The following is a 216,411-nucleotide window of genomic DNA, read 5'->3' on the forward strand; positions in this document are numbered from 1 at the left end:
CCCTACGAGGAGGACGCGGCCGAGGAGATGATGGCCGAACTCGAGGACAACGTCCGCGACGCCGGCATCGACTTTTCGGACCCGACGACGGGCGATCAAGGGATCGTCCACGTCATCGGACCGGAGCAGGGCCTGACCCAGCCCGGCAAGACGATCGTCTGTGGCGACAGCCACACCTCCACCCACGGCGCGTTCGGCGCGCTGGCGTTCGGTATCGGGACCTCCCAGATCCGCGACGTGCTCGCGACGGGTACCGTCGCGATGGAGAAACAGAAGGTCCGCAAGATCCAGGTCGACGGCGAACTCGGCGACGGCGTCGAAGCGAAGGACGTCATCCTCGAGATCATCCGGCGCCTGGGCACCGAGGGCGGCGTCGGCTACGTCTACGAGTACGCCGGCGAGGCCATCGAGTCGCTGGGCATGGAAGGGCGGATGTCCATCTGTAACATGTCCATCGAGGGCGGCGCTCGCGCGGGCTACGTCAACCCCGACGAGACCACCTACGAGTGGCTGCAAGAGACGGACTACTTCCAGGAAAACCCCGAGCGGTTCGAGGAACTCAAGCCCTACTGGGAGTCAATTAGATCCGACGAGGACGCCGACTACGACGATATCGTCCACATCGACGCCGACGAACTCGAGCCGGTCGTCACCTGGGGGACCACGCCCGGGCAGGGGATCGGCATCACGGATCCGATCCCGGAGCCGGAATCGCTGCCCGCGGAGAAACAGGACACCGCGCGACGCGCGCAGGAACACATGCGCGTCGAGCCCGGCGACACGATGGAAGGCTACGACATCGACGTGGCCTTCCTCGGTTCCTGTACCAACGCCCGCCTGCCGGACCTGCGACGCGCCGCCCGGATCGTCGAGGGCCGCGAGGTCGCCGACGACGTCCGCGCGATGGTCGTCCCCGGCAGCCAGCGCGTCCAGGAGGCCGCCGAAGAGGAAGGGCTGAAGGACACCTTCGAGGACGCCGGCTTCGAGTGGCGCAACGCCGGCTGTTCGATGTGTCTGGGCATGAACGAGGACCAGCTCGAGGGCGACGAGGCCTGTGCTTCCTCCTCGAACCGGAACTTCGTCGGCCGACAGGGCTCAAAGGACGGGCGGACCGTCCTGATGAACCCGCGGATGGTCGCGGCGGCAGCGATCACCGGGGAAGTCTCCGACGTGCGCGATCTGAAGGAGGTGACCTCGGTATGACCGACGAGGTCGAGATTCCGGCAGTCGACTCCGTTTCGGGGTCGGGCGTCCCGATCCGGGGCAACGACATCGACACCGACCAGATCATTCCCGCCCGGTTCATGAAGGTCGTCACCTTCGACGGGCTGGGCGAGTTCGCGTTCTTCGATCTGCGATTCGACGACGACGACACCCAGAAAGAGCACCCGTTCAACGAGGCCCGCTATCAGGACTCCTCGGTGATGGTCGTCAATTCGAACTTCGGCTGTGGCTCCTCGCGCGAGCACGCCCCGCAGGCGCTGATGCGCTGGGGGATCGACGCGATCATCGGCGAGAGCTTCGCCGAGATCTTCGCGGGCAACTGTCTGGCTCTGGGGATTCCGACCGTCACGGCCGACAGCGAGACCATCGCGGACCTCCAGGACTGGGTCGACGCGAACCCCGACGGCGAACTCGAGATCGACATCGAGGCCGAGGAAGTGACCTACGGGGACGAGACGATCGCCGTCACCGTCGACGACGCCCAGCGGAAGGCCCTCGTCGAGGGCGTCTGGGACACGACGGCGCTGATGAAGTCCAACGCGGACGCAGTCCGCGACACGGCTCGAGCGCTGCCCTACGTCGACGACGCGGCGATTCCCGACGCGGAGTAGTCTCGCATCTCACCCGCTCGAGTGCGGTTTTTGATCGAGACACACTTCGGCCGACTCGGGCAGACTGGGGTCGTTTCTTTTCGAGCGGCTCGAATTCCGCAACATGAACTCCGTGCGGGTGTACAGAAGCGTGTTAGCGGCATGAAGGGATGTGACTCTCCTCGGTGATTTCGCCTGCAGTCTCACCGCGAAGTTGTCGGGTCTTCATCTCGTCCCCGGAGCGACGAATCCGAGTCAACCAGTCAACATCCTAATGTTCTTTAGGATAGATTGCGTACCACGCGAATGCGCACGAAAGTGCGCCGAGCCGGAGTGCCTAGGACCAACTATCACTCCGGCTCGTACACCGCGCCCCCGCAAAGCGGGAGCAATCCACCATTGGCGTTGGCGAAATAAAGACCTGCCGACGTCCGCCGACCAGCCGCTCCTGTCGTCGACTCGCTCGCTGGGTTGTCTCCGCCGCGTCGGGGCCACACCGAACAAACCATGGTCTCGAACATCACCATCCACTGCACTTGTGGGACAGACATCCGTATCGAGAAGTCAACTGACCCGGCCGCGTGTCCGGACTGCGAGACGACGTTCGAACTCACGCTCGTCGAACACTCCGTCGATCACCATGCATCCAGCACTCGCTACGGCACTCAGGTCTATCGCGGCCCGTGAGGGCTGCGATCGATCGGCCTTGCCACCGCTGTACGAGGCCGTCGATCCCGAGGCCCTGACCGCCGTCCTCGAGTCGAACGCGGACGTCTCCGTTCGCTTCGCGTATGGTGACTACCGCGTCATACTCGGCCCGGGTCCCGACGAGGTGACGGTGATCGACCGGGCGCAGTAACGGGTCGGTCGGAATCGCCGGCCGATTACACGTTTCACTCGGGTCGGCTTTCCACAGCGTGTTGATGCCCGACCGTGAGGGTTTTCCGTCCCACCGATATCAATCGGCCTCGAGTATCTCCCCCGCCGCTCTTCGCGGCCGCCCGGTATGACATCGCAGCGGTTCTGTTGCTGGCCACGGCCACCGTTCCCGTAGAGGGTGGTGGCCGACCGCGCGAAACGATCTGGCGGCCGTCGCTGCGATCTTGCAGGGGCTGGTCGTCGTCTGCTTCGCCCTGCTCTCCCGTCGGCGCGACGGACCCCGACTCGAGACCGATAGCTGACGGTCGATTCGCCCCAACAGTGGCCGACCTCTCGCCGCCGGTATCGATACTCTCTTTTCGGCCCCCCAATGATGAGTGAGTATGACTCACGAAATCGCCGTCATTCCGGGCGACGGGATCGGACGGGAAGTGACACCCGCTGCGGTCGACGTGCTCGAGGCCCTCGAGATCGACTTCGAGTTCGTCGAGGCCGACGCTGGCGACGCGGTACGGGAGGAGACCGGCGAGGCGCTGCCCCAGGAGACCTACGATCTCGCGGCGTCGGCCGACGCGACGCTGTTCGGCGCGGCCGGCGACACCGCGGCGGACGTCATCCTGCCACTTCGCACCGCGGTCGACTCGTTCGTCAACGTCCGCCCCGCCAAGGCCTATCCCGGTATCGACGCGGTGCGTCCCGAGACGGACCTGGTCTTCCTTCGGGAGAACACCGAGGGCGTCTACGCGGGCCACGAGGACCGCCTGACGCAGGACGTCTCGACGCTCACCCGCGTCGTCACGGAGTCGGCCTCGGAACGGCTCGCCGAGTTCGCCTGCGAGTACGTCGACGGCGACGACCACGACGGCTTCTCGATCGTTCACAAGGCGAACGTCATGCGCGAGACGGACGGCCTCTTCCGCGATACCGTCACGTCGGTCGCGGACGAGCACGGGGTCGAGACCGATCAGGTGCTGATGGACGCCTTCGCGACGCGGGTCTGTCTGGACCCCGAACAGTTCGACGTGGTCGTCTGCCCGAACCTCGCGGGCGACGTCCTCTCGGACCTCGCGGCCGGCCTCGTCGGCGGCCTCGGTCTCCTCCCCAGTGCCAACGTCGGCCCCGACCGCGCCCTGTTCGAACCCGTCCACGGCACCGCACCCGACATCGCCGGACAGGGGATCGCAAACCCCGCCGCGACGATCGTTTCCGCCGCGATGCTGCTCGAGTATCTCGGCTACGACGAGGAGAGCGCGGCCGTCCACGAGGCCGTCGAGGCGACGCTCGAGAACGGACCGCGGACGCCGGACCTGGGCGGCGACGCCTCGACCGCGGACGTGACCGCAGCGATCATCGACCGGCTGTAAGCGACGGCTCGCTCGCCGTTTTTTAGTGGCTCGCCGCCGCCGAAACGAGTATGGATCGGAACGACAGGGCGGTGACCGCCTTTGCCATGCTCGGCCACGCCGTGTTCCACACCTACGAACTGGTGATCCCGATCTTCGTCGTCAGTTGGCTCGAGGCGTTCTCGACGACGACCGCGTTTCTGGGCGTTGTGCTCGGTGCGAGCTACGCCCTGATCGGTGTCGGCGCGCTCCCGACGGGACTGCTGGCAGACCGGGTCAGTTCCAAGCGGCTCATCCTCGCCTGTCTACTCGGGATGGGCGGCGCCTTCGCGCTCGTCGCTGCCGCCCCGACCGTCGCCGTCCTGACGGTCGGACTGCTGCTGTGGGGCGCGGCGGCGAGCCTCTATCATCCGGCGGGTCTGGCGCTGCTCAGCCGCGGGACGAAAGAACGGGGCACCGCATTCGCCTATCACGGCGCTGCGGGCAACGTCGGCGTCGCGACCGGGCCGTTGTTCGCGGCGGTCCTGCTGGCGTTCGTCGACTGGCGGACCGTCGCCGCCCTGCTCCTGGTGCCGGTCCTCCTCGCGGCGGTCGTCGGGGCGCGACTGGAATTCGACGAGACCGCCGGGACCTCGGCTCGCGGCACGGACGACGCCGCCACGGCTGGCGAGGGGCCGAGCGGCCTCGCGGCGTTTCTCACCGGCTCGCGGCGGCTGTTTACCGTCGGCTTCGGCCTCGTCTTCGCGATCGGGGTCCTCTACGGCGTCGCCTACCGGGCGGCGTTCACCTTCTTACCGGACATCCTGGCGGCTCTGCCGCTGCTCGACCCGATCACGTTCGTCGACCGCTCGTTCGAACCCAGCCAGTACGTCTACTCGGGGCTCCTGCTCGTCGGCGGGGTCGGCCAGTACGTCGGCGGGAAACTCGTCGACCGCGCGCGACTCGAGACCGTCCTCCTGGGCGGCTACGCCGCTTTGGCCGCCATCGCGCTCGCGTTCGTGCCGTCGACGAACGCGGGGCTGGCCCCGCTGTTGGTCGTCGCAGGCGTCCTCGGATTCCTCACCTTCATGATCGCGCCGATCAATCAGGAAGCGATCTCGACGTACACGCCGGCCGACGCGAGGGGACTCTCCTTCGGCTACACGTACACCGCGATCTTCGGGGTCGGCGCGCTCGGGTCGTCGCTCGCGGGTCTGATTCTGACGCGCTCGACGCCGACGGCGCTGTTCGTCGTCGTCGCCGCCTGCGCCGTGATCGCCGCTGCCATCGGCGGGACGCTCCGTCGTCGCTCCGCTCGACGGCCTCGAGACGGCGTCACCGCGGACGATTGAGTCGGCGCAGTCGGATCGACCGAACGGCTCGACGACCGAGTCTCGGCCCGAGAGTTATCAGGGGAGCCGTAGTACCGGCGGCCATGTCTCGAGACGACACCCTCGCCGGGGTCGACTCACGAATCGTCGACACCGGCCGCCTCGACACTCACTTCCTCGAGTCGGGCGGTAACGATCGGGCCACCGACGGTGGCCGGACGATCGTCTGTCTCCACGGCAACGTCTCGTCCTCGCGGTTCTTCGAGGACGTACTGGCGGCGCTTCCGGGGCGTCACCGCGCGATCGCGCCCGATCTACGAGGGTTCGGTGATTCGGAGCCGAAACCGATCGACGCGACGAACGGCCTCGGCGACTTCGTGGCCGACGTTCGTGCGCTGGTCGCCGAACTCGGCCTCGAGAACCCCGTCGTCCTCGTCGGCTGGTCCAACGGCGGCGGGGTCGCCATGCGGTACGCGATCGACCACCCCGATGACGTCGCCGAACTCGTGCTCGTCAACCCGCTCTCGCCGTACGGCTTCGGCGGGACGAAGGACATCGAGGGGACACCCTGTTTCGACGATTACGCCGGTTCCGGCGGCGGGATCGGTAACGACGGGTTCGTCGCGGGGTTGGCGAACCGCGACCGGAGCGAGGAGGGTCGGACCGCGCCGCGAAAGGTACTGCGAACCTACTACGTCGATCCGACCCACGAGTTCGACGACGACCGTGAGGAATCGTATCTGACGGGGATGCTCGACACGGCGACCGGTGACGAGCACTATCCGGGCTCGTGCGAGCCGAGCGACAACTGGCCCGGCATCGCACCGGGTGAAACCGGCGTGAACAACGCCATCTCGCCCAAATACTGCGATCTCGAGGCGATCACCGAGATCGATCCCGACGAGAAGCCGCCGGTACTGTGGATCCGTGGCGATTCGGACCAGATCGTCTCGAACGCGTCCCTGTTCGATCTCGGGACGCTCGGCCGAATGGGTGAACTCCCGGACTGGCCCGGCGAGGACGTCTTTCCGCCCCAGCCGATGGTCGACCAGACCCGCGCCGTCCTCGAGACCTACGCGGATCGCGGCGGTGAGTTCGAGGAGGTCGTCTTCGGCAACACGGGGCATACACCGCATCTCGAGGTCCCCGGCGACTTCATGGATCGACTCGAGGCCGTCCTGCACGGCTGATGGGGACACGAACCCGCCCCCGTTCGGACGTGCCGTCCGGCGCTACGGTCGGGCGTTTCGCGCCGGAGCCGCGTCCCGTTCCGTTTCCGCTTCCGCTTCGTCGGTCGCTCCCTCACTGCGCATCGATCGCAGCGTCGACAGGCCGCCGTTTCGGGTCACCCCTTTCGAGATTCTGACGCCGTCGAACGTGCCCTCCCAGCGACTGTCGTTCGCGCCGAGATGGTCCATGTAGTACGCGAACGCACCGAGCCACAGGAGGACGGCCGTGAGTACGAGGAAGGCGACCCCCGAGACGATCGGGGACGGGCCGACCGCGCCGACCGCGATGCCGGCGACGACGTAGACGAACGCGGCGATCACCATGAGAACGGTGATCGTCGCGAACATGTCGTTGACGGCCGTCACCCGGGCGTTGTACTCGATCCAGCGCCCGTAGCTGCGGAGCAGTCGCACGTCGAACCGATCCGCGTCGGCCGCGTGATCGGCTCGAGCCGTCGCGAGAGCGACGTCGACCGCATCGCCGTCGATCCCGCCCCTGAGGTTCGAGGCGGTGTACGTCACGCCGGCGAGTCCCGTCGACGCCAGCAGGAGGAGCGCGCTGGCGATCGTAAAGAGGTTGATGAAGGGACCCACGTCGAGTTGCGTCTGGACGACGATCGAACCGCCCGTGACGACCAGCCCGATCAACAGGAGGTTCGCCTTCAGGATCTCGATCGCCTTCTCGTCGATCTCTTGGATGCGCTCGACCTGATAGTCGAACGTGGTTCGAAGTTCCTCGCGGGCCAGTTCGAGGGTCTCTCGGTCGAGGTCATCCCCTGCCATCGTCGATCCGTTGGGATCGGGCTTCCCGTCGTCCCGACTATTCATCGGTCATCGTTTTTCACCCCGATGGTAAATAACCGCCTCCGATCCCGATCGAACCACCGCTTTCCGGACGGAGTCGATTTCAGGCGATCTCGAGGGCGTCCCGGTCGGCCCCCGCCAGTTCGACCAGTGCGTCGGCCTCGAGCAGGTGACACTCGCCCGGGACGACGAGTAGATGCAGCGGCTCGCCGAAGTCCCGGTTCGTCAGTTCGGACATCGTCCCGGCCTCGACGAGCGGATCGGGGCTGCCCGCGCGGGCGACGACGACGCCCACGAGGTCGGGATACTCCTCGGCGAGCAGTGTTGCACCCGTGTCGGCGGTCATGTACTCCTCTCGTTCCGTCTTGATATCCAGATAGACGACCGTGTGCAGGCCGTCGGCCCGGTTATCGTCGATCGTCTCCGTCACGCTCGCGGGGAGGCCATCGGCCCCGTGGGCGTAGGGAAACGGCAGCGTCGTCGCTTTTCCGAAGCGGTAGTTCTGCAGGCCGGTCAGCGCGCTGGTGGCCGTCTGGGCGGTGACGCCGTGGATCACGCGGGTCTCGATCCCGCGGTCGTGGGCCCGCAGGCGGAGGTCGACGTGAGTCGTCGAGATCATCGTGTCGCCCGCGGTGAGGAACGCGACATCCTCGCGCTCGGCCGCCTCGAGCATGTCGTCCGGGTGTTGTTCGACGCCGGCGCGGTCCCGCACCTCGATCTCGGTGTCGTGGGCGGACTCGAGGTCCTCGATGGTCGTCCCGATCAGCTTGCTGGTGTAGAACTCGGCGTAGACCCGGTCGGCCGCTCGAAGCGCCTCCCGTCCCTCGACAGTGATCGAGCGCTCGTCGTAGAGACCGAGACCGATGAAGGTGAGCATAGGCGGTCGTACTGCCAGCACTCGGAATACCCTTTCGAGACGACTTACGACCCCGGCGTTCGGACTCGCTCGTTAGTCGCCGACGGTTGCAACCGCCTCGATCTCGACCAGATGGGCCGGGTCGATCAACCGCTGTACTTCGACCATGCTACACGCTGGACGAACGTCGGCGAAGAACTCCCACTCGGTCCCGCTCGAAACGGTCTCTCTGTCCATGTGGTGGTTCCGAGACGAACAATGAAAACATCCGTCATACGGCATGGCTGCGCTCGTCCTCGATGGACGGGTGCTTCGAATCAGAAGCCGATGTGCGATGTCGATGCGGGACCGTCGTCGCTCTCGTCGTCCCCGTCGATGCCACCCTCGTGGGCGAAGGTTACGGCATCGTCGGTCAGGTAGACGGTTCCATCGTCGACGGTAATATCGACGGACGGCAAGGTCGTCTCGGCCGCTTCGCCGTTGTCGCAGTGGCCCGAACAGGCGTCGAACATCGAGCCGTGTTTCGGGCAGATGAGCTGGCCGTCGCGCATCGCGACGCCACGTCCCGTATCGAACCGCTGGGCTTCGTGGGTGCAGCGATTGATCCACGCTTCGACACCGTCCTCGCAGGGAACGAGAATCACTTCGTCGGGCTCGCCGTACTGGTCTCGAACCGTGAACAGCCACGAACGGTTCTCGTGGACCGTCTCGACGGTCGTCAATGGTGTTCGAACACTCATCTCGAGCGAACAGTATGGGCGGCCACTATAGTAGCCACTGAAAGTCATTGCACACCTGATCGCACGAGGGCGTCGCGATCAGTGTGTGAATCGTTTCAGTGGCTACTATAGAAAACGATCCCGGCGACACACCACGACGACCTGGCTCCGGTCGCTCACTCGCCCTCGATTTCCCGTGCCGCCTGCCGGATCAGGTCGTCGTCGATGTGCTCGAGCAGTCGTTTCTGCCCGCGCTCGGTCCGGCGTTCGATCTCGTCCGCGGAGAGATGCGTTGCGAGCCTGCGGTCGACCTCCCGCTCGCGGAGTTCGGCGAGTCGCGCCGCCTCGAGGTCGTGATCGTCGGGCAATCGCTCGTCGAAGCGCTCGCCCAACTGCTCGCGGTCGCTCCGCTCGTCGTCGAGTTCCGCCGCTCGACGCATCCAATCGTAGTGGTTCGCTAGCGGGTCGGGGTAGCCCCGCTCCCGTCGAACGGCCTCGACCACGGTGATTCCCACGCGCGTGCCGCGTCCGGCGGCCATACTCGCCTGGTAACCGGTCTCTCCGTACGGTGACGCGACGAAGAGCCCGTCGACCGGCGTGGTCCCGTCGCGCTCGGCGTAGCTCTTGTCGAAGTGCTCGCGTTCCTCGCCGTCGTACTCGAACGTCTCGAACATCGCCGTCTCGTCGTCGAGCCCGCGCATGTACTCGCCGTCGTAGCGCGTTGCCGCGATCACCCGCCGAGCGGTGACCCGATCCCCGTCCTGCGTACGAACGCGGAACCCCTGCCGATCCTCGGCGCGCTCGAGTGACTCGACGAGGTCGGCGACGATCTCACACCCCGCCTGCTCGGCGTGGTCGTGTATCAGTCCGTACAGCGTCTCGATGTCGATCCCCGCCGGGAAGCCGAGGTAGTTCTCGAGGTAGGCACAGCGCCGAATCGAGGACCGCCCGCGGTCGAAGACGACCGTGTCCAGACCGTATCGGGCGGTGAAAACGCCGGCTGCACAGCCCGCGGGACCGCCGCCGATCACGACGACGTCGTGATCGAACGCCGCCGCCGTGTGGCTCGTCTCCGACGACCTCATCGCTCGAACGCTCCGGTGACGATATCTGCGACCCGCTGGCGGTCGAACAGCCGTTCGTCCCCGAACTCCTCGGGGTAGAGGTCACGAACCGCTCGCTCGAGCTGGAAGAGGTGGATGATCGGCCCCTGGTAGGTCAGACCGCCGTAGATGACGCGGTCGTTTTGGACCGCCCGCAGTTCGCTCGCGACGTCGTGGTTCCGGAGGTGTGAGACGATCTCGTCCTCGAAGTACGCCTGCGTGATTTCGCCTTGCATCCTGATCGCGATGGCGTCCGGATCGATCTCCAACAGCGTTTCGTAGTCGATGATGCCACCGCCAGCCTGTGCGTCCGCGATGCCGTTCCGAGCGAGACTATCTCCGACGTTCAGGTCGTTCCAGTGTTTGGACTGCGTCCCGGAGCCGATCAGGTACGGGTAGAACGATTCCGGCGGCACCTCGGCCGGGTAGAGAACCGCAATGTTCGGCGTTTCGTCCGGAATCCGTGCTCGAACGGCGGCGAGCACGTCGTCGTGATACTCCTTGAAGGCCTCGTACCGTGCCTGCTCCTGGAACACGTCCGCGACCGTTTCGAACGCCTCGTACATCGTGTAGGCCGTGTAGTCGTGCCAGTCGTAGGCGCGAGAGAAGATCGTGTTACCGACGAACGGCGCGACGGTCTCTCGGATCTCGTCGACGTCGGCCCGACTCCACTGGAGGCGATTCACCATGAAGTTCGGGTCGATGAGGTGGACGTCGGCCCCGAGTTCGTAGAAGATCTCTTTGCCGGTACCGTCCTGATAGAGTTCGACGAGGTCGTTCTCGTCGACGGAAACGCCCGGTAGCTCGTCGTATACGTGCGCTGCGAACCGGGCGCGGACGCCGATGGCTGCCAGTCCGTCGCCCTGGCCGAGTGCGACGCCCATGTCCGCGTAATCGCCCGTGTAAGGGACCCACGTTTCGGGAACCGCGTCGAACTCGACGGTGCCGACGGGCTCCATCGTCACCGAGTACGATCCGTCCGTGTCCTCGGATGATTCCGTTCCCGGATCGCCCGTACAGCCAGCGAGCAGTCCCCCGCCGAGTACGGTGCCACCGTATTCCAGTGCATCTCTGCGCGTCGGTCCCGCAGTCGTCTCGTCGGTCTCTCTCATAGATCGCTCCCTTCATTACCGATGGTCGTCCTGCCGGTACTCGAACCGCCGATTGGCCTCACGGAGGCGGAACGGTTGCCGCCCTTTCCGTCCGAGACGACCCGGGGATCCGAACGTGTGCGGGCTCGAGACGACTCTCCGTCCTCGTCGGCAACCATCAGCTTGCCACAGTCACCGCGACGGACGTGCCACGCCGGCAGGGAGGGACTGTCGTCCTCTTCGGACTCGCGGAAGGCCCGTGTAATCGTCCACTCTCGAGCGCGCATTCACCGTGCCCCCGTGATGATCTCCGCGACCGCCTGGCGGTCGAACAGGTCGTTCTCACTGGTGATGTCGCCGAACGTGTCCGGGTAGAGTTGTTTCGCCCCACGTTCGGTCAGAAAGAGATTGTGGATCGGTCCCTGACGGAGATACCCGCCCCGATAGACACGGCCGTTCCTGACGGCTGTCAGTTCGGTCGCGATGGGGTGGTCTCGCATGTACTCGAGGACCGTTTCACGGAACGCCGACGCTGACTTTTGTTCGTGCCCGCGAACGAGGAGGACGTCGGGATCGATCTCGAGGAGGGCCTCGTAATCGAGCTTGCTGCGGTTCTCGGTGCTGAGATTCTCGATGCCGGTCCCGGTGAGCGCGTCCGCAACGCCGAGATCGTTCCACTGCTTTTTGCTCGTTCCCTCATCATTGAGTCGGTAGGGCGAGAACGTTTCCGGTTCGTCCGTTCCCTCGTACGTCAGCAGGACGTTCGGGCGCTCGTCCGCGGGCGGCATTCGCGACTGAACGTCGGCGATAAATTCGTCGTGAAGTCGTTTGAGAGCCTCGAACCGCTCTCTCTCCTGAAACAGTGTCGCCATCTTTTCGAACGCCTGGTACAGCGTGTAGTACCGGTACTCGTGCCAACTGTCGGACTGTCTGAAAATCATGTTCCCGACGAACGGGCCGACGGCTTCGCTGAGTTCGTCGATATCGGATCGGTCCCAGTCGAACCAGTTGCGTAGCATTCCAGTGTCGATGAGATGGACGTCGTTGTCCATCTCGTAGAACAGTTCTTTGTCCATCTCCGCCTCGACCAAGTCGTTCGTCGCGATCCGCTCGCGATCGACGCTCACTCCCGGGAGTTCGTCGTAGATATCGGTATAGTACTCACTGGCCTGACCGATCCCGGTCATTCCGTCCGCCTGCCCCAGCGCAACGCCCATATCGGCGTAATCCCCGCCGTACGGAACCCATTTCGTCGGGACGGATTCGAACGTCACCTCGCCCATCGGTTCCATCGTCACCGAGTGCGAGCCGTTCTTGGATGAGGCAGGCTGTTCGCTCTGGCCAACGAGGTCCGAACAGCCCGCGAGGGAAACGCTGGCAACGAGCGCCCCGCCGTATTGTAGTGCGTCTCTGCGCGTCGGGACCGCGGTCGTGCTAGTGCTTTCGTCGGTCATGCGTTGCTGTCTCCAGTGATAATGTCGGCAACCGCTTGTCGGTCGAACAACTGTTCGTCCGCGGGAATCTCGGGATACGGACCCTCCGTATAGGTCGGCCACTCGCCGAACTCCTCGGGATAGAGCTGTTTGGCCGTCATCTCGAGTTGAAACAGGTTCAGGATCGGCCCTTGATACCGCGCCCCCTGAGCGTGGATTCGACCGGCTTCGACCGCGGAGAGTTGCTGTCCGACAGCGTGGGTCCGTAGCCCTGCTCGGATCCCGGGTATATCCGTTTCTGGGTGCATCCCGCCCAGCGTGAGGATGACGTCCGGATCCGCCTCGAGCAGCATCTCCATGTCGACTGCGTCACCGGAGGACACCTCGTCACCGAAGGCATCGGTCGGCGCGAGCGGTCGGACGTGTGCGGTCAGGAAGCCGGGCGTATCAACAGTATAAACGTACGGACTCTCGACGTCGCTGAACCCAGCCAGCACCGCGGTCGGACGGTCGCGTTCCGGGGGGAGGTTTTCTTCGATCGTCTCCAGCAGGTTCGTGTGGATCGTCGAGAGCGCCTCGTACCGTGACTCCTCTTGGAATACCGTTGCGACCTTCTCGAACATCTCCCAGAGGGTGTAATACTGGTAGCGGTCGACCCAGTCGGCTGGCGGCTGGTCGCGTCTATCGCTGAATTTGTTACCGAACCACGGAGAAATGCGTTCTCGTACCTCCTCGATGTCCTCGGCGTCCCAGCTATCGAGAGCAGCCACGCTCGCCGGGTCGGCGAGATGAATATCGCTGTCGAGTTGGTAGAGCGTCTCCTTGTCCGGTTCCCAGGACGAGTACAACCCGCTCCAATCCACCGTGACACCGGGTAGTCGGTCAGTGAATTGGGCCCACAATCGATCGTAGTACTCGGGCGCATGCATCGCGTTCACGTCGTCCCCGCGTCCGAGGGCGAACGCCATCCCGGCCAGATGGCTCAGTCGCGTGAATATGCTCACCGGCGGCGAGTCGAACCCGACGGCTCCCATCGGGGCCATTGTGACCGAATACGATCCGCCACTGGACGGTCCCGCAGTCTCGTCCCCGTTGCTCTGACCGGCTAGATCCGAACATCCCGAGAGGGTGACTCCGGCTGTGAGCGTCATGCCGTATTTTAGTGCATCTCTGCGCGTCGGTGGCTCGCGTCTCGTTTCGCCTCCCATTACTTTTTAGGCCCACCTAAAAACTAATAAGCGCTCTGTTTTAGGATAGCCTAAGGATTGGTTCGCGACCGATTTCCACGAGAGCGGATCGACGACCCTTTCGGAAGGACCGATAATCTCGACGGCTGTGTGCTCTACAGTGTGGCAGACGGCTCTGCGATGCGAGCAGTTCTTCGTGGTGTTTCGCTCGATGACCCGTCCACCTATCAGCGAAACGACCGTATTGTCTTCCTGACAGGCCTCGCGTTCTGGGCACACACCAGCGTCGTCCGGCTGGCGGGTTTCGAAGGGAGCCTCGGCCAGACGATCCGTGGGTGCTGCTCGCCCGACATTCGGTCACCGTCAGATTTCACCCATGTTTTCCTGTTTTCGCATCAGATAGAGGAAGTACGGACCACCGAGGAGGCCGGTGACGATGCCGACAGGGACCTGGGTGGGACTCAGTGCGAGTCGCGCGCCCACGTCGGCACCGACCATCAGTGCCGGACCGACGAACAGACAGCCGACGATCAACTTCTTCGAGTCGCTCCCGACGAGGTTTCGGACCATGTGCGGGACGATGAGGCCGACGAAGCCGACGATGCCAGCGACCGCGATACTCGCCGCCGCCGCGAGGACCGCGACACCGGACAGCGCGAACCGAACCTTCTCGATCGACATCCCCAGCGATTTCGCCGTCCGTTCGCCAAGGAGGAGGACGTTCATCTGGCGCGATCCCGCGATGGAGAGCAAGACGACCACGACCGTCCACGGAAGCACGAGTCGGACCTGTTCCCAGTCCGTCCCGGTGAGCGACCCCGTGGTCCACGCGATGGCCGACTGGACGATGCCGATATCGTCCGCGAAGAAAAACAGCGCCGTCTGGAGCGAGCCGAAGATCGTCCCGACGATGACCCCTGCGAGGACCAGCCGAACCGGGGAGGTCCCGTTCTTCCAGGCGATCACGTAGACGATGAGAAAGGCACCGGCACCTCCCAGAGCTGCGATCAGCGGAAGAAACGCCGTCAGACTCCCGAACACGACGAGCGTTAGCAGGATCATCAATCCCGCACCGGAAGAGACACCGAGAATGAACGGGCTCGCGAGTTCGTTCCGAGTGACGGCCTGGAAAATCGCCCCGGAGACGCCGAGATTCATGCCGACGAGGGCTCCAACCACGACCCGCGGAAGCCGAATGTTCCAGACGATGAGACTTTCCTGGCTCATCTCCGGCATCGCCTCTCCCAGCAAGAAGGCGTCCCACGCCTGCGGATTGAACACGACGCTCGGGTTGAATACCGCACGCCACGCCTCGAGGAACGTCATCGAGTAAGCACCGAAACTCACCTGGATCAAACCACCGGCGACGACGACAGCGAGACTACCGAGCACCACCGAGAGGAGTGCCGGATCGAAGAGCCAACCGACCCGCGTCTCGTTTCGCGTCGATCTCGCGGTCCGATCCGTCTCGACGTGCGAGCGTTCCCCGCTCATCGCGGAACCTCATCGAGCGGTTCGACTGGGATCGTGTGCGAGACTCGGTCTCGATGTCGGTTTGCCGTCCCGTCGTCACTGGTGGACTGCGACCACCGCGAGAGCGACACGCCACCAAGGACTGGCGTGTCGTATTTTCGGTGGTGTCGACCAGTGGGTGTGCCGATATCCCCGCATTCGTTCATCGTATTGCTTTTAGGCAAACCTAAACAATAAAGACGTTCCGGTTTTAGGTCGGCCTAATACACCACCTCGCAGCGGGAATTACCGCATCGCGACCACATCGACGAGCCCAGCCGGAAGGGCACGGCCGCAATGAGATACTCGCCACCGTCGGCGCTGTGCTCTCGCGGACGATTTCGTCGGTCACGGATCGACTCGGTCGTCCGAACCCGGTCGCCGGCGGTCGCGGCCAGGTTTGGTATCGCAGTAATTAATTTATGTAGAGGGCTGTGCTCCCGCAGTGCCGGCGCAAACGTCAGCGTTACGGCGACTCGCCGGTCAGTTCGGGTATGGATGTCCCGTGCGTTCGCGTCGCTCCCGAAGCTGGAGAAGCAACGCGTTCGACGCTCGCCGACGCGGATCTGATCGACGACGAGTACGAGATCGCCGTCGACGACGGCTGGCTTTACATCCCCGTCGCCGACCCCGACGCCGCCTCGTCGCTGCTCGAGGACGGCGAGATCGTCTCGCGAACGGTCGCCGAACGCGAGAGCCAGACGATGCCCGCCGATCTCCTCGCGTTCGATCCGACCTACGAACGCCTCGGCGAGGCGGCGCTTATCGACGAGGACGATCCCGACCGCGCGCGGGCGATCGCGGATGCGATCCTCGAGTCGGATCTCCCCGTCGAGACGGTACTGAACAAGGCCTCGAAGGTCAAAGGCGAAACTCGGGTTCGGGACTGGGAGTTGCTCGCGGGCAACAACACCGAAGTCGTCCACCGGGAGTACGGCTGTGAGTTCCTGTTGGACCTCGCTGCGGTCTACTTCTCGCCGCGGCTCGCGACCGAGCGCCACCGCGTGACCGAGCAGGTCGACGCGGGCGAGCGCGCGTTCGACATGTTCGCAGGCGTCGGCCCGTTCGTGATCCCGTTCGCGAAGCGCGGCGCGGAGTGTCTCGGTGTCGATATCAACGCGGACGCGATCGACTACCTCCGCGAGAACGCCCGCCGGAACGGCGTCGCAGACCGGGTGACCGCGATCAACGACGACGTCCGTACCGTCGCCGCCGAGTACGAGGGCTGGGCCGATCGGCTCGTGATGAACCTTCCCCACAGCGCCGACGAGTTCCTCGCGTCGGCCGTGAGCCTGGCCGGCGAGGACTGTACCCTCCACTATTACGACATTCAACACGAAGACGACCCATTCGGACCGGGCGAACGCGCGATCCGTGCGGCTGCGGAACCCGAGTACGAGGTCACCGTCGAGACTCGCCACACCGTCCGCTCGTACGCCCCACACGAACTGAACGTCTGTCTCGACGTTCGACTCGAGCGATAACGGAACGTTCCGGTCGCAGGAATCCGGACGCGTAACTCCGTCACACGACCGGATCGATTCGCAACCCTTATGCAGGATATCGTCCCTACGAATAAACGCGAACGAGCGTGCCGGTGTAGCTCAGACTGGCAGAGCGAATCCTTCGTAAGGATTAGGTCGAGGGTTCAAATCCCTCCACCGGCTTAAATCCCCAGGTTCAAAGCTTCTACCCCCAGGTATCCGCAATTCCCAAAGTTCTGGAGGGAGCAGTAATCCAAACCAGAGGTTCAGAGCCCGTTCTTTTGCGGGTCCCGCGAGGGTTTTCCCGCGTGCCGACCTTTGTGCTGATCGCCCGCGACGGCTACGGCTGCCACCTCGAGCCGGGCAACCGAAGCGGGATGGCCCGCTGCCCACAGTGTGACGTCACTCTCGAAAAGGAGATCGAGGAGAAGTCGTTCGAGGACTCGGAGATCGGCCAGGCGATCGCCCAGAGCCGCACCAGATGGGGGGGGATGTTCTGATGATATATCCATCCGACATCAACGACCGACTCGGCAAAGACCAGATGCTCGAGTTCGCCACCTCCCGCCGCGGGGCTATCACGTCATCCGAGAGCGTCAGTGCAGAGTTGGGGCGCGGGTCGACTGTTGGTGAAGCCGTCGACGAGTTGCGGGGACGACTGTCGGGTGCCGAGCGCGAAGTCTAACATTCCGGTAGACGCTCGAGATCGGGAACTACCGACGCGTCACACATCCGCGATCACAACCGGCCTGCCAAACCACCATTGGAGTCGTCCTGACAGTTCGTGTCCCCAGAGGTAGCCAAGATGGAACACTGGTGCCGCAAAAAGTAGTGACTGTCTCCAGACTCCGGCCCGAATTATATCTTTTCAAGGGCGTGTTCAGATTCCCAACCGGGTCCTTGACCGAAATTGAGTTTGACGAACTGCTCGCCCGACGATTCGTAGACGTAGATCTCGAGCACTTCAGTCTCCCACCCGGGGCAAGCATAGGGGCCGGTCCGATCCCAGTTTCCATTCGGTGGATCTTCCATCAGGTTATAGCAGTCGTCGCCACTGGGGGTGTACTCAACTTTATCGCCCACGGAGAGGTCAGTCGCCGAAGCGCTTCCGGCTGCCATCGCGACGCCACCGACGCTGGCGAGTCCGATGCCGGTCTTTCGAAGGACGCTACGTCGATCGATACCTGCACCATTTCCTGACATCTCTGCATCGGATAGGCATCGCCAATAATAATAAATCTTTGCTAGAACTAGTATTAATGAATATGGTATTTTTATTTGGCCGAGGTAGTAATATCTTTGAAAGATAGGGCGAGTAATTCGACTTTTGCTTGTGTTCCTCGATATCGAACTCAGGGCTGTCGGGATGAACATTCGCTGACCCCTCGCGGGAGACCACTTCGGCGATGTTGTCGGAAGCGTTTGGGGAGGTTTCAAGAATCTCGTGGGATTTCTCCACGAGGTTGAAGCGACTACAGTTTGGAGAGTTCTTCTTCGATTGTATTGGCCGTACACTCGCTTAGTCTCCCCGTGTGGTCACAGGCCTTGGGGACATCGTTACTCCCGCACATGCTATCAATATGATCATCACACTTACCGATATCGTCGATGTCTGCCGGGCTCGGACACCAAGGACGTCGTAGTTCGTGCCATGTCGCCAGTGGAGATGCTTCGTTAGTCGCTCCCATATCCGTATGAATTGTCCCGAAGCTGTTGCCATCTCCGCTGCTGGGCGCATCATCTTTCTGTCCTTCCAACACCGGCCGTAGCATGGCCGTGATGATGAGATTTTTGTGTGTCTGTGCAGGTGCTAATCCGAACAGCCCATTCAGGATAGTAATAGGTTCGTTGCCCTCCGTGATTGACACGTTATTGTGGTTGCAACCTGGTTTGCCAGGTTTTGTAAACACGAGCATGTTCACTTGTCCCTCGTTGATATCCCCTCCTTCTTCGTCTCTGAATTTTGATATATCTCCGATGCATCACCGTTGTAGACGGAATCCGTCGTTTGGAATTGGGTGAAGTCTACGGTGACGTTTGAGTGACTTTCAATATGGTCAGCTGCATCTCGGATTCTACTTTCCTGGAAAACCTCATCGATATTCTCTTTAAGTTCATCGGTCACTGTCTAGTTTAGCACCTCCGCTGGCGATTGTTTGTTGAGTGACTGGTGCGGTCGCTGCGTGTTATAGTAGTGTACAAACTGCCCAAGCCATTCTCTGACGCTTGCCCGACTGCCCACCCACGAGTTGTGGAAGCGGTCGATCCGCATTTTGAGTGTGTGAAACCACTTTTCGATGTGGTTTCGATCGACGTAATCGAGGTGACCGCTCAATCCTAACCGGGAGAGGGAAGTCAGATAGCCGTAGCCATCAACGAGAAACTCAGCCTCGGAGAGATTGTGTTTCTCGGTGAGTCCATGCAGAAACGCAGCAGCTGGATCGGTGCCTCGCCGCCCAAAGAGCGCGACATTGAGAATGAGTTTCGTGTCGAGGTCTATTGCAGCATATAGCCAAGATCGGTTGCCGTTAATCCTGACAGCGGTTTCGTCAACCGCGACCCGCGACGGCTGCGCCGTCGGCGGGTCTGGCACGCTGTCAGCCAGCCGATGTACCCAGTGCCAGATTGCTTGGTGAGACCGTTCAACGCCGAGTGAACGAAGAATTGCTTGTGTCTCTCGAAGTGAACAACCGGTCGCGTGGAGCCGGACGGCGAACGCCCTAACGGGCGTCGCCGTCCGCTCACGCTCCCAACATTCATCAAATTCCGCCGCGTAGCTCCCGCTGAGCAGGTCTGCGAGCATTGTTCCAAACTAACTATACGACCTGCTCATTCCTCAAACTGCGCTAACTAGACGGTGCCAGTGTCGAACATGCCCTCACAATTGAACTAGATGGAAGAATTCAGGAGCATGGACAGGAGGGGTACCCTGATGACGCATCAAAACGGACAAACCAAGAAGACGAAAGTGTCTCTCAGTCCCGCCGATTCGCCCGCTATCACGTCTACCGGGAGCGGGGCTATGACACACTCCCGCCAACCGAGAACCCGGACCGAATCGCTGCGGTCTTGCTGGCACTGCTGGATCTCAGCGACGCACAGTTCGGGGAGTACTTCCAGACGCTGTACGAGCAGGCAGCCAGCCACGACCGATCCGATATCGTTCCGCCGCTCGAGTTGCCATCGGCGGTCTACAACGAGGAGTTCCTGCTCTACAAGCAGAAGATCTACCTCGAGGAGGACCTCGAGGCAATACAGGAGCAACTGACTCGACCCGCGACGGAGGTCCTCGGGGAGCAGGATCTCGAGGAGGGAGCCACGGCGACGAGTGAGGGGCTCGTCTCGAAAGCGACTTCCCTCGTTGGTGGCGGCGGTGAGTCCGACGGTACCTTCGCCGAGCTCACGATCGAGGGGGTTTCGGGAATCGACACCATGTATTACGAGGACACGAACGAGGATCGGACGATCGAAGGCGACGATCCGTTCGATCGCGACCCCGGTGCCCGTCTCGAGATCGTGCCGACGAACTACGACCGGGATCGGTTCCGCTATCACGTCGGCCACAATCTGGTCTGCCAGATCAGGGACTGTTTCATCGGCATGGGGCTGGAACCACCCGAACCCTACCGCGTCCTCGGACACGGCAAGTACAAGTACACGGGGAAGTACCGCCACTTCGACTTCTACGACCCGTACTTCGATCACGAGGCCGACATCGACGGGTACGTCGCTCCAGACTAATAGAGATACGAGCGCATACCCCTATGTTCCCGTGAGTGACGAGTGTTCCGACACCAGTCGATCTCGCGGCCGCGGTCGGTCCCCTGGGCGCTACTCACCGGACACCGTCCTTGCAGACCGCCTCGGTTGCGATCTCGTACGCTTCGTCGAAGTGCTCCTCGAGGAAGTCGATGTCTTCGCCGAGACGTTTTCGGATTCGGTTCCGAACGATGGACTCCATCTTGTACCGATAGTTGTCTGATACGTCAGCCTCGCCGCTGATGATCTCTTTTTCGCGATCAGTTAGCAGCGCACGGTCCTCCTCACTCATTACCTCCATTGTTTTACTTATACCCATAAATTACACCCCCCATGTCGTAATCACATCCGCTTGCGTAATCAACCCACTCCTTAGAGTATGTATCGCAATTATTATATTTATTCATACAGAGTTAAATAAGAACGAATGACTCTACGTGAGACTTTTACGGATCTCCGATGTCCTGACGGCAAGGTGGGTTTTCGGTTGACCGGCAACAGTCGTCACCAACAGCACCCCATGTACAGCCATCCCAGTCAGGACACCAATGGATCTTGCGTGGCACGTGGCAAGAGCCGATATTACAACCACCTGGACCCGAACAGTCCCAATTCTCTATGCAGTACCATTCTCGAATACAGTCAGCAGCCGCGCTGAGGCCTCCCCCAGACGACTCGGTCGTGAGAATTTGACTATGTGTGTCGCTGTTTGATGTTAGAATTGCATAGGCGTTGTCACTCCTCGGTTGGACGTGGACTTCAAGTACCTCATCAGACAGCGTTGTCTTGGCGATTATATCTGCCTCAAACCCATGCGTCCCGCGTGGTACCGGAGACATGAAGAGCCCCTCATCGGCATCGAGAAAGTCAGTGACGGCCTTCTTTTCGAGCCTCTGGATGAACTGGCGATCGGCGTACCCCTCCGCAACAAGCTCGTCAAGTAACTCGGCTGCTCGGTTCTCGATAGTGTTCGCAACTGCGGAGGTAGTATCGAACTCCTGTAATACCCGGTGTGCATTTTGCTTTCTGAGTTCCGCTGTATTTTCGTTTTCGGGCGGTGCGCGGAGTTGTGCTGCTGTACTTGTGCTCCCAATTACGATGGTTGATCCTACGGCGCCCATGTTTTTGAGCAACCGACGCCTGTTCAGGGTGCCTTCAGTTTCTTTTCCAAACATGGCATCCAATACCCATTTCATTTTCTGTTATAAGGATTTGCTATAATAGTAATTATATACACAGCTATAATAATTATTTGTAGATGGATCGAGATATCGTCATTATATTTACACATATTATATATTTAGCAATAATTATAGCTTAGAATTATACGTTAAAGTCCTTGGTGAGGGTGAACGTGATCTCTATAAATTCTCTACTGATACGACTTGATCACGGGGGTCAGGAGGATATCCGTCAGCGCCAGATCGCCAACAGCAGTGGCGAGGAAAACGCACACGCGTCGACGGTCAATGACCAACTGCGGGAAGTCAAGCAAGAGAACAACGAGGATGCGCCACTCTACATCGGGGACCACGTCGAAGATCGCGACAACCCCGACACAACGATGGTCGTCGTCGACCTCGGTACGCTTCGGGCCGACAGGTATGAGCTCGGTAACGGTGGCCCAACGGTCGCGGATGTCAACCCAGAATATCCCGAGACCGACGTCGTCGAGGTCGTCTTCCCCGATCGGACCGACATGGACATCGACCAGAAGTGCTACACGCACCGAAAACGTGTCTCGAGCGCGTTGCGTCCGTCCACGAAATTGGAGGTGGAAAGTAATGTCTCTATTCTCTCGGCGTGCAGACAAGCGGGTCCGGAAACTCGCCAAAGAGCAGTCGAAGCGCTTCGACTCGAAGATCCTCGCGAATACCGTCTACGACCACATCCTCCAGGACGACCTTGTGATGCAGACAGTCGATATCGTCGAGGAACTGGATGAACTCCAGTACTAGGCTGAGCTGACAGCGCTCTCTCCCAGAAAGGCGGCCGGATCCGCTACGAGCTTGAGAACGAGAAAGAGATCGTCGACGTGGGGATCGACCAGTCCGTCGACGCCGCACTTGAGGACGTTGTCGAGACGATCGATGAATGGGGTGACGACGTTTGGTCCGACGAAGCGAAGCGAGCGGCGACGGCTGAAGCACGCGAGTATTGGGAGGATCAGGAGGGGGACACGTAATGGCGGCCGCTGGTAACGAGGTCTCGATGATGTTCACGTTCGAGCGCCCGCTGACTGAGGAGAAGGTCGCCGAGCGTTGCCGGGCGATCGCCGAACATCTCGAGGACGACGATGACTGACGGCGCGATTGACATCCAGTATCGGCCAGCCGGCGGCCCGCCGCGGAAGGTCTCGTTCCGGCCGCAGCCCGATGGCGGCTGGGTGCGGGTTGTGCTTGAATGGAACGGCTGTCAGTGGCGCGAGACTGGATGCGAGCCCATTGAGGATGTCGCCCTGGAGTGTGCCGACGGCGTCGCGATCGGCGGATAGTCAGTCCAAAAACTCTTCTGGCGAGACCGCGCCGTTCTCGAGCAACTCCGAATCGAACGTGACCAAGACCCCGTTTGTCTCTTCTGCCGTCGTGAGGATAATACAGTCCATCGGATACAGCAATGTTCGCTCTTGGACCGAGTAGGATGTGAGTAGATCATTGGAATCTGGCCGGTAGACCGTTACCCGGTCCCAGAGATTTTCGAGGAGCCGTTCAACCCGATCTTGGTCAAGCTACTTTTTCTTCGCCAGTACGGTTCGGAATTCCATCAGGTTGAACATCGTCGTCGACAGCTCGCGATCGATGTCCAGAAACTCGGTTGCGATATCCCCGCGTTCGGATTCGTTGAGTGTCGCAGCGACGAAAATATTCGTATCGACGAACAGCCTCATTTATCTTCGCGGATCTCTCGGACAGCTTCGACGGAATCAACCTCGATGTCAACGTCGTCGAAGGCCTGCGACAGGAACGTTCCGAGTGGAACATCATCGTCACCGTTCGCAGGCGAGGTTTCGTCGTCCATGTCGGATGGGTCGATGGCTACAGGCATGATTCTGTTGGTAATGCAATTCCGGTGCGTAGTGAATAAATGTACTGGGACGTTTTGGCGGCGGAGTGATCGTTGAACAGAAGAGCCACCCTCTTCGCGGTTGCGCCATCGTTTCTTGTATCCGGCTCAGATACTCCGACTCGGAGGGGTTGTCGTCGTCAACGCTCACAACTCCGGTCGCTACGATTGGGGGTCGCTCATACTCGCGAAGATCTCGTCTTAGTGTGCAAATTTAGCGAGGACTCTACCGTCTCAGCGGATACACTACGGCAACCCATGTTTGTAATCTAACACCACGCAACCATTTTATTCAATCCGATCTAATAATCACTATGGCTCAATCAACCCCTCTCTTAAATAGATGGGGCACTGTATTCAGCTATGAGTCAAAACGTCTACAACTCGTTGTCGCAGTTGGCTCTGTTGTAGTGGGTTTTATATTGTCAATTATATTTTCACTAGTATGGGGGTCAATGTTTAGCACCTCTCGTGTGGTGATTACGCTCAGTAGATACATCGCGATTTTCGGGCTCTACTTATCTATTAGCTACACATTGAACAGTGAAAAATAGGGAAGATAAAGTTCTACCCCCGATGCCTGTAGATGGATTCAGATGATCCACAAAGAGATGTCCAATAAGGTAACATCCTACTGCTATAATAACAACGCTAGCAACTCCGCCCCGAACGCCGGCGATAGCGCAGGTTGCTGCCTCGAGTGCAAAAAGTAGTCTTGGACTCGGCTCAGATACTCCGACTGGGAGAGGCTGTCGTCTATGAACTGCTGAGCCTACCCTGATTCGATACAAAAATGTTATTGGCTAGTCGCGGACTCTCTTTTTAGACGGTTTCGAAACGACGCCCGTTACGGCTTTTATGACACCTATCAAAAAGTATCGATATGATTGAGTCTCAGTACGTCTTCAAAGACGACTATCCGACGCCAATTCTCCACCGAAATACGGAGTTGAACTCGCTCTCTCGGGCACTCAAGCCGACTGGACGCGGCCGACGAGCGGAGGACGTGTTGATTCACGGTCCCAGCGGCGTCGGGAAATCCGCATCGGCACGCTGGCTGCTTCGGGATCTCCGCCAGCGGTGGGGGCTCGAGTCAGCTAACATCGAGTGCTCGGGAAAGACTCGGAACGGAATCATCCACGAGGCGGTTACGAAACACTCCGATAGCGGAGTCGTCCATCGCAACCAGCCTCGTGATGATCTCGTCGACGCACTCGCGGCAGCCGTCGATGGTGACCCGTACGTCCTCGTCCTCGATGAGGCCGATGTTATCCCTGACTTGGACGTCCTCGAAGACCTATTTGCCATTGAGGGCGTGTCGGTTATCGCGATCACCCACCAACAGGTTGAGTGGCTCAACCGCGTCGATCGCGACCTCCGCCCCCACTTCCACGGCGAGAGTCAGATCGAGTTTCGGAAGTACGGCGGCGACGAGCTCGTCGATATCCTCGAGCCCCGCGTCGAGCACGGGCTGACCGGCGACCCAACCCAGTCGGGCCACCTCGAGTGGATCGCCGACGAGACTGGCGGCGTCGCACGCTGGGCGATCAAGTCCGTCCTCTCGGCTGCGGAGTTGGCCCTCGAGCGCAACCACGACCACTTCCATGACGAGGACATCGCCGATTCATTCGAGCACGCGATGCAGAAGATTCGGAAGGCGAACCTGCGGTCACTACCGCTACCTCATCAGCCTCTGCGAAGTCTCCATGGGAATAGCCGTAACTGGACGACAGTACTGCGACATGATCGGTCTCGAGCGAGCCGATTCCGATTGGGAAGGATTCGGTCACGGGTAGAGCCGGGCTGTGAGGCGGCTGACTAGCGGGTTTGGACAGAGTGGTGTTAATATGGTTGTAGAAGGCGGAGCGATGTTCGATCACTGCAGCCATGAACCCCATACCGGTATATCAAATCATTCGGACGGGTCCACTAATGGGATGACAGCCGATCGCGGCACTCAGATGCAACGAGTATACTGCTCAGGGGCAATATGGACCCCTGGCGATGCCGGAGGTGAGGTGATAATCGTCGCGAGAAGCAGAATACGAGACGGCAGCAGTGCGTGTATCGCGTACGTGATGCTGCCGTTTTGCTGTCCCAGCTATGGCTCGAGCGACAGGACGGTTTCCTTCGATCGGCCCGGACCGCCGATGGACTCGAGTTCGAGGCGGAGTGCGGTCTGCGTATCCTCAGATGAATGCAGAGCACGCGAGGACGACCGCAACAGCAAGCACGGGATAGTCGGCCCGCGAAAAGGCAAGCGGCGGGAGGGTAGGGTTCCACGCGAAGCACCGTGCCTGCAACGCAAGCGAGAGTCGATCGGCGCGGTCGAAGGCCCGCGACAGTCCGAGCATGCCGATCGTGCTGACGCGGTCAACGGCCCCGCGTTCGGTCCCCAGTCGGGCGGCCATCGCCTCACGGATCGTCCGGAGGTCACCCCGAAGCACGGGAAGGAACCGGAAGACGAGCGCGACGCCGATGCCGAGTAGTTGCCCCGGCTTTCCGGGAATCGTTCGCTGAATCGCCGCTCGAGAATCCCGAACCGGGGTCGAGCGGACGTAGGCCGCACTGACGAGCAAAACGAGCAGGACGCGATAGCTCGCCAGCCCCGACGCCGTTGCGGCCGCCCGATCGAACCAGGGCGCGCCGAGTGTCGCTCCCGAGAGGACGGGCGCGAGCGCGAGGACGAGCAGCGCGAACCGGTAGGCGGCGAGGGTCCGGCGCAGCGACACCCCGGCACCGGCCATCACGACGCCGGTCAACGCCGAGAGCACGAGCAACGCCCGCGGCGTTGGATGTGCCAAAGCGGTCGCAGCGAATCCGATCTGAACCGCCAGCTTGGTCCGCGGATCGAGCCGATGCGCGAACGTGTCGTCGGGTTCGTAGGTCAGCATTGGTGTCTCCGTGCTCGCTGTGTCGGGAGCCTCGAGTCGTCCGTCGCGGTCCGCGGCCGGAAACGCACCGTCATCCGCTCGGAACGCGAACCTCGAGCCCGTCGAGGTCGTCGAGCGCGTTCGCGGGCGGGCCGTCGACGACGACGCGACCGTCTCGCATGGCGATCACGCGGTCGGCGAGTTCGCAGACGTCTCTGAGATCGTGCGTTGCCAGCAGGACGCCGGTGCCGTCTTCCGCCAGCGACGCGAGTCGCTCGAGGACCGAGCGGCGCGCAGGGTCGTCGAGCCCGGTGAAGGGTTCGTCGAGGACCAGATGGGTGGGTTCCATCGCGAGCGCGCCAGCGATCGCGACGCGGGACTGTTCGCCGCCCGAGAGGGCGTCGATCCGGTCGTCGCCTCGGCCGGCCATGTTGACCGCCGCGAGCGCGGCGTCGACGCGGCGGTCGATCTCTGCCCGCTTGAGGCCGAGGTTTTCCGGGCCGAAGGCGACGTCCGCGCCGACGGTCGCCGAGACGAACTGGTCCCGTGGGTGCTGGAAGACCATCCCGACGCTCGAGCGGGCGGCGATCAGGTCGTCTTCGACCGGTGTCCCGTCGACGCGGACCGTGCCGGAGTCGGGAGTCAACAGGCCGTTGCAGTGGCGCAGCAGCGTCGTCTTCCCGCTGCCGTTGGCCCCCGCCAGCAGGACGAACTCGCCGTCGTCGATCGACAGCGAGACGTCCTCGAGGACGGGGACGTCGTCGAACGCGTGAGAGACGGCTCGGAACTCGATCATCGTATTAGTTCCCGTCGAGCGGCGATCACGTTGGATCGATGCGACCGCCCTTGACGATCACGATCGTGGCGACGATCTTGAGCAGGTCGCCCGGGATAAACGGAACGACGGCGAGGTTGACGGCTTCGATCATGCTGACCTTGAGCACGTATCCGAGCCAGACCGTCCCGAGCGCGTAGATGATGGTGAGCGCCGTGAGCAACGCCACGGCGAGAACCGGAATCGATGTTTCCGCGGGGTTCTCGAGTTTCCCGCGACCGTGGATGAGGGTCCCGATGACCAGTGCGGCGATCGGGTACGCCCAGAGGTATCCCGCGGAGTCGCCGACCAGAACCCCGATGCCGCTCGCGCCGTTGGCGAACACCGGGAGCCCGACGGCCCCCGCGGTCAGGTACAGTCCGACCGAGGCCGGCCCCCAGACCGGACCGAGGTAGAGCCCCATGAGGTAGACGACGAGGACACCCAACGACACCGGCACCGGCGAGAACGGGATCGGAATCGATCCCACTACGGCGGCCGCCCCCATCAGCGCCGCGAGAACGGCCGCCCGCGCGAACGACCGGACGACGGCATCGTCGACGCGTTCCACCGAATTCTGATTCGTTGCCATACCCCTGCTCTCTCGTAAACCGGAATCAAGACTTCGGTTTCCGAGATTATCGGGGAACGGACTGACACGTTTTCTCGAGCCGATTTCGAGACGGATAGGAGTCGATCCGGAACCGAAACAGCAGGCTTCCTCCCAGCAGCGGTGACGGTTGCCGTCGCTGTCCGATTCTGGGTGGCCCGGTCAGCGGGCGTCACGTGGCCGTCTGTGCCGACCACACGCTCGATCGGAACGGGTAATAACCGATTGTCTCGCCTCGCGAACCGGAACGACCGGCGGCCTTATGCGCGCGTTCCGCGCCGTGGTGGAAAAATGCGAACCGGTAGTACGAAGGCCGTCGATCGGGCGAACGACGCCGCGAAAGTGGGTGCCGGACGAATCGACGACGGAGTGGGCGATCGGTCTCGAAGCGGACCCAGTCGCAGCGATCACGGAAGTCGCGGACGAAACGACGCGGTCGAACCGACGGGAACGCGTGACGCGACGGGAGGACTCGTTCGATGAGACGACTGCGACCCATCGCCGTCGTTTTGCTCGCGGCCGCGATGATCGGCAGCGTCGTCGCACTGCCGGCACTCGGGAGCGGCCTCGAGCGGGGCACGCCGGGTGCTGCGACCGATGCGGCCGTCGAGTCGCCGGTCGGAAGTGAGGGGCAAGCGGCACTCCAGAACGGGAGCGACCGGGCGAACGCACCGTCGGCGACCGGGCTCGAGTTCGAGCCAGTGACGGTGGGGCCGTCCGCGACCGACGGCGAGCCGCCTGCCGCGGATGGCGGCGCGAACGCACGAACATCGATCCAGCAGGCGCGCGAGGACGTCGTGGAGTCGGGCGTCAGCGAGGGGGTCGCGATCGTCCAGGCCCAGGGCGTCGAGGTGAGTCAGGAACAGCGAACGGCGGCGCTCGAGGGTGCGCTCGGCTCGGTCGCCCAGTATCAGCGCGCCGAGGCCGAGCAGGTCCAAGCGGCGACGACGGGCGCAGTCCACGGCGCGCTGATTCAGAACCAGTCGGTGAACGCGACCCAACTCCAGCAGGCGGTCGGCGGGGCGATCGCCGGCGGGCTCTCCCAGTCCCAGTCGGTCAACGCCACCCAGTTACAGGGCGCGACCTGGGGGGCGGCCCACGGCGCGATCGCGCAGCGCCAGCGCGTGAGCGGCGAGCAGTTGCAGGTCGCGACTCGTGGTGCGGCCGCGGGTGCCGCGAGCGAGGCGGGTGCGAAAGACGTCGGCGACGTGCCGAAGATACAGGAAGCCGCACAGGGAGCCGCTTACGGCGTGCTGACGCAGTATCAGTCGATATCGGTCGCGCAGCGCCAGCAGGTGACGCTCGAGCACGTGCAACACGCCGCGGCCGGCGGGGCTGCCGGCTCGCTCGAGGGTAGTACGCGCGCGGCGATCGCACAGGACCAGCGCGTCGACGCCGAGCAACGCCAGCGGGTGACGATCAAACAGATACAGAAGGCCGCCGCCGGGGCGGCGAAGGGTGCGCTCGTCCAGCGCCAGTCGGTGTCGGTCGAGCAGACGCAGGCGGCGGCCCGCGGCGCGAGTCGAGGGTCGCTGAAACGGGTCCAGTCCACGCGTCTCGAGCAGCGCCAGCGCGTCTCGATCACGCAGGTACAGGAGGCGTCCTACGGCGCGGCGACGGGGGCGATCTCCCGGAGTCAGGAGGCGACGGTCGAACAGATTCAGGCGGCCGCTGACGGCGGTGCGGGCGGTGCGCTCGTCCAGCGCCAGACGGTGTCGGTCACGCAGGTTCAGTCGGCTGCGAGCGGTGCCGCGGAGGGCGCGGTGACCGGTGCGAGCCAGCGTCAGGAGGTAACCGTCGAGCAGGTACAGGCCGCCGCCTTCGGTGCCAGCGAGGGGGCAGTAAGCCAGACGCAGGTCGTCGATGTGACGCAGGTCCAGCGTCTCGCTCGCGGCGGCGCAAGCGGTGCCCTCGTCCAGACGCAGGCGGCGTCGGTCACGCAGATCCAGACGGCGGCGAGAGTCGCCTGCGAGGAGACGGCGCAGGTCGTCCAGTCCCAGCGGATCAGCGTCACACAACTTCAGACGCTCACTCGGGAGACGGCAGCCGATGCGACCGCGTACGCAGTGCAGGAGGAGACCGCTGACGTGACGCGAATCACCCAGCACGTCGAGGTCGAAGTCGTACAGCGAATCGAGACGATCGACCGGATCGAAGGGACGGCCGCGATCGACTTCCCCGATCAGGAAACCGAGGGCGAGACAGTCAGGATCGAGGACGTGTCGCTTTCGGAGGGTGGCTTCGTAGCCGTCTACGAGGGCGTCGCCGTCGACGCCGATCCCGACGACATCGCCGGCGTCTCGAGCGAACTCGAGGCCGGCGAGCACGAGAACGTCACGGTCGAACTCGACGAGCCGCTCGCGGAGAGCGACGCGCTCGTGGCGGTCGTCCACCACGACACGAACGACGACGGGACGTTCCAGTACGCCGAGTCCGACGGCGAGACGGACGTGCCCTATGTCACCGAGGGCGGGACGCCGGTGCTCGACGGCGCGTTCGTGACGGTCACGGACGAGCCGGCCGAGGCGAACGCGACGCTCTCCGTCGACGACCAGACGGGCGACGGTGAAACCCTCACGGTCGCAGCGGCGAACGCCTCCGTCCCCTACACCGTGACCGCGACCTACGACGGCGAAACCGCCGCAAGCGACACGTTCGCGGCCGGCGAGGAAATCACGAACCGCTCTATCGATCTGGAGCCGTCACTCGAGGAGAACGCGACCGTCAACGTCTCGGTTCGCGCCGCGGCGGACGACGCGGTACTGGCGACCGGCACCATCGAGTACACCATCGCGGACGAACCCGACGAACGCGAGGCGACGCTTTCGGTCGACGACCAGGAAGGCGACGGCGAGACCCTCCAGATCGACGCGGCGAGCGCGTCCGTGCCGTACGTCATTACGGCCGAGTACGACGGGCAACGGGTCGACAGCGACCCCTTCGAGGCCAACGAGACGGTCGCGGAGCAGACCCTCGATCTGGAGCCGCCACTCGAGGAGAACGCGACCGTCGACGTCTCGGTTCGCGCCGCGACCGACGACGCGGTACTGGCGACCGACGCCATCGAGTACGCGGTCGCCGAACCCGATCCGACGGAGCCGACGGCGAACCTCACGGTGGCCGATCAGACGGGTGACGGCGAGACGCTTACCATCACCGCAGCAAACGCATCCGTCGAGTACGCGGTCACGGTCACCGACGGGAACGGGACCCAACTCGCCGCAAGCGACACGTTCGCTGCCAACGAAACGATCGGGCCGACCGAGTTCGATCTCGAGCCGGCCCTCGAGGAGAACGCGACGCTCGAGGTGTCGGTCGTCGCGGCGGCGGACGGGACGCCCATCGCATCGGATACCGTCGAGTACACGGTCGACGGCGAACTCGAGGAGTTCGACGTCGAGTTCACGAGTTGCTCGCGTGCGGTCGTCACCGCGTCGCTCGACGAAGGCGACCAGGTTGCCGCGAGCACGGGCTTTTACGATTCCGCCGGCTTCGGGAACACGATCATCGAGGACGCGATCACCGCCGGTGACGAGATCGAGGCACCGTTTACCGGAACGATCGTCTTCGAGATCGGCGACGAACGCGACGTGACGACCGCGGGCGATGAGGTACTCGTCGAGGTTCCCGATTACGGCACCTTCGGGACCTACATCTCCGGTATCAGTTCACCGGAGGCGGTCCCCTTCGCGTCGATCGACTTCCCGAACCCCTCGGCGAGGGAATGCGACGAGGACGCCCGACCGGCACTGCCGGCACTGTCCGTCGAGGAGACGACGCCCGCCGAGGACGGGGACGCCATCGACGTGACGTTCGACTACGAGAACCCAAACGACGCGACGGTCGCTGGGAACAGCCAGTTCGTCGAGGGGACCGCGACCGACGACCCGCCGTCCGAACTGGCGTCCGGTTCGGGGACGTTCACCGTCGAGTGGACGCCCGAAAGCAACGACGAACGGCTCGTCTGGGCGATGGACTTTGCGAACTACGGATACGACGACCCGGTGACGGCGGCGACGCCGCCCGCCGGTGAGATCCAGCCGTCCGAGCCCGCTGCGTTCGGCGTCTCCATCGCGTCGGTCACCAGTCCGATCGAACGGGGCGACCAGCTCGCGGTCGAGGCCCAACTCCAACACGTCGGCGGGGAGGCGGGCACGCAGAACGTCACGCTCGCGATCGGCGAGACCGCGATCGACTCGCGATCGGTCTCGCTCGAGCCCGGCGAAAGTCGGACTGTCTCGTTTACTGCCGAGACGGACGACCTCGAGCCCGGCGACTACCCGCTCGCGGTGTCGACCGACAACGAGACCGCCGAGACGACGGTGACCGTCGCGGAGCGCGGGACGCCGGCCACGTTCGCCGTGAGCGACGTATCTGCACCCGCCAGCGGAGCGCCCGGCGAGGACGTGACGGTGACGGCGACGGTCGAGAATCAGGGCGACCTCGAGGGGACGCAGACGGTGGTCTACAGCGTCGACGGCCAGCCCGTCGCCGAGTCGACCGTGACGCTCGCAGCCGGACAGACGGCCGAGATCCCGTTCTCGTCGGCGTTGCCGGAGGGAACGTCGACACATACGATCACGACCGACGACGACCAGGAGTCGGTGACGATCGAGGCGGCCACAACGGAGCCCGAGGGAACGAACGGTGACGCGGAACCGGACAGCGACACCGAGACATCGCCTGAGGGTCCAGCACCACCCGACGATGCGGGGCCACCCGACGATGCAGGACCGCCTGATGACGCGGGACCACCTGACGGTGCGGGACCGTCCGACGAGACGGAACCGACTGACGACCAGGACACCGACCCGGTCGAGACGCCGGGCGATTCAGCCGGAGGAGCCACGGATGAAAGCGCTGCGGCCGAAGAAACCGCCGGCTGAGTGAGATACGACGCCACGCGCCTACCAGCGCTTCGCGTACGCGCTCGTGTTTGCGTTGGCTGCGAAAAATACGGTTCGGAGACCGAACTGTGCCGATCGGTGCGTCGCGGCCGTCAGTGCTGGTGTCCAGTCGCTTCGCCGAAGGTGACGCCGAACCGTTCCTCGAAGAGATCCATCACGCGGGCCTCCTGGGCCTCGAGGTCCTCATCGGCGTCCTCCCCGTGGTGGACGATGTGGTGGGCGCGGCTGGCGAAGGACAACAGCATGACGTCGCCGACGGTTTCGGCGTCACTCTGGTCGCCCTCGGCCACGAGGTCGACGAGACCGGACGGGACCGTGATTTCGTCGGTTGCGCCGTCGTCGGAACTGATCGAGAACGTCGTCGTCTGAACGTCGTCGCTCATATAGTGACGGTCGGGAACCGCCCGTAAAGATGCTGTGGCTTGCACCCGAGAGCCGATCGTGACCGTCCCGGCGCGGGACGGACGCGCCGTGGTCTTTTTGCACCTCGGCGTCGGACCTCCGACTATGCCATCCGTCGAACTCGAGGAGGAGACGATCGACCGACTGGAGGCACTGCGCGTCGACGACGAGTCATACGACGAACTCGTCAACGAACTCATCAACATCTACGAAACGAGCGAATACACGCTCTTTCACGCCGGCGACTGACGGTGGTACCAACGTCGCGAGCGGGACCGTTCGGAACGACTGTGCAGGGACGCCAGTCTGCTTACTGGCTGTCGGCGACCTGCTGCCGGATCGTCTCCCACTTCCCCTTGGACTCGAGGTGTGACTGGAGTTGTGCCGCGTACTCCTGGGTGAGTCGTTCGGCCGCCTTCCGTTGGTCGGCTTCCGAGGACCCGCTGTCGCCCCCGACGCCGAGCGCGCCCATGATCGAGTCGAAGACGCCCCCGCTCGACGAACTCGACCCTTCGTCGGCTCGCCCGCCGGCCATCGCTCCCATCCCGGCCTGGACGTTGTCGAGTTCGGGGATGACACCGTCGAGCTTGTCCGTGTTAGCGACGATCCGCGCTCGATCGGGATCGTCGGAGTGTTGGATCTCGAACTCCGTGGCGGTCATGATCAGACTCCACTGCTGGTTGGAAAACTGCGACGCCTCGATCTGCGTCGAGAACTCCTGATCGACGGCCATGCGTTCGCCGACGATCCGGTCCGTCCACGGGTTGTCGCTCATGGCCCCCCGTTGGGTCGGCGGCTGTATCAGCGTTTTCCCTCCCGCCGCGTGCTACGATCCCACGGCGTGAGGACGGCGAATCGGTCCTCGTGCGAGCTATCGTCTCGAGTGAGGGTCACGGACGCCGCGATAACGTTAATGTATGCCTTTGTCGTATGGTATTATGTATCGCAATGTACGACTGCATTCTCGTCCCGACCGACGGCTCGCGCGAGGTCGAACGCGCACTCGAGTACGCCGTCGAGTTCGCGCGTACGCACGACGCGACGATTCGAGCGCTGTACGTCGTCAACGCGGCCGGCTACGGCGGGCTTCCCATGGAGACCGCACTCGGGGGCGTCAGCGACGCGCTTCACGAGGAGGGGCGGGCGGCAGTCGGTCGGATCGAGGAACTCGCGCCGGCGGCTGTCACGGTCGAAACGACGGTGCTCGAGGGGGCTCCGAGTCGAGTCATCATCGAGGAGGCCGACTCCGCGGAGTGCGATCTGATCGTGATGGGGACCCACGGTCGCGGTGGGATCGATCGACTGTTGCTCGGCAGCGTCACGGAACGGGTCGTCCGTCGGGCGTCGGTCCCGGTGTTGACGGTCCAAGTCGATCCCGACGATATCGACGACCGATCCGAAGAGCCGTGGCTCACCGCCGAGTAACCGTTCTCGCAGATTTGAACGCGGGACGTCGAGTCACTTCGAACGGCAACACGTTCGCGGCGTTTACAGCGCTTCCGGAAGGAACGGTGACACGTCGTCGTGGACGAACTCGACGTAGTCGTCGTTCAGCCGCCTGCAGAACAGTCGGAGTTCGCCGTCCGCCCGGATTTGCTCGAGTTTCGTCTGTCCGGATCCGAGGTCGTAGTAGGCGGGGACGAGGACGGCCGTCTCCTCTTCCGGTGCCTGCTCGACGACGAGCAGGTAGAGCATCCCGCCGTGCTCGGCTCGAAACACGTCGACGGCGGTGAACGTACAATCGTCCGTCAGCGCCTCGAGGTCCTCGTACTCGGGTCCCGGCAAGACCACGTCGAGGCCCGTTCGCGTCTCGGCGTCCACGAGGACGGAATCCCCCGGGTGGAGCTCGAGGGCCGTCCAACCGCGGTCGCGGTACTCGTCGGCGATTGCCCTCATATCCTCGATAACGGACTGCCAGCCGGACTGGGCCTGGACGGTCTCAGAGGTATCGTCCGCCGGATGCTCGCTCATGTCTGGACCGCGTGCATCACGGGGGATAAGCGTTCCCAAGTCCCGCAAGCTATTTGATGACTGCCAAGAGAACTGCTGTCAGTGACCGATCTCCTATCCCTCTCCGGACTTCGCACGCAGTTCGACACCAAACGCGGGGCAGTAAAAGCCGTCAACGGCATCGACCTCACCATCGAGGAGGGAGAAACCGTCGGCCTCGTGGGCGAGTCCGGCTCCGGCAAGAGCGTGACCGCACTCTCAGCAATGGACCTCGTCGACGACCCCGGCGACGTCGTGGCCGGACGCGTGACCTTCCGGGACGCGACACTCGCCGCGGACATCGCCGCCGAGTTCGACGATGCAGTCGTCCCGTACCCCTTCGAACTCGTGGACGCAGTCCGAACGGTCGTCGCGGACCTCCGCGTCGGCGACGGGAGCGATTCGGCGTCGTCGGAGCTGCGTGGCATGGCCGCCGACCTCTCCGACCACGACGATCCCGCGGCGCTCGTAGCTGCCCTTCGGGACGCTGCCGACCGACTCGATGACCGGGCGACGCCGTCCGAGGTCGCGGACGCCCTCGCCGACGCCGTCGATGACGCCGACGACGGGTTCGTCTATCTGGACGCGGCGGCACGCGAGCAACTCGATCGCGGTGCGGACGTGGAGACGATCACGGTCGAAGAGGGCGTCGTCGACCTGACGGACGCACCCGAGGAGGCGATGCGGAAGGTCCGCGGGAGCGAGATGGGCATGATCTTCCAGGACCCGATGACCTCGCTGAACCCCGCGGTGACCGTCGGCGAACAGGTCGCCGAGTCCCTGCGACTCCACCAGTACGGTGAACGGAAACGGGACACGTGGCTGAACGCCATCCGGGAAATCCTCCCGAAAATCGGCGGCAAAGAACACGACGAGGAAGTCATGGCCGACGTCGTCGAGATTCTCACGGAGGTGGGCATTCCGGAGGCGACGACGCGTCTCGAGGAGTACCCCCACGAGTTCTCCGGCGGCATGCGCCAGCGCGTCCTCATCGCGATCGCGCTCGCGTGTCAGCCGAGCCTCCTCATCGCCGACGAGCCGACGACCGCCCTCGACGTGACGATTCAGGCGCAGATCCTCGACCTCATCGACGACCTGCAGGCGGAGTTCGGCATGTCGGTGCTGATGATCACTCACGACCTCGGCGTCGTCGCGGAGACCTGCGATCGGGTCGCCGTGATGTACGCCGGCGAAATCGTCGAGGAAGGTCCCGTCGAGGAGATTTTCAATAACCCGAGCCACCCGTATACGTACACGCTTCTCGAGTCCATCCCGACGGAGGAGAAAGACCGGCTGACCCCCATCGAGGGCAACGTTCCCGACCTCATCGACATGCCCGAGGGCTGCCATTTCGCGGATCGGTGTCCGTGGGCCCAGCCCGGGTGTCGCAACGGCGACATCCCGTTCCTCCAGCACGGTCCCGACGACGTCGACCACCGGTCGAAGTGCGTCCTCGAGGAGTTCGACGAGAGCGAGTACGGCACGGACGGCGTGACATCAACGACCGACTCCGACATCGGCGAGCCGATCGTCGAACTCCGGGAGATGCGGAAATACTACCAACAGGAGGACGGACTCCTCGATCGGTTCGTCGGCGAGCAGCCGAGCGTCAAGGCCGTCGACGGCGTGAGTTTGGACGTGTACGAGGGCGAGACCCTCGGGTTGGTCGGCGAGTCCGGCTGTGGAAAGTCGACTGCGGGGCGAGCCATCCTGCATCTCAACCCGCCGACGGACGGCACGGTCGTCTACGCCGGTGAAGAGCTTGGAGACCTCTCGAAGTCGGAGCTCCGGGAGAAGCGCAAGGACATGCAGATGGTGTTCCAGGACCCGATGTCGAGTCTCGATCCGCGGATGACGGTCGGGCAGACTATCATGGAGCCGCTGAAGATCCACGGCCTCCCGGAGACCGATCCCGACGTGGAGACGCGCGCCGCTGTCTCGACGACGGGCATCTCGGCAGCTGCGGTATCCGTCGACGTCGCGGACAACGTGGACGCGTTACTCGGGAGTACCGACGGGGAAACCGTCGTCCCCGTGGCGGTCGCTGTCGAAAACGGCGACGTTACCGTGGACGTCGAGGGGACGCTCGACGTGACGACGGACGTGACGCGCGAGGACGGCCGCATCACGAGCGTTCAGGTGGACGTGTCCGCAGGCGACTCAAAGCGTACGCTCCGCCGGCGTCGCGTCCTCGAACTTCTCGAGGAGGTCGGCCTCGACACGAGTCAGTACGGCCGCTACCCCCACGAACTCTCGGGCGGACAGCGCCAGCGCGTCGGCATCGCTCGCGCCCTCGCGGTGGATCCGGACTTCATCGTCGCCGACGAGCCTGTCTCGGCCCTCGACGTATCCGTACAGGCACAGATCATCAACCTCATGGAGGACCTCCAGGAGGAGTTCGGGTTGACCTACCTGTTTATCGCACACGACCTCTCCGTCGTCCGCCACATCTCCGACCGGGTGGCAGTGATGTATCTCGGTGAGGTCGTCGAAATCGCGACGACCGACGAACTGTTCGCGAACCCGAAACACCCGTACACGAACGCGTTGCTCTCGGCGATACCCGAGCCTGACCCGCTGGCGGAGACCGACGACAGAACCATCCTCTCGGGTGACGTTCCCTCGCCCATCGACCCGCCGTCGGGCTGTCACTTCCGGACGCGGTGTCCGGCGATCATCCCACCGGAGGATCTGGACATCGAGCAGGAGCGCTACCGCGAGGTCATGTTCTATCGACAGCGCGTGGAATCCCGCGACATCGATCTCGAGGCCGCCCGGGAGGAGGTCATCGCCGAGGCGGAAACGCCCCGCGCCGTCGCGGACGGTGGCAGTGACCTCGCCGCCGCGCTCGACGCGCAGTTCTTCGATGGACCGCTGTCGGGTCGTGCCCGCGAGGCGATCGACGAGTCCTACCGACACCTCGACGATGGCGACTGGGCGGCCGCCGAGGCCGTCCTCGCGGACGCGTTCGAGAGCGTCTGTGAGCGGAGCGACCCCTCGCTCGGTGACGGCGAGCATCCGGCCGCCTGTCATCTCAGTCCCGACGCCGAGTAGCGAGGGCCACCGCCTCACCGCCGGACGGCGCGACCGCGAGTGACCGTCCTGGCGACGCCGATTCGATATCTGCGCCCGAAAACGCACATGTTTTTCATTATATTTAGTTAAAATAACGTCTCAGCCGCACCGATTGTGTCGTTGGGTGTGGTTTTCACTATCTTGATCGATAGCATTATATATGTAGATACAAGCACTACGCTTATGCCAGGTGATAACAACCAGGTCTCTCGGCGTCGTTTCATGAAGTCCGCCGGGAGCGCCACGGTCGTCGCGACGGCTGCGAGTTCCGTTTCCGGCTGTCTCGGCGGCAATGGCAGTGGCGGTGGGACGCTTCGATACGGTCGCAGTTCACACTCGGAAACCCTCGACCCGCAGGACACGACCAGCGGCGAGGTGTCGAAGGTCACGAACCAGATTTACGACGGGCTCATCGACTTTGAGCCCGGCGAGGCAGCGATTACGCAGAGCCTCGCGGTCGACTGGTCGATGGAGGGGACGGACGTCACGCTCGAACTGCGTGAGGACGCCCAGTTCGACGACGGGACCGACTTCACCGCCGACGACTTCATCGCGACGTACCGGCGGTTCGTTGACGAGGAGTACGAGTACCACGTCGGGGACCTGTCCTCGTACGGGCCGTTCACGCTCGGAAACTGGATCGACTCCGTCGAGGCCGACGGCGACTATACGCTGAACATCACGCTTACCGACCCGTACGCGCCGTTCCTGCGTAACCTCGCGATGTTCGCCGCCGTCGTTCTCCCGAAGGACGCCATCGAGGGCGATTTCGACTTCGCTACGGACGCCAACGGTACCGGCCCGTTCCAACTCGACAAACTCGACAACTCGGACGGCCGAATCAAACTCACTCCCAACGACAACTACTGGGGCGACGGGCCGAACGTGGATCAACTCCTGTTCATCGAACGCGGACAGAACTCCACGCGAACGCAGGCCCTTACTGAAGGTGAACTCGAGATCATCGACAATCTCGGGCCGAACAACATCGGACAGGTCGAAGACTCCGATGCCGCCGAAGTCCAGTCTGGTGAAGGCATCAACGTCGGGTACATGTCGTTCAACCAGTCCCGCATGGAAGCGTTCCGTGACCCGCGGGTCCGCCGGGCCATCAGTTACGCCATCAATACCGAAGCCATCGTCTCCCAGGTATACTCCGGGATCGCCGAACAGGCCGACCAGCCGTGTCCGCCGGCGCTTTTCGGCCACAACGACGACCTCAGCCCGTATCCCCACGATACCGAGAAGGCACAGTCGCTCCTGGAGGACGCCGGTTACGGTGACGGCTTCTCCTTCAAGCTGACGACCTTCCAGAACGCCCGCGGCTACAACCCGGCACCGATGTCGACGGCGGAGTCGATCCGGACGGACCTCAGGGAGATCGGTATCGAGGTCTCCATCGACGATCGCCAGTTCTCGGACTACCTTACCTACACCTCCGAAGGGAAACACGACGCGTCGCTGGCCGGTTGGTACACGGACAACGCCGACCCGGACAACTTCTACTACGTCCTTCTCCACCCGCAAGTCGAGTCCCCCGAAGGACAGGACTGGGTGGACTGGGACACGGAGGGGTACAACACGTCCAACCGAACCGCGTGGGCGAACCAGAAGTTCATGGACCTCATCGAGGAGGCCCAGCAGACGTCGGCCAAAGACGAGCGCGCCGACCTCTACCACGATGCCGCCCAACTCGCCTACGACGAAGCACCGTGGGTATACATCGACTACGCCGACGAGATTCGCGGCGTCCGCAACACCGTCAATAACTATCAGGTGTCGGCCATCGGCGGCCCGCACCTCCATCTCGTCGACGTCGAGTAACGCGGTTGTTGACAGGAAACATTTTAAACATTCACACACATCCCTCCGCATAATGGTATCAAAGCGGTTCATCGCCAAACGACTGCTGTTGCTCGGTCCGGTGCTGTTCGGAGTGGCGACAGTAGTCTTCGCTATCCTCCATCTCTCGCCCGGAGACCCCGCGATCGCGATCGCGGGCGAACGCGCGAGCCAGGAGTTCGTTGAACAGGTCCGTTCGGATCTCGGACTCACCGATCCGCTCTGGGAGCAGTACGTCCGTTTCCTCGGGAATACTGCGACGCTCGACTTCGGAGAGTCCTACCAGATCCGACGCGGGGCCGCCGTCGGCGATATCCTCGCCGATCGGCTCCCGATCACGATCGAACTTGCCGTTCTCGGGCAGATAGCGGGGCTCCTGTTCGGGCTCCCGCTCGGAATCCTGAGCGCCGTCAAGAAAGACACGCTGACCGACCACTTCTCTCGAGTCGGTGCACTCACGGGAATCAGCGTCCCGATCTACTGGAGCGGCCCGCTCCTCATCCTGCTGTTCGCGCAGGTCCTGGGTATTCTCCCGACGAGCGGCCGTATCGGATCCACCTATTTCATCGACTCGAAGACGGGGTTCATCTTGATCGACACCCTGCTCGCCGGCAACCTCGCGGCGTTCCAGTCCGCGGCCCTGCATTTGGTCATGCCCGTTATCGTCCTCGGCGTGTACTCGATGGCGTTTATCTCTCGGATGATGCGCTCGTCGATGCTGGAAGTCGTTCGGCAGGACTACATGCGGACGGCCCGCGCGAAAGGGCAAGGCGCGAAGACGACCGTCATGAAACACGGGCTCCGGAACGCGTTCATCCCCGTCATCACCATCATCGGTATCCAGTTCGGGTCGATGCTCGGCGGGTCCGTGCTGACCGAAACCGTCTTCGAGATCAACGGGATCGGGACGCTGCTCGTGGAGGCCATCAACAAGAGCGACTACCCGGTGGTACAAGCGACCGTCCTCGTGTTCGCGTTCATGTACACGATCGTGAACCTCTTCGTCGACATCACCTACTCCGTCCTTGACCCACGGATCGATCAATGAGTACGAAAACCCACTCCTCCGACGTCGAACGCAGTATCGTCGATCGCATCCGCGCGAGTCCGTTCCTGACGGAACTGCTATCGAATCGCATCGCCGTCGCGGGTCTCAGCCTCATCGTCGGGCTGTTCGCCGTCGCCATCTACGCTCGACTCGTGTACGATCTCGACGCCATCGTCGCGACCAGTTTCAGCTCGAACCCGACGGAGGCAGCCCCGAGCGCCCAGTTCTGGTTCGGAACGGACGGACAGGCCCGCGACATCTTCCCGCGGGTCCTGTACGGCGCGTGGTACGCGCTGAAGTTCGGAACCGCGACCGTTCTCGCGTCGACGGTCCTGGGCATCACCGCCGGCATCGTCGCAGCGTACTACGGTGATCTCACGGACAACGTGATCATGCGGACGATGGACGTTCTCCTGTCGTTTCCGTCGCTGCTGCTGGCGCTCGCGCTCGTCACCATCTTCCCCGAGTCGCTGGGCCTGTGGCGTGCAGTCGCCGCGCTCACGCTCGTCTACACGCCGCGGTTCGCCCGCGTCGTCCGCGGCGCAGCGCTGAAAGTCCTCGAGGACGAGTACATCGAGGCGACGCGCGCGCTCGGTGCGACCGACCCGCGGCTGTTGATCCGTCACGTCCTGCCGAACTGTCTGGCCCCCATCACGGTCCAGTCGACGCTGAACTACGGGCTGGCCATCATCGATATCGCGGCGCTGTCGTTCCTCGGGTTCGGCGCGAACCCCGGCGACCCGTCGTGGGGGATGATGCTCGCCAACGGCGTCGAAAAGGGACTGTTCTCCGGCGCGTGGTGGTGGTCGTTCTTCCCCGGCCTGTTCCTCGCGCTTACCGTGCTCGGATTCAACCTCCTCGGCGACGGGATGCGGGATGCCTTAGATCCCCGCATGCGAGATGCCGTCGACTGATTCCGCCGTCCCCGTCTCGAGAAGTCGCGTCGAGCGCATCCGTCGGCTCGTCGTCGCCGCCGCTCGCTGGGTGGCGATCGGAGCCGCGCTCGGAGCGGCCATTTCGCTGGCGCTTCTGATCGTCTGGACGCCGCGAGCCGCGACCGATACGGCGTTCGCGCTGGGCGCGCTCGTGCTCGGGTTCGGCGTCATCGCGTGGTCGACCGCAGTCGGTCTCGGGCACACCATCGAGGGCATGAAAGCCCACCTCGACGTGAGCGCCGGCTGGACCGAAGCCAGCGCCCGGGAGGCGTTTTTCGTCGTGTCGTGGACGGGTGCGGGTTGGGTCGTCGCCGCGGCCGCCTGCTCGATTCTGCTCGGCGTGTGACCGCCGAGCGCGCCGCGCCGTCGAAAAGGGACGCCGTTCAGACGGGACGCAGGTGCTCGCAGTCGCCGGCCGGGATCGTCACTCGCTCGTCGTCGGTCTCGACCACGAGCGCCCCCGATTCCGTCACGTCGATCGCCTCCCCGACGATCTCGCCCGCGGGACGATCGACCCGCACACGCTGGCCGATCGTCAGCGCCAGCTCGCGCCACGCCGGCACGACCGCCTCGAGATCGCGCCGGTATCGATCGAACCCCTCGAGCAGGCGCTGGACGAAGCGTCTGCGGTCCACGTCGCCGGCCTCGGCGCGGACGCTGGTCGCACCCTCGGGCAGCGCGTCGGCGTCGAGGTTCGCGTTGACGCCGATCCCGGGAACGAGCCAGTCCACGCGATCCGTCTGGCCCTCCATCTCCGTGAGAATGCCCGCGAGCTTCCGGTAGTCGCCGTCGTCGCCGGCCGGGACGACCACGTCGTTGGGCCACTTGATCCGGGCGTCGACGCCCGCTTCGCGGGCGGCGGTCGCCGTCGCGACCGACGCTGCGAGCGTGTACAAGGGTGCCTGCGCGGGCGTGATCGCCGGCCGCGTCACGACGCTCACCCAGACGCCGCCCGCGGGCGCAGTCCACTCGCGGTCGAGACGACCGCGCCCGCCGGTCTGTTCGTTCGCGAGGACGGCGACGTCCGTCTCGCCCTCGCCGGCCAACTCCCGCGCTCGGTCGTTCGTATTCCCCACGGAGTCGTGGTACTCGATCGAAAACGGGGCCTCGAGTTCGAATTCGACCGCCGGAGCGTTGTACGCATCGACGGCGACGAGTTCGTAGCCGGTCGGTCCGCTCTCGATCTCGAAATCGGCCTCGCGCAGCCCCTCGATGTGTTTCCAGACGGCCGCCCGCGAGATCTCGAGCGACCCGGCCAGTTCGGGTCCGGACACCGGTCCGTCCGCGAGCGCTGCGATGACCGCCCGTCGTGTTTCGTTCATGACTTCGCACGGGACCCGCTCGTACTTCAATCGGCTGGATGAGCGATTCGTCAGCCGAGCCGCTCACAGCGACGTTCAGTCGCGACTCTCGCGCGTGACACACTCGCAAGGGACGTGCCGGCCGGCGGTCACCGTCCGGTCTTCGAAACGCACATCGGGAAGGGGAAAAACAGTACGCGAGACCCGGTCGGAGCCAGCCGGCGCTGAGAACCCGGCAGGGTGGTCCACACGATGCGGGGTAAGCGGTGGGCGCTCGAGTTCGAGAACCGTGTCTTTCGTCGAACCGCCTCGTTTAGACGCGGCGCACCACCCTGCTTCCGTGGCTCCGCTCGAGCACGATCGGGCTGTAACCCGCTTCTCCGACGGGATTAGTCGCGCAGTTCGTGCAGTTTCTCGCGGCCCGGCGCGATCAGTTCGTCGAGGTAGGTCGCGAGCGTCCCCTTCGCGTCGGCGGGGTGGAGTTCGCCCGACTCGAGGTCGGCGGCCAGGTCCTCGTAGTCCTCGTAGGTCAGATCGCCGCCGTACTTCTCGGGGCGCTCGACGACGATTTCGTCGAACCGCGGGAAGACGTGGTACTCGAACAGTTCGAGAACGGGGTTCTCGCGCTCGGTTCCGTCCTCGCTCGGCTCCGGGTCCCGCGTCGGCGGACAGTACGCCGAGTTGACCTTGTCCTCGAGGTCGTCGGTCGAGTCCTCCATCGAGATGGTGATCCCTTCGCTCGAGGACATCTTCCCCTCGCCGTCGGTGAGGTTGGCGACGATCGGGGTGTGGATCGCCGGGCGGACCTCGTAGTCGAGTTCGGGCAACTTCTCGCGGGCGAGCATGTGCACCTTCCGCTGGTCTAAGCCGCCGACCGCCAGATCGAGGTCGAGGTACTCGATATCCAACGTCTGCATCAGCGGGTAGACGAGATGGCTTACCTTCGCCGTCTCGTCGCCCTGGATCTCGGCCATCGCGCGCTGAGCGCGGTTCATCGTCGTTTCGCGCTCGAGGTGGTGGAGGTCGAGGGTGTAGTCGTCCTCGAGTTGGAACTCGGATCCGTAGACGAACTCCGTCAACTCTTCGTCGAGGCCGTAGGCGAGGAACTGGGCTTTCATCTGTTCGGCGGTCTCCCGGATGTCCTCGAAGGACCCCTTCTCGTTGAGGTAGGCGTGGACGTCCGCCAGGAGGATGACGACCTCCATGCCCGCCTCCTGCAGATCGATGAGTTTGTTCGCGGTGAGGAGGTGTCCCAGGTGCAGCACGCCGGAGGGCTCGTAGCCGACGTAGGCCCGCTTGCCCGCGGCGTCCGCCGCGAGGTCGCGGATTTCCTCGTCGGTGACGACCTCCTCGGCGTTTCGCGTCAATAACTCGTAGGCGTCCATGTGTGACAGCAACCGGAGGAGGAATTTATACCTCCTGAAAGGCGTTCGTCCGGCCGTCTCGTGCGTCGTCGTCTCGAGCGTTGACGGGATCTCAGTCCGTCCATGCACCGACGCCGGCACCGGTCGGGACGAACGCGCGGTCAGAGTTCGCCCGACCGAATCCGTTTTTCGGCCGCCTCGAGCGCGCGCTCCCGGTCGAAGTCCTCGACGATCGCCCGAAGCGTCGCCTCGTCGGCGTCCGCGAGATCGCGGGCGTGCTCGGTGATGGTCGGCACCGCACGGATGATGTTGTCGACGATCGGCACGTCCGCCACCTGCGGCGAGCGCGACAACGGGTTGAGGTCGATGACGATCTCCGTTTTCCCCATTTCGTCCAGCGCTTCGGCCCGGTCGCCGTCCTCGAGGGGAACGAGCACCACGTCGGCCGCGTAGATCCCGTCGGCGTCGACCTTCGACCGCTCGTGATCCAGGTTCGGGATTCGGGCGTCGGCCTCGAGCCCCTTCACGTCGTCCGCGCCGTGCTCGCGGAGGTGCTCGGCGATGGCTTCGATCCGGTCGGGCGTGCGGTTGAAGAGGTTGACCTCGAGGTCGGCATCGACGGCGTCGGCGAGGGCGGCCATCTCGCCGGGGACCAGCGCGGCGACGTTGCCGTTGATCGAGAGCACGGGTCGGTCGGCAAGCAGAAGTTGGGCGGCGGCGGCCCGTTCCGCTTCGTCGGCGCTCGGAATCGTCTCCTCGCCCAGCAAGTAGTCGAAGGCGCTGCCTCGGCCCTCGGCGTGCATCCCCTGGAGGTGCGTGATTCCCTTCTCGACGCCCGCCTCGATCCGGTGGCGGGTCAGCAGGTCCTGATATCTGGGATGATCTTCCGGAATCTCCTCCTCCGTCTCGACGTCGGCGGAGACGCTATCGTAGTCGCTCACAAGCGATTACTGGTGGTAGTCGATGAAAAACGACCCGATCGTTCGACGCGCGACCACCGGTCCGATCGACCGCTCGCGTGGGCCGGTGCCTGCGATGGCACGAAAGGCGGGAGGACCCGAGAAGCGTCGTCCCTCTACTTCAACACCGCACCGGCGGGATGCGTCGCACAGACCGACGGCTCGTATCCGGCGTCGGAGAGTCCCGTTCCGAGCGCGAAGACCGTCTCGCCGAGCATGGCCATCGACGCCTGTCCGCCCGCCTCCGAGACCTCGGCGATCGTCTCCGTCACCCGTTCGGTGAGCAGGCCGGCGTCGCGTGCGAACAGCCGCGAGGCGTACATGAACGACAGCAGCGTCGGCTCCTCGACGACGCGAGCGAGCGCCTCCTTCCCGGCAGCCGTCAGCTCCTCGGTGTCGCCCGAGAGAACGTCCGCCGTCGAGAGTTCGCCGAACGAGACGTACTCGACACGCGCCCGCGACGGAATCGCGTCGAGTTTGTTGTCCTGTGGACCGCCCGGCTCGAGGCGGATCGGAACGCCGCCCTGTGCCTGTGCGACCACGTCGCCGAGCCCCGTCCCGGCCTGTACCTCGGCACCGTGGGCGATCGTGACGAGTTCGTTCGCGGAGAGTTTGCGCTCGAAGACGCGGTTCGCCGCGAGTGCCGTCCCGAGCGCCATCGCTCCCGAAACGCCGAAGCCGGCCCCGATCGGAAGATCGGCGGCGGCCTCGACGCGGGCGCTCACATCGAGCGTCTCGAGAACGGTCGTCACCGGTTCGACCTCGGCTTCCGTCCCGTCGAGGACGACCGTCGATTCCGCCGCTGGTTCGACCGATACCTCCACACCGTCTGTGAGCGTCAGTCCCGCTCCCCGTGAGCCGGCTTTCGTCGGGTCCTCGTCCGGGTGAGCGCTGAAAAATCCCGTCACATGACCGGGGACGAACGCCGTCGCCTCCTCGCGCATTACGCCCCTCGTTTCGGCCCGAGCGATATAACGTTGAAGGTTCCCTCGCGATGCGTTCGGCCGTCCCAGATGGGGCTGGGTGCTGCCGTCAGGCTGAACGAATTGCATCGCTTACGATCCGCTTCGGGACGTCCCTCGCTCGAGTCCCCTTTTCAATGGACTCGATATAGAAGCGGAAAGCGCAATCGGAACGGGCCGGAAGAATGGGTCGTATCATGGCAGACAATGACAACACAGGCGAACGGGCGAGACGCGACTCGAGGACCGATCGACGAACCCTCCTGCGGGCCGCGGGCACGACGCTCGTCGGCGGCACAGGACTGGCTGCCACGGCGGGATCGGCGTCCGCACAGGTGGCCGTCCCCGAGGTGATCGAGGTCGACGACGGACTCTTCGGCTGGAGCGCCGACGGCAGTCTGCCCGTCACGGACGAACTGTTCGTCTTCATTCACGGCTGGTTCGGCGACAGCACCGTCTCGAGTCAGGCGTCGACCGTTCAGGACGCCCTCGAATCAGGCGGGTATACGCCGACCGAATCCGTCGCGATCGAGTGGCCCGCAACCAACTTCAACTACCTCGGCGCGGAGTCCGACACCGAGGACGTCGGCGCGGTCGTCGCCGACCTTATCGAGGACTTCGACGACGCCGGCGGCGGCAACGTCCGCCTCGTCGGTCATTCGCTCGGCGGCCGCTGTGTCTACTGGACGGCGACCAAACTCGGCAACGGTTCCGGAATCGGGACCGTCGCAGGACTGGGCACGGCCGCCGACGGGTCCGAAATCTGTGGCGAGCCGTGGAACTCCGGCCTCGACACCGCCTGCGAGGTCCGTAACTACCACTCGCAAAACGACTCGCTGGTCGGCTCGGCGTACGGCGGGATCGGTGATACCGCACTCGGGACGGAGGGGGCCGGCTGTTCCCCCGCCTCGAACTACAGCGATGTCGACGTGACCGGCAGCGTCGGCGGCCACCTCGAGTATCTGGGGGACGACGCGGTCGGTTCAGACCTCGCCGACGCGATCACCACCGGCGGCTGCGAGTAAGACGCTCGCGACCGTTCTTGGCGACCCCGCCGTCGCTTCGCCACGCCGGTCGCTCCGTCGATGGCGATGGACGTGACTGCGGGCGGTCACGCCTCGCCGACTCCCGGAGAGTGCCTTACGGGCTCAGCCGCTGGCGGTCTCGCGGGAAGAGGACGGCTTCTCGGATGTTGTCCAGTCCGAGGATCGTCATGATCAGGCGCTCGCCGCCGAGGCCGAAGCCGGCGTGGGGCGGCATGCCGTACTTGAACATCTTGGTGTAGTACTCGAACTGGTCGGGATCGAGGCCCTGCTGTTCGAAGCCCTCGATGAGCTTCTCGTGGCGGTGTTCGCGCTGGCCGCCCGACACCAGTTCCATGCGCGGGTGCATCAGGTCGAAGCCGGTCGAAAGCTCCGGATCGTCGTCGTGATCCTTGATGTAGAACGGCTTGATCTCGCTTGGCCAGTCCGTGATGAAGTAGTGGCCACCGACGTCCTGTCCGAGGGCCTCCTCGGCCGCTGTCGAGAGATCGTCGCCCCAGACGAGTTGGTCGTCGAGTTCGCCCGTCGCGTTGATGCGCTCGATGGCGTCCTCGTAGCTGATGCGCGGGAAGGCCTCGTCGGGCACGCCGAACTCGTCTTCGAGGCCAAGCGCCTCGAGTTCGTCGGCGCAGTTGTTCTCGACGGCCTCGTAGGCGGCGCGGACGACACCCTCGACGACGTCCATGGCATCGTTCTGGTCGCAGAACGCGCCCTCGAAGTCGATCGAGGTCGCTTCGTTGAGGTGCCGCGGCGTGTTGTGTTCCTCGGCGCGGAAGATCGGACCGATCTCGAAGACGCGCTCGACGTTCGAGCCGGCGATGAGTTGCTTGAACAGCTGGGGCGACTGGTTCATGAACGCTTCCTCGCCGAAGTAGGTGATCGGGAAGAGTTCGGTACCGCCCTCGGTCCCGGTCGCGACGATCTTCGGCGTGTTGATCTCCGTGCAGTCGAACGTGCGGAACTGCTCGCGAACCGCACGCAGGATCTCCGAGCGGATCTCGAAGACGGCCTGTACCTCGTCCTTGCGCAGGTCGAGGGTACGGTTGTCGAGTCGCGTCGAGAGGTCGGCGTCGACCTTCCCCGAGGGATCGAGCGGCAGTTCGGGGTCGGCGGGCGCGATGATCTCGACGGACTCGGGCGTGACTTCGACGCCCGTCGGCGCGCGCGGTTCCTCCTCGACCGCGCCGGAGACCTTGACGACGCTCTCGCGCGAAACGTCGAGTCCCGTCTCGACCAAGTCGTCGTCCATCTCGTCTTTCTCGAACTTGATCTGGATCTTGCCGGCGGTATCCCGGAGAATCAGGAACGCGATGCCCCCGAGATCGCGGATCTCGTGGACCCATCCGGCGACCGTCACGTCGTCGCCCGGCTCGGCGTCGGCAGTGTAGGTTCTATCCTGCATACCACCCGATTCACGCAGGCGGAACTTAAGCGCAGTCGTTCGCGCCGAGCGGCTCCCGCCGGTTCTCGCCGCGCGTGCGATCCGCGGTGTCCCGGCCGGCGACTCTCGACGGCGGCCCCTCGGCGGCGGGAAACCGTTTTGCCGAGCGGGCCGATTACCGGCGTATGGACGACCTCGAGCGACTCGCTGACGCGATCCGACGTGCAGACACGGCCGTCGCCTTCACCGGCGCCGGACTCTCGGCCCCCTCGGGCGTCCCGACCTTCCGCGGCGACGACGGCATCTGGGAGCGATTCGACGAGCGGCAGTTCGCCTCCGACCGGTTCCGGCGCGATCCCGCGGGGTTCTGGACGGATCGGGTCGCCCTCCACCGAGCGATGTTCGACGAGGAGTACGAGCCGAACGCGGGCCACGAAGCGCTGGCCGCGATGGGACGTGACGGAAATCTCGAGGCGATCCTCACCCAGAACACCGACGGGTTACACGGCGATGCCGTGGGAGCGGGCGGCGAGCGGACGAGCGACGGCGAACCCGACGCCGCGGGCGAGACCGAAACGACCGTCCTCGAACTCCACGGCAACTCGCGGCGGGTCCGCTGTACCGACTGCGGAAACCGCCGGGACGGCGATCCGATCGTCGAGCGCGCAGCCGCGGGCGAACTGCCGCCGACGTGCGAGTGTGGGGGCGTCTTCAAACCGGATGTCGTTCTCTTCGGTGACCGGCTTCCGGACGCCGTCCTTCGGCGGGCCCGATCGCTCGCTCGCGAGAGCGACGTGTTCCTCGCGATCGGATCCTCGCTCGTCGTCGAACCCGCGGCCTCGCTCCCGCGACTCGCCGCGTCGACCGGCGCGACGGTCGCCATCGTGAACCTCGAGCCGACGCCGTGTGACGGGATCGCCGAAACGGTGCTTCGCGAGGACGTGACGGCGGTGCTTCCGCGGCTGCGAGAGCTGACCGTAGCGTGAGGCCTACCGGGTCGGGTGCCTCGAGAATCGGTCGTCGATCGACGGCAGCGCCTCGAGAGTCGGCCCGAGGGCCAGCGCCGGCGACGACGCTTCGAACGCGGCGAGGAGGCTCATGCCCGTTCATGCGGCGCGAAACGACAAAACAGTCGAGGCCACTCTCACGTGTGCCGGCCGGTCGGGACCGATCGCCGATTACGCGTCGTTGGCCGCGTCGACGGTGTCCCGAACCGCTTCGATCCCCTCGTCGTGTGCGAGGTCCCCGACGACGACCACGTCGGCGTACTGGGCCATCGCGTACGCGGAGTCGTAGTCGTGGATCCCGCCACCGTAGAACAGCGTCGATTCGTCGGTCGCCTCGGCGGCGGCCTCGACGACGGCCTCGTCGCCGAGGGTGCCGGAGTACTCGACGTAGACGATCTCCTGGCCGAACATGTGCTCGGCGACCGTCGCGTACGCGCCGACGTCGTCGGCATCGAGGTCGCAGTTGGCCTCGGTCAACTCCGCGACGTCGGCCTCGGGGTTCATGACGATGTAGGCTTCCGTCGTCGTCCGATCCCAGTCGAGTTCGCCCTCGAGCCGAACCCACTCCTTGTGAGCCTCGGTGATCCAGAACGGCGAGCCGGCGTTGAAGACGGTCGGAATGAGATAGCCGTCCAGCGCGTCGTCCTCGAGAACGACCTCGGGGTTCGATGGTTCCTGATAGAGCGCGACATCGTGTTCGGCGCAGGCTTCGATGACCGCGCTCATGTTCTCCTCGGTGATGCCCATGGTCCCGCCGACTTCGATCGCATCGGTGCCGGTCGCACAGAGATCGCCGTAGGTCACGCCCTCGGGGAGCTCCTTGTCCGGGTCGATCTTGAGAATGTGGTTCCAGTCGTCCCAGGGGGTAGTCATACCGCGTCGTTTCCCGACAACCAGCAAAAGCGCTACGAAACGCCCCCGTCCCGCGGATCGCGCGTCGCGTCCGGCCACGCCTCGGCCCGCCGGCGGTCTCCACCCCGAACGGGAGCCCGCAGTGGTTGATTTCGGGTCTCGTCGAGCGGCGATTCCGCGGCCAGCACGCGACGGTACGTCCTCCGGCGCGGACCGGTGTCGGCGTCCCGTGGCGCGCCTACAGTTGCTCGGCGCTGACGGCCCGCATCGAGCTATCGTTCTCGACTTCCCAGATCCGGAGCACGAGGTGTGCCTTACAGTAGTACTCGGCGGTCTCGAGGCCGGTCCGTCCGTTCTCGAGGACGAGCTGGCACGTGCCCCCGTTCGAACACTCTGGTGAATGTTCACACATTTGAACTCGGTTCGTCTACTCGTCTCGGCGTCAAGGCTCTGTCGGTGAATGCGTTCGGCCCTCGCGGTCGGTTCGGGAGCCGGATCGCGGTTGGGCGGCGGCTCCCCGAATCGGTCGCTGACGGTTGCGATTGGGCCTTAGATCCCCTGACTCATCAGATGGCTCCGCAACACGTCGGCCTCCTTGTTGCCCGCGCCGGTGTTGACGATGACGACCGTCTCCGAGCCGTCGAACACGCCGCGCTCCGCGAGTTCCCACGCCCCGCTGGCGGCCGCCGCCGCGCTCGGGATCAGTTCGAGCCCTTCCGCCTGGGCCACCCGCGCAGCGGACTCGAGGATGTCCGGGTCCTCGGTCGCGACCGCGCCGCCGTCGGTCTCGTGGATCGCTGCGAGTACGCGCGGGCTCGCCGCCGGATCGGCGATCTCGAGTTCGCCACAGATCGTGTCGGGGTGGTCGACGGAGCGGTGTTCGTCGCGGTCCTCGTCGACCGCCTCGACGATCGGCGCACAGCCGGCCGCCTGCGCGGCGTAGAGTGCAGGGAGGTCGTCGGTGATTCCGAGGTCGCGGAACTCCCGTGCGGCTTTGGCGAGTCCGACGAGTCCGGTGCCGGCCCCCGTCGGGTACGCGATGACGTCGGGAACCGTCCACTCGAGTTGTTCGACGAGTTCGTAGAACAGCGTCTTCGCGCCCTCGTGACGATACGGCGTTTCGAACGACCGGAGCGAGTACCAGTCGTCGTGTTCCGCGATCCCGTCCACGAACGCGTCGACGGCATCGCCGTAGCGGCCGCCGACGACGTTCATGTCCCCGCCGTGGACGTTGACCATGGCCTTGTTGGTAAAGCCGGATCGCGAGGGGAGGTAGGCGTGGGTGTCGAGTCCCGCACGGGCCGCGTAGGCCGCGACGGCCTGACCGCCGTTGCCCGGCGAGGGAAGCGCGACGTCGCTTGCGCCGTGTTGGGCGGCAGCACTGACGGCCACTGACGCGCCGCGGTCGGCGACCGAACCCGTCGGGTTCCGACCCTCGTCTTTGATCAGCACGCGCTCGACGCCGAGTTCGGCGGCCAGGTCGGGGCAGTCGACCAGCGCCGTCGCTCCCTCGTTCGTCGTCACCGCCGACTCGCGGGCCACGGGGAGCAGTTCCGCGTAGCGCCACTGCGAGTCGAACGGTCGGTCGGCGAGCGTCTCGCGGTCGAGGTCGATCGCGTCGTAGTCGTAGCTCGGATCGAGCGCACCGCCACAGTCCGGACAGTGATGGGACGCGGCGGCGTCGACGGTCGCCCCGCAGTCGACACACTCGAGCCCGACGAAGGCGTCTGTCGGTTCCATACGCGACCCTTCGGGGCGTCGAACTAAGGGTTGTCCATCGGCAGCGCGACCCCGACGGGCGGGTATCGAGTGTCGGCATCGGGAGTAGCGGTCGCTACGCCGTGAGTCGAAAGCCCGACAGAATCGGACGGGAGAACGGAGAGATCAGTTGTCGCCGGCCTTCGACTGCCACTCGTAGCCGCGTCGTTTGGCGGACTTGCCGAAGCCACACGACGAGCACTCTTTCTTCTTCGTGTGGTACGATTTCTCACCGCAGCGACGACACTTCGTGTGGGTCGTCTTGTTCTTCTTTCCTTGGCTCGGGGTTCCTGCACCAGTCATGGAGTGATCGAAACGACGTTATCGCCGCGTATAATGGTTGTGTCTTCGGCCGGCGGCTCCTCCTCGACGTTGCCCTCGACGGGGATCGTCACGTCCTCGAGCACCAGATTCATGTGTTGGTCGTAGCCGGCGAGGTCGCCGACGTACTCGTCGCCACTCTTGAGTCGTACTGTCACGCGGTCGCCGAGTGACGCCTCGAGGACGTCCAGCGGTCGTCCACTCATACGCAACACCGCAGGTGACGGACACTTAATCGTACCGGTCCGGAGTCCGGGTTCGCCGGGGTAGTGCTGGTACCGCACACCGTGGCCGAGAGCGACACGGAACGGGACCGTCGTCCCGCGATTTTGCGGCCCGGAACGGCGAGGAGACCGGGACGAGGGTCCCGTCACCAGTTCGTACATCGCTCGCTAGCGGAGACCGATAGTAGCAGCCGAAACGATTGACACACTGATCGCAACGCTGTCGTGCGATCAGGTGTACACTGACTTTCAGTTGCTACTATAACCAAACGGCTAAGTGTACACTCGTTGAGCGTCCGCCCATGGGCGACAAGAAGTTCACCCTCGTAGAGTTGCACATCGACGGCGAGACGCAGTTCGGGCTGGGCTCGATCGGCAAGGCGCTGCCGATCAGCAGTATCGAACCGACGGCCGAGACGGATCACGACCTGGAGACCGAGACCGACGAGGAGACGGCCGACGAATCGGGCGGCACCGGCAAGAGCGCCGTCGGCGCGCTGGTCGCGCTCGTCGTCCTCGTCGGCATCGCTGCCGCCGCCAAGAAGTTCCGCGGCGGTGACGAGGAGCGGGAACTCGAGGCCGAGGAAGAGCCCGACGTCATCGTCAACTAACCGCCCGCCGGCGATCCGTTCGATCGCGGAGCGAGCCGAACGCTTTTGCGCGTCCTTCCCATACCGATACCCGTGAATCTCTATCGTAGCGCCCGGGCGGTCGCCGGGGCGTCCGGTGACGATGCGATCGACTGGCGGTCGGCCGCCGATGCCGCCAAGGCTGCGACGGACCCCGGCTCGCTCGACCTCGAGGCCGGGGAGCGCGAGGCCTACGCCCGCGATGTCCGAGACGCCCGAACGGCCGTGCGGACGGTCTCGGGCGTCGACTTCGACGTCCCCGAGACCGTCGAGATCCAGAACCGCCACCACTGGATCGACGCCAACGTCGCCACCTTCGAACGCGTCATGGGAACGCTCGAGACACACACCGGGACGTTCCCCGGCGTCGCCCGGACGATCAATACGGGAACGATGACCGTCTTGCTCTCCTTCCTCGGGCGGAACGTCCTCGGCCAGTACGATCCGCTCCTCCTGGCCGATGCCCCGACGGACGACCACGCGTTGTACTTCGTCCGCCCGAACATCCTCAACGCGGCCACCAAGCTCGACGTGGATGCGGACCGGTTCCGCCGCTGGATCGCCTTCCACGAGGTCACCCACGCCGCCGAGTTCGGGGCCGCGCCGTGGCTCTCCGACCACCTCGAGTCCCGAATGGAAGAGGGGATCGCGACGCTCTCGGAGGGCTCGTTCGACCGGGACGCCTTCCGGGACCTCGACGCCGCGATGACCGTCGTCGAGGGGTACGCCGAACTCCTGATGGATCACGCCTTCGACGACGAGTACGAGGATCTCCGGCGGAAACTCGACGAGCGCCGGCAGGGCCGGGGGCCGCTCCAGAAGCTGTTCCGTCGCCTGCTCGGCCTCGGGCTCAAGGAGCGTCAGTACGAACGCGGGAAGAACTTCTTCGAGCACGTCGTCGCCGTCCGCGACCTCGAGACGGCGAGCCTGGTCTGGGAGGGGCCCGAGAACCTCCCCAGTCACGACGAACTCGACGCGCCGGGGGCGTGGATTCGGCGCGTCGACCGCTGAACGACCTCGACACGTTCCGGATCCGATGTCCGTTTTGCCGCGAAGGCGGTCGCTCGTCCCTGAACCACTGATCGTCCTACCGCGGTCAGTCAGGTCGTAATCCGGAGCAGATACCAGAGCAACGCCCCGCCGGCGACGAGACCGCCGAGTATCGCCGCGCCGACCACCGGCAGGGCGGCGTCGCTCTGGAGGGCGACCAGGCCGCCGGAGAGCCCGACCAGCAGAACGAAACCGGCCTTGAGTTGGCTGGCCCCCGCAGTCGAACCGCTCGAGCGCGCGGCGTCGCGTCCCGGACCGCGATCCCGGCTCATAGCTCGCGGGGCGCGCTGACGTGCATCGCGACGAACTGCCAGGCGTTCGCACGCGGGTCGTCGGCCCCGTCCCGTTCCACCAGCGTTCCGCTCCAACGGCTGTCGAACCGGTGGCGGTCGCCGGTCGCCGTCTCCGTCCAGGCCATCGTCACCTCGTCGGCGAACGTCGCGAACCCGCCACGGTCGGTGACGGCGAGCCCCTGGCTTTCGACGACCCATTTCTCGGTCGTCTCGGTCTGTGCCTCGAGGGCCGCGGCGACGTCGTCACCGCCGAACAGGGACTCACTGATGCCGAACTTGACGGTCGAATCGGCGTCCGAAAAGTAGGGCGTAAGCGGGTCGCCGTCGCGGAGTGCGTCGTAGTAGTCGCGGACGACGGCCTCGGCGCTCGCGCTCGGTGGCATGGTTCACCCCTCGAAGCCCGCTCCCAAAGAGTCATCGGACGCAGGCGCAGGTGCCGAGTACGGTCGGGCGACGCCGGCGACCCGCCGAGTCGGACCCGCTCACATGAAGCCGCGATCGACCTCGTCGGTCTCGATCAAGTCCTCGAGTTCCGCGTTCAGCAGGTCGTCGGCCTCCTCGAACCGCTCGGCGAGGTCCTCGAGTTCGTCGGGTCGGTCGTACTGATCGTACTCCATGGGCCCGAACGCGGGGCTCTCCATGGCCGCCATCACGTCGTCGAACAGGTCCTGCGGCCGCGTCGGCGCGTCCGCGTGGGTCTCGAGGACGGTCTCGAGGCGCTTGCCGACCGTCTCGGCTTGCTCCTCGTCGTCTGGCGGTGACTGGACCGCAAAGCGCCCGCCGGAATCGCGTTCGGGCATGAACGCGCCGATCTCGTCGTCGAGACTGCGCGCGACTCGCGTGCCGACGCCCCGTACCTCGAAGGGGTTCTTCGCGTACGTTTTCAGGAAGAAGACGCCGGCCCGGGGATGCGCGAGATACATGTCTTCGCCGACGCCGCCGGCGCGGTCACCGGCGACTGCGCGCCAGTTCTCCGGATCGACGCTCCGTTCGGTGACGTCTTCGAGTACGTCCTGCCACTCGCGAATCCGCATACCCGACGGTTCGGCCGCCGGCAGAAAGAACGTATCGATTGCGACGAAAGACGCCACAGCGATCCTGTTGGTCGGCAAAACGACCGATGCGAACCAAAAGGAATACGATCGCTCCCCCGTCAGGGAACGTAACCGACGCTTTCCCTATGTCCGTCCGCCACTCACTCTCGCTCGTCGAACTGTTTCGCGCGACGCCGGCCAAGAGCGCGCTGCTGACGCTCGCACCGGTCACGCTGGCGCTCGGCCAGTTATGCAATAGTTACGTCAACGGCGTCTCGCCGGCCGTCTCGATCGCGTTCGCCGTCGTCATGCTCGGGTTCGCCGTCGTCGCGATGGGTCACCACGCCGCCGAGCACCGCGTCCGACGGCTCGAGGCCGAGTACGGTCCGGGAAGGATCTAAGCGCCCGGTCCGGTTTCGGTCGCGACGGCTCTGGCCTCGCGGGCCTCGTAGGCGTTGTAGCCAGCCAGTCCGGCGATCAGGAGCCCGGTCGCGAGGGTGCTCCAGAACAGCCCGCCGACCATCCCAAGGAGGGCGGCCGAAACGATCAGCCAGACCCCGAGGACGGCGATCAACGACGCGATACCGGGGCTTATCGGAACGTCGTTTGTCACGCGGTAGTAGTTGTAGCCGGCGGCAACGAAGACGACGAACCCGACCAGTACGTCGTTCCACAGCGGTGCCGGAGCCGTCCGGAAGACGAACACGGAGAGCGCGACCCACGCGCCGAGGACGGCGACGAGCAGGCTGATGATCGACGTTTTGCGCCGCCGTTCCGTGGTTGCGACCTGCATCGGCTCGTCGCGCGGATCGCGGCCGCCGGCGCGCGCCCCGTCGCCGACGCCGGTCCCGGAATCGATGTCGGCGGTCGCCTCTTCCGGCCGGTTCGTCGGCCCGTCGTTCGCCCCGGCCCCGAGATCGGCCTCGGACTCGTCGCTCATCCGACGATCGTCGCCGTTCGGGTCACTCATGGCATCGAGCGTACGGCTCGCGGTCTCAAAAGCACCCCGTCCGTTCCAATCGTTGTGGTGACTCGAGGGGACCCGAAACCGTCGGTAAACACGGTTTACCGACTCGATGTATCGCTCGTCCGCCCGGGTCGAATCGACCGGACCGGCGGCGACCGCAGGGCTACGACGACCGATAGCGTTTTTGATCGCTCGCTCGTGACGATTGCTGTGCACGTACGCGGAACCGTCGCGGGCGAGGTCGACGTGCGGTCGGTGTCTACGAGCTACGGCGAGAGCGAACTCGCCGAGGTGCCGCTTCGGCCGGCCGACGACGCGCCCGACGGCGGGACGACGATCGCTCGAGGCGACGGTGGAACGGCGACGCTCGCGGACGGCCGCGAGACGACGACGGTGACGCTCTGGAACAAGTGGACCGAATCGGCCGACCTGCTCGAGCCCGGGATGGAGCTGCTCGTGACGAACGCCAAAGCAGAGGAGTATCAGGGCGAGACGCAGTACGCGACGACGGGGGACTCCTACGTCGTCGTCGAACCCTCCTTCCTCGTGAGCGTAACATCGATCCGCAACTGGGTCGAGTGTCCCCGGCTGTACTACCTGAACAAGCTCTCCGGAGTGCCGCTGAACTACCCCGTGGTGAAAGGGACGCTGGTCCACGAGGTCTTCGGCGACCTGTTGCGCGGGCGCGATCTCGAGGACTCGATCGCGGCCCGCGTCGAGGAACGGGGGCTGCAACTGGGGTTGCTGGGCGAGACGGCCGACGCCGTCGCCGAGGACGTCCGTGAGAACGCGACGGCGATCGAAGGGTGGCTCCAGCAGGGCCGGTTAGACGAGGCAGAAGACGGGTGGCGCTCGGAGCAGTTGCTCATCAGCGAGACGTTCGGCATCCGCGGCCGGGCCGACGCCGTTCGCCGCGGAGCGCCAGTCGAACTCAAGACCGGCAAGAACCTCAAGAAGGAACCGCGGTTCAAGGACAAGGTGCAGGCCGCCTGTTACGCCCTCTTGCTCGAGGAACACGGCGGCGACGTCGACATCGGAACGCTGCTCTATACGAAGAACTCGGTGTTGGATCGCAACGAGGAAACCGGGGACCTCAATCCGGCAAAGGAGTTCACGATGGGCGAGGGCCTCCTGAAATACGTCGTTCGGCTCCGGAACGAGATCGCGGCCATGGAAATGGCGGGCGAGGTCCCGACGGGTTACGAGGCCGACGCGAAGTGCGAGTACTGCTTCGAACAGGACACCTGCATGGTCGTCTCCGGCCGGCTGGATCAGGAATCCAAGGCCGGCCAGATCGGGCAATCGCTGCCCGACGCGGAACGCGAGTACTTCGACCGCTTCTACCGGGCGATCGAGGAGGAGCGCCGGGAGGTCCACCGCGAGTACGCCAAACTCTGGGAACAGACGGCCGAGGAGCGGGCCGACGACGACCGCGCGCTGATCGACCTCGAGTTCCTCGAGCAGCGCCCGCTCGAGGGTGGTCGGTGGGAACTGCGAGCGCGGCGACCCGGCGGCGCGAACTCGAAGCTCCGCGAGGGCGATCTGGTGCTCGCGAGCGATGGCGATCCGGTCCGGGGCGACTCGGAGCTGGCGCGGATCGAACGATTAGACGACGAGATCGTCCTCACGGCCGACGAGCCGGTCGAAGTGACCCGACTCGACGTCTACCCCTCCGAACTGACGACCGACCGGCTCCTCGTCGCGATGCACGACTTCCTCCTGAAGGGCGACGAGCGGCGCAAGGACGTGCTGTTCGGCCGTGCAGAGCCCGCGTTCGATGAGATCGACGAGGTGTTCATCGACAACAACGACGCGCAGAACGAAGCCGTCCAAAAGGCCGTCGGCGCGGAGGACTTCGCGCTCATCCACGGCCCGCCCGGCACCGGAAAGACCTACACCATCGCCCGCGCCATCCGCGCGATGGTCGAGCGCGGCGAGCGCGTCCTGCTGTCGGCGTTCACGAACCGGGCGGTGGACAACGCGCTCGAGGCCCTCCTCGAGCAACTCGAGGACGTGATCGACGAAGACCGGGTGGTCCGCGTGGGGTCGGAGAGCGGGGTCAGCGACGAGATGGAGCCCTACCGGCTCGAGCGGGCGGGCGAGCCCGACGATCGCGTTGCCGAACTCGAGGAGGCCCAAGTCGTGGCGGCGACGACTTCGACCTGTGGCTCGCGGGTGATGAAAGAGCAGTCGTTCGACGCCGCGCTGGTCGACGAGGCGGGCCAGTTGACCGAGCCGGGCACCTGCGCGGCGATCAACCTCGCCGAGCGGTTCGTGCTGGTCGGCGACCACGAGCAGTTGCCGCCCGTCGTGCGGGCCGAGAACGACCTCACCGAGTCGCTGTTCGAGCGGCTGGTCGAGCGCTACCCCGATGCCGGCGTCATGCTCGATCGCCAGTACCGGATGAACCAGCGCATTCAGGTCTTCGCCTCCACCGAGTTCTACGACGGGCAGCTGCGGCCGGCGACGCCCGAGGTGGCCGGGCGAACGCTGGACGACCTCGAGGGTGTCTCCCGGGACGTTCTGCCCGACACGCTGTCCGATCCCGTCTCCTTCGTCGACGTCGAGGGCGACCGAAGTCAGTACACCGACGGCGAGGAGGCCGCGCGGATCGCCGACCTGATTGAACGCTACGAGGACGCCGGTCTCGACCGGTCGGAGATCGGCGTCATCGCCCCGTTCCGGGCGCAGGTCTCGGAGATCTCGAGCCGCGTCCCCGACGACGTCACCGTCGACACCGTCGACCGCTTCCAGGGCTCGAGTCAGGAGGTGATCATCGTCTCCTTTACCGCGACCGGCTCGCTCGAGGGGCCGATCTTCGAGGATTACCGCCGGATCAACGTCGCGCTGACTCGACCCAAGCGCGCGCTGGTACTGGTCGGCGACGCGGCGGCGCTGGCGTCCGATCCGGTCTACGAGCGAATGCTCGAGTGGGCAAGAGCGTAGCGCGACGGATCGGTCGGCTGGTACGACTCCGGAACTCATTTCACCACTATTTGTGATAGGCGGATTATGATACGGCGGACGAGACGACGAGCGCTCGCCGCAACCGGGTGTGCCCTTTCGGGGGCGCTCGCCGGCTGTATCGGTGGATTCCTCGGCTCAAAGGACGACGAAGCGGACGACGCCGTCGAACCGAACAACCACGACGCGGAGCCGCTGGCCGAAGCGGTCACGGACGGCGCCGAGGTGAACTATCCCGCGTTCATCGACGGCGACGCGACGGTCGACGAGAATCGGCGACGGATAACGTACGCCGATCCGGAAGCCGAGTTCCTCCTGTCGGCGCTGGCCGACGGCGGCTTTGCGCTGACCGATACGCTACGGGTGCGGCGCGAACTCTCGGCCGACGTGATGACGGCCTTCATCGCGCCGGAGTTCGACGACGGCGCCTTCACGTACCACGTCTTCGCGAACGACTCGTTCGTCGAGGACGCCGACTGGAACGTACTCACCGTCGAAGACCGCGACCCCACCAGCGAGCGCCGGGTCACGTTTGACGAACTGCACGACGGCGTGTCTCACTTCGCGGTCACACCGGAACGCGAATCGAACGCCGTCGTCGTTACCGATGCGGACCGCGAGACGTACCAAGCCCCCGAAAGCGAGCCGACGGTAGTCGGGATCGCCCACGGCCGACGCACCGAACCAGCGGAGGTCCCGGACGTCTCGTTCGACTTCGAGTACGGTACCGAGACCGACCCGACCGTCGAAATCACTCACACCGGCGGCGACTCGCTCGAGGGCGACCGCATCGTCGTCCACCTCGACGGGAGACGGATCTCGAACCCGTTTGCCGTCGAATCCGTTACGAGAGGCGAGACGGCCGTCATCGGCGATGTCACGGAGGGGTCCCGACTTTTCATCACATATTATCACAGAGATACTAAGGGGTATGTCCTCGCTTCGGCGACGGTCTGGCGGTGACCCCACTTATATCCTGCATGGTGTGCTCACTCCCGACGCGGGGCTGCGGATACCGGCTCTCGAGTACCGAAGGCCGCTGCTCGAGACGATCGAGAACGGCGAGATCGACCCGTCGTTCGTCAGCACCCATCAGGTCGGCGGAGACGGTCCCGAGATGGACGAGACGTGCAACGACGAGGACGACTGTACCGAGGTCGTGACGACGCCCCGACCGGCCGATCGGCCGGTCAGCCCCATCGTCTACGCCGACGAGTAGTCGACTTTTCCTTCCGCCTCGCTCATGCGGATCCAGTACAGACGCGTGTACGGCAGGTGGATGACGCCCTCGTCCTCGAGTCGAACCCGCACGCCCTGGACCCGTCCCGAATCGGTGATCTGGTCGGCGTCGATCTCCGTCGACCTCGTTCCCTCGGGGCTTTCGTACGCGATGGTTGCCATGTCTCTAGGTCCAAGCCCATGTCAATAAGTGCCAACCACGAATACGCACGTGGAACGGGACCGCAGTCGTCGGAGCGCGATCAACACCGGTATTCCGTGGCGTAGCTTCGAGGAGTTAGCGGTCACGCCTCGCTGTCCGCCCGTTCCCAGAGGGGATAGAGGTCGTCCGCGATCGGGTCGGTGATCGACTCGCCGTCCAGACCGAGTTCGGGATCGCTACCGTCGCAGTCCCGGACCGTGCCGATTTCGGCGGCCGCGAGTCCGGCGTCCGCAAGCGCTGCAAGGCAGTCGTCGACCGCGTCCGCCGGGACCGTCGCGAGTAACGCGCCGGAGCCGAAGATCCGGAGCGGGTCGACGCCGGCCGCCTCGCACAGCGTTGCGGTCGCTTCGCGGATCGGGACGGCATCGCGGTCCACCGTGAGCCGAACGCTCGAGGCGCGGGCTACCTCGAGCAGGCCGGCTGCGACGCCGCCTTCGGTGGGATCGTGCATCGCAGTCGCGTACTCGCGGACGATCCGGGCCTCCGAGACGACGCTGATCTCGTCGAGGAACGCCTCGGCGCGTTCGCGGACTTCGGGGTCGATATCCAGTTCGTCGCCGAAGTCGGCCGCGAGGATAGCCGAGCCTTCGATTCCCGCCGCCTTGGTGAGGATCACGGCATCGCCGGGCGCTGCGCCGCCGGTCGGAACGAACCGATCGGTTGCCCCCATCGCCGTCAGCGAGAGCAGCGGCCGCTCGAGTTGATCGACGTACTCCGAGTGGCCGCCGACGATCGACGCGCCGACCTCGCGGGCGGCCGCATCGAGGTCGTGGGAGATCTCCTCGAGCAGGGAGCGACCGGAGTCGGTGCTGCCGGCGGTGTCATCGCCGTCGGCCGCGCCGTTGTCGGCGCTCGGGAGCAAGACAACGGCCGTCAGCCAGCGCGGGTCCGCCCCCGAGACGGCCACGTCGTTGGTGGCGACGTAGACGCCGAGTTCGCCGACTCCCTCGGCGGCCAGCGAGATCGGATCGGAGCTGACCACGAGCGTGCCCTCGCCGTCGGGCCAGTCGATCGCGGCGGCGTCCTCGCCGTCCGCGGGGCCCTGTACAACCGTCTCGTCGCTCTCGGCCGCCCCCGTCCGCTCGAAGACGTGGGTCAGCAGATCGTCCGGGCTCACCTTACCGGGCATACCACGAACTGGGACGATGCGCGGTTTGTAGCTGTCGGAGCACGCACCGCTCGAGGAGAGGCGGACGAGAGGCTGGCGGGCGACCAGATTCTCGCCCGTTTCGATCACGGACACCGGTGTGCAACGACAGAGCAGCGACCGGAACGATACCTCCGGACGCTCTGCAGGAAAGGATTTGCGAGACAGAGCGGCCGTCAGGAACCCGCTAGTCGGGGAGGGGTGGCCACGTCGTTGCGACCGTTTCCTCGATGAGAGACGTTTGAGCGCGGCGAAGTCGCTCCGAGACCGCGGACGCCGAGATGTCTAACTCCGTCCCGATCGCTTCCAGAGACGTCCGTCGAGGAACGTCGAAATAGCCCATCTCGTAGGCCGTTCTGAGCGCCTCACGTTGGCGATCGGAAAGGCCGTCGCCGGGCGGTTCGGACGCGCCGTCGTGAGTGAGACGGTGCAATCGAAATCCGGCGTTCTGTTGCCAGAACGACGAAAACTCGTCGAACGCCGCTCGAGTAGCAAACCACCCGGACTGACGCCACCCGTTGGGGGTCACTTCGATCCGTTCGATAGTGGCTTCAGCGGTGGCAAGCGCCTTGAGTCCGGCAAGGTCGTCGATGTGGTCACCGAGTTGGTCCGCTAAACTGAGTGCCGGGACCGCCTGATATCGTCGCGTGGAGTCAGCCGTTCCGATCACCGTCCATTCGTCGACATCGTCGGCGTCAGTCAAGGCCGCCTCGACTGCCGTCCGTGAACCGCCCGTCACAGTGGTGAGAAACAGTGGCCGGTCACCGTGGTTGAATTGAAGCGCGAGAACAATCGTTGCCTCGGGCGCTGCCCTCGCCACTCCGACGAGCGGAAGCGCATCGCAGTGGATGTCGAACTCCGCGACGAGACCCATGCCGCGTCGTTTCCCTCCGTGTCAATGGACGTATCGAAACGGCGTTCGTATTTCCCTCGCCCATTTAAAACCCCCCATCATTGAGAGAACTGCTTAGCCCAGTCCGCCCCGAACGCGGTGATGCATGCAGACGACACAGTCCGACACTGGAATCGAGGTCACGTACGAACGCCACGGCGATGGTCCGCCGCTGATTCTCCTGCACGGTGGAATGGCCCCCAGAGAATACTGGCAACCCGTTATTCCACACCTAGACGGATACACCGCGATCGTCCCGCAACGCCCGGGATTTGGAACGTGTCTCGATGATCGAGTCGAGACCAGCGCCGACGACGTGTTGCAACGGGAAGTCGAATACGTGCGCACACTCGTCGACGCGTTCGACGAGGAGCCGGTACTCTTCGGTCACTCCTACGGTGCACTCACCGCGATCGAAACTGCGACGAACGCAGCAGTGGCGGCAGTCGTCGCGTATGAACCGGCGATCCTTCCCGACGATTACCGAGCGGACGCCGACCTCGCAGACCGGATGCAGGCGCTCATCGAGGCGGGGAAACGACGTGAGGCAGTGAAGCGGTACATCGAGCAGGTCCTCCACCCTGACGGGGTCGACGACCTCGACGCGTGGCTCGCAGAGTGGCCAGTCTGGCCGGCGTGTACGGACCTCGCCGAAGAGGTCGTCCGGATGAACCGCGCCGTCGAGCAATACCGCCTTCCGAACAGTCTGGACGTTGCCGCCCCTGCACTCGTCTTGACCGGCACCGACGGCCCCGGGTTTCTCCGGGAGAGCGCCCGCGCAACCCACGACGTGATCCCGCACAGCCGCCTCGTCGAATTCGACGGCGTGAGCCACAGCGGTCCCGCCGAAGCACCGGAACTAATCTCCGCAGAAATCGACGCGTTCGTGCGAACACGATAGCGATTCGGCAGCCACCGGAGCGCCGAGAACGCGCTGGACACCCCGTCTCGAACTCCGCTCAGGCGTCGGGCGCGACCGCGTTCATCGTCCGCCGGACCTGTTCTTCGCTCGCACCGCGTGGGAAGCTGACCGCGATGGCGTCGAGGCCGTCGACGGCCTCGTAGGCCTCGAGTTTCTCGCGGGCGGTTTCGGGATCGCCGGCCGCACAGAGGTCGTCGAGGATGGTTTCGTCGACCAGTTCGAGTGCGTGTTCGCGGTCGCCGTCCTGCCAGGCGTCGTGGATGTCGGTGGCCTCGTCGTACCCCTGTCGCTCGAGGGCGTCGCGGTAGAACGTGCCCATACCGCCGATGTAGAAGCCGATGTGCTGGCGGGTAAGGCGACGGGCCTCAGCGGGATCGTCCAGCGCACAGCAGGTGACGCCCGTGGTGACCTGCACGTCGTCGGGATCGCGGTCGCCGAGTTCGGCACCGCGTTCGATGTCCTCGAGTCGGTCTCGCGTCCCGTCGGGGGTGAGCATGATGCCGTGCCAGCCGTCGGCGAAGCGGCCCGCGAGTTCGACCGCCTTCGGCCCCATTCCGGTCACCTCGATCGGCGGCGCCGTCTCCGGCGGGTCACAGCGGAGGCGGAAGCCCGAGAGGTCGAAGTCCTCGCCGTCGTAGTCGACGGTCTCGCCGGCAAGCACCTGCCGGACGATCTCGACCGTTTCGCGGGTGCGCCTGAGCGGGTTGCCGTACTCCACGCCGTGCCAGTTCTCGATCACGACGGGACCGCTCGGGCCGAGCCCCAGCCGGAACCGGCCCTCGGAGAGTTCCTGCAGCGTCGCCGCCGTCTGCCCCAACAGGGCCGGCGACCGCGAGTAGGTGTTGAGAATGCTCGAGCCGATGTCGATCGAGTCGGTACGCTCGGCCATCGCAGACAGGACGGTGACGCCGTCGCGGCCCCACGTCTCGGGGAGCCAGGCGCAGTCGTAGCCGCCGTCCTCGGCGGTCTGTACGTAGTCGACGATCGAGTCGATCGTCGGCTGTGCGGCCACGGGCAGGTGGACATCTCTGGCGGTCATCGTCGGACACAGACGGAGCGGGGCCTTTTGGGTGTATGGGAACCGGGAGTCCGAGGACGATCGTTTACCGACGGGACTCGGACGAGACACGTGCCGGTCCGGAGGGGATGTCAAACCGCGTCGGCACCGTCCGGTTTCGGAACGTTTGAGACCCGCTGTTGGAATGAGTGACTGTGACCCGGACACGACTCTTCGCCTCCCTCTGTGGCCTCGTCTTTTTCCTCAATCTGGCCAGAGTTATCTTCGCACCGCTTCTGGACGTGTTCATCGGCGAATTCGCGATCGGGGAGGCGACCGCTGGACTCATCGTGACGCTCGCGTGGGTCGGGAGTTCGTCCCTTCGTCTGCCGACCGGGTGGCTCCTCACCAAAGTCCCGAGACACTACATCGTGATCGGGTCCGGACTGATCCTCGCGGCGTCCTCGGCGATCGCTGCGACCGCGACGACGGTCCCGCGACTCATGATCGGGGCCTTCCTCATGGGTATCGCCTCCGGCGTCTACTTCGTCTCGGCGAATCCGCTGTTGAGCGAACTGTTCCCATCGCGTGTCGGCCGCGTCATGGGGATTCACGGGGCCGCCAGCCAGATCGCCGCGGTGATCGCCGCGCCGTTCGTCGCGCTCACGCTCCTCGTCGACTGGCGACTCTCGCTGTGGGCGATCGCCGTCGGCGCGGCAGTGGTAACGGTCGCCACGTGGATCGTCGCGAGCAATACCGAGATGCCGACTGCGGGACGGGCCGATCGCGACTTCATCGCCGGCGCGCTCTCGGAATGGCGTCTCATCGTGACCGCGCTGGCGATCGTCGGCGCACCCGTGTTCGTCTGGCAGGGCCTGTTCAACTTCTACGAACTGTACATGCAGTCGAAGGGGCTCTCCGATCGGGCGGCGGGAATGTCGCTCACGATCGTGTTCGCCGCCGGCGTTCCCGCGTTTTACTTCGGCGGCGATCTGGCCGATAGGTTCCCCAAAGTCCCGTACCTGCTCGGCATCGTCGGCGCGTTCGCCGCGAGCCTCCTCGCATTGACCGCGGTCGACAGCCTGCTCGCGCTGATCGTCATCACCGTGATCGTGGGATTCGTCGTCCACGCGCTGTTTCCGGCCACGGATACGTACCTCCTCGATACGCTGCCGGATTCGACGCGGGGCAGCGCATACGCCGTGTTCAGTTCCGCCTGGATGCTCACCCAAGCGCTCGGGTCGTCCGCCGTCGGCCTCTTCCTCGAGCGAGGCTACACCTACGACACGGTGTTCAGCAGCGCGGCCCTCCTCCTCGGGGCTTCGGTCGCAGTCCTCGTCGTCCTCGAGCGGCGGGGCCGGCTCCCGAGTTGAACCGTCACCCTCCCCAACTGGTGGCCCAGAACGGGACCCGGCGGGCGGCCGGTGGACGCTCGAGGAAGCGGCGTAACTGCGTCGTGGATCCGAGTCGTGGTACGAAAACGGGAGGCCTACACGTCGTGGTCTTCCTCGATCTGCGGAACGCCCTGGACGGTGATGGTCTCGCCGACCACGTACGAGGACGCGGGACTGGCGAGGAACTGCGTCACGTCGGCGATCTCCTCGACGGTGCCGATGCGGCGGGCGACTTCCTCGCGGTCGATGTTGTCCGCGGAGACGCCCATCTGACTCTCGACGCCCGGCGTCGCGACGAAGCCCGGCGCGATGCAGTTGACGCGCACGTCGTCGTCGGCCCACTCGTAGGACAGCGTCGTCGTCAGGTTGATCACGGCGGCCTTGGCCGCACCGTAGGGACTCATCAGCGGCGAGCCCCGTTGCCCGGCCACGCTGGCGAGGTTGATCACGGAACCGCCGCCGTCTTTGAGAGACGCCGCGGCGGCGTGCGTGCAGTGATAGGTCCCGTTGACGTTGATGTCCATGATCGTCTTCCAGCCGTTCGGGGAGATGTCGTCGAAGTCGGCCATGAACGAAGCGCCGGCGTTGTTGACCAGCACGTCGAGCCCGCCGAACTCTTCGACGGTGGCCTCGACGAGCGCGTCGACGGCGTCGCGGTCCGTCACGTCGCATTCGACGGCCAGCGCCTCGCCGGGGCTGTCGCCCTCGTTGATCGCCTCGGCGACCGGGTCGACGTTGTCCTGCTCGCGCGAACAGACGACCACGTCGACGCCGTCCGCGGCGAACCGTTCCGCGATCGACTTCCCGATGCCGCTCGAGGACCCCGTAACGATAGCGACGTCACCGTCAACGCTGAACTGGTCGGTACTCATCCGCGATCACCGATGACTGCAACTCGCGCCTGATTCATTACCATTGTTAGCTCCATTCGGCCTTTCACAGCAACTGTTAATAAAGATGGGCATAGATACCGTACCGTTACGTGAGCGGCAGTCACTGCCGGAGGGAGGTACCCGGCGGCGTGACGGCCGCCACCGCAGACAGAGCCATGACTCAGGACACCACCGACGACGGACCGGATCGACAGCCGGAGGCCGCGACCGGCGGGAGACTCGAGGACGCTCTTCCTGCTAATCCAGTTCCTAACGACGCCCTCGGGAAACGCGCCCACGAGACGGGCGGCTCCGTCGCGGGCGGCGTGCGTCCGAAGTCGACAGTCGGGAGGGCCGACCGATGAGCGGGCGGGTGAACGATGTCGGCGGGACCGACGACTGGGCCGCCGTCTTCTGGGACATCGGCGGCGTCATTCTCGCATTAGAGTCGGTACAGAGCGCCCACGCCGAGTTCGTCGCGGATCTGTGCGATCGTCACGCGGTCGACGCGACGGTCGAGGAGGCGATCGAGACGTGGCGGACGACCGTCGGGGACTACTTCCGCGAGCGCGACGGCACCGAGTTTCGGTCCGCACGCGACGGCTACCACCTGGCCGTCGAGGCGATCGTCGGGACGGCAGTCCCGCGCGCGGAGTGGCAACCGCGGTTCGACGAGATCGTCCGCTCGTCGATCGAGCCGGTTCCGGGTGCTCCGGAGACGATCGCGCGACTCGCCGATCGCGACCTCCACGTCGGCGTTATCAGCGACGTCGACGACGCGGCGGGTCGCGCGATGCTCGAGCGCTTCGGCGTCCGCGATCACTTCGACTCGATCACGACCTCCGAGGCGGTCGGTCGCACGAAACCCGATCCAGCCATGTTCGAGACGGCGCTCGAGACGGCCGGCGTCGCCCCCGAGCGCTCACTGATGATCGGCGACCGCTACGAGCACGATATCAAGGGGGCTGCCGACTCGGGAATACACGGCGTCGCGTTCGGGGCCGAGGCGGGGCCGGCAGTCTCGTATCGGATCGAGACGCTCGAGGACGTACTCGAGATCGTCGACGGGAAACGGGAGCGATCGGACTGACCGGACGACCTCCGGAGAGCCGGCTCGGAACCCGTGCCGCCACCATGAACATTGTAAAACAAAGAAGACAGCGTAACTATTTTCGTTAGGCAGCGCGGTTATGCTACCGTATACCATGTCGAGCGCGCACCGCGATGCAACGGCAGCCACCGTATCGATCGTCGCCACGGGCGATACAGCCCGTCGAACGTCATGAGCGATACCTACTACGAGCGCCTCGTCGACGAGGACGCGCTGGTCGCGTATCTGTCGGCCCACCTCGGCAGCGTCGACGCCTACGAGATCGAACGCCACCAGGAAGGCCACTCGAACGAGACGCTGTTCGTCACCTGGGGTGATCGGGAACTCGTCATCCGGCGGCCGCCGCCGGGCGAAACGGCCGACACGGCCCACGACGTGCTCCGCGAGTATCGCGTGACCGATGCCGTCGCCGATACGGACGTGCCGGTTCCGGAGCCATTGCTCGCCTGCGAGGACCACGACGTCATCGGGAGCGACTTCTACGTGATGGAGCAACTCGAGGGCGACGTGCTCCGGGAGGGCGAGCCCGAACGGTTCGCCGCGCCCGAGCACCGCCGTCGGATCGGTGAGGAACTGGTCGACACCCTGGCGAAGATCCACGACCTCGAGTACGAGGCGATCGGACTCGGCGAGTTCGGCCGTCCCGAGGGGTATACCCAGCGACAGGTCGATCGCTGGGGGAAACAACTCACGTGGGCGTTCGAGGTCACCGAGGAGGAACGCGAGATTCCGACCCTCCACGAGGTCGGCGAGTGGCTCCGGGACAACGTTCCGGAGGCACACCCGCACACGCTCGTCCACGGCGATTACAAGCTCGATAACGTCATGTTCGCGCCCGGCACGCCGCCGGAACTCGTCGGCGTCTTCGACTGGGAGATGGCCACGCTGGGCGATCCGCGCGCGGACCTGGGGTGGATGCTCTCCTACTGGCGCGACGCGAAAGACCCCGAGCCGTCGATTCCCGAACTGACGACTCGCTTCATGGAACAGGAGGGCTACTCGAGTCGGACCGAACTGGTCGAGCGATGGGAGGACCGAACCGGCTACGCGTTCGAACACGAGCGATTCTACCGAACGCTCGCCGTCTACAAGCTGGCTGCCCTCGGCGAGATGTTCTTCCGGCGCTACCTCGAGGGCAACAGCGACGATCCGATGTACCCGAAGATGGAAGACCGCGTGCCGGCGCTGGCCGCGCGGGCCAAACGGATCATCGAGGGCGACGAACCGCTGTAGGGCCTCGAGTCGGCGATTCGTTTTCGGGCTGGGGAAGGGCGTAGTAGTTTTCATGCCCCACAGCGAGACGGTCGTTTCCGTCGCGATTTCGCTCGGGCGGATCGACGTATAAGCGTATGACTATTCACACATCGGACCACCTGTCGGGAATACTAACGGAGTCGTGTCGAATAGACGGCGCGACTGTAACACAGAGAAGAGGCGATCCGTGGGTAGTAACCAGTCAGTACCGGTTGGGAAGCCATCACAGCGACCGCTGGGACTCTCGTTATCTGTCGAAAACGGTCTGCTGAATACAGTGGATGTGGTAATAAATGATTCAGCATACAACTAACTGAAATAATTACACTTGGTAAGTGTGATATCCCCCTTCATTTAAGCCCTCCTTTGTCGTGGGTTGTTGTGGCATGTCAATGCAGGCTGTCGTACTCGAAGAATTCCAAGAACCGCTCGAAGTACAAGAGGTCGACCGGCCGGAACTGGAACCCCACGGCGTGGTTGCGAAGGTCGAGGGCTGTGGTGTCTGCCGGAGCGACTGGCACTGCTGGCAGGGTGACTGGGACTGGTTCGGCTACCGGCCCGACCCGCCGCACATCCTGGGTCACGAACCGACAGGGACGGTCATCGAAGTGGGAGACGAAGTCGAGAACGTCGAGGAGGGCCAGGAGATCGCCATCCCGTTCAACTTCGCATGCGGGAAGTGTTCCCTCTGCCGCAACGGGCGGGAGAATATCTGTGAAAACCACATCGGACTCGGCTTCATGAACGAGGCACCCGGCGCGTTCGCGGAGGAGGTTCACATCCCCAACGGAGACATCAACGCCGTCCCGCTTCCGGACGGAATCGACGCCGAGACCGCCGCCGGCTGTGGCTGTCGGTTTATGACTTCCTACCACGGGATGGCTCATCAGGGTGACGTTGGCAACGGTGAAGACGTGGTCATACACGGCTGTGGAGGTATCGGCCTCTCTGCAATACACATTGCAAATGCACTGGGGGCAAACGTCATCGGCGTCGATCTGATGGACCAAAAACTCACCCGTGCCGAGGACCTCGGCGCGGTGGCGACGGTCAACGCGGCCGAGGTCGACGACCCCGCAAAGGAGGTCAGGGACATAACCGACGGCGGTGCAGATGTCTCCGTCGACGCGCTGGGAATCGAGACGACCTGCCGAAACGCGGTCGACTCGCTCGGGAAAGGCGGCCGCCACGTCCAGATCGGACTTACCACCAGCGACGAACAGGGCGAGATTCCGCTCCCGACCGACGAGTTCGTCGCGAAGGAAATAGAGTTCGTCGGCTCGCTCGGTCTACAGCCGTCTCGATACTCGGAGATGCTCGATATGATCGACACCGGCAAACTCGATCCAACGGCGTTGGTCGAAGACACGATCGACATTCATCAAGTCCCAGATGAACTCGAGGCGATGACCGAGTTCAACACCGTCGGTATTCCGATCTGTAACGACTTCAGTAGCTAACCCGCACACTTCTTTTGCTCGGATTCGAACATATTCGCGAACTGGTCTCTGCTCGGACGCTCGATTTCTCAGTGGCTACTATAGCGAACGGGGAACGATGCTCAGCGAGGTGTCCGTCTCCGGTCCTCATCGTCTCCGTATAGCCAATACAGAACCAAACCCAGTACTGCTTCGAGTGGGCCGATAAATACTGCTACGAGCAAGAAGAGGAAGTACACGAGGAGACCGAATACGCTCCCGGTGGAAGATGTAGTGCCCATATTTACAATTGTGATCGTTTGGATAATAGGTGGTTCGGAACAACAGATACGCAGTCGTCAGCGATCGGCTGTCTCATGCTACGATATGTCCGAAGAAGGGTTCAATAGAGTTAGTCACACGTACTTCACCGATACTGACCGCACAATTGTCTTACCCCCGTTGGGGCATCGCTGGTCGGTCGTATCCAAACCGCCCAACCGATCAGTATCCTAACGTTCTTTAGGATAGATTGCGTAACACACAGACGCGCACGAAAGTGCGCAAGAGCCGGAGTGCTAGGTTGGAGCCCCACTCCGGCTCACCCACTCGCCCCCGCGTAGCGGGAGCAATCCACCATTGGCGTTGGCGAAATAAAGACCTGCCGACGTGCCGCCGACCCAGTCGTAGCCGTCGCTGCGCCTCTCGCTGGATCGCGTTCCGCTCCGTCGGGGCCTGTACACGGAGCTACACATGGTTTCGAACGTTACGATCCACTGCGACTGCGGTACCGATATCCACACGACGACTGCCGATCCGGCGACGTGTCCGGACTGCGAGGCAGCGTTCGCACTGACAGTCATCGAACTCCCCGAGAATCACGATGCATTCAGCACTCACAACGGCTCTCGCTCGTATCGCGGCCCGTAAGAGCTGCGACCGAGCGGCGTTGCCACCGCTGTACGACGCGATCGATCCCGAGGCCCTGACCGCCGTCCTCGAGTCGGACGCGGCCGTGACTGTCCGGTTCGAGTACGCGGGCTATCGCGTCGTGATCGGTCCCGAACCCGACGAGGTGACGGTACGCGACCCGGATCGGTAACCGTCACCGATTCGGCCGCTCGAGCGGCCGATCGTTACCGACGTTCGGCTCAAACTCGAATCGACGTACGCGCTGTACAACGCTGGAAAACGGACTTAACATTGCTAATCCGGTTCGGTGGTATTAAGACCGTCCCGATAGAGCACACGACCATGTCACTCGAACGCATTGACCGCGTTGCCGTTCTCGGCGCGGGGAACATGGGACACGGGATCACCGAAGTAACCGCGTTGGCCGGCTACGACGTCACGATGCGCGACATCAAAGACGAGTTCGTCGAGGACGGCTACGAGTCCATCGAGTGGAGTCTACAGAAACTCGAGGACAAGGAGATGATCGACGAATCGGCCGACGAGGTCCTCTCGCGAATCGAGACGACGACGGACCTCGAAACGGCCGTCGCCGACGCCGACCTCGTCATTGAGGCCGCACCCGAGGACCTCGACCTGAAACACGACATCTTCACCGATCTCGAGGAGTACACCAGCGGCGACACGCTGCTGGCGACGAACACCTCGAGTCTGCCGATTTCCGACATCGCGGAAGCGGTCGACACGCCCGAGCGCGTGCTCGGACTGCACTTTTTCAACCCGCCCGTCAAGATGGACTTGGTCGAGGTCATCTACGGCGAGGACACCAGCGACGAGGCTGCCGAGGCCGGCTACGAGTGGGTCGAGTCGATCGGCAAGACGCCGATCTACGTCCGCAAGGACGTCCGCGGTTTCGTCGTCAACACGATCGTCGGTCCGTTCGGCGGCGAACCCGCGTTCATGGTCTCGAACGACGAGGCGACGATCCGCGAGGCCGACGCGACGATGGCCCACGAGCGGGGCTACCCGATGGGGCCGTTCGAACTCGGCGACCTCACCGGAATCGACGTCGGCTACCACGTCCGCAAGGAGGGTGACAGTCCGATCCCGCCGATTACGGAGGCGAAAGTCGAGGCCGGCGATCTCGGCCAGAAGACCGGCAAGGGCTTCTACGACTACGAGGACGGCGACGGTGCCGATTACGAACCCGAGGACGCGGGCGACTTCGACTGGCTCCGCGTCGAGGCCCGCATGATCAACCGCGCCGCGTTCCTCGTCGGCGAGGACGTCGCGACCCCCGAAGAGGTCGACACCGGGGTCCAGCTCGGGCTGGGCTTCCCCGAGGGCATCTGCCGACGCGGCGACAAGATCGGCCTCGATACGGTCCTCGAGAAACTCGAGACGCTCTACAAGGAGACGGGCGCGGACCGCTTCAAGCCCCACCCATACCTCGAGCAACTCGTCGCGGAGGGCAAAACCGGCGAGGACGCCGGCGCTGGCTTCTACGACTACGCCGACGACGAACTCGGTCCCTACCACGACCTGAACTACGAACTCGAGGACGGCGTCCTGCAGGTCGAACTCGACCGGCCGTCCCGAATGAACGCGCTGTCCGCGGACCTGCTCTCCGAGATCGACGACCTGTTCTCCTCGGTCGACACCGACGAGGTTCGGGTCGCGACGATCGAAGGGAGCGGCGACCGCGCGTTCAGCGCCGGCGCGGACATCTCCGGGTTCGCCGACGCGAACCCGACCGACCTGATGGACGTCTCGCCCGGCTTCGAGACGGTCAACGACTTCCCGCGGCCCGTCCTCGCGAAGATCGACGGTTTCTGTCTCGGTGGCGGCCTCGAACTCGCGTTGGCCTGCGACCTGCGGATCGCGACCGAACGGTCGTCGTTCGGTGCGCCCGAGATCGGCCTCGGCCTGATCCCCGGCGGCGGCGGCACCCAGCGACTCACCCGCATCCTCGGCGAGACCCGCGCGAAAGAACTGGTCTTCCGCGGCAACCACATCGACGCCGACCGCGCCGCGGACTGGGGACTGATCAACCGCTCGGTCGAGCGCGAGGACTTCGACGACACCGTCGCGGAGTTCCTCGAGGACCTGCGGTCGGGTCCGCCGATCGGCCTCAAGGTCGCCAAGAAGGTCATGAACGAGGGCCAAGACGCCAGCCTCGACGCCGCACTCGCCATGGAGAGCCAGGGCTTTGGCCTCCTCTCGAGCACCGACGACGTGCTGGAAGGGACCGCTGCGTTCGCCGAGGACCGCGAGCCCGAATTTGAGGGCAAGTAACACATGCCCGACGGACCGGCCGAGGCGTCGGACTGGCCGGAATGGGAGTCGTTCGTCCGCCGTCACGGCTACCTGTCGTGGCTCGACCTCGAGGTCGAACACCTCGAGAACGGCCGCGCGGTCCTGGTGATCGAACAGGATGAGGCCTTCGAGAACCCGGTCGGAACCGACGGACACGATCCGGTCCACGGCGGCATCGTCGCGACGCTGATCGACACCGCGAGCGCGTTCGCCCTGCGGAGCACGTTCGACGACCCCGGCGAGGCTTATCTCACGACGACGGATCTCAACGTCTCGTACCTGCGGCCGGCGACCGGCGACCTGCGCGCCGTCGCGGACGTGCTCCGGGCCGGCGGGTCGACCGGCGTCACCGACGTGACCGTCGAGGGGGCCGACGGCGAGGCTGCTGTCGGTCGGACCACCTATCGGCTGTTCCGCGACGGACTCGACGGCGACTGATCGGTCACCTCGAGTCAGTGCTCACGAGGGCGGCCGCGCCCTCGCGTGAACGGCGACCGATCGGCGACCGGACACCGGCGGGGAGCGATCACCGATCGTTACGCTCCTCGCCGAGTTCCCCGAAGATTCGCGGATCGGTCTGAAACTTGAGGACGTTGTGGACCGCCGAGTTTCGAATGTTCGAGATGACCTCCCCGTAGTCCCGATAACAGTCGTGAATCCACCGGGAGATCTCCTGGCGGTCGCGGAACATCATCACCGTCTTCCACTGGTACTCCCCGTCCGAGAGGAAGAAAAACAGTGTGTGTTTGTCCGTCTTGATGTGCTCCATCGCCTCGCGCCAGTTGTCGGCGAAGTGTTCGGGGTTGAACTTGAATTCGAACAGCGCGAAGATGTAGTACTCCTCGTTGGGGATGATCGCCTCGCGGAAGACGCCCTCGTCGCGCATCCGCCGAATCGACTCGCTGACGGTGACGTGGGAGACGTCGATCCCGTACTCCGATTCGAGGACCTGCGTGAGTTCCCGTGATGACAACTGTGGATCGTTCGAGAGCTCGCTGAGGATCGCGATGTCGCGATCCTTGAACTCCCAGTCTGGTGATTCGTCGCTCATGCTATCGTGACAGTTGTGGCGGCATGATGTTACGCTTGCGCTCCGGCAAGGAACTCGCGAAGGTGGTCGGCGTAGGCAGTCGGTCGATCCGCCGGCACCCAGTGATAGGCGTCCGACAGCGGTTCGAGCGTGGCGTCCGTGATGTCCGTGGCCAGTCGCTCGGCGTAATCGTAGGGCTGCATCACGTCGTCTGCGCCCCACAACAACAGCGTCTCGGCCGTGATCGCGCCGTAATCGATCTCGGTCGTGTGGTTCGTGTTCGTCGAGACGGCGTTGCGGACGAGCGAGACGTGTCCCGCGTCGGTCAGCCACGGCGCTTTCATGCCGTCGACGAACGCGGGATCGGCCTCGCCGTAGGTCCCGTCGACGAACGCCGCATCGAGTCGCTCCTCGAGTGCCGCGCGCTCGAGGTCGGCGGTCGAGGGGAGGCCCAGCGTCGAGACGAATTCAACGGGCCAGGAGTCATAACAGACGGCGTTCGAGAGGACGAGCTTGGCGACCCGGTCGGGGTTGTGTGCGGCGAAGCGCAGCGCGACGCCGCCGCCGATGTCGTGGGCGACGAGCATGATCTCCTCGATGCCGAGGTCGTCGAGGAGGGCTTCGAGGGCCGTCTCTTGAGCGCGGATCGAACGGTCGAAATCGTCGCTCATCGCGGAGTTCCCGTAGCCGACCATGTCGGGGGCGATCGTCCGACGGTCGTCGGCGACCGCCGGCACGATATCGCGCCAGAGGAACGACCAGGTCGGAATGCCGTGGAGGAAGACGACGGGCGGCTCCGTGCTGTCGTCGGGGCCGTCTTCGTGGTAGGCGACCGCGAGGTCGTGGCCGTCCACCGGGACCGTCGTCGACGACTGCTGCTCGGCCCAGGTTTCGTGGTCGACCATTCAGCGCCCTCCGTTCGCCGTGTCACCCGTCGAACGACGAGTCACGTCGGTCCACTGTCGATACGCGCGTCGACGCCCGGTTCGTGGGGTGCAGTCTCGCCTCACCATTGGTATCACATCGCTAGTTCAGTTTCCAACATGAAGTCTGTTTTGGGGAGTGTTACCGATGTTAACCGTCCAGCCCGATAGAACGGGACGGGGGACGCGAGCAGCCCGACCGATGGATACCGGCGGGAGTGACTCGGACGGGCGGCCCCGTTTCCGCGCGGCTATTCGTCGTCCGAGCCCCCCGTCAGTCCCGCCAGCGACTCGTCACCGATCTCCTCGAGGACGCGCTCGTGGAACGACTGGAGGGCGGCGCTCTCGTCTTCGGCGAGGACGACGTCGCTGGCCGACAGCGTGGCGAGGCCGAACGCCCGCGGCGTCGGCGAGTCGAGTTGCTGCCGCGAAACGTCGAGATCGCCGGCGTCGATCGCGCCGACGATGTCCTCGATCTCGCGGACGTTCAGTTTGTCCTCGAGAATCTCGCGGTAGGTCTCCTCGATCACCGCAAACTCCTCGAGTTCGTCCGCGAAGCCGAGCAACATCTCGCTCGAGACCTGCTGTTCGCTCGCGGACTTCTCGTAGCCCTTGTAGCGTTTGAGGATCATCAGCGAGCGCGTCGCGTTGATCCGGAAGTACCGCTGGAGCAGGTCCGTCTCCGAGAGCGACGCCCGGAGGTCCGTTCGGACCTGCTCGGCCTCGAGATCGGCGATGATCCCGTCGATGTCGACTTTCCGGTTGAGCGGCATCGAGAGGACGAAGCCGTTGTCCGCGACGGCCACGCGGACGTTCGCGGTCGCCTCCTGTGCACAGCGATAGGCCAGCAGCCGCGACAGGCCGTCGTTGACCCGGCGACCGTACGCCGAGTGGACGTAGTAGTGACGTTCGTACTCCGCTCGGTCCCGGACGACCTCGATGGCGAGGCGGTCGGGCGTGCTCACGCTCTCCGTGCCGGCGTATCGACACTGGTGGTCGAACAGACGGGCGATGGCCCGCACGCTGTCGTCGTCGAGGGGGAACTCCCGGAGCCACGCGCGGACCCGCGGCGGCCCGCCGGCCTCGTAGCGCTCGAGGAGTTCGTCCTGAAACGCGAGGATCTCCCGGCCGAGATCGGACGAGAGCGGCAGTCGCTCGGAGTACCACGAGGGAACGGTTGGGCGGGCGCTCGTGCGATCGACGTAGACCTTCGAACCCCGCCGGTAGCGGTACTCGAAGTTGCTCCCGCCGAGCACGAAGACGTCGCCTTTCTCCAGCGTATCGAGGTACTGCTCGTCCAACTGGCCGACCCACTCGTCGCTCGCGCGCGTGTACACGTCGCAGGTGAACGAGTCCGGGATCGTCCCGATGTTGGTCATGTAGATGACCCGCGCGAGTCGGCCCCGTTTTCCGACCAGCGGTTCGCCGATGGGGAATTCCTCGTGGTGATGTTGGCCGTCGGGCGGGTCGTTCTCGTCGCGCCAGACCTTCGCGTAGACGTTTCGCTCCTCGAGCCCGGCGTACTCGGCGGTGAGATATCGCATCAGCGATTCGTACTCGTCCTCGCCGTAGTTTCGATAGGGGTCGGCCCGACGGAGGATGGCGGTCAGTTCGGCCTCGGGTCGGATCTCGGCGATCGCCATCCCGTAGACGTGCTGGGCCGCCACGTCCTGAGCGTTCTCGGGGATCGAGACCGAGTCGACGAACCCCTCGGTGGCTTTCTTGAGCATGACCGCACACTCGAGGAGTTCGTCGCGGTCGAGGGCGATCACGCGCCCGGTAACGGTCTGGCCGACCCGGTGGCCCGCACGGCCGATCCGCTGGAGCAGGGCGGCGACGGACTTCGGCGAGCCGACCTGGACGACGAGATCGACGTGGGGCATGTCGATGCCCAACTCGAGGCTCGTCGAGGTGGTGACCACGTCGAGGTCGCCGTCTTTCAACCGGGCTTCGATCCCCTGTCGGACGTCCTTCGAGAGGCTGCCGTGGTGACAGCCGGAGTTGGCCTCGTCGTAGGCGTCGAACCGTTCCCTGAGGTTGTGGAGCACCCGTTCGGCCCCGGAACGCGTGTTCGTAAACACCAGCGTGTTCGTGTGGTCCTGCACGTGTTCGTGGAGCATCCGATAGAATCGCTCCTGGACGACCTCACGGGGCGTGTTGATCAGGTCGTCGGTCGGACACTCGAGTCGCATGTCGACCTCGCGGGCGAAGCGAGCGTCGACGATTTCGTAGTCGCGGGGATCGCCGCCCGGCTCCTCGCGGCCGACGAGGAACTCCGCCACCCGCGAAAGGGGCTCGATCGTCGCCGAGCAGCCGATCCGCGTCAGGTCTCCCTCGGACATCGCCTCGAGTCGCTCGAGGCTGACCGCGAGGTGGGTGCCTCGCTTGCCCGCGGCCAGCGAGTGGATCTCGTCGACGATGACGTACTCGACGGTTCGGAGCTTCTCGCGGAACTTCGGCGAGTTCAGCAGGATCGCCAGCGTCTCGGGGGTCGTGTTGAGGATGTGGGGCGTCTCCTCGAGCATTCGCTGGCGGTCGCTCGAGGACGTGTCGCCGTGGCGAATCGCGTGCCGGATCTCCGCTATGGATTCCGCGCCGTCGTCTCGTTCGTCGACGATGCGTTCGATTCCGTCGAGGGGGACCTCGAGATTGCGGTGAATGTCGTTCGCGAGGGACTTCAGCGGCGAGACGTAGAGGCAGTAGACCGAGTTCTCGAGGCCGTCGTCGGCCTCCCGCGCCGTTCGATACAGATCGTTGATGATCGACGTGAAACTCGCGAGGGTCTTCCCGCTTCCCGTCGGCGCACAGACGAGCGTGTTCGTCCCCTCGTGAATCGTCGGGATCGCACCCCGCTGTGGCGGCGTAAAAAAGCCCTCGTGTTCGGGGACGAACTCGCCGAACTCATCGAGCCACCACTCCTGTACCGCGGGCTCGAGCAACTCGAACACGTCGCCGTCCTCGATGGCTACGTCGGCCGGATCGAAGGGGAGGTCGTCGTCGTCGACCGGCAACGCGAGGTGCTCGCTCCCGTCCATTACCGTCGCCTCGGTGGCCGGCGTGTAAGAGGGTTTGGACAGCGGGGTGAAAGTGAACGCCCGAGTCACCGGTCGAGTGGCGATCGGTCGTGTGGATACCCGCCTCGAGTCGTTTCCCGGTTCCGACCACAATGCAGTTATCCCATCGTTGTTGACATTCAAGAAATGCTATCGTCGCGTTCTCTCAGTGTTGCCGTCGGCGTTCTGCTCGTCGCGCTCCTCACGGTGGGGCTCGTCGGGGGAACGACGATCGTCGATCCCGACGGGGACGACGTCTCGCCGCTGGACGAACTCCGCGACGGAACCGCGGTCTTCGACGGCGATACCGACGGCGACGGGCTCGACGACGGGGCGGAGAAGCGATACGGAACCGATCCAATCCACAGCGATACGGACGGTGACGGCCTCGCCGACGGCGCGGAAGTCCGCGACCACGGTACCGATCCGACCACGGCGGACACGGACGACGACGGCCTCGACGACGCCGCCGAACTCGAGGGGCACGGAACCGACCCGCAAGCGCCGGATACGGACGCTGACGGCCTCCGGGACGGTGCCGAAGTCCACGAACACGAGAGCGACCCGACCCGTAGAGATACGGACGGTGACGGTCTCGCCGACGGGCCGGAAGTCCACGAGCACGGAACCGACCCGACGGATTCCGATACCGACAGCGACGGACTCGCGGACGATACGGAACTCAACCGAGAAGATCTGTATCCCGACGCCGACCCACTCAGAACCGATATTTACGTCGAAGTCGACACCATGGACGGCGTCGCCCTCGAGCGAAGCGAGGCCGACCGGATCGCCGCCGCATTCGACGCGGCCCCGCTGGACAATCCCGACGGATCGACCGGGGGCGACCTGCACATGCAGTTCAACGAGACGATTCCGCGAGAGCCGTCGACCGACACCGGCGATCTGAGCCGGTATCGATCGCGCTACTTCGATCGGGAGGGGATGGGGTATCACTATCTGGTCATCGTCGAGGATATCGCCGAAGAACGGAGCCGCGGGACCGTCATCGGCAAAGCCGGACTGGGAACGATGATGGTCGAAGCGCAGTCGGGTCCCGGGGAGACGGGATCGACCGTGATGCACGAACTGGGCCACTCGCTCGGCCTCTCGAACGGGGACTTCGAGGGTATCGACACCGACCAGTACAGTTTCGCCAGCTACACGAGCGTGATGAACTACAATTCGCCGCGCGACTACTACGGGTTCTCCGCGGGCGGCTTCTTCAACGAGTTCGACGACTGGGCGTACATCGACGACCACATGTTCACGCCCGCGACGTCGTTCGTTTCCGACGCCGAATGACCCGCGATCAGTCCGCGACAGCCGACCGCCACCGCGGTGACTGCCGATCCACGCCATTCGGCCACAGGCGAACTGCCGGACCCCTGGTCGCCGCCGTTCCCTCGAGCGCCCCCGGTCGATACGACCGTGCATGCCACGCTACGCGAACCCGACAGTCGCGTTCGCGTCAGTCGGCGATCGAACTCGCGCCTCGAGCGTGTCCATATACTGCCTGGGTTTTACGTCACGGTCTGACCAGAAATTCACTTCGGCTACGAGACAGGCAATCACGGGATCGATCTTCACCGCCGGTCGCGGCGTAAATAACGTACCGTCGGCACGTTGCCGTACCGGATCGACTCGAGGACGGATCAGAAATGATCGATCTAGCCCTCGCGCAGGGACAGAATCTCGCTCCGGAGGATACGGCGAGTCGAAATGAGGCTCATTGTAGGAGCGAACTCATACCGTCGGAAAGACACTTCGGGCGACTATCTGATGCATCTAATAGACTTGGTGGGCCCTATACAACTTCTACGGAGTATGAATCTTCCACTAATCGATCTATACCGAAAAAACGGATAAGAAAAACTCCTATTTAGATCTGGACTTCTTTCGAGGTGATCTGAGTAGATCGGTCGCCGTTCTTTGCAGTGACGGAAACTGTCACGGAGTCACCGTCTGCAACGCTTGCGCTGGTAATAACCGTACCACTACCAGACGGTGCGATATTCGTCCCCGAGGTCGTGGTCTTAGCGGTTGCACCGACTTCGGTCAGATTATAGGTACCATCAGAGTCTGCACCGTTCGTGGAGACTCTGAGGGTCGTTCCATCTTCCTGAGCACTATTGTAGGATACAGTAATCGTGTCCGACGTACTGTCGCCTTCAATCGTTGCACCAGCCTGAACGTTACTCTCGACGCTGCTCCCCATATCGAGCACGAAGGCAGCGATCACGGCGGCGAGAATAACCGTAATTGCCACCATAAGAATGACACCAATAACAGGTGACACTGCACGTTCTTCGTCCGATCCGATCAACTTCTGTCGTACCGCTTTACCATCGATCATTGATTCTCACGCATCGGGCGTGAACGGTGAGAAAGCTTATCAGCACCCTCCCCAAACGGACAGGTGCGGATAGGGGATTTCGGAACCAACCTTGCGTCCCCGCTTTCTCGGGCGTCGTCACCGATGCTAATCGTGAGAGGACACTGGGTATATATAAATATGCCTGATAGTCGGAATCGTTCTCCGACCAAAGGCTTTCAAGACTGAGAATCAGCACCAACTGGAAGCCTCACAGGGTCGTCTTGAAGCCGCTCTGTCTTGCGGTTTTCCGTTCCCCTCACCAACTTCAGGTGTTTGTAATCCAAGAAACGTGATTGATATATGTCTGATTCGAACACCGTCGTAACTGTCCGAGCGCTTGAGCGTACATCGCAACGGACAACGTACAGTGGTCTGTGAAACACCGTTGAGGGCCACGAGTGGCCGTGTAGTGGATGCGACTTATCCACCGGGGGCGGGCGGGCACAAGTGTCTCACCTCGTCTCTGAGTCACCCGCGCTTACAAACTCATCGTGTCTGGGAGAGATATTTGGACGACTATTTCCAGAACCGCGAAATGAGACTGTACGTACTCTGTGTATGGCGACCTTTGTTCGGGAAAATGAAAAGTGGGACCGCCGAGGTCATCCACTCGACCGTTACGTACGTTGTACTGGCCGTTTTCGAGGTTTCCGGAAATCATTCGGGATCACCTTCGCTAAGGAAATCGCGGCGGGACTGCATCCGCCGAATCGGGTCCGGATGGTCGTAGTGCTCCCTGATCACGTCAGGGGTCGCGTTCACTCGTTCAGCAACAACCTCCGGCGGCCAGCCCTCATCACGCATATGCGTGATCGAACCCGTCCGAATTGGGTGCGGTGACCGACTCGAGGGGCACCGCGCCTCGAGCGTATGCTCCAAGGCTTCGCAGTTCGTCGTGTCTCGGTCGTGCGGACACGATCCCCAGTGGCATGGCTGGGTCATGATATAGATCTCGCGGCGAATGCTCGATTTCGAGGCTCTGCCGTCGTCTCCTTTCTCAGTCGTCAATAGCGGTCGACGGTCGTTCGAATCCTGTCGCTCGACGCGGTGCACGTCGATATACTCCTGAACCCGATCGGCGACCGTTTGTGAAAGCGCTACTGGCCGCTCACCCTCACGTTTGTTCTTCAGCGGCGTTTCCGGTCGGTGACGGAAGTAGATGAACGGTACATCTACCTGTTCAAGAGCTGCTTGATCGATATCGTCCTGATGACGAAGCCGCTCGAGGTCCGATTCCTCGAAAAAGCAGTCACGGAGATCGAGCCCACGTAGCCCACCGAGTCGGCAGCCGGTGTGCCACAGGAGTTCGAACATAGCCTGTCGTCGTGACGCCCGCGCGTACCGATTCAGATTCTCACGGATCGTCTCGGCGCGCTCGGCGGATAGCAGCTCGTCATTGACGCGATCGGCCAACTCCACCGACGGCACTTCGATCTTTGCTGGCAGTCCTTCCGGAACCGCATCAATCCGCTCGCAGAACTGGATGAACTGCTTGAGCGTCCCGATCTGGTTATTCAGCGTCGAGACCTTCAGCCCCTCCGCTCGACGAGCCGAATCAAACTGGAAGACATCACGGCTCGTGAGATCGTTCAGGTTATCGATTCCCTCTTGCTTGCACCACTGAACGAACGGCTTCAGTCGGTACCGATAGCTCTGAAGCGTCTCGTCGGCTCGCGTCGACTGGAGTCGATCGAGCCACAGATCCACCGCCTCCTGCGGGGCGATCGGCTCGAGATCGTCACTCATCCCGATCACCTCCGCTCCAGTTCTCGGGGCTACCCCAACGGAACCGCGGGTGGTCGTCCTCGAGTTCGTCGCGTTCGAACAGGCGATCTTGGAGCCACGTCTGCAGCGCGGGTCCGGAGCGATCGTGCGGCGGGCCGTCCGGACAGTGGTGGTCGTCGACGCGGGCCGAGAGATCATCGAAACAGGCGATCATCTCGACCAGCGCCGCGTTCTGGTATCGCAGCTCCGTCGCGATCGCCTCGAGCGCCTCGGTCTGTCGCTCGACCGCATCGGCCTGGCGCTCGAGGACCTCGCGTTGTGCCTCGAGGGCGAGGAACTCGTCACTCATCGTGATCACCGTTCCCGGAGCCGTCGGTCGCGGCGATCTCGAGTTCGCACGCGTCCGCGAGTCGTTTGAGGCGTTGGCGGAGCAGCCCACGCCCATCGTCGGTGAGGGCGTATTCGTTCGTCCGCTGGTCGAGCGCGGCCTTCTCGACGAGCCCGCGCTCGACGAGCGTATCGAGGTTCGGGTACAACCGCCCGTGATTCACGTCGCCGTACTGGGGCTCGAGTCGGCGCTTGATCGCGAGTCCGTAGCAGGTCTCGTCCTCGCGCTCGAGGCGAGCGATCGCTTCCAGGGCGTCGCGCTGGAATCCAGAGAGGTCTCCCCACGTCGTGCCGCCGTCGGCCACGAGTCGCTGGTCAGAAAGGGTCGATGCGTCTGTCGTGTCGGGGCTTTCAAGACCCCGCGAAGTGTCGTCGTACATGGCTTGCGTACCACATCTACGCGAGCCGCGCGGACCCGGTGTCACCAGCACCGGCCCGCATTTTCCGAACGGACCCAACGGACAGTCGGGTCCACGTGAAACTCGCGTTATCGAACCAATCACTACTCTATGGTAATAAAACCATTCACTGAACAGTTTCACTTTTGAGTGTGCTCGGGAGAGGGAGCAATGCACACCGAGGCATGTAAAGGATAAGTCTTCGATTCGCCAGTAATGAGATACCGGGGGGAATGGATGCAATTGCCAACCGATGACTACATCCTTGAGGCTCTCAACTCCGGGCTCGGACTCACTCCCGCAGTAATTGCTTGGAACATCGATAAAGGGAGAACGACAGTCCAAAAGCGACTCAACCCGCTCGCTTCTGCAGGGCTTATCGAACGAGTTGACGAGAAAGGTTACTATAGAATCACCGACGACGGTCGTGCTTATCTCGAGGGAGATCTCGACGCGGACGACCTCGAGCCGGATACCGAGTGATCGGTGTCCGAGTCTCGTCGGTGCGGAGCGAACGCTTATCAGCGTCTTCCTCCTACGTGGCCGTATATGGCGAGTGCGACACGACGTGACCGAAACGAGGGCGTCGAGTTCGTCCACGAAGACGACGGGAGTATTACCGCCGTCGACCTCGAGACCGGCGTTGCATCGTTCGGCGACTCCAAGGCCGAAGCACTGTCGATGCTCGCGGAAGCCCTCGAACTGCACGAGGGCGGCGGCGAGCCGGTCACAGACGCGGATCTCGAAGAATGGGGGCTCGATCCCGACGTTACCGGTGACAAGGAACTCCCCGAGTTCATGCAGTAGATGGTTCGGACGACGTTTTCCGGACGAGAAATCGCGAAGGTTCTTCAGGATCACGGGTTCCGTCCGATTGACCGAACGGGAAGCCACCTGAAGCTCCGATACGAACACCCCGAAACCGACGAGGTACGGACCGTCACTGTCCCGATGCATTCCGAAGACAAGATCCCGACCGGGACGATGCGATCGATCGCTAATCAATGCGGTGCAGAGGACTTCCACGCCTGGTGCGAGTGGATCGACAATAACCGGTAGGCTCATTTCTCGACCCCCTCGAGTCCGGTCCGCTGAATGATCGGTTCGATCCAGCTGGGGAGATCGTCGTCGACGCGCTGGCCGTCCTGGTTGAGGACGAGTACGAGCGCGGCGGTGTCGTCGTTCACGCCGAATACCCAGTGTCGCCCGCTGTCGATCCGGATATCAACGCGCGCGGTATTTGTCGGCGTACCGATGACCTCAACCGATGCGGTGCCAGCCGGTGTTTCGACCTCGAAACCACCGAGCGAATCACTTTCCGGTGGCGCTTTGGTTGCACTCTCGGACATACACGGTTCGAGGTGCGTCGCGACCATATTCCTACAGCGGCAGTGGCCGGAAACAGCCGAAATCCGCTCTACACCGTGAGAACGGGTTAAAGAGCGGCTGTATCCCGTGGCCGGAAACTGACCGGAAAGTGGCCGGAAAGCAAGAACCGCATCACGGCTCGGGGACGAAGTAGTTCTTTCCGCGACCCGCGCCGGTCGACTCGAGCAAGCCGTACTTGTCGACCAGTGCCGAAAGATAGCGCCGCCGAGTCCGGTTCGGTTTCGGATCTGCGGCCCGTTCTTCGTACGTCGCGTGCAACTCGGTCACGCCGATCTCCTCGGCGTCCGAGACGATGTCGTACAGGAGTCGTTTGTGGGTTCCTAATGAGTTGATGTGATCCTGCCGGAGGTCTTGACGCGCCTCGTCGTGGACCGCATCGATATCCTCGAGCGTGATTTGCGATCGATCCGAGCGATCGACCCGCCGAGTTGACTTCCCGAGTAGCTTGATCGCCTTGCGGGCATCGCCAGCTGCGAGGTCAGCGATGTACTCGATCGCGTCCATTCCGATCACGCCGGGGCGGAGTCCGGCGTCGATCCGTGCCAGAAGGATATCGATCAATTCGTCATTAGCAAATTTCCGCAGTCGGAGCGTCTCAGCGCTCGAAAATCGTGATCTGACCCGCCCGTTCAGTCGATGATTCGCGAAAAAGTCGTCCTCGTCGATCGTGATCGCGACGATCGTCACGTTCGGGAGATCCCCGAGTCCCAAGAGAAGCGTTTCGTCCTCGAGCGCGTCGACCTCGTCGAGAATCGCAACGATGTGATCGTCCGTCTCTCGGAACTCATCGATGAACGTGCTGGTAGCGGTCCCGTCCCTCGATAGATGGTTTCCGATTCCCGAGTCCTGCGCGAGCCCGTGGAGAACCTCGGTTTTCGAGGAACCGGACATGCAGTTCCAATACGCCCGGCGGACACCGAACGATTCCTCACGGAGTTTCCGAACGACGTACTTCGCGAGAGTCGTTTTCCCAGACCCCGATGGGCCGAATATGAGACTGTGTTCGCCGCCGACTCCTTGTGTCAGCGGTTCCAACGCAGTGGCGAGCTGACTGATTTGTCCGTCCCGATGCTCGAGGTCTTGCGGGACGTAGGTGGTTTCGAGGGCTCGAGCGTTTGTAATCATATCTAAATAGCAAGAAGGTCAGATAATAAAACTGGTAGCCGAAAACACGTGTCCCAAAAGCTTCCAATTAGAACTCTGCTAGGAGATAGCAGTGGTGAGCTGCGAGAAGATTCGAGGAAACCTATTCGAGATTGATCTTAATGAATTCGGTTACTTCAGCGCCGATCTATGAGGGTTCTAAGGATAGGTTGCTGAATAGTGACGAGAGATTTTTATCCGAGAACTGATTAACCTATTGTGAATGCCAGAAAGGGTACAACCCCAGAACCCAGCGAGTATTTCTAAAAAAGGGTACCTCTCTGTTCTTGAAAGAGAAGTTAGAGAGGAGCGAGAGACTGATTACGAGAACTCAAAAAATGGTATACTTGAGAAGTCCACTAATGAGCTGAAGTATTCAGATACATCATTTATTCCTGGAGTTGAAGTTTTGCGGTCTCTGACTAAACCCGGCAAGATAGTAAAAGTACAAGTTCCAGACGACCATATAGATTCCAACACAGTCAATATACGTGATGAATATGGGTTTTTCTGTGATAATGAAGTAGTAATACAGGGAGAATTAAAAGGTCAAAAGATCAAAGCATTCGGCAGAATTGTTGCCATCGATGATCCCGTAATCAAAGTAGAACTGAGTAGCGGATCCTCTTCAGTTAGTAATCTGAAACAGCAGCTTCCTCCAGCGAATAATGTAACTATAGCAAACATCCTAAATCATATTCCATATGATAGAAAGTTAGAGGCGATTCAACTTGCTAAAGATCATCCGATTAGAGGATACCTTGTCGGAGATGATCCTGTAAGGTTCTCAAACAAACAGGTGACGACCACACGCCGGTTTGACAAACCCCTCTACAGTAACGAGCAACAGGCAGAGGGTATTAAAAAAGCACTAAGAGCGGATCGACTTGCCTGTTTACAGGGCCCTCCAGGAACAGGAAAAACGCGTGTGATCATTGAGTTAGTTCGGCGCATAACTTCTGCAAATAAACGCGTTCTAGTTGCTGCAGAAACTAATGCAGCTGTTGATAATATCTTAATCGGGTCGAGTGAATTTGAATCCACTGATGAAAGAAGCCTTCTCTATCATCATGAGCGTGGAAAACTCAGAGCAGCTAGAACTAATCCCGACAGAGAGGGTATTCACCCGTTGGCAAGGGACCGATTTAAAGACAGCAGTTTGAGAAGGGCGGATGTAGTTGCTTCAACGAATAGTAGCGCTAGCGAGATACCTAATAGTCAGACCTTTGATTACGTTATTATTGATGAAGCCACACAAGCATCTATACCTTCGTCATTGATACCGACTGTTTATGGCCAAACCACTATTTTAGTCGGCGATCATAAACAATTACCGCCATTCTCACATCAAAACGCCATCCAAAAGTCGCTATTTGAACGATTATACGCTGAGGATGGCATATATGGCCCGAGAATAGGTATAAGATTTAACACACAATATCGGATGCATGAACGTATTGCTGGGTTCTCCTCAGAAGAGTTCTATGATGAGGGTTTAAAAACAGCAAGTGAAGCAGGGAAGGTAAGTAAAAATATTGATGTTTATCCGGTCGGAATATTTGATGTTTCCGGACATAATGAGATAGGAAATAAGCCAAAGAAAAACCCAGCGGAAATTGAGTGCGTTAAAATGCAGCTGAAAATGCTGATTGAGAATAAAGGAATTAGAGGGAGCGATATTGGTGTTGCTGCAGCCTACAAAAAGCAAGCAAATGAAATCGAATCCCATCTCCAACAATCCGAAATTCAGGATGTGAGTAGTGTTAAGGTAAACACATTTGATTCATTTCAAGGAAGTGAACGAGATGCAATGATACTTTCATTCACACGTTCAAATGAGAACGGAAACATCGGTTTCTTAGGTGACGAAATTGGGAAGCGGCGTCTCAATGTCGCCCTCACTCGGGCTAAACGATATTGTGCACTTATTGGTGATTGGGAGACGTTGCGTGACGGTTCCGAGCTTTATGATCGCCTGTACCAGTACGTCACATCGGAAGTCCCTCCCAAGAAGGTGAAAACATAAACACTCACTTCATTCTATCACGCTCTATAACCACGGGGTCGTACGTCGACGAAATCTAATTCCCGATTTTGCACATCGATCTCGAGCCGGGATGTGCAAGATCCACCGCGAGTCGGGACGATCGTCGCGACGATCACGCCGACCACCGACCCCGGTCAGTTGCTCTTTATATAGGGCCGAGAGTCACGTGACCACAAAGTCTGGGTTTCGATGTGATTGTGCAAATCACAATGCGAATCCAGACAGTCGATATTTGGGAGCAAGAACCGGTTTGACGGCCATATGCTGATAACTAATTATCAATACTGATATCCTATGAGAAGATACTAATCTATCCGCTAATATGAAAGTACGTACCCATGGCGCTGTCAAAGGCACAACAGAACAGACTCGCGTCGTATGTCGCCGACGACGAGACAGCAATCACAGCGTGTACCAGAGGTTCAGTTACATATCTACTGACGGACCGGCGATTTTTCAAATACTATGAGAACGAAGAAGCGACGACGGTCAAATCCATGTTCTTGGATGGGCTGGGCGGAGTAAACATCCGGAGAGAGGAAGGAGAAGATTACAACACTGAGAGCTTGGCAGTCGGATTGATCGCGCTCCTTACCGGCCTCGTCTCGTTCGCAGTTCAAGGCCAGATGCCGGAGGCAATCTCTGCAGTATTCCTCTTGACCGGATTCCTCGGACTCTGCGGCGGTATAATCGGTCTCATATACGCATTCGACACCGAGGAGAGCAAGATTTCGGTTCAGCTACAGTCGCCAGAAGGGCAAGTCGTGTTCGCCTTCCACCTACGCGAGAGTTCGATGGATTTCGCTAAATCGCTCTCGAAGGCAGCCAGCAACGCCCATACACCGGACGAAGAACACGTCAGAACGGTTTCGGCCTAATAGCGCCGAGACAACCGCTCTATCCCGCTACCTCCACTTGTTTTCAACGGCTGTCCGATACCGAAGCCCGATCACCGAGGTATTCGCGATCTCCTGAATTGTCTCGGGATCGAACTCACCTCGAGCATCGTCGATGTTCTGTTCACTCTCGACCAAGTGCGTGAGCGCGGCGTCGATCACGACGGACATCGGCGGGTCATCGTACTCGTCTTCGGCGACGATCGCGCTCGCGCGGTCGAGTTTTCGCTGCCGTTCGTCGGTGAGTTTCAGACTGGTTCGCTTGGTCATGGTTTAAGCGGGGGTATGCACGGGGGGTCGATTCGCGTCGCTCGCGGGTGAGTAACCGGTCGGTCCTTTATCAACGGGGGTCAGGGTCCCGGCGTGATCACGGCGGGAGTCATCCGGATCGGTCCCGATTCTATGCACCTCGCGAGCCCATCGCCCATAGCAGGGTGCATACATCGAGGTCTCCCGATACATCTGCACGCGCTCCCCAGGGGTCGGCTTCGAAGACCCGGTTCCACAGCTCTCAATCACGCTTCTTCCTCACCCGCTTCGAGCCCGGCGAGTTCCTTCGCATGCTCGAGGTCGTCGGCTTCCTCGAGAACGCGGGCGGTCGCCTCCTGGACGAGCTGGGGAAACTGGGCCCGGAGTTCGATCGCGGTCAGTGCCTTCCGCTCGAGATTTCGACGGTGGTCTCGTCTGGCCTCCTCCAGGTACTCGTCCATCATGCGTCGATCTCCTCGACTAACTCGAGGGTCCATTCGCCGTCGTCGACGTGACGGATGTGAACGTGATGTTCGCCGTCGATCTCGCCGTCCGCATCGAGTAGGCCCTCAACACGGAGATCGTCTTTCGGGAGTGTGACGCCTGCCGAGTTCTGGTCTAACATCCGGAGTTTGTTCAACGCCATGCAGCGGGCGGCAACCCGCCTTGGTATAAAATTTTCTGAGCCTATGTGTTGCCTAGATTTTAGTGGCGTTTTCGACTAGCGGGGTTGACCCCCGGCTGTATGGCTCTTAGCCTCCCCCAGAAGTTCGTTCCCGGCGCGGTTCGTCGGGAGGACGGCATCGACCTGACTGACAGCATTCTCGCGCCGATCTTCGTACTCGCGTCGTTCTCGATCGGCGCGGTCGGCACCCTCGAGTTCGGTGAACCGCTGAACTTCGCGCTCACCGACGCGCTCTATTCGGCCCACGGCACCGAACTCACCTACGCGTTCATCATTTCGATGGGAGTGCTGGTGATCGGTTGGCTCACCAACGAGAACACGCCCGAGGACTACACCGACATTGAGACTGTCGTCATGCTCCTCGCGGTCCTGCTGAACGTGCTTGGCGCGCTCGTTCCCGCCGTCTCGGTCGCTCTGGAATCGATGTGGTACCTCGGCTGGTTCACGGTGTTCCTGAACGGCGCGGCGTTCTACCTGATCGCCTACAAGTAACTCGGAGGTCCGATCAATGAATTTCAACGTTTTCGACGGTGTGACGGACGAGTGGTACGGAACTGTGATTACTGGATACATCGTGGCCGCGTCGATGGTGACGGTCGTCCTGGCCGCGGCGATCGCCGCGGGGGTGGTCTGAATGGCAGCCCAAAGCCCACAGCCCACGGCCCACCGCGCGTTCACGATCCTGTTCGCGGTCCTGCTCGTCGGCTCGCTGCTGGCCCCGATTGCGGCGACCGCACCGGCGGCCGCGCAGGGCAGCGACTCCATAGAGATCAACGAGGATTGCGGAGCCACCGCGAAGTTGGCTTTCCCGCGGTCGTGCCACGCTGCCGAGGCCGTTTTCGGGAGTGTCGACACGACCCAGAGGGCCGATTTGATCGAGGTCGACGTGCATACCGGGGCGCAAGCGATCTATCAGGGCCAGCAGCAGCGAGACTCTGTTTATCAGAATTATCTCGAAGATACCGAGACCCTCGCCTCGCTCGAAGCGCGGAATGCGATAGCGACTGCTTATGAGAACAACAAAACGGCTATCGAGGCGCAGGCAGCGGGCCAGAAGGCTATCAATGATTATTATGCTCACCACCAGCGCCAGAATCTTGAGATGCTGGCGGCAGACTCTGCAGAAATTGCATATTATCACAATGTCACGCTGAATAACAGCGAGATCTCCGACGATTTTATTTCACCGTGGTCAGTGAGCACGACGGACACGTCGACGTCGACAATCGACGCGTCGGTCAACGGGACCATGGGGGCCAGCACGACGCTGGTTAATGGCTCTCAATATAATTACACAACGCTGGGGCTGGATGTCTATGCGGAAACTTCCACGGATTCAGGTTCGACCTTGACGCAACCACTTTCCGTTGATCGCTACCGTGCTGAGGATGGTTACTTCGGACGCGGATATTTCGGTCTCGACTACCTGAATCCCTCGAACGAGCCAAAAGCCGAGTGGGCTGGTGGGTTCAACGTGATGAACGCTCCTGCTGCCTCGCTGAACTCTACGACGGTCTACGATGCTCGGCTTGTTGCCCAGCGCATCCACGACATCGAACAGCAGGCTCAGACCGTCCAAGACAATTACCCGTCCGGCGTCGCCGAGGATCTCTACGCCAAGATGGATGCGGGCGAATTGAGTCCATCCGAGGTCCGCGGAGCCGAGGGCATGGTCCGCTATCTCTCCGGCAACGAAACCTCCGGCGACAATCTCGAGTTCGCGCTCAGGCACACCCTCGACCTCGAGCAGCCTGACGACCTTGACGGGACGATGGTGGTTCACTTCAATGGCGAAACCGATCGTGAGCGGACCACAGACTCCAACGGCACGGTCTCGTACGAGTACGCCGCAGTCAATGAGACGTACGAGGGCATGCTGTTCGCGAGCGGATTCCCCAACGAGACCGCCGAGACTGGCACCACTTACCAGGTGAGCGACTTCGACGGCCAACCGTCGATGTTGGTCAACGGCAGCGAACTCGTCATGTGGTCGGGCGAGTTCACCATCCAAGAAATGTACGATTCCGACGGGAACGCCGTCGAGACTGCTCAATACAGCGGTCCCGAATATGGCACCTACAACGCGACCGAGTACGTTCAGGGGCTCGACAATGCCAGCGATGCGCGCGCTGAAATCGTCGAGAACGAGACCGATGGTGGCGGCGGCATCGGGTTCCCAGACAACCCCTTCGACGGGGGCGGCGGTGGCGCGTTCGTCGGACTCGTCATCGTCGGGGCGCTCGTGGTCGTGGTCGCCGTCGTCGTCGTCGTTCAATCCGATTCCTGACGATGATGAAACGCGCAATCACATTGCTGGCGATAGCCGCCCTCTGTGGGCTTATGGGCATGGGCAGTATGGGCGCTGTCGCACAGAACACGACCACAAACGCGACCGTTCAGAGCGGCCACCTCGAGAGCGATCTCGCCGCCGCCGACACCCTCGAGAACAGCGAGACGATCCGCTACAACGACATGGCTCGAATCGTCGGCTGGGAGTTCGAGGAGGACCGCGTCCAGGTGGCCGTCGCGACGAACGTCACCACCACGGTCGCGATCTCCGACGCCCTCGCCGGCGTCGGCCAGGAGGGAGCCGTCCAGGTTCCCGAGACCACCGTCGACCTCGAGCGGGGAGTCCACGTGATCACGGTCCCCGTCGAGACGGTCCGCGGCGGCTCGGCGGTCGGGGTGACCGTCGACGGCGCGACCGTCCGCCTCTCGACGGCGATGGACGATCAACAGGAGGCCAACCCGTTCGCCACGTTCGGCGGTGAGAGCGGTCTATTCACCGGAGTCGGGATGACGGTCATCCTCGCGGTCCTCGGCGCGTGGTGGGTCATCCGCTCGGAGATCAACGGGGTGATCGAAGCGTGAGCCCCGAGACGAGCGGGACCTTCGGCGGCTGGGCCGATCGGCTGACCTACGTCGTCGCCGAGGGCCAGCTGGTCGTCGCCGGCTTCGCGGTTACCCTCGGCGCGCTCTTGCTCCTGATTCGACCCGAGATTCCCGGCATCCCACCGGTCGCGAAGGGCATCTTCGCCTCGCTGTTGCTCCTGGGGCCGCCACTCCTGGGACTGTTTGTGACCGGCGCGCAGAAGCTCCGCAATCGAAATATGGAGGAAGTCTACCACATCAACGGCGTCGACGACACTCGGCGAAAACTGTACGTCGCCCCCGAAGTGTGGAAAGAGAAGACCGTCGAGGGCCCGTCGCCGTATCAGGTGAACGACGGCGATGCCTTCGAAGTCCACGAGTTTACCTATCACGACGACACCGGCCAACTCGTCGTTCGTGGCTGCTACTTCAGCCAACTTGCCGACTCCAAACTCGTCACCATCCAGGCCATGCTCGAGGACGTACACGGCGATCTCATCGACGCTTTCCTCGAGTACAATCGACTCCGCGGCCGAATCAGTAAGATGGGTCTCGAGATCCAGAGCGACGTGGTCAACGAGGAAGCCGAGGCCGACGAGCGCGGGCTCATGAACCCCCGAACGACGGTCAAAGACCGCTTCGAGGCGGCCAAAGAGGACGCTGAAGCCCGCGACGTGGACGAAATCAAGGACATCACCCAGTACGTCGACGACTACACCGACGATCACGGCCCGCGAACGCCGGTCGCTACGGGTGACTCGACGGCAAATCAGGCAGCAACCGACGGAGGATCTGACCGATGAGCGACGAACAGGACAATTTCACGGTTGGCGGCTTCGCCGAGTGGCAACAGGGCAAGCAGGCGAAAGATCCCGACGAGGTGCTCCCCCACTCGGGGTTCGTCCGTGACGAACAGATCGACCGCCAGATGACCGTTCGGGCCCTGCACCACGATCCCGACCGGTGGGAAGGCAAGGCGGCAGCCACCTACATGGACGTTCAGAAGAACCGCGATATTCTCCGCGGCGAGGGCGGCCACACCGCCTGCCAAGCCCTCGAGAACGGGGACACGCTGACGCTGAAACACTATATCGGAGACCCGAGCCAACAGGCCGACCTCTCGGGCATCAAGGCGATCACCCGCCTGCAGGAGATTGTCGCCGGGCCCGCGCCCGTGATCGTCGTTCTCGGGGAAATGGGTGCCGGCAAAACGAACCTCGCGTGTCTGCTCCTGCAGCTGCGCGACCGGTGGGTCGACGGCGACCTGCTCGTCGGGTCGAACATCCGCACGCTCCCGCGAAACGACGACTGGGTCCGCGACGACGGCACAGTCGAGGACGGCTGGATTCCCAACTTCCCCCTCCTCGAGGAATGGGTCGGCCAGGACGGCGACCCGATCGAGAACCCCCAGCAACCGAAGGCCTTCGTCGGCGACGAGTTCTCGACGAACGCCAGCGGAACCGGTTCAGACGGCCAGAAGGTCCGCAAGCTGATGGGACCCCTCGTGTTCAAGATCCGCAAGTACAACGGGATGCTCATCTATATCGGCCACGACGAATCCTCGATTCACCCGATGCTCTGGCGTGTCGGCACGATCATCAAGAAGCCCGATCGCAACAACAAGGGCAAGGCGATCGTCGCCGACCGGATCTCGGGCGGCAAACTCCAAGATGTTGACCCCCGCCCGTTCACTGGCATCCCACCCGCCGACTTCGAACCCCACACCAACGATGAGGCCGACTGGTCCTGGTCCGCTCCCTCGAGCGACAAGGACGAGGGGCCGGCGATCGCCGAAGACGAGGTGAAACGGGTCGCTGCCTGGACGATGGAAACGTGCCGACAACAGGGGATGTCCGCCCGCGAAACCGCCGAATTCGTCCCGTACAGTCACGCGACCGTCTCGAACTGGTGGAACGACATCGATAAGGGCGGCGAGAAGCGCGACTGGGTTGACACCGTCGAGCGGGTGATCGCATGACGGCGTCGGGGTGGAAAGCTGTAAAGCGTAACCTGTCCCCCTTTAGAAAGAGGCCCAACGCCCACGGCCCACCGCGCTCGCTTCCGACCGGAAGCGAGCCGAGAGCGATGGGCCCGCCCTCGCTGCAGGCAGCGGAGGAGGATATATATCAACGCGCGGAGCGCGTGCGTAGTCGCCAGGAAAGTGATATTTTCGAAGGGCGAGTTCGAAGAAATCGCGACGCGCGTCATGGAGGGGGATCGCCGTGGCGGTGACCTTCCTCCGGACCCTCGCGTTCGTCGCTCGATTCACCGCCGTCGATCTCGCCCACCAGCTCCGACGCGACCTCGAGCGGAGAGTGTTCTCGAAACAGACCCTCGGGCTGATCGGCGTCGCGATCGCCGTCGCCGCGTTCGCGCTCGGACAGGGCACATGGTCGATCGCGGCTCTGGCCATCCTACTCGCTGGGTTCTTTACCTACGGCCCCGCTCGAGCGGATCGGCGCTGGCGAGACGACCGGAGAGACCCGTGAACCGCTCGAAGCGCGCCAATCACTTCGGCACCGCCGTCGAGAAACGGATGGCCGAGAAGCGACGGTTCGACCTCGAGCGGGCGAGTTGGCACGACGCCCGATTCGGGAACGGCACACCTGTCGAGATCAAATCGACGATGCACGAACATGCCGACGGCCAACCTGGGAACTGGAAGGTCTACCGCGAGTACCACGAGAAACTCCGGCGTCACGACGGCTGGTACTGTTTCGTCGTCTACCGGCCGCACGGGCGATCGGGCTGCACGGTTCTTCGCGACAAAATGGTCCGTGCGGGCGATCTCCCGCTACTCCGCTGGCACGGGGGCGGTGATCACCGCGGGACCGAACAGGCGAAGATCTCGATCGACTCGATTTTCTAATCAGTAGTGACGACGATTTCGACGTACACACGACCCACGAAATCCGCGTTTTTCGACTTACAGAATCAATCTGTTCCGGCCAAAACGGAGGGAACATATCGGTCTAGTAGAAAAGGGAGAGGCTCAGACGGGAGGCCGGCTCGAGTTATACACACAGGCTGCGGCATCTCGTGTGCATATTCGGGAGTCGATTTCTGTTGACGTGCGACTCCTGGTTTGGAAGATAAAAGAAAGAGAGATAGACTAAAGAAATTATTTATAATTATATATGAAAGATATCCCGAATGTTACGAGTTTTGGATGGTAACGGGTCCACCCATCGATTGGACCATATCTTCACCACGCCATTCGGTCCCAGCTTCGTCTAAAGGTTCCTCAAACGCAGAAATTCCGTCTACAACAGCATTTTCAGGGATATCACTGCCATCAACCATGTCAGCATCCGCTGCAGCAGAATATGCCCAGAGTCTGGCCAGCGTTTGCATTCTCCCTAGATCTATTTGTACGAGTTCGTCAGCTAAAGTGACACCCGTTTCCCAGACAGTATTTGCGGTGGAAACCATCTTAGACAGGTCATTCATCTCCTCATTTGGAATTGCCATGATGATGTTTGTCCTTCTATTTTCATCAGATATATCAGAATTGTCAAAGCGTACATCAAGCTGTACTTCGAATGGCATAAAGTAGTTCTTTCCGACATTCACGTTATCAGGGAAAGTAACATTGAATTCTCCAAGGCCACCAAAACCATCACCATCTCCTTCAAACCGGGCCTTCGTTGTTTCCAATGTCTTGTATGGACCCTGGCCTCGGAGGTATTTGTCATTGTCTCCAAAGGGTTCAACGTCTACACTGATGGTGATTTCACCGACAGATGAAAGGGGTGCATCTGTTGCCCATGAGAGTACATATGGCACACTCGCGTTCCAACTCTCATCGTTAGGATGACCTATCTCATTAGGCATCACGATTGCCTTCGCATCTTTGCCCTCAGCGACCACACCCTCTTCCCAAGGATCAACAGGTGCTTCTTGACCTTCTCTGAAAACCATGGGTAAGTCTAACGAACAGACAAAGCTGTAGTCTGAATTAACCTCTGACCTTGCGACACTTGAGGCTGGAATAGTAGCGGCTGAAACACCAATACCACTAGCTATTTTCAAAACATTTCTTCGATTCATATCTACTCTTTCACCAGCTTCGTTACCCATGTTTCTACTGTAGGACCACCGTTGCAAATATCTTTTGGTGGGTAGTAATTATAATGGCCCATATTTGGAATATTATGATCTAAAAGGATCTAATGCCCCATTCCACCATGCATAATAATACACAAACAACATAATAAAATAATTGGGAGATTAGGATGGTAGCTATACACATCTGATTGAAATGGAGATGTCCGTACAGAAGTATGATAGAGACGTGTGATTTTTGCGCTGGTCCCTTGAGGACAGTGCAGAAGGGTGCGGTGTATTTTAATGAAGTGGCCTTAGCCACACGGTCCGCTGAGACAGAGGAACGCTCGGGCGGCCTTCTATTACTTCGGTGACACGGCGGCGATTACCGCGAGAACAAGTAGGCGATAATCTCGATCGACTCGGCTTTCCAACCCGCCTAAGCACTTTCGCTAGTTCGGCTTAGCATGGTCCCGCCCACATCTACCACTGCTGCAACGCCTCTGTATCGTCCGGTATCGGCCGGTTCGTCTTACCCTCAGCGCGGCGCGCGCTCTGCGCGCCGCGCAATTGCCCTACCCCCTTAGGGGCATCTACCGTAGGGGTACCCGGCAACCCCGTTACCCACGCCAACCGCTGAAACGTGCAAATTTTCGCGCTCTCACCGCTGTATCAGCGGTTCTATCGCTCCCTCGAGTCGGCGAAACTGGCCCAAATCTCACCGACTCTCGCCGTTAACACCTTGGTGAAAGTAATACACTGCTCGAAAAGGGAGTGTACTGAACGGGACTATAATTCACACTAGCAGAAAAGCGAGAAACAAAGGACAGAACGCGTGTGCTGCAGCTACTCGGCGAGGCGAACCGGACCAACGACGGCCTACTGCAGCGGTGGCGGCAGCTCGTCGACACGGACTCTCACGTCGCGGTCGTCGATCCGCTCCCGATCGCGGAGCGAGGCAAGGTCGTGGATCGACGCGCTCAGTCGCTCGAGGTACTCGAAGCCGATCTCGCTTCCGTCGGTCGTACTCTCGCCGCTTTCCTCGTCGTCCATGTCCGTCTGCCCGTCTTCGTCCTCCTGCTGTTCTTCACGGCGCTCACGGCGATCGTCGGCCCGCTCGTCCAAGTCTTCCGGCGTGTCCTCCGGACGCACTTCGCGGAGGATCTCGCGGGCCCGCTCGAGGACGACGCGGGAGACGAAAAACACCATCACCGGGTTGCCTTCGCGAGAGACGACGCCCTCCTGGGCGAGCCGGCGAACGTGGTACCGGACCGTCGATCTCGCGAGCCCGGTCCGCTCGACGAGCGTGTCGTAATTCGCCCCGTCGTGTTCGGCGATCACCCGGAGAATATCGTAGACGGCCGTGGTCGACTCTTTCAGCGCCTCCCGGTAGATGTCCGTCGCGAGGTCCTCGTACCGCTTCCGGAGCATGTCACGACGGCCTGTCGGCCGCTCGAAGTCCCACGGCGCGGACTCGGGCCCATCGAAGAAGTCGTCGGCCACCAGGTCCGAGCGCTCGATCCCGGCCCATCGTGCGTGCGTCGCGACGACCGTTCGCAGGTGCTCGAGGATGTCGTCCCAGTCGGAGACGTGGGGGAGTTCACCCCGATCGACCCCCGAGTACGATGCCTCGAGTTTGGGATGGTGGAACGGATCGGTTTTCGGCTTCTTGTGCCACTGATTCGCCTGATAGATCTTTACCTCGGTGCTGTACCGCTGGGGATCGAACCCGAGTAGGTGCCACCGGTCGCTTTCGACGAGCGCCTCGAGCCAGCCTTCTTGCTGGCGGCGCTGGTGAGCGTCGATCTCGGACTCGCCGCCCCAGTCGATGAGCTGTTTCGATTGCTCGAGGGTCTCGATCGCGGCGTTCTTCTTCCCGATCGCGAACCGGATGTGTGCTTCGGCTTTCGGAACCCGACGAGCGTCGTCGACGCGGTCCTCCAGGCCGATCGCATCGGCACCGTAGACCGCCCGGAGTGCATCATACATCCGGCGCTCGATCTCGAAGGGGTCCTCGGCCCACGTCGTCCACGCGAGCAACCGCGTTCCCTCTCCGTACGGGCACTCGAGCGGGTCACCGCTCTTGTAGACCATGTCGCGGAACTGGGGCATGATCTCGACGTGCAACGCCAGCGCGGGCTTTCGAAGCTCACGCTCACCGTCGTCGTCCTCTGGCCCCCACTCGCGGAGTTTCAGGTGTTGCTCGTAGTACGCCCGGTAATCGTTACCGCGGCCGGTGCCGGCCTTCCATCGCGACGACGTGAGTACCAGGGCGTAGTCGCCCACCGGCAACCAGTCCGCTTCGAAGTCCTCAACCGCGACGTGCGGCTCGAGGTCGCGATCGCCGACACGCTCGCACCAGTAGGCCAGCGAGCGATCGTACAGGGTGCCGCGATCGCTCCCCTGAGCAGCGGCGTCGTTGACGTCCGCGAGGTGGTTCATCACCGCCGCGCCGTGAGCGCGGGGCTTCGGGAAGGTGTCGGACTCGGACCCGGTTACGTCATCGAACTGCACCGGGTCATCGGTCACGTCGACGCTCACAGCGGCCCCTCCCGCGCGTCGCGAACGGCGCGCGTACAGTCCGGACAGAGTCGTCGGAGCCCATCGACGGCGTCGCCGCACCGTTCACACTTGCTATCCTCGACGAGTCGGCTCACTGCGACCCCTCCTCGAGCTTGGCCTCGGCGCGAGCGAGCAGGTTCCCGATCGTACCGGGACGGCGATCGGTCTCACGAGCGAACTGGCGAACGCCGACGCCCTTCACTCGGCACTCGAGGTAGGCTTCACGCTCGGCCTCGGTGAGCTGGGAGAGATCGGGCCGAAAGTCGACGAGCGTCGCCTGTTCACTCGACATGCTCGCTCACCTCCCGTTCGGGGGTCGCGACGTGCCGGACGTGTTCGTCGGAGAAGCGAATCTCAACGCCGGTCCACCCGTCGACGAACGCACTTGCGTCCTCACCGCCGACTCGCATCGGGAGCACGATCTCGTAAGGGTGGCGCTCACACCGCCAGCCGAACGTGATGAGTTCATCGAAAGCGGCCGTGAGCGCGACGTGTACGAGGTCCGGTTTCTCGATCCGCTGGGACCCTTTCGACTTTACCACAGGATGACCGCACTCCGGACAGACCGGGATATTCTCCGCGTCTCGCGTGGGTTCACGGACGACCGTCGGCGGTACGATGCCGAACCGCCCGAGACCGGCTCGGCTCATCGGTCACCTCCCGAACGAACGTTCCACTCCATCGAGGTGATCTGTTCCGCCCACGTCGAGTGGCCGTACTTTTCGGCGTGCTGTGCTGCTAACCCCACGCCGTTACGGGCTTCGCCACCAAATTCGCAGTCGTGACACCCGTAGTTGACCGCGATAACACCGCTTTGATCGGGTTTCATCGGTCCACCTCGCCTGATTCAAGTGCGCGGCGAACGTCCGCGTCGGTCACTTGATGGGCCGGATGGGCGATGGGCGTCCGACTCTCGACATCGTACAGCCGACTCGCCGGGACGAAACCGCTACGCATCGGCCTCACCTCCGTGACGACCGGGTGATGTCTCCGGGTCCGGAATCGACACGTCGACCCCAGCTGCAGAACCGCGGCTCAGTCGCGCGTACGTATCGCAGTCACCACACCGATGGGCTCGGTCGTCGTCGTCACCGAAAACGCGACGGAATCGGTCCGTCACGTGGGCTCCGCAGTGATCGCACGTCGAGTTGTCGACTGACGGCCACGGTGCGACCGTCACGCCGACCACCTCCGTTCGGTCTGTCGACTACGTGGTAATATATCGAAACCGAGAATTGGATTTTCGACCGTCTCGAGGGTACGAGACGCTAAGAGTTGAACACTTAGGGAATTAGAAGTGGGACCGCCGAGAATTGAACTCGGGTCCTACGGACCCCATCCGCAGAGGATACCACTACCCCACGGTCCCACACGTGAACCCATGGCCGTCTGCCGTTTAAGGGTGTCGTTTCGAATCCGGTACGCCACCGAGTTTCGTACCCCAACGATCGAAGGCGCTCAGACGAGTACGCGCTCGAGAGCCACCACGACACCGCTGTCAGCGTCCACGGCACCGACTCGCTCGCCGAGACACACCGCTGCACCGTCGGGCGTGTAACAGGCGACCAACGATCCGTGGTCGATCCCGTCGTCGGCCTCGAGCACGCCCGGTGCGTAGACGGGCGCGCCGTTGGCCACCTCGCGAGCCGCGTTCTCGGCGATGACGACGCTCGGAATCCCCTCGAGAATCCGCTCGGCGGGGTCGACGACGTCGTACAGCGGCTCGGGGTCGTCGTCCTCGACCCAGAAGCCGAGCGCGTCGAGGAAGTCGTGGGCGCTGTGGAGCGTGCGGTCGTCGAACGGGTCCGTCGCCGTCCGGCGCAGGTGTCCCATGTGCGCCCCGGTGCCAAGCGCTAATCCGAGGTCGTGGCACAGTTTGCGGACGTAGGTGCCGCTCTCACAGCGGATTCGCAGGAGGAGCCGGCGGTCCTCGACCTCGAGGACCTCGAGGTCGTAGAGTTCGCGGACGCGCAGGCGGCGCGAGACCGCGCTCTTGCGCGGGGGCTTCTGGTAGATCGGACCCTCGAACTCGGCGACGACCGATTCGGCGTCGGCCGGGACCGGCGCGTGACACTCGAGGACGGCGACGTACTCCTTCCCGCCCTCGAGGAAGACCTGCGCGAGCCGGGTCGCGTCGCCGAGCATAACCGGGAGACAGCCGGTCACTTTCGGGTCGAGCGTCCCGGCGTGGGCGGCACGGTCGATCGTCGACTCGACGCCGCGCTCGGCCAGCGTCTCGACGACGGCGTCCCGAAGCCAGCCGCTGACCTGATGGGAGGAAGGGCCGGGGGGCTTGTCGAGGTTGACGACGCCGAAGGTAAGCAACTCGGCGGGCGAGCGAGCCGCCGGTGGGCCACGGAGCGTCATCAGAAGTCGGTCTCGAGATCGACGGGTGCCTTTCCTTCGTCGCCGGCGGCGTCGTAGCGCTCGACGGCCGTGACGAGCATGTCGAGGACGGCGTCGGGTTCCCAGCGGGCCGTGTTCACCGAGAGATCGTAGATCGTCAGGTCACGAATGTCGATGCCGTAGTACTCGTCGTACCGCTGGGCCTCGCTTGCCTCGCGAGCTTTTGTCTCTTCAGTCGCACGCGCGGGGTCCTTGTCCTCGCGCTCGGCAATGCGCTCGCCGCGCACCCGTGCCGGTGCATCGAGCCAGAAGCGGAAGTCCGCCTGCTCGCCGGCCAGCCAGCCCGCGAGTCTGGACTCGAGAACCAGATCGTCCTCCGCGACGGCGATCTCGCGCAGCCGTCGATCGAGGTCGCGATCGATCTCGTCGTTCTCCTCGGCGAGTTTGTTGAACTCGAGTGGGGTATAGCCGCGTTCGTCGGCCAGTTCCCGAAAGATGTCACCGCCGCTGACGTGGTCGAGATCGAAGGCGTCGGCGAGTAACTCCGCAGTCGTGCTCTTCCCGCTTCCCGGCGGGCCGGAGACGGTGAGTAACATACTCCCTCTGTGAGTGGGCCGGTAAAATGGGTTTTGAATCGGGGAGCGGGGGCGACACACTCTTAGGGCGGACGACCGGGCCGCGAGGCGAGCACGGAACGGCGACGAGCGACCCTCAGGTGCTCGAGGGGGACATATCGATGTTCAGCGACTTGCGCAACAGCTGGGAGAACCCCATCGAGCACAGGAAGTACCAGACGATCCAGGCCTGCATCGGACCGAGTGCGCCCTCTTGCCACTCGATTTCACCGATGAGGGGCATCACGACGGTCTGCTCTGCGTCGCCGATGCTGCCCGTTCGGATCGACCAGTACATCCAGAGGAACAGCGGGATCGTCAACAGCATGATCCAGACCATCGGGCGGAACTGCTCTTTGAACATGCCGAGGTTGTCCGCCATGGCCTCCATCTGCTCTTCGCGAGCGCGCTCGATCTCGTTCTCGAGGCGTTCGATTTCCGCCTCGCTCGCGCCCCGCTCTTCGGCGTCTTTCTTTTCTTGGCGGAGTTCCTTTTGCTCCTCCTGGACGGCCTGCATCCGTTCTTGATACTTGCCCATAACCTCCGTGTTCATCAGGTTCGCTTGGAGCAGCGACGAGTAGAGGCCGGTGATCAGCGCGACCGAGAGGATCACGGCGTAGAACGGGAGTGCCGCATCGAGCGGGCCGAGGACGGCGTTGACCGTACTCCCGACGACGTTCTGGATCGAATCGAACCAGTAGCCGGGCATCAACAGGAGCGCGCCAACGCCCGCGAGCTTGTCCCACTGAGACCAGCTCGATTCGTCCTCGTCGATGTCGACATCGGCTCCGGCGCTGCTCCCGCCGTCACCGTCGAGGGCCCGATCGAAGGCTTCGCGATCGGCGATTTCGAACCCCTGATCGCCGTCGACTAACACTCCTTTTTCGATCAATCGCCCCCACTGGCCGCTGGTCAGCTCGTCGCTGACATCGGCCCATTGGACCTCGCCGCCGTTCCTGTCGGCTTCCTCGCGGATCGCCTCGAGGGCGGTCGCCATCGAGGAGTCCTCGCGCACGAGGGCGTCGATCTTCTCGGCTGTACGCGTCATCTGCTTGTCCTAGGCGTCGTCCGGTATACAAGTGTTTTTCTTCGGGGCTCCCAGCGGTTTCGGAACACTTGGTGACGTATTCGTTCGACCGGCGGGGACAGGGCAGATACTCCGACACATCGCGGTGAGCAGTCAGACGCGATAGCGAGCAGTCTCGTAGTATTCCGGACTGTCCGTCCGGTATGAACTGTTTGATCGGTCGAACGGTTTATTATTCGGACCCCCGAACCCCTGGTCGATAGAGATGGGTTCACGACGTGGTGGCGGCGCAGTTAGTCCGTCGAAAAGGGGAGTAACTGCGGTGATCGGCCTCGTGTTGCTGATCGGACTGGTCGCAACCGTTAGCGTCGGTATCCTTCTCATCGCGGGGGACACGATGAACGGCGCGGAACAGCGTTCGGAAAACGAGCGAGTCGAGCAATCGTTCGTCGAGATGAGCCAGCAGATGGCCACGGTCTCGTCGAATACCGATATCTCGCGGACGATGGAGTTCGATGCCGGCAAACGTGGTGCACTCGTCAAGACGGATACCGGGACGATCAATATTTCCGGTCCGGATCTCAACGAGACCATTTCGATTCCGATCGGTGCCGTCGAGTACGAGGGAGACGACGGAACCCGGATCTCCTATCAAGCGGGAGGCGTCTTCCGCGAAACCGGCAACGAAACCCGAGTCGTCTCCGCGCCGCCGGTGTACTATGACAACAAGGACAACACGTTCTCGTTCCCGATCACCGAGGTGAACGACGATACGCAACTCGGTTCGGGTGATGTGCGAATGTCCCATGCGGACACAACTGCATATACGAACGTGACCTATGTCGAACAGAGTACCGTGACGGTCGAAATTACGAGCGAATACTGCGTCGGCTGGGAGGCGTACTTCGACGGTCAGACCGCAAACGCGGAAGGGCAAGCGATCACGGAACGGTGCGGGAACGATAACACGATGATCGTGGAACTGGGTCGGACGGAGGTCGAAGGCGACTTCAGCCAGGCGGTGTACGCCGGTGGCGGCGGGATCGAGCTCGGCCATCACAACGCCGAGATCGACGGGAACGTTACGACCGACGGCGAAATCCACGGCTCGGGTGATATCACCGGCACCGAAATAGAGGAGCACCAGCAGTCGATCCCGTCGTTCGATAGCGTGATCCAGTCGAAAATCGACGACGCCGAACGTGGAGAAGGAGAACCGATCGACCTCGGCGAGAACAAGACGACCCTCGAGGGCGGCAAGACGTACTACGATCCGGACGGGTTCGATCTGCAGAACGACGTGACCGCGAATTTGGACGACGGGAACGTGACGCTCATCGTCGACGGTGATATGAAATTCACCGACAACGATCTCACGGTCGATCCGACCGGGGCTGAGGACAATACCTCGTTCCAGGTGTTCACGACGGGGGATATGGCCATGGATAACCAGGAAGTGTGTGTCGGAAGCTGTGACTACAACTCCGGCGACGCCAAATCCCTGCAGATCTACGGGACCTCGTCGATGCTCGTCCACGTCGGGACGGGGAACTCGAAATTCGAAGGCATTCTGTATGCGCCACGTGACGAAGGGTACGCCGAGTCGGAGGGGATCGATCACTGTAGCCACGATGTGAACGGGACTGAACCGGACGTCTGTATCGCCGGCGGTGGCGGAGCGGCCCAGATATTCGGCACCATCATGGCAGGTCCGATGTACGTCGACAACAATTTCGAGATCGAACACGACACGTCGCTGACCGGGTTCGAACCGGACGTTCGACACGGCGTCTTACCGCCCCGACTGACGTATCTCTCGATCGCAGTGCACGAAATCGACGTCGAAAACAACTGAGTCGGTTACGCCGCGTCTTCGATCGTTTCCTTCACGGCTTCCCACACGTCGTCCGGAGCCTGTTCGCCGTCGATACGCTCGAGGTCGCCCTGCTCCTCGTAATGCTCGACTACGGGTTCGGTGTTCTCGTGGAAGACCGAGAGTCGCTCTCTGACCGTGTCTTCGGTGTCGTCGTCCCGCTGGACGAGTCGTTCCTCGACGTCCGGGTCCTCGGGCGGGTTGTACTCGACGTGGTAGATGTCGCCCGTTTCGGGGTCCAGCCGCCGACCCGTCAGCCGGTGGACGAGTTCTTCCTCGCCGACGTCGAGATAGAGGACGACGTCGAGATCGGTCATGTCCTCGAGTTCTTCGGCCTGTTCTAGGTTCCGGGGATAGCCGTCGAGAACGAAGCCGTCCGCCTGACTGAGTGCCTCGTCGACGATGGCGTTGACGACTTCGTCGGGAACGAGTTCGCCCCGATCCATGTACTCGCCGGGGGTATCGTACTCGGTATCCATGTCGGAGATATCCATCTCCTTGTTGTTCCGCAGAGCGTCGCCGGTCGTGATATGATCGACATCGAACTCCTCGGTGATCTTTGCACTCTGCGTCCCCTTTCCTGCCCCGGGGGCACCGAGAATCAGGATTCGTGGCTGAGCCATGGGACACGGTTCAGGGGCGGCACATAAAGGCTTAAAGAATCGGGCACGATCATCCGATTATGACGCGCTTCGCTGCCGCCGAGTCCGCCGAGCGACGGAAACTGTACGTCGACGCGATCACTGCCCACCGCGAGCGCGAGAGCGCGTTCCTGACGGTCGAAGTGGACGCGAAAACACTCGAGGCGACCGGCGAGACGGCCTCCGAACCCGGGTCCGACGCCGACGAATCGGACGACCCGCCCGACCCGGGCGTTCCGTGGGTCCAGTTCGGCGACGGGACGATCAATCTCGACTGTACCGACGAGGAGTTAGATGCGCTGAAACGCCTCCTCGAATCGTTCCCCGCGTTCAAAATCGACGACCTGATCCGACCCGAGGAAGCCGAGGGCGTGAACGTACGGATCAGTGCGAAGGCGGACGCAAACCGGATCGGCCAGTTCGTCGACCAGGTGTTTCTCGAGGTATACGACCTGCCGGCGGCGTTTCGCGTCTGGGTCGTCGACATCTGACTGGCATCCGTTCGAAACACCCCTGAGCGACCGCGTGAGTGAGTGGCCGGTCGGGGACCAGTTTTTGTCGAGCGGACGGCGTCCGATTGATCGGCTGGGCGGCCCGTAAGCGAGCGCGATCGAATCCCGGTGGAACGCAACCGCCTCGAGCGGTCCCGGAACGGAGACATGCGGGATACTGGACAGCCATCAGCAAATATAATGGGTGGTGATAATCATGAACTAGACAGCGACAGAAAAAAGAGTACCGGCCCCAATAGGACAATGATGAATCAACGAGGCGAAGATCGGTCGACTCGAGCGGCACGGCAACGGCCCGCCGTCCCGGCGACCGATAGACGGCGTCAGCCGGGCGGTTTCCAAATAGATAAGTGCCCCCAGCAATCAATCTCCGACATATAACCGGAGTTCAAAAGAGGTGAATACAATCATCAACCTACTGACGACCCCGATGCAGGGGACACGTGTCGACGTGTTCGAGCAGATCTTCCTGGTCTTCCTCGGACTCGGTACGCTCGTCGGAATCGTCGTGGTCGCGTATACGTTGTATAACGCGTACAAATACCGCGACACCGGCGAGGCCGACGAGGGTGAGGATCTGCCATCCGTCGGGGAGTTACCGACAGGCGGAAAGGGCGGGAAGAAACTGTTCCTCTCGTTCGGAATCAGCGCCGTTATCGTCATCTCGCTGGTGATCTGGACGTACGGGATGCTCCTGTACGTCGAAGATCCCGGCGACGGAGGCAATAGCGCACAGGAGGACGCGCTCAACGTCGAAGTGACTGGCGATAGCTTCGCCTGGTACTACGAGTACGAGACCGGCATCGAATCGACGAGCACCCTTCGTGTCCCCGCCGGCGAGCGGGTCTGGGTCAATGCGACATCAGGTGACGTCTGGCACGCGTTCGGCATACCCGATCAACGGGTAAAAGCCGACGCGATTCCGGGCGAATACGACGAGACGTGGTTCCAGGCCGACGAATCCGAAGCCGGCCAACAACAGGAAATCAAGTGCTTCGAACTCTGTGGCGAGTACCACACCTCGATGAAGGGAACGCTACAGATCATGGACGCCGACGAGTTCGATCAGTGGATGGACGAGCAGTTGACGATGGCGTTCACGATCGAAGATCAAAACGGCTCCCGCGTGACCGAGGGCTACGAACTCACGCTCGAGAGTCAGGAATCCGACTTCGAAGGGAGTTACACGGCCAGCGAGTTCGACAACGGCACCATCGAGGTGTCCGACATCGAGCAGGCGGGCGAATACAACGTGACGATCGAGCCGACCGACGGCCAGTTCGAACCGGTCGAAGACCAGTTCGACATGACCGGCGAGGTCGACGAAACCTACACACTCGAGATGAACACGACGGAAAGTACTGCTAACGAAAGCGAAACGAACGACGGAGGTAGCGCCTGATGAGTGATCTGCCGCCGAAGCGGTCGATCAAGCGCTGGCTGGTCACGACCAACCACAAGGACGTCGGCATCCTCTATATGGCGACGTCGATGTTCTTCCTGCTTTTCGGAGGGACCCTCGCACTGCTGTTCCGGACCCACCTCTGGCAATCCGGCGGGACGGGACTGCTCACCAACGACCAGTTCTACCAGTCGGTCTCCGGCCACGGACTCATCATGGTCTTCTGGTTCCTGTCGCCGATCGCCAGCGGGTTCGCGAACTATTTTGTCCCGCTCCAGATCGGGGCAAAGGATCTCGCGTTCCCCCGTCTAAACGCCCTGAGTTACTGGTTCTACCTGTTCTCGGGCATTCTGATGGCGATTTCGTTCTTCCAGGGCGGCTCGTTCTCCGGCGGCTGGACGATGTACGCCCCGCTGAACGTGCCGACGTATACCCCGGCGATGCAGGCAATGACCGGCGGGAACTCGATGGTTCTCGCCTTGGTCCTGTTCTGTATCTCCATCACGATGGGGACGGTGAACTTCCTGACCACGATGCACCGATCCCGTGCTGAGGGACTCGGTCTGTGGAACATGCCGATGTTCTCGTGGTCGTGGCTGCTGACCGCCTGGATGATGCTGTTCGCGTTCGCGGCGCTGCTGGCAGCCGTGCTGTTACTCTCGGTCGATCGGCTGTTCCTCACGCAGTACTTCGCGACCGATCAGGGCTCGAGCCTGCTGTGGGCGCACATCTTCTGGTTCTTCGGCCATCCGGAGGTGTACATCGTCTTCTTCCCCGCCTTGGGGATCATGTTCGAGACGTTCCAGACGTTCACCGGCCGACGGCTGGTCGGTCGCAAGTGGGTCATCATCGCGATGGTTCTCGTCGCAGTCCAGTCGTTCCTCGTCTGGATGCACCACATGTTCCTGTCGACGATCAACCTCCCGATCAAGACGCTGTTCATGGCGACGACGATCGGGATTTCGCTACCCTTCGACCTGATGGTCTTCGCGCTGATCTATACGATGGTCAAAGGGCGCGTTCGATTTACCACGCCGTTCCTGTTCTCGCTGGGTGCGCTCGTGTTGTTCATCCTGGGAGGCATCACCGGCGTCTTCCTGGGTGCCGTCGTCCTCGACTACGAGTTCCGTGGCACCTACTGGGTCGTCGCGCACTTCCACTACGTGATGGTTTCGGGAGTCACGGCACTGATGGGCGGCATCTACTACTGGTGGCCGAAACTCACCGGGAAGATGTACTCCGAACGGCTCGGAAAGCTCAACTTCGCGGTCTACTTCATCGGCTTCAACCTGCTGTACTTCCCGATGTTCATGGCCTGGGAGACGCCGCGGCGTGTCTTCCACTACGGTAGCGGTGCGCAGATCTATCACCAGCTGGCAACCGTGGGCGCGTTCGTCTTCGGTGCCTCCTTCCTGATCATGTTCTTCACGCTCGGGAAGAGTCTGGTCTCGGGCCCCAAGGCCCCCGACAACCCGTGGACGTACTCCCGGACTGCCGAGTGGGCGATTCCCTCGCCGCCACCGCTCGAGAACTGGCCCGACCGACCGAGCTACGCCAGCGGGAAACTCGAGTTCGTCGACGACACCGCGACCGCGACCGACGGTGGCGTCGCACAGGAAGCGACCGGCACGGCAGCCGCGACCCACGAAGAAGAACACGCCGATCACGCCAGCATCTGGCCGCTCGGCATCGGTATCGCGACGTTTACGTTCTTCCTCGGGCTCAGCGGCATCACGCCGTATTTCTTCTCGTTCGTCGAGTCGCACATCCACAGCGGGGTCGGTAACTTCGTCACCCTCGATTCGGCACCCGCACAGAACATCATCTATCCGGTCCTCATGGTGCTGGGACTGGCGATGCTCGGAGTCACGCTGTTCCAGTTCGGTCGCGAGCAGTTCACTGCCCCCGAGATGGCCGTCGCCGAGCGCTGGCCGTTCGGCGGCATCAGCAACGAGAAGCTGGGCGTCTGGGTCTTCCTGGCCTCTGACGTCGTCGTCTTCGGTGCCGCGATCGGTGCATACGTGTTCATGCGCATCCACATGGGCTGGCACGACTGGCATCTCGCCTCGATCACCGAGGCCGGCCTGTTTAACACGTACGTGCTGTTGACCTCGAGTTTTACCGTCATCCTCGCGCACGTGATGGCCGAGCGCGAGAACAAGAAAGGACTGCTCGGCGCGCTGAGCGCGACGGTCCTGCTTGGACTCGTGTTCATGGGCGTCAAGGCCTTCGAGTACAGCAGCAAGTTCGCGGACGGTCACTACTGGTTCAGCGGTATCGAGTACTCGCTGTACTTCGTGACGACCGGCCTGCACGCGCTGCACGTCATCCTCGGGCTCCTGATCGCCCTGTTCATGATCTACCGCGTCATCTCGATCGACGCCTATCTCGAGGATCACATGCCCGTGGAGTACTTCGGTCTCTACTGGCACTTCGTCGACATCGTGTGGGTCTTCCTGTTCCCACTGTTCTACCTGATGTAGCGACCCGTCGCTACACGGGTGCGTTTTCTTCGGTTTGTGTTCTGCTCCGTGAGTGAGAGCAGCGGATCACAACGGTCGCAGTGCTCTCGAGTGAGACGATATTGAGCGCCGTCAGTACGACGAGGAGTCCGACGCGTATGCGAGACGTGCCGGACCGATACCGCTCTCGTCGCCGCGTAGTACGCGGATAGCCACTCGAGTTCGACGGTCGAGTTGTCAGTACCGAGTCGACTCTCGGTGTGTCCGCCACGGGTTCGATCACCGTCAGCCGCAGCCGGACGCTGGTGACCGTCCACGTCGCCGTCGTCGGTCGCCCGCGGCTGGCAGAAGGGTGGCCTGAGAGCGGTCCCCAACGACACCCGGTGCCGTCGCGCCGTCGAGTCGAGCCGGCCGTTACCGCCTCCCGATTCGGGACCGTGCCAGGACGGCGAGGGTCAAACTGACCGCGACGAGAACGCCGGCGACGAAAACGGGACTCGAGGAGGGACGTGAGTCCCCACTCGGACCCGGATCGCTCGCGTTGCCTGCTACTGGATCGGACGGCCGGCGGACGGCAACGAGCGCGTCGACGGCGGCTTCGGCGTCGACAATGCCGTGCCCGTAGCGGGTCTCGAGCGGTTCGGTGGTATCGGCCGTCGTCGTGTCACCAGTGACTGTGCCGGCCGCGGGCATGCGAGCCGTTCCGGTTATCGCCGTCGTGATCTCGTCGGGCGTAGCGTCGGGGTCGATCGACAGGAGTAACGCAACCGTTCCGGAGACGTGTGGGGCCGCCATCGACGTTCCCGGCATCGATCGGTACCCACCGCCCGGGGCGGCGCTCGTGACCGCGACACCGGGGGCGACGACATCGGGAACGATGTACGACGGTGGGGCCGTCCAGTCCAGCGGCGCTGCCGTCCACTCGGTCCGATCGATCCGCTGTCCGCTGGAGAACGAGGGGACATCGCCGTTCCGATCGACTGCGCCCACGCTAATCGTCTCGTAGACGTTCCCGGGGGAGCCGGACGTCTCCGGCCCGTCGTTCCCGGTCGCACCCACGACGACCGCGCCGCTTTCCCGCGCGTTCCGGACCGGATCGATAAACGGCGCGTGTGTCCCGGTCGCGCCGAGGCTCAGACTGATTACGTCGGCGTCCTGTCGTATGGCCCACTCCATCCCAGCGACGACCTGCGCGAACGAGCCGTTCGTGTCGGTCAACACGAGCCCGTGAAGCAACTCCGCCTCGGGGGCGACGCCGATCGCGGTTCCGGTCGTCGCTCCACCGGCTACCGTTCCGCTGACGTGCGTGCCGTGCGTTCCCGTATCGTGTGGCGTCGACCCCACGACGCGCCCGCCTGTCGCGTCGAACTCCGCCCAACCGCCGGGATAGGTCGGGTCCGACGGGTCGTCCGTCGCGAGGTCGATGTCGGGGTGGCCGGTATCGACGCCGGTATCGAGGACCGCGACGCGGACGCCCTCGCCGCGGGTATCGTAGGCGTCCCAGGCACCGGTCGCGTTGATCTGCGCGAGGCCGGCCGTGGTTCGTCGCTTGCCGACCGCTGACGCGGCGGCTCCCGACGCCGTCGCATTCACGCGGTCCGGTCGCTCGGGAACCGACACCTCGACGTTCTCGTGGACGGCTTCGACTGCACCGAACCGGTCGAAGGCTTCGTAGTCGACGGCGTCGGTATCGATCTCGAGCAACACGGCATTGGTGAGCCAGAACGTCTCTTCGACGTGGAGCCCGTCTTTCTCCCGTGCGTACTCGAGGAGCGGTTCCTGTGTCGACTCGGCATGGGTCTCGAGCCGTCGTTCGGTCTCGTCCGCGCCGATTTCGGCAGGGATGTCGGGCTCCTCGAGTCGGACCACGGCCTCGACCGTCGGTCCGTCCGTAGGGAGGTCATCGTCGACGACGATCGGGTCGTTATCGGAGTCCGGCGCATCAGTAGCGCTGTCCGAACCGAGTGCAACCGGGCCGACGACGGACGCCAGCAGGAGCCAGGCGACGACGAGGGCGAGTACGGGAGCCGTTCCCGAGCGGACTGACGGCATGATACACGTACTGTGGCGCGATGAAATAAAGGATTTCTGAACTACCCGTGTTCGTAGACTGTGACAGGCGAGCGTATCCGCTCTCGAGCTGTCAGACCGGCCTTAGCCCGCCCAGACCAGCGCGTAAATGAACGTAAACAGGAAGTAGACGAGAAACACGGAGATGGCTGCCTTGAAGTGAAACGTGAACAGGTCGTACTCCTCGTCGTCGCGTTCCTCGTCGAACGCCTCGCGTTCGGCGTCGGAACACTCCTCGGCGTGATCGACGCCGATGTGGAACGTCACGTATCGTTCGGCACGGAACGGCCGGCCGCAGTACGGACAGGTTCCAGCGGGCGTCTCGTCCGCGGGCACGTCGTACTCGCGCTCGAGTGCTCGGTCGGTCGCCATTCGGTCGGTGCTTGTGGTGTCGCGAGCAAGTGTTTGCCGGTTCGGCTACCGACGACGAGCGCTCCGTCAGCCCGGGACGTAGGGCGGGCTCATCGTTCCCTGCGAAACGAGATAGAGGCTCACCATCGTAAAGAAGACCATGACGACGATGAGCGGATACTGGCTCCTGATCGCCTGGAGTTTGCCGGGGAACAGTTCGAAGGAAACGGTGTGGGCGACCCACACCGCGAGGACGTGCCCCAACAGGATGCCGGCGATCTCGACGTAGCCGAACCAGCCCGGCAGCGCGTACCGAGTCGGGTTCGGCGGCGGGTTCAACGGCGTCGCCAAAGCATCGAGCAGCGACGGCCACAGCGAGAGTCCGAACCCGACGTAGTGTGCGAGGTGATAGCCGGCGGCGATGGCGAGCAGCGGCGCGGCGAGTCTGTAGCCGAGATAGCGCCGCGAGAGGTACGTCTCGGCTCGCTCGCGGGTCCGGTCGATGGCGACCCAGTAGACCTTCCAGAACAGGGCGAAGCCACCAACGAGCAAGAGGAGATAGACGAGTACCGGCGGGAGTCCGATCCCGACCAGCGCTTCGATAGTCCAGACGCCGGCCGGCGTCACGATAAAGCCGCTGTAGGTCAGTTCCCAGACCAACGCGAGCACGAACGCCACGAGCGACGTGCCGGTGACGAGATCCGGCTCACTCAACCGCGACCCGGGATATCGGAGTTCGAACCCGTCGGCCGTTCGCTGAATCGGTGCGACGGACCCGTAGAGTCGAAACCACAGCGAGAGGGGATCGCCGCGTCGAAACCACGTCTCCGGCGAAAAGACGACCGCACCCGAGATGGTAAACAGCGAGTACATCACGAGGATGGCTACCAGCGCCTGCGCCGTGGTCGTCAGAGGCGCAACGACCTCGAGCCAGACGAAAGTCAACAGTGCAACGACGGCGGGCCAGGAGCCGTACGAGGACGGGTACGATTCGTAACCGTTCGGGAGCGCCTCGGCGATCCGCCGCCAGGGATTGAGTGCCGGCCACGGGTTGCCGACGGTGTAGGCGACGATCGTCAGCAACGCGCGCCCGCCGACGAACGTCACCAGGACGGTCGCGCTGACCAGTCCGATGTTCGGCCCGCCGATGCCGGCCACGAAGACGAGCGCGAGTCCGAGGAGTCCGAACACGCCCAACAGGAGCGACCCCGCGGTCAGCAGCCGGTCGAGGGACTGCTCGAGCGCGTGGTCGTGATAGGCCCCGATCACGTCGCGGTCGGTGACGAGCATCGTCAGCAGGGCCGAGGCGCCGACGGTACCGCCGCCGGTCGCGAGGTAGAGCCACGTCGGGACGCTCACATCAGTGCTTCCGCCGCTGAGGCCGGCGGCGACGTTGCTCGCGGTGACGATGCCGGCACCCGCGGTGAGAGAGACGAGGACGAACCCGAGGACGATACCGGTTCGGCGAGCGAGAGCCGCCCGTTCACTCATTGCCGACGATTCGTACTCGCGGCCCATCTACGTATCGCTTCCACACCGGTCCCCGCAGAAGGATCGTATGAGGAAGGTATAAGTATCCGTCACCCACATTCCCCACTAATGGCGAGCATTCGGACGTACAGCCTGGTCTACGTGGCACTGTTACTGCTGGCGACGGGAAAGTTCGCTTTCTTCCATTTTCCTGAGATCTTCACGGAGCAGGTAGCAATAGCAGGGACGATGGTCCTGGCAGCGATCAAGGTATCGCTGATCGCCGGTTACTTCCAGCACCTGAAGGACGAACCGCGGTCGGTCACCTACCTGATGCTCACCGCGTTGTTCATGGTGCTCCTGTTGACCCTCGCCGCGGGCTACTCCATCCAGTAACCCGTCTCGACCTCTCGCCCGTTCCGCGGGGCATATCTACGCGTTTCTCGCCGTTTTCCGGTACCGCACAGCGCCAGCACCCTTGTCGTCTGCTGCCTTTCGAGATTCTCGCCTCGCTCAGCCTACTCCAGACGGCCGGAGACGACTCTCACGAAGAAACCGTCTCTTATGGGCTGACCACGACGGTCGGCTGAGAGAGCGACGTGCCGTCCATATCGGCACCGAAACCAGGCGAGTCCGCCGGCTACGGCCGAGAACTCGAGACACTGCTCTTCGGTTCCTCACCACCGTCTCGCGTGACTGCTCCGTCGCAGTTGTACTAGGGCAGGATCGAGATACCGACACCACACTGGGTCGTGGTCAGTGCGTTTTCCTACAGTGGGCCGGATGTCGTTCCAGTCGACCGCGTCCCTCGTTTCTCTCCCCGGAGTGCGGCCTGTCATCCTCGATGTCGGATCGAGGAGTCCCTGGCCACAGCGATAGTCGGAACTCCGCTGACTCGGTTCAAGCGTTTCGCGGTCGGACGACTCACGTCTCGTCGTGAGTACCGACGACAGTAGCTCCGCCGATCACGCGATCGTGTCGACGAACGGAAGGAAAACGAGCGCGGGCCGTTATTCGCTGCCGAACATCTGGCGCATCATCGGATGCATTTCCATCATCTGCTCCTCGGCGATCTCCTCGTACAGTTTGTACGTGATGGAGACGGCCAGCAGCAGTCCGGTTCCGCTGATACCGCCGATGGTACCGAGCATGTTCGCACAGACGGCCAGCAGGCCGACCAGCGCACCGCCGATGACGGTCACCTGCGGGATGTACCGCTCCATGACCTTCTCGATGACGCCGACGTTCTGTCGGAAGCCGGGGATCTGCATCCCGGAGTTCTGGATCTGCTTTGCCGTCGATTCGGGCCCCATGTCAGTGGTTTCGACCCAGAAGATGGCAAAGACCGCGCCACCGACGATCATGAAGGTGACGTCGATGCCGATCCGGATCATCACCTGCCACCACTCCTGGGAGACCGACGCCGTCCACCACATCCAGTCCTGTCGGGAGTAGATCGGGGCCACGTAGTAGAAGAACCCACTGACGGGCTGGCCCTGCTGTGAGTAGGTTCCGAGCCAGGCGGGCATGTTCCCCCACTGGCTGTTCAGGATCTGTCCCATGAACTGGACGTTCGCCTGCACTGCACGAACGAGGATCATGGGCAGGACGCTCGCGTAGATGAGCTTCACGGGGAAGCGTCCACGTGCACCCTTCACTCGAGCGTGACTGAGCGGAATCTCGACGCGGACCGACTCCGCGTAGACGACGATCCCGAAGATCAACAGCGTCGTGAACAGCCCGATGAGGTCACCTTGGGTGACCAGCAGGGCGTAGAGCCCCTCGCCCGACGCGATCGAGCCGATCTCGACCTGCCCGGTCAGGATCTCGTACCAGCTGTAGAAGAACCCTTGCGAGTTGGGCTGGATGAAACCGGTGACCAGACGCTGGCTCACGCCGGCGATGATGAACAGCCCGATCCCGCTGCCGACGCCCCACTTGCTGACGACCTCGTCCATATAGAGGATGAGGATCCCGCCAACGAGGATCTGGGCGAACATCAGGATCTGGATCTGTGTCGCGGTGAGCGCCATCCCACCGAGTTGCATCGATGTCTTGGCTGGCAGGAAGCCCCCTCCCGGCGGGCCGGAGAACACCATCGGGAGCCCGGTCAGGATGACCATCAGGATGACCAGCAGCTTCTGGAGCCCCTGATAGAGGACCTGGTCCCGTGGATCGTCCGTGTCGAGCCCGAGCAGGTTCGCCCCGCCGAGCAGTTGTAAGACGATGCTCGCGGTGACGATCGGACCGATACCGACCTGCAGGACTGACCCGTGTGCTCCAGCGAGGATCGCACGGAACTCACCGAAGAGGTCGCCCGAGCCGCCGGCCTGGTAACCGAGCAGCGTGATGCTCGTCAGGAAGAAGTACAACATCAGGATACCGGCCGTCCACATCAGCTTGCGCTTGAAGGGGACGTGCCCCTCCGGACGGCGCACTGCTGGCATCCGCGTGAGGACCGGTTCAGCGGCTTCCTTCCATCCCATATGTTATTCCTTGTCCTGTTCAGCGTCGGCTTCGGCGTCGTCGTCCTCCTGTGCTCGCTCCGAGATGACTGCCTCGCCGCCGGCAGCCTCGAGTTTCTCCTCGGCCGCATCGGAGAACGCGTCCGCCGTTATCTCGAGCGTGTTCCGGACCTGTCCGGACCCGAGGACTTTCACCGTGTCGACCTCGTGGCCGTCCTCGACGATGTCGCGTGCGTCGAGTCGGTAGCCATCGTCGGTCTCCTCGGCGAGGTCGTCCGCGACGTAGAGGATCGCGTCCTCGTCTAGCTTCTGGACGTCGATCTCCGCGACATCCTCGCGGATGTCGTGGGGTCGCTTGAAGCCGTGTTTGCCCTTCGGTTCGTAGTTGTGGAACTCGTGTTTGCTGCGCCCGGCACGGCCGCGGCCACCACGGTGGCCCGCACCGCGTCGGTTCTTGTGGGAACCGCCGCTGTGGGTTCGCGATCCGCGCTGGCGTCGTTTTTTACTCGTCATGGTTATCGCATCGATTCTAGGAGGTCGTTAATCTCCCCTGTTGTATGCTTTCCGAGTTGGCCGCCCTCGACGGTCGGCTTTTTGATACCATCGTGACCCCCCCGCGGTGGGTGGAGTCGAAGCGTCGGTGACAGTCCCTCGTCACGGAGTGTCGTCTCCTCCGCCAGGAGCGCTGCGGCCAGGGCACCGAAGTCGTCGTACTCGGTGTTGTCGGCCAGCCACTCCTCGTCGACATCGGACTGATCCCCTTCGAGGGGCTCCGCTCGCTTCGCGAGCAGGGTCTCGAGTACGTCCGCGTCGGGCTCGCCGACGGCGACGTAGTCGTTGACCTTCGCGATCATCCCCTCGTAGGCGTCGGTCTCGGGGACGAGCGTGCAGTGGTTGACGTTGTGGATGTTGAGCATCGACAGGGTATCCTGAACGTCTTCCTGTCGGTTCACTTCGCCGCGGATCTGGACGATCGCTTTCATTGGTCAGCCACCTCGGCTCCCTCTCGGTTGGGTCGTCGCTGCGGGTGACGCGACTGGGAGGCGTTCTCGAGCGCGTTGTAGGTCGCCTTCGCGAGGTTGACCGTCGTTCGAGTGTTGCCGTGGCTCTTGGTCCAGGCGTTCTCGATGCCGGCCAGCTCGAGGACGTGACGGACGGTGTCGCTGGCGGCCAGTCCCAGCCCTTCGGGGGCGGGGATGACCTCGACCTCGACGGAGCCGGCTTTGCCGGTCGTCCGTCGGGTCAGCGAGTGTGGCCGGTCCGAGCGGTCCTCCCAGGAGCCCGATCCGCGCGGGACCTGGATCATGTTCAGCTTCGCGATACCGATCGCCTTCTGGATGGCGGAGCCGACCTGATCGTCTCGGCCTTCGGCGTAGCCGATGAACCCGTCGCGGTTGCCGACGGCAACGACACAGCGGAACTTCACGCGTCGTCCGGAGTCGGTCATCCGCTGGACCATGTTGATGTCCAGCACTTCGTCTTCCAGTCCGGGGAGGAGCTGGTCGACGAGTTCGGGTTCCTTCAGCGGGAGGCCAGAGTTGAGGGCGTCTTCCATCGTCTCGATGTCGCCCTCCTGGACCTTCCGGCCGAGACGGGTGACTGGCTGCCAACCGCCGTCGTTGTAGTTGTTTCCACTCATTCGAGAATCGCCTCTCGTACGTCGTCGAAGTGTTCGGGGAGATCAGTCGCGTCGAAATCGCCGCTGTACAGCGGCTCGTCTAACTGCTCGGCGTACTCGGCGATATGCTCGCCGCGCGTACGCGACCAGTCCGCGAGCACGCTGTCGTTGTGCGGAATCTCGAGGCCGGCGTCGATCGCGCCCTCTTGTACCGCGAACACCTTGTTGCCGGGCGTCGCCGTGTTGAGACCGATGTCGAGGACCGCTTCCTCGAGACCCGCCTCGACGGCTCGTTTGCCGGCCAGAAGGCCGGTCAGATACGCCGCGGAAATGTTACCCGTGGGTGCGTCCCAGCCGTACTCCGCCAGATCGCTCGAGTGTGCACTCGCAAGCGTCTCGTCTCCCTGAGGTCCGGGAGTGATCAGCTGCGCCGTAGTATGCTTGTTGCTCTTGCGAGCAACCAGGCGTGGCTTGCCCGATTTCAGCAGGCGCAACCTCTGGTGGTAGTCCGTCCGGACCTCACGGCGACGCCGCATCGGTACTTTGTATCGTGGTCCTGTCGCCATTATTGGTCACCGTAGGTTTCGTCGATATAGTTCAACAGGTACCGGACGCTACGGAACTCCCCGCCGCCAGCCTTCTTGTAGAGCTCGCGGTACTGCGTGGGCGTGAGTTCGCCCTTGTCGCGGAGTTCGCGCAGCTTCCGTCGCTGTGCACGAATCTTGTTCTGCCATTCGTCTTTCTCGTTCTGGCGTGCGCCCTTCTTGCCGCGGCGCTTGCCCTGCCCGTTCTGGTGGCCGTAGGCGCGCTTCGCGTTCCGTTCGCGAGCGCGGCCGCGGGAGTTGCCCGAGGGGTCGTCGGCCTGAATGCGACCCTCGTCGACGAGTTCGCGGATCTCGTCGCGCGTGATCGCTTCGGCGATGTCGCCCTGCGCATCGGGATCGAGCCAGACGCGGTTCTCGCCGACGTCCAAGACGTCAGCGGCGAGTCGCTTCTGTGCTGTGAGATCAGTCATCGGATTCCACCTCGACTTCCTCGTAGGTCGGGTTCAGGACACGAATGCCCTGGTCTTCGGCGATCTCTTCGATGCGCTCGCGCTTGCGCGCACCGACGGCGGATGCGATCCGAACCGCCTCACGGGAGCCGTCGACGCCCTCGAGGTCGTCCGTGTTCTCGACGTAGACTTCCTCGAAGCCGCTGGGGTGTTTCCCGCGGACTGCTTTCGGCGTGCGGTAGCCGGCCTGAACTTTCGGGCCCTTGCCCTTGACACCGCGGCGCTGCTTGGACAGCGTCCCGCGGGGTCGACGCCAGGACTCCGGCGTCCGCTTTTTCTTGTGGTAGTCCTGTCGATTGAACTGCGGTTTCCCTTCGCTCCGCCGACGGTTGAGGAGTCGCTCCTCGTTCTCGGAGAGGTCGGGCGTCTTCTCGGTCAGCCCGCGGGCCTGCAGTTCGGTCTCGACGTCTTCGTCGGGTTCCGCTTCCGCCTCTGCCTCGGCACCCTCGTCTTCGATCTCGGCTTCGGTTTCTTCGGTGACTTCGAGGTCACCGACGTCGGCCTTGATACGGGCGGCGAGTGCGTTCCCGACGCCGTCGGCTTCGGCGAGGTCGTCCTGATCGGCTTCCTTGACGTCCTGGATGGACTCGAAGCCGGCGTCACGCAGTGCGTCTGCCTTGCTCGCACCGACGCCGCTGATGTCCTCGAGCTCCTGGGGTTCGTCGTTCGATTGGTCGTCTGCCATCTATCAGGCACCTCCTTTGGCGGGTTTGTTGGTGATGTAGACCCCGTCCTGGAAGACGCGGGTGTCCTTGCCGCTGACCTTCGTCAGCTGCTCGATGTCCGCCGCCGTCTGTCCGACGTCCTCCTTGCTGGGGCCGGACAGGACGAGTTGCTCGTCGTCGACGGAGACCTCGGTGTCACCGTGGATAGTCGTTCGTCGCGGTGCCTTTTCGCCGAGGAAGTTCTCGATGACGACCTCGTCGCCCTCCACGCGGACCTGCATCGGGAAGTGAGAGTAGAAGACCTCCATCTCGTACTCCCAGCCCTCGGTCACGCCGTGGATGGCGTTGGTGATGTGGCTCTCGAAGGTGCCGACGGTCGAATTCGTCTTCGCGTCCTCGGCACCGCTTTCGATTACCACCTGGTCGTCGTCAGTCTCGACGGTCACGTCGGGATACCAGAGGCGTCGGGTGACGGCGCCTTCCGGACCTTCGACGGTCACGTCGAACCGATCGACCTCGACGGTTACGTTCTCGGGGATTTCCAGTTCGACTCGCATGATTAGTAGACGTATGCGATCACCTGGCCCCCAATACCCTTCTCGCGCGCCTCGTAGTGGCTCATGATGCCACTGCTCGTCGTAACGACGAGGGCACCGAAGTCCCGAGCGGGGAGATAGCGCTTCTCCCACTTCTCGAAGTCCTCGGAACCAACGGCGTAGCGGGGCTTGATGGGGCCGCACTCGTTGATCGCTCCTTTCAATTCGACCTCAAACTGACCGGCTTTGCCGTCGTCGACGTACTCGAAGCCGTCGATGTACCCGCGGTCGTAGAAGACCTCGAGTACGCTGCCGATCTCGTTCGAGGCGGGCGTTACCTCGTGGGTAAGATGACCCACGCTCTCGGCGTTGTCGAGTCCCGAGAGCGCGTTGCTGAGTGGATCGTTTCCGGTCATGTTATCGGTACTTCCTGAATCCCATGTCGCGGGCGATCTCGCGGAAGCACTGCCGGCAGAGGTTGATGTCGTACTTCCCGACAAGTCCCTGCTCGCGGCCACAGCGCTGACAGGACTCGATCTGTCCCGTTCGCTTCGCGGCGTGCTCGCCCGTGCGGTCGTTCTCTTCGGTTTCGCTTTCACTCATCGTCCGTGTCCTCCACGCTCACGTCGAAGTTGGCCTCGAGGAAGCCGATGGCGTCCTCGGGAGTCAGTCGGTGCTTCGACGGGATCGACCGGGTTGCCTTGTCGCGTTTGGCGATCCGGTAACCCGGACGTACCAGGTTAACGGTGACGTCCAGTCCGTAGATCCCGATGCTCGGATCGTACTCCTGGCTCGGGAAGTCGGTGTGCTCCTCGACGCCGAAGCTGAAGTTGCCCGTGTCGTCGAACTGGGCCGCCGACAGCTCCGTCAGCGGCAGCGACTTCTCGAGGAACTCGTAGGCGTCGTCGTCGCGGAGGGTCACCTTCGCGCCGATGGGATCGCCCTGCCGAATCCCGAAGTCGGGTTCGGTTCGCTTGGCCTGGGTCCGGACGCTTTCCTGCCCCGTGACCTCCTCGATGATGTCCTCGGCTTTGCCGAGTTCGCGACCGCCCTGCCCGACGCCCATGTGGACGACGACCTTCTCGACGCGCGGTTCGCGCATCTCGTGGAACTCACCGGAGTCGGCTTCACTCATCGTCCTCACCCGTGAAGTTCTCGTCGATGACGACGACGTACTCTTCGACGGTTTCGAAGCCGCCGTCGTCAGTCGAGACGCCGACGCTGTTCGAACCGCTGCCCGGCGTGATATCGATCGTGTCGATCTCGCCGACCTTGCCGCCGTGGTTGCCACGGACGGCCGTCACGAGTGCGCCTTCCTCGTAGGGGAAGTGCGCGACGACGGACTTGTCGTCGTTGTCGATGACGATCGAGTCCTTCGGATCGTACTCGTCGTCGACGATGACGTTCGTGCCGTCGTGCAGCGTCAGCTGGGTGTCGCCACCCGACACCTGCTGCTTGTTCACGATCTTGCCGAGGCGGCTCTGGGCCGATTCCTCGTCGATCTCGGTCAGCGCGAGCCGACCGCCCTCGTCGGGGAAGACGCGGTAGTACTCGTCTCGCCCGGGGAACGCAACGATGTCGAACATGCCGATCGGGCGCTGTTCGTCGTTGATCGGAACCCCGTTGATGAGGATCGAATCCTCCGAGAGGGCGTACCGTGCTTCCTTCCGCGAGTCCACGTAGCCGAGCACGTCCCGCAGGAGGACGACGAGCGGCACGCCGTCTTCGCCGTGGGGACCGGCGTCGGCCTTGACCGTGAAGGTCTCGGTCTTTCGCTCGACCGGCCAGGACTTCGGTACCGAGAGTCGTTTCTGGTGTTTCGTCATTCGCTATCACCTTCGAGACGCGCCTCGCGACGCTCGTCCTCGAGATCGAGCTCCGTGATCCGGACGTTCGAGGGGTCAAGCGGCCGCGGCACTTCCTCGCCGTCGGCCGTCTCGACGGTCACGTCCTCGACGTGGACGGTCCCGTCCTCGAGGATCGCGCGCATGACCTCGCCTTCCTCGCCGGCGTGGTCGCCGCGCATGACCTCGACCGTGTCGCCCGCGTTGACGCGGGTTCGACGGGTGTCGTACTCCTCGCGGAGCTCGTCGGACAGCGTCGCGTGCAGCTGCTTCTGTCGCTCGTGCAGCGGCGCCGTTCGCGTCTGCGTTCGCTGTTTGTGTGGTTGTTCAGTCATATCTATACGATCATCGTCGCCGTGCTGGCGATTGCTCCGAAGCGCTCTGCGACTTCGCGGGCGATCGGCCCCTTGATCTCCGTGCCGCGGGGCTCCTCGTTCTCATCGATGATGACCGCCGCGTTGTCCTCGAACTTCAGCCGCGTGCCGTCGGGCCGACGGATCGACTTCCGCTGGCGGACGACGACGGCCTCGAGGACCTGTCGGCGCATCTCGGGGGTACCCTTGGTGACCGAGACGGTCACCTTGTCACCGATCCCCGCCTTCGGCTGGCGGTTCTTGGTGCCGTGGTAGCCCGCGACGCTGATGACCTTCAGTTCGCGCGCGCCGGTGTTGTCGGCACACGTGACCAGCGAGCCCTTTTTCAGGCCCTGCGTGACGTCGGCCTTCATCGCCTCCATCACTGATCACCCTCGTCTGCAGCCGCGGCGAGGTCCTCGTCGGAGAGCGCCGGCTCAGGCTCGGCCTGGCTCGTCAGCTCTGCGAGGTCCTCCGCGGTTGCTTCTTCGGTTACTTCGACGACCACGTGCGATTTCGTCTTCGACAGTGGTCGGGTCTCTGCGATCTTGACCGTGTCACCGACCGAGAGCGGCTCGAGCACGCCCGGTACGTGTGCCGGGATGCGCGAGCGTCGTTTCATGTGTCGGTCGTACTTCGGGACCGCCACATCGTACTCTCGCTCGACGACTACGGTCTTGTCCATGTCCGTCGAGACGACCGTCCCTTCGAGGATCTGCCCTCGAACGGAGAGTTCGCCGTAGAACGGACACTTCTCGTAGTCGTATTCCTCCGGGTTCTCTGGTTCCGGAGGGGTTTCAACGTCTAGTCCTATTGCCATGGTGAGTCACCACTCGTTTCCGTGCGTCGGGCGGGTCGTGAGAGCAGCCGCGATCCATCGACCGTAACGTAGGCTACGTCCTCGCCAGCAGCGCGACGGCGATCCCGTGAGGGGACGTCGTCGCGACAGTCGGCGGCATCGCCGCCGGCTCGGTCCGCCGCGGACGAGGATCGATCCTCGGTGTCCCCGGCGGGTTCAGTGTTGGCCAGTTTGGACGCAGTCCCCGACCCCTTCTCGGGTTCCCGGATCTCGTCCGGGAAGCCATCGAGGGTCCCTCGACGGTCGTCGGCGGCGTCATCTGTGATCGCGAACTCGAACGTCGAGCCCGATTTCGGCACCATCACGACCCGAGACTCGCCGTCGCGTCGAACCTCGATGGAGAGGGTCTTCGTCGTCTCGATGACGACGCGCCCCGCCAGCCCCACCCGCGAGGCGTCGTCGCTCTCGACGACGCGGACGGGAAGGCCGTTGAGTTCGTGTCGCGGCAGGGTCTCGGGTGTCAGTGCCATTGGTGTGTGGTTGTGTTATTCGGCGTCCGCTTCGACTTCGTCGTCGAGGTCGCCCTCTTCGCGCTGAATCGTCTTGATTCGCGCGATGGTGCGACCCAACTCGCCGATACGGCCCGGGTTCTCCGGGGCCCCACCGGCCGCGAGGACGGACTTCGCGTTCAGCAGTTCCGTCTCGAGTTCCTCGAGTTCTTCCGCCCGCTCTGCGGGCGTCATGTCGCGGATCTCCTCGACGTGGAGGATCGCCATCAGGCGTCACCTCCCTCGTCTGCGTCCTCGTCTTCCATCTCCTCGACGAGTTCCTCGGCCTCCGCTTCGACGTCTTCCTCGAGTTCCTCGAGTTCTTCCTCGACGTCTTCGTCGCCGCCGGGGACCTCGACCTCGTCGAACTCCTCGTCGGCGTCGACCTCTTCCTCGATGACCTCCTCGACGATGTCCTCGTCGAGGTCGGCCTCGGTGTCGGCGTCGGCGGCCTCCGCAGCCGCAGCCTCGGCATCCGCGTCGCCCTCCTCGGGTTCGCCCTCGAGGAGTTCCTCGACGCCCTCGGCCTCGTTGACTTCGACGGCGTCCGGAACGACTTCCTCCGGGTCCATGTCTTCGCTGACCTCGAAGTCGTCGGGCAGTTCCGCACCCGGCGGGATGATCTTGACGTCGACACCGATGGTGCCGAGCTTCATGACCGCGACGCCCTGGCCGTGGTCGACGACCTCCTCTGCGGGCTCGCCGTTGTGCTTGATGTAGCCGCGGTTGAACTTCTCGACGCGCGATCGCGCACCGGTGACCTTCCCGGACAGGACGATCTCCGCGCCGAGCGCGCCGGCTTCCATGATCCGGTCGATCGTCGTGTGACCGGCCTTCCGGAAGTACCAGCCACGCTCGAGTGCGTTGGCCAGTCGGTCCGCGACGATCCGTGCGTTGAGGTCGGGTTCTTCGACCTCCTGGACGTCGATCTGCGGGTCCTCGAGGTTGAATCGGTCCTCGAGGGCCGTCGTGACCTTCCGAATGTTCTCGCCGCCTTTGCCGATGACCATCCCCGGCTTCTCGGCCTTGAGGACGATCTGAGTTCCCATCGGCGTCTTGGCGACGTCCATACCACCGTAGCCCGCACGGCCGAGTTCTTCCTGGAAGAACTCGTCGATCTGGGACCGCTGCAGGCCGTTCTCGATGAATTGGTGTTCGTCAGCCATTAGCTATCACCTGCTTCGTCCTCGTCGACTTCTTCGACGACGATCTCGACGTCGACCTGCGGCGTGTTCCACGAGGAGGCACGCCCCATCGCGCGGGGCTTGCGGCCCACGGACTCGCCGACCTTGTGGGCGGCGACGTGGACGATCTCCATGGATTCGCCGTCGAAGCCCTGATGATCCGCGTTGGCTTCGACGTTCTCGAGCAGATCGAGGAACTCATTGGAGACCTTCTCGGGGTACTTGCCGGCGTCCCAGCCGTCGATGTCGGAGCGGTGTCCGGCACCGGCGTTGTGGGACTTGAACGGCACCGACTGGGTCTCGTCGATTACGTCCTGAAGGTACGCCTGGGCCTCGCCGACGGTTCGGCCCTTGATCTCGCGTGCGACCTCCTTGCTGTGCTTGTTGCTCATATGACGCTCCCGAAGCATGGCTTTCGCCGTCGCGTCGGGATCGGCGTCGACTGAGTAGTTGATTCCCATACGTGGATCACTTCAGTGGGACGAACTTCGACGATCGGGTCGCGCCGATACCGGCCTGTCCGTGTTCGACCGAGGTCCGCGTCAGCTGGAACTCGCCGAGGTAGTGGCCGATCATTTCGGGTTCGACGCGCACGCGTTCGAACGCCTGTCCGTTGTAGACCTCGAAGGTCATCCCAACGAACTCCGGCAGGATCGGCATATCCCGCAGGTGCGTTCGAATCGGGTCGTTCGCCGTCTCTTCTTCGCCCTTCTCGCGGGCCTCCTCGAGAAGCTTCTCCTTCTCGACGGAGAGACCGCGCTGGATACTTCGCCGCTGTCGTGCGGGGAGCAGTTCCACGACTTCGTCGAGCTCCATGTCCTGCAGCTCCTCGAGCGTGTGGCCGCGGTAGGTGAACTCACCTTCACGGCCGGTTCGGTACTCCTGACTCATTTGTTGCCACCTCGACCGGTGCTCCGGGAGGCGATGTCACCGACTTTCCGTCCCGGCGGGGCGTCCCGCGAGACGGACTTGGGTTTGCCGGGGTGTTGGCGGCCGCCACCACCGAACGGGTGGTCGACGGCGTTCATCGCGACACCGCGGACGCGAGGCCACTTCGTGCCCCGAGCCTTCATCTTGTGATACTTGTTCCCTGCCTTGACCATCGGCTTCTCAGTTCGGCCGCCACCGGCGACGACGCCGATAGTCGCTCGACACTGCGGGTCGAGGCGCTTGACCTCGCCGCTGGGAAGCTGGATGACCGCCGCGTTGCGGTCGTGGGTGATCAGGTCCGCGTTCGTCCCCGAGGCGCGGGCGAATCGGCCGCCGTCGCCCGGGTTCGACTCGACGTTACAAACCGGCACGCCTTCGGGAATCTCCGCGAGCGGGAGCGTGTTGCCGGGCTTGATCTCGGCAGAGACGCCGACCTGCAACTCCTCACCGACGGTGATGCCTTCCGGCGCGAGGATCAGACGCTGGTCGCCGTCCTCGAACTCGACGGCGGCGATCGGCGCGGATCGGGCCGGGTCGTGTTCGATGTCGACGACCGTCCCGCGGACGATGTCGTCGTCCTCCTCTTTCTTGTGCTCGAGGTCCGCCTTGTATCGGTGCGACGGGGCACGGAACGTGGAGGTCCCGCGACCGCGTCGTTGTCCTTGAATGCGTCGTCCCATTCTCAGAACACCCCGATTCGCGAAGCGACTTCCTGTGCGTCGTCCTCCTCGGAGAGGCGGACGATCGCTTTCTTTTTACCCTTCATCGTTACCTGCGTGTTGACGTTCCGGACCGAGATCTCGAACCGCTCTTCGACCTCGTCCCGAATTTCGGGCTTGGTCGCGTCCGTGTTGACGACGAACTGGAGCTTGTTCTCGAAGTCCATGTCGTTCATCGCCTTCTCGGTCACGAGGGGGTGTTCGATGACCGAACTCATCGGTCAGCCACCTCCTCGAGTGCGCTCTCGGTCCAGACGGTGAGTCGTCCCGGCTGTGCGCCGGGCGCGAGATCCTCCGCGTTGACCTCGGCGGCCGTCGTCACGTCGGCACCGGCGAGGTTCCGGGCCGCACGGGACGGGCCGGCCTCACTGGAGGTGACGAAGAGGATCGACGTCGGCGTCTTGTACTTGCGGCCGCGGGCTTTCCCCTGCCCGGACCGGACGCTGCGACCCTCGTCGGCGCGTTCGATGTCGTCCGCGAGGCCGGCTGCCTCGAGGAAGTCGACGACCTCGCGGGTCTTCTGGAGGTCCTCGAACTCGTCGTCGACGACGACGGGAATCTCGGCGTCCTCGTCGAACTCGTGGCCGCGCTCGGCGACGAGTTCGGCGTCGGTCGTCGCAGCGACGGCGCTGCGGACGGCCAGTTTCTTTGCTTTCGTGTTGATCGATGCGGACTGGTCCTTCTCGGCTTTCGGCGGGTGTGCCTTGCGTCCTTTGACGGCCTGGGGGACGCGTCGAGCGCGACCCTCCTGTCGTGGAACGTGGGCCATCCCGCGGCCGCTACCGAACGATTCGGCCGGGGTTCGAAGGCCGGCGAACTCGTCGGCACCGTAGTCCTGTTTTCGGTTTGCCTGGGCGGCGCGAACGGCACGAGCGATCAGGTCCGGGCGGTACTGGGTCTCGAAGACCGCCGGGAGCTCGATCGTGTCCGCGTCCGAGCCGTCCAGGTTTCGTACTGTTGCGTCCATGTGTTATCCCTGGTTGGATGCGGTGGAGACGTAGCGCACCTCGGGATCGAGGCGCGGCTGGTCTCCGGGTCGGATCGCCGGGCGGAAGCGTACGAGACGCTGCTGTGGCCCGGGGAGCGAGCCCTTGATCAACGCGTGTGGCCCGTCGACTTCGCCGTAGTTGACGAAGCCGCCGTCGACCGTCGCGTCCGCGCCGTCGCCGATGTCGACGAGGCGCTTGTTCAGTTCCGTCCGCTGGTGGTAGCCGGTCTGCCCCTGCTGGGGGACCGTCGAGCGGACGCGGGACGGGTTCCAGGGGCCGAGGTTGCCGATGCGGCGACGCCAGCCCTGGCGGGCGTGTTTGCCCTTGCGCTTCTGGACGCCCCATCGCTTGACGGGGCCCTGCGTCCCTTTCCCTTTCGTGACACCGCTTGCGTCGACGTACTCGCCGGCGCGGAACACGTCGTTCATGACGTGTTCGCCGCCGTCCTCGATGATCTCGAGGGCGAAGTCGACGCGGTCGTCGACGGAACCGCCGCCGACGCGCGTTTCCATCACGTCCGGTTTCTTCTTCGGAACCGAGGGAACGTCCCCCGGAACCGTGTGGGTGATGACGCGAACGTCGTCGACGCGACCCTCCTCCTGGAGGCCACGGAGCTCGTCCGTGGCGGCGTCGGTGTCGTACTCGTCACCGGGAAGGTCCAGAACGCGATCGAGTTCGGGAACGAACTCGTCGGTCCAGACCTCGGTTATCGGCTTCATACCGTACGGCGTGTCTTCGTACGCTCGCAGCGCGACGGCGCGCATCGGCGGCGTCTCCACGATCGTCACGGGGACGGTCTGTTCCATCCCTTCGGTCGGCGAGTTCGATTTATCGTCGACCATGACGACGTGGGTCATGCCGGCCTTGTAGCCCGCGAAGCCCTGGAGCGTCGGCTGTCCGTCGTCGTCCGGCCACGAGTTGAAACGTGGGACCTCGCTGGTCGCACGCTGTCGTGGGCCGAACCCGAGTGAGCCTTTGCGTGGTGTATTTGCTTGTGGCATTCTATCACTCTCTCAGTGAGAGGGGAGCGAGCGTCGCGAACAGAGCCTCCTCCGTTCGGATGACCTCGCTTCCCTGATCCGGAACCGTGTTTAGCCAGAGGTCGAACCCCGGATCGGCGGTGGGTTCGACTCCGTTATCGGCTGCGTCATCCCGGTCGGACGACGGTTCGATCGCGTCGTCTTGTCCGGACGACGGTTCGATGGCCGATTCCTCGATTCCGAGGATAGCCGGCAGCCCTCTCTCGGGCGCGCCGAAGGCGACGGTCATCCCGTCGCGCTGGACGCGTCCGGCCAGCGTCTCGAGTCGCCCGACGGTGAGTTCATCACCGAATCGGGAGGCTGCGATACGGACGCCGGCATCCTCACGGCCGAGTGCTGCCTGCAGGTCCGTCTGCTCGATCGAAAGCCCCGGGAGGGGCTCGTCGACGAGCTTCGCCCGGACCGGTCGTCGCGAAGAGATCCTGACGGTCACGCGCTCCCCCTCTTCGACCGCCATTTTCGGCGGTACGTTGAGGGAGATCGGGTGTTGCAGTCCGCAATTGACCCGGACGCGCCCTTCAGGTCCGACCTCGGTCACGATTCCTTGTCTTGACGACCCCGAACCGGTAGATTCGGAGCCGGTCTGTGACATGGCGCGGAGCGGCGGCAAGACGCCCGCGTACTCCAGTTCGTCCCGCATCCCCCATGCCTCGTTGCGGAGGTATGGGGGCGTTGCGGCGTACCGCAACACGGTTTGTACGAACCCGCCGTCGAACTGCCCGGTTTCCCCATCCCGATCGGGATAGACGACCAAGCGATCAGCCCGGAAGATCGTCGCCGCGCGGGCGACGTATCCGAGTTTACGAGTTGCCTCGCGTTTGTCTTCGGCTTCCCGGCTGAGCGACGACGGCACGAGTACGCTGACAGTCATGCCGATACGCTTCGGCGCCGCGTCACTAGACTGTAGCGATGTATTGCGGAGAGGGTCTTAAAAGAATAGCGGATTCGATTCCGGCTGTCAACGCCTCTCACCCACGAATTCGTGCCGAACGGACACACACTCTCCCTCGGTGACTGATCGCGACCGTCTCCGATCGATGCGGACGATATTGCCGCTGTACGACGTCGTTCGTCGGTCCGGGGACTCGAAAACCGGCATGCCGCGGCATGCCGATGTCGGGTCGATTCGCAACCCTTATACATCCATCCGGCAGTAGATATGAGTGCAGCAGGGCGCTGGTAGTGTAGTGGTATCACGTGACCTTGCCATGGTCACAACCTGGGTTCAAATCCCAGCCAGCGCACTTCTTCGACGATCACTCCGACCGAGCACCGCATATGTGCTACCGTTTCGGATCTCTCAGCGTATGAGCTTGGAGCAAACTGGCGGTCGAGTCTCGGCTATCGTCGGCCCACCGTCACTCCGCCCGGAACGGGAGGAATCGGTTCGCGACCAGGCACACGGCGAGGCGCTCGTTCGAGGTTCGTTATATATAAATAGCGGTGGCGCGATCGTTCGGATACACTCGAGACGGAGTGTCCAACGGCACGGTGCCGATCGAGCGCGCTGGTAGTGTAGTGGTATCACGTGACCTTGCCATGGTCACAACCTGGGTTCAAATCCCAGCCAGCGCACTTCTCCGAAGACAAGCCCGCGAGCGACCGTGATGGCGCGTCGCGAGGTGTGCCGGAACGGACGATGTGGTGGACGGTCGAGTCGCTGCGCTACTCGAGAGCGACGGTATCCGCCCCGTCACCTTCGTCGGCGAGGTCGGTAAGTGCGAGTTTCAGGTTTCGCTTGTTGGCCTTCCAGACGGCGTCGAAGGCGACGCCGAGGACGGGGACGGAACCGATGACGGTGTCGATGCCGATGTTCGCGAGCATGCGAAGCAGCGTCGATTGGGAGACGCCCAGTCGGGCGGATTCGGCGGCGAGATACAGCGAGGCGACCGCCGCAGCGGCGTCGCCCGCTCCGGGAAGGATGCCGACGATCGGATCGAGACCGACCCTGACGTCCGTGCCCGGTACGCGGAACCCTTCGTCGAGGGCGTGTGCGACGACGCGCATGCGCTTGATCGCCGCCCCATCGACCGTCGCGGGGAGGTCGTTCTCGAGCGCCTCGAATTCCGAACGGGTCTTGCTTCCCATTATTGTTGATCCGGCGCGTGCGTGGATAAGCTCGTGGGCGGCCGTGGCAAGCGGTCGACCGTTCGGTTCGCGCCGCCTAGAGCCGAACCGGCCGAAAGCACGAGCCAACGGGATGGAAACGATTGATTGCGTCGCAAAAGCCCGTGTTATTCCGACCATCACCGACGGAGCCGACCGGACCGCGGGATGACCGATCGTGATAGACTGCGCAACGGGTGTTTGCCGGCCGCATTCACGGAAACACTAATTTCACAGATCCCGTCTTTTTCTGGTGCCGAGTAGCTTTTATACCGCGAGTAACTACGATACAATACACGATTGAACGATCAGACATAGCAATGCAGACTGAACTTACACCCGCGGACGGCACCGACGATCTCCAGTACGACCAGCCCAACGACCGCTACGTCTTCCACCACGATACCGACGGCACCGCGACGATTACGACGACGATCGTCCACGCACTCTCGTCGATCGCGGACACCGACGTCTCCCAGGGGGAGTTCTCCCTGTACGACAGCGTCGACCCGGACGCGCTCGACCGTATCTTCAGCAAGAAAGCCGACGGAACGGAACGAACGGGGGGGCACATCGCCTTCACTGCCCTGGAGCACGAGGTGTACGTCTACGCGAACGGCGACGTCATCATCTACCCGCCCGCGGAGACGCCCGGAACGCCGACCACGAACTGACGTCGCGTCAGTCACCTCCCGCACGCAGTCACCCTGATCGTTTTCCACCGACCGTTTCACGGGCCGTGAGCGATGCGACCACACAAACCGCGCTGTCACCGCGGGAACTGCGGTCGGTATGAAACGGTTTTACGTCCTGTCGCCCATCAACACACACTATGACGGTCGTCGCACTATTGAGCGTAGCACCGGTAATCGAGGACAGCATGGCCGGCGAGGTCGCGAAGGCAGTCGAGGCGCTCGAGGGGTTCGACGTCTCCTACGAGACGAATCCGATGGGGACGGTAATCGAAACCGAAACGACCGACGAACTCTTCGCGGCCGCACAGGCGGCCCACGACGCCGTTGATGGTGATCGAGTGAGCACGGTCCTGAAAATCGACGACAAACGGACGCGGGACATCGACGCCTCGGAGAAGGTCACGGTCGTCGAAGAGCACCTCGGACGGCCAGCCACTAATCGCGACGCCTGACAACCCCCGCGCGCTGACGCATTCGCTGATAGCCCCGCTGGGGGTCGCCCGCGACGGGCGAGGCGGCGTCACCGACGGGGACGCTCGAAACCGCGGCTGTACCGTCGCCGCACGGGTGCAACTCGTGTCAGACGTCGGTCAGACGCCAACGGACAAACGGTTTTACCACGGAGGCTGAACCACGGGGCATGGAAAGTCTCAATCGCATGGCGATCGAGCTGGTCGACGAGGCCCTCGACTATGCCGAGGAGTTGAATATCGGCGGCTACGACCTCGAAAACGACGCGACGGTGCTCGACTTCGGGCTCGAGTTCGACGGCGGGATCGAATCGGGGCTGCTGTTGACCGAGATACAGACCGCGGGGATGGCGACGCCGAGCTACGAACTCGGCGAACTCGGCGACGCCTCGGTACCCTACGTCGAGCTATCGACGGACCAGCCGGCGCTCTCGTTGCTCTGTTCCCAGAAGGCCGGTTGGGAGGTGCTGACCGAGGACTTCGAGGGACTCGGCAGCGGTCCCGCCCGGGCGTTGGTGGCCGAAGAGGAGGAGTTCCGCCGCATCGGCTACACCGACGCCTTCGATCTGACGGCACTGGCGATCGAGACGGATGCGGACCCGACCGAATCCGTCGCCGAGCACGTCGCCGAGCGCGCCGAGGTCGAGACGAGCAGCGTCTTCCTGCTCGCCTATCCGACCGCGAGCCTCGCCGGCAGCATCACGAACGCCGCCCGTGCCGCCGAACTCGCGACGTTCCGACTCGCCGAACTCGGCTACGACCCCCTCGACATCATCTCCGCGACCGGTCGCGCGCCGGTCGCGCCCGTCGCGGGCGACGAACGGACGGCCATCGCCCGGACGAACGACGCCATCGCCTACGGCGGGCGAGCGCATCTCACCGTCCGGGAGGACAGCGACCGTTTCGACTCGGTACCGTCCACGGCCGCCGCGGACCACGGCCGCCCGTTCGGTGCGATCTTCGACGACCTCGACTGGGACTTTTCGGAGGTGCCTTCGGATCTCTTCGCGCCCGCCTCGGTGACGGTCGACGTGGTCGGCGGTCCGACGTACGTCCACGGCGAGACGGACGAAGACCTCCTCGTCGACTCCTTCGGACTGTAGTCGTGCAGTTCAAACCGGTTCCGGAACCGCCCGCGGACCGCACGCTCCTCGCGACGGTCCGGCGAGCACTCCCCGCGACCGCCGGTGCCGTCGACGACTGTTGTCAGCGACTCGTCGACGAGACGCCCCTCGAGACCCGCGAGACGGCGGCGACGTGGCTCACCTTCCTGCGCGCGCTCGAGGTCGCGAGCGAGGAACCGGCGGGCTTTCGCCGTCGCGACGCGAGTTCGGGCACCGAGTCGGACACTCCGGACGACCGTGACCGGGAGGAACTCGGGCGGGCGTTTCGCGAACGCGTCTACGGGGCCGAAACGGTACTGACCGTCCTCGAGCGGGCCGACGGCCCACGGACGGTCGAGGAAGTCGTCGATGCGGTCCGGGAGCAACGACGGGCTGAAGACCGAACGCGACCGAGTCGCGCCACGGAGCACCGACGCGAACGGATCGAACGGCTCCTCGGGTGGGCCGTGATGTTCGATCTGGCCGAGCGAGACCGGGCCGGATACCGGTCGATACGGGCATCCGAGACGTGAACTGCGGTAGTATCTCGAGGGCGCGAAAAGCCCGGAGCGACACCGATGTCCGGTTACTGCGACGAAACGCCATGACTCCGGCCCGCATCAGGGGTCACGCTCCGTCGGTTCCTGGCCGTGTTTCGTCTCTTTGATCATCGAGCAGAGGTACTCGTCGCCCCAGTCTTCCATCGCGCGAATGACCGGCTCGATTGCCTCGCCGTGATCGGTCAATCTGTACATGACGTGATGGGGCCGTTCGCTGACGACCGTCCGTTCGATCAGGTGATTCTCCTCGAGCGTCTTGAGCGACTTCGAGAGCGACTTGCTCGAGATGCCGCTGGTCGACTTTTTCAGGTCACTGAACCGGAGAGGACCGTGTTCCAATAACCGATAGATGACCACCGGGTCCCACTTGTTCCCCATTATCTGGATCGTAGCCGTCACCGGACACCAGGGCTCATCACTATGCTGATCGATCATCCGTCGGAGGTTGTCTCTCATAGTTACCTATCAAGGGACGTTGGCATCCGGACGACTCCGTTCTCGAAACGGCAGTTCACGAATAGCGTCCCTGAGCGCCCAGTCAATCGGGTAGCGTATTAGCCCTTGTCTCCGTCAATTCGCTCCGGATAGAGGTCAGCGAAAACGACTCCCGTAACCCCGAGTTGGCCGCGCCAATACCGGCGGTAACGCAGACTCCGCGGCGATGTAGTATACTGGATACATACGATCGGACACTCCGAAAGACTGGTTATAAATCTCAGCATGAGGGGCCGTAAATAATTCGTGTCGGCGGAAACAGTACTCCCGGCTCCCCGCGAACGGTCGCCGACAGTCAAAAGGAAAAGGGAGGTGTCGGGTTACAGTTCCTCTTCGAGGTCGGTGGACTCGGTCTCGAGTTCGACCGTCCCGTCTTCGACTTCGAGGTCGACGTTTTCAGTCTCGTACTCGAAGGAATTATCGGACATTTCCATCTCCGTGTCTCCGACGGCGAAGTCTTCGACCGAACCGTCGCTAACTTCGAACTCGACATCCTCGCCGTCGTCGGTCTGGGTCTCGATATCGGCGTCACCTTCGCCCTCGTAATCGAGACCAGCACCGTCGAGTTCGTAGCCGTCGTCGGTCGTTTCGAGATCGACACCCTCAGGCGTCTCCAAGTCGATGTTGCCGTCCGAATCGATCTCGAGGTCGGTACCGTCGTTGTCTTCGAATTCGATACTATCGGACGTGGCATCGAGTTCGACGCCGTTCTCTTCGAAATCGACGCCATTGGCGGTGTCCACGCCATTGTCGTCCGTGTCATCCTCGTCGTCCTGTGCAGTTACCGGTCCGGCCATCCCCACGATGAGTCCGATACCGATCGCGGCGATGAGCGCGAGCCGGAGTGTGTCTGTTATTTTATTCATTGTGTTCACTGCACGGAGCGACTGCTCCGTACAGTACGACAGACACCGACGAAGCGAAAAAGGGTATCTGAATGATGTGTTACCGGGTGTACGGTAACACAGTAGAAATCGGGTTACGAGTCGGTTACTCGATCTCTATTACCGCAGGACCCATAGATTGAAAGATGGTTCTCTCTCGTCGGTGAAACCAGCTATACGGGTTCGGTTCGTCGACCACTATCGGGTTCATTTTTCTGCCAACCGTACTACCAATCACTATCCATACTACTTTGCATACATAAACCAACAACGGAACCGATTACTCCTCGGACAGGCAGCCGGGAACCCAGTCGCCGTCGAACTCGTCGTGGGTGTACGGTTTGGCGTCCTCGCCGGCGTAGGTTGCGACGAGTTGTCCGTCGCCTTCGAGATGGTACTTGTACGTCGTCAGTCCCTCGAGCCCGACGGGGCCGCGGGCGTGGATCTTGCCGGTACTGATGCCGACCTCCGCGCCGAGCCCGAACCGATAGCCGTCGGCAAAGCGGGTCGAGGCGTTGTGGAAGACGCTCGCGGAGTCGATGCTGCGCATGAACGTACTCGCGCGGTCGGCGTCCTCGGTGACGATCGATTCCGTGTGCTTCGAGCCGTGGGTCGTGACGTGATCGATCACGGCCTCGAGCGAGTCGACCACCTTGACGGAGACGATCAGATCGCCGTACTCGGTGTCCCAGTCGGCCGCGGTCGCGGCCGCGACGTCGACGATCTCGCGAGTGGCTTCGTCGCCGCGGATCTCGACGTCGGCGGTCTCGTAGCGGTCGGCGATCGCCGGTAGGAACGCCTCGGCGACGTCCTCGTGGACCAGCAGGGTCTCGACGGCGTTGCACACCGCTGGATACTGGACCTTGGCGTCGTAGGCGATGTCTTCGGCCATCGAGAGGTCGGCCGCGTCGTCGACGTAGACGTGGCAGATCCCCTCCGTGTGGCCCAACACGGGGATGCTCGTGTTGTCCTGGATGTAGCTGACGAATTCGGAACTCCCCCGCGGCATGAGGAGGTCGATCGACTCGTCCATCTCGAGCAGCGCATCGACGTCCTCGCGGGCCTCGATGTGCTGGGCCCAGCCGTCCGGGATGTCGGCGTCGGCCGCGGCGTCCGCGATGATCTCGAAGAGGATGCGGTTCGAATGCAGCGCCTCGCTGCCGCCCTTGAGGATGACCGCGTTCCCCGACTTCAGGCCGAGCGCGGCGATCTGGACGAGCGCGTCGGGGCGAGACTCGAAGACCGTTCCGACGACGCCGATCGGGACGGCGACCTTGTAGAGTTCGAGGTCGTCGTCGAGTTCCCTGGCCGAGAGCGTCCGACCCAGCGGGTCGTCCTGCTCGGCGACGCTGCGGACCATCTCGGCGATGCTCTCGACCTTCGACGCGGAGAGTTTCAGTCGGTCGACCAGCGCCTGCGTGTACTCGCCGGCCTCGAGCAGCCGCTCGCCCTCCTCGACGTCCGTCTCGTTTTCGGCGAGGATCTCGTCGGTTCGGGCCTCGATGGCGTCGGCGATCTCGTGCAGCGCCGCCGTCCGCTCCTCGTCGGAGAGTTTCGCCAGCTCGAGGGCCGCGTGTTGTGCCTCCTCGACGTCGGCTTCGATGTCGGTTTCAGTCATCGCTCACACCGTTGATGGGGACGAATATGGTCCCCACGGGCTTTGCAGTAGCGATCCGCTCGAGCACGTCGGGCTCGGTGGACTTCGCGATGACGGCCGGAATCCCGTGTTCGCTGACATCGCGTGCGCCCTCGACTTTCGTCTGGATGCCGCCGAAGCCGTCGGACGTGGTCTCGCCGATGATCCGCTGGACTTCGTCGTAGTTGGTACCGACCGCCTCGATGCGCTCGGCGTCGTCGTCTTCCTTCGGGTTACCCGTGTAGACGCCGCCGACGTCGGTCAGCGTGACAAGCAGGTCGGCGTCGACGCCCATGGTCGCCGCCGACGAGAGCATATCGTTGTCGCCGATCCGGATCTCCTCGGTCGCGACGGCGTCGTTCTCGTTGATGATCGGGACGACGCCCCAGTCCAGCAACGTCTCGACGGTGTTCCGGAGGTTCGTGAACCGCCCGGGGTTCTCGAGGTCGTGCTGGGTGAGCAGGAGTTGAGCCACTTTCCGGTCGTACCGGTCGAAGCTCTCGGTATAGCGGTGCATGAGGTGGCTCTGGCCGACCGTCGAGAGCGCTTGCGACTCCTCGACGGTCCCGCTCGACTGCTCGATCCGGCCCGTCCCCGCGCCGATGGCACCCGACGAGACGAGGATGACCTCTTTCCCCCGCGAGAGGAGGTCCTCGATGTCGTCGACGAGTTTGTCGAGTTTCCCGTCGTCGAGGTTCGAGTCGTCGTCGGTCAGGGAATTGGTCCCGGCCTTGACGATCACGCGGTCGGCGTCGGCCGCGAGCCGTCGCGCCGCCGTGACGGTCGCCTCCTCGAGTCCCTTACTCATCGTTGAATTCGGCCGCCAGTTCCGCCGACCGTTCTTCGGCCGCCGCCACCGCCTCGGCGACGTTCGCTTTGGCGTCGCTGTCCCAGAGGACGTCCATCCCCTCGATGGTCGTCCCGTTTGGCGAACAGACGGCGTCGATCAGGTCCTCGATGTCTCGGTCCGACCGGAGGACGGTCTCTGCCGCGCCTTTGAACGTCTGTGCCGCCAGCGTTTCGGCGTGACCCTCGTCGAGGCCACCCTCGACGCCCGCCTCCGCCATCGCCTGAATGAGATAGAAGACGAAGGCGGGACCGCTCCCGTTGACCGCGGTGGCGATGTCCATCTGGGACTCGTCGATCTCGGCGAACTCGCCGACGTCGTCGAGCAGTGTCCGCACCTCGTCGGTGACGCCCTCGGCGGTCACGGCCGCCGCCATATCGCGCGTCTCGGCGGCCAGGTTCGGCATGATCCGGACGACGTTCGCGTCGGTCCGCGCGTCGACGTAGTCGGTAGAGACGCCCGCAGCGATGGATATCAGCGTCTGCTCCGGGGTGAGATCGAGATCGTCTAGCACTGCGCCGACGATGTCCGGTTTTACCGCGACGACAACCACGTCCGACTCGGCCGCTTCCGAGACGTCCGATGTCGTGCGGTCGACGTAGTCGGCGACCGACTCGAGGGCGTCGGGATCGAGGTCACACGCGATTACCGTGTGACCCCCGGCCCGCCAGAGCCCCTTTATCAAGGCGCTCCCCATGTTTCCGCATCCGATAACGCTCGTCTGTACCATCTTGTCTTAGTTCAGGAACCGAGGCGAACATACCAACTTTGGTTTCGATCGGTCCGGCGGCGTCGAGCCGTACGGCCGGGTTGGAGTAGAAACGCGGCGAGACGCCCTCTCTGCCGTCGGCTCCGCGACCCGACCCATCGAGAGGGCGACGCGAGGCGGACGGACGGCACGGCGATACGCGACGCCTTCTTAAGCGAACCCGAGGATGACGGAGGTGATCGCGTCGACGATCGTCTCCCAGACCGAGACGCCGGTCCCGATCTGCAACACCGTATCGAGCCCGAAAAAGAGGAACAGCCCCGCGCCGGCGAGGTGGGCGAGCCTAGCATCGAAGCGGTGTGAGAACCTGTGGAAGAAATAGGCGTTGACCGCGCTCACGGGAACGATCGCGAGCATTTCGCCGGCCCAGATCGCGGGGTGAGCACCGTACTGAACGGCGAGCCCGATCGTGACGAGCTGGGTCTTGTCGCCGAACTCCCCGACGGCCATCAGGGCGAAGATCGGCACGAACCCGCGGAGATACGGCGGCAGGTCGTAGCCGCGGATCGAAACGTCGATCTCCGCGGCCGTCGCCGCACCGCCGTTCGTCACGGCCGGTCGCCGGCTCCCCTCGGGTGCCGATCGAACGAGCAGGACCGCAAAGAGCAGGAACAACCCCGCCGTGATCGCATCGAGATAGACCTGTGGGAGGACGCCTTGAATCGCCGCGCCGAAGCCGATTTCGAGGGCCGTCCAGCCGGCGAACGCACTCGCCGCGGCGGCGACCACGATCCGGGGATCGTACCGGGTCGCCAGCCCTGCGATGATAAACTGGACCTTCTCGCCGGGGAGCACCGACAGCTGCAGGACGAACGCGGCGACGAGCACCTCGAGCCAGCCAGTCATGCGTCAAAAACGGTGAGGAAGCGATGTCGGTCAGTGACGCCACCGATCATATCCGAGCTAGCCCCGTCTAATGTATACGTGTTATGGATCAAAAACCTGGAGGACGAGCGGGCGTACGGTCCGCTCGGTCCCGAAACCGGCGTCGTCCCCGCGACTCCGGGCGGTTACTCCATCGGGAATACGTCGGTGACCGTCCCGACGCCCTTACTGCGGCCCTCCCGGAAGACGAACTTCTGGCCCTCCTCGACGAGGTACGGACGGAACTTGAACCGAACGGTGCTCTTGCCCGTATCGCCCGGCAGGAGCCGGCCGTCTTCGGGGTAGAAGGCCGCGGCCTCGCCGATCGTCTCGAGGTGGACGACGGGCTCGTACCCCTCGCCGATCCGGGTCGGATGGTTGAGCACCATGACCTCGGCTTCGAACTCCCGGACGGGATCGGGGTCGGCGTCCCGGGGAAGCAAGACCATGCCGCGCTCGATGGCGCTCTCTTTGATCCCCTTGAGCGCGATCCCGACGATCCGGCCGGCTTGTGCCGCATCGACCCGGTGGTAGTGCATCTCGATCGAGCGGACCTCGACCTCCTGGAAACGGCCGTCAGCCATCGGACCGATCAGGAGTTCGTCGCCGGCCTCGACTTCGCCGGCCATGACGGTGCCGGAGGCGACCGCACCCACGCCGGTAACCGAGTAGCTCCGATCGACGTACATCCGGAACTCGCCGGTGTCCTGAGCGGTCTTGGGGAGTCGATCGAACAGTTCGTCCAGCGTCTCCAGGCCCTCCATCGTGATCGCGCTGGTTTCGACGATCGGGACGACCCGTTCGCTGATCTCCTCGAGCGCGGCGTTGACGCCGTGGCGGCTGACCCGAAGCGGCGACTTGTCGACCTCCCGGAGAAGGCGCTCGACTTCGCGTTCGACCTCCTCGACGCGGTCCTCGTCGACGGTGTCGGTCTTCGTGATCGCGACGATCGTCGGGAGGTCGGTCGCGAGCAACACGCCGAGGTGCTCCCGGGTCGTTCTGGTCGGCCCGTCGTCGGCGGCGACGACCAACAGCCCGTAATCGAGTTTCTGGCCGACGAGTCCGCGGATCGTCGTCCGAAGCCACGGCTCGTGGCCGACGGTGTCGACGAAGGAGACGAGCCGATCGGCCTCCTGGACGACCGCGGCGCGGTCGGCCTTTCGATCGGGGTTCCGGACTCGGACCGGCCCCTCGTCGTCGAAGCCGTAGACGGCGTAGGACAGGTCGGCGGAGAGGCCGCGCTCGACCTCGTGGGGTTGGACGTCGAGGAACGCGCGGGTCGCACCGTCCCCGTCGTCCGGTTTGCCCGTCACCAGCGAGCCGACGAGCGTACTCTTTCCGTGGTCGACGTGGCCGGCCGTCCCGACGACGACGTGTTCGTCGTCCGTCTCGAGGACGCCGCCCTCCCGAACCTGTGCGACGCCGACCAGCCCCTCGTTGATCCCCCAGGTCTGGACGTCCTCGATGTGTGCGTCGGCCTCCTCGGCGAGCAGCGAGAGGACGTCCATCGTCTCGGAAAACGTCTCGGGATCGATACCGGCGAGACCGCCGTCGTCGGTGACGCCAACCACGTACGTCGCCTCGCCGTCGCCCGAAAGAAGTCGATGTCGGAGTTGCGCAGCCAGGCTCTCCCGCCGTCCACCCTCGAGGTGGACGTCCCGTGACAATCGCTCTTTGAATTCGACGTTGCCACCGTCCTGTTCGCCACGGTCCAGGGCCCGCTCGAGGAGGGCCCGGTCACGGCTCATACCCGCTGGTAGTAGATCACATGGCAAAAGCCTTCCCGTACATTGACAATAGCTGTCACGGGAGTGCTACGCGTCGATACGAAAACGGCGGCTCGCCGACGGGACCGGCCGTCGAACCATGCTCGGCTCTCCTCGCGTCGGCGGTGAGACACCAACCAGGGACGCATTCCGGGGCCGGTTTCAAGACGCTCGAGGTCCTACGGGCGGTATGAGCGTCAGCGGCCTCTGTCAGATCTGTGAATCCCGACCCGCCCAGGAACGGTGTTCCAACTGCGGCACGCTCGCGTGCGAGGTACACTTCGAGGAAACCGCGGGCCTGTGTGCTGACTGCGCCTCGCAGGCCCAGCCGGGTCCCGGGAACGACGACGTCGAGATCAACCGGTTGTGAGCCGTCGCCCGGCCGACCACACCGACCCGGTGCCCGCGATCCGTGACCTGCTCGGCGAAGCGCTCGGCGTCGGCGAGACGTATCGCCTCCGACTCGAGGAGCGCGACGGCCGGCTCGTCGCCGAGCATCCGAACGACGACAGTCCAATGGCCATCGCCGTCGTCGAGGGACTGGACGGACTCGAGGAACGGCCACCGCCGGAGCCGGTGACGGTCGAGATCGTCGGTCGGGTCGTCGACGGCCGGATCGCTGGGAAGGTGGTCGATACGGAACACGGGAACCGCTGAGTTCCGCGACGAGCGGACCGGTCGGGGAACGGGGCGGTAAACGGGACGAAACGCGTTCGCGGGCCGAAACCCATACCTTTATTTTCCCCTACAGAACGCACACTATGTCCGTCAGCCGCCGGCGATTCGCTCCTCGAGCAGGGAGACGAGCAGTCCTGCCTGCAGTTCACGGTTCGGATTACGGACGTCGAGATCACAGTGACGATGTCGACGGCTCAGCCGCTCTGCGGCGCGTAGTCGGGGTCGCGTGCGTTCGCTACCGATACCGATTCAGCCGCTTCTTGAGCCGCTTTGCGGCCTGCGCGCTCGCTCTCGCGAACTCCTCGCCGTCGTCTTCCCCTGCGAAGATAATCCCGCGCGAGGAGTTGACTAACCCGACGCCGTCGGCCAGTCCGTACTCGACCGCCGCCTCGGCGTCGCCACCCTGTGCGCCGATGCCGGGCACGAGGAAGGGCAGCTCAGGCACCTGTTCGCGCAACTCCTCGAGTTCCGCCGGCTGGGTCGCGCCGACGACGAGCCCGACGTTGTCGTTCTCGTTCCAGCGATCGGCCAGCGCCGCGACCCGCTCGTAGACCGGTTCGCCCGTCTCGAGTTCGAGGTCCTGAATGTCGGCCCCGCCCGGGTTGGAGGTCCGACAGAGGACGAAGACGCCGGCCTCCTCGTTCGAGAGGAACGGCTGCAGCGAGTCCCGGCCCATGTAGGGGTTGACGGTGATCGCGTCGGCTTTTGCGAGTAACTGCGCGTACTGACGGGTCGTGTTCCCGATATCGGCCCGCTTGGCGTCTAACAGGACCGGCACGTCCTTCCCGTGGGCGTACGCGATCGTCTCCTCGAGCGCGGCCCACCCGTCCGGATCCTCGTAGAAGGCCGCGTTCGGCTTGAAGACGGCGGCGTGGTCGTGCGTCGCGTCGATGAGACGGCGGTTGAACGCCCACCGCGGGAGGTCGTGTTCCTGCAGGTGGTCGGGGATGCGCGACGGGTCGGGGTCGAGCCCGACGGAGACGACGCTGTCGACCGTTCGAATGCGGTCGTGCAGTCGGTCGAAGAAGTTCATGGCGGGACTGGCCCCGCGACGGTCGAAAAGGTTGCTATCCGCTCGGCCGACCGCACGGGTACCCCGTTGACGGCCCCGGTCGGATCGAGCCGCGTTACGCTTCGAGGACTTCGATCAGGTTTCCCTCGGGATCGCGCAGAAACATGATCGTGGTCCCGCTCTCGGTCGTCCGCGGCTCGCTGATCGTCGGCACGTCCTCGGGAAGGTGCTCGGCGAAGGACGCGAGATCGTCGACGGCGAAGCCGACGTGTGACGCGCCCGGCTGATTGAGCCCCGCTGCCGGGGAGCCCCGCGCTTCGGGGTCGTACTCGACGAGTTCGATCCTGGTCCCGTCCGCCTCGAGATGCGCGAACTCGGCACTGGCACCGTCGACGTCGACGGCGTCGGCGAAGGCCTCGTCGCCGACGCTGAACCGATCGATGACCGAGAGGTCGAGCACGTCCCGGTAGAACGCGAGCGTCTCCTCGAGGTCGGCGACGGTGAGACCGACGTGGTGTGCGCTGAGAGCCGTCATCACTCCGGTGGTACGAGCGCGCCGGAAAAACGCTTCCGGCTGCGCCGCCCGCGGGCGGGCGATGGCGACCCTCTCGCACCTCCGTTCATTCGACGACGGCCCGGACCTGGAGGTACTCGACGCGGACGGCGTTGTCCCCGAACCAGTCCTCGAGCGCGGCGACGGCGTCCCGGCGGAGCGCGGCCCGGGCGTCGTCGTCGTCCATCCGCCGGAGGACGGGCGAGAGCGGGCCGGACTCCTCGGCGAACTCGCGCCAGAAGTGATGGGGCGTGGCGTACCGGAACTCGAGCAGCCGACGCTGGAACGAGCAGTCCGCGACGCCGGCGAACTGCTCGCGGACGAAGTCGGGGTCGCCCCACTCGAGGTGGGACCACGGGTCGCTCGGCGAGTCGGCGACGTGATCGGTCAGGACTTCGGTGAGGTCCCCGACGACGCCGGTGGGCGACCAGGCAGTGAAACAGACCCGACCGCCGGGTTTGGTCACGCGGCGAAGTTCCGCCCCGGCGCGGGTCGAGTCCGGCGCGAACACGTGGCCGAAGTTCGAGAGGACGACGTCGAACGCGTCGTCGGGGACGGGCAGCGTTTCGGCGTCGCCGGCGAGCCAGGTGATGTCGTCGTACCCCGCGAGGCTTGCGTTTTCGCGGGCGAGGTCGAGCATGTCGTGGGCGAGGTCGAGGCCGACGACCGCCGCGCCCGCTCGGCGGGCAGTCAGTGCGGCGTTGCCCGTCCCGCACCCGACGTCGAGGACGCGGTTGCCCGGATCGATGCCGGCGACGTTGATCAGCCGTGCGATGGCGGGCAGCATGTTCGGTGCCATCGCGGGATAGCGACCGGCCGACCAGACGTGTCTCGCCGATTGCTCCCCGGATTCGGTCGGGTCTGTCATACCCACTGCTCAGTCGCCACGAACAAAAATAGGTAGCTGATTCGAACTGCTTTCGGCCGGCATCGAATGCCAGGTTCGAGGACCGCCGGCGCACCCGACCGCGCTCGGTCCGGAGTAGCGCTTATCTCCCCCGAGAATGAGGGACGGGTATGACGCGCGTCGCGCTCATCGCCCACGACGAGAAGAAAGCGGACCTTATCGACTTCGCACGGACACACGAGACACAGCTGCGAGCGTACGATCTGATCGCGACCGGGACCACGGGACAGCGGCTGATAGACGAGACCGGCCTCGAGATAGAACGCAAGGAGTCGGGACCGCTCGGCGGCGACCTGATGATCGGGTCCGAGGTCGCGGAGGGGATCCTCGACGGCGTCGTCTTCCTCCGCGATCCGCTGCGAGCCCAGCCCCACGAGCCCGATATCTCGGCGCTGCTCCGGATCTGCGACGTCCACGACACGGCGCTCGCGACGAACCTCGCGTCCGCGGAGTTCCTCATCGAGGGGCTGGCGGAGTAGCCCGTCGCCGTCTCGTCGCCCGAGCGGGACCGACACGCCCGCGGGCGATGACCGAGCGGACGGAAGGGATAGCTTCAACCGGCTCGAGCCCCCTGTCGTACCCATGCCACGAGCGGTCGTCTTCGATCTCGATTACACGCTCGCCGTCCCGCGACGGGATCGGGCGACCCTCCTCGAGGAAGCCACGGCCGCGACCGGTGCGCCGTCGCTCACCCGGCAGTCGTACCTCGAGGCCCACCGCCGAAACCTCACCAGCGAGACGCGCGAGCCGATCTTCGCCGACCTGCTCGCGGACAGCGAGAGCGACGCCGATCCGGCCGCCGTCGCGACGGCCTACCGCGAGACGATCGCCGACGCCCTCGAGCCGCTGCCGGACGTCGAAGCGATGCTCGCGGAGTTCCGCGATGCGTACCGTGTCGGGCTGCTCACCAACGGCCCGGTCCGCGCCCAGCGGCACAAACTCGAGACGCTGGGCTGGGAGGACGCCTTCGACGCCGCGCTCGTAACGGGTGAACTCGAGGCCGGCAAACCCGACCCGCGAGCGTTCGCGGCGATTACCGACGAATTGGGCGTCGCGCCCGGCGACGCGGTCTACGTCGGCGACGAGGTCGAGGCCGACGTGCGGGGCGCGACCGAGGCCGGGTTGCGGGCGATTCAGGTGCTGCTCGCGGACGGTCCCGATCCCGATCCCCGCGCCGCCGCCCACGTCGAGCAGGCGGACATCGCGGCGACGCTGCCGGGGATCGTCGCGGCGCTCGACTGACGTGCTAGCCGCCACGACCCGGCACGCGCCACCGCTCGCGAGACGGCGGCTACGCGTCGCGTTCCTCGAGCCGGCGGCTCACGGTCTGTAACACGTCCGTCGTTCGCTTGACTGCAGCCCCGCTCTCGACGAAGACGAGCGTTTTCGGCGGCTGCGTCGCCTTCGGCCGTACCCTGAGGTCGACATCGGCTGCCGCCGCTGCCGCGATGTCCTGTCCCGCCTCGAACTCGAGGTGGGCTCTGTCATCGTGTACGAAGACACGAGCAATGCGTTCGTCGCGGCGAGTCATGTCGTAGGCGCGCGCGCCGTCGGCCGTCGGCTCGACGTCCCGATCGGCGTTGGTGACGGCGTACTCCGCGAGTTCGCCGTCCTCGCGGCCGTCGACCTCGCTCGAGAGGAGTTCGGCGATCCGGCGACCGTCGGTGATCCGTTCCTCGACCATACCTGCCGGTCGGGACGGCGAGACTAACCGTCTTCGGTGTCGGTGACGGCTTCCCTGGCGACCGGGGCGAGTTCGTCGACGTCGACTCCCTCGCGGCGGGCGTAGACGACCGCGGCTGCCTCGATGGTCAGCCCGAGTTCCTGCTGGAGGGTGTTGATCGCGCCGACCGCCTCCTGTTTCTCCGTGCCCTCGGCGACCAGCGAATCGAGGACGCGTTCGAACGCCGAGCGTTCCCGCAGGAGGTCCTCGTCGGGGGCGAAGTCCTCCGGCACCGTCACCTCGCCGGGATCGAACGTGACCGCGAGCCCGTCGTCGTCGCGCTCGAGGAGTCCCTCGCCGGTGGCGACGTCGATCAGCCGCGTGGCCTGATCGGGAGAAAACCAGTCCCGATCGAGCGAGAGGGCGACGACGAACTCGTTTTCCTTGAGGCGACGGGTGCCGTTCTGGATGAACGGGGCGGCGACCGCGACGCGGAGGCTCATCGGCGTCGACTTCCTCGAGCGGTGAGAAAACGATGACGGTTCCGCCCGGCCGCGGTCGGGAGGGTGCCGACGGCGATCAGTCGGAGGCGCGACCGCCGCCACCGCTGTTGCGGTCGGCTCGGGACGGCGGCGGGAACTCGCCGGCGCTGGGCTTCGGGGCTTCGGGGAGGACACAGCGATCGGGTTCGCGATTGACGTGCCGGTACTGGGTCGGCGCGTTCGCGAGCGGATGGGCGGGGTTTTGATCGCTGTCGATCCGTGCGGCCCGCACCTCGTCGAAGCCGCTGAGCCGGGCTCGAATCCCGCGCCAGTGGTACTCCGTCGCGGTCGGGACGGAGACCGGCCGCGGCGACTTCCCGTCCGGGTGCTGTGTCGCGAGGATGGCGCTGTTGACGTTACTGGCGAGCGCGTCGTGGTCGATGAGGACGCCGACGTCGGCGTCTCGCGGCGCTCGCGCGGCGAGGACGTCGAGTCCGAGGTGGAGGGCGCGGTACTCCGCAACGTTGTTGTCCGGCGGCGTGTCTGCGGTCGCGACGCGTGCGACGCGAGTGCCGTCGCGCGTTTCGATAACGGCACCCAGCCCACCGCTCGAGCCGCGGAAGGACCCGTCAGTAGCGACGTAGAAGTCACGGTGGTGGGTCCGCGGGGGATGGGCGATGTGAGGCGTGGGCGACTCGTCGAACAGATCCCGCAGTGCGGGCCGGCCGTGAGCGGCCATGGATGGCCGTAGGCCGGTTATCTACTTAATTATGTCGTCCGCGATAACAAATGCCAATGTAGCTCTAGGGAGTGCTCCGTGTGGAACCATCTCATTCAGTAACCAGTCCTCCGAAATGAATTGTCGCCTCGAGTAACTGATGTTCCGAAAGCAGCACAGATAGCGGCTCTGTACGCCAAATATGGAGTCCGGGACGGTTGCGCGTTTCGACCGGGCGGTCCGGACCCAATCTGTGTTGGCAGTAGGAGTAATACCACTGGGTGCTAAAGCGACATATGAGCCAGACGAACGCCAGTCGGATGGAAGCGGCCTGTTCCCTTCTCGCGGAGTCAGAACGCCGGTTTCTCCTCTACCAGCTCGCGGACGAGCACTCCGCGAACCTCGAGGATCTCATCGCCCAGGTCGCGGCCTGGGAACTCGACGCGCACGCCGACGCGATCGACAAGGAGGTGCGACAGCGCGTCTACGTCTCACTGGTTCACAACCACCTGCCGCGGCTCGAGGACTACGACATCATCGAGTACGACCTGCGGAGCGGCGATATCGTGCTGGCGGAGGGGTTCGAGGACATCAAACCGCTGCTCGAGCAGTTCAGACAGACCGAGGCCGAACCCGAACTCCGGGAACGACCCCCGCTCTGAGCTGCTCCCCGTCGTCCGGACCCGACTACCGTCGTTCGTCTCCCGTCTGTCGCCCCGGATCGCCCCGTGCGGGTGAGTTCGCTTCGAACCGTAACGCATAGGGGACCTCTATCGAGATAGCCTTCGTGAGCCGCTATCGAAACCTGTTACTCTTCCTGATACTCGCAACGTTGTGGGGATCAGCCTTCGTCGCGATCAGCGCCGGCCTCTCCTACATTCCGCCGATCCTGTTCGCGGCGCTGCGCTACGATATCGCCGGCCTCCTGATGCTCGGCTACGCGGTCTACGCCGTCGAGCACTGGCTGCCCCGCGGCCGACTCGAGTGGACGCAGGTCGCCGTCGGGGCCGTACTCTTGATCGCGGCCTATCACGCGTTCCTGTTCGTCGGGCAGCAAAACACGACGGCCGCGGCGGCGGCGATCCTGGTGAGCCTCTCGCCGGTCCTGAGTACCGGGTTCGCGCGGCTGCTGATGCCCTCCGACGCCCTCTCGCCGGTCGGCATCGTCGGCGTCGTCATCGGGCTGGTCGGCGTCGGCGTCATCGTCCAGCCCGATCCGGCTAACCTCCTGACGACCGGCTCGGTGGCGAAGGGGCTCGTCTTCTGTGCCGCGGCCGCGTTCGCTCTGGGCAGCGTCCTCACCCGCCGGCTCGACGCCTCGCTGCCGATCGAGACGATGGAAGCCTGGTCGATGCTCGGGGGTGCCCTCGTCATGCACCTCGTCAGCGTCGCGATCGGCGAGCCGATCGAGCCGGCGGCGTGGACCAGTCCCGAGGCGATCGGCGCGCTCGCGTACCTGTCGGTGGGTGCGAGCGCGGTCGGCTTCCTCATTTACTTCGACCTGCTCGAGCGACTGGGTGCCGTCGAGATCAACATGGTCTCCTACGTCGCACCGGTCGTCACCGCGGTCGTCGGCTGGCTCTACCTGGACGAAGTCGTCGATACCGCGACGCTCGCCGGGTTCGCCCTCATCGCCGTCGGCTTCCTCCTCGTCAAGCGGCGAGCGATTCGCCGGGAAGTCGGTACCGTCCGGTCGCGCGGCTCGAGCGAGTGAGCCGCCGGAGTTGGGACGCCGGGCGGTCCGGAGCGGGTGAGCGGCCAGCCGACGGCGAACCGCGCCGCTACCGGCGATGTGCGTGGCCGACGTAGAGCGCGAGGAGGTTGGTAACCAGCAAGCCGAGGAACACCACGCAGTCGAGCGAGGACGACAGCCCGGTCGCGAGCAGGGGGAGGTAGAGTACCGGCAGAGCGATGGCCGTCCAGAACCCCGCGGCGCGAATCGGGGACGCGAGTCCCGGCACGGCGCGCTCGAGCGCGCCGTGGTCGTCGTCACGGCGGTCGCTCGGCGGACTCGATTCGCCGGACCGCTGTTCGGACGGGGACGGGCTCGGCATCGAACTCACGTGGTGTGTCACCCGTGCCGGCGACGACGCAAATATCGGCCCCACCGTTTCGAGCCGTCTCACGAGTGGCCCGCAGTCGGGCGGTGTGAACGGGAGCTTTCCCGCGGTAAATATCCTGTTTCCCACGATATCCGCGGCCGCTCGGCTACGCGGTCGTCGTCGGGGACGGGAAAGCGCCCGCGACGGGGCCAGTCAGGTGAGCCGCTCGCCGTCGTCGTCGAACGCGAGTTCGCAGTCGTCACAGAGCCACCAGCCGACGAGCGGGTCGCGCCGGGCGATCTCCGCGCCGCACTCGGGACACCGCCGCGAGCGCTCGCTCAGAGGGACGGTCATTCGTTCGGCCCGCCACTCTCGGACGCGCCGCGGGTGCGCGAGACCAGCCCGGGCGGGACCGAGCAGCCACAGGGGCTGACCGATCCCGTGTGGGGGCCGCTGGCGGTCACGAACGTCACGGGCTCGCCACAACTGGGACACTCGGGACGCGACCACGAGCCGTCGTCGCTCGCATCGGGCTTGTCGCCCCCGTCGGAGCCGCCGCTCGCGTCGAGGGCGTCGCTCCCATCGGACGCGTCACCCATCGCGCTCACCCCTCGAGCCCGACGGCGACGCGACGGCCGCTGGGACCGGCACGGAGCGGGCTGGGAACAGCGCGGACACCGCGGCGACTGCTGCGGACAGCGCAGGGGCTAATCGGAGGTGGCGATTCGGCTGTCGTGCGGGATGTTTATATCCCGGTAGAATGAACGGAATCATGCTTCCGAAATCCCTCGTGTGGGATTTGGAAGCCAGTCTCGGGTGCTACTACACCCGGGGCGTTTTCGTACGCCCCTCTCGGAGACGTGGCCTCCGCGTTAATGGTTGGGCTGTTGTTACTTATACCTACTGTTTCCGGCGGGGAATTTATCGCTCGGTTCGAGGCTGCTGGACGAGGAGTCGGTCCCCGGTCGATGGGTTTCTCCAGACGGGTCTCCGTGCGGCGGCCTCACCTCCTCGAGAGCGGTCCCGCTCAGGACACCACCCGTTCGATGCCGCCGGAATCCACGTACTGTCGTCGTTCGCAGCACGGTCATCGCCTCCGTCAGTTTCGTCACTCGTGTCGGACCCGTCACCCACCGTGCCCATCCCTCGAGTCGAAGGCGGCGCGGCGACTGCTACGGGCAGCGCGAGGGCTGATCGGAACTGTCGATTCGGCTTTCGCAGCAAGGTCGTACGGGATGTTTATATTTCGGTAGAATGAACGGAATCGTGCTTCCGGAATTCAGGCTAGGGGATTTGGAAGCCAGTCTCGGGTGTGCCAGCACCCGGGGCGTTTTCGTACGTTCCTCTCGGAGACGTGGTCTCCGCATCAATGGTTGGCTCGTTGTTATTTATGGCGACTGTTTCCGGCGGGGAATTTATCGCTCGCCTCGAGCGAGCGCCGCCCCGCGCTCGATCAACTGGGGAGAAACACGGCGAGCGCTCGGCCGCTACGCACGGCCGTCATCGAGACCGGTCCCGGCCGGCGACTCGAGCACCACGGTTTCGCCGGCGGTCATCGAATCGCCCGTCTCGACCGCGATGTCATCGATGTCGACTGCGGGCGGAAACAGCAGGTCGACGCGGCTGCCGAAGGCGATGTGACCGATTCGATCGCCGCGCTCGAGGCCGTCGCCGCGCTCGGCGTAGGGATGGATACGGCGGGCGAACGCGCCGGCGATCAGCGTTACCTCGGCGTCGGAATCCGATTCGGCGGGGCTGGCGGTCGGCGTCTCCGCCGCTCCCGGCGTGCCCCCGTCGTCCGCGAGCGTCGCCGACTCCTCGCCGGTCGACGGCAGGTTCGGGGAGTCGGTCTCGAAGCGAACGTGGACGCGTTCGTTGCGGTCGGACTCCTTCGAGAAGGCGGGGCGGTTCGCGCCGGCGATATGTTCGACGTCGGCGACGCGGCCGGCGAACGGGGCGCGGACGACGTGGACGTGCCAGACGTTCATGAAGACGCCGAGCCGGACCCGGTCGCCCTCCTCGCGGAGGACGGAGACGGTGCCGTCGGCCGGCGAGACGACGCCCGTCGGCGGCGGGGTGCGCTCGGGGTCGCGAAAGAACGCGAGCGTCCCGGCACCGACCGCGAGCGCGACGAGGCTCGCCGTGACGCTGACGAAGATGGCGAACGGGGCAGCGAGCAGGGGAAGGATGGCGTACTTCCAGGCCCCCGGCGCGAAGTTCATGACCGAATCGACGGGATCGAATCGTATGGCCGTTACGGAACGCTCACTCGGCGTCGCTCGCACGCCGACCGCGTGCAGTCCGTCGGCGCGGAATCCGGAGCCCAACCCCACGGATAGCGACCGTTCGCCGACCGACCGGCCGGCGATCGTGGCCGCTGACTCGCCGTCGCCTGCTCGCACGGGGGCCGTGCGATCACCGCGGACTCGTTACAGCGGCGACTGTAGGCCGGCCGTACCGTCCCGATAGCCCGCGTCTTCCGCCGTCGCGGGCCGATTGGCGAACGAGGATCGTGCTCGAGCGACCGACCCAGCACCGAAGACGCTCGCATCCCGCGGCGGTGCGGTCGCGCGGATCGGGTTTTCCCGCCGCTACAGAGCCGCCGTGGCTGCTGGTGACTAAGCATAACAATGGGCCGCTTCGTGTCGCAAGCGATCGCCAGCGATGAACCGACGAACGTATCTCGGCGCGGCCGCGGCGGTCGCGCTCGCCGGCTGTTCGAGCACCGAAGAGGCAGAGAACGAGACCCCGGAGGACGGGTCCGCCGAGGACGGAACGGCGTCCGACGACGGGGCGGAGGTCACCGCGTTCGACGACTTCGAGGACATCAGCGAGTGGGACGTTCCGATCGGGACCCTCTCGGCGGACGCCGATCGAACATACACCGGGTCCCAATCCGCGCGGCTCGAGTCGGGCGACGGGGACGACCAGGTCAGAGTCGTTCGGGACCTCGAAACGCCCCGCGATCTCTCGGGCACCCGTCCCGCGCTGGCGCTGGCGACGGAGGAGCAGGCCGATATCGTCGTCCAGTTGCTCGACGAGGACGGCGACCGGATCGACTTCCGGCAGCGCATCCACACCGACACGTCGCTCGTGCAGTGTAACTTCGGAATCGACACTATCGACGGCGAGCCGGACTGGAGCGCCGTGAGCGAGGTGCAAATCATCCGCTGGACGGGCGAGGACGACAAGGGGGCGGTGTGGGTCGATGACCTCCGATTCGTCGACGCGCCGGAGACCGGGCAGGTCATGCTCCAGTTCGACGGCGGCTACGAGACGGATTACACGCGCGCACTCCCGATCCTCGAGGAGTACGACTTCCCGGCAGTATCGTTCCTCACGACGGGGCGAATCCGCGAGGCCGACGGCGACGAGGGCGAGCACCTCGTTCGCGATCAGGTGACGGCACTCGCCGACGCCGGCTGGACGATCGGAAGCCACTCGGCACACGGGGCCGACCTCACCGACCTCTCGTCGGATCGCGACCCCGAAACGGAGGTCAGCGACGCCGTGGCGTGGCTCGAGGACGCGGGGTTCGAGTCGGGCGCGCGGTACTTCTCGTACCCGTACGGTCGGTACGACAGGGCCACGCTCGAGGCCGTCACGGCGCACCACGACCTCGCGTTCGCCGGGCGCTACCCGTCTCAGGGGGCCGCCGCGAACCCGTACCTCTGTTCGCGGGTCACCGCTCCCGACGCCGACGAGGCGCGTTCGATACTCGACCTCACCGCCGAACGAGGCGGCATCACGTCGCTCGCCTTCGGCGAACTCGACGACGACGCCGAGTCGACGCTCGCGGAGACGGTCGACTACCTCGCCGAGCTCGAATCGGCCGGCGAACTCGAGGTGATCCTCCCCTCGGACGTCGAAGATACGATCGTTCACTGACGGCTTGTCCCACCGCTCGAGCCGTCGCCGGCGCTACCGCGAGACAGCGGCCGGAAACGTGATGCGAACCCTCGAACCTAACCGAATGCCATCGCCAGGAGTGCGACGGTCGCGTAACGACCGGCTGTCGACGGGCCGGCGGTCCCGCCGTTCAACGATAGTAGCCACTGCAAGTCATTGCACACCTGATCGCACGACAGCGTTGCGATCAGTGTGTAAATCGTTTCAGTTGCTACTATAGAGCGCAGCGACCGCGGAACTGCAGGGCGTGCGTCGTCGGGCGACCGGAGACGGGTGCGTCCGGCAGTTCAGTCCCAGAACGACTGCGTTCGGGCGTACTCCCGTTCCTTCGAGAGGATGTCGCGGTAGAACTCGGCGTCGTCCTCGCGGAGTTTGTTGATGATCTGGGCGGCGTTGTGGGGACCGACCCCGCGGGCGGCCATGGCGATCACGGCCTGTTTCCCGTGGCTCTGGACGAGACTCGCCGCTCGGAACGCGCGTTCGGTCATCTCCCGCTGTTCCGCGTCTTTGGCCTGGGATCTGACCGCCTGCACGACCTCGTCGGCCCACGGGTTCAGCGAGGCGATCCGCGTCGAGCCACAGTCGGGACACTCGGGTTGGTCGGCCACTCGTTTGACCGGCGTTTTCACCTTCCACTCCGTGCAGTGGGTACACAGCAGGATGACGCGGTCGTTCTGCAGTCGCTCTTTGACCGTCTGGATGACGCTCGCATCTGCGTTTTCGGGCGCGAGCAGTTCCTTGCCGCCCGACGACCGACCGCCCAACCCGACCGGCGTCCGGCCGCGGTGGGTCACCACCTCGAGCGCTCCCGATTGGATCCCCTCGAGCACCGCACTCGCGCGCTCGATATCGAGGTCCTCGTGGAACACCTCCCGGATCGCCTCCTCGTACATCGGCGTGTCCTCGAGCGCCGAGAGCAACCGGTCGTTCGAGAGCCGTCCCGACCCCTTGCTCTGCCAGCGTTTGAGTGCGCCGAACTTCGCCGAGACCTGTGCGAGCCGGAACGCGAGCGCGTCCGAGCGCTTGAGTCCGAGTTCGACGATCGCTTCGACGTGATCGGGATCGGTCTCCTCGAGCACGTCGATGATCTCGCTGGTCGCGATCGAGTTCGGCACCTCGAGCTCGATCCGGTAGGGATCGGTCTCGAGACCCACCGAAGAACCGGCCCGCTGGCCCAGCAGCGCCGACAGCATCCGGCCGAGCGTCTCGTTGGCCGTGTGGCCGAACGGCGCGTTGAGCACGATCGTCCGCCCCTGTCGCTCGAGGACCAACCGCTCGGCCGTCGGCATCGGCGACTCACCCTCGACCTGGGCCTCGAGTTGGGTGCAGGCCTCGGTCAGCGTGTCCTCGTCGGCGGGATAGCGGCCCGCGAGTTCTCGGCCGACCGCGGCGGCGTCGGCCCCGGCGGCCAACTGCGGTTCCGCGACGGCGCGGATCTCGCCGACCTCACCCGCGACCGCGGCGGGGACCGGAATCTCCTGCCCGATCCAGGAAGGCACCTCGCCGGCGGGGTCTTCGATCGGGCTGACCTTGACTCGAGCCTCCTCGTCGTCGATCTCGGCGATCCGCCACATCTCGCCGCGTTGGATGAACACCGCGCCGGGCTGGGCGAAATTGACGACGAACCGCTCGTCCAAGGTCCCGATCTGGCCCCCCGAGGCGATGTCGTGGACCTCGTAGGTCTCCTCGTCGGGGATCATCGAGAGGTTTGCGTAGACGTACTGCCAGGTGCCGCCGGTGGTCTCGATGCGGTCCTCGCCCTCGTCGAACCACAGGATACGGTTACGATCGAGTTCTCCGATGATCTCGCGGATCGTCGCTTCGGGCACGTTCCGGAACGGATACGACCGTGTGACGGTCTCGACGGCCTCGTCGACGGGGGTGTCCCCGCGACTCTGGACGATCGCCGGCAACTGATTCGCCACCACGTCCAGACTGCCCTCGTGGATCGCCGCCGGTTCGACCTCGCCGTCGCGGGCCCGGCGAGCGATCGACAGCGCCTCGAACGTGTCGTCCGGCCGCGTCGTGACGATCGTCCCGCTCGAGACCGCGTCCTGACGATGACCCGCCCGTCCGATCCGCTGGAGGAGTCGAGTGACCTGCCGCGGACTCTTGTACTGGATCACGTGATCGACCTGTCCGACGTCGATCCCGAGTTCCATCGACGAGGTACAGAGCAGGCCGTCGATCTCGCCGGCCTTGAACCGATCCTCGACATCGATCCGGGCCTCCTTCGAGAGCGAGCCGTGGTGGACCCCGATCGGGAGGTCGAGTTCCTTGAACCGCGAGCCCAGCGCTTCGGCCGTCTGCCGCGTATTAACGAAGATCAGTGTCGACTCGTGATCGGCGACCAGATCACGGATCAGCCGGACGTGGCTGGCCGTGTCCGCTTCGGTCAGCAGTTCGCCCGCCAACCGCTCGTCTTCGGCCGTGACCTCGGGTTCGCGCACCGTCACGTCGACGTTGCTCCCGACGTCGATCTCCCGGATTTCACAGGGGCGGCCGCCCGTGAGGAACTGCCCGACTTCCCCCGGGTCGCCGACGGTCGCCGAGAGGCCGATCCGCTGGATCGGGCCGGCGAGATCCCGAAGCCGCTCGAGGGCGATCGCCAACTGCGCGCCGCGTTTCGACGCGGCGAGTTCGTGGACTTCGTCGATCACGACGTGGGACACGTCCGCGAGCGCCTCCCGAAGCCGCTCGCCGGTGAGCATCGCCTGGACGGTCTCGGGCGTCGTGATCAACACGTCCGGCGGGTCCTCGGCTTGCTTGCTCCGCTGGTAGTCGGTGGTGTCGCCGTGGCGGACGTCGACCGCGAGATCCAGGTACTCGCCCCACCACTCGAGGCGGTCGCGCATGTCGCGGTTCAGGGCCCGCAGCGGGGTGATGTAGAGCGCGCCGAACCCCTCCGGCGGACCGTCTCCGGCAACCAGGTGATCGAAGACGGGCAACATCGCCGTCTCGGTCTTGCCGCTCCCGGTGGGCGCGATCACCAGCGTGTTCTCGCCGGCCGACAGCGGCGGAATCGCCAGTCGTTGCGGTGCCGTCGGTCGGGAGAACCCGCGTTCGGAGAGTGCGCCACGAACCGTCGCTCCGAGGTGCGTAAACGCCGCGACGTCCCCGTCGGTCATCGGAACGCGCTAGGAGCGACCGGCGGATAAGCGCCACGTTTCCGGCATCTCGAGGGGCTTCACTCGCGTCGGAACCGGATTCCGACGAGCGCTGTCGCGTTCGGCGGCGTCACTCCTCGGCCTCGGTGTCGTCGTCGGCGTCCGCATCGTTATCGGCCTCGGCGTCGGTGTCGACGAGTTCGTCGACGATCCCTTCGTCGACGGTCATCTCGCCCGGCTCCGCCGGGTCCGTCTGGACGTGCGACGAGGCTCGCTCGGTGACCTCCTCGTCGGACCGGTCGTCGGCGATCGCGTCGGTGTTCGTCGCCGTCCCCTCGAGTTCGGCACTCCCCTCGGTCGCGTCGCCGGAGGGCTCGACGTCGGGAGCGGTCTCCGAGGCCCCGCTCTCGGGGCCGTCGATCGTGAGGCCCGTGATATCGTCCGGAACGGTAGCCCCGGCTCGGTTCCGGATGGTGTCGATCGACCGCTCGTCCGGCACGGCGTCGACGGCTCGGTCCCGGAGTTCGGCGGGGACAGTGCCCTCCATTTCGTCCCGTACATCGTCGACCGACTGGACGGGCACGTCGTCCCGCGGCCCCAGCACTCGTAAGACGGCGTAGGTGAACACGAGCAAGCCGACCGCCGTGAGGAGGTGTCCGCCGAGACGCTTCCAGGACGGGGCGGCAGCCGTCGATTCCGATTCGGATGCCGCGTTCGACCGCTCGCCGGCGGGTGTTCGAAGTCGCATCGCGATACGTACGGGTCCGGCGGGCAAGTGGGTTCCGGGTGGGAAAGCCGGCCCCGGTCACGGCTCCCGAGGCGACCGGCTCGCGGTCAGACCTCGAGATGCTCGATCCGGGCGTAGCGGCCCGCTCGCCAGCCGGCGACGATCGCGACGACCGTGCCGACGACGAGCGCCAGCGCGAAGCCGCCGAGGTAGACCTCGAGCGGCGTCTGCAGGAGGCTCTCGAAACCGAGGACCGACGCCGAGAACCGGTTCAGTCCGCGCACGGCCAGCGGCGTCGCTGCAAGGCCGACGATACCCCCGACCAGACCGATGACGAGCCCCTGTGCGCCGATCGTGCCGGCGAGGACGCGTCGGGACAGGCCGATCGCCCGGAGCGCCGCGAGTTGCTCGCGTTGCTGGTGGGCCACGAGCGCGAACAGGTTCGCCGTCAGGACGACGCCGCCGACGACGGCGAGTCCGACCAGCGTCGCGCCGCTCGCGAGGACGATCGTCCGCTCTTCGATCATCGATGCGACCTGTTCGTCGCTGGTTCGCACGTCGTACTCGGGGTACGCCTCGCTGAGGTCGCTCGCGACGGCGTCCCGGTCGGCATCGTCCGCCACGTCCGCGGTGATGAACGTCGCTCGGTCGGTCCCTGACGTGCCGGCGACCGCCTGTACGTCGCCCAGCGGCATCGTCACCGTCGGCGAGCTCAGATACCGCGAATAGTAGTCCGCGGTCCCGACGACGGTGAACTCGTGGGCCGCGGCCGTCTGCCTGCTCGTCCCGACGTAGATCGTCTCTCCGACGGAGACGTTCATCGCGTCGGCGATACGCGGGTCGATCACGATCTCGTTGGTCGTCGGCTCGTCTGGCGGGGGGCCGGCGGCAGCCTCCTCGTCGACCGCGAACCCGCTCCCTGCCCGGAAATCGAACCCCTCGTGGGTTTTCTGGACCCCGACCGCAGGCCTGCGTTCCAGTTCCGAGGCGGTCGGTCCGACGTAGACGTCGTACATCGCGATCGGAGACGCGGTCCGAACGTCGTCCCGGGCGGTCATTTCGGCGGCCATCCCGTGGGCACCCACGAGCGGATTCTCGGTCCCGCTCGCGGCCGGATCGACCGGATCGCTCGAGACCCAAATGTCCCGATTGGCCCGGTCCAGTCCTTCCTCGCCCTTCTCGACGACGCCAACGCCGAGGCTCGCCAGCACCGTCACCGAGAGCACGGCCAACGTGACGGCGAGAACGGTCAGCGCCGTGCGACCGGGCGACCGTCGAAGCTGTGCGATCGCGAGCCCGACGACGGCGCGCGTTCTGACGATCACGCGCCACAGCATTATCGAGCCACCTCCTCGAGAACGGCCGTCCGTGCGGCCACGGCCAGCGGGTAGGGAACGGCGACCAGCCCCGCGACGAGCGCGACGCCGATCGCGTACGGGACGAATACCGGATGGAAGTGCGCGACCGTCCCCGGCGCGACGGTCGCACCGGCGACGGCGTTGACGGCGACGATACCCGCCATGCCGAGACCGATGCCGACGATCGAACCCACCAGCGTCGTGATCCCCGTCGACACCGCGACGACGGCGAGCCGGCTGCGGGTCGGGAAGCCGACCGACTCGAGGACCGCGAGGGTGCGACGGTCCTCGTCGACGGTCATTCCCATGGTCGTCGCGACGAACGACGCACAGACGGTCACGCCGACCAGCAGCGCGATCACGCTCGTCGCGAACGCCAGCCCGTCCTCGAACAGCGTCGACGGATCGGTGTCGCCGGCCACCTCGACCGCCCCGGCGGGGTAGACGTCGGTGGCGGCTGACCGCGCCGCGTCGGCCTCGCCCCAGAGCAGCAACCGATCGGCGAGTTCGCCGGTCTCCGCGCCCGAGAACGACTGGAGTTCGCTCAGGTGGACCAGGGCGATCGGCGCACCGCCACCGCCCGTTCCCTCGTCCGCGACGGCCGCCACCGTCACCGAGGGCGTCGTCCCACCGGCTCGCTCCATCCCGCCCATCGAGACGGACAGCTCGTCGCCCGCGGTGGCGTCGAGCCGCTCCGCGGCGGTCGGAGAGAGGACGAGCTCCCGATTTCGCGGCCCCTCGTAGCTCCCGTTCGCGTAGTGCGGATCACCGGGCTCGAGGGCCGTGGTCGGCAGCCCCGCGACGGTTCGGGACTCCCCGTCCGGCACGAGCCCGATCAGTCGAACGGTTCGTGGGTCGCCGTCCGTCGACTCGAGGCGCGCCGTCTCGACCAACACCGGCGAGGCGTGCTCGACGCCGTCCCGGGAGCGGATCGCCGCGGCTCGCTCGTTGGTCGCGCCCAGTCGCGGCCCCTCGACGCCGTCGACGGACGACAGCGTCCCGCTCTCCTCGGGCGTGATCCGGACGTCCGCGTCGTCCGCGGTCGCCATGCCGCCGTCGGCGAGCGCCAGCGCGATGCCCGTCACGACGACCAGAAGCGCGATCGTCAGCGCGACGGCGGCGACCGTCGATGCGATCCGGCCCCTCGTCGTTCGCGTCGCGCGTCGCCACCACCTCGAGAGCGTCAGTCCGACGACCCCTCGCCAGCGCGTCCGACGCCGCGACTCGGCGTCCACGGGAGGGTCCGAGGCCTTATCGGACATCGTCCACCCGTCCGTCACACAGGGTGACGACCCGATCCGCGACCGCGAGCGTGGCCTCGTCGTGTGAGGCGACCAGCACCGCCCGCTCGCGCCCGACGTCGGTCAGCAACTCGAGGACGTCCCGGCCCGTCGCCGTATCGAGTTCGCCCGTCGGTTCGTCGGCGACGATCACGTCCGGGTCCGTCGACAGCGCCCGCGCGATCGCGACGCGCTGGCGCTCGCCGCCGCTGAGTTCGCTCGGGAGATGGGTCGTTCGGTCGTCGAGCCCGACCGCCTCGAGCAACGTCGTCGCGCGGTCCCGGCGGGCGGCCCGCGGAACGCCCGACTGAACGAGCGGCAACGCGACGTTCGCGCGAGCGGAGAGCGACGGGAGGAGGTGGAATCGCTGAAACACGATGCCGACATGGCGTCGCCGCAGCCGCGTTCGCTCCGCGTCGGACAGCGCCGCGATGTCGGTCCCCTGGAGTTCGACGCTGCCCGCCGTCGGGACCAACAGCCCCGCGACCGCGTGTAACACCGTCGACTTCCCGCTCCCGCTCGGCCCCTCGAGTCCGACGATCGACCCGGTCGGGACGTCGAGGGAGACGTCACGGAGCGCGGTCACCGTCCGCTCGTCGCCCGAGCGGAACCGTCCGCCAGTGGACCCGTACTCGTGGGTGACGCCCTCGAGGCGAACGGCCGTCGCCGATTCGCGTTCGTCCGCCCGATCCCTCGCCGACGATCGCGAACCGCGTACTGATTGCTTGGACATTCGCAACGATCTCACTCCCAGCGGACGAGCCGGCGGCTCATTGTTTCGACCCGGTTACCCCTGTCAGACGGGCGCTACAGACCGTTGCGTGGCGACAACGGATTCGAGACCATGCGTGCAGGGGGCTGTCCGGTCCGTTGGGTGCCGACGCGGGACCGGACGCCGTCGACCGACGACACCGGCCGGTAGGGACGGGCTGTCCGACCTCCCCCATCGAAACGGGGCCGTACAGATCAGCGACGGTGACTGTGTTCGCCCGGCATCGAGGCTGGCCCCGTACCACCGACGGAGCAGCGGCGCGCGGTCGGGGTACGGTCTCCGTTCAGGATCGTCATGTGATCCGATGGCGAAGACCGACGCGATACGATCCCTGCCCCGTCTCGATCGCTTCCCGACCCGTCGAGAGCCGGTCCGATCCGTTCGGGATTCCGTACGTCGTACTCGCGTCGCGCTTGCTCGAGAGCAGGCGTCCCTCGAGCGGAGCGCCCGAGGACGACCGGTAATCACGTCACCGGGTCTCCGTGCCGTATGGATCAACGTTCGTCCACGGACGGCCTCACGGAGGTGCGTTTTTGGCAGATCACCGTCATCAGCCTGTATGGGCGAGACCGATGGCGATCCTGACCAAGCTGGACACCTGCACCATCTTGAACTGTGTGCGTCCGATCTGGAAACGTCACGTGACTTTTGGGGTGGATGCTCGCCGAACTCGGCTACGAACCGAAAAACGAGTGGCGGGATGGCTGCTCTTGGAGCAAGGGTCCGATGTATCTCGTCCTCAAACGAGCGCCCAATTCCGACCACCCGTTTGACAGACGGACAGCAGGACTGAATCACATCGCGTTCCACGCAGGATCCCGTGATCAGGTCGATAAACTGACTGCACGTGTCCGTGAGAGGGACGACGCTACCGTTCTGTACGACGAACAGCATCCCTACGCTGGCGGCTATTATGCGCTCTACTGCGAGGGCCCCGACGATATCAAGGTCGAAATCGTCGGGCCGGAGTAGGTCTCGTTCGGAGAGACGCGCTCCTGTCTCTGCCACGGTACGTACTATGCGTCTGATACTGACCACTGAACGTCAACCCACACATTATCGCACAGCAGCCGTCACGTCGGTGTGTAAACCGTTCTAATTAAGGCTATAGTCGGCTTCAGAGACCGAAGTCGGATCGAAAAGGGGAATGCCGTCTCGGAAACGAGTATTCATCGGCCGGTTCGTCATCTCCGCATGGCCGTGGCGGGCCTCGAAAGACAGCGGCCGTGGGAGGCGATCAACTCGAATGCGTCGTTCATCAGTGGCCCGTCCTTTGCGTCGAGTTTCAGTGACCGCGAGCGACGAGTTGGTCGGTACGTCGCAGACCGCGTCAACCGTCCGGATGGTCGTCGCGAACTCTTCCGGGGCTGGCGCTCGCGGAACTCGTCGCCCTTCGCGTACTATAGTAGCAACTGAAACGATTTACACACTGATCGCAACGCCGTCGTGCGATCAGGTGTGCAATGACTTTCAGTTGCTACTATAGACACGGAGCATCGTCCCGTCGTCGGTATCGACGATATCCTCCGGCGCAACGTCGGGCACTTCGTGTGAGCGGCACCCACAGCGCGCGCCGAGTGCGAACGCGATCCGCTGCTGGGTATCGTCGACCGCCTCGAGCGACTGTGCTACTTCGTTCCGGCTGAGCCAGACCGTCATGTCGTCGCGGTTCTCGTGCTGTTGCAGTTCATGCGTCCGGGTAGCCTGCATTCCGGACAAGAACCGAGGGGAATCTAGTTTTTTGGTGGTGCTCGAGGGGGAGATTGGGGTGATTCTGTCTGACTCTGTCTGAGTTCTCGGACACAGCACTCACTGAACTCAAGCCACTGATTCGCTCAATCTCTGGTCTATCTGGATAGATAGTGTGCTAGGTAATTATGTGCTTGTGTTACCCGAACAAGAGTATGGTCCAGCTTGCTGGTGTCTTAGTGAGTGCGCTTGTGAGTTTAATAGTCAGTGTAGCTGTGTCATATTTATCACATATTTTAAGTAAGCAGAGAAATAAAGACATGGAATCCGAACAGTGGGTTAGGGACGTAAAGAGAATTTGTAATCAAATTCATCGAGATGCGCTTTCGCTGGATCCTGGAGTGGAAGTTGAGGTAAATGATCTAACTAGAGAAGACGCAGTGAACTCTGAACTTACTACCCTTTCATCGTCGATCCAGAACTTGGAAGAGTTGTCATCAGATCCTATTGGGAATCAAAGACACCAAAATCTAGTTCAAGAAATTGATGAACTCACAGGTTGGTGTCGCAGTCCAAACTATCAGGGGGATGATCTCACTACAACAGATGTCCAGCAAAAGATATTGAATCAGACACAAGATATCATCTCCATGATTGAAAGTAAATAGCCTAGATTATATCCATATCTTCAACTATCTCCATAGGTGAAACCATATCGATATCTGAATTTGCAATCTGAGACATTGCCTTGGATATTCTTTCCCTCTCCTCATATACACCACACTCGTTGCTTACAAGGACACTGTCTCCATGACTTTGACACCAGTATGCGGCGTTAACTAGACATTCAACCTGACACTGATCTCGCGAGGCGGAACTCAATGTAGCAGCTAATGTGAATTGGGATTGCCCCCCTTTTTCATAGGTGTCATCAATCACATTCAGGTACAAGTTCTTCCGGAGATGATTGGCTTGAATCCGCCAGTCATCTAGATCATTTCTAAATTCATGTATCCCAACATTCTCTAGATGTTCGGCTAATCCAGACAAATCTGGAAGATGACTAGAATTAAATGAAACTCCGCTTGCCGTTTGAAGATCGGGATAGTTTAAAACTCCGGAAGAAAATGCAGTAACGGGGTTCGACTCTTCACTGATACATCGGGATGCCTCATTGATCAAATAATCCAATAATCTTTGTCGGTCTGCTATTCGGTCATTTAGATCATTCTTTGCAGAAGAACTAGTAACAACAGATCCACCTTGATCCTGTATCTCATTTAGGACCTGTTCTGCATATCTATTTTTGTCTAAATAAACGATACAGTAATCCACTAAAACAGATAGATCAGCGAAGACAGTAAACGGAGGACTATTGCTCATCGCCTGCTTTGATCATAATTCCCTTCTCCAAGTCTCCAAATGTGGATGAGGAGGGACCACGGACAGATTGATATTGAGAGACACTTGGGGTTAGATTGACATTCTGAAGCTCTTCTTCCCAACTTTTGAGCTGCCCGGGCATTGTGTCCTCAAACTTTGTGAGTAGTCTTTCTCCTTTGTCGATGAATTCAGGCTCCTCATTAGAGGGAACTTTGGCCTTGTGAATGGAGATAATCATCGCTGGCCAAGGCCATACATATCCGTGGTAGATCATATATCCCCTCCGAAGTGCCTGCAATTGCATCGGGTCGGGATCGTTAATAGATTCTAACTTTACTAATGCCTCTTGGAGCGAATCAAGATAGGAGATAGTATGATTAAGAACATCATCAGTAAAGCGTTCTTGAGACCTCATATTATAGCGAAGGTCAAGTGTGGCAGATTTCATATCAGTAATGAAATCGCCAGCATTCGTAGCTAACTCTTCGTCATCACACTCTAAGATGTCTTCCAACGTATCGAGGATCGCTAAATTCGAGAGATACAGATCCCGGTACTCTTCAGGCGCCCAGTCCTGATAATTCTCCTCTAAAAAGTCAAACATAGACTGGCTCCACACCTCATCAAGATTCGTCTCAGCATAGTATCCTTGGATATCCTCACGAGTGACCGTCCCAAATTTTCCAGAACGGACAGTCCTGTCAAATTCTTCTAAAGGAGAAGGTGAGAACTCACTGGGTCGGAGGGTATTGTAAGGCTCAAACTGCCCGTATCGATACCAAGTCCGAATAAGTGGAATTTCCCAGTCCTCAGCGATTCTATAAACCAGTTTTTGTATTTTGATGTTGTCTGGACTGAGACCTCCTTCTGAGTCGTCAGTGACCTGAATGTCTTCTTCATATAATGCGGCTTCGAGGCCTTTCTTCACATCTTCGACAGCCTCGTTATGGCCGCCACCTATATTCAGATCTGGATACATATTTAATATGAATTGATGTCTTACTTGGTCGCTCATTTTGACTACGGAGGTATATTTCTTTCTACTGGATGTGTTTAGCGCAGCGTGTTAATTAGGACTCCATCCATACATAAAGTTATTCCTCCGTTTGAACGTTATCAAAATGGAGTATAACAAATAGCCGAATAACTACCCGCTGCCTAAATGAAATAATCCTCGAATTACCCGTGATCTATAAGTCTATGACTCTGGATAGTCGTCAGGGTCAATCAACGCCACTTCCCATGTTTTACGATCTGTTCGTCTAATACGGACTGAGCAATCTTTCACGGTTCCGTCCTCGTCTACCAACCCGAGCGCCCGAAGCTCGCCCTTTGGGAGTACAACACCGCCCGACGTACGACCGACTTGTGTCAACTGGTGGATCGGCATGGCTACGTTTTCAACTAGTCCTGAAACCGTTTAAACATTGGTCTCAACAGTACGAGACTATGATATTCCCGACCGCTATCACTCGCTCGAGAGTTCCATCGAACCATGGGCACGGACAACCCGCCACCGACTGACGAGAAGCCTATCGACGAGGTCTACCACGACCGGAATCTCCTCGCGATCGCCTTCGCGAGGGCAATCCGGCTCACCTGGGGACCGAACACCGCCGGCTGGTACTGGCACGACGAGTGGCCGGTCGTCTGGGTCGATACGCCGACCGGCCAGAAATTCTGGCACGTCACGCCTGCCCTCGAGTGCTCGTCACTCCAACAGACCGAGCCGACCGGCGGCTACGACGGCCACTCGCGGACGCTCAAGAACTGCTGGCTCGCCCGCTACGTCACCGGAGCCTACTCATGACCGAACGGATCGAGTTCGGATCGAAAACGGCGGCCGACCAGTTCCGAGACGAGTACGCGGACCACCTCGTCGTCGGGGCTGCCGTCGGTCGCCTTCATGTCGATCAACTCGAGAAAGTCGACCGACTCCCCGTCAGTGGGTTCTGGGAAGGCGCTCATTGGCCGCGTGACACCTCCTGCAGATCGTGTGGGCCGTTCTCACAAACGCGACGGGGGAGGCCGCCGGCGGAGGTCGCAGTTGTCATACGCCCACCGCAGTGTGGACAGTACCGGCTCACGCGACCCACCTCTCTGCTATGGAATTCGCCGGACGGCGTGGGGCCGCGTTTTGAAACAAGTTCTACTCCAAATTTTCGGCCGTCTCAAATCGCCGGAAATCGCAAGACGGCGGGCTCTTCGGTGTCTGCCACGAATCGACGAGGAAGGAAGTCCGCCCTCCCCGATTTGAACGGGGGGCAAGTCGATCTACAGTCGACTGCTCTACCAGTCTGAGCTAAGGGCGGGCGCACTCAAACGTAGCCGCCGTGGTACACATAAGGGTTATTATTCGAGCCGACGGGAACGTGTCAGTGATCGTGATCGGCAGCATGATTGATATAGCAGGCGTGATAACACAGGAGCAACTCGCCAATGAGCAAGATCACGTTCCGCGCCGACGACGATCTCGTCGAGCAACTCGAGGAGTTGGACCGCTCCAAGAGCGAAGCGCTGCGCGAGGCGCTGCGCTCGTATCTCGAGTCCGGCGGGACGGCGCGGAGCGGTGGGGATCGGAACTGCGACGCGGAGGGCGCAATCGACGAACTGGTTCGGAAACGGGTCGACGAACGACTCGACGCTCGATTGCGTGAGCTCGGGCTCGAACGGGTGGACGCGCGAACACCGTCGACAGATCCACGAGCCGTTACCGTCACCGTCTCGCTCGAGGGGGAACCGCGGTCCGACGAACGGGTGCAGTCCGGCGAGCGGATACATGTCGATCACGGGCGCACGCGTGAGACGACTCAGTCGACCGATGACGGGGAACCGGCACGGACTCGCGAGCCGTCGGACACGCCGCCCGGCGACGGTGACGTCCAGTGTAACCAGTGTGGCAACCAACTCGAGGGGGAGCACGTATACTGTCCCAACTGCGGCGAAAAGGCCTCGCGGCGGCTGTTCTGTGACTGCGGCGACGAGGTCCGTTCGGACTGGTCGTTTTGTCCCGGGTGCGGTCGTCGGACGCCGGCAGCGGACGTTCTCGAGTCCGACAGTCACCAGTACTGACCGGTGTAAGACACGGAAAGTCAGCCTCGGCGAAAGTTTTATTATTCAGGCCGGACATCCAATTATTCGCGTAAGACGGATTGTCTTACACCCGTCGAAAAGACGGAAAATCGCCCGATGTCGGGCAGTTCCGTCGTAAGACACGCCGCGTCTGACAGGGGCGCGCCACCGTCTTACCCAACGGGGAATACAACCATGGAGCGTGTGACACTGCGAATCCCGAAACAGCAGATCGAGGAAGTAGAGCAACTGGTCGACTCGGGCGAGTTCCCGAACCGGAGCGAGGCGATCCGGTCGGCCGTCCGTGAGATGATCAACGAGCAACAGGACGGACCCAGCGAGCAGTCCGGTAAACGCAACTGGGCCAAGGTGTAACGATGCAGGATATCGTTCAGGATGCCTTAGAGAACGCGGAGGAAGAGGCCCGGGAGATGGACGCCCCGATGGACGACGACGAGTTCGGGGAACCACGAATCGTCATCGTCGGCTGCGGCGGTGCCGGTAACAACACCATCAACCGGTTGTACAACATCGGCGTCGACGGTGCCGACACCGTGGCGATCAACACGGACAAACAGCACCTCAAGATGATCGAGGCCGACACGAAGATCCTCGTCGGCAAATCGCTCACGAACGGGCTCGGAGCCGGCGGCGACCCGTCCATGGGCGAACGTGCGACCGAGATGGCCCAGGGCACCATCAAAGAAGTGCTGGGCGACGCGGATCTCGTCTTCGTGACCGCGGGGATGGGCGGCGGGACCGGCACGGGTGCCGCCCCCGTCGTCTCGAAGATCGCCAAAGAGCAGGGTGCGATCGTGGTCGGGATGGTCTCGACGCCGTTCAACGTCGAGCGCGCCCGCACGGTCAAAGCCGAGGAAGGCTTAGAGAAGTTGCGCGATCAGGCCGACTCGATCATCGTTCTGGACAACAACCGGCTGCTCGATTACGTCCCGAACCTGCCGATCGGGAAAGCATTCTCGGTGATGGACCAGATCATCGCCGAGACGGTCAAGGGCATCTCGGAGACGATCACACAGCCGTCCCTGATCAATCTGGACTACGCCGACATGTCTACGATCATGAACCAGGGCGGCGTCGCGGTGATGCTCGTCGGCGAGACCCAGGACAAGAACAAGACCGACGAAGTCGTCAAGGACGCGATGAACCACCCGCTGCTCGACGTCGACTACCGCGGCGCGTCGGGTGGCCTCGTCCACATCACCGGCGGCCCCGACCTCACGCTGAAAGAGGCAGAGGGCATCGCCGACAACATCACCGAGCGCCTCGAGGCCTCGGCGAACGTCATCTGGGGCGCTCGCATCCAGGAGTCGTACAAGGGCAAGGTGCGTGTCATGGCGATCATGACCGGCGTTCAGAGCGCGCAGGTGCTCGGTCCGACGACCCAGAAGCAGGCCGACAAGTCCCGCCAGAGTATCGAGGGCGTGACCGAGGCCGACTTCGACGCGAGTAAGAACGTCGAAACCGGCAGTCCCGAGTTCGGCGCACAGAGCGACGGCGGCCGCGACGAGGTCGAGCGACAGAACGGCGTCGACGTGATCCGGTAATCGCGATCGACCGGACGATCCCGGCACGACCACACGACTGACACACCACCGTCGTGCCGGTCGCCTCTCTAGTTCGCGATCGCGTTTTTTCGACCCACGAGTCGGCAGTGGCAATGCTTGGCTCGGGACCCGCACCAGCCACCGATACCGGGACGTCATCGTGTCCGGTCTTCAGCGTATCGTTCACCGAACTGGTCGTTTACGACCGTATACGGCCAGGAGAACGGATACGTCGAGGGACCCGCTCCATCGCGACTGAAGGATGACCGGGGCCGGACTCGAGGGCACCGACGAATGGGGGCGAGAACGGGAGTGCCGTTAGACCAGGGCCTCGAGCAGCGAGCACTTCCGGCATACGTCTCGTGTGGTCGTCGACCCGCACTCGACGCATTCTTGCAGGTCGGCCCCGTCGTCGCCCGCGTACTTCTCGGCGGCGATCGTCGCGAGTTCCTCGTAGCCGGAGAGGATCGAGTGGCGAGTGCCGGGGTGGTTCTCCTCCAGGTCGTAGAGGAGTTGCTGGATCTCGCCGCGGTAGGCCTCGCTGGCGTGGGGGCATTCGGTGATGTGGGCCGGCAAATCGTCGACGTGGGCGTAGAGGGCGACTTCCTTTTCCGGGACGTCCCGCAGCGGTTTCGCCCGCGGGACGAACTCGTCTTGCTCTTCGCGCTCGGAGAGGGGGCCGAGACTGGCGTCGAAGTGTTTCGCCATCTGTTCGACGTCACCTTCGAGGACGTTCATCAGCGCGGTCTGGGCCTCGTCGTCGAGATTGTGGCCGGTGAGCAGGAGGTCGGCCTCGAGTTCCTCGGCGTATTTCGAGAGGAGGTCCCGGCGGAAGACCCCGCAGTAGGCGCAGGCGGCCATGTTCTCGGGGTCGTCCTCGACGACGTCGTCCATCCGGACGCCGAACTCCTCCTCGTAGCTGACGAGTTCGTGGCGGATCTCGAGGTCCTCGCAGAGTTCCACACAAGCCTCGACGGACTTGTCGCGGTAGCCTTCGATCCCCTCGTGAATCGTCAGCCCGACGAGTTCGATGCGGGGGTCCTCGGCGAACGTATCGTGGAGGATCCGCGTGAGGACGACGCTGTCCTTGCCGCCGGAGAGACCGATCACCCAGGTCTGGGGGTTCTCGGGCGTCGCATCGTGGGGGACGAGATCGTCCCGTCGGACTCGGCGGCGCACCCGCTTTTCGACCGACTCGCGGAAGTGATCTTCACAGAGGTGGGCCCCGGAGTAGGCGGCGTGCATGACCGCCTCCTCGTTGCACCGGTTACAGTCCATTAGCGGATGGATTGCCGTCGGACGCGTATGTCCGTTTCGTCTCCTCAGCAGGTCTCCCTGTCAGAGCATGCGACGCGGTTCGGGTTCGATCGCAGAGTTATCGACCCTCGTGTCAGCCGAAACGTATTACGGCCGTCCACGAGATGCCGACGTATGGTGATTTACGATCGAACGCCGTCGACGGGCTACCGGCGCATCGACGAGTTCGACGGCGGGTTCGGCTGGCTCGCTCATCCCGACGAAGCCGGGATGCGAGCGAGTCACGCACTCCTCGGCGACGGCGATGACGTCTGGCTGTTCGATCCGCTCGAGGCACCCGGGATCGACGAGGCGATCACGTCCCTGGGCGAGGTTGCCGGCGTCGTCGTCTGTTCGGCCTACCACGCTCGCGACGCCGATCGGTTCGCTCGCCGGTTCGACGTTCCCGTCCTCGTCCCGGCGTGGCTGGACCGGGTCGCCGAACGGATCGACGCGCCGCTCGAACGGTTCGAGGGGCGACTCGCGGACTCGGGGGTCGACGTCCGCGAGGTGAGCCCGGTACCGGGCTGGTCCGAGGCGATCGCGTACCGGCGGTCCGATAACACGCTGTACGTGCCGGATCTCCTCGGAACCGCGCCGCCGTATCTCGCCGGCGACGAACGGCTCGCGGTGTACCTGCTGATTCGACCGGTCGTCCCGATCGGTGTCTTCGGAGGGATCGCACCCGAACGGATCCTCGTCGGCCACGGAACCGGGATCTTCACGGATGCCGCGATCGTCCTCGGCGAGGCGCTCGCCACTGCACGGCCGGGGTTTCCGCGTGCCCTGCTCGAGGGCGGATCGCAACTACGCGCGCTGATCGACGCGCTCTGAGCGGGTCGCCGCCGATGCGATAACGAACGGGTTCAGGCGGAGATCCGTGTTCGCTCCTCGACGGCCGCGGAGCCGTTCTCGAGGGCGGCAAGCAGGCGGTCGACGTAGTGGTCGCGGGCGGCCGAGGAGAACAGTTCGTGGCCGCCGTTGTAGAGGACGACGTGTTCGGCGGGCACCCGCTCGCCGATCGGCCGGAGGCTGACGACGGGATCGCGCAGCGAGCAGAAGACGACCGCGTCGTGGTCGATGGTCAGGAGTTCGTCCTGTGCGCGGCGGGTCTCCCGGACGAACGCCGGCGAGACCCACGACGGCGTCGTCTCGATCTGGTGGTCCGTCGTCCGCTCGCCCAGCGCGTCCTCGTCGAGGTCGCCGATCGGGAGACACGGGAACGTCGTCGGGAGGGTCGACACCGCATCCAACAGCGGCTCCGGGAACGTCTCGCCGTACCCCCACCACGGACTCAGGTAAACGTGATTGTCCGCGCCGTCTATGGCCTGTGCGACGAGCGCCCCCGCACTGTGGCCCAGCAGCTGGTACGTCCCGAGATCGCGGACGTACTCGGCGACGGGCTCGAGCCAGTCGGCTTTGAAATCGTCGATATTCGTGGGGAGTTCGAACGCGTGTACGCGGTAGCCGGCGTCGGTCAACTGTCCGATGAGCCAGCTGACGTTCTCGTGGGTCCAGCGGTTGCCCCAGCCCATGACGAAGACGAGATCCTCGTCGCCGTCGTCGTTGAAGATCCGGTGTCGCATAGGATTCCGTTCATCGGGAACCGATAAAAAACCTGATCTCTCACTGCGGCGCTCGAGACGGTCGTGGCGTCGTGGCAGTGCGGCCGCGACTGCCGCGGGCACGACGCCGCGGAACCGCTGACGGGTGTCGCGATCGGCACTGAGAAACGTCTTTGCGCGTCGACGCCCAAGGGGGTCCAATGACAGGATTTGACCGCAGTGACGCGGTCGACCGCCTCGCGGGGATCGTCGAGACCGTCGCGAACGAGCGGATGCCGGTCCCGGTCCGCGAGGTGTGGGCCGTCGGCGACGTCGCGCTCGGTCTCGATCCCGTCGAGCGCTTGGACATCTACGTGACCAAGGACGTCCTGCTGCGCGACGACAGCGAACCGACCGAGGCGAGCGCCGACGGGGACGAGTCGGACGAACGGGGCCCGAATGCCCGGTTTCGCGAGTCCCACGGCATCGAGGGCGTCGGGAAGTCCGTACGGGCGGACTGGGCGGCCGAGTTTCCCGACTATCTCCGGGCCAACGCGAACGGCCACGCCGCGCCCGAACGGTGTCTCGCTGCACACCTCCTCGCGGACGACGAACCCGTCCACCTCGAGGTCTGTAACTCGTCGTTCGAGGACAACGTCACACAGCGGCTACGGGGTGCACAACTGCGCGAGGACTACACCCAGTTGCTCGACCCGCGCGGGGTCTGTCTCTGGGCCGAGGGGACCAAAAGCGACGAGGCGTTTCGGAAGCTCCGAGCGGGCGATCTGGCGCTGCCGACACTGTCGGCGGCCCTCGAGATGCTCGGGCTGGACGACGACGAAGCCGAGACAGCGGCCCGCGAACTCCACGCCTGGCGCGACCGACAAGACGGCGTGACGGTTCGGGGCGACGTCGTGTGACGGTGCCGTCGGAATCGCGGCCGATCCGTACCCGCTCGCCGTCGTGCGGATCTCATCGGATATCGGTCCGGCCGAACCACAGTTGGCTCGCGACGAGGAAGGCGAGCGTCATCGCGACGAGAATCCCCGCCCCGGCGAGATCGTAGCGGCCCTCGAGCAACACCGCGTTCGGGTCGTAGTAGCGCATCGGCGCGATCGCACCGATCGTCTCGGCGTCGGTGCCGGTGAGCAGCGACTCCGACAGGAAGAGCACGAACGTGACCCCGAGCGCGACCCGCTGGGCGATCGCCGCGCGATCGAAGACGACCGACGCGAGCAAGCCGATCCCGGCGCAGGCGAACAGGTAGGGAATCGACAGCAAGTGGACCGCGAGCACGTCCGCGACCGCGAGGGGGTGGTCGATCAGTCGCGCCCCGACGACGACGACGACCGGCGGCAGGAGGTTCGCACCGGCGATCGGCACCGCCATCGCGGCGAACCGCTCGGCGATCAGCCGCCGCCGGGAGAGCGGCATCGAAAGCAGGACGTCCATCCGGCCGCGATCGACATCGTCGGCGATCGTACCCGCCGTACTGTAGGCTAGATACAGGCCGAGCATGATGACCCAGCCGAAGGTGTACAGCTCGAACGAGAGGAACCCGCCCAGACTCGTCATTGTTTGGACGCCCATCACCTGCAGGATCGGGTCGGGATAGGCGGCAAGCAACTGGTCGAGGTCGACTTCGGCCTCGAACGACGGGTAGACCCAGATGACCATCGCGGCGAGCGCGGACAACCCGCCCGAGAGGGCGATGCTCCCGCGAACGCGGCGTCGGCCGTCGTACCGTGTGAGTTCAAACATCGCCGCTCCCACCCCGGTCGGTACCGGCCGTCGTCTGCTCGGTCGCAGTCGGTGCATCGGTCGCATTACCGCCGTAAAACCGCATGAACACGTCCTCGAGCGGCGCTTCCTCGATCGAGAGGTCGACCAGCCGGTACTCCCGGATAGCCGCGAGCAGGGCGTTGATGTCGCCGGTGAAGGTAAAGACGTACTCGGTCCCGTCGCCCGGGCCGGCCCCGCCGTTGGACTCGAGCCCGTGAACACCGTCGACCTCGAGCGAGCGAATCGGGATCGGCTCGTCGGCGTGGAGCCGGACGAACTTGCCGCTCCTGTTCAACAGCGATTCGACGGGTTCGACCGTGACCAACCGTCCGTCCCGAATGATCCCGACGCGGTCACACAGTTTGCGGACCTCGCTCAGAATGTGCGAGGAGAAAAACACCGTCAGTCCCGCCTCCCGTTCGGCTCGGACGAACTCGTTGAACCGCTGTTGGAGCAGGGGATCGAGCCCGCTGGTCGGTTCGTCCAAGATCACCAGGTCAGGATCGTGCATGAACGTCGTCACCAGTCCCAGCTTCTGTACGTTTCCCCGCGAATACTCCCTGATCTCGCGATCGAGCGGCGGGTCGAACAGCTCGAGCAACGCCGCGCTGCGCTCGTCGCCCTTGAGCGACGCGTGCAGGTCGAGGATCTCGCGACCGGTCGCCGTCTCGTCGAACGCCGGATCGTCGGGAAGGTAGCCGAGTCGGCGTTTGGCCTCGAGTAGTTGCGCCTCGTCGGTCACGTCCCGGCCGAGCAGCCGAACCGTTCCGGCGGTCGGGGAGAGCAGTCCGAGTACCGTCCGGATCGTCGTCGTCTTCCCCGCGCCGTTCGGGCCGAGGTAGCCGAAGACCTCGCCGCGCTCGACGGCGAACGTGATGCCGTCGTTGGCGCGCACCTCGCCGTAATCCTTCGTGAGTCCCTCGAGTTCGATCGCTGCCATACCGACCCCGTCGACGGCCGGCCGTATGTAACCGGGCGTCGGTCCACCGTCCCCCTCCGCCCGAGCCGGGTCGGGCAATCGGCTCCCCGGTTCGCGTCGACTCCGACCCGTTACGGGACGATCTGGGTGAGGATCGTCGACTCGATCTTTCGCAGGTGGCCGCCGACCGTCCCCCCGGTACAGCCCAGTTCCTCGCCGATGTCGTCGTGGGTCACCGCTCGCGGAACGTCGTAGTACCCCATATCGACGGCGGTCCGGAGGATCTCCTGTTGGCGAGCGGTGAGCTGGGAGAACAGCCGGTCCGTGTTCGGCTCGTACCGCCCCGTCTTGAGGAGTTTGAGCCTGATCCCGTCGGGAACGTCCGGAACGGCCGCCTGAAAACTCTTTACGTCACCGATCATCGTGACCCGCAGGCCGCCGCGGCGCGTGAACTCGAGGGGAGTATCGTAGATGAATTCGAACTCCCTAAGCATGCTCAACAGTCCGACGAGTCGGTCGTGAGCCTCGAGATGGATGTAGGCGTGGTGCTCGCCGTCGGCGCTCGAGAGTTGGTACTGGTTGACCATCGGCGACTCCGACAGGATCGACTCGAGAACGCTTCGCTTCCCCGAGAACCGGTAGAGTGCGACGATCGTCTCGTCGGCGAGGAGGTTGACGTTATGGAGGAGTTCACGCGTCACGTCGGGGTGGTCCGCGATCCGCCGATCGAGCGGGTGCAGTCCCTCGTCGTCGGGGATAATAACGCATTTCGCGTATCTCATCGTCCGACAGTCACGACATCGTACACGTATTTTTCAGTATCGTTCACCATATATTCGTCCGACAGTGACTTCCAATCTCGTTCGCCGACGTGGCCGTCGACCGCCTGCCGCCGTGCCGACGTTGCAGCCGTCACTGGAGTCCCCGCGGCTGTGAGGGTCCCGGAGGGCCGGGACGAACCCGGTACAGCAGACCATGCTCCCGTCGGTTCCAGTCCGCTTCGTGCGCATGCTCCGACACGAACCGTTCTTCACGATAGGCGTTCCCCCGCGTTTCCACGACTCTTTATATTGGTTAGGACGGCGACCCGTTCAGTATCCCCTCGAGCGGTTGTCGTGACTTCCCGATCGGCACCGATCGATCACCCCCGTAATATTTCCCCCCGATCGGTTATAAATGCCCCCGTATACGAGGAGGAAAAATGATCCGAGGTCGTGTTGGGTGTGGACTTGTGACGTTCGAAATGACACCGCAATATCGAAGCGGACACGGCGTGAGGTCGGCGAATAGGACGAAAGCGGCCGAACCGATCGTTCGGGGGTGGGTCTAGTATGTACCGCCGAAAGCGACTCGCGGTCGGGACCTGCGCCTCGTTTCTGATCGTCGCCATAGTCGGTCTCGTCGTCCTCTCGTCGGGGACGGCCTACGCGACGGCGATGGCCACCGCCGACGGCAGCGGTTTTACCGTCACGGCCGACGAGATCAGGTCGGACGAGTTCCTCCTCTATCCCAGCGTCGGGGAGGACACCGAGGGGACGACGCCGGTCGCCGTCGTCGAACAGCGCGGCGTCGAGATCGACGGCATGGTACTGAGCGGGGAGAAGTCCATTCCCATGGTCGACGGTTCGATGGAGATCTCGTTCGCCGCCGACGAGACGGTCAAGGCCGACGAGCAGTACATCAAACTCACCGACTTGCAAGCCGAGGAGGCGACGTTCAACGGACAGGTCGTCAACGCTCAAGCGAGCGACAATCCGGAAAAGCAGTTCCAGCAGACCGCCGGCGAGAACGCCGATCCCGAGGACGGCTACCTCACGGACATCTCCGGCGACAGTCCCGGAATGGTGCAGAAAGACGTCGAGATGGATGCGGTGTACCTCGCCTCCAACGAGATCACACTCCCCGGTCTCGAGGTCGACGTGGAGTACCACCCCGACGGGTGATCGTCCATGTCGTCCGAAAGCGGCCAGAACGAGTCCGAGACGCTTCCCGCACGGATCCGTCGGTGGATCGGTTCCCGTTGGCGTCGGTTCAACGCCTGGCGGAGGGGACGCCCGTTCCTCGGTGGTCTCCTGCTGTGTCTGGCCGGCCTCCTCATCACGTGGGTGCCGATGCGAATCCTGCCGGATATCGCCTTCATCGGCGGAGAGATGGCGGGCTTTCTCGCCATCGGTGCGCTCTTCGGCGTGTTCGTCTTTCTGTCGGGACTCTACGCGCTGTCGAGGCCCGCTCGAGCCCACGGAGCCGGCGTCGTCGGGATCATCCTGTCGATCTTCTCGCTGTTCGGATCGCTCGGCGGGTTGCTGGTCGGCATGCTGCTCGGCATCCTCGGTGGGAACCTCTGTATCGCCTGGAAGCCAAGCGGCGACGCCGTCGACGAGGCCGTCTCCGAGCCGAGCGTGATCGACAAAGCGGCGGCCCGGATCAACGCGGGGTTCGCTCGCCTCGTCGGCACGATCGTCCTGGGCTGTCGCGCGGGCCTCGAACGCATCACACGGCGGGGGACCGACGAGTGACGCCGGGAAGAACGCGACCGACGGACCGGCCCAACGCATGATCCGAACCGGTACGCTCGCCGTCGTGTTGGCGGTTGCTCTCGGTGGGGCCGTGGTCGGACCGTCCCACGTTGCCGGCCAGACCGACGAGCGAGCCCTCACGGTCGATCTCGACGGGATCGATGAGGCGACCGTCTGCGTTCAGCAACTCACGCCGGAAAGCAACCGCGTCGTCGTCCGAAGCGGGGGCGAGAACGTCACGATCTACCTCGACGAAACCAGGCGCGTCGAACTCGGGGAGACGCGGTCCTCAGCGGGAACCATCGTGTTACGAACCGATCGGCGAAACGAGACACTCAACGAGCTCGCGGCGGCTGAAGAGTGTTTCCCGGCTCAACGAACCGACGTCGTCGTCGACGTCCGCTCGGTCGAGTTGCGGAACCTCGCCGTCACCGGGTACGGCGTCGAGGTCGGCCCGCGAAGCGACATCCCCGCACCCGTCCCGTTCGACCCACCACACGAAAGCGACGGCCAGGGCGATAACGGTGACAACCGAAGTAACGAGACTGATCACCGAGGTAACGAAACTGACCATCAAGACAACGAGACCGATCACCGAGGTAACGAAACCGACAACCAAGGTAACGAAACGGATCCCCGACCTGGGGAGAACGATCGGCAGGGCAACGAAAGCGACAGCGACCATCGAGACGACGAACGTGATGGTTCCTCAGGTGACTCGACCGACGACTCCCCGTCGGACGGTTCCGAGGGCAAGCGCGCGAATCCCGACAGTGACCGGACGGAACCCACGACCCCCTCCGATACCGACGACACCGGCGACACCGAGACGCCGGCACGCGAGCGAGCGACTCGTGACGTAACCGGTGACGAACGGGCACTCGAGCCATGAGCGACCACGAGGCGAGCGACCACGAGGAGACCCAGCCACCGTTCGCGACGGTCGACACGGGGATCGTCCTCCGAGCCGCCGCCGTCGGGGCGTTCGTTTCCCTCACCTCGCTTCTGGTGCCGCTTTTCGCGCGGATCGGCGGCGGCGTCGTCGCCGGGGGTATCGCCGCGTACGCCGCCGGCCGAATGGCGACCGGCCTCGCGTACGCGGTGACCGCGAGCGCGCTCGCCGGCGGCCTCGCGGGGTTCCTCATGGCGTTCGTCGGTTCCCTCTTCGGACTGTACACCGAACCGCCGCTGTTCGTGTTCGCTTCGATCGGACCGCTCAGTCCCGGGCTCTCCGGGCTCGGTCTCCCGAGCGTCGTGTTGCTCGCCATCACCTTCTCGCTGCTGACCGCCGTCGACGGCCTCGTCGGCGGTCTGATCGGCAGCGGACTCCGGCTGCTTTGCCCGTGGTGACGGGGTCGACGCGCTCTGCCCGGCGAAACGCGATCGCAATCCGTCCGAACTAAGGACGGCGGCCGACGGTGACGAAGAACGGCACCGCTTCCGTGCGGCGATACTCCCCGGCTTCCATCTGCTCGATGACCGTCCGTCCCATCTCCCGCCACGATCCGCGGAGGTCATCGTACTCCGCCTCGGTTAGCGGCCCCGAAAGCATCGTCTCCCGATCGTCGGCCAAGCCCGCTCCGGTCGCCTTCCGACGGGCCGCGACCAGCGCCGGCTCGCCGTAGGGCGGTTCGATCGTCCGGACGTGGTCATACCGACGCGTTTCGCTTACCTCGAGACCCGCCGCCTCGAACGCCTCGCGAGCGTCGGCCCCGAGCGCGACATCCGTCGGTACGCCGTCGAGATAGGCCCGGCGCGCGCGGCGCTCGAGGCGGCCTTCCGCGTCGACACTCGAGTCGATCTCGACCGCGGCGTTGTCGGGTTCGACGGCCGCCACGAGGTCTGTGGAGACGCGCGCGAACTCGGACACGGCGGCCGCGGGATCGGGCAGGTTGATCAGTAACGCCTGACAGACGACGAGATCGAAGGTGTCGTCCGGGAAGGGAAGTTGCAAGGCGTCGCCGGCGACGATCGGGACGTGCTCGCCCGCGGCCGCGAGCAGGTCGGGATCGGCATCGCAGCCGATCACCTCGCCGGACGACTCCGCGGCGAGGACGCGGCTCAACTCGCCGGTCCCACAGCCCACGTCCAGAATCCGGTCGTGGGCGTCGAGGGCCAGCGGCTCGAGCGCCGCGCGGGAGTCGGCCCACATCCCCTCGCGGGTCCGGCTGAGGTAGGATTCGGAAAACTCGCGCACGGTCGGCCGTACGAACGAATCGAGTAAAAACGGGTCGGTTTCGCGCCTCGAGACGGTGCGAGTCAGTGCTCGCGTTCCTGTGTGGCGTCGAAACGACAGCGTCGCCGCACCGCCCCTCGTTACGGTCGCACCGGCTCCGCCTGCCGGAGGTCCCTGACCCTTTCGATGTTCCACGCGAAGCCCCGCCCGTCCTCGGTCGGCGTCTCGAGTGCGAACGGCAGGTCCCGCAGATCGGGGTGGTTGACGATCGCTTTCATGCCGTCCTCGCCGATGTATCCCTCGCCGATGTGGGCGTGTTCGTCCTTGTGGGTCCCGACATCGTGTTTCGAGTCGTTGAGGTGGATGTACTTCAGGTGCTCCAGCCCGACCTCGTCGTCGAATCGGCCGACCGTCTCGTCGACCGCCTCGGGCGTCGTGAGGTCGTTGCCCGCGACGAGCGTGTGGGCGGTGTCGATACAGATGCCGATGTCGGTCTCGGTACGGTCGATGATCCCGCCGAGATGTGCGAACTCGCCGCCGAGCTTCGTCCCGCTGCCCGCGTCCGACTCGACGAGGATCTGCACGTTTTCGGGCACCTCGAGTTCGTCGATCAGGCTCGCGGCGTTGTCGAGGCCGTCGTCGACGCCCGCGCCGGTGTGCGCCCCGAGGTGGACGTTGACGTACGGAACCCCGAGCCGATCGGCGGCGTCGAGTTCCGCCTGCATGCTCTCCTTTGACTTCCGACGGAGGTCGTCTTTCGGCGTACAGAGATTGACGAGATAAGCCGAGTGGATGACCCACGGCCCCTCGAGTTTCGCGTCGCTCTCCTCGCGAAAGCCCGCGGCGGCCTCGTCGCTGATTTCGGGTTGGGCCCAGACCTGCGGCGAGGTGGTGAAGATTTGCCCACAGTTACCGCCGAAGGCGAGCTGGCGATGAACCGCGTTACGCAGATCGTCGTACGGCGGTGTTTCCTCGTCGGACGAGACGCGCGACCCGGAGATCGAAACGTGTGCGCCGACCTTCATGGCCGTCCGTGAGTACCGACTCGTGATAGGTATATCGGACCTGGGTAGGTACTTCGACATCAGGTGTCGGTCCTGAAATTGGCCCTGAGCCAGGCCGGCATCCCGAGTACTAACCCGTGGTAGCCGCCGTCCTACCGATTACGGAAGTGGAACCCTCGGACCAAAAGAGTCAGTTATTTGGACAGAGTAGTACTCGCAAGTGACTGCATACGATACGGTGCTGTTCGACAACGACGGAGTGCTCGTTACACCACCCGCGGATGAAACGCAGGCCGCTGCCACACGAGACGCGTTTCGGGAGGTCGGCGTCGATGCTGTCGCACAACACCACCTCGACGCGATCGTCACCGGTGTTACCGTCGCCGACCTGTCCGAGATCTGTACGGCCTACGATCTCGAGGCGGAGACGTTCTGGAAGGCACGCGAACACCACGACGCCCGATCTCAACGGCAGGCGTTCCGTGCGGGCGATCGAAACCGCTACGACGACGTCGACTGTCTGAGCACTCTCTCCCAGAACTGCGGTGTCGTGAGCAACAACCATCACAGCACGCTCGCGTTCGTCTTAGATCGGTTCGATCTAGAACCGCTGTTCGAGACCTACTACGGCCGCGAGAAGACGATCGAAAGCCTCCGATTGAAGAAACCGAACCCCTATTATATCGAGCGAGCGCTCTCCGATCTCGACGGCGACTCGGCGCTCTACGTCGGCGACAGCGAAAGCGACGTGATCGCAGCCGACCGCGCGGGTATCGATTCGGTGTTCCTCCGTCGCCCCCACTGCCGTAACGCCGACCTCGACGTCACTCCCACCTACGACGTGGAAACGTTACGCGATGTGGTCCGAATTGCGGACGGTCACTCCGTCGACGAATCACGGGCGCGCTAACGTCCCCTCCGGCCGACGGGTTCGGTTCTCCTCACTGGCTGTCCGCCTTGAGCACCTTCCGATTCCGAACCCAGGCGTCGGACCCGAACTTCCGGTCGGCGAGTGCCCGCGCGGCCTCGAGTTCATCGTCCCGCCACGTCGATTCGTCCGCAGCACACCAGTCCCGCAGCGCTCCGGCGATCGTCTCGACTGCTTCCTCGCGGTCGCACCCCGCCTCGTCGCGGAGACAGGTGACCCGATCCGTGAACGTCGCCGCCTCGAGATCGGCCTCGAAGACGCCGACGTGTTTCTGCGGCTCGAGGGCGTAACTGATCGAGCCGTGCTGGATGACCACGTCGCGCTGGCGGTACTGGGCGTTGCCGCTGATTTTCTCGGCGTCCGCCCCCGCGTCTGCCGGCGCGACGATGTCGTGGGCCGGATTGATATCCCGTAGATAGCACGACGGCCGGTAGATGGCGTCCTGCTCGGCCGACGCGAAGGCGGCGTCGACGCCCAGTCGATCGAAGGCCTCGAGAATCGGCTCGCAGAACAGTTCGTAACAGTCCATCAGGTCACCCGGGACCTCGTCGGCGGGAGCGACGATCGTGTACGAAATGTCGGCATGGCGGTCGTGATAGATCCCGCCGCCGCCGGTCTGCCGGCGCGTGACGTCGATTCCTTCCCGTTCGCAGAACTCCCAGTCAACCGTCTCGGCGTCCTGGCGATACCCCAGCGAGAGCGTGCTCGGCTCCCAGGCGTACGTGCGGACGGTTCGCACGTCGTCCTCGAGCGCCGCTCGTGCTGCGATCTCCTCGAGCGCCATCTGCGTCGCTCCGTCGCGGGGTTCGTCCCGGATCAGCCGCCAGTTTCGATCGGCAAGTGCCGTCATGTGCGAAGCCACGCAGACGAGATGGAAAGTGATTCCGACGCGTGCTTGATTCCGTATAGCACTACAGGGTTGATGGGCAGGGTGAAGAGCGGATTCGAGGGACCGAAGCGCTATCGACACAGCGACCGGACGACTGCGAGGCCGGTCGACACCCAACGCAGCCAGCGGTCGGGCGTCACGTCGTTTTTACGTACCCGCCGGCTACCCTCCCCTATGGTGCGCAACGTCGCCGGGTTGCTCCCGGACCTCGACGAGGAAGACTTCTATCTCCTCTCGGGGGTCGAACAGGGGATGCGATTCTCCGAGTGGGTCCAACGCGAGAAGCTCCCGAAATTCGCCAACTTGACCGAGGAGGAGGTCGACTACCGGCTCGAGCGCTGTCTCAAACGCGGGTTAGTCGAGAAGAAGACGATCCAGTACGAGGGATACACCCTCCAGTTCGAGGGCTACGACGTCCTCGCCTTGCGAGCGCTCGTCGAGCAGGATACGATCTCCGAGTTCGGCTCGCCGCTGGGCGTCGGGAAGGAAAGCGACGTCTACGAAGTCAAATCCTACAAACCGCTCGCGCTGAAGTATCACCGCGAGGGCTATACGAACTTCCGGGAGGTCCACAAGGAACGCGATTACACCTCGGACAACGACCACGTCTCCTGGATGTACACCGCACGGAAGGCCGCCGAGCGCGAGCACGACATCCTCGAGGAACTCTATCCCGACGTCGCGGTCCCCCAGCCGATCGGACAGAACCGCCACGCCATCGTCATGGAGAAGATGGACGGCGTCGAACTCTCCCGAACCCGTCTCGAGGACGAGCAGGTGCTCGGCGTCCTCGAATTGTTAGTCTCCGAAATCGCACGCGCGTACGCGGACGGGTACGTCCACGCGGACATGAGCGAGTACAACGTCTTCGTCAACGAGGCGGGAGTGACGATCTTCGACTGGCCTCAGGCCGTGCCGACGGACCACGAGAACGCCAGCGAGTTCCTGCGCCGTGATCTGACGAACATCGTGGGCTACTTCCGGCGGAAGTATCCCCAGCACGTCCCCGACACCCTCGCGAGCGACGATCTCGCTCGGGCCATCGAAAGCGAGGAGTTCGAGTCGCTCGAGCGCTACGCGTGAGGAGTCGGGTCCGCTCGAGCCGAGGTCCGGATCTCGATTTGGAGGGGTTTTGCGGGCATTCGCTACGGCGAGCGGTTCGCTTGGCATGGTGGCTGTCCCGATCGCGGCCGACTGATCGGTCGATTGTATGGGATAAATCGCTTATCGCTATATCAAATCCGTCGAAGATTAGGGCTCGGTACTACCACCGTATCCGTGCTCTCCCCTGGTCTGCAACGCTATCGCGTTGCCGCGTCGTCCGCTAAACTGCGGTCCGGTGCTATAGTAGCCACTGAAACGATTTACACACTGATCGCGACGCCCTCGTGCGATCAGGTGTGCAATGACTTTCAGTGGCTACTATAGAGAAGGGCCGATCAGCAGTGTCTCATCGATCGGTTCGGTATCGAGATCCACTACCTAGTAGGACTGAGAGATCGAGCAACGGGACCCAAAGGAACAGGCCCGATGCGGTACGTGACAGTCGAGTTCCGGCACGGACGGGACCTCGAGAATCGAGACGGGACCGTGAGAGCAGCAAGGATGCGGGCGACGAGAGAGCGATCGCTCGAGGCCCTATATCTCGCCGATGTGCTCCCGTTTGCGCATCAGGTAGAGGAAGTACGGGCCGCCGAGGAGACCGGTGATGATCCCGACCGGCAACTGGACGGGATTCAACGCGAGGCGCGCGCCCACGTCGGCACCGACGAGCAGGGCGGGGCCGACGAACAGACAGCCGACGAGGAGTCGTTTGGTGTCGCCGCCGACGATGTTTCGGACCATGTGAGGGACGATCAGGCCGACGAAGCTGACGAGGCCGGCGACGGCGATCGCGGCGGCCGTCGCCAGAATCGCGATGCCGGCGACGAGAAAGCGGACTCGTTCGACCGACATGCCGAGGGATTTGGCGGTCTGCTCCCCGAGCAGGAGGATATCGAGTTGGCGGGTGACCGCGAGGGCCAACACGAGCGCGAGTATCGTAAACGGGAGCGCGATCCGCACCTGCTCCCAGTCGGTTCCCAGCAGCGACCCCGAGAGCCACGTCTGGGCCGCCATCGCGATCCCGAGATCGTCGATGAAGAAGAATAGGGCGCGCTGGACGGATCCGAATACGGTCCCCACGATGACGCCGGCGAGGACGAGCCGGACCGGGCTGGTACCGTTTTTCCACGCGATGACGTACACGATGAGGAAGGCCCCGGCTCCGCCCGCGGCCGCCAACACCGGAAGCCACGGCATGAGTCCCGAGAAGGCCGTCAGCGTCAGCAGGACGACGAGTCCGGCCCCGTCGCTGATCCCGAGGATGTAGGGGCTCGCGAGTTCGTTTCGGGTCACGATCTGGAAGATCGCGCCCGAAATCGCGAGGTTCGAACCGACGAGAATCCCCACGAGGATCCGCGGGAGACGGATGTTCCAGACGATGAGTTGACGGGTCGTGAGCCAGTCGGGGATCTCACCGCCGAGGAGGAACGCTCGCCAGACGCCGAGGTGGAAGATGACCTGTGGGTCGAACACGGTTCGCCACGCCTCGCCTAACGTCAGCGGGTACGCGCCGAAGCTCACTTGCAGGAGCGTGGCGGCGAGGAGGACGCCGAGACTCCCGAGGACCACCGAGACAAGTCTGGAATCGATCCACGCAGCACTCGAGCGGTCGGTGTCGGTGTCGTGAGTCGCCGATGAGCCCGCCATGGGCCGTCAGAACTCCCCGTTGATGATGGCTGCGAGTTCCTCTCGGTCGAAGAGCCGTTCGTCCTCGGGCACGTCGGCGACCGCACCCGGCCACGCACCGAACCGGTCGGGGAAGACTTGCTTCGCGAGGGCCTCGGTCGAATAGAGGTCGACGATCGGACCCATGTATTGCCCACCGGTTCGGACCAGGTTTCCGTTCTGAACGGCGGACAACTGCCGTCCGTTCGGATCGTTCTCGAACGGTTCGACGGCCGTCGAGACGAACTCCTCGTGTGTCAGTGACGTGAGTCCACCGACGGCACCGATGTAGTCGGGGTCGACGTCGAGGAGTTCCTCGTAGCCGATGGGGCCGTCGGGAATCCGTCCCTGGAAGGCGTCCCGAAGGCCGAGTTCGCGGTACGTCCTGGTGTTGTTCGCCATCGCATCGATTTCGGCGATGCGGAACTGTCCGGACTCGGGATTGACGCCGCGCCAGATCGCGGCGACCGACGGGCGCTCGTCTTCGGGTGGCAGCTCCGATCGGATGCCCTCGATGAAGTCGTCGTAAAACGACTGCCACGCGTCGAACTGAGCCTGCCGCTGGAAGATCCGTGCGGCCTTCTCGAACGCACCGTAGAGATCGTAGGGCGGCTCCTCGCCGTCGGTCAGGGAATCGGACTGGAACCGGATCGTCGTTCCGAGGAACGGGCCGGTCGCCGATTCGATCTCCGCGATGTCGTCGTCGCTCCAGTCGGCGTAGAACTTCAGCGCCCGCGGGTCGATGAGGTTGACGTCGGCGTCGGCGGCGTAGAAGTTCTCCTTGTCGTAGCCCTCTTCGGCGCCGCCCGCGAGCAGCGTGACCGCGTCCGTGTCGAGGGAGACGTCGGGCAACAACTCGTAGTACTTCAACGGAGCCCGATCGAAACTCGCGACGGCGGCGGGCTCGATACCGAACGCCATCCCGATATCGAGCCAGACGCTCGGAATCGCGGTGTACGATTCCGGCACCGAGTCGAACGTATGGCGAAAGTTCGGTTCGACGGTCACGGTATACGACTCGGTATCCGTCCCCGAATCGTCGTCATCGGCGGTTGGATCCCCTGTACACCCTGCGACGGTCGCCGCAACAAGACTCGCACCGCTGGCGAGTACCGTTCGTCTCCGTGGCATGCTTTTAGGCACGCCTAAGAACACATTAGTGATTTCGTGCGTTCATCGTTACACGCCGTGTTACGCGTAACGCGGGTCGTAACGGACGCGGTCGCGGTGACGAAGACGTAGCCAGTCGTCTCCCCGTGCTAGAGCCGATACAAGGCGGCCGAAAGAGCGACTGCAGTCGGACGAACTGCTACGTGTGCGGCCCAACGGGTTCGGTTTCGGACTGTCGCCGCTCGAGCGGGATCGACTCCGCCCGCTTCTCGGCGACCAGTTCCCGCGCCCAGTCGACGACCGCGGGACGCGTACTCCTGACGACGTGGAAGCCGCCGGTCGCCCCGTTGCTGACAGAGAGGAAGACCGTCTCGTCGTCGATGAGATCGACGTTACACGGGAACTGTTGGTCGGCGCTGTAGTAGACCGGTCGCTCCGTCGCGGCCTCGATCATCTGCCACCGGTCGACGAGGTCCGGGTTCTCGAGGCTGACGTCGGTCGCGCCGCGGTCGAAAACGACGGTGGCGTCGGGTGCATCCCCGGTGTGGAGGGATTCGGCGTGGGCGTACATCGGGAGCGTAGTGAACGAACTGACGATGGCGCGGACGGTCGTCGCCCGACTGACCGCGTTCGCCACGACCCGCATCCCGGCGAGCGGGTCAGCGCCGTCGGTCGCGACGACGTCACTGTCGGCGAGGCATCTGAGTTCGAAATCGAACCAGTCCGTCGGAAGCGCGTCGATCACGTCGGGATACCGTTGTCCGACGGTGATCGTCTCGAGGAGGCGACTGAAATCGTCGTACACCGCCGCCCCTGTGTCCGTGATCGCGTAGCGCCCGTCGTCGTGGTGTCGATCGAGCCAGCCCCGGTCGGCCAGATCGCCGAGCGTCCGGCTGAGCGTCACTCGCGTGACGTCGGTTCCCGTAAGAAGTTCTTCGCGCGTGTGGGGTCCGTCCGCGAGGAGTCCGAGGACGCGGACCCTGTGTTCCGACCGCGCGAGAAACGCCGCCCCCTCGATGGCCTCGGCCGTCGACCCACCGTTTTCCTGTGTCGTCGTTTCCGGCAGTTGATGCTCACTCATCGTCGCCCCTGGTACCGTATTATTTAGGCTAGCCTAAAGATTGTCGTTCTGCCCCGGAGACTGTCGCGGCGACCGACGGATGGTGGAATTAATCCGCCTCGCGTTCGTACCCCTTTATATGAGTGGTAACAACACGCACGGCCTCGACGGCGTCGGTGTCTGGGGCGGCGGCGTTACCGGCGGGCTCATCGCCGGAATCGCGATGGGACTCGTCCTCCACCTCGGCGGCAACCAGATCGAACTCCTCGGCGGCCTCGCGACCGACCCCAGCACGGCGGTCGGCGTCGGTTGGACGATCCACCTCATGTTGAGTATCGCGTTCGGGCTCCTGTTCGCCGCCATCTCCTCGAGAGAGGCGGTTCAGCAACTGGCGGACGACTTCAGCGATTACGTCGTCATGGGGCTCGCCTTCGGGTCGGTCCTCGGGCTCTTCGCCGGCGGCGTCCTGTTCCCGCTTGCGATGGAACGAGCCGACGTAGCGGCGCTTCCGGTCCCGTTCCTCCCGATATCGGGAACCACCGGGGAACTGGTCAGCGCGCTCGTGTTCGGCCTCGGCCACCTCGTCTACGGACTGGTGTTGGGTGCCGTCTTCGCGACGGTCAACGGGATCACGCCACGCGGCGTGCGCGATTTCGCCGCGATACGGTGACGCGGTGGTCGCAACTCGCACGATCGTTCGTCGCGTGATTCGCTGCCACGGGCGTCTCGGAGTTCGAAGCCCTTATACTCGAGAGTTGGGAAGTGTGAGTAGACTCGCTGGTTCGCGGGCATCAGCGGGCACCTGTCCGACGGTCGGTCACAGGTCGGGATGTGATCCGCGGGGCGCGCGCCCCGGTCGGGATTGAACCACGAAACGCCCGCGGGTGAATACAGATGGCAGAAAGCTTCTATTCCCACATCAAGGACGCATGGAAAGACCCCGACGACGGCAAGCTCGGGGAGCTGCAGTGGCAGCGCAAACAGGAGTGGCGCGACCAGGGCGCGATCGAGCGGATCGATCGCCCGACGCGTCTCGACAAAGCACGCGAACTCGGCTACAAGGCCAAACAGGGCATCGTCGTCGTTCGAGTTTCGGTCCGCAAAGGGACCGCCCGGAAGGAACGCTTCAAAGCCGGTCGGCGCTCGAAGCGCCAGGGTGTCAACCGCATCGGGCGGCGCAAGAACATCCAGCGCATCGGCGAGGAACGCGTCTCCCGGAAGTACCCCAATATGCGGGTGCTCAACAGCTACTGGGTCGGTGAAGACGGGTCCCAGAAGTGGTTCGAAGCGATCCTCGTCGACCCGAACCACCCCGCGATCGAGAACGACGACGACCTCAGTTGGATCTGCGACGACGACCACACGAACCGCGCGTTCCGCGGCCTCACCAACGCCGGCAAGGCCAACCGTGGTCTCAACAACCGCGGCAAGGGCGCTGAGAAGGTCCGACCGTCCAATTCGGGCGGCCAGGGCGGCGCGAAGTAACGCGTCGTCACCGCAGCCGATTTCACGCCGACTTTTTCCCGACGCCACTCGAGAGCGGACGCGCCGCCGATCGCCCGAGTCCAATAGCGACGACGACCATCGCCGCGAGTCCGCCGGGAAACCGATCGCTGGTCGGCCACGAGGCACCGATCGAACGCGTGTGTGACGGGGACTCCCCCGATCCGTGGGACTCGGAGGTGGACTTATTTCGGGGGCCGACGTACCAGGAGACATGGCAAAACACGTTCTCGTCGCGGTCGACGACTCGACGCAGTCGACGGAGGCACTCGAGTTCGCCTGTACGGAGTATCCGGACGCGACGATCACCGCACTCTACGTCCTCGATCCGGGCGATTTCTACGCGGTCAGCGGCGTCGAGGGGACCGCAGTGGCGAACTACGACGAGATAGAAGGCCACCACCAGGATCGGGCCGAGGACGTTCTGGATGGGGCGCGCGAGCAGGCGGGCGAGCACGGCATCGACCTCGAGACGGATTACGTCATCGGCGGCGTCTCGCGGTCGATCGTCGACTACGCTGCCGAACACGAAGTCGATCACATCGTCGTCGGCAGTCACGGCCGGACGGGCGCGAGTCGGATTCTCCTCGGGAGCGTCGCGGAGACGGTCGCCCGGCGGTCGCCGGTGCCGGTGACGATCGTTCGCTAGCGGAGCCGTGGCACGGCGTCTGCGGACGCGAACGCGGCGACCACGCACCGACGGCGTGTAAAACGAAACCGGTCGATCGGCTCAGGCCGAAACGGCGTGGCCTTCCCGCTCGCTCTCGGTCGAACGCATGTCGAGATCGGCCATCAGCGCGTCGATGGCCTCCTCGGGATCGGTCTCGGAGTCGAAGACACGATCGAATCCCATTTCGCGGAAGAACGCGCGCGTTTCCTCGAAGTCGTCCTGTCCGACGGCGAGGTTGCCGCCGATGTAGGTCGTCACGTCGAGGTCGGCCTCGGCGATCCGCCGGTGGAATCCCTCACAGTCCTGCTTGGCGTGTCCATAGAGCGAGGAGACGAGTACAGCCTCGGCGTCGTTGGCGGATGCGGCTTCGACAAACTCCTCCTGGGAACTCTGGACCCCCAGGTTGACGACGTCGAATCCGGCTGCCTCCAGCGCCTGTTCCAGGATGGTAATCCCGACGACGTGAGCGTCGGACCCGATCACGCCGAGGATGACTGTCTGCGTCATGTGCGTACCACCACACACTGCGGGGACCACAATAAACCTAATGATTAATAATGTGCTAGCCGTTCGCACGGTTCTCGGCCGGCGACGACACGGTATCGTTCAGTGTTCGCCACATCGAGACGGTATTCGTTTCTCCGTGCGGGCCGTTCCCGCCCGATCGTCGCGTCACTGAGCGTAACTCGAGGCAGGTGGTCAGACGGTCGTCAGCGCGCCGACCGACGCGTCGGTGCGGTCGCGGGCGCGTCGGATGCCGTCCTCGCCGGCCGCGATGAGCGCGAAGACGCCGGCGACATCGGCGTCGGCGGTCCGAACGATGTCCAACAGGAGTTCCTGGGTTTCGCCCGATCGAATGAGATCGTCGACGACGAGCACCGATTCACCCGGATCGATGGCCGAGGCGGGCAGATAGTAGGTGAGTTCGATGCCGGACTGCAGGCGCTGGCGGGCTTCGATGAACTCCTCGACGGCGGTTTCCTTGCTCTTTTTGGCGTAGGCACAGCGGACACCGTAGTAGCTCGCGAGCGCGGCCGCGAGCGTGATGCCGTCGGTCGCGGCGGTGAGGACGACATCGGGCCGCTCGAAGTCGAACCCGTTGGCGACGACGGGTGCGGCCAGATCGAGGAACGGCTGATCGAAGACGGTCGCGCTATTGTCGACGTACCCCTCGTCGTCGACGCGGATGCGGGCGGCGAGCTCCTCGGCGAGCGCCTCTCGGCCGAGATCCTCGACGACCTCGCGTGCTCGCTCGGTTCCCGGGAGGACGTGCCCGTTGACATACCGGTTGAGATCGCCCGCCGGGAGCCCCGTCGTCTCGGCGAGTTCGTCGTAGGTCCGCGTCTCCTTCAACATCCGCAGTACGTCGACGGCCCGCAACTGCAGGGCCGCCTTCTCGGCTCTGTTCATAGGTAGTATGCACGATCCTGCAAGTATGGGGGTTTCGATCGGCGGGGGCGTTCGAGATGGCCACACCCGTGTAGGGCGACGGTCGCGAGCCGACGGAATTCGGCCGTGTACACGCTGTATCGGCGCACTACACGGTTTCCGATCACGGAGACGCATTCCGAACCACCCGTTCCGGAAGCGACCGCATCCGTCCCGTCCTCGAGCAGGCCTCGTCCGCGCTGCCGGACGCTGCGTGCGCTGGTCGACTGCGACTCGACGGCCGCGTCGGGGTCGGAATCAGGAACCTACTCCTCGAGCCGGCCGTCGAACGCGGAAATCCCGTCGGGAATCGCCTCGAGTTGGGCTCCGATGACGACGTAGAGAGCGTACTCGTGCTCTAGACTCGTTTCCCAGTCCCTGTGGAGCAAGTCCCGAATCTGTCCATCGAGCTGCTCAAGCCGGTTGTATCCGTCGGCGAGGAGATCGCCGCCGAGCGACGGCTCGTCGGGCGAAAACGGTACGTCGGCCGCAATCTCGACGGCGGATTCGCGAACGTCACGCACGTCGTCGACGGTCTCGAGCGTTCGGTGTGCGCCGTCCTCAACCTGTTTCCGTATCCGTTCGAACGCACGCCGGTCACGCTCGAACGCGCACGCCGTCCGGAGCGCAGCCGCCGTCTCCCCGTCCGCTGCCTTGTTTACCGTCTGTTCAGAGGCTCTGCTGAGCGCAATCGCACCCTCATGAAGCACCCGTTCGGCGATCGTTCCCGAGATATCGGCGTCGACCGATTCGATCAGGTCCGTCGATCGATCCGGAACGTCCGCCGCGTCGATCGCGTCGAGCGACCGTTCGAGCGCGGTTTCGAACTGCGATTCGAACGACCGGGCGTCCGTGAGTCGCGCTTCGTGTCGGCGCTCGAGTTCGTCGCTAAATGCCATCGCCGCGCGGGCCTGTTCGACTGCACCGCCGAGCTCGCCGACGACGAGGGCACCGTTCGTGCCGTGGCGCGGCCGGTTGCCGAGCCACCGCCCGGCGGTCGCGAGTTCGCTCTCGCGATGAGCGCCGAGGAGGAGCGTCCGCTGGAGGTCGGTGCCGCGATGCGTGATCCCGGATCGCCGTTGCTCGAGTCGAGCAGTGACGGCCTCGCGTTCCGTTTCGACATCGTTCAGCGAGCGGTCGTCAGTCACCGCCTCGAACGCGACCGCCGCCTCGCCGGCGTAGCGGCGTGCATGAATACTCCGTCTCATTCTGTGGAACCCGTCCATCGCGCCCGCGAGCGCGTCGCGCCTGTGCCGTGCGATCTCCCGCGCTCGATCGATATCGTGTCGGACGGCCTCGTTGGGTACGTCGTCGGCCCCGATCGGGTCCGGAACGGCGGCGATCAGTTCCTCGAGGCGACCGACGGCGTCGGTGACGGCGTTCTCGCCCGGCTGGACCGGTGCCGGTCGGGCGACCGTCGGCACGTCCATCGCTAGAATCGGTTCCAGTTCGTCCGGGCCGAACCGCCGGGTCGGATCGTCCGACTCGAAGAACTGGAGGCAGCTGGCCGTTGCGACGAGGGGGCCCGCTCCGACCTCGCACATGGTCTGTTTCTGGCAAGACGTATCCATTGACGTATCGGCTGAGGTTCCCTGCCGGCAACTCCGTCGTTTCGGTCAGATCGTCGTCGGTTCGCATCTCCTTCAACGTCCGCAACACGTCGACCGCCTGCAACTGGAAGGCTGTATTCTCAGTTCTGTTCAGACAGGCGTACACTATTTTACGAATAGATGAGTCAGATCCCGTAGCGAATGACCGCAAACGCGACTAGTTCCCAGGCGTAAGCGAGTCGGTAAACACACATCTTGTCACTAGAAACTTGGTAATTATGGAGACTCGAGGTGATCGGTGTCGTCAAGGCACGGACGCCTTCCTCGTAGGTCGACACGGTCGTCTAGTAATGTCTGCTATAGGCGTCGTCATGAATCGGTGGGCCTCAGTTGTGGGTGTCTTAAATAGTCCATTTCGTTCAATCGAATATTATTGCAATTGGAAATGGCTGGTGGAGCCTATTGCATTAGTTATCGAGTAACCATCGAACTGACTGAAATGATAATACATATTCTATATTATCTTATATAAGATAATAAATTAAAATGGTAATAGTTATATACCTAACACTATTCGATTAGGATGCGATGAGAAAAAACTCGAGTAGACGAGCGATACTCCGATCGACAGGTGTCACACTCACCGCACTCTCAGCCAGTGGGCAGGTAGTCGCAACTGACGACGAGGACCCCCGGCGAGAGTTTGCACGGCAAATGGACAAAGCGAGACGGATCGGCAAGGAGGAAGGCTTGGATGCGCGGGATCGGTATCTCGATAGCCAGGGGTTGCCGCACAGTGAAGGTACGATCGAGTCGGCAAACGATGGGACGGTAGAAATAGCGAATGATGGCACAGAGAATAGAAAAGAACAACCACATTACTGTGTCGATCCACGTGACTGTGGAGAGGATGCAAACATCGACGTCAAATTTCAGTTGACGTATAATCCCAGAGGAGAAATTTTCGATTTTACATTTTACACGAAATATCGGTATGGGTGGAAGACTAGTTCCGACAATTACCCCGATGACCCGGAAGATTATCCCCCCCTGTGGGGGTATCCACGACCCAAGCCGCTAGAGAAGTATAACGGACCTAGATGGCCGGCGGATGTCCTCTCGTTAGCCTGGAACGACGAAGATAGGCTGCTCCCATACATGCCTCCCTGGAAAGATTGTGAAGCAGTTACATGCGCGATCGTCGAAGAAAAACCGTACACGAAATTCATCGGAGGCAGTTACACGGGCGAGGGGATCGGTATTGAGGTCGATGGCTACCACATGGCCTACGATAACGGGACTACCGGTGATGAAACGGAGTGGACACCGACAGTGACGACTGGAATTATGCTCGAAAAAGGACCTGAGTTCGTCGATTACACTCGTCTTTCCGCTATATTCACATACGTTTGGAAAGGGGAAAAGACGAAGCCAGACATCTCTATCGGGTTTCCGCCGACGTTTAGTATCTCGGCGAGCTCAGAGCGGTTCAAAGCGTATCAGCGGTTCCAACACACTCGAGGCAAGGACGACACTGAGCGAGAGACGTTCGAAATACGGGTCGATGAAGTGCTCTGATTGACCATACCGGTTGAGAACTCAGCCTATTCGACCGCCCGTTTCAATACGCGCACCATGGATAGAAAATACCACTAGCAATGAGCTCTTGGAGACGTGTGTGTGTTAACTACTACCCGATGACTGAAATCCAACTAAACCATCGGCGCGAGTTCTTTGGGACAATACTGGTAGCTGCGTCCATTGTGACCGGTGGTTGTTTAGACGTGCTTCGTGACGAAGAGTCCAAATACGAGAACAAAGCCCGAATCACGATTATCAACTCTCACTACGAGAACGAAACGACTACGTTTGAATTCACAGCTAGAGCAGAGAACGGAACGGTAATCTACGAAGACACATGGGAAGTGACGAAGAGTCACTCGTTTACCTCTGATCCGATCCCTGACGAAGTCCGCACCATTGAGTACCGGACCGACGACGGAGCAAACGGCGTCGTCTCGATCCCTGCCGAACCGGAATGTCCACCGCACCCGAGTGTCTCACGCAAGATCGATCTCTATTACGGAGACGAGCGGGAAATGACGTATCGAGAAATCGTACCCAACTGTGACTAATCGGATGTAACTCGACTCACGAACGCCACGGGCACCGCCGCAGTGCTGCCTGCGACGCTACTCGTCCTGCAGGAAGTCGGGTTCCGTCCGCTGTTCCTCGATTTCGTCCTCGAGATGGGTCTTGAACGCCTCGATCTCGACGTCGTACTCCTGGTCCTCGAACCGGTCCCGAACCGAGATGTTGCCGTCGGCTTCCTCGTTGTCGCCGACGATGATCTGGTAGGGGACCCGGTCGTCGTGGGCCGCGCGGATCTTCCGTTCCAGCGTACTGTCGCGGCCGTCGACCTCGACGCGGAAGTCGTCGAACTCGTTTGCGACGCGGTGGGCGTAGCCGAGGTTGTCGTCGGAAATCGGCAGCACGCGGACCTGTTCCGGTGCGAGCCACAGCGGGAACCGACCCTCGTAGTGCTCGATGAGCATCATGAAGAACCGCTCGTAGCTGCCGTAGAGCGCACGGTGGATCATCACCGGGCGGTGTTCCTCGTTGTCCTCACCGACGTAGTTCAGGTCGAACCGCTCGGGCATGTTGAAGTCCAGTTGCACGGTTGGCCCGTCCCACGAGCGGCCGATGGCGTCCTCGAAGGCGAAGTCGATCTTCGGGCCGTAGAAGGCACCGTCGCCTTCCTCGATGTCGTACTCGTGGCCGTGGGAGTCGAGAACGCTCTCGAGTTGCTCCTCGGCGCGCGTCCAGATCTCGTCGCTCCCGACCGACTTCTCGGGCCGGGTAGCCAGGGCCATCTCGTACTCGAGGTCGAACGTCTCCAGGACGTCCGTGATCATGTCCATGATCGCCTCGACTTCCGACTTGATCTGCTCGGGGCGGACGAACAGGTGGCCGTCGTCGATGGTAAACGCCCAGACCCGCGAGAGTCCGGAAAGTTCGCCGCGTTGTTCTTTGCGGTAGACTTTCCCGTTCTCGGCGTAGCGGATCGGCAGGTCCCGGTAGCTCCAGGAGTGGTCCTGGAAGATGGCGGCGTGGCCGGGACAGTTCATCGGCTTCAGGCCGAACTCGTCGTCGCCGACGTCGAAGATGAACATGTCGTCCTGATAGTTCTCGTAGTGGCCCGACCGATGCCACAGATCCGTCTTGAAGACGTGGGGCGTCTCGACGTAGTCGTACCCCGCGTCCTTGTTGAGGTCCTCGACGAAGTCCTCGAGTTCCTTGAGGACGGTCTTCCCGGCAGGGTGATAGAGCGGCAGCCCCGGCCCCGTCACGTCCTGGATCGAAAAGAGGTCCATCTCGTTGCCGATCCGGCGGTGATCGCGCTTCTCAGCTTCCTGTTTGCGCTCGAGGAAGTCCTCGAGATCGCCCTCGTCTTCGAAGGCGGTGCCGTAGATGCGCGTCTGCATCGTGTTGTCCTCGTCGCCGCGCCAGTAGGCACCGGCGATCTCGAGCAGTTCGACGACGCCGATCTCGCCCGTCGAATCGACGTGGGGGCCGGCACAGAGGTCCTCCCACTCGCCCTGACTGTAGAACGTGACGGTGTCCGCCTCCTCGGCGAACTCGGAGAGCAGTTCGAGCTTGTAGGGTTCGTCGGCCAGCCGGGCCTCCGCGTCGTCGATCGATACCTCCTCGCGCTCGATCTCGTAGTCCTCGGCGATGATCTCCTCGATCTCGTCCTCGAGGGCCGCGAGGTCCTCCTCGTCGACGTCGAGGTTGTCGAAGTCGTAGTAGAATCCCTCGTCGGTCGGCGGTCCGATCGCGAGGTCGACGTCGTCGTAGTGGCGCTCGACGGCCTGGGCGAGACAGTGGGCCGCGGAGTGGCGCATGACCTCGAGGTACTCCTCGGACTGGTCCGTGATGATCTCGAGTTCGGCACCGTCGTAGACCGGCTGCTCCTTGGCGACGAGATCGCCGTCGAGCTTGCCGGCGACGGTATCGCTGCCGAGGCCGGGACCGATCTCGTAGGCACAGTCCTCGACCGTGGCGTCCGCGTCGACTTCGAGTGCTGATCCGTCCGGCAGTACGACCGCTACCTGCTCCTGTGAGTCTGATTCTGACATGGCTGTGGATGTGGTGAAAATTCCGGTGGCGTGTCCGCGTCACGTCCCGCACACTGGCCGACTCGTGCCGACACAATACGCGGTAGGTGGGAATTAGAAACGGGCAAACGCCCCTGTAAAGCGGACACCTACCATCGTGGCTACGGGTACTCTCGAGCGGGATAAAAGCATTGTGATGGGCCGCGAGGCTGTGTTCAAATTAGGATGAAGGATGAGGCGGTGCAATTTGCTAGTGGTTCGTGCCAGAAATCGACCGCCTCAATGGATCTAACGCAGCGATCCGATCAGATTCTGTGGAGCGAGAGGCGACACCGCGCGAACTGATAGAATTGAGTATCCAACTCCATTTAGCAGAGTTGCGACTTTCGGATACTGTTTCTGTCGTAGAGAGATTCCGTGTCGAACGGGCACGATCGACCGTTCATAACTGGGTGCAGAAAGCCGATCTACAGCCGACAGACGAGGAGCACCCGGATCACGTCGCTCTCGACGGAACAGTGATCCAACTTGACTTCGATGTTTCTCACTGAACCGCGAGAGAACCATGACGTCGATGACGCTGTGGTTCTCGTCGATTCAGCACCACGGCTCAAAGCCGCACTTCATGCTCACGGACTCCAATTCCGATACGAAACACATGGCAATCGGAACGCTGTCGAATCTCTCTTCCAGAAGATAACACGATGCCTCTCTCAGGTTGGAAATTGCTTCAGAAATGCCGATCCAGCAACCATCGAAACATGGTTACAGAGCTATGCAGACTGCTGGAATCAGCTAATCTAAATAGTGCTTGAGAGCACCATCAAATACATTGGTGATTTGATTTGAACATGTGTTCGTCATGTTGGTCGTTACATATGTCATAGGTGGAGTTGAAATATTATTAGATATCCGAAAATAGTTCATGAGCCGTGGGGTAATTAGCACTGTGAATAGGCGTGAGTATCTTGCAGCGGCATGTAGTACTGGAGTCATCGCAACGGCGGGGTGTAGCGCAATAGGTGATGAACAAACACTTTCCGACCCGACCGTCCATGGGGACTCGAGCGGGCGAAAGACGCTCGTCTTCACAACCACGGATGGGGACATCGGAAAATTTGGGGCGAGTAGCTATGTTAGCTCTGGGGTAATCGACGTCCCAATCGAGATTTGGCACCGCGAGGGGACGGCCGTGAAGGCCATCAAACTCAGAGTGTGGATGCCCGAAGTCGCGAGGGAATCACCCGCCGAGGTCGCTCTCACCTCGCCAGTAGAAGGTGATAGTTCGTCACCACCCTCAGTAGCGCTCTACACGCCTGACCGTGGTCCCGGAACAGTCATAGAAATCTCTGATTTGGATGACCTTGCAGACGAGACGATCAGTATTCTCAAACTGCTCGTCAAGCCGACAGCGGAAACCGCCACTACGCTCACTATTCACGCGACGATCGGGCTTACAAGTAGTGGCATCCTCGAAGATGACTACGCGCTCGATGGCGACCTCCAGTTAACGTACTCTGAACGCAATAACTGATCGTCAAACATGCCCGACAGCGTCTGGATCCAATTATCCGTTTTGATGTATACGGACAGATAGCTTCTTATTCGAATCAATAGTGGGGCAGATATGAACCTGGAAGACCCGACCGTTCGATGGGGTATCGGCCTCACCAGTGGCGTACTCGTCGCCGCGATCGCGCTCCTCTTTCTGGAAGGAACGATGCAACTCCTCGTGTTGGGTATCGCCGTCTTCGATGCGATCTCGACGCCGCAGTTCCTGAAGCAAGCCGTCGAGAGCTGATCGGTGGCCGTTACGGAGCCAGCGGCGGCCCGGTTACTGGCTCTCGAGTAACTCGCTTGCCGTCACCAGCGAGTCCATCTCGACGCCGGCGTCCTCGACGGTCTCGCGGCCGCCTTCTTCGCGGTCGACGACGACCAGCGCGCGCTCGACGGTCGCACCTGCCTCCCGGAGCGCCTCGACGGCCTCGACGAGGCTCGTCCCCGTCGTCACGATGTCCTCGACGACGACGACCTCCTCGCCCGCCTCGAGTCGCCCTTCGATCAGATTGCCGGTGCCGTACTCCTTGCGCTGCTTGCGCGCGATGACGTAGGGGACACCGGCGGCGACGCTCGTCGCGGCGGCCAGCGGCACGCCGCCGAGCGCGACGCCGCCGAGTTTGTCGTCGGCGTCGAGTCGCTCGGCGAAGGCCTCGGCGATGGACTCGAGGCAGTCGGGATCGGTCTCGAAGAGGTACTTGTCGACGTAGTACTCGCTGGTTCCGCCGTGGGAGAGTTCGAACTCGCCGAACTGGACGGCGTCGGCCGCTCGCAGGGCGTCGATGAGGTCCTGATTCGTCATTGCTCGACAAGGCGCGCCGGACCGAAATAAGCGGTGTGGAACGGGACGCCGACGCGATCGGGACGGCGTGGCCGGGATCGGGCCGCTCTCGACCGATCGCGACGCCGCGAGCGGCTGGCGCTGCAGGTAGCTTTTTGTCTCCGACGATGTGTGTGTCGCGTGATGACACCAACGAGTGCAGACGAGCTCCATCCGGACCTGCAGGCGTTTCTCGAGCGCTACGAATCGCTCGACGTGCCGTCGTTCAACGAGGGCTCGGCCGCGGAGGCCCGCGAACTGTTCGACCGGTTGCGCGTCGCCGAAGATCCCGACATCGAACTCGAGTCGGTCGAGGACCGAACGATCGGCGGCCCGCACGGCGAGTTGCCGCTCAGGATCTACGATCCCGGGACCGAGGGGACGGCCCGTCCGCTGCTCCTGTACTTCCACGGCGGCGGCTGGGTCATCGGGAACGTCGATACCCACGACGGCACGTGCCGCAAACTCGCCGCCGACACCGGTTATCCGGTCGTCAGCGTCGACTACGGACTCGCGCCCGAACACCCCTTCCCGGAGGGGCTCGAGGACTGTTACGCCGCCCTCGAGTGGGCGGCGGAGACGGCCGGCGAACTGGACGCGGACCCGGACCGGCTCGTCGTGGCGGGCGACAGCGCCGGCGGCGGTCTCGCGGCGGGGCTGTCGCTGCTCGTCAGGGATCGGGGTGGGCCGGACATCGCGTATCAACTGCTGATCTACCCCAGCGTCGGCGATGCGACCGCGACGGAAGCCTACGAGGAGAACAGCCAGGGGTACTTCCTCACGGCGGACGACATGGCGTGGTTTCGCGACCACTACTTCGAAACCGAGGTCGACATGGGCAACGTCTACGCGTTTCCCCTGCTCGCGGACGACCTTTCGGAGTTGCCGCCCGCGACGGTCATCACCGCCGGCTTCGACCCCTTGCGCGACGTCGGTGCGAACTACGCCGACCGACTCGAGGCGGCCGGCGTCCCCGTCGCGTACCACAACTACGACGACATGATCCACGGCTTCTTCGGCATGATTTCCGAACCGGTCGCGCTGGAGCGCGCTCACGAGGCCCACGAGGCCGCCGTCGCGGATCTGCACGCGGCGCTCGAGTAGATCGGTGCCTCCGAGAACGAACGGCACGGCAGTTTCGTCGGCCCGGTGCGAAGAGAAACGATCGAACGACGCCTACCAGGGCTCGTTTTTCAGCCCGAGTTTGTACGCGATCACGTTCGTCGTCACGTGGAGGATCGGCGTGAGCACGACGACGACGAGGATGACCTCGAGCGAGAACCACGCGCGAAACCAGTCGGTCGCCAGCAGCGCGGTCAGCGGCAGGGAGACGACGACGAAGTCCAACTGATCGAGGCCGGGGAACATCGCCCCGCGCTGGCGGCCGCTTCGGCGTTTGAGAAACGAGGCGAGGATGTCGCCGAGCATCGCGCCGCCGGCGAGACCGAGCGCCGCGAGCGGGGTGAATTCGGGGACAGCGAATCCCAGCACGTCGCCGGCGTCGGGCGCGACGAACGTGAGGGCGGCCGCGAGCGCGAGGCCCGCTACCGTCCCCATCGCCGTGCCGCGCCAGGTCTTCCCGTCGCCTAACACCCGCCTGTCGCCCCACGTTCGGCCGCCGTCGATCGGTCGCCCGCCGCCCGCCAACACAGCAGCGTTGTTGGGGACGTAGGCGGGCAACATCGCCCAGAACGCGATCGCGATAGTCTCGAAGAGTGCCATATCGGCCGGGACGAACCGACGTGTCTTAACGGGCGGTGGTTCGGTAGAGCAGCCTCGCGAGCGACGGCGCGGAGACACCGGCCGTCGTTCCAAGAGAGGGTTTCACAACGTAACGCGACTCACACGGAGTATAGGATAACCGGGATACTAGTACCAGCAACGCGACTTCCAACTGATGACGACACAACCTCCTGCAACCGAAGACGAATCGGCAGCCGAACCCGATTCGGCGCTGGTCACCGCCCGCCGACAGCTCGAGCGAGCCGCCACCCACGTCGACGTCGATCCCGGCGTCGTCGAGCGGCTGAAACACCCGACACGGGTTCAACAGGTATCGGTACCGCTCGAGCGCGAGGACGGTTCCGTCGAGGTCTTCACCGGCTATCGGGCCCAGCACGACGACGTTCGCGGCCCGTACAAGGGCGGCCTGCGCTACCACCCCGAAGTCAGCGCCGAGGAGTGTACCGGCCTCTCGATGTGGATGACCTGGAAGTGCGCCGTGATGGACCTCCCCTTCGGCGGCGGAAAGGGCGGCATCGCCGTCGATCCCAAAGCGCTGACCGAGGACGAGACCGAACGGCTCACCCGCCGGTTCGCCGAGGAACTGCGCGATGCGGTCGGCCCGACGAAAGACGTCGCCGCGCCCGACATGGGGACCGACGCACAGACGATGGCCTGGTTCATGGACGCCTACAGCATGCAACAGGGCGAGACGATCCCCGGCGTCGTCACGGGCAAGCCGCCGGTCATCGGCGGCTCTTACGGCCGCGAGGAGGCCCCCGGTCGGTCGACGGCGATCGCCGCACGCGAAGCCGTCCGGTACTACGGCCGCGAGGTCTCGGATACCACCATCGCCGTCCAAGGCTTCGGGAGCGTCGGCGCGAACGCCGCCCGTCTGCTCGAGGAGTGGGGGGCGACGATCGTGGCAGTCAGCGACGTCAACGGCGGGGTATACGATCCCGACGGGATCGACGTCTCGGCGATTCCCTCCCACGACGAGGAGCCCGAAGCGGTCACGCGGTTCGCGACCGAACTCGACGAGGGTGACGACGTATCCCGCATCTCGAACGACGACCTCCTCGAACTCGACGTCGACGTCCTCGTCCCGGCCGCGGTCGGCAACGTCATCACCGCGGACAACGCCGACGCGATCGCCGCCGATATCGTCGTCGAGGGCGCGAACGGCCCCACGACCTTCGCCGCCGACACCATCCTCGAGGAACGCGGCGTGCACGTGATCCCGGACATCCTCGCGAACGCGGGCGGCGTCACCGTCAGCTACTTCGAGTGGCTCCAGGACATCAACCGCCGCCAGTGGTCCCTCGAGCGAGTGACCGAGGAACTCGAGGACCACATGCTCGAGGCCTGGGAGGACGTCCGCACGGAGGTCGACGACAAGGGGCTGACGTGGCGCGATGCCGCCTACGTCGTCGCGCTCTCCCGCATCGCGGAGGCGAAAGAGACCAGAGGGCTCTGGCCGTAGCCGGTTCCGATCGGCCGCGGGAACGCCGGACGGGCCAACGGATTTCTCGTCGGGTGCGACGGGACGAAGGAAAGGGCTCATGTCCGAGCAGTCGTATGTTCCGATAATGACGCCGTGGAAGCGGGTCTTCGCGAGCGGGCTGATTCTCATCGGACCGATACTCGTCACGCTGTACGTCGTCTACCGGGCCTACGCGCTCGCGATCGGGTTCACGCCGGCGGGCATGCTCGGTCCGGAAATGCTGGCCGGCTTCATCGGCCACGAGCCGACCCGCGTGCTGATCGTCCGTGTTCTCCAACTCGTCGTCTCGCTGGGTTCTATCGTGCTGATCGCGATCGCGATCGGTACCCTGACCCGAACGACCGTCGGCGACGTCTTCACACGAAGCGTCGACGGAATCGCGAACCGCGTCCCGGGACTGCGCGTCGTCTACAACGCATCAAAAGTCGCGGCCGAGACCACGCTCGGCGAGGAACAGGCCCTGCAGGAACCGGTCAAAGTCCGAAGCTGGGACGGCACGCAGATGCCGGCGTTCAAGACCGGTCACACCACCAGCGACGGACGGGTAGTGCTGTTCGTTCCCACGTCACCGAACGTCTCCTCGGGATTCGTCGTGGAAGCCGATGCCGACCGCGTCATCGAAACCGACGACACCGTCGAGGAGACGCTCGCACGCGTGCTGAGTGGGGGCTTCGGTGACTCAACGCATCCACAACGACACACGGAGTCGCCGTTGGGTCCATCCGAGGACCGATCGACGGACGAGGAGTGACGGGGGACATTCCGGGGGGAGACGATGCTCGACGCGAGAGCACGGTCGCCGTCGCTCGAGCGACGGTCGGCGTCCGTCAAATCCGGTCGGGAATTTATGCGATGCCGGATGGAGCGGGACTGACGCATGTCGACGCTGCCGCCATGGATCGAAGATCGGATCGACTCGAGGCCGAGCCGGGCGCTCACACAACGCCGCGTCGCCGAGGTGATGCTGACAGCGGACCGGCCGTTCTTTCTCGGTCACCCAACTCGAAGCGCGGGTCGGCCCCGATATCGGCGAGGACCAGCTCCGGGAGCGGCTCGCGGAACTCCGCGAGCGCGGCGTCGTCGCCGTCGAGACGTATCCGTCGGCGACGACCCTCTACTATATCGATCATCCCGGTGCGGCCGACTCGCATCCCGCGGGCGAGATGCGGCCGCAGTCGGTCGCGAACCCGCTCGATCGGCTCTCGGCGAGGGACTTCCTGTTGCTTCGCGAACCGGACGCGATCGGAACGCTCGTCCTCGCGGGCTATCAACTCAGCCTGGTGCTGTTCCTCCTCGGAATCGTCCTGGTCGCTGCCGGACTGGAGGCACCGGTCCACAGCGACTACGGGCTTTGGACCGCCGCACTGAACCTGCTCCTGCTCTGTGTGGTGATCCGGCTCGCCGAGCGCACCGCGCGGCGGGTCCGCTCGCGACGGGACCGGTCCTGACTCGCGTCCGCACCCAGCGGGCGTCACGTCCGGTCACTGATCGGGTTTGCGGGCGCAACATCGCGTTTGGTGCCCGCCAAATCCATCTGGGGGTTTAATTTATCCCCCGCCGATTGCTCTGCCACCGATGGCGACTCTCCCGACGTGGATCGACGAGCGGCTCGATCCGACGCTCGACAAGAAACTCACGCAGCGACACGTCGTCGAAGTCATGGTCGAATCCGACCGGCCGTTCTTTTCGGTCCAGCAACTCCGCTCGCGCGTCAGCCCGACCGTCAGCAAGGAGACCGTTCGGAACCGACTCGACGAACTCCGCGAGATCGACGTCGTCGCCGCGGAGACCTATCCGGAGACGATCACGCTGTACTACATCAACCACCCGGAATCACCGTGGCCGATCTCACCGGCGGGGCAACGCGCGCTCGATCACGATTCGCCCCTCGAGACGCTGTCGCTCGCGGACTTCCTTCGACTCCGGAACCCGGCCGGTATCAGGACGCTGGTATTGGCTGGCCTGCAGCTCAGTCTGGTGCTGTTCGCCGTCGGCGTCGGGCTGATCGTGCTGTCGATAGACGCCCCCGTCGAAGCCAGCCACGGGCTGTTGGGTGCCGCCGGCAACCTCTTCGTCGTCTGTCTGGTCCTGCTCGGTGCCGAACGCCTCGCTCGAGCGGTCCGTGACGACGGCGTCAGTGGAGCCGTGCCGACGCCGAACAGGTTCGAACCGAAGTAACGGCCGCCGACTCACCTCGCACGTTCAAAACGATGTCAACGAACTCATCACCGACCGAATCGCCCACGACCGAACCCGGCCCGTCGATCCTCGCGGAGCGGACGCTCCTGGGAATCTTCGTCCATTTCATCGCGATACTGCCGTTTATCGGACCGATCGCCGCCGTCGTCATTTACCTGGTCTCGAGCCACGAGTTCACGCGGGCGAACGCTCGGAACGCGCTCGATTGGCACCTGTTCGTCATCGGATCGGTTCTCGCGGCGTTCGCGCTCCTGATCGGGCTGGACACGCTGTTCGAGTACGTCACGGTGCCGGACCTCCTCGAATCCGCCGTCTTGCTTCCCGTCTTCGTCTTGGTACTCGCCGCGATGTCCCTCGGACTGCTCAGCGCCGTCATCTGGATCGTCGCGATGGCGAAAGCCATCTTCGGCGAGGCGTGGCGCTATCCGTTCGCCCCGGAACTCGTGTGACCGCCCGCGGCCGTCGCCGAGAACCGGAGGAACACCCTTACGCGTGGCTCCCGAGGGGTCCGATATGCTCCCACCCATCGCGAACCGGTTCGTCGCGGGGGACTCGCCTGCGGAAGCGCTCGAGCACGTCCGTCGGTTGAACGAGCGCGACGTGAACGGGATCGTCAACCTCCTCGGCGAGCACCACGACGACCGCGAGAGCGTCGACGCCGACGCCGCCGAATACCGACGCCTCGTCGCCGATATTGCGGGCTCGCGGCTCGCGGCTGCCGTCTCGGTCAAGCCCTCGCAACTGGGGCTCGACCTCGGCGAGGACGTCTTCCGGACGACGTTAGCCGCCGTCGTCGACGCGGCGGCCGAACGGGACGTCTTCGTCTGGATCGACATGGAGGATCACACGACGACCGACGCGACGCTGGACGCGTTCGAAGCCCTCGCGCGGGAACACGAGGGCGGCGTCGGCGTCTGTGTGCAGGCCAATCTCCGCCGGACGCGAGCGGATCTCAGGCGACTGGCCGACGTCCCCGGCAAAGTCCGTCTAGTCAAGGGCGCGTACGACCCGCCGGCCGACGTGGCCTACACCGATCCCGCGCGGGTCGATCGGGAGTATCGGGACCTGCTCGAGTACGCGTTCGACCGCTACGACGGCGGGATCGGGGTGGGAAGCCACGATCCCGCGATGATCGAGCACGCGACGGCCCTCCACGAGCGCCACGGCACCGAGTTCGAAATCCAGATGCTCATGGGCGTCCGCGAGGACGCCCAGTACGAACTGGCCGCGGAGTACGAGGTCTGGCAGTACGTTCCCTACGGCGACCGCTGGCTGTCCTACTTCTACCGGCGAGTCGTGGAACGGCGTGAGAACCTCCGGTTCGCGCTCCGCGCCGTTCTCACCGGCTGAACGGGCCAACAGTATCGCCACGTCGAACCCTCACGCCCGGTAGGCGACAGCGGTGTGGCTATCGGTGCTCCGATGGCCACACGAACCGCGCGATGGAGCGCGCTATCGCGTCCCGGCCTCGAGCGGCGACCTGGCGCGACCGACCCGGCTCGCTCGCGTCCGGTGCCCGACGGTCGGGATCAAAGGATAGTATAAAGGCAGACGGCTCCATCGTGGTGGACATATGACGACGACGCTCGGAACCGCAAGCGCGGGGCCCGGCGAGATCGATACGGGCCGTCTCGAGATCGGCGAGACGCGGGACGGGAGCCCGTTCGGACTGCCGGTTGCCGTCGTAAACGGTGCGACTGCGGGGAAGACCCTCTACATGCAGGCGGCCAGTGACGGCGACGAACTCAACGGCGTCGGCGTCGTCCAACGCGTCGTGCCGCGACTCGATCCCGCCGAGATCTCGGGGACGATTCTCATCGTCGGGATCGTCAACTACCACGCGTTCCAGGTCGCCGAACACCGCAATCCGATCGACGACACGAAGATGAATCGCGCCTACCCCGGCAACGAGGGCGGCACCTCGAGCGAGCGGATCGCGGCCGCCACGTTCGATATCGCGACCGAGGCGGACCTGATCCTCGATCTCCACCAGGGATCGACCAGTCGGATGCTGGACGAGGTCCGCGTCCGCTGTGGGAAGCGCCACCGGCTCCACGACCAGTGTCTCGAACTCGCGAAAGCCTTCGGCTGCGGGTACGTCCTCGACCAGAAGGGGCCGGACGGCCAACTGGCCCGCGCGGCTCCCGACGACGGGATTCCCACCGTCGATCCCGAACTCGGCGGGGCCGTCGGCTGGGACGAGGAGAGCATCCGAACGGGCGTCGACGGCGTGTTCAACGTCCTCCGCTACTACGACTTCCTCGACGACGACCAGCCGCTCGAGACCCAGACCCGCGCCAGGGGGTTCGAACAGTACGGGGCTCCGGCGGGCGGGCTCGTGACCATGCACAAGGACCTCGGCGACCGAGTCCGTGCCGGCGAGACGGTGTTCGAAGTAACGACTCCCTTCGGGGAACCGAAGGCCGAGGTGACGGCCGACGGGAGCGGCATCCTCTGGCGGGCCCGGCGACTCCCGCAGGTCGCGACCGGCGAGTACGTCTGTTCGATCGGCACCGACGTCGGTGAGTACTGAGATGGCCTCCGATCTCACCTGCCCCGACTGCGGGACCGTCTACGAGGCCGGCCCGGACGAGCCGTGGCGCTGTGGCTGTGGCCGCGCCCTAGAGTTCACCGAACGACCGCATCCGCAGGGCGATCCGTTGCCGCTGCACAGCCTCGATACCAGCGAGGGGCTGTGGACGTTCTTCGAGTTCCTCCCGATCGAGCAGCACGTCACCTTCTACGAGGGCTTTACGCCGACGGTCGAGGCCCCCGACTGGGACGCGCGGTTCAAACTCGAGTACGTCTTCCCGACGGGGTCGTTCAAGGACCGCGGCGCGACGACGACCCTCTCGCGGGCGGTCGAACTCGGCGTCGAGAAGGTTCTCGAGGATTCCTCCGGCAACGCGGGCGCGTCGATCGCGACCTACGCGGCCCGTGCGGGCGTCGACGCGGATATCTACGTCCCGGCGGACGTCAAACAGTCCAAGCTGATGACGATCCAGCGGGCCGACGCCCGCCCGGTTCGCATCGAAGGAGCCCGAGAGGACGTGACCGCGGCCTGTCTCGAGGCCGTCGAAGGCGACGCGACCGACGGCGATTCGACGGGTGACGAGAGCGGTGCCCCGTACCAGACCGGCGAGGGCTGGTACGCCAGCCACGCCTGGAACCCCGCGTTCTACGCCGGGACGATGACCTTCGCGTTCGAGGTGGCCGCCCAGCAAGGGTGGACAGTCCCCGACGCCGTCGTCCTCCCGCTCGGTCACGGCACGCTCTTCCTCGGGGCGTATCGGGGCTTTTCCCTCCTCAACGAGGCCGGCATCGTCGACGGAATGCCGCGCCTGCTCGGCGCACAGGCGGCCGGCTACGCGCCGATCGTCGCCGCGCTCGGCGGCGATACTACCGACGCGGAAGGCGAACGGACGGACATCGCCGACGGCATCCAGATCACCGAACCCGCCCGCGGCACCGAGATCGTCGACGCGATCGAGGCGACCGACGGCGACGCGATCGCGCTCGGCGGGGACGCGATCGAAACCGCGCTAGACCGACTCCACCGCAACGGCTTTTACGTCGAGCCGACCTGCGCGGTCGCGCCGGCGGCCCTCGAGCAGTACCGCGAGGACGGCGTCATCGACGCCGACGACGACGTCGTCGTGCCGCTGACCGGCAGCGGACTGAAAACCCTATGACGGTTCGGTGCTGATCCGTCGGTAGATGGTCAGCCGACCGCCGACGTTCTGCCCCGACTGCGGCACTCGCCTCGAGTCGATCAGGTTCGACGGTCGCGAGCGCATGCGCTGTCCGCCCTGTGACGCGATCGTCTGGCACAACCCGGTCCCGTGTGCCGGCGTCGCGGTCGTCGACCGATCGGGGCCGGAGCCGGCCGTCCTCTGCGTCGAACGCGGCGTCCCGCCGGGGGTCGGCGAGTGGACTATTCCCGGCGGCCACATGGAAATCGGCGAGGAGCCGCCCGCAGCGGCCGCGCGCGAACTCCGCGAGGAGACCGGCGTCGCCGTCGATCCCGCCGCCCTCGAGATCCTCAGCGCGTCGACGATGCCACCTCGCGAGGGCAAACACGTCGTGACGGTCCACTACGTGGCCGACCGTGCCGACGCCGCGGGAGACCCGGAGGCGGGCAGCGACGCCGCGGACGCGCGGTTCTGGACCCCCTCGGCGTTCGACGCCTCGGGTGAGACGTTTCGACCGGTACACGAGGCCCGGTTTCGCGAGGCTGCCGCGGTGCTCGAGTGAGCGGCGACGACGACGGGCGGGCGGCGCGGCCGCCACGGGATCAGGGGATTCATTAGCGCCCCATCCCAGATTCGGACGATGAGTTCACCGTCATTCGCTATCGGGATCGCCGGCGGGACGGGTGCCGGAAAGACGACGGTCGCGCGCACGGTGTCTGAGACCGTCGGCGAGGCCGTTACGCGAATCCCGCTCGACAATTACTACAAGGACCTCTCGCACCTCGCGTTCGAGGAACGCGAGCAGGTCAACTACGACCATCCATCGGCCTTCGAGTGGGAGTTGCTTCGGGAGCAACTCGAGGCGCTGCTGGCGGGCCGATCGATCGAGATGCCACAGTACGACTTCGAAGTCCACAATCGAACCGACGAGCGCGTCACCGTCGACCCCTCGGAGATACTCGTGCTCGAGGGAATCCTGTCCCTGTACGACGAGGAGATCCGCGAGCTACTCGATCTGCGAGTGTACGTGATGACCGACGCGGACGTCCGCATCCTGCGGCGGATCGAACGCGACGTCATCGAGCGCGGACGCGATCTCAAGGGCGTCATCGACCAGTACCTCGAGACGGTCAAACCGATGCACGAGCGGTTCGTCGCCCCGACCAAAAAGCAAGCGGACGTGATCATTCCCGAAGGCGCAAACCGGATGGCGATGGATCTCCTGATCGAGAAGGTACAGGCCGAACTGCCGGACGACTCGGACCGACCCGGCGTCGACCGCGAACTGTCGGTCAACGGCCAGGCGCTCGACTGACACCCCCGATTCCGACGCGACGGGAGCGAGACCAAACCCGACATTCCTTTACTCGAGCCCTGAATACGGGCGGGTATGTTCCTCTCCCTACGCGCGGAGGTCGAGGACGCCCTCGAGCGGGCGCTCGCCGAACTCGACTTCCCGACGGACGATCTCGGGATCGAAGAACCGCCGGACGACGTCGCGAGCGTCCTCGCCTCGAGCGTGGCGTTCCGACTCGCCGGCGAGGCCGGCGCGCCGCCGCCACAGGTCGCCGGACGGATCGCCGACGAGATCGATGCCGACGAACTGACCTACGTCGCCGACGTGCAGACGCAGGGGCCGTATCTCAACTTCCTGCCGAGCGACGCCTATCTCGCCGACACGCTCGCCGAAGCGACCGACGAGACGTACGGCCACCTGTCGGACCGCGAGGAATCGGTCGTCGTCGAGCACACGAGCGCGAACCCGACGGGGCCGGTCCACGTCGGCCGCGCCCGGAACCCGATCATCGGCGATGCGGTCGCGAACCTGCTCGATTTCGCGGGCTACGACGTCGACCGCCACTACTACGTCAACGACGCCGGCCGGCAGATGGCCGTCTTCACCTGGGCTTACGAGACATTCGACGAGACCGCTCTCGAGGACGACCCCGAGCGCGACCGCATCGAGTACGATCTCGTACGCTACTACCGCAAAGGCAACGCCTACCTCGAGAACGCGCCCGAAGCGGACGTCGAGGAGGCCGAGGCCGAGATCGAGGCGATCATGCAGGGGCTCGAGGCCGGCGACGACGAGGCCTACGAACGGGTCAGCGAGGTCGTCGACCAGGTCCTCGGCGGCATGACGGAGTGTCTCGCCCGCCTACCTGCCGAGTTCGACGAGTTCGTCAAGGAGACGCGGTTCATGCGAAACGGAGCGACCGACGACCTCGTCGACCGCTTGCAGGCCCTCGACGAGGCGGTCTACGAGGACGACGCCTGGCAACTCGAACTCGAGGACCACGGCATCGACAAGAACCTCGTCTTCCTGCGCTCGGACGGTACCTCGCTGTACGCGACCCGCGATCTAGCCCACCACGAGTGGAAGTTCGACGAGTACGACCGCGCGGTGACGGTACTGGGCGAGGATCACAAGCTCCAGGCCAAGCAGGTCCGAACGACTCTCGAGTTGCTGGGCAACGAGACCGACCAGCTCCGACAGGTCCTCTATTCGTACGTCAACCTCCCCGAAGGGAAGATGAGCACGCGCCGGGGGACCGGCGTCGATCTCGATGACCTGCTCGACGAGGCGATCGACCGCGCCCGCGACGAGGTCGAGGATCGACTGGACGACCGCATCCGGGACGACGACTTAGACGAGGGCGACATCGAGCGCATCGCCCATCAGGTCGGAATCGGCGCGGTCCGCTACGATATCGTCTCGAAACAGCCGACGAAGGCGATCACCTTCGAGTGGGACCGCGCGCTCGACTTCGAGGCCCAGTCCGCTCCCTACGTCCAGTACGTCCACGCGCGCTGTTGTGGCATTCTCGAGGAGGCGGGCATCGATCCCGAGACCGGAATGGCCGACGTCGAGACCGCCGTCGACGCCGACCTGCTCGAGACCGAGGCCGAGCGGGACCTCCTCGAGACGATCGCGCGCTTCCCGGCAGTCGTCGACGAGGCCGCCGACGACCTCGAGCCACACCAGATCGCGACCTACACCCGCGAGTTCGCCGACCGGTTCAACGGCTTCTATCGGGAGTGTCCGGTGCTGGCCGACGACGTCGACCCCGCGGTCCGCGAGGCGCGACTGGCCCTGGTCGCGGCCTCGAAACACGCGGTCGCGAACGCCCTCTCGATCCTAGGCGTGGCCGCGCCGCGGTCGATGTAGGCTCGGCGGCCCGACGGCTGGTCGTCGGTGCGGCCGAAAGAACGACGCCGATCAGCACGATCCGTTAGTACGTCTCGTCGGTCGTGTCGAGGACGCTTTCGACGAACTCGTCCTCGTCCATCTCGTCGTTGATGTACGCGAGCGCCCACTTGACGTCGACGTAGAATGCCATTACCTTCGCGCCGTCCTTCTCGAGCACCCAGGTGATGCTGTCGATCGCGGCCGCGAGCTTCTCGGCGTCGGTGATCGCCGCAGTGAGCGTACTTCCGAGCGACTGCAGTTCCGCGGTCAGCGTCTCGGGGTCGGTCGTCGTCGTCGTCGCGATGATATCGATCTCGTCGCCGTCCTTGTTCACGTCCTTGATCGAGATCTTGGTGCTGTCGAGGGTCAGTTTGTCACTGTCGAGTCCGGGAATTTCGGTTCCGTCGTCGGTTCCATCGTTGGTTCCGTCGGTCTCATCGCCACCGTCGTTGTCATCGAGCGATTCGTCGCCGTCGGAGTCCGACTTGGAATCGTCGTCGGTCTCGTCGCTGGAACAACCGGCGAGCACGGTTGCGAGCGCTGCGCCACTGCCGAGGAGGATTTTTCGTCGCTCCATGGCCGACCCATCGGGAACCGTCGTGATTAGTAATCAGTTCGTTACGGGTTCGCTCGGCGAGAACGGCGATTTCGTGAACTACGACCCGCCGCGTCGACGTCGGAAGGGGGCGACAAACGGATCGAAACGCGGCCGTGTCGGGCCACTCGCGTCGAGACGGACTGCGTGACTGTCAGCCGGCGATGACGGTCACGTCTCGGTGGTAATCACTGCATTCGGTCCATCGAGTCCGAACGAAGGCCGCTTCGAGGACGGAAGGGATCGGTTACCGACGGCCGGCCGTCGGTGGACCGATCGGCTCAGGGGTCGGATTCGGCTTCCGTGATCGCACTCGAGACGTCGTCGTGAGCCGCTTCCCGACCGTCGTCGTCGCTCGCGGACCCGGCCACGGTGGTGGTCGACTCGTTGTCGGTCTCGTCGTCCCCGTCGTCGTCCGCCGGGACCGGAACCTCGACGCCGGTCACCGTCGTCGCGAGCCGGCGATAGGCGATCGCCGCGGGACCCTCGGGCTCGAAGACGACGAGCGGCGTCCCGGCGTAGACGCTGTCGCGGGCCGCCGGGTCTTCGGGGATCGTACCGAGCAGGGGCACCTCGAGTCGGTCGGCGATGTCGTCGTGGGAGATGTCGCCGTCCGGGTGGGTGCGGGTGAGGACGAGGCCGGCGACGCTGCCGCCGGACCGGTCGGTCAGCTCGATGGTCTTTTTCGTGTCGTGGACCGCAGCGGGTTCGGGCGTCGAGACGAGGATGACGGCGTCGGCCAGTCCCAGCGGCAGGACGGTCTCGTGGCTGATACCGGCGCCGACGTCGAGAAAGACGTAGTCGAACTGGGAGCGTAGCGCTTCGACTGCGTCACGCAGGCCTTCGGGGGAGGTTTCGGCGTACTCGTCGAGGTTCGTGCCGCTCGGAACGGCGACGATGTTGTCCGCCAGTCGATAGGTGGCGTCGTCGATCGATGCGTCTCCGGCTAATACGTCGTGTAGGGTGGTCGAGTCGGGGGTGAGGCTGACGAACCCGGCGAGGTTCGCCATGCCGAGGTCGGTGTCGACGATCGCGACGCGCTCGCCCGCCTCGGCAAGCGCCGTGCCGAGGTTGACCGTCGTCGTCGTCTTCCCGACACCGCCTTTCCCGCTCGCGATGGCATAGACCGTCTCGTGGGACATACGTAGATACTGTCCGGACTGTGGAACGGCATCACCTTAAATCGTGACCTCCCGGCTCGCGGCAACTGCCCGACGCGCTGCCGGGACGTTCCCGGCCGCGTCGCCCGCTCCACCGGCAGCCGTTGGCATCCGGCGGGTGTGTCAAAGGATTCTTACCCACAGCCCCGTTTTATACGGCTAATGAGCCAGGAGGGCGAGCAGGAGCAATCCGACCGGAAAAAGTACGAGTTCCGGAAGGTCATCGAGGACCTCAAGGACTACGACGGCTCCGGAACGCAGCTCGTGACGATCTACATTCCCGACGACAGACAGATCAGTGACGTCGTCCAACACGTCACGCAGGAACACAGCGAAGCGGCCAACATCAAGTCGAAGCAGACCCGAACGGCGGTCCAGGACGCGCTGACGAGTATCAAAGACCGGCTGCGATACTACGACACCTACCCGCCGGACAACGGCATCGTACTCTTTTCCGGTGCCGTCGACTCCGGCGGCGGCCGGACCGACATGGTCACCAAAGTCCTCGAGAGCCCGCCCCAACCCATCGAATCCTTCCGCTATCACTGCGACTCGGATTTCCTGACCGAACCGCTCGAAGAGATGCTGGCCGACAAGGGCCTCTACGGCCTGATCGTCCTCGATCGCCGCGAGGCGAACGTCGGCTGGCTGAAGGGCAAGCGCATCGAGCCGGTCAAGTCCGCCTCCTCACTGGTCCCCGGCAAGCAGCGCAAAGGTGGCCAGTCCGCACAGCGATTCGCCCGCCTGCGACTCGAGGCCATCGACAACTTCTATCAGGAGGTCGCGGGGATGGCAAACGACCTGTTCGTGCCGCGACGCCACGAACTCGACGGGATCCTCGTGGGCGGTCCCTCGCCGACCAAAGACGAGTTCCTCGACGGCGATTACCTCCACCACGAGATCCAGGACAACGTCATCGGAAAGTTCGACGTCGCCTACACGGACGAATCCGGCCTGAAGGACCTCGTCGACAACGCCGAAGACGCGCTTGCCGACGCCGAGGTGATGAAGGACAAGAAGGTGATGGAGGAGTTCTTCGAGGAGCTCAACGCCGGCGAGCTGGCGACCTACGGCTTCGAGCAGACCCGGCGGAACCTCATGATGGGGTCGGTCGACCGACTCCTGATCAGCGAGGACCTCCGGAAGGACGTCATTACGTACGAGTGTCCCGAATGCGGGACTACCGAACGCGAGGTCATCGACCGTCGCAAGTCGACGCCGACCCACACCTGTACCGAGTGTGGCACCGACGTCGAGGGGTCCGACGAGGACCGCGAGGACGCGATCGACCACCTCATCGAGATCGCCGAACAGCGCGGGACCGAGACCAAGTTCATCTCAACGGACTTCGAGAAGGGCGAACAGCTCCTCAACGCGTTCGGCGGGTTCGCCGGTTTGCTTCGCTACTCGACGGGCGTCTAAGCGGTTCCGATCTCGCACGGACCTCGCCACGGCGACGGCTTCTGAACGGGTGATATCGGCCGGTCCGAACGAGGCCCCGCCCAGCCGGCGTTACTCGAGGGGAGTCGACGCCGGCGCGATACCGCCGTCGTTTCTCGTCAGGAGATACAGCACGAACGACGAGAGCCAGTGTGAGCCCGCGTAATGCTCGGTAAAAGCCGGATTCAGACCGCTCTCGACGTGTCGCTCGGCGCTGTGTTCGAACAGATCGGCGTATCGGTGATCGCCGAGGGCCGATGCAATGCCCGCCAGACACCACGCTTTCGAGACGTTCAGTCCGAGGAGGTGGTACGCGACGTCCTCGTCTGGGTTCGACGCCACGGGGACGGGCTCGAGAATCGAATCGTACGGCGAGGCAGTCACGTCCGGCAGGAAGCCGTCGATCCAGACCGCGAACTCGTCCCGGTCGTAGACGCGTCGCATGAGGTCGGCCTCCGTCAGCGACGGCGACAGGAAGTCCCAGCCGAGCGGTTCGTACTCGACGGGCGCGTCGCGGTCGTCGGCGAAGAACTCGACTGCCGTCTCGGAAACGGCAGCCTCCAGCGACGCGTCGTCGACCGTTCTCGCGTAGTCGAGGATGCAGTGCAGAGCGAACGCCGAGTTCTGATGGGTACCCACTCTAAAAGGGCGGTCCTGGGACAGGAAGTCGGATTCGACGAGGGCAACGATCGTCCGCTCTAGGGGCTCGAGGATCGATTTCCATTCGTCCGCGCGGTCGTCGTCCCAGAGGGAGAGCTCCGATACGAGGTGCAAGAGCCACGCCCAGCCGTACGGTTTCTCGAATGACGCGTTCGCGTCGAAGTAGTCGACCTCTCGGTCGATGTTGTCGGCGGTAAACCGGGCATCGAGACTCGCGACGATCTCGGATCGTGCGGGATGGTCGTCGAACAGCCGAAGCTGACGGACGAGTGACCAATGGCTGTGCACCGCCGAGTGCCAGTCGTAACAGCCGTAAAACACCGGGTGCTGCTCCGACGGTCGCTCGACCCCGTCCGGCGAGTCGATCGACCGAACGAAATGCGGGAACTCGGTTTCGATCGATTCCAACGGGTGGCGGGAAAGCGTTTCTGCCGCGTCCGACCCGAACGGGTCGCTGTATCCGGACAGAACCGTACTCGTCTCAACGTCGTCGGGGAAAGTCACTGTTAGTCTCTGTTACAACTTGCATTACATAAGTCCTTGAATCGCTCGTGGTGTGAGGACGCCGTCGGGATGACCCACGTGAAAGACAACAGGATTAACACCCCGCCAATGAACCATCGATCATGTCCCTCTCGAGCCGAGCCGTACTCGTCACCGGCGGAGCCGGGTTCATTGGCTCCCATCTGACCGAGCGCCTGCTCGCCGACGGCGCAACCGTGACAATCGTCGACGATCTCTCGAACGGCGACCGTGACCGCATCCCCGACGACGCTGACTTCCTCGAGGCCGACCTCACCGACCCCGACGCCCTCGACGGCCACCTCGACGATATCGACCTCGTCGTCCACCTCGCGGCGTCGAAACACGTCGACACGGACCAGCCCCACGCCCAGTTCGACGCCAATACGCGGATGACGCGCACCATTCTCGAGGCGATGGCCGACGCGGGGGTCACGGAGATCGCGTACACCTCCTCCTCGACGGTCTACGGCGAGGCCCCGCGGCCGACGCCGGAGGATTACGCGCCGCTCGAGCCGATCAGCGCCTACGGGGCGAGCAAACTCGCTGACGAAGGGTTGCTCTCCGCACGAGCACACAGCCACGACTTGACGGTCTGGAACTTCCGATTCGCGAACGTGGTCGGCCCGCGCCTCCGTGGGGCGGTCATCCCGGATTTCATCCAGAAGCTACAGGACGACCCCGACCACCTGACGATTCTCGGCGACGGGCGGCAGGAGAAGTCCTATCTGCACGTCGAGGACTGTCTCGACGCGATCCTCCACGCGATCGAGCACGCCGATCGAGCGATGAACACCTACAACCTCGGCACGCGGA

The 216,411-nt window shown here is 63.8% G+C and carries 241 protein-coding genes, 5 tRNA genes and 5 pseudogenes (1 of these 251 only partly in view); 108 read left to right on the plus strand and 143 right to left on the minus strand.

The window, feature by feature from the left end; translation table 11 throughout:
- The 7 genes and pseudogenes from ALTAJ2_RS00005 to ALTAJ2_RS00035 all read left to right on the plus strand — a co-directional run.
- Positions 1-1,203 (plus strand): 3-isopropylmalate dehydratase large subunit (locus ALTAJ2_RS00005; RefSeq protein ID WP_050031402.1); only part of this gene is annotated, 1,203 nt, incomplete at its 5' end.
- Positions 1,200-1,835 carry a 3-isopropylmalate dehydratase small subunit gene (gene leuD / locus ALTAJ2_RS00010; protein ID WP_007108924.1) on the plus strand — a complete coding sequence of 212 codons (636 nt, stop codon included), beginning with the start codon at positions 1,200-1,202 and terminating at the stop codon, positions 1,833-1,835. The genes ALTAJ2_RS00005 and leuD, both read left to right, overlap by 4 nt.
- A 619-nt stretch (positions 1,836-2,454) precedes the next feature.
- Complete coding sequence (locus ALTAJ2_RS00020) at positions 2,455-2,673, plus strand: HalOD1 output domain-containing protein (protein ID WP_049900130.1); 219 nt, start codon at positions 2,455-2,457, stop codon at positions 2,671-2,673.
- A 96-nt stretch (positions 2,674-2,769) separates the two neighbouring features.
- Positions 2,770-2,980, plus strand: a pseudogene (locus ALTAJ2_RS19965) (DMT family transporter); the annotation flags it as partial.
- Between the two features lie 96 nt (positions 2,981-3,076).
- On the plus strand, positions 3,077-4,057 hold the full coding sequence (leuB, locus tag ALTAJ2_RS00025; RefSeq protein ID WP_007108921.1) for a 3-isopropylmalate dehydrogenase: 981 nt from the start codon (positions 3,077-3,079) through the stop codon (positions 4,055-4,057).
- 50 nt (positions 4,058-4,107) lie between these two features.
- A complete protein-coding gene (locus tag ALTAJ2_RS00030) occupies positions 4,108-5,367 on the plus strand; it encodes an MFS transporter (protein WP_007108920.1) in 1,260 nt (419 codons plus the stop codon).
- An 83-nt stretch (positions 5,368-5,450) separates the two neighbouring features.
- On the plus strand, positions 5,451-6,536 hold the full coding sequence (locus tag ALTAJ2_RS00035) for an alpha/beta fold hydrolase (protein WP_007108919.1): 1,086 nt from the start codon (positions 5,451-5,453) through the stop codon (positions 6,534-6,536).
- 42 nt (positions 6,537-6,578) lie between these two features.
- On the opposite strand, the gene ALTAJ2_RS00040 is transcribed toward ALTAJ2_RS00035, so the two are convergent.
- From ALTAJ2_RS00040 to ALTAJ2_RS00075, 9 genes and pseudogenes are all read right to left on the minus strand, one after another.
- Positions 6,579-7,403 carry a hypothetical protein gene (locus ALTAJ2_RS00040; RefSeq protein WP_007108918.1) on the minus strand — a complete coding sequence of 275 codons (825 nt, stop codon included), beginning with the start codon at positions 7,401-7,403 and terminating at the stop codon, positions 6,579-6,581.
- A 79-nt stretch (positions 7,404-7,482) separates the two neighbouring features.
- Positions 7,483-8,256 (minus strand): diphthine synthase, encoded by a 774-nt coding sequence (gene dph5 / locus ALTAJ2_RS00045; protein WP_007108917.1) that lies wholly within the window; start codon positions 8,254-8,256, stop codon positions 7,483-7,485.
- Between the two features lie 72 nt (positions 8,257-8,328).
- A pseudogene (locus ALTAJ2_RS19505) lies at positions 8,329-8,436 on the minus strand (RidA family protein); the annotation flags it as partial.
- Between the two features lie 116 nt (positions 8,437-8,552).
- A complete protein-coding gene (locus ALTAJ2_RS00050; protein ID WP_049900127.1) occupies positions 8,553-8,975 on the minus strand; it encodes a Rieske (2Fe-2S) protein in 423 nt (140 codons plus the stop codon).
- A 155-nt stretch (positions 8,976-9,130) separates the two neighbouring features.
- Positions 9,131-10,039 (minus strand): FAD-dependent oxidoreductase, encoded by a 909-nt coding sequence (locus ALTAJ2_RS00055; protein ID WP_007108914.1) that lies wholly within the window; start codon positions 10,037-10,039, stop codon positions 9,131-9,133.
- A complete protein-coding gene (locus ALTAJ2_RS00060) occupies positions 10,036-11,169 on the minus strand; it encodes an ABC transporter substrate-binding protein (RefSeq protein ID WP_007108913.1) in 1,134 nt (377 codons plus the stop codon). Before ALTAJ2_RS00060 ends, ALTAJ2_RS00055 begins: the two co-directional genes overlap by 4 nt.
- A gap of 266 nt (positions 11,170-11,435) precedes the next feature.
- Entirely contained in the window at positions 11,436-12,602 is a 1,167-nt protein-coding gene (locus tag ALTAJ2_RS00065; protein WP_049900124.1) for an ABC transporter substrate-binding protein, read from the minus strand.
- Positions 12,599-13,615, minus strand: coding sequence for an ABC transporter substrate-binding protein (locus ALTAJ2_RS00070; RefSeq protein ID WP_007108911.1), 1,017 nt, complete (start codon positions 13,613-13,615; stop codon positions 12,599-12,601). Before ALTAJ2_RS00070 ends, ALTAJ2_RS00065 begins: the two co-directional genes overlap by 4 nt.
- A gap of 516 nt (positions 13,616-14,131) precedes the next feature.
- On the minus strand, positions 14,132-15,262 hold the full coding sequence (locus ALTAJ2_RS00075; RefSeq protein ID WP_007108910.1) for a FecCD family ABC transporter permease: 1,131 nt from the start codon (positions 15,260-15,262) through the stop codon (positions 14,132-14,134).
- Between the two features lie 512 nt (positions 15,263-15,774).
- On the opposite strand from ALTAJ2_RS00075, the gene ALTAJ2_RS00080 reads away from it, so the two are divergent.
- The 4 genes from ALTAJ2_RS00080 to ALTAJ2_RS00095 all read left to right on the plus strand — a co-directional run bounded on the left by ALTAJ2_RS00080 (position 15,775) and on the right by ALTAJ2_RS00095 (position 17,449).
- On the plus strand, positions 15,775-16,764 hold the full coding sequence (locus ALTAJ2_RS00080; protein ID WP_007108909.1) for a class I SAM-dependent methyltransferase: 990 nt from the start codon (positions 15,775-15,777) through the stop codon (positions 16,762-16,764).
- A 109-nt stretch (positions 16,765-16,873) separates the two neighbouring features.
- Positions 16,874-16,947: transfer RNA gene (locus ALTAJ2_RS00085), tRNA-Thr, on the plus strand.
- A 125-nt stretch (positions 16,948-17,072) separates the two neighbouring features.
- Positions 17,073-17,264, plus strand: coding sequence for a hypothetical protein (locus tag ALTAJ2_RS00090; protein ID WP_144240163.1), 192 nt, complete (start codon positions 17,073-17,075; stop codon positions 17,262-17,264).
- On the plus strand, positions 17,264-17,449 hold the full coding sequence (locus tag ALTAJ2_RS00095) for a hypothetical protein (RefSeq protein WP_007108907.1): 186 nt from the start codon (positions 17,264-17,266) through the stop codon (positions 17,447-17,449). Before ALTAJ2_RS00090 ends, ALTAJ2_RS00095 begins: the two co-directional genes overlap by 1 nt.
- A 173-nt stretch (positions 17,450-17,622) precedes the next feature.
- Here ALTAJ2_RS00095 and ALTAJ2_RS00100 read toward each other — a convergent pair whose 3' ends face one another.
- The 3 genes from ALTAJ2_RS00100 to ALTAJ2_RS00105 form a co-directional block, all read right to left on the minus strand.
- Complete coding sequence (locus tag ALTAJ2_RS00100; RefSeq protein ID WP_049900119.1) at positions 17,623-17,967, minus strand: hypothetical protein; 345 nt, start codon at positions 17,965-17,967, stop codon at positions 17,623-17,625.
- Positions 17,968-18,682: 715 nt separating this feature from the next.
- The gene (locus ALTAJ2_RS18935) at positions 18,683-18,889 is read right to left on the minus strand and encodes a hypothetical protein (protein WP_144240164.1); all 207 of its coding nucleotides are present in this window, start codon (positions 18,887-18,889) and stop codon (positions 18,683-18,685) included.
- 3 nt (positions 18,890-18,892) lie between these two features.
- The gene (locus ALTAJ2_RS00105; RefSeq protein ID WP_050031403.1) at positions 18,893-19,567 is read right to left on the minus strand and encodes an IS6 family transposase; all 675 of its coding nucleotides are present in this window, start codon (positions 19,565-19,567) and stop codon (positions 18,893-18,895) included.
- An 80-nt stretch (positions 19,568-19,647) separates the two neighbouring features.
- Between ALTAJ2_RS00105 and ALTAJ2_RS00110 the strand changes: the two genes are divergently transcribed.
- On the plus strand, positions 19,648-20,505 hold the full coding sequence (locus ALTAJ2_RS00110) for a hypothetical protein (protein WP_050031404.1): 858 nt from the start codon (positions 19,648-19,650) through the stop codon (positions 20,503-20,505).
- 94 nt (positions 20,506-20,599) lie between these two features.
- Here the strand turns inward: ALTAJ2_RS00110 and ALTAJ2_RS00115 are convergent, their stop codons facing one another.
- The 3 genes from ALTAJ2_RS00115 to ALTAJ2_RS00125 form a co-directional block, all read right to left on the minus strand.
- On the minus strand, positions 20,600-20,815 hold the full coding sequence (locus tag ALTAJ2_RS00115; RefSeq protein WP_049900267.1) for a hypothetical protein: 216 nt from the start codon (positions 20,813-20,815) through the stop codon (positions 20,600-20,602).
- A gap of 154 nt (positions 20,816-20,969) precedes the next feature.
- Complete coding sequence (locus ALTAJ2_RS18940) at positions 20,970-21,698, minus strand: hypothetical protein (protein ID WP_144240165.1); 729 nt, start codon at positions 21,696-21,698, stop codon at positions 20,970-20,972.
- Positions 21,699-21,895: 197 nt separating this feature from the next.
- Entirely contained in the window at positions 21,896-22,252 is a 357-nt protein-coding gene (locus ALTAJ2_RS00125) for a hypothetical protein (protein ID WP_007108901.1), read from the minus strand.
- Positions 22,253-22,307: 55 nt separating this feature from the next.
- On the opposite strand from ALTAJ2_RS00125, the gene ALTAJ2_RS19340 reads away from it, so the two are divergent.
- From ALTAJ2_RS19340 to ALTAJ2_RS00130, 3 genes are all read left to right on the plus strand, one after another.
- Complete coding sequence (locus ALTAJ2_RS19340) at positions 22,308-22,481, plus strand: hypothetical protein (RefSeq protein WP_160163686.1); 174 nt, start codon at positions 22,308-22,310, stop codon at positions 22,479-22,481.
- A 77-nt stretch (positions 22,482-22,558) separates the two neighbouring features.
- A complete protein-coding gene (locus ALTAJ2_RS19345; protein WP_160163685.1) occupies positions 22,559-22,708 on the plus strand; it encodes a hypothetical protein in 150 nt (49 codons plus the stop codon).
- Positions 22,709-22,819: 111 nt separating this feature from the next.
- Positions 22,820-23,017 (plus strand): hypothetical protein, encoded by a 198-nt coding sequence (locus ALTAJ2_RS00130; RefSeq protein WP_007108899.1) that lies wholly within the window; start codon positions 22,820-22,822, stop codon positions 23,015-23,017.
- On the opposite strand, the pseudogene ALTAJ2_RS20355 reads toward ALTAJ2_RS00130, so the two are convergent.
- Together ALTAJ2_RS20355 and ALTAJ2_RS20195 are read right to left on the minus strand one after the other, a co-directional pair.
- Positions 23,018-23,410: pseudogene (locus ALTAJ2_RS20355) on the minus strand (type II toxin-antitoxin system VapC family toxin).
- On the minus strand, positions 23,407-23,541 hold the full coding sequence (locus tag ALTAJ2_RS20195) for a hypothetical protein (protein ID WP_275039502.1): 135 nt from the start codon (positions 23,539-23,541) through the stop codon (positions 23,407-23,409). The pseudogene ALTAJ2_RS20355 and the gene ALTAJ2_RS20195 overlap by 4 nt, the downstream one beginning before the upstream one ends.
- A gap of 928 nt (positions 23,542-24,469) precedes the next feature.
- Between ALTAJ2_RS20195 and ALTAJ2_RS00140 the strand changes: the two genes are divergently transcribed.
- Positions 24,470-25,408, plus strand: coding sequence for a Cdc6/Cdc18 family protein (locus ALTAJ2_RS00140; RefSeq protein WP_007108898.1), 939 nt, complete (start codon positions 24,470-24,472; stop codon positions 25,406-25,408).
- A 367-nt stretch (positions 25,409-25,775) separates the two neighbouring features.
- On the opposite strand, the gene ALTAJ2_RS00145 is transcribed toward ALTAJ2_RS00140, so the two are convergent.
- From ALTAJ2_RS00145 to ALTAJ2_RS00155, 3 genes are all read right to left on the minus strand, one after another.
- Complete coding sequence (locus ALTAJ2_RS00145; protein ID WP_007108897.1) at positions 25,776-26,480, minus strand: energy-coupling factor transporter transmembrane component T family protein; 705 nt, start codon at positions 26,478-26,480, stop codon at positions 25,776-25,778.
- A 70-nt stretch (positions 26,481-26,550) separates the two neighbouring features.
- Complete coding sequence (locus ALTAJ2_RS00150) at positions 26,551-27,255, minus strand: energy-coupling factor ABC transporter ATP-binding protein (protein WP_007108896.1); 705 nt, start codon at positions 27,253-27,255, stop codon at positions 26,551-26,553.
- A gap of 25 nt (positions 27,256-27,280) precedes the next feature.
- The gene (locus ALTAJ2_RS00155) at positions 27,281-27,865 is read right to left on the minus strand and encodes a biotin transporter BioY (RefSeq protein WP_007108895.1); all 585 of its coding nucleotides are present in this window, start codon (positions 27,863-27,865) and stop codon (positions 27,281-27,283) included.
- Positions 27,866-28,362: 497 nt separating this feature from the next.
- Here ALTAJ2_RS00155 and ALTAJ2_RS00165 point away from each other — a divergent pair, with 497 nt between their 5' ends.
- Positions 28,363-32,769, plus strand: coding sequence for a DUF7282 domain-containing protein (locus tag ALTAJ2_RS00165; protein ID WP_007108893.1), 4,407 nt, complete (start codon positions 28,363-28,365; stop codon positions 32,767-32,769).
- A gap of 113 nt (positions 32,770-32,882) precedes the next feature.
- Here the strand turns inward: ALTAJ2_RS00165 and ALTAJ2_RS00170 are convergent, their stop codons facing one another.
- Positions 32,883-33,173 (minus strand): DUF7545 family protein, encoded by a 291-nt coding sequence (locus ALTAJ2_RS00170; protein WP_006186062.1) that lies wholly within the window; start codon positions 33,171-33,173, stop codon positions 32,883-32,885.
- A 124-nt stretch (positions 33,174-33,297) separates the two neighbouring features.
- Here ALTAJ2_RS00170 and ALTAJ2_RS19510 point away from each other — a divergent pair, with 124 nt between their 5' ends.
- Entirely contained in the window at positions 33,298-33,441 is a 144-nt protein-coding gene (locus tag ALTAJ2_RS19510; RefSeq protein ID WP_007108892.1) for a DUF7557 family protein, read from the plus strand.
- Between the two features lie 61 nt (positions 33,442-33,502).
- Here ALTAJ2_RS19510 and ALTAJ2_RS00175 read toward each other — a convergent pair whose 3' ends face one another.
- Positions 33,503-33,967 carry a DUF5799 family protein gene (locus tag ALTAJ2_RS00175; RefSeq protein WP_007108891.1) on the minus strand — a complete coding sequence of 155 codons (465 nt, stop codon included), beginning with the start codon at positions 33,965-33,967 and terminating at the stop codon, positions 33,503-33,505.
- Between the two features lie 173 nt (positions 33,968-34,140).
- On the opposite strand from ALTAJ2_RS00175, the gene ALTAJ2_RS00180 reads away from it, so the two are divergent.
- Positions 34,141-34,617: a universal stress protein gene (locus tag ALTAJ2_RS00180; protein WP_007108890.1), complete on the plus strand. Its 477-nt coding sequence runs from the start codon at positions 34,141-34,143 to the stop codon at positions 34,615-34,617.
- 63 nt (positions 34,618-34,680) lie between these two features.
- On the opposite strand, the gene ALTAJ2_RS00185 is transcribed toward ALTAJ2_RS00180, so the two are convergent.
- The gene (locus tag ALTAJ2_RS00185) at positions 34,681-35,163 is read right to left on the minus strand and encodes a DUF7529 family protein (RefSeq protein WP_007108889.1); all 483 of its coding nucleotides are present in this window, start codon (positions 35,161-35,163) and stop codon (positions 34,681-34,683) included.
- A gap of 81 nt (positions 35,164-35,244) precedes the next feature.
- Between ALTAJ2_RS00185 and ALTAJ2_RS20200 the strand changes: the two genes are divergently transcribed.
- The 5 genes from ALTAJ2_RS20200 (at position 35,245) to ALTAJ2_RS00210 (ending at position 42,427) form a co-directional block, all read left to right on the plus strand.
- Entirely contained in the window at positions 35,245-38,235 is a 2,991-nt protein-coding gene (locus tag ALTAJ2_RS20200; protein ID WP_007108888.1) for a dipeptide ABC transporter ATP-binding protein, read from the plus strand.
- 204 nt (positions 38,236-38,439) lie between these two features.
- On the plus strand, positions 38,440-40,080 hold the full coding sequence (locus ALTAJ2_RS00195; RefSeq protein ID WP_168713795.1) for an ABC transporter substrate-binding protein: 1,641 nt from the start codon (positions 38,440-38,442) through the stop codon (positions 40,078-40,080).
- Positions 40,081-40,132: 52 nt separating this feature from the next.
- Entirely contained in the window at positions 40,133-41,146 is a 1,014-nt protein-coding gene (locus tag ALTAJ2_RS00200) for an ABC transporter permease (RefSeq protein ID WP_007108886.1), read from the plus strand.
- The gene (locus ALTAJ2_RS00205; protein ID WP_007108885.1) at positions 41,143-42,060 is read left to right on the plus strand and encodes an ABC transporter permease; all 918 of its coding nucleotides are present in this window, start codon (positions 41,143-41,145) and stop codon (positions 42,058-42,060) included. Before ALTAJ2_RS00200 ends, ALTAJ2_RS00205 begins: the two co-directional genes overlap by 4 nt.
- Positions 42,047-42,427 (plus strand): DUF7268 family protein, encoded by a 381-nt coding sequence (locus ALTAJ2_RS00210; RefSeq protein ID WP_007108884.1) that lies wholly within the window; start codon positions 42,047-42,049, stop codon positions 42,425-42,427. Before ALTAJ2_RS00205 ends, ALTAJ2_RS00210 begins: the two co-directional genes overlap by 14 nt.
- 37 nt (positions 42,428-42,464) lie before the next feature.
- Here the strand turns inward: ALTAJ2_RS00210 and ALTAJ2_RS00215 are convergent, their stop codons facing one another.
- From ALTAJ2_RS00215 to ALTAJ2_RS00230, 4 genes are all read right to left on the minus strand, one after another.
- The gene (locus ALTAJ2_RS00215; protein WP_007108883.1) at positions 42,465-43,403 is read right to left on the minus strand and encodes a biotin--[acetyl-CoA-carboxylase] ligase; all 939 of its coding nucleotides are present in this window, start codon (positions 43,401-43,403) and stop codon (positions 42,465-42,467) included.
- Positions 43,404-43,771: 368 nt separating this feature from the next.
- A complete protein-coding gene (locus ALTAJ2_RS00220; RefSeq protein ID WP_007108882.1) occupies positions 43,772-44,767 on the minus strand; it encodes a tyrosine--tRNA ligase in 996 nt (331 codons plus the stop codon).
- Between the two features lie 140 nt (positions 44,768-44,907).
- Positions 44,908-45,687, minus strand: coding sequence for a 4-phosphopantoate--beta-alanine ligase (locus ALTAJ2_RS00225; RefSeq protein ID WP_007108881.1), 780 nt, complete (start codon positions 45,685-45,687; stop codon positions 44,908-44,910).
- A 134-nt stretch (positions 45,688-45,821) separates the two neighbouring features.
- A complete protein-coding gene (locus ALTAJ2_RS00230) occupies positions 45,822-46,649 on the minus strand; it encodes a pantoate kinase (RefSeq protein WP_007108880.1) in 828 nt (275 codons plus the stop codon).
- A 203-nt stretch (positions 46,650-46,852) separates the two neighbouring features.
- On the opposite strand from ALTAJ2_RS00230, the gene ALTAJ2_RS00235 reads away from it, so the two are divergent.
- Entirely contained in the window at positions 46,853-47,692 is an 840-nt protein-coding gene (locus tag ALTAJ2_RS00235; protein WP_007108879.1) for an esterase/lipase family protein, read from the plus strand.
- A gap of 115 nt (positions 47,693-47,807) precedes the next feature.
- Here the strand turns inward: ALTAJ2_RS00235 and aspS are convergent, their stop codons facing one another.
- Complete coding sequence (gene aspS, locus ALTAJ2_RS00240; protein WP_007108878.1) at positions 47,808-49,112, minus strand: aspartate--tRNA(Asn) ligase; 1,305 nt, start codon at positions 49,110-49,112, stop codon at positions 47,808-47,810.
- Positions 49,113-49,276: 164 nt separating this feature from the next.
- Between aspS and ALTAJ2_RS00245 the strand changes: the two genes are divergently transcribed.
- Positions 49,277-50,077 (plus strand): SIR2 family NAD-dependent protein deacylase, encoded by an 801-nt coding sequence (locus ALTAJ2_RS00245; RefSeq protein WP_007108877.1) that lies wholly within the window; start codon positions 49,277-49,279, stop codon positions 50,075-50,077.
- Between the two features lie 192 nt (positions 50,078-50,269).
- Here the strand turns inward: ALTAJ2_RS00245 and ALTAJ2_RS00250 are convergent, their stop codons facing one another.
- From ALTAJ2_RS00250 to ALTAJ2_RS00265, 5 genes are all read right to left on the minus strand, one after another.
- Entirely contained in the window at positions 50,270-50,971 is a 702-nt protein-coding gene (locus tag ALTAJ2_RS00250) for a phosphoglycerol geranylgeranyltransferase (RefSeq protein ID WP_007108875.1), read from the minus strand.
- Positions 50,972-51,188: 217 nt separating this feature from the next.
- A complete protein-coding gene (locus tag ALTAJ2_RS19515; protein WP_007108874.1) occupies positions 51,189-51,362 on the minus strand; it encodes a hypothetical protein in 174 nt (57 codons plus the stop codon).
- A 137-nt stretch (positions 51,363-51,499) separates the two neighbouring features.
- A complete protein-coding gene (locus ALTAJ2_RS00255) occupies positions 51,500-52,690 on the minus strand; it encodes a threonine synthase (protein ID WP_007108873.1) in 1,191 nt (396 codons plus the stop codon).
- Positions 52,691-52,834: 144 nt separating this feature from the next.
- The gene (locus ALTAJ2_RS00260) at positions 52,835-53,011 is read right to left on the minus strand and encodes a 50S ribosomal protein L37e (RefSeq protein ID WP_007108872.1); all 177 of its coding nucleotides are present in this window, start codon (positions 53,009-53,011) and stop codon (positions 52,835-52,837) included.
- On the minus strand, positions 53,008-53,235 hold the full coding sequence (locus ALTAJ2_RS00265; protein WP_006186040.1) for an LSM domain-containing protein: 228 nt from the start codon (positions 53,233-53,235) through the stop codon (positions 53,008-53,010). Before ALTAJ2_RS00265 ends, ALTAJ2_RS00260 begins: the two co-directional genes overlap by 4 nt.
- 320 nt (positions 53,236-53,555) lie before the next feature.
- On the opposite strand from ALTAJ2_RS00265, the gene ALTAJ2_RS00270 reads away from it, so the two are divergent.
- On the plus strand, positions 53,556-53,864 hold the full coding sequence (locus ALTAJ2_RS00270) for a hypothetical protein (RefSeq protein ID WP_007108871.1): 309 nt from the start codon (positions 53,556-53,558) through the stop codon (positions 53,862-53,864).
- 72 nt (positions 53,865-53,936) lie between these two features.
- Positions 53,937-54,893, plus strand: coding sequence for a zinc-dependent metalloprotease (locus ALTAJ2_RS00275; protein ID WP_007108870.1), 957 nt, complete (start codon positions 53,937-53,939; stop codon positions 54,891-54,893).
- Positions 54,894-54,982: 89 nt separating this feature from the next.
- On the opposite strand, the gene ALTAJ2_RS00280 is transcribed toward ALTAJ2_RS00275, so the two are convergent.
- The 3 genes from ALTAJ2_RS00280 to ALTAJ2_RS00290 form a co-directional block, all read right to left on the minus strand.
- The gene (locus ALTAJ2_RS00280; RefSeq protein WP_007108869.1) at positions 54,983-55,204 is read right to left on the minus strand and encodes a hypothetical protein; all 222 of its coding nucleotides are present in this window, start codon (positions 55,202-55,204) and stop codon (positions 54,983-54,985) included.
- On the minus strand, positions 55,201-55,608 hold the full coding sequence (locus ALTAJ2_RS00285) for a nuclear transport factor 2 family protein (RefSeq protein WP_007108868.1): 408 nt from the start codon (positions 55,606-55,608) through the stop codon (positions 55,201-55,203). Before ALTAJ2_RS00285 ends, ALTAJ2_RS00280 begins: the two co-directional genes overlap by 4 nt.
- Positions 55,609-55,707: 99 nt before the next feature.
- The gene (locus ALTAJ2_RS00290; RefSeq protein WP_007108867.1) at positions 55,708-56,259 is read right to left on the minus strand and encodes a helix-hairpin-helix domain-containing protein; all 552 of its coding nucleotides are present in this window, start codon (positions 56,257-56,259) and stop codon (positions 55,708-55,710) included.
- Between the two features lie 146 nt (positions 56,260-56,405).
- On the opposite strand from ALTAJ2_RS00290, the gene ALTAJ2_RS00295 reads away from it, so the two are divergent.
- On the plus strand, positions 56,406-56,660 hold the full coding sequence (locus ALTAJ2_RS00295; RefSeq protein ID WP_007108866.1) for a hypothetical protein: 255 nt from the start codon (positions 56,406-56,408) through the stop codon (positions 56,658-56,660).
- On the opposite strand, the gene ALTAJ2_RS00300 is transcribed toward ALTAJ2_RS00295, so the two are convergent.
- Complete coding sequence (locus ALTAJ2_RS00300) at positions 56,657-57,229, minus strand: SPW repeat domain-containing protein (protein WP_007108865.1); 573 nt, start codon at positions 57,227-57,229, stop codon at positions 56,657-56,659. The two genes, ALTAJ2_RS00295 and ALTAJ2_RS00300, sit on opposite strands and share 4 nt — an antisense overlap.
- A 207-nt stretch (positions 57,230-57,436) precedes the next feature.
- Here ALTAJ2_RS00300 and ALTAJ2_RS00305 point away from each other — a divergent pair, with 207 nt between their 5' ends.
- The 3 genes from ALTAJ2_RS00305 (at position 57,437) to ALTAJ2_RS18950 (ending at position 61,409) form a co-directional block, all read left to right on the plus strand.
- Positions 57,437-60,172: an AAA domain-containing protein gene (locus ALTAJ2_RS00305; RefSeq protein WP_007108864.1), complete on the plus strand. Its 2,736-nt coding sequence runs from the start codon at positions 57,437-57,439 to the stop codon at positions 60,170-60,172.
- 66 nt (positions 60,173-60,238) lie between these two features.
- Positions 60,239-61,153 carry a hypothetical protein gene (locus tag ALTAJ2_RS00310; protein ID WP_007108863.1) on the plus strand — a complete coding sequence of 305 codons (915 nt, stop codon included), beginning with the start codon at positions 60,239-60,241 and terminating at the stop codon, positions 61,151-61,153.
- A 22-nt stretch (positions 61,154-61,175) separates the two neighbouring features.
- Positions 61,176-61,409 carry a hypothetical protein gene (locus tag ALTAJ2_RS18950; RefSeq protein ID WP_007108862.1) on the plus strand — a complete coding sequence of 78 codons (234 nt, stop codon included), beginning with the start codon at positions 61,176-61,178 and terminating at the stop codon, positions 61,407-61,409.
- Here the strand turns inward: ALTAJ2_RS18950 and ALTAJ2_RS00320 are convergent.
- The 3 genes from ALTAJ2_RS00320 to ALTAJ2_RS00330 all read right to left on the minus strand — a co-directional run bounded on the left by ALTAJ2_RS00320 (position 61,394) and on the right by ALTAJ2_RS00330 (position 63,652).
- Positions 61,394-61,591 (minus strand): hypothetical protein, encoded by a 198-nt coding sequence (locus ALTAJ2_RS00320; RefSeq protein ID WP_007108861.1) that lies wholly within the window; start codon positions 61,589-61,591, stop codon positions 61,394-61,396. The genes ALTAJ2_RS18950 and ALTAJ2_RS00320 overlap by 16 nt on opposite strands.
- Before the next feature lie 122 nt (positions 61,592-61,713).
- A complete protein-coding gene (locus tag ALTAJ2_RS00325; protein ID WP_049900264.1) occupies positions 61,714-62,760 on the minus strand; it encodes an AIR synthase family protein in 1,047 nt (348 codons plus the stop codon).
- Between the two features lie 205 nt (positions 62,761-62,965).
- Positions 62,966-63,652: a helix-turn-helix domain-containing protein gene (locus ALTAJ2_RS00330; RefSeq protein WP_007108859.1), complete on the minus strand. Its 687-nt coding sequence runs from the start codon at positions 63,650-63,652 to the stop codon at positions 62,966-62,968.
- A 124-nt stretch (positions 63,653-63,776) separates the two neighbouring features.
- Between ALTAJ2_RS00330 and ALTAJ2_RS00335 the strand changes: the two genes are divergently transcribed.
- Positions 63,777-64,571, plus strand: a complete 795-nt coding sequence (locus ALTAJ2_RS00335; RefSeq protein ID WP_007108858.1) for an alpha/beta fold hydrolase — start codon at positions 63,777-63,779, stop codon at positions 64,569-64,571.
- A 58-nt stretch (positions 64,572-64,629) separates the two neighbouring features.
- On the opposite strand, the gene ALTAJ2_RS00340 is transcribed toward ALTAJ2_RS00335, so the two are convergent.
- Positions 64,630-65,631 (minus strand): TIGR04024 family LLM class F420-dependent oxidoreductase, encoded by a 1,002-nt coding sequence (locus ALTAJ2_RS00340; RefSeq protein WP_007108857.1) that lies wholly within the window; start codon positions 65,629-65,631, stop codon positions 64,630-64,632.
- 173 nt (positions 65,632-65,804) lie between these two features.
- On the opposite strand from ALTAJ2_RS00340, the gene ALTAJ2_RS00345 reads away from it, so the two are divergent.
- Positions 65,805-66,962: an MFS transporter gene (locus tag ALTAJ2_RS00345; RefSeq protein WP_007108855.1), complete on the plus strand. Its 1,158-nt coding sequence runs from the start codon at positions 65,805-65,807 to the stop codon at positions 66,960-66,962.
- Positions 66,963-67,078: 116 nt separating this feature from the next.
- On the opposite strand, the gene ALTAJ2_RS00350 is transcribed toward ALTAJ2_RS00345, so the two are convergent.
- Positions 67,079-67,855, minus strand: a complete 777-nt coding sequence (locus ALTAJ2_RS00350; RefSeq protein ID WP_007108854.1) for an SDR family NAD(P)-dependent oxidoreductase — start codon at positions 67,853-67,855, stop codon at positions 67,079-67,081.
- A 361-nt stretch (positions 67,856-68,216) separates the two neighbouring features.
- Between ALTAJ2_RS00350 and ALTAJ2_RS00360 the strand changes: the two genes are divergently transcribed.
- The 6 genes from ALTAJ2_RS00360 (at position 68,217) to ALTAJ2_RS00385 (ending at position 75,304) form a co-directional block, all read left to right on the plus strand.
- Entirely contained in the window at positions 68,217-68,945 is a 729-nt protein-coding gene (locus tag ALTAJ2_RS00360; RefSeq protein ID WP_007108852.1) for an HAD family hydrolase, read from the plus strand.
- 192 nt (positions 68,946-69,137) lie between these two features.
- On the plus strand, positions 69,138-70,199 hold the full coding sequence (locus ALTAJ2_RS00365; protein ID WP_007108851.1) for a phosphotransferase family protein: 1,062 nt from the start codon (positions 69,138-69,140) through the stop codon (positions 70,197-70,199).
- Between the two features lie 413 nt (positions 70,200-70,612).
- Entirely contained in the window at positions 70,613-71,680 is a 1,068-nt protein-coding gene (locus tag ALTAJ2_RS00370) for a zinc-dependent alcohol dehydrogenase family protein (RefSeq protein ID WP_007108850.1), read from the plus strand.
- Positions 71,681-72,521: 841 nt separating this feature from the next.
- On the plus strand, positions 72,522-72,740 hold the full coding sequence (locus ALTAJ2_RS00375; protein WP_050031405.1) for a HalOD1 output domain-containing protein: 219 nt from the start codon (positions 72,522-72,524) through the stop codon (positions 72,738-72,740).
- A gap of 152 nt (positions 72,741-72,892) precedes the next feature.
- Positions 72,893-74,845: a 3-hydroxyacyl-CoA dehydrogenase/enoyl-CoA hydratase family protein gene (locus tag ALTAJ2_RS00380; protein WP_007108847.1), complete on the plus strand. Its 1,953-nt coding sequence runs from the start codon at positions 72,893-72,895 to the stop codon at positions 74,843-74,845.
- A gap of 3 nt (positions 74,846-74,848) precedes the next feature.
- The gene (locus tag ALTAJ2_RS00385) at positions 74,849-75,304 is read left to right on the plus strand and encodes a PaaI family thioesterase (RefSeq protein WP_007108846.1); all 456 of its coding nucleotides are present in this window, start codon (positions 74,849-74,851) and stop codon (positions 75,302-75,304) included.
- An 88-nt stretch (positions 75,305-75,392) separates the two neighbouring features.
- On the opposite strand, the gene ALTAJ2_RS00390 is transcribed toward ALTAJ2_RS00385, so the two are convergent.
- The 3 genes from ALTAJ2_RS00390 to ALTAJ2_RS00400 form a co-directional block, all read right to left on the minus strand.
- Complete coding sequence (locus tag ALTAJ2_RS00390; protein WP_006186015.1) at positions 75,393-75,917, minus strand: Lrp/AsnC family transcriptional regulator; 525 nt, start codon at positions 75,915-75,917, stop codon at positions 75,393-75,395.
- 29 nt (positions 75,918-75,946) lie between these two features.
- The gene (locus tag ALTAJ2_RS00395) at positions 75,947-76,801 is read right to left on the minus strand and encodes an alpha/beta fold hydrolase (RefSeq protein ID WP_007108845.1); all 855 of its coding nucleotides are present in this window, start codon (positions 76,799-76,801) and stop codon (positions 75,947-75,949) included.
- Positions 76,802-77,070: 269 nt separating this feature from the next.
- On the minus strand, positions 77,071-79,854 hold the full coding sequence (locus ALTAJ2_RS00400) for an ATP-dependent helicase (RefSeq protein ID WP_007108844.1): 2,784 nt from the start codon (positions 79,852-79,854) through the stop codon (positions 77,071-77,073).
- 165 nt (positions 79,855-80,019) lie between these two features.
- On the opposite strand from ALTAJ2_RS00400, the gene ALTAJ2_RS00405 reads away from it, so the two are divergent.
- Positions 80,020-81,177, plus strand: coding sequence for a zinc metalloprotease (locus tag ALTAJ2_RS00405; RefSeq protein WP_007108843.1), 1,158 nt, complete (start codon positions 80,020-80,022; stop codon positions 81,175-81,177).
- A 577-nt stretch (positions 81,178-81,754) separates the two neighbouring features.
- Here the strand turns inward: ALTAJ2_RS00405 and ALTAJ2_RS00410 are convergent.
- The 4 genes from ALTAJ2_RS00410 to ALTAJ2_RS00425 all read right to left on the minus strand — a co-directional run bounded on the left by ALTAJ2_RS00410 (position 81,755) and on the right by ALTAJ2_RS00425 (position 84,741).
- Positions 81,755-82,228, minus strand: coding sequence for a type IV pilin (locus ALTAJ2_RS00410; protein WP_144240166.1), 474 nt, complete (start codon positions 82,226-82,228; stop codon positions 81,755-81,757).
- A 678-nt stretch (positions 82,229-82,906) separates the two neighbouring features.
- Positions 82,907-83,995 carry a tyrosine-type recombinase/integrase gene (locus tag ALTAJ2_RS00415; protein WP_049900260.1) on the minus strand — a complete coding sequence of 363 codons (1,089 nt, stop codon included), beginning with the start codon at positions 83,993-83,995 and terminating at the stop codon, positions 82,907-82,909.
- Positions 83,988-84,323: a hypothetical protein gene (locus tag ALTAJ2_RS00420; protein WP_049900108.1), complete on the minus strand. Its 336-nt coding sequence runs from the start codon at positions 84,321-84,323 to the stop codon at positions 83,988-83,990. The genes ALTAJ2_RS00415 and ALTAJ2_RS00420 overlap by 8 nt, the downstream gene beginning before the upstream one ends.
- Entirely contained in the window at positions 84,316-84,741 is a 426-nt protein-coding gene (locus tag ALTAJ2_RS00425) for a PadR family transcriptional regulator (protein WP_239647675.1), read from the minus strand. Before ALTAJ2_RS00425 ends, ALTAJ2_RS00420 begins: the two co-directional genes overlap by 8 nt.
- A 234-nt stretch (positions 84,742-84,975) precedes the next feature.
- On the opposite strand from ALTAJ2_RS00425, the gene ALTAJ2_RS00430 reads away from it, so the two are divergent.
- The 3 genes from ALTAJ2_RS00430 to ALTAJ2_RS00440 all read left to right on the plus strand — a co-directional run bounded on the left by ALTAJ2_RS00430 (position 84,976) and on the right by ALTAJ2_RS00440 (position 85,818).
- On the plus strand, positions 84,976-85,242 hold the full coding sequence (locus ALTAJ2_RS00430; protein ID WP_007108838.1) for a winged helix-turn-helix domain-containing protein: 267 nt from the start codon (positions 84,976-84,978) through the stop codon (positions 85,240-85,242).
- 66 nt (positions 85,243-85,308) lie between these two features.
- Entirely contained in the window at positions 85,309-85,566 is a 258-nt protein-coding gene (locus tag ALTAJ2_RS00435) for a type II toxin-antitoxin system HicB family antitoxin (RefSeq protein ID WP_007108837.1), read from the plus strand.
- The gene (locus ALTAJ2_RS00440) at positions 85,567-85,818 is read left to right on the plus strand and encodes a type II toxin-antitoxin system HicA family toxin (RefSeq protein ID WP_007108836.1); all 252 of its coding nucleotides are present in this window, start codon (positions 85,567-85,569) and stop codon (positions 85,816-85,818) included.
- Positions 85,819-85,820: 2 nt separating this feature from the next.
- Here ALTAJ2_RS00440 and ALTAJ2_RS20205 read toward each other — a convergent pair whose 3' ends face one another.
- On the minus strand, positions 85,821-85,946 hold the full coding sequence (locus tag ALTAJ2_RS20205; RefSeq protein ID WP_275039501.1) for a hypothetical protein: 126 nt from the start codon (positions 85,944-85,946) through the stop codon (positions 85,821-85,823).
- 313 nt (positions 85,947-86,259) lie between these two features.
- Positions 86,260-87,273, minus strand: coding sequence for a Cdc6/Cdc18 family protein (locus tag ALTAJ2_RS00450; RefSeq protein ID WP_007108834.1), 1,014 nt, complete (start codon positions 87,271-87,273; stop codon positions 86,260-86,262).
- Between the two features lie 241 nt (positions 87,274-87,514).
- Between ALTAJ2_RS00450 and ALTAJ2_RS18405 the strand changes: the two genes are divergently transcribed.
- On the plus strand, positions 87,515-89,317 hold the full coding sequence (locus tag ALTAJ2_RS18405; protein ID WP_081603344.1) for a DEAD/DEAH box helicase: 1,803 nt from the start codon (positions 87,515-87,517) through the stop codon (positions 89,315-89,317).
- 359 nt (positions 89,318-89,676) lie between these two features.
- Positions 89,677-90,216, plus strand: coding sequence for a hypothetical protein (locus tag ALTAJ2_RS00455; RefSeq protein WP_007108832.1), 540 nt, complete (start codon positions 89,677-89,679; stop codon positions 90,214-90,216).
- Between the two features lie 27 nt (positions 90,217-90,243).
- On the opposite strand, the gene ALTAJ2_RS00460 is transcribed toward ALTAJ2_RS00455, so the two are convergent.
- From ALTAJ2_RS00460 to ALTAJ2_RS00470, 3 genes are all read right to left on the minus strand, one after another.
- On the minus strand, positions 90,244-90,504 hold the full coding sequence (locus tag ALTAJ2_RS00460; protein ID WP_007108831.1) for a DUF7386 family protein: 261 nt from the start codon (positions 90,502-90,504) through the stop codon (positions 90,244-90,246).
- 245 nt (positions 90,505-90,749) lie between these two features.
- Positions 90,750-90,944 (minus strand): hypothetical protein, encoded by a 195-nt coding sequence (locus tag ALTAJ2_RS00465; protein ID WP_007108830.1) that lies wholly within the window; start codon positions 90,942-90,944, stop codon positions 90,750-90,752.
- Positions 90,944-91,129, minus strand: coding sequence for a hypothetical protein (locus ALTAJ2_RS00470; RefSeq protein WP_007108829.1), 186 nt, complete (start codon positions 91,127-91,129; stop codon positions 90,944-90,946). Before ALTAJ2_RS00470 ends, ALTAJ2_RS00465 begins: the two co-directional genes overlap by 1 nt.
- A gap of 99 nt (positions 91,130-91,228) precedes the next feature.
- Here ALTAJ2_RS00470 and ALTAJ2_RS00475 point away from each other — a divergent pair, with 99 nt between their 5' ends.
- The 8 genes from ALTAJ2_RS00475 (at position 91,229) to ALTAJ2_RS00505 (ending at position 96,908) form a co-directional block, all read left to right on the plus strand.
- A complete protein-coding gene (locus tag ALTAJ2_RS00475) occupies positions 91,229-91,660 on the plus strand; it encodes a hypothetical protein (RefSeq protein WP_007108828.1) in 432 nt (143 codons plus the stop codon).
- Between the two features lie 16 nt (positions 91,661-91,676).
- Entirely contained in the window at positions 91,677-91,802 is a 126-nt protein-coding gene (locus tag ALTAJ2_RS20210; protein WP_275039500.1) for a hypothetical protein, read from the plus strand.
- On the plus strand, positions 91,803-93,455 hold the full coding sequence (locus tag ALTAJ2_RS00480; protein ID WP_050031406.1) for a hypothetical protein: 1,653 nt from the start codon (positions 91,803-91,805) through the stop codon (positions 93,453-93,455). It abuts the gene before it with no gap.
- A 5-nt stretch (positions 93,456-93,460) separates the two neighbouring features.
- Entirely contained in the window at positions 93,461-94,039 is a 579-nt protein-coding gene (locus tag ALTAJ2_RS00485; RefSeq protein WP_081603353.1) for a hypothetical protein, read from the plus strand.
- Positions 94,036-94,842, plus strand: coding sequence for a hypothetical protein (locus ALTAJ2_RS00490; RefSeq protein WP_007108824.1), 807 nt, complete (start codon positions 94,036-94,038; stop codon positions 94,840-94,842). The genes ALTAJ2_RS00485 and ALTAJ2_RS00490 overlap by 4 nt, the downstream gene beginning before the upstream one ends.
- The gene (locus ALTAJ2_RS00495; protein ID WP_007108823.1) at positions 94,839-96,017 is read left to right on the plus strand and encodes a hypothetical protein; all 1,179 of its coding nucleotides are present in this window, start codon (positions 94,839-94,841) and stop codon (positions 96,015-96,017) included. Before ALTAJ2_RS00490 ends, ALTAJ2_RS00495 begins: the two co-directional genes overlap by 4 nt.
- A 244-nt stretch (positions 96,018-96,261) precedes the next feature.
- Positions 96,262-96,528, plus strand: a complete 267-nt coding sequence (locus ALTAJ2_RS00500) for a hypothetical protein (protein WP_007108822.1) — start codon at positions 96,262-96,264, stop codon at positions 96,526-96,528.
- Positions 96,525-96,908: a hypothetical protein gene (locus ALTAJ2_RS00505; protein WP_006651064.1), complete on the plus strand. Its 384-nt coding sequence runs from the start codon at positions 96,525-96,527 to the stop codon at positions 96,906-96,908. The genes ALTAJ2_RS00500 and ALTAJ2_RS00505 overlap by 4 nt, the downstream gene beginning before the upstream one ends.
- 287 nt (positions 96,909-97,195) lie before the next feature.
- Here ALTAJ2_RS00505 and ALTAJ2_RS18955 read toward each other — a convergent pair whose 3' ends face one another.
- The 11 genes from ALTAJ2_RS18955 to ALTAJ2_RS00545 all read right to left on the minus strand — a co-directional run bounded on the left by ALTAJ2_RS18955 (position 97,196) and on the right by ALTAJ2_RS00545 (position 104,656).
- Entirely contained in the window at positions 97,196-98,119 is a 924-nt protein-coding gene (locus tag ALTAJ2_RS18955; protein WP_144240169.1) for a hypothetical protein, read from the minus strand.
- Positions 98,120-98,965: 846 nt separating this feature from the next.
- Positions 98,966-100,627: a DUF7845 domain-containing protein gene (locus tag ALTAJ2_RS00510; RefSeq protein WP_007108821.1), complete on the minus strand. Its 1,662-nt coding sequence runs from the start codon at positions 100,625-100,627 to the stop codon at positions 98,966-98,968.
- Between the two features lie 112 nt (positions 100,628-100,739).
- A complete protein-coding gene (locus ALTAJ2_RS00515) occupies positions 100,740-100,940 on the minus strand; it encodes a sigma factor-like helix-turn-helix DNA-binding protein (protein ID WP_007108819.1) in 201 nt (66 codons plus the stop codon).
- On the minus strand, positions 100,930-101,298 hold the full coding sequence (locus tag ALTAJ2_RS00520; protein ID WP_007108818.1) for a hypothetical protein: 369 nt from the start codon (positions 101,296-101,298) through the stop codon (positions 100,930-100,932). Before ALTAJ2_RS00520 ends, ALTAJ2_RS00515 begins: the two co-directional genes overlap by 11 nt.
- Positions 101,295-101,477: a hypothetical protein gene (locus ALTAJ2_RS00525; RefSeq protein ID WP_049900099.1), complete on the minus strand. Its 183-nt coding sequence runs from the start codon at positions 101,475-101,477 to the stop codon at positions 101,295-101,297. Before ALTAJ2_RS00525 ends, ALTAJ2_RS00520 begins: the two co-directional genes overlap by 4 nt.
- Complete coding sequence (locus ALTAJ2_RS20215; protein ID WP_275039499.1) at positions 101,474-101,605, minus strand: hypothetical protein; 132 nt, start codon at positions 101,603-101,605, stop codon at positions 101,474-101,476. Before ALTAJ2_RS20215 ends, ALTAJ2_RS00525 begins: the two co-directional genes overlap by 4 nt.
- Positions 101,598-101,837 (minus strand): DUF7563 family protein, encoded by a 240-nt coding sequence (locus ALTAJ2_RS19995; protein WP_081603343.1) that lies wholly within the window; start codon positions 101,835-101,837, stop codon positions 101,598-101,600. The genes ALTAJ2_RS20215 and ALTAJ2_RS19995 overlap by 8 nt, the downstream gene beginning before the upstream one ends.
- A gap of 109 nt (positions 101,838-101,946) precedes the next feature.
- A tRNA-Pro gene (locus tag ALTAJ2_RS00530) sits at positions 101,947-102,017 on the minus strand.
- Positions 102,018-102,106: 89 nt separating this feature from the next.
- On the minus strand, positions 102,107-103,015 hold the full coding sequence (locus tag ALTAJ2_RS00535) for an RNA-guided pseudouridylation complex pseudouridine synthase subunit Cbf5 (RefSeq protein WP_007108817.1): 909 nt from the start codon (positions 103,013-103,015) through the stop codon (positions 102,107-102,109).
- Positions 103,015-103,590 (minus strand): (d)CMP kinase, encoded by a 576-nt coding sequence (gene cmk, locus ALTAJ2_RS00540; RefSeq protein ID WP_007108816.1) that lies wholly within the window; start codon positions 103,588-103,590, stop codon positions 103,015-103,017. The genes ALTAJ2_RS00535 and cmk overlap by 1 nt, the downstream gene beginning before the upstream one ends.
- A gap of 115 nt (positions 103,591-103,705) precedes the next feature.
- The gene (locus tag ALTAJ2_RS00545; protein ID WP_007108815.1) at positions 103,706-104,656 is read right to left on the minus strand and encodes a DUF106 domain-containing protein; all 951 of its coding nucleotides are present in this window, start codon (positions 104,654-104,656) and stop codon (positions 103,706-103,708) included.
- A 244-nt stretch (positions 104,657-104,900) separates the two neighbouring features.
- On the opposite strand from ALTAJ2_RS00545, the gene ALTAJ2_RS00550 reads away from it, so the two are divergent.
- Positions 104,901-106,490 (plus strand): DUF7289 family protein, encoded by a 1,590-nt coding sequence (locus tag ALTAJ2_RS00550; RefSeq protein ID WP_449289156.1) that lies wholly within the window; start codon positions 104,901-104,903, stop codon positions 106,488-106,490.
- A gap of 5 nt (positions 106,491-106,495) precedes the next feature.
- Here ALTAJ2_RS00550 and ALTAJ2_RS00555 read toward each other — a convergent pair whose 3' ends face one another.
- Complete coding sequence (locus tag ALTAJ2_RS00555; RefSeq protein WP_007108813.1) at positions 106,496-107,131, minus strand: adenylate kinase; 636 nt, start codon at positions 107,129-107,131, stop codon at positions 106,496-106,498.
- Between the two features lie 59 nt (positions 107,132-107,190).
- On the opposite strand from ALTAJ2_RS00555, the gene ALTAJ2_RS00560 reads away from it, so the two are divergent.
- From ALTAJ2_RS00560 to ALTAJ2_RS00570, 3 genes are all read left to right on the plus strand, one after another.
- A complete protein-coding gene (locus tag ALTAJ2_RS00560) occupies positions 107,191-107,640 on the plus strand; it encodes a hypothetical protein (RefSeq protein ID WP_007108812.1) in 450 nt (149 codons plus the stop codon).
- 451 nt (positions 107,641-108,091) lie between these two features.
- Positions 108,092-109,063, plus strand: a complete 972-nt coding sequence (coxB, locus tag ALTAJ2_RS00565; RefSeq protein ID WP_007108811.1) for a cytochrome c oxidase subunit II — start codon at positions 108,092-108,094, stop codon at positions 109,061-109,063.
- Positions 109,063-111,546: a cbb3-type cytochrome c oxidase subunit I gene (locus ALTAJ2_RS00570; RefSeq protein WP_007108810.1), complete on the plus strand. Its 2,484-nt coding sequence runs from the start codon at positions 109,063-109,065 to the stop codon at positions 111,544-111,546. Before coxB ends, ALTAJ2_RS00570 begins: the two co-directional genes overlap by 1 nt.
- A gap of 393 nt (positions 111,547-111,939) precedes the next feature.
- On the opposite strand, the gene ALTAJ2_RS00575 is transcribed toward ALTAJ2_RS00570, so the two are convergent.
- The 3 genes from ALTAJ2_RS00575 to ALTAJ2_RS00585 all read right to left on the minus strand — a co-directional run bounded on the left by ALTAJ2_RS00575 (position 111,940) and on the right by ALTAJ2_RS00585 (position 115,437).
- Positions 111,940-113,577: a S8 family serine peptidase gene (locus ALTAJ2_RS00575; RefSeq protein ID WP_007108809.1), complete on the minus strand. Its 1,638-nt coding sequence runs from the start codon at positions 113,575-113,577 to the stop codon at positions 111,940-111,942.
- Positions 113,578-113,679: 102 nt separating this feature from the next.
- On the minus strand, positions 113,680-113,967 hold the full coding sequence (locus ALTAJ2_RS00580) for a DUF7410 domain-containing protein (protein WP_007108808.1): 288 nt from the start codon (positions 113,965-113,967) through the stop codon (positions 113,680-113,682).
- Positions 113,968-114,033: 66 nt separating this feature from the next.
- Complete coding sequence (locus ALTAJ2_RS00585; protein ID WP_049900257.1) at positions 114,034-115,437, minus strand: hypothetical protein; 1,404 nt, start codon at positions 115,435-115,437, stop codon at positions 114,034-114,036.
- 108 nt (positions 115,438-115,545) lie between these two features.
- Between ALTAJ2_RS00585 and ALTAJ2_RS00590 the strand changes: the two genes are divergently transcribed.
- Positions 115,546-115,812: a cytochrome C oxidase subunit IV family protein gene (locus ALTAJ2_RS00590; RefSeq protein ID WP_007108806.1), complete on the plus strand. Its 267-nt coding sequence runs from the start codon at positions 115,546-115,548 to the stop codon at positions 115,810-115,812.
- 614 nt (positions 115,813-116,426) lie between these two features.
- Here the strand turns inward: ALTAJ2_RS00590 and secY are convergent.
- The 25 genes from secY to ALTAJ2_RS00715 are packed head-to-tail and all read right to left on the minus strand — an operon-like array spanning position 116,427 to position 131,031.
- Complete coding sequence (secY, locus tag ALTAJ2_RS00595) at positions 116,427-117,902, minus strand: preprotein translocase subunit SecY (protein ID WP_049900093.1); 1,476 nt, start codon at positions 117,900-117,902, stop codon at positions 116,427-116,429.
- Between the two features lie 3 nt (positions 117,903-117,905).
- Positions 117,906-118,394, minus strand: a complete 489-nt coding sequence (locus ALTAJ2_RS00600) for an uL15m family ribosomal protein (protein WP_007108804.1) — start codon at positions 118,392-118,394, stop codon at positions 117,906-117,908.
- A gap of 2 nt (positions 118,395-118,396) precedes the next feature.
- On the minus strand, positions 118,397-118,864 hold the full coding sequence (locus ALTAJ2_RS00605) for a 50S ribosomal protein L30 (RefSeq protein WP_007108803.1): 468 nt from the start codon (positions 118,862-118,864) through the stop codon (positions 118,397-118,399).
- Positions 118,861-119,520 (minus strand): 30S ribosomal protein S5, encoded by a 660-nt coding sequence (locus ALTAJ2_RS00610; protein ID WP_007108802.1) that lies wholly within the window; start codon positions 119,518-119,520, stop codon positions 118,861-118,863. Before ALTAJ2_RS00610 ends, ALTAJ2_RS00605 begins: the two co-directional genes overlap by 4 nt.
- Positions 119,517-120,065, minus strand: a complete 549-nt coding sequence (locus ALTAJ2_RS00615) for a 50S ribosomal protein L18 (RefSeq protein ID WP_006185643.1) — start codon at positions 120,063-120,065, stop codon at positions 119,517-119,519. Before ALTAJ2_RS00615 ends, ALTAJ2_RS00610 begins: the two co-directional genes overlap by 4 nt.
- Entirely contained in the window at positions 120,065-120,514 is a 450-nt protein-coding gene (locus ALTAJ2_RS00620) for a 50S ribosomal protein L19e (protein ID WP_006185644.1), read from the minus strand. The genes ALTAJ2_RS00615 and ALTAJ2_RS00620 overlap by 1 nt, the downstream gene beginning before the upstream one ends.
- On the minus strand, positions 120,507-121,238 hold the full coding sequence (locus ALTAJ2_RS00625; protein ID WP_007108801.1) for a 50S ribosomal protein L32e: 732 nt from the start codon (positions 121,236-121,238) through the stop codon (positions 120,507-120,509). The genes ALTAJ2_RS00620 and ALTAJ2_RS00625 overlap by 8 nt, the downstream gene beginning before the upstream one ends.
- Positions 121,239-121,241: 3 nt before the next feature.
- Positions 121,242-121,775: a 50S ribosomal protein L6 gene (locus ALTAJ2_RS00630; RefSeq protein WP_006185646.1), complete on the minus strand. Its 534-nt coding sequence runs from the start codon at positions 121,773-121,775 to the stop codon at positions 121,242-121,244.
- 2 nt (positions 121,776-121,777) lie between these two features.
- Positions 121,778-122,170 carry a 30S ribosomal protein S8 gene (locus tag ALTAJ2_RS00635; protein WP_006185647.1) on the minus strand — a complete coding sequence of 131 codons (393 nt, stop codon included), beginning with the start codon at positions 122,168-122,170 and terminating at the stop codon, positions 121,778-121,780.
- 1 nt (position 122,171) lies between these two features.
- Positions 122,172-122,357, minus strand: coding sequence for a 30S ribosomal protein S14 (locus ALTAJ2_RS00640; protein ID WP_006185648.1), 186 nt, complete (start codon positions 122,355-122,357; stop codon positions 122,172-122,174).
- Positions 122,350-122,889, minus strand: coding sequence for a 50S ribosomal protein L5 (locus tag ALTAJ2_RS00645; protein ID WP_007108800.1), 540 nt, complete (start codon positions 122,887-122,889; stop codon positions 122,350-122,352). Before ALTAJ2_RS00645 ends, ALTAJ2_RS00640 begins: the two co-directional genes overlap by 8 nt.
- Positions 122,882-123,580 (minus strand): 30S ribosomal protein S4e, encoded by a 699-nt coding sequence (locus ALTAJ2_RS00650; RefSeq protein WP_007108799.1) that lies wholly within the window; start codon positions 123,578-123,580, stop codon positions 122,882-122,884. Before ALTAJ2_RS00650 ends, ALTAJ2_RS00645 begins: the two co-directional genes overlap by 8 nt.
- The gene (rplX, locus tag ALTAJ2_RS00655) at positions 123,577-123,933 is read right to left on the minus strand and encodes a 50S ribosomal protein L24 (RefSeq protein WP_007108798.1); all 357 of its coding nucleotides are present in this window, start codon (positions 123,931-123,933) and stop codon (positions 123,577-123,579) included. Before rplX ends, ALTAJ2_RS00650 begins: the two co-directional genes overlap by 4 nt.
- A gap of 2 nt (positions 123,934-123,935) precedes the next feature.
- On the minus strand, positions 123,936-124,334 hold the full coding sequence (locus ALTAJ2_RS00660) for a 50S ribosomal protein L14 (RefSeq protein WP_006180012.1): 399 nt from the start codon (positions 124,332-124,334) through the stop codon (positions 123,936-123,938).
- A complete protein-coding gene (locus ALTAJ2_RS00665; RefSeq protein WP_007108797.1) occupies positions 124,334-124,771 on the minus strand; it encodes a 30S ribosomal protein S17 in 438 nt (145 codons plus the stop codon). Before ALTAJ2_RS00665 ends, ALTAJ2_RS00660 begins: the two co-directional genes overlap by 1 nt.
- Positions 124,762-125,280, minus strand: coding sequence for a ribonuclease P protein component 1 (locus ALTAJ2_RS00670; RefSeq protein WP_007108796.1), 519 nt, complete (start codon positions 125,278-125,280; stop codon positions 124,762-124,764). The genes ALTAJ2_RS00665 and ALTAJ2_RS00670 overlap by 10 nt, the downstream gene beginning before the upstream one ends.
- Before the next feature lie 15 nt (positions 125,281-125,295).
- Entirely contained in the window at positions 125,296-125,526 is a 231-nt protein-coding gene (gene rpmC / locus ALTAJ2_RS00675) for a 50S ribosomal protein L29 (RefSeq protein WP_006185654.1), read from the minus strand.
- Positions 125,526-126,464: a 30S ribosomal protein S3 gene (locus ALTAJ2_RS00680; protein WP_007108795.1), complete on the minus strand. Its 939-nt coding sequence runs from the start codon at positions 126,462-126,464 to the stop codon at positions 125,526-125,528. Before ALTAJ2_RS00680 ends, rpmC begins: the two co-directional genes overlap by 1 nt.
- A complete protein-coding gene (locus ALTAJ2_RS00685) occupies positions 126,464-126,943 on the minus strand; it encodes a 50S ribosomal protein L22 (RefSeq protein WP_007108794.1) in 480 nt (159 codons plus the stop codon). Before ALTAJ2_RS00685 ends, ALTAJ2_RS00680 begins: the two co-directional genes overlap by 1 nt.
- Before the next feature lie 7 nt (positions 126,944-126,950).
- Positions 126,951-127,373, minus strand: a complete 423-nt coding sequence (locus ALTAJ2_RS00690) for a 30S ribosomal protein S19 (RefSeq protein ID WP_007108793.1) — start codon at positions 127,371-127,373, stop codon at positions 126,951-126,953.
- Entirely contained in the window at positions 127,370-128,092 is a 723-nt protein-coding gene (locus tag ALTAJ2_RS00695) for a 50S ribosomal protein L2 (RefSeq protein WP_006185658.1), read from the minus strand. Before ALTAJ2_RS00695 ends, ALTAJ2_RS00690 begins: the two co-directional genes overlap by 4 nt.
- A 2-nt stretch (positions 128,093-128,094) precedes the next feature.
- Positions 128,095-128,349: a 50S ribosomal protein L23 gene (locus ALTAJ2_RS00700; protein ID WP_006185659.1), complete on the minus strand. Its 255-nt coding sequence runs from the start codon at positions 128,347-128,349 to the stop codon at positions 128,095-128,097.
- A complete protein-coding gene (gene rpl4p / locus ALTAJ2_RS00705; protein ID WP_007108792.1) occupies positions 128,346-129,098 on the minus strand; it encodes a 50S ribosomal protein L4 in 753 nt (250 codons plus the stop codon). Before rpl4p ends, ALTAJ2_RS00700 begins: the two co-directional genes overlap by 4 nt.
- Positions 129,099-129,101: 3 nt before the next feature.
- Positions 129,102-130,121 carry a 50S ribosomal protein L3 gene (locus ALTAJ2_RS00710; RefSeq protein ID WP_007108791.1) on the minus strand — a complete coding sequence of 340 codons (1,020 nt, stop codon included), beginning with the start codon at positions 130,119-130,121 and terminating at the stop codon, positions 129,102-129,104.
- Between the two features lie 4 nt (positions 130,122-130,125).
- Complete coding sequence (locus tag ALTAJ2_RS00715; RefSeq protein WP_007108790.1) at positions 130,126-131,031, minus strand: putative RNA uridine N3 methyltransferase; 906 nt, start codon at positions 131,029-131,031, stop codon at positions 130,126-130,128.
- 302 nt (positions 131,032-131,333) lie between these two features.
- Here ALTAJ2_RS00715 and ALTAJ2_RS00720 point away from each other — a divergent pair.
- Both ALTAJ2_RS00720 and ALTAJ2_RS00725 read left to right on the plus strand, forming a co-directional pair.
- Positions 131,334-131,404: transfer RNA gene (locus ALTAJ2_RS00720), tRNA-Gly, on the plus strand.
- A 260-nt stretch (positions 131,405-131,664) separates the two neighbouring features.
- Positions 131,665-131,735 (plus strand) — tRNA-Gly (locus ALTAJ2_RS00725).
- A gap of 90 nt (positions 131,736-131,825) precedes the next feature.
- Here ALTAJ2_RS00725 and ALTAJ2_RS00730 read toward each other — a convergent pair.
- Entirely contained in the window at positions 131,826-132,248 is a 423-nt protein-coding gene (locus ALTAJ2_RS00730) for a DUF4112 domain-containing protein (protein ID WP_007108789.1), read from the minus strand.
- 338 nt (positions 132,249-132,586) lie between these two features.
- On the opposite strand from ALTAJ2_RS00730, the gene ALTAJ2_RS00735 reads away from it, so the two are divergent.
- From ALTAJ2_RS00735 to ALTAJ2_RS00750, 4 genes are all read left to right on the plus strand, one after another.
- Positions 132,587-132,940 (plus strand): HalOD1 output domain-containing protein, encoded by a 354-nt coding sequence (locus ALTAJ2_RS00735; RefSeq protein WP_007108788.1) that lies wholly within the window; start codon positions 132,587-132,589, stop codon positions 132,938-132,940.
- Between the two features lie 158 nt (positions 132,941-133,098).
- Positions 133,099-133,413, plus strand: a complete 315-nt coding sequence (locus ALTAJ2_RS00740; protein ID WP_049900086.1) for a thiamine-binding protein — start codon at positions 133,099-133,101, stop codon at positions 133,411-133,413.
- Positions 133,414-133,601: 188 nt separating this feature from the next.
- Positions 133,602-134,534 carry a methenyltetrahydromethanopterin cyclohydrolase gene (gene mch, locus ALTAJ2_RS00745; RefSeq protein WP_007108786.1) on the plus strand — a complete coding sequence of 311 codons (933 nt, stop codon included), beginning with the start codon at positions 133,602-133,604 and terminating at the stop codon, positions 134,532-134,534.
- Positions 134,535-134,536: 2 nt separating this feature from the next.
- Positions 134,537-135,067 (plus strand): hypothetical protein, encoded by a 531-nt coding sequence (locus ALTAJ2_RS00750; RefSeq protein ID WP_007108785.1) that lies wholly within the window; start codon positions 134,537-134,539, stop codon positions 135,065-135,067.
- An 87-nt stretch (positions 135,068-135,154) separates the two neighbouring features.
- On the opposite strand, the gene ALTAJ2_RS00755 is transcribed toward ALTAJ2_RS00750, so the two are convergent.
- The 7 genes from ALTAJ2_RS00755 to ALTAJ2_RS00785 form a co-directional block, all read right to left on the minus strand.
- Positions 135,155-135,550, minus strand: a complete 396-nt coding sequence (locus tag ALTAJ2_RS00755) for a winged helix-turn-helix transcriptional regulator (RefSeq protein ID WP_239647677.1) — start codon at positions 135,548-135,550, stop codon at positions 135,155-135,157.
- A gap of 359 nt (positions 135,551-135,909) precedes the next feature.
- Positions 135,910-136,455 (minus strand): hypothetical protein, encoded by a 546-nt coding sequence (locus tag ALTAJ2_RS00760; protein WP_007108783.1) that lies wholly within the window; start codon positions 136,453-136,455, stop codon positions 135,910-135,912.
- Positions 136,456-136,753: 298 nt separating this feature from the next.
- On the minus strand, positions 136,754-138,091 hold the full coding sequence (locus ALTAJ2_RS00765; protein ID WP_007108782.1) for a glutamate-5-semialdehyde dehydrogenase: 1,338 nt from the start codon (positions 138,089-138,091) through the stop codon (positions 136,754-136,756).
- The gene (gene proB / locus ALTAJ2_RS00770; RefSeq protein WP_007108781.1) at positions 138,084-138,917 is read right to left on the minus strand and encodes a glutamate 5-kinase; all 834 of its coding nucleotides are present in this window, start codon (positions 138,915-138,917) and stop codon (positions 138,084-138,086) included. Before proB ends, ALTAJ2_RS00765 begins: the two co-directional genes overlap by 8 nt.
- A complete protein-coding gene (gene proC / locus ALTAJ2_RS00775) occupies positions 138,910-139,686 on the minus strand; it encodes a pyrroline-5-carboxylate reductase (RefSeq protein ID WP_081603342.1) in 777 nt (258 codons plus the stop codon). The genes proB and proC overlap by 8 nt, the downstream gene beginning before the upstream one ends.
- 189 nt (positions 139,687-139,875) lie before the next feature.
- Positions 139,876-140,571, minus strand: coding sequence for a TMEM165/GDT1 family protein (locus tag ALTAJ2_RS00780; protein WP_007108779.1), 696 nt, complete (start codon positions 140,569-140,571; stop codon positions 139,876-139,878).
- Positions 140,572-140,735: 164 nt separating this feature from the next.
- Entirely contained in the window at positions 140,736-142,337 is a 1,602-nt protein-coding gene (locus ALTAJ2_RS00785; protein WP_007108778.1) for a GTPBP1 family GTP-binding protein, read from the minus strand.
- A gap of 208 nt (positions 142,338-142,545) precedes the next feature.
- Between ALTAJ2_RS00785 and ALTAJ2_RS00790 the strand changes: the two genes are divergently transcribed.
- Together ALTAJ2_RS00790 and ALTAJ2_RS00795 are read left to right on the plus strand one after the other, a co-directional pair.
- Positions 142,546-142,725 (plus strand): hypothetical protein, encoded by a 180-nt coding sequence (locus ALTAJ2_RS00790; protein WP_007108777.1) that lies wholly within the window; start codon positions 142,546-142,548, stop codon positions 142,723-142,725.
- Between the two features lie 29 nt (positions 142,726-142,754).
- Positions 142,755-143,012: a hypothetical protein gene (locus ALTAJ2_RS00795; protein ID WP_049900255.1), complete on the plus strand. Its 258-nt coding sequence runs from the start codon at positions 142,755-142,757 to the stop codon at positions 143,010-143,012.
- Positions 143,013-143,268: 256 nt separating this feature from the next.
- Here ALTAJ2_RS00795 and pyrF read toward each other — a convergent pair whose 3' ends face one another.
- The 3 genes from pyrF to ALTAJ2_RS00810 form a co-directional block, all read right to left on the minus strand.
- Entirely contained in the window at positions 143,269-144,066 is a 798-nt protein-coding gene (pyrF, locus tag ALTAJ2_RS00800) for an orotidine-5'-phosphate decarboxylase (protein WP_007108775.1), read from the minus strand.
- A 94-nt stretch (positions 144,067-144,160) separates the two neighbouring features.
- The gene (locus ALTAJ2_RS00805) at positions 144,161-144,580 is read right to left on the minus strand and encodes a VOC family protein (protein ID WP_007108774.1); all 420 of its coding nucleotides are present in this window, start codon (positions 144,578-144,580) and stop codon (positions 144,161-144,163) included.
- Between the two features lie 85 nt (positions 144,581-144,665).
- Positions 144,666-145,466, minus strand: coding sequence for a class I SAM-dependent methyltransferase (locus ALTAJ2_RS00810; RefSeq protein ID WP_007108773.1), 801 nt, complete (start codon positions 145,464-145,466; stop codon positions 144,666-144,668).
- Positions 145,467-145,615: 149 nt separating this feature from the next.
- Here ALTAJ2_RS00810 and ALTAJ2_RS00815 point away from each other — a divergent pair, with 149 nt between their 5' ends.
- Both ALTAJ2_RS00815 and ALTAJ2_RS00820 read left to right on the plus strand, forming a co-directional pair.
- Positions 145,616-145,984 carry a methylglyoxal synthase gene (locus tag ALTAJ2_RS00815; protein WP_007108772.1) on the plus strand — a complete coding sequence of 123 codons (369 nt, stop codon included), beginning with the start codon at positions 145,616-145,618 and terminating at the stop codon, positions 145,982-145,984.
- A 103-nt stretch (positions 145,985-146,087) separates the two neighbouring features.
- Positions 146,088-146,747, plus strand: a complete 660-nt coding sequence (locus ALTAJ2_RS00820) for an HAD family hydrolase (RefSeq protein ID WP_007108771.1) — start codon at positions 146,088-146,090, stop codon at positions 146,745-146,747.
- 49 nt (positions 146,748-146,796) lie between these two features.
- Here the strand turns inward: ALTAJ2_RS00820 and ALTAJ2_RS00825 are convergent, their stop codons facing one another.
- From ALTAJ2_RS00825 to ALTAJ2_RS00835, 3 genes are all read right to left on the minus strand, one after another.
- Complete coding sequence (locus ALTAJ2_RS00825; protein ID WP_007108770.1) at positions 146,797-147,189, minus strand: hypothetical protein; 393 nt, start codon at positions 147,187-147,189, stop codon at positions 146,797-146,799.
- A gap of 23 nt (positions 147,190-147,212) precedes the next feature.
- Positions 147,213-147,671, minus strand: coding sequence for a DUF2240 family protein (locus tag ALTAJ2_RS00830; RefSeq protein WP_007108769.1), 459 nt, complete (start codon positions 147,669-147,671; stop codon positions 147,213-147,215).
- A gap of 76 nt (positions 147,672-147,747) precedes the next feature.
- On the minus strand, positions 147,748-148,389 hold the full coding sequence (locus tag ALTAJ2_RS00835; protein WP_007108768.1) for a ribonuclease H family protein: 642 nt from the start codon (positions 148,387-148,389) through the stop codon (positions 147,748-147,750).
- Between the two features lie 275 nt (positions 148,390-148,664).
- Here ALTAJ2_RS00835 and ALTAJ2_RS00840 point away from each other — a divergent pair, with 275 nt between their 5' ends.
- The gene (locus tag ALTAJ2_RS00840; RefSeq protein ID WP_007108767.1) at positions 148,665-149,030 is read left to right on the plus strand and encodes a DUF7344 domain-containing protein; all 366 of its coding nucleotides are present in this window, start codon (positions 148,665-148,667) and stop codon (positions 149,028-149,030) included.
- 125 nt (positions 149,031-149,155) lie between these two features.
- Positions 149,156-150,082 (plus strand): DMT family transporter, encoded by a 927-nt coding sequence (locus ALTAJ2_RS00845; RefSeq protein WP_007108766.1) that lies wholly within the window; start codon positions 149,156-149,158, stop codon positions 150,080-150,082.
- A 67-nt stretch (positions 150,083-150,149) separates the two neighbouring features.
- Here ALTAJ2_RS00845 and ALTAJ2_RS00850 read toward each other — a convergent pair whose 3' ends face one another.
- From ALTAJ2_RS00850 to ALTAJ2_RS00860, 4 genes are all read right to left on the minus strand, one after another.
- A complete protein-coding gene (locus ALTAJ2_RS00850; protein WP_049900254.1) occupies positions 150,150-150,422 on the minus strand; it encodes a hypothetical protein in 273 nt (90 codons plus the stop codon).
- Positions 150,423-150,623: 201 nt separating this feature from the next.
- Positions 150,624-150,764, minus strand: a complete 141-nt coding sequence (locus tag ALTAJ2_RS19520; RefSeq protein ID WP_007108764.1) for a hypothetical protein — start codon at positions 150,762-150,764, stop codon at positions 150,624-150,626.
- Positions 150,761-151,009 carry a hypothetical protein gene (locus ALTAJ2_RS00855; RefSeq protein WP_007108763.1) on the minus strand — a complete coding sequence of 83 codons (249 nt, stop codon included), beginning with the start codon at positions 151,007-151,009 and terminating at the stop codon, positions 150,761-150,763. Before ALTAJ2_RS00855 ends, ALTAJ2_RS19520 begins: the two co-directional genes overlap by 4 nt.
- A gap of 888 nt (positions 151,010-151,897) precedes the next feature.
- Positions 151,898-152,632, minus strand: a complete 735-nt coding sequence (locus ALTAJ2_RS00860; RefSeq protein ID WP_049900252.1) for a protein sorting system archaetidylserine decarboxylase — start codon at positions 152,630-152,632, stop codon at positions 151,898-151,900.
- Positions 152,633-153,074: 442 nt separating this feature from the next.
- On the opposite strand from ALTAJ2_RS00860, the gene ALTAJ2_RS00865 reads away from it, so the two are divergent.
- The gene (locus ALTAJ2_RS00865) at positions 153,075-154,298 is read left to right on the plus strand and encodes a polysaccharide deacetylase family protein (protein ID WP_007108761.1); all 1,224 of its coding nucleotides are present in this window, start codon (positions 153,075-153,077) and stop codon (positions 154,296-154,298) included.
- 308 nt (positions 154,299-154,606) lie between these two features.
- On the opposite strand, the gene ALTAJ2_RS00870 is transcribed toward ALTAJ2_RS00865, so the two are convergent.
- The 5 genes from ALTAJ2_RS00870 to ALTAJ2_RS00890 all read right to left on the minus strand — a co-directional run bounded on the left by ALTAJ2_RS00870 (position 154,607) and on the right by ALTAJ2_RS00890 (position 161,524).
- Entirely contained in the window at positions 154,607-157,447 is a 2,841-nt protein-coding gene (locus tag ALTAJ2_RS00870; RefSeq protein ID WP_050031407.1) for a DEAD/DEAH box helicase, read from the minus strand.
- Between the two features lie 109 nt (positions 157,448-157,556).
- The gene (locus ALTAJ2_RS00875; RefSeq protein WP_007108759.1) at positions 157,557-158,174 is read right to left on the minus strand and encodes a hypothetical protein; all 618 of its coding nucleotides are present in this window, start codon (positions 158,172-158,174) and stop codon (positions 157,557-157,559) included.
- Between the two features lie 86 nt (positions 158,175-158,260).
- Positions 158,261-159,490 (minus strand): ABC transporter permease, encoded by a 1,230-nt coding sequence (locus ALTAJ2_RS00880; RefSeq protein ID WP_050031408.1) that lies wholly within the window; start codon positions 159,488-159,490, stop codon positions 158,261-158,263.
- Positions 159,490-160,773, minus strand: a complete 1,284-nt coding sequence (locus ALTAJ2_RS00885) for an ABC transporter permease (RefSeq protein ID WP_049900249.1) — start codon at positions 160,771-160,773, stop codon at positions 159,490-159,492. The genes ALTAJ2_RS00880 and ALTAJ2_RS00885 overlap by 1 nt, the downstream gene beginning before the upstream one ends.
- Positions 160,763-161,524, minus strand: a complete 762-nt coding sequence (locus ALTAJ2_RS00890) for an ABC transporter ATP-binding protein (RefSeq protein WP_007108756.1) — start codon at positions 161,522-161,524, stop codon at positions 160,763-160,765. The genes ALTAJ2_RS00885 and ALTAJ2_RS00890 overlap by 11 nt, the downstream gene beginning before the upstream one ends.
- Positions 161,525-162,220: 696 nt before the next feature.
- Between ALTAJ2_RS00890 and ALTAJ2_RS00895 the strand changes: the two genes are divergently transcribed.
- On the plus strand, positions 162,221-162,535 hold the full coding sequence (locus ALTAJ2_RS00895) for a VOC family protein (protein WP_007108755.1): 315 nt from the start codon (positions 162,221-162,223) through the stop codon (positions 162,533-162,535).
- Between the two features lie 498 nt (positions 162,536-163,033).
- Here ALTAJ2_RS00895 and ALTAJ2_RS20000 read toward each other — a convergent pair whose 3' ends face one another.
- Entirely contained in the window at positions 163,034-163,273 is a 240-nt protein-coding gene (locus ALTAJ2_RS20000; protein WP_007108754.1) for a hypothetical protein, read from the minus strand.
- 194 nt (positions 163,274-163,467) lie between these two features.
- On the opposite strand from ALTAJ2_RS20000, the gene ALTAJ2_RS18965 reads away from it, so the two are divergent.
- Complete coding sequence (locus ALTAJ2_RS18965; RefSeq protein WP_144240171.1) at positions 163,468-163,920, plus strand: hypothetical protein; 453 nt, start codon at positions 163,468-163,470, stop codon at positions 163,918-163,920.
- Position 163,921: 1 nt separating this feature from the next.
- On the opposite strand, the gene ALTAJ2_RS18970 is transcribed toward ALTAJ2_RS18965, so the two are convergent.
- Both ALTAJ2_RS18970 and ALTAJ2_RS18975 read right to left on the minus strand, forming a co-directional pair.
- On the minus strand, positions 163,922-164,587 hold the full coding sequence (locus ALTAJ2_RS18970) for a hypothetical protein (protein ID WP_144240172.1): 666 nt from the start codon (positions 164,585-164,587) through the stop codon (positions 163,922-163,924).
- Between the two features lie 37 nt (positions 164,588-164,624).
- Positions 164,625-165,650 carry a hypothetical protein gene (locus ALTAJ2_RS18975; RefSeq protein ID WP_144240173.1) on the minus strand — a complete coding sequence of 342 codons (1,026 nt, stop codon included), beginning with the start codon at positions 165,648-165,650 and terminating at the stop codon, positions 164,625-164,627.
- Positions 165,651-166,130: 480 nt separating this feature from the next.
- Between ALTAJ2_RS18975 and ALTAJ2_RS00910 the strand changes: the two genes are divergently transcribed.
- Positions 166,131-166,445: a hypothetical protein gene (locus ALTAJ2_RS00910; protein ID WP_007108752.1), complete on the plus strand. Its 315-nt coding sequence runs from the start codon at positions 166,131-166,133 to the stop codon at positions 166,443-166,445.
- Here ALTAJ2_RS00910 and ALTAJ2_RS19355 read toward each other — a convergent pair.
- Both ALTAJ2_RS19355 and ALTAJ2_RS00915 read right to left on the minus strand, forming a co-directional pair.
- Positions 166,436-166,603, minus strand: coding sequence for a hypothetical protein (locus tag ALTAJ2_RS19355; protein ID WP_160163682.1), 168 nt, complete (start codon positions 166,601-166,603; stop codon positions 166,436-166,438). The genes ALTAJ2_RS00910 and ALTAJ2_RS19355 overlap by 10 nt on opposite strands.
- Before the next feature lie 270 nt (positions 166,604-166,873).
- Positions 166,874-166,947 (minus strand) — tRNA-Tyr (locus ALTAJ2_RS00915).
- A gap of 127 nt (positions 166,948-167,074) precedes the next feature.
- Here ALTAJ2_RS00915 and ALTAJ2_RS00920 point away from each other — a divergent pair.
- The 3 genes from ALTAJ2_RS00920 to ftsZ all read left to right on the plus strand — a co-directional run bounded on the left by ALTAJ2_RS00920 (position 167,075) and on the right by ftsZ (position 169,272).
- Positions 167,075-167,707 carry a double zinc ribbon domain-containing protein gene (locus ALTAJ2_RS00920; RefSeq protein WP_007108751.1) on the plus strand — a complete coding sequence of 211 codons (633 nt, stop codon included), beginning with the start codon at positions 167,075-167,077 and terminating at the stop codon, positions 167,705-167,707.
- 195 nt (positions 167,708-167,902) lie between these two features.
- Positions 167,903-168,082 (plus strand): ribbon-helix-helix domain-containing protein, encoded by a 180-nt coding sequence (locus tag ALTAJ2_RS00925; protein ID WP_006185704.1) that lies wholly within the window; start codon positions 167,903-167,905, stop codon positions 168,080-168,082.
- A gap of 2 nt (positions 168,083-168,084) precedes the next feature.
- A complete protein-coding gene (ftsZ, locus tag ALTAJ2_RS00930) occupies positions 168,085-169,272 on the plus strand; it encodes a cell division protein FtsZ (RefSeq protein WP_006185705.1) in 1,188 nt (395 codons plus the stop codon).
- Between the two features lie 318 nt (positions 169,273-169,590).
- On the opposite strand, the gene ncsA is transcribed toward ftsZ, so the two are convergent.
- Positions 169,591-170,550: a tRNA 2-thiolation protein NcsA gene (gene ncsA / locus ALTAJ2_RS00935; protein WP_007108750.1), complete on the minus strand. Its 960-nt coding sequence runs from the start codon at positions 170,548-170,550 to the stop codon at positions 169,591-169,593.
- A 153-nt stretch (positions 170,551-170,703) separates the two neighbouring features.
- On the opposite strand from ncsA, the gene ALTAJ2_RS00940 reads away from it, so the two are divergent.
- Positions 170,704-171,402: a hypothetical protein gene (locus tag ALTAJ2_RS00940; protein ID WP_007108749.1), complete on the plus strand. Its 699-nt coding sequence runs from the start codon at positions 170,704-170,706 to the stop codon at positions 171,400-171,402.
- Positions 171,403-171,434: 32 nt separating this feature from the next.
- On the opposite strand, the gene ALTAJ2_RS00945 is transcribed toward ALTAJ2_RS00940, so the two are convergent.
- On the minus strand, positions 171,435-172,154 hold the full coding sequence (locus tag ALTAJ2_RS00945; protein WP_007108748.1) for an alpha/beta fold hydrolase: 720 nt from the start codon (positions 172,152-172,154) through the stop codon (positions 171,435-171,437).
- 179 nt (positions 172,155-172,333) lie between these two features.
- Here ALTAJ2_RS00945 and ALTAJ2_RS00950 point away from each other — a divergent pair, with 179 nt between their 5' ends.
- Positions 172,334-173,032 carry a DUF7095 family protein gene (locus ALTAJ2_RS00950; protein WP_007108747.1) on the plus strand — a complete coding sequence of 233 codons (699 nt, stop codon included), beginning with the start codon at positions 172,334-172,336 and terminating at the stop codon, positions 173,030-173,032.
- A gap of 52 nt (positions 173,033-173,084) precedes the next feature.
- On the opposite strand, the gene ALTAJ2_RS00955 is transcribed toward ALTAJ2_RS00950, so the two are convergent.
- From ALTAJ2_RS00955 to ALTAJ2_RS00965, 3 genes are all read right to left on the minus strand, one after another.
- Positions 173,085-173,873: an ABC transporter permease subunit gene (locus tag ALTAJ2_RS00955; RefSeq protein ID WP_007108746.1), complete on the minus strand. Its 789-nt coding sequence runs from the start codon at positions 173,871-173,873 to the stop codon at positions 173,085-173,087.
- Complete coding sequence (locus tag ALTAJ2_RS00960) at positions 173,866-174,834, minus strand: ABC transporter ATP-binding protein (RefSeq protein ID WP_007108745.1); 969 nt, start codon at positions 174,832-174,834, stop codon at positions 173,866-173,868. The genes ALTAJ2_RS00955 and ALTAJ2_RS00960 overlap by 8 nt, the downstream gene beginning before the upstream one ends.
- Positions 174,835-174,944: 110 nt before the next feature.
- Complete coding sequence (locus ALTAJ2_RS00965; protein ID WP_007108744.1) at positions 174,945-175,595, minus strand: helix-turn-helix domain-containing protein; 651 nt, start codon at positions 175,593-175,595, stop codon at positions 174,945-174,947.
- 549 nt (positions 175,596-176,144) lie between these two features.
- Here ALTAJ2_RS00965 and ALTAJ2_RS00970 point away from each other — a divergent pair.
- Genes ALTAJ2_RS00970 through ALTAJ2_RS00985 form a run of 4 tightly spaced genes read left to right on the plus strand, consistent with a single transcriptional unit; the run spans position 176,145 to position 178,679 of the window.
- A complete protein-coding gene (locus ALTAJ2_RS00970) occupies positions 176,145-176,756 on the plus strand; it encodes a DUF6230 family protein (RefSeq protein ID WP_007108743.1) in 612 nt (203 codons plus the stop codon).
- Positions 176,757-176,762: 6 nt separating this feature from the next.
- Entirely contained in the window at positions 176,763-177,329 is a 567-nt protein-coding gene (locus tag ALTAJ2_RS00975; RefSeq protein ID WP_007108742.1) for a DUF6114 domain-containing protein, read from the plus strand.
- 37 nt (positions 177,330-177,366) lie between these two features.
- The gene (locus ALTAJ2_RS00980; RefSeq protein WP_007108741.1) at positions 177,367-178,221 is read left to right on the plus strand and encodes a hypothetical protein; all 855 of its coding nucleotides are present in this window, start codon (positions 177,367-177,369) and stop codon (positions 178,219-178,221) included.
- Complete coding sequence (locus ALTAJ2_RS00985) at positions 178,218-178,679, plus strand: hypothetical protein (RefSeq protein ID WP_007108740.1); 462 nt, start codon at positions 178,218-178,220, stop codon at positions 178,677-178,679. Before ALTAJ2_RS00980 ends, ALTAJ2_RS00985 begins: the two co-directional genes overlap by 4 nt.
- A 49-nt stretch (positions 178,680-178,728) precedes the next feature.
- On the opposite strand, the gene ALTAJ2_RS00990 is transcribed toward ALTAJ2_RS00985, so the two are convergent.
- Both ALTAJ2_RS00990 and ALTAJ2_RS00995 read right to left on the minus strand, forming a co-directional pair.
- On the minus strand, positions 178,729-179,526 hold the full coding sequence (locus tag ALTAJ2_RS00990; RefSeq protein ID WP_007108739.1) for a class I SAM-dependent methyltransferase: 798 nt from the start codon (positions 179,524-179,526) through the stop codon (positions 178,729-178,731).
- A 119-nt stretch (positions 179,527-179,645) separates the two neighbouring features.
- The gene (locus ALTAJ2_RS00995; RefSeq protein WP_007108738.1) at positions 179,646-180,530 is read right to left on the minus strand and encodes a deoxyribonuclease IV; all 885 of its coding nucleotides are present in this window, start codon (positions 180,528-180,530) and stop codon (positions 179,646-179,648) included.
- A 217-nt stretch (positions 180,531-180,747) separates the two neighbouring features.
- Here ALTAJ2_RS00995 and ALTAJ2_RS01000 point away from each other — a divergent pair, with 217 nt between their 5' ends.
- Entirely contained in the window at positions 180,748-181,419 is a 672-nt protein-coding gene (locus tag ALTAJ2_RS01000; RefSeq protein WP_007108737.1) for an HAD family hydrolase, read from the plus strand.
- A 31-nt stretch (positions 181,420-181,450) separates the two neighbouring features.
- Here ALTAJ2_RS01000 and ALTAJ2_RS01005 read toward each other — a convergent pair whose 3' ends face one another.
- Positions 181,451-182,287: a lipoate--protein ligase family protein gene (locus ALTAJ2_RS01005; RefSeq protein ID WP_007108736.1), complete on the minus strand. Its 837-nt coding sequence runs from the start codon at positions 182,285-182,287 to the stop codon at positions 181,451-181,453.
- A gap of 213 nt (positions 182,288-182,500) precedes the next feature.
- Here ALTAJ2_RS01005 and ALTAJ2_RS01010 point away from each other — a divergent pair, with 213 nt between their 5' ends.
- Positions 182,501-183,409 (plus strand): serine/threonine-protein kinase RIO2, encoded by a 909-nt coding sequence (locus ALTAJ2_RS01010; RefSeq protein WP_007108735.1) that lies wholly within the window; start codon positions 182,501-182,503, stop codon positions 183,407-183,409.
- 555 nt (positions 183,410-183,964) lie between these two features.
- On the opposite strand, the gene ALTAJ2_RS01015 is transcribed toward ALTAJ2_RS01010, so the two are convergent.
- From ALTAJ2_RS01015 to ALTAJ2_RS01025, 3 genes are all read right to left on the minus strand, one after another.
- Positions 183,965-185,077: a FecCD family ABC transporter permease gene (locus tag ALTAJ2_RS01015; protein WP_007108734.1), complete on the minus strand. Its 1,113-nt coding sequence runs from the start codon at positions 185,075-185,077 to the stop codon at positions 183,965-183,967.
- Between the two features lie 6 nt (positions 185,078-185,083).
- A complete protein-coding gene (locus ALTAJ2_RS01020) occupies positions 185,084-186,226 on the minus strand; it encodes an ABC transporter substrate-binding protein (RefSeq protein ID WP_049900057.1) in 1,143 nt (380 codons plus the stop codon).
- A 178-nt stretch (positions 186,227-186,404) separates the two neighbouring features.
- Entirely contained in the window at positions 186,405-187,286 is an 882-nt protein-coding gene (locus tag ALTAJ2_RS01025; RefSeq protein ID WP_007108732.1) for a helix-turn-helix transcriptional regulator, read from the minus strand.
- A 118-nt stretch (positions 187,287-187,404) separates the two neighbouring features.
- Here ALTAJ2_RS01025 and ALTAJ2_RS01030 point away from each other — a divergent pair, with 118 nt between their 5' ends.
- From ALTAJ2_RS01030 to ALTAJ2_RS01040, 3 genes are all read left to right on the plus strand, one after another.
- The gene (locus ALTAJ2_RS01030; protein WP_007108731.1) at positions 187,405-187,935 is read left to right on the plus strand and encodes a hypothetical protein; all 531 of its coding nucleotides are present in this window, start codon (positions 187,405-187,407) and stop codon (positions 187,933-187,935) included.
- A gap of 224 nt (positions 187,936-188,159) precedes the next feature.
- Positions 188,160-188,750: a 50S ribosomal protein L15e gene (locus ALTAJ2_RS01035; RefSeq protein ID WP_007108730.1), complete on the plus strand. Its 591-nt coding sequence runs from the start codon at positions 188,160-188,162 to the stop codon at positions 188,748-188,750.
- A gap of 232 nt (positions 188,751-188,982) precedes the next feature.
- Positions 188,983-189,417 carry a universal stress protein gene (locus ALTAJ2_RS01040; RefSeq protein ID WP_007108729.1) on the plus strand — a complete coding sequence of 145 codons (435 nt, stop codon included), beginning with the start codon at positions 188,983-188,985 and terminating at the stop codon, positions 189,415-189,417.
- An 81-nt stretch (positions 189,418-189,498) separates the two neighbouring features.
- On the opposite strand, the gene glmS is transcribed toward ALTAJ2_RS01040, so the two are convergent.
- The 4 genes and pseudogenes from glmS to ALTAJ2_RS20470 all read right to left on the minus strand — a co-directional run.
- Positions 189,499-189,945 (minus strand): methylaspartate mutase subunit S, encoded by a 447-nt coding sequence (gene glmS / locus ALTAJ2_RS01045; RefSeq protein WP_007108728.1) that lies wholly within the window; start codon positions 189,943-189,945, stop codon positions 189,499-189,501.
- A gap of 192 nt (positions 189,946-190,137) precedes the next feature.
- Positions 190,138-190,848 (minus strand): phosphoribosyltransferase family protein, encoded by a 711-nt coding sequence (locus ALTAJ2_RS01050; protein WP_007108727.1) that lies wholly within the window; start codon positions 190,846-190,848, stop codon positions 190,138-190,140.
- 284 nt (positions 190,849-191,132) lie between these two features.
- Entirely contained in the window at positions 191,133-192,410 is a 1,278-nt protein-coding gene (locus ALTAJ2_RS01055) for a hypothetical protein (RefSeq protein WP_007108726.1), read from the minus strand.
- Positions 192,403-192,570, minus strand: a pseudogene (locus ALTAJ2_RS20470) (phosphoribosyltransferase family protein); the annotation flags it as partial. The gene ALTAJ2_RS01055 and the pseudogene ALTAJ2_RS20470, both read right to left, overlap by 8 nt.
- Positions 192,571-193,004: 434 nt before the next feature.
- Between ALTAJ2_RS20470 and ALTAJ2_RS18985 the strand changes: the two are divergent.
- Both ALTAJ2_RS18985 and ALTAJ2_RS01070 read left to right on the plus strand, forming a co-directional pair.
- On the plus strand, positions 193,005-193,994 hold the full coding sequence (locus ALTAJ2_RS18985) for a hypothetical protein (protein ID WP_144240175.1): 990 nt from the start codon (positions 193,005-193,007) through the stop codon (positions 193,992-193,994).
- A gap of 119 nt (positions 193,995-194,113) precedes the next feature.
- Entirely contained in the window at positions 194,114-194,551 is a 438-nt protein-coding gene (locus tag ALTAJ2_RS01070) for a hypothetical protein (protein ID WP_239647678.1), read from the plus strand.
- Between the two features lie 57 nt (positions 194,552-194,608).
- Here ALTAJ2_RS01070 and thrS read toward each other — a convergent pair whose 3' ends face one another.
- On the minus strand, positions 194,609-196,555 hold the full coding sequence (gene thrS / locus ALTAJ2_RS01075) for a threonine--tRNA ligase (protein WP_007108722.1): 1,947 nt from the start codon (positions 196,553-196,555) through the stop codon (positions 194,609-194,611).
- A gap of 239 nt (positions 196,556-196,794) precedes the next feature.
- Between thrS and ALTAJ2_RS18425 the strand changes: the two are divergent.
- From ALTAJ2_RS18425 to ALTAJ2_RS19525, 3 genes and pseudogenes are all read left to right on the plus strand, one after another.
- Positions 196,795-197,338 (plus strand): annotated as a pseudogene (locus ALTAJ2_RS18425) (IS6 family transposase).
- A gap of 145 nt (positions 197,339-197,483) precedes the next feature.
- Positions 197,484-198,068, plus strand: coding sequence for a hypothetical protein (locus tag ALTAJ2_RS20005; protein ID WP_239647679.1), 585 nt, complete (start codon positions 197,484-197,486; stop codon positions 198,066-198,068).
- A gap of 93 nt (positions 198,069-198,161) precedes the next feature.
- Positions 198,162-198,335, plus strand: a complete 174-nt coding sequence (locus tag ALTAJ2_RS19525; protein WP_007108720.1) for a hypothetical protein — start codon at positions 198,162-198,164, stop codon at positions 198,333-198,335.
- Between the two features lie 33 nt (positions 198,336-198,368).
- Here ALTAJ2_RS19525 and pyrE read toward each other — a convergent pair whose 3' ends face one another.
- Positions 198,369-198,893, minus strand: a complete 525-nt coding sequence (gene pyrE, locus ALTAJ2_RS01085) for an orotate phosphoribosyltransferase (protein ID WP_007108719.1) — start codon at positions 198,891-198,893, stop codon at positions 198,369-198,371.
- Between the two features lie 162 nt (positions 198,894-199,055).
- On the opposite strand from pyrE, the gene ALTAJ2_RS01090 reads away from it, so the two are divergent.
- Positions 199,056-200,015: an alpha/beta hydrolase gene (locus ALTAJ2_RS01090; RefSeq protein WP_007108718.1), complete on the plus strand. Its 960-nt coding sequence runs from the start codon at positions 199,056-199,058 to the stop codon at positions 200,013-200,015.
- A gap of 72 nt (positions 200,016-200,087) precedes the next feature.
- Here ALTAJ2_RS01090 and ALTAJ2_RS01095 read toward each other — a convergent pair whose 3' ends face one another.
- Positions 200,088-200,633: a CDP-2,3-bis-(O-geranylgeranyl)-sn-glycerol synthase gene (locus ALTAJ2_RS01095; protein ID WP_007108717.1), complete on the minus strand. Its 546-nt coding sequence runs from the start codon at positions 200,631-200,633 to the stop codon at positions 200,088-200,090.
- Positions 200,634-200,808: 175 nt separating this feature from the next.
- Here ALTAJ2_RS01095 and gdhB point away from each other — a divergent pair, with 175 nt between their 5' ends.
- The 11 genes from gdhB (at position 200,809) to argS (ending at position 211,197) form a co-directional block, all read left to right on the plus strand.
- Positions 200,809-202,116, plus strand: a complete 1,308-nt coding sequence (gene gdhB / locus ALTAJ2_RS01100; RefSeq protein ID WP_050031409.1) for a glutamate dehydrogenase GdhB — start codon at positions 200,809-200,811, stop codon at positions 202,114-202,116.
- Between the two features lie 106 nt (positions 202,117-202,222).
- A complete protein-coding gene (locus ALTAJ2_RS01105; RefSeq protein ID WP_007108714.1) occupies positions 202,223-202,888 on the plus strand; it encodes a DUF502 domain-containing protein in 666 nt (221 codons plus the stop codon).
- 412 nt (positions 202,889-203,300) lie between these two features.
- Positions 203,301-203,585 (plus strand): hypothetical protein, encoded by a 285-nt coding sequence (locus ALTAJ2_RS01115; protein ID WP_007108712.1) that lies wholly within the window; start codon positions 203,301-203,303, stop codon positions 203,583-203,585.
- Between the two features lie 127 nt (positions 203,586-203,712).
- Positions 203,713-204,315 (plus strand): hypothetical protein, encoded by a 603-nt coding sequence (locus ALTAJ2_RS01120; RefSeq protein ID WP_007108711.1) that lies wholly within the window; start codon positions 203,713-203,715, stop codon positions 204,313-204,315.
- A gap of 32 nt (positions 204,316-204,347) precedes the next feature.
- Positions 204,348-204,785, plus strand: coding sequence for a DUF4870 domain-containing protein (locus tag ALTAJ2_RS01125; protein WP_007108710.1), 438 nt, complete (start codon positions 204,348-204,350; stop codon positions 204,783-204,785).
- A 64-nt stretch (positions 204,786-204,849) separates the two neighbouring features.
- A complete protein-coding gene (locus tag ALTAJ2_RS01130) occupies positions 204,850-205,686 on the plus strand; it encodes a proline dehydrogenase family protein (RefSeq protein ID WP_007108709.1) in 837 nt (278 codons plus the stop codon).
- A gap of 223 nt (positions 205,687-205,909) precedes the next feature.
- Positions 205,910-206,869 carry a succinylglutamate desuccinylase/aspartoacylase family protein gene (locus ALTAJ2_RS01135; protein WP_007108708.1) on the plus strand — a complete coding sequence of 320 codons (960 nt, stop codon included), beginning with the start codon at positions 205,910-205,912 and terminating at the stop codon, positions 206,867-206,869.
- Between the two features lies 1 nt (position 206,870).
- A complete protein-coding gene (locus ALTAJ2_RS01140) occupies positions 206,871-208,028 on the plus strand; it encodes a pyridoxal-phosphate dependent enzyme (RefSeq protein WP_007108707.1) in 1,158 nt (385 codons plus the stop codon).
- A gap of 25 nt (positions 208,029-208,053) precedes the next feature.
- Positions 208,054-208,590, plus strand: a complete 537-nt coding sequence (locus ALTAJ2_RS01145) for an NUDIX domain-containing protein (protein WP_007108706.1) — start codon at positions 208,054-208,056, stop codon at positions 208,588-208,590.
- A 78-nt stretch (positions 208,591-208,668) separates the two neighbouring features.
- Positions 208,669-209,343 carry a uridine kinase gene (udk, locus tag ALTAJ2_RS01150; RefSeq protein ID WP_007108705.1) on the plus strand — a complete coding sequence of 225 codons (675 nt, stop codon included), beginning with the start codon at positions 208,669-208,671 and terminating at the stop codon, positions 209,341-209,343.
- 75 nt (positions 209,344-209,418) lie between these two features.
- Positions 209,419-211,197, plus strand: coding sequence for an arginine--tRNA ligase (argS, locus tag ALTAJ2_RS01155; RefSeq protein WP_050031410.1), 1,779 nt, complete (start codon positions 209,419-209,421; stop codon positions 211,195-211,197).
- 64 nt (positions 211,198-211,261) lie between these two features.
- On the opposite strand, the gene ALTAJ2_RS01160 is transcribed toward argS, so the two are convergent.
- Together ALTAJ2_RS01160 and minD are read right to left on the minus strand one after the other, a co-directional pair.
- Entirely contained in the window at positions 211,262-211,795 is a 534-nt protein-coding gene (locus ALTAJ2_RS01160) for a hypothetical protein (protein ID WP_007108703.1), read from the minus strand.
- A 299-nt stretch (positions 211,796-212,094) separates the two neighbouring features.
- Positions 212,095-212,955: a cell division ATPase MinD gene (gene minD / locus ALTAJ2_RS01165; protein WP_007108702.1), complete on the minus strand. Its 861-nt coding sequence runs from the start codon at positions 212,953-212,955 to the stop codon at positions 212,095-212,097.
- A gap of 180 nt (positions 212,956-213,135) precedes the next feature.
- Between minD and prf1 the strand changes: the two genes are divergently transcribed.
- Positions 213,136-214,395 (plus strand): peptide chain release factor aRF-1, encoded by a 1,260-nt coding sequence (prf1, locus tag ALTAJ2_RS01170; RefSeq protein ID WP_007108701.1) that lies wholly within the window; start codon positions 213,136-213,138, stop codon positions 214,393-214,395.
- Between the two features lie 90 nt (positions 214,396-214,485).
- Here prf1 and ALTAJ2_RS01175 read toward each other — a convergent pair whose 3' ends face one another.
- Positions 214,486-215,577, minus strand: a complete 1,092-nt coding sequence (locus ALTAJ2_RS01175) for a DUF2891 domain-containing protein (protein ID WP_007108700.1) — start codon at positions 215,575-215,577, stop codon at positions 214,486-214,488.
- A 122-nt stretch (positions 215,578-215,699) separates the two neighbouring features.
- On the opposite strand from ALTAJ2_RS01175, the gene ALTAJ2_RS01180 reads away from it, so the two are divergent.
- A protein-coding gene (locus tag ALTAJ2_RS01180; protein WP_007108699.1) for an NAD-dependent epimerase/dehydratase family protein crosses the window boundary here: on the plus strand, positions 215,700-216,411 show its 5' portion. Its footprint extends 218 nt past the window's final position; the window shows 712 of its 930 coding nt (coding positions 1-712); its start codon is at positions 215,700-215,702; the stop codon falls past the right edge of the window.

Origin of the sequence: Natrinema altunense (genome assembly GCF_000731985.1) — an archaeon.
GTDB lineage: Archaea > Halobacteriota > Halobacteria > Halobacteriales > Natrialbaceae > Natrinema > Natrinema altunense.

What these genes read in the sequence shown, in the direction of transcription:
- ftsZ (WP_006185705.1), top strand. Translation starts at nt 168,085, where the DNA reads ATGCAGGATATCGTTCAGGATGCCTTAGAGAACGCGGAGGAAGAGGCC.
- ALTAJ2_RS01130 (WP_007108709.1), top strand. Translation starts at nt 204,850, where the DNA reads ATGCTCCCACCCATCGCGAACCGGTTCGTCGCGGGGGACTCGCCTGCG.
- ALTAJ2_RS00185 (WP_007108889.1), bottom strand. Translation starts at nt 35,163, where the DNA reads ATGAGCGAGCATCCGGCGGACGATACCTCTGAGACCGTCCAGGCCCAG.
- ALTAJ2_RS19340 (WP_160163686.1), top strand. Translation starts at nt 22,308, where the DNA reads ATGTCTCTATTCTCTCGGCGTGCAGACAAGCGGGTCCGGAAACTCGCC.
- ALTAJ2_RS00420 (WP_049900108.1), bottom strand. Translation starts at nt 84,323, where the DNA reads ATGAGTGACGAGTTCCTCGCCCTCGAGGCACAACGCGAGGTCCTCGAG.
- ALTAJ2_RS00480 (WP_050031406.1), top strand. Translation starts at nt 91,803, where the DNA reads ATGGCAGCCCAAAGCCCACAGCCCACGGCCCACCGCGCGTTCACGATC.
- ALTAJ2_RS00485 (WP_081603353.1), top strand. Translation starts at nt 93,461, where the DNA reads ATGAAACGCGCAATCACATTGCTGGCGATAGCCGCCCTCTGTGGGCTT.
- ALTAJ2_RS00780 (WP_007108779.1), bottom strand. Translation starts at nt 140,571, where the DNA reads ATGACTGGCTGGCTCGAGGTGCTCGTCGCCGCGTTCGTCCTGCAGCTG.
- leuB (WP_007108921.1), top strand. Translation starts at nt 3,077, where the DNA reads ATGACTCACGAAATCGCCGTCATTCCGGGCGACGGGATCGGACGGGAA.
- ALTAJ2_RS01005 (WP_007108736.1), bottom strand. Translation starts at nt 182,287, where the DNA reads ATGACGGCACTTGCCGATCGAAACTGGCGGCTGATCCGGGACGAACCC.
- ALTAJ2_RS18405 (WP_081603344.1), top strand. Translation starts at nt 87,515, where the DNA reads ATGCCAGAAAGGGTACAACCCCAGAACCCAGCGAGTATTTCTAAAAAA.
- ALTAJ2_RS00070 (WP_007108911.1), bottom strand. Translation starts at nt 13,615, where the DNA reads ATGGGAGCCGTCGGGTTCGACTCGCCGCCGGTGAGCATATTCACGCGA.
- ALTAJ2_RS01025 (WP_007108732.1), bottom strand. Translation starts at nt 187,286, where the DNA reads ATGAGTGAGCATCAACTGCCGGAAACGACGACACAGGAAAACGGTGGG.
- ALTAJ2_RS00570 (WP_007108810.1), top strand. Translation starts at nt 109,063, where the DNA reads ATGAGTGATCTGCCGCCGAAGCGGTCGATCAAGCGCTGGCTGGTCACG.
- ALTAJ2_RS00065 (WP_049900124.1), bottom strand. Translation starts at nt 12,602, where the DNA reads ATGACCGACGAAAGCACTAGCACGACCGCGGTCCCGACGCGCAGAGAC.
- ALTAJ2_RS01055 (WP_007108726.1), bottom strand. Translation starts at nt 192,410, where the DNA reads ATGTGCGAGGTCGGAGCGGGCCCCCTCGTCGCAACGGCCAGCTGCCTC.
- ALTAJ2_RS00945 (WP_007108748.1), bottom strand. Translation starts at nt 172,154, where the DNA reads ATGCGACACCGGATCTTCAACGACGACGGCGACGAGGATCTCGTCTTC.
- ALTAJ2_RS00055 (WP_007108914.1), bottom strand. Translation starts at nt 10,039, where the DNA reads ATGAGGTCGTCGGAGACGAGCCACACGGCGGCGGCGTTCGATCACGAC.
- ALTAJ2_RS00035 (WP_007108919.1), top strand. Translation starts at nt 5,451, where the DNA reads ATGTCTCGAGACGACACCCTCGCCGGGGTCGACTCACGAATCGTCGAC.
- ALTAJ2_RS01160 (WP_007108703.1), bottom strand. Translation starts at nt 211,795, where the DNA reads ATGGAGCGACGAAAAATCCTCCTCGGCAGTGGCGCAGCGCTCGCAACC.
- ALTAJ2_RS00920 (WP_007108751.1), top strand. Translation starts at nt 167,075, where the DNA reads ATGAGCAAGATCACGTTCCGCGCCGACGACGATCTCGTCGAGCAACTC.
- ALTAJ2_RS00940 (WP_007108749.1), top strand. Translation starts at nt 170,704, where the DNA reads ATGGTGATTTACGATCGAACGCCGTCGACGGGCTACCGGCGCATCGAC.
- ALTAJ2_RS00290 (WP_007108867.1), bottom strand. Translation starts at nt 56,259, where the DNA reads ATGCGGATTCGCGAGTGGCAGGACGTACTCGAAGACGTCACCGAACGG.
- ALTAJ2_RS00180 (WP_007108890.1), top strand. Translation starts at nt 34,141, where the DNA reads ATGTACGACTGCATTCTCGTCCCGACCGACGGCTCGCGCGAGGTCGAA.
- ALTAJ2_RS01090 (WP_007108718.1), top strand. Translation starts at nt 199,056, where the DNA reads ATGACACCAACGAGTGCAGACGAGCTCCATCCGGACCTGCAGGCGTTT.
- ALTAJ2_RS00455 (WP_007108832.1), top strand. Translation starts at nt 89,677, where the DNA reads ATGGCGCTGTCAAAGGCACAACAGAACAGACTCGCGTCGTATGTCGCC.
- ALTAJ2_RS00155 (WP_007108895.1), bottom strand. Translation starts at nt 27,865, where the DNA reads ATGGCAACGAATCAGAATTCGGTGGAACGCGTCGACGATGCCGTCGTC.
- ALTAJ2_RS00250 (WP_007108875.1), bottom strand. Translation starts at nt 50,971, where the DNA reads ATGACTACCCCCTGGGACGACTGGAACCACATTCTCAAGATCGACCCG.
- ALTAJ2_RS00890 (WP_007108756.1), bottom strand. Translation starts at nt 161,524, where the DNA reads ATGTCCAAGCAATCAGTACGCGGTTCGCGATCGTCGGCGAGGGATCGG.
- ALTAJ2_RS00980 (WP_007108741.1), top strand. Translation starts at nt 177,367, where the DNA reads ATGATCCGAACCGGTACGCTCGCCGTCGTGTTGGCGGTTGCTCTCGGT.
- ALTAJ2_RS00635 (WP_006185647.1), bottom strand. Translation starts at nt 122,170, where the DNA reads ATGACCGGAAACGATCCACTCAGCAACGCGCTCTCGGGACTCGACAAC.
- ALTAJ2_RS00365 (WP_007108851.1), top strand. Translation starts at nt 69,138, where the DNA reads ATGAGCGATACCTACTACGAGCGCCTCGTCGACGAGGACGCGCTGGTC.
- ALTAJ2_RS00470 (WP_007108829.1), bottom strand. Translation starts at nt 91,129, where the DNA reads ATGGCGTTGAACAAACTCCGGATGTTAGACCAGAACTCGGCAGGCGTC.
- ALTAJ2_RS01040 (WP_007108729.1), top strand. Translation starts at nt 188,983, where the DNA reads ATGGCAAAACACGTTCTCGTCGCGGTCGACGACTCGACGCAGTCGACG.
- ALTAJ2_RS00200 (WP_007108886.1), top strand. Translation starts at nt 40,133, where the DNA reads ATGGTATCAAAGCGGTTCATCGCCAAACGACTGCTGTTGCTCGGTCCG.
- ALTAJ2_RS00625 (WP_007108801.1), bottom strand. Translation starts at nt 121,238, where the DNA reads ATGGCAGACGACCAATCGAACGACGAACCCCAGGAGCTCGAGGACATC.
- ALTAJ2_RS00145 (WP_007108897.1), bottom strand. Translation starts at nt 26,480, where the DNA reads ATGCTGACCTACGAACCCGACGACACGTTCGCGCATCGGCTCGATCCG.
- ALTAJ2_RS20215 (WP_275039499.1), bottom strand. Translation starts at nt 101,605, where the DNA reads ATGCGTAGCGGTTTCGTCCCGGCGAGTCGGCTGTACGATGTCGAGAGT.
- ALTAJ2_RS00950 (WP_007108747.1), top strand. Translation starts at nt 172,334, where the DNA reads ATGACAGGATTTGACCGCAGTGACGCGGTCGACCGCCTCGCGGGGATC.
- ALTAJ2_RS00590 (WP_007108806.1), top strand. Translation starts at nt 115,546, where the DNA reads ATGGCGAGCATTCGGACGTACAGCCTGGTCTACGTGGCACTGTTACTG.
- ALTAJ2_RS00165 (WP_007108893.1), top strand. Translation starts at nt 28,363, where the DNA reads ATGAGACGACTGCGACCCATCGCCGTCGTTTTGCTCGCGGCCGCGATG.
- ALTAJ2_RS01145 (WP_007108706.1), top strand. Translation starts at nt 208,054, where the DNA reads ATGGTCAGCCGACCGCCGACGTTCTGCCCCGACTGCGGCACTCGCCTC.
- rplX (WP_007108798.1), bottom strand. Translation starts at nt 123,933, where the DNA reads ATGACTGAACAACCACACAAACAGCGAACGCAGACGCGAACGGCGCCG.
- ALTAJ2_RS00430 (WP_007108838.1), top strand. Translation starts at nt 84,976, where the DNA reads ATGAGATACCGGGGGGAATGGATGCAATTGCCAACCGATGACTACATC.
- ALTAJ2_RS00620 (WP_006185644.1), bottom strand. Translation starts at nt 120,514, where the DNA reads ATGACTGATCTCACAGCACAGAAGCGACTCGCCGCTGACGTCTTGGAC.
- ALTAJ2_RS18940 (WP_144240165.1), bottom strand. Translation starts at nt 21,698, where the DNA reads ATGTTTGGAAAAGAAACTGAAGGCACCCTGAACAGGCGTCGGTTGCTC.
- ALTAJ2_RS00545 (WP_007108815.1), bottom strand. Translation starts at nt 104,656, where the DNA reads ATGACGCGTACAGCCGAGAAGATCGACGCCCTCGTGCGCGAGGACTCC.
- coxB (WP_007108811.1), top strand. Translation starts at nt 108,092, where the DNA reads ATGCAGGGGACACGTGTCGACGTGTTCGAGCAGATCTTCCTGGTCTTC.
- ALTAJ2_RS00880 (WP_050031408.1), bottom strand. Translation starts at nt 159,490, where the DNA reads ATGCTGTGGCGCGTGATCGTCAGAACGCGCGCCGTCGTCGGGCTCGCG.
- ALTAJ2_RS00755 (WP_239647677.1), bottom strand. Translation starts at nt 135,550, where the DNA reads ATGAGAGACAACCTCCGACGGATGATCGATCAGCATAGTGATGAGCCC.
- ALTAJ2_RS18955 (WP_144240169.1), bottom strand. Translation starts at nt 98,119, where the DNA reads ATGGGTAACGAAGCTGGTGAAAGAGTAGATATGAATCGAAGAAATGTT.
- ALTAJ2_RS00830 (WP_007108769.1), bottom strand. Translation starts at nt 147,671, where the DNA reads ATGAGCCTCCGCGTCGCGGTCGCCGCCCCGTTCATCCAGAACGGCACC.
- ALTAJ2_RS00810 (WP_007108773.1), bottom strand. Translation starts at nt 145,466, where the DNA reads ATGACAGACCCGACCGAATCCGGGGAGCAATCGGCGAGACACGTCTGG.
- ALTAJ2_RS00175 (WP_007108891.1), bottom strand. Translation starts at nt 33,967, where the DNA reads ATGAGCGACAACCCGTGGACGGACCGGATCGTCGGCGAACGCATGGCC.
- ALTAJ2_RS00580 (WP_007108808.1), bottom strand. Translation starts at nt 113,967, where the DNA reads ATGGCGACCGACCGAGCACTCGAGCGCGAGTACGACGTGCCCGCGGAC.
- ALTAJ2_RS00410 (WP_144240166.1), bottom strand. Translation starts at nt 82,228, where the DNA reads ATGATCGATGGTAAAGCGGTACGACAGAAGTTGATCGGATCGGACGAA.
- ALTAJ2_RS00695 (WP_006185658.1), bottom strand. Translation starts at nt 128,092, where the DNA reads ATGGGACGACGCATTCAAGGACAACGACGCGGTCGCGGGACCTCCACG.
- dph5 (WP_007108917.1), bottom strand. Translation starts at nt 8,256, where the DNA reads ATGCTCACCTTCATCGGTCTCGGTCTCTACGACGAGCGCTCGATCACT.
- ALTAJ2_RS01050 (WP_007108727.1), bottom strand. Translation starts at nt 190,848, where the DNA reads ATGAACAGAGCCGAGAAGGCGGCCCTGCAGTTGCGGGCCGTCGACGTA.
- ALTAJ2_RS00740 (WP_049900086.1), top strand. Translation starts at nt 133,099, where the DNA reads ATGACGGTCGTCGCACTATTGAGCGTAGCACCGGTAATCGAGGACAGC.
- argS (WP_050031410.1), top strand. Translation starts at nt 209,419, where the DNA reads ATGTTCCTCTCCCTACGCGCGGAGGTCGAGGACGCCCTCGAGCGGGCG.
- ALTAJ2_RS00150 (WP_007108896.1), bottom strand. Translation starts at nt 27,255, where the DNA reads ATGATCGAGTTCCGAGCCGTCTCTCACGCGTTCGACGACGTCCCCGTC.
- ALTAJ2_RS00535 (WP_007108817.1), bottom strand. Translation starts at nt 103,015, where the DNA reads ATGACGCTCCGTGGCCCACCGGCGGCTCGCTCGCCCGCCGAGTTGCTT.
- ALTAJ2_RS00260 (WP_007108872.1), bottom strand. Translation starts at nt 53,011, where the DNA reads ATGACTGGTGCAGGAACCCCGAGCCAAGGAAAGAAGAACAAGACGACC.
- ALTAJ2_RS00040 (WP_007108918.1), bottom strand. Translation starts at nt 7,403, where the DNA reads ATGAATAGTCGGGACGACGGGAAGCCCGATCCCAACGGATCGACGATG.
- ALTAJ2_RS00075 (WP_007108910.1), bottom strand. Translation starts at nt 15,262, where the DNA reads ATGAGCGGGGAACGCTCGCACGTCGAGACGGATCGGACCGCGAGATCG.
- ALTAJ2_RS00885 (WP_049900249.1), bottom strand. Translation starts at nt 160,773, where the DNA reads ATGTCCGATAAGGCCTCGGACCCTCCCGTGGACGCCGAGTCGCGGCGT.
- ALTAJ2_RS00140 (WP_007108898.1), top strand. Translation starts at nt 24,470, where the DNA reads ATGATTGAGTCTCAGTACGTCTTCAAAGACGACTATCCGACGCCAATT.
- ALTAJ2_RS00710 (WP_007108791.1), bottom strand. Translation starts at nt 130,121, where the DNA reads ATGCCACAAGCAAATACACCACGCAAAGGCTCACTCGGGTTCGGCCCA.
- ALTAJ2_RS00525 (WP_049900099.1), bottom strand. Translation starts at nt 101,477, where the DNA reads ATGAAACCCGATCAAAGCGGTGTTATCGCGGTCAACTACGGGTGTCAC.
- ALTAJ2_RS00840 (WP_007108767.1), top strand. Translation starts at nt 148,665, where the DNA reads ATGAGCCAGACGAACGCCAGTCGGATGGAAGCGGCCTGTTCCCTTCTC.
- ALTAJ2_RS00610 (WP_007108802.1), bottom strand. Translation starts at nt 119,520, where the DNA reads ATGAGTGGAAACAACTACAACGACGGCGGTTGGCAGCCAGTCACCCGT.
- ALTAJ2_RS00700 (WP_006185659.1), bottom strand. Translation starts at nt 128,349, where the DNA reads ATGAGTTCGGTCATCGAACACCCCCTCGTGACCGAGAAGGCGATGAAC.
- ALTAJ2_RS00270 (WP_007108871.1), top strand. Translation starts at nt 53,556, where the DNA reads ATGGGCGACAAGAAGTTCACCCTCGTAGAGTTGCACATCGACGGCGAG.
- ALTAJ2_RS00300 (WP_007108865.1), bottom strand. Translation starts at nt 57,229, where the DNA reads ATGAGTGACCCGAACGGCGACGATCGTCGGATGAGCGACGAGTCCGAG.
- ALTAJ2_RS00205 (WP_007108885.1), top strand. Translation starts at nt 41,143, where the DNA reads ATGAGTACGAAAACCCACTCCTCCGACGTCGAACGCAGTATCGTCGAT.
- minD (WP_007108702.1), bottom strand. Translation starts at nt 212,955, where the DNA reads ATGTCCCACGAGACGGTCTATGCCATCGCGAGCGGGAAAGGCGGTGTC.
- ALTAJ2_RS00640 (WP_006185648.1), bottom strand. Translation starts at nt 122,357, where the DNA reads ATGAGTGAAAGCGAAACCGAAGAGAACGACCGCACGGGCGAGCACGCC.
- ALTAJ2_RS00370 (WP_007108850.1), top strand. Translation starts at nt 70,613, where the DNA reads ATGCAGGCTGTCGTACTCGAAGAATTCCAAGAACCGCTCGAAGTACAA.
- pyrF (WP_007108775.1), bottom strand. Translation starts at nt 144,066, where the DNA reads ATGAACTTCTTCGACCGACTGCACGACCGCATTCGAACGGTCGACAGC.
- ALTAJ2_RS00785 (WP_007108778.1), bottom strand. Translation starts at nt 142,337, where the DNA reads ATGAGCCGTGACCGGGCCCTCCTCGAGCGGGCCCTGGACCGTGGCGAA.
- ALTAJ2_RS00685 (WP_007108794.1), bottom strand. Translation starts at nt 126,943, where the DNA reads ATGGGAATCAACTACTCAGTCGACGCCGATCCCGACGCGACGGCGAAA.
- ALTAJ2_RS00815 (WP_007108772.1), top strand. Translation starts at nt 145,616, where the DNA reads ATGACGCGCGTCGCGCTCATCGCCCACGACGAGAAGAAAGCGGACCTT.
- ALTAJ2_RS00210 (WP_007108884.1), top strand. Translation starts at nt 42,047, where the DNA reads ATGCCGTCGACTGATTCCGCCGTCCCCGTCTCGAGAAGTCGCGTCGAG.
- ALTAJ2_RS19510 (WP_007108892.1), top strand. Translation starts at nt 33,298, where the DNA reads ATGCCATCCGTCGAACTCGAGGAGGAGACGATCGACCGACTGGAGGCA.
- ALTAJ2_RS00255 (WP_007108873.1), bottom strand. Translation starts at nt 52,690, where the DNA reads ATGGAACCGACAGACGCCTTCGTCGGGCTCGAGTGTGTCGACTGCGGG.
- ALTAJ2_RS00820 (WP_007108771.1), top strand. Translation starts at nt 146,088, where the DNA reads ATGCCACGAGCGGTCGTCTTCGATCTCGATTACACGCTCGCCGTCCCG.
- ALTAJ2_RS00400 (WP_007108844.1), bottom strand. Translation starts at nt 79,854, where the DNA reads ATGGACGGGAGCGAGCACCTCGCGTTGCCGGTCGACGACGACGACCTC.
- ALTAJ2_RS00105 (WP_050031403.1), bottom strand. Translation starts at nt 19,567, where the DNA reads ATGCTCGCAGACCTGCTCAGCGGGAGCTACGCGGCGGAATTTGATGAA.
- ALTAJ2_RS00860 (WP_049900252.1), bottom strand. Translation starts at nt 152,632, where the DNA reads ATGAACTTCGCGCCGGGGGCCTGGAAGTACGCCATCCTTCCCCTGCTC.
- ALTAJ2_RS19515 (WP_007108874.1), bottom strand. Translation starts at nt 51,362, where the DNA reads ATGTGTGAACATTCACCAGAGTGTTCGAACGGGGGCACGTGCCAGCTC.
- ALTAJ2_RS00670 (WP_007108796.1), bottom strand. Translation starts at nt 125,280, where the DNA reads ATGGCACTGACACCCGAGACCCTGCCGCGACACGAACTCAACGGCCTT.
- ALTAJ2_RS00115 (WP_049900267.1), bottom strand. Translation starts at nt 20,815, where the DNA reads ATGAGTGAGGAGGACCGTGCGCTGCTAACTGATCGCGAAAAAGAGATC.
- ALTAJ2_RS00450 (WP_007108834.1), bottom strand. Translation starts at nt 87,273, where the DNA reads ATGATTACAAACGCTCGAGCCCTCGAAACCACCTACGTCCCGCAAGAC.
- ALTAJ2_RS00375 (WP_050031405.1), top strand. Translation starts at nt 72,522, where the DNA reads ATGCATTCAGCACTCACAACGGCTCTCGCTCGTATCGCGGCCCGTAAG.
- ALTAJ2_RS00395 (WP_007108845.1), bottom strand. Translation starts at nt 76,801, where the DNA reads ATGGTCGACCACGAAACCTGGGCCGAGCAGCAGTCGTCGACGACGGTC.
- ALTAJ2_RS00730 (WP_007108789.1), bottom strand. Translation starts at nt 132,248, where the DNA reads ATGGGAAGCAAGACCCGTTCGGAATTCGAGGCGCTCGAGAACGACCTC.
- ALTAJ2_RS00790 (WP_007108777.1), top strand. Translation starts at nt 142,546, where the DNA reads ATGAGCGTCAGCGGCCTCTGTCAGATCTGTGAATCCCGACCCGCCCAG.
- ALTAJ2_RS00425 (WP_239647675.1), bottom strand. Translation starts at nt 84,741, where the DNA reads ATGTACGACGACACTTCGCGGGGTCTTGAAAGCCCCGACACGACAGAC.
- ALTAJ2_RS20210 (WP_275039500.1), top strand. Translation starts at nt 91,677, where the DNA reads ATGAATTTCAACGTTTTCGACGGTGTGACGGACGAGTGGTACGGAACT.
- ALTAJ2_RS01010 (WP_007108735.1), top strand. Translation starts at nt 182,501, where the DNA reads ATGGTGCGCAACGTCGCCGGGTTGCTCCCGGACCTCGACGAGGAAGAC.
- ALTAJ2_RS00910 (WP_007108752.1), top strand. Translation starts at nt 166,131, where the DNA reads ATGGGCACGGACAACCCGCCACCGACTGACGAGAAGCCTATCGACGAG.
- ALTAJ2_RS00865 (WP_007108761.1), top strand. Translation starts at nt 153,075, where the DNA reads ATGAACCGACGAACGTATCTCGGCGCGGCCGCGGCGGTCGCGCTCGCC.
- ALTAJ2_RS00130 (WP_007108899.1), top strand. Translation starts at nt 22,820, where the DNA reads ATGACTGACGGCGCGATTGACATCCAGTATCGGCCAGCCGGCGGCCCG.
- ALTAJ2_RS00360 (WP_007108852.1), top strand. Translation starts at nt 68,217, where the DNA reads ATGAGCGGGCGGGTGAACGATGTCGGCGGGACCGACGACTGGGCCGCC.
- ALTAJ2_RS00835 (WP_007108768.1), bottom strand. Translation starts at nt 148,389, where the DNA reads ATGGCCGCTCACGGCCGGCCCGCACTGCGGGATCTGTTCGACGAGTCG.
- ALTAJ2_RS00330 (WP_007108859.1), bottom strand. Translation starts at nt 63,652, where the DNA reads ATGGGTCTCGTCGCGGAGTTCGACATCCACTGCGATGCGCTTCCGCTC.
- ALTAJ2_RS00680 (WP_007108795.1), bottom strand. Translation starts at nt 126,464, where the DNA reads ATGGCTGACGAACACCAATTCATCGAGAACGGCCTGCAGCGGTCCCAG.
- ALTAJ2_RS00050 (WP_049900127.1), bottom strand. Translation starts at nt 8,975, where the DNA reads ATGAGTGTTCGAACACCATTGACGACCGTCGAGACGGTCCACGAGAAC.
- ALTAJ2_RS00475 (WP_007108828.1), top strand. Translation starts at nt 91,229, where the DNA reads ATGGCTCTTAGCCTCCCCCAGAAGTTCGTTCCCGGCGCGGTTCGTCGG.
- ALTAJ2_RS00440 (WP_007108836.1), top strand. Translation starts at nt 85,567, where the DNA reads ATGGTTCGGACGACGTTTTCCGGACGAGAAATCGCGAAGGTTCTTCAG.
- ALTAJ2_RS00760 (WP_007108783.1), bottom strand. Translation starts at nt 136,455, where the DNA reads ATGAATAAAATAACAGACACACTCCGGCTCGCGCTCATCGCCGCGATC.
- pyrE (WP_007108719.1), bottom strand. Translation starts at nt 198,893, where the DNA reads ATGACGAATCAGGACCTCATCGACGCCCTGCGAGCGGCCGACGCCGTC.
- cmk (WP_007108816.1), bottom strand. Translation starts at nt 103,590, where the DNA reads ATGTTACTCACCGTCTCCGGCCCGCCGGGAAGCGGGAAGAGCACGACT.
- ALTAJ2_RS00585 (WP_049900257.1), bottom strand. Translation starts at nt 115,437, where the DNA reads ATGAGTGAACGGGCGGCTCTCGCTCGCCGAACCGGTATCGTCCTCGGG.
- ALTAJ2_RS00650 (WP_007108799.1), bottom strand. Translation starts at nt 123,580, where the DNA reads ATGACGAAACACCAGAAACGACTCTCGGTACCGAAGTCCTGGCCGGTC.
- ALTAJ2_RS00960 (WP_007108745.1), bottom strand. Translation starts at nt 174,834, where the DNA reads ATGGCAGCGATCGAACTCGAGGGACTCACGAAGGATTACGGCGAGGTG.
- ALTAJ2_RS00320 (WP_007108861.1), bottom strand. Translation starts at nt 61,591, where the DNA reads ATGGCAACCATCGCGTACGAAAGCCCCGAGGGAACGAGGTCGACGGAG.
- ALTAJ2_RS00295 (WP_007108866.1), top strand. Translation starts at nt 56,406, where the DNA reads ATGTCCGTCCGCCACTCACTCTCGCTCGTCGAACTGTTTCGCGCGACG.
- ALTAJ2_RS00435 (WP_007108837.1), top strand. Translation starts at nt 85,309, where the DNA reads ATGGCGAGTGCGACACGACGTGACCGAAACGAGGGCGTCGAGTTCGTC.
- ALTAJ2_RS00220 (WP_007108882.1), bottom strand. Translation starts at nt 44,767, where the DNA reads ATGGACGCCTACGAGTTATTGACGCGAAACGCCGAGGAGGTCGTCACC.
- ALTAJ2_RS00235 (WP_007108879.1), top strand. Translation starts at nt 46,853, where the DNA reads ATGGGTCGTATCATGGCAGACAATGACAACACAGGCGAACGGGCGAGA.
- ALTAJ2_RS18965 (WP_144240171.1), top strand. Translation starts at nt 163,468, where the DNA reads ATGGTCCAGCTTGCTGGTGTCTTAGTGAGTGCGCTTGTGAGTTTAATA.
- ALTAJ2_RS00280 (WP_007108869.1), bottom strand. Translation starts at nt 55,204, where the DNA reads ATGAGCCGGGATCGCGGTCCGGGACGCGACGCCGCGCGCTCGAGCGGT.
- ALTAJ2_RS00385 (WP_007108846.1), top strand. Translation starts at nt 74,849, where the DNA reads ATGCCCGACGGACCGGCCGAGGCGTCGGACTGGCCGGAATGGGAGTCG.
- ALTAJ2_RS00390 (WP_006186015.1), bottom strand. Translation starts at nt 75,917, where the DNA reads ATGAGCGACGAATCACCAGACTGGGAGTTCAAGGATCGCGACATCGCG.
- ALTAJ2_RS00975 (WP_007108742.1), top strand. Translation starts at nt 176,763, where the DNA reads ATGTCGTCCGAAAGCGGCCAGAACGAGTCCGAGACGCTTCCCGCACGG.
- ALTAJ2_RS00020 (WP_049900130.1), top strand. Translation starts at nt 2,455, where the DNA reads ATGCATCCAGCACTCGCTACGGCACTCAGGTCTATCGCGGCCCGTGAG.
- ALTAJ2_RS01135 (WP_007108708.1), top strand. Translation starts at nt 205,910, where the DNA reads ATGACGACGACGCTCGGAACCGCAAGCGCGGGGCCCGGCGAGATCGAT.
- ALTAJ2_RS00245 (WP_007108877.1), top strand. Translation starts at nt 49,277, where the DNA reads ATGGACGACCTCGAGCGACTCGCTGACGCGATCCGACGTGCAGACACG.
- ALTAJ2_RS00645 (WP_007108800.1), bottom strand. Translation starts at nt 122,889, where the DNA reads ATGAGTGAAGCCGACTCCGGTGAGTTCCACGAGATGCGCGAACCGCGC.
- ALTAJ2_RS19520 (WP_007108764.1), bottom strand. Translation starts at nt 150,764, where the DNA reads ATGACCGTCCCTCTGAGCGAGCGCTCGCGGCGGTGTCCCGAGTGCGGC.
- ALTAJ2_RS00765 (WP_007108782.1), bottom strand. Translation starts at nt 138,091, where the DNA reads ATGACTGAAACCGACATCGAAGCCGACGTCGAGGAGGCACAACACGCG.
- ALTAJ2_RS00230 (WP_007108880.1), bottom strand. Translation starts at nt 46,649, where the DNA reads ATGCGCGAGGAGGCGACGGCGTTCGTCCCCGGTCATGTGACGGGATTT.
- ALTAJ2_RS19525 (WP_007108720.1), top strand. Translation starts at nt 198,162, where the DNA reads ATGAACCTGGAAGACCCGACCGTTCGATGGGGTATCGGCCTCACCAGT.
- ALTAJ2_RS01015 (WP_007108734.1), bottom strand. Translation starts at nt 185,077, where the DNA reads ATGGCGGGCTCATCGGCGACTCACGACACCGACACCGACCGCTCGAGT.
- aspS (WP_007108878.1), bottom strand. Translation starts at nt 49,112, where the DNA reads ATGCAGGATAGAACCTACACTGCCGACGCCGAGCCGGGCGACGACGTG.
- ALTAJ2_RS00495 (WP_007108823.1), top strand. Translation starts at nt 94,839, where the DNA reads ATGAGCGACGAACAGGACAATTTCACGGTTGGCGGCTTCGCCGAGTGG.
- ALTAJ2_RS00030 (WP_007108920.1), top strand. Translation starts at nt 4,108, where the DNA reads ATGGATCGGAACGACAGGGCGGTGACCGCCTTTGCCATGCTCGGCCAC.
- ALTAJ2_RS01035 (WP_007108730.1), top strand. Translation starts at nt 188,160, where the DNA reads ATGGCAGAAAGCTTCTATTCCCACATCAAGGACGCATGGAAAGACCCC.
- ALTAJ2_RS00560 (WP_007108812.1), top strand. Translation starts at nt 107,191, where the DNA reads ATGACGCGCTTCGCTGCCGCCGAGTCCGCCGAGCGACGGAAACTGTAC.
- ALTAJ2_RS19355 (WP_160163682.1), bottom strand. Translation starts at nt 166,603, where the DNA reads ATGAGCGCCTTCCCAGAACCCACTGACGGGGAGTCGGTCGACTTTCTC.
- ALTAJ2_RS00575 (WP_007108809.1), bottom strand. Translation starts at nt 113,577, where the DNA reads ATGCCGTCAGTCCGCTCGGGAACGGCTCCCGTACTCGCCCTCGTCGTC.
- prf1 (WP_007108701.1), top strand. Translation starts at nt 213,136, where the DNA reads ATGAGCCAGGAGGGCGAGCAGGAGCAATCCGACCGGAAAAAGTACGAG.
- ALTAJ2_RS01120 (WP_007108711.1), top strand. Translation starts at nt 203,713, where the DNA reads ATGGCGACTCTCCCGACGTGGATCGACGAGCGGCTCGATCCGACGCTC.
- ALTAJ2_RS00600 (WP_007108804.1), bottom strand. Translation starts at nt 118,394, where the DNA reads ATGACGAGTAAAAAACGACGCCAGCGCGGATCGCGAACCCACAGCGGC.
- mch (WP_007108786.1), top strand. Translation starts at nt 133,602, where the DNA reads ATGGAAAGTCTCAATCGCATGGCGATCGAGCTGGTCGACGAGGCCCTC.
- ALTAJ2_RS00265 (WP_006186040.1), bottom strand. Translation starts at nt 53,235, where the DNA reads ATGAGTGGACGACCGCTGGACGTCCTCGAGGCGTCACTCGGCGACCGC.
- ALTAJ2_RS00170 (WP_006186062.1), bottom strand. Translation starts at nt 33,173, where the DNA reads ATGAGCGACGACGTTCAGACGACGACGTTCTCGATCAGTTCCGACGAC.
- ALTAJ2_RS00715 (WP_007108790.1), bottom strand. Translation starts at nt 131,031, where the DNA reads ATGACTGTCAGCGTACTCGTGCCGTCGTCGCTCAGCCGGGAAGCCGAA.
- ALTAJ2_RS00100 (WP_049900119.1), bottom strand. Translation starts at nt 17,967, where the DNA reads ATGTCAGGAAATGGTGCAGGTATCGATCGACGTAGCGTCCTTCGAAAG.
- ALTAJ2_RS00215 (WP_007108883.1), bottom strand. Translation starts at nt 43,403, where the DNA reads ATGAACGAAACACGACGGGCGGTCATCGCAGCGCTCGCGGACGGACCG.
- proB (WP_007108781.1), bottom strand. Translation starts at nt 138,917, where the DNA reads ATGAGTAAGGGACTCGAGGAGGCGACCGTCACGGCGGCGCGACGGCTC.
- ALTAJ2_RS18985 (WP_144240175.1), top strand. Translation starts at nt 193,005, where the DNA reads ATGAGAAAAAACTCGAGTAGACGAGCGATACTCCGATCGACAGGTGTC.
- ALTAJ2_RS00520 (WP_007108818.1), bottom strand. Translation starts at nt 101,298, where the DNA reads ATGAGCCGAGCCGGTCTCGGGCGGTTCGGCATCGTACCGCCGACGGTC.
- udk (WP_007108705.1), top strand. Translation starts at nt 208,669, where the DNA reads ATGAGTTCACCGTCATTCGCTATCGGGATCGCCGGCGGGACGGGTGCC.
- ALTAJ2_RS00970 (WP_007108743.1), top strand. Translation starts at nt 176,145, where the DNA reads ATGTACCGCCGAAAGCGACTCGCGGTCGGGACCTGCGCCTCGTTTCTG.
- ALTAJ2_RS00870 (WP_050031407.1), bottom strand. Translation starts at nt 157,447, where the DNA reads ATGACCGACGGGGACGTCGCGGCGTTTACGCACCTCGGAGCGACGGTT.
- ALTAJ2_RS18975 (WP_144240173.1), bottom strand. Translation starts at nt 165,650, where the DNA reads ATGAGCGACCAAGTAAGACATCAATTCATATTAAATATGTATCCAGAT.
- ALTAJ2_RS01125 (WP_007108710.1), top strand. Translation starts at nt 204,348, where the DNA reads ATGTCAACGAACTCATCACCGACCGAATCGCCCACGACCGAACCCGGC.
- ALTAJ2_RS20000 (WP_007108754.1), bottom strand. Translation starts at nt 163,273, where the DNA reads ATGCAGGCTACCCGGACGCATGAACTGCAACAGCACGAGAACCGCGAC.
- ALTAJ2_RS00080 (WP_007108909.1), top strand. Translation starts at nt 15,775, where the DNA reads ATGGATGTCCCGTGCGTTCGCGTCGCTCCCGAAGCTGGAGAAGCAACG.
- ALTAJ2_RS00855 (WP_007108763.1), bottom strand. Translation starts at nt 151,009, where the DNA reads ATGGGTGACGCGTCCGATGGGAGCGACGCCCTCGACGCGAGCGGCGGC.
- ALTAJ2_RS00555 (WP_007108813.1), bottom strand. Translation starts at nt 107,131, where the DNA reads ATGGCTCAGCCACGAATCCTGATTCTCGGTGCCCCCGGGGCAGGAAAG.
- thrS (WP_007108722.1), bottom strand. Translation starts at nt 196,555, where the DNA reads ATGTCAGAATCAGACTCACAGGAGCAGGTAGCGGTCGTACTGCCGGAC.
- ncsA (WP_007108750.1), bottom strand. Translation starts at nt 170,550, where the DNA reads ATGGACTGTAACCGGTGCAACGAGGAGGCGGTCATGCACGCCGCCTAC.
- ALTAJ2_RS00350 (WP_007108854.1), bottom strand. Translation starts at nt 67,855, where the DNA reads ATGAGTACCGACCAGTTCAGCGTTGACGGTGACGTCGCTATCGTTACG.
- ALTAJ2_RS01030 (WP_007108731.1), top strand. Translation starts at nt 187,405, where the DNA reads ATGAGTGGTAACAACACGCACGGCCTCGACGGCGTCGGTGTCTGGGGC.
- proC (WP_081603342.1), bottom strand. Translation starts at nt 139,686, where the DNA reads ATGGTACAGACGAGCGTTATCGGATGCGGAAACATGGGGAGCGCCTTG.
- ALTAJ2_RS00415 (WP_049900260.1), bottom strand. Translation starts at nt 83,995, where the DNA reads ATGAGTGACGATCTCGAGCCGATCGCCCCGCAGGAGGCGGTGGATCTG.
- ALTAJ2_RS00060 (WP_007108913.1), bottom strand. Translation starts at nt 11,169, where the DNA reads ATGAGAGAGACCGACGAGACGACTGCGGGACCGACGCGCAGAGATGCA.
- ALTAJ2_RS00665 (WP_007108797.1), bottom strand. Translation starts at nt 124,771, where the DNA reads ATGGCAATAGGACTAGACGTTGAAACCCCTCCGGAACCAGAGAACCCG.
- rpl4p (WP_007108792.1), bottom strand. Translation starts at nt 129,098, where the DNA reads ATGGACGCAACAGTACGAAACCTGGACGGCTCGGACGCGGACACGATC.
- leuD (WP_007108924.1), top strand. Translation starts at nt 1,200, where the DNA reads ATGACCGACGAGGTCGAGATTCCGGCAGTCGACTCCGTTTCGGGGTCG.
- ALTAJ2_RS00925 (WP_006185704.1), top strand. Translation starts at nt 167,903, where the DNA reads ATGGAGCGTGTGACACTGCGAATCCCGAAACAGCAGATCGAGGAAGTA.
- ALTAJ2_RS00405 (WP_007108843.1), top strand. Translation starts at nt 80,020, where the DNA reads ATGCTATCGTCGCGTTCTCTCAGTGTTGCCGTCGGCGTTCTGCTCGTC.
- gdhB (WP_050031409.1), top strand. Translation starts at nt 200,809, where the DNA reads ATGACGACACAACCTCCTGCAACCGAAGACGAATCGGCAGCCGAACCC.
- ALTAJ2_RS00605 (WP_007108803.1), bottom strand. Translation starts at nt 118,864, where the DNA reads ATGAAAGCGATCGTCCAGATCCGCGGCGAAGTGAACCGACAGGAAGAC.
- ALTAJ2_RS00380 (WP_007108847.1), top strand. Translation starts at nt 72,893, where the DNA reads ATGTCACTCGAACGCATTGACCGCGTTGCCGTTCTCGGCGCGGGGAAC.
- ALTAJ2_RS00335 (WP_007108858.1), top strand. Translation starts at nt 63,777, where the DNA reads ATGCAGACGACACAGTCCGACACTGGAATCGAGGTCACGTACGAACGC.
- ALTAJ2_RS01115 (WP_007108712.1), top strand. Translation starts at nt 203,301, where the DNA reads ATGCGGCCGCAGTCGGTCGCGAACCCGCTCGATCGGCTCTCGGCGAGG.
- ALTAJ2_RS20195 (WP_275039502.1), bottom strand. Translation starts at nt 23,541, where the DNA reads ATGGACGACGAAACCTCGCCTGCGAACGGTGACGATGATGTTCCACTC.
- ALTAJ2_RS00985 (WP_007108740.1), top strand. Translation starts at nt 178,218, where the DNA reads ATGAGCGACCACGAGGCGAGCGACCACGAGGAGACCCAGCCACCGTTC.
- ALTAJ2_RS00340 (WP_007108857.1), bottom strand. Translation starts at nt 65,631, where the DNA reads ATGACCGCCAGAGATGTCCACCTGCCCGTGGCCGCACAGCCGACGATC.
- rpmC (WP_006185654.1), bottom strand. Translation starts at nt 125,526, where the DNA reads ATGGCGATCCTCCACGTCGAGGAGATCCGCGACATGACGCCCGCAGAG.
- ALTAJ2_RS00310 (WP_007108863.1), top strand. Translation starts at nt 60,239, where the DNA reads ATGATACGGCGGACGAGACGACGAGCGCTCGCCGCAACCGGGTGTGCC.
- ALTAJ2_RS00660 (WP_006180012.1), bottom strand. Translation starts at nt 124,334, where the DNA reads ATGGAGGCGATGAAGGCCGACGTCACGCAGGGCCTGAAAAAGGGCTCG.
- ALTAJ2_RS00515 (WP_007108819.1), bottom strand. Translation starts at nt 100,940, where the DNA reads ATGTCGAGTGAACAGGCGACGCTCGTCGACTTTCGGCCCGATCTCTCC.
- glmS (WP_007108728.1), bottom strand. Translation starts at nt 189,945, where the DNA reads ATGACGCAGACAGTCATCCTCGGCGTGATCGGGTCCGACGCTCACGTC.
- ALTAJ2_RS00850 (WP_049900254.1), bottom strand. Translation starts at nt 150,422, where the DNA reads ATGCCGAGCCCGTCCCCGTCCGAACAGCGGTCCGGCGAATCGAGTCCG.
- ALTAJ2_RS00195 (WP_168713795.1), top strand. Translation starts at nt 38,440, where the DNA reads ATGCCAGGTGATAACAACCAGGTCTCTCGGCGTCGTTTCATGAAGTCC.
- ALTAJ2_RS00630 (WP_006185646.1), bottom strand. Translation starts at nt 121,775, where the DNA reads ATGCGAGTCGAACTGGAAATCCCCGAGAACGTAACCGTCGAGGTCGAT.
- ALTAJ2_RS01070 (WP_239647678.1), top strand. Translation starts at nt 194,114, where the DNA reads ATGACTGAAATCCAACTAAACCATCGGCGCGAGTTCTTTGGGACAATA.
- ALTAJ2_RS00460 (WP_007108831.1), bottom strand. Translation starts at nt 90,504, where the DNA reads ATGACCAAGCGAACCAGTCTGAAACTCACCGACGAACGGCAGCGAAAA.
- ALTAJ2_RS00095 (WP_007108907.1), top strand. Translation starts at nt 17,264, where the DNA reads ATGATATATCCATCCGACATCAACGACCGACTCGGCAAAGACCAGATG.
- ALTAJ2_RS00465 (WP_007108830.1), bottom strand. Translation starts at nt 90,944, where the DNA reads ATGGACGAGTACCTGGAGGAGGCCAGACGAGACCACCGTCGAAATCTC.
- ALTAJ2_RS00965 (WP_007108744.1), bottom strand. Translation starts at nt 175,595, where the DNA reads ATGAGATACGCGAAATGCGTTATTATCCCCGACGACGAGGGACTGCAC.
- ALTAJ2_RS00550 (WP_449289156.1), top strand. Translation starts at nt 104,901, where the DNA reads ATGGGTTCACGACGTGGTGGCGGCGCAGTTAGTCCGTCGAAAAGGGGA.
- ALTAJ2_RS01095 (WP_007108717.1), bottom strand. Translation starts at nt 200,633, where the DNA reads ATGGCACTCTTCGAGACTATCGCGATCGCGTTCTGGGCGATGTTGCCC.
- ALTAJ2_RS00285 (WP_007108868.1), bottom strand. Translation starts at nt 55,608, where the DNA reads ATGCCACCGAGCGCGAGCGCCGAGGCCGTCGTCCGCGACTACTACGAC.
- ALTAJ2_RS00615 (WP_006185643.1), bottom strand. Translation starts at nt 120,065, where the DNA reads ATGGCGACAGGACCACGATACAAAGTACCGATGCGGCGTCGCCGTGAG.
- ALTAJ2_RS01140 (WP_007108707.1), top strand. Translation starts at nt 206,871, where the DNA reads ATGGCCTCCGATCTCACCTGCCCCGACTGCGGGACCGTCTACGAGGCC.
- ALTAJ2_RS00325 (WP_049900264.1), bottom strand. Translation starts at nt 62,760, where the DNA reads ATGCCCGGTAAGGTGAGCCCGGACGATCTGCTGACCCACGTCTTCGAG.
- ALTAJ2_RS00995 (WP_007108738.1), bottom strand. Translation starts at nt 180,530, where the DNA reads ATGAAGGTCGGCGCACACGTTTCGATCTCCGGGTCGCGCGTCTCGTCC.
- ALTAJ2_RS00875 (WP_007108759.1), bottom strand. Translation starts at nt 158,174, where the DNA reads ATGCGACTTCGAACACCCGCCGGCGAGCGGTCGAACGCGGCATCCGAA.
- ALTAJ2_RS00805 (WP_007108774.1), bottom strand. Translation starts at nt 144,580, where the DNA reads ATGACGGCTCTCAGCGCACACCACGTCGGTCTCACCGTCGCCGACCTC.
- ALTAJ2_RS00735 (WP_007108788.1), top strand. Translation starts at nt 132,587, where the DNA reads ATGCAGACTGAACTTACACCCGCGGACGGCACCGACGATCTCCAGTAC.
- ALTAJ2_RS00955 (WP_007108746.1), bottom strand. Translation starts at nt 173,873, where the DNA reads ATGTTTGAACTCACACGGTACGACGGCCGACGCCGCGTTCGCGGGAGC.
- ALTAJ2_RS00690 (WP_007108793.1), bottom strand. Translation starts at nt 127,373, where the DNA reads ATGAGTCAGGAGTACCGAACCGGCCGTGAAGGTGAGTTCACCTACCGC.
- ALTAJ2_RS00895 (WP_007108755.1), top strand. Translation starts at nt 162,221, where the DNA reads ATGCTCGCCGAACTCGGCTACGAACCGAAAAACGAGTGGCGGGATGGC.
- secY (WP_049900093.1), bottom strand. Translation starts at nt 117,902, where the DNA reads ATGGGATGGAAGGAAGCCGCTGAACCGGTCCTCACGCGGATGCCAGCA.
- ALTAJ2_RS01020 (WP_049900057.1), bottom strand. Translation starts at nt 186,226, where the DNA reads ATGCCACGGAGACGAACGGTACTCGCCAGCGGTGCGAGTCTTGTTGCG.
- ALTAJ2_RS00825 (WP_007108770.1), bottom strand. Translation starts at nt 147,189, where the DNA reads ATGGTCGAGGAACGGATCACCGACGGTCGCCGGATCGCCGAACTCCTC.
- ALTAJ2_RS01105 (WP_007108714.1), top strand. Translation starts at nt 202,223, where the DNA reads ATGACGCCGTGGAAGCGGGTCTTCGCGAGCGGGCTGATTCTCATCGGA.